244 protein-coding genes, 1 other RNA gene, 6 riboswitches and 3 other annotated features (2 of these 254 cut by a window edge) are annotated in these 230,686 nt (G+C 42.6%); of the genes, 80 read left to right on the plus strand and 165 right to left on the minus strand.

Annotation, left to right across the window (positions count from 1 at the left end; translation table 11 throughout):
* Positions 1-891 carry the 3' portion of an L-seryl-tRNA(Sec) selenium transferase gene (gene selA, locus V8G47_RS01180; RefSeq protein WP_336198484.1) on the plus strand. The gene continues 552 nt to the left of window position 1, outside the view, so only the last 891 of its 1,443 coding nucleotides appear in the window; its start codon lies off the left edge, out of view; the stop codon is at positions 889-891.
* Between the two features lie 43 nt (positions 892-934).
* Here selA and V8G47_RS01185 read toward each other — a convergent pair whose 3' ends face one another.
* Positions 935-1,072 carry a small acid-soluble spore protein P gene (locus tag V8G47_RS01185; RefSeq protein ID WP_336198485.1) on the minus strand — a complete coding sequence of 46 codons (138 nt, stop codon included), beginning with the start codon at positions 1,070-1,072 and terminating at the stop codon, positions 935-937.
* Between the two features lie 118 nt (positions 1,073-1,190).
* On the opposite strand from V8G47_RS01185, the gene V8G47_RS01190 reads away from it, so the two are divergent.
* Positions 1,191-1,448 carry a hypothetical protein gene (locus V8G47_RS01190; protein ID WP_034759302.1) on the plus strand — a complete coding sequence of 86 codons (258 nt, stop codon included), beginning with the start codon at positions 1,191-1,193 and terminating at the stop codon, positions 1,446-1,448.
* Positions 1,449-1,622: 174 nt separating this feature from the next.
* Here V8G47_RS01190 and sspO read toward each other — a convergent pair whose 3' ends face one another.
* A complete protein-coding gene (gene sspO / locus V8G47_RS01195) occupies positions 1,623-1,772 on the minus strand; it encodes a small acid-soluble spore protein O (RefSeq protein ID WP_034759300.1) in 150 nt (49 codons plus the stop codon).
* A 320-nt stretch (positions 1,773-2,092) separates the two neighbouring features.
* On the opposite strand from sspO, the gene acnA reads away from it, so the two are divergent.
* The 7 genes from acnA (at position 2,093) to V8G47_RS01230 (ending at position 7,349) form a co-directional block, all read left to right on the plus strand.
* Positions 2,093-4,804, plus strand: a complete 2,712-nt coding sequence (gene acnA / locus V8G47_RS01200; RefSeq protein WP_336198486.1) for an aconitate hydratase AcnA — start codon at positions 2,093-2,095, stop codon at positions 4,802-4,804.
* A 138-nt stretch (positions 4,805-4,942) separates the two neighbouring features.
* On the plus strand, positions 4,943-5,530 hold the full coding sequence (locus tag V8G47_RS01205; RefSeq protein ID WP_336198487.1) for a peroxiredoxin family protein: 588 nt from the start codon (positions 4,943-4,945) through the stop codon (positions 5,528-5,530).
* 144 nt (positions 5,531-5,674) lie between these two features.
* Positions 5,675-5,821 (plus strand): FbpB family small basic protein, encoded by a 147-nt coding sequence (locus V8G47_RS01210; RefSeq protein ID WP_079532604.1) that lies wholly within the window; start codon positions 5,675-5,677, stop codon positions 5,819-5,821.
* Positions 5,822-5,931: 110 nt separating this feature from the next.
* The gene (locus tag V8G47_RS01215) at positions 5,932-6,075 is read left to right on the plus strand and encodes an acid-soluble spore protein N (RefSeq protein ID WP_034759295.1); all 144 of its coding nucleotides are present in this window, start codon (positions 5,932-5,934) and stop codon (positions 6,073-6,075) included.
* Between the two features lie 70 nt (positions 6,076-6,145).
* Entirely contained in the window at positions 6,146-6,373 is a 228-nt protein-coding gene (gene tlp / locus V8G47_RS01220) for a small acid-soluble spore protein Tlp (RefSeq protein WP_034759293.1), read from the plus strand.
* A gap of 198 nt (positions 6,374-6,571) precedes the next feature.
* The gene (locus V8G47_RS01225) at positions 6,572-6,988 is read left to right on the plus strand and encodes an acyl-CoA thioesterase (protein WP_254651552.1); all 417 of its coding nucleotides are present in this window, start codon (positions 6,572-6,574) and stop codon (positions 6,986-6,988) included.
* A gap of 55 nt (positions 6,989-7,043) precedes the next feature.
* Complete coding sequence (locus V8G47_RS01230; protein WP_336198488.1) at positions 7,044-7,349, plus strand: hypothetical protein; 306 nt, start codon at positions 7,044-7,046, stop codon at positions 7,347-7,349.
* Between the two features lie 54 nt (positions 7,350-7,403).
* On the opposite strand, the gene V8G47_RS01235 is transcribed toward V8G47_RS01230, so the two are convergent.
* A complete protein-coding gene (locus V8G47_RS01235; protein WP_224519957.1) occupies positions 7,404-7,694 on the minus strand; it encodes a HesB/YadR/YfhF family protein in 291 nt (96 codons plus the stop codon).
* Positions 7,695-7,817: 123 nt separating this feature from the next.
* Here V8G47_RS01235 and V8G47_RS01240 point away from each other — a divergent pair, with 123 nt between their 5' ends.
* A complete protein-coding gene (locus tag V8G47_RS01240) occupies positions 7,818-8,078 on the plus strand; it encodes a hypothetical protein (protein WP_336198489.1) in 261 nt (86 codons plus the stop codon).
* Positions 8,079-8,144: 66 nt separating this feature from the next.
* On the opposite strand, the gene V8G47_RS01245 is transcribed toward V8G47_RS01240, so the two are convergent.
* A complete protein-coding gene (locus tag V8G47_RS01245; RefSeq protein ID WP_336198490.1) occupies positions 8,145-9,302 on the minus strand; it encodes a CapA family protein in 1,158 nt (385 codons plus the stop codon).
* Positions 9,303-9,527: 225 nt separating this feature from the next.
* Positions 9,528-10,109 (minus strand): glycerol-3-phosphate 1-O-acyltransferase PlsY, encoded by a 582-nt coding sequence (gene plsY / locus V8G47_RS01250; protein WP_442970778.1) that lies wholly within the window; start codon positions 10,107-10,109, stop codon positions 9,528-9,530.
* A gap of 202 nt (positions 10,110-10,311) precedes the next feature.
* Here plsY and V8G47_RS01255 point away from each other — a divergent pair, with 202 nt between their 5' ends.
* From V8G47_RS01255 to V8G47_RS01300, 10 genes are all read left to right on the plus strand, one after another.
* Positions 10,312-11,592: a purine/pyrimidine permease gene (locus tag V8G47_RS01255; protein WP_336198491.1), complete on the plus strand. Its 1,281-nt coding sequence runs from the start codon at positions 10,312-10,314 to the stop codon at positions 11,590-11,592.
* A 174-nt stretch (positions 11,593-11,766) separates the two neighbouring features.
* Entirely contained in the window at positions 11,767-12,747 is a 981-nt protein-coding gene (locus tag V8G47_RS01260; protein ID WP_336198492.1) for an ABC transporter ATP-binding protein, read from the plus strand.
* On the plus strand, positions 12,744-13,400 hold the full coding sequence (locus V8G47_RS01265; RefSeq protein ID WP_336198493.1) for an ABC transporter permease: 657 nt from the start codon (positions 12,744-12,746) through the stop codon (positions 13,398-13,400). The genes V8G47_RS01260 and V8G47_RS01265 overlap by 4 nt, the downstream gene beginning before the upstream one ends.
* A 24-nt stretch (positions 13,401-13,424) precedes the next feature.
* Entirely contained in the window at positions 13,425-14,324 is a 900-nt protein-coding gene (locus tag V8G47_RS01270; RefSeq protein ID WP_336198494.1) for an ABC transporter substrate-binding protein, read from the plus strand.
* Between the two features lie 203 nt (positions 14,325-14,527).
* On the plus strand, positions 14,528-14,935 hold the full coding sequence (locus tag V8G47_RS01275; protein WP_336198495.1) for a CoA-binding protein: 408 nt from the start codon (positions 14,528-14,530) through the stop codon (positions 14,933-14,935).
* A 290-nt stretch (positions 14,936-15,225) separates the two neighbouring features.
* Positions 15,226-17,196, plus strand: a complete 1,971-nt coding sequence (gene parE / locus V8G47_RS01280; protein WP_336198496.1) for a DNA topoisomerase IV subunit B — start codon at positions 15,226-15,228, stop codon at positions 17,194-17,196.
* Positions 17,197-17,199: 3 nt separating this feature from the next.
* Positions 17,200-19,638 (plus strand): DNA topoisomerase IV subunit A, encoded by a 2,439-nt coding sequence (parC, locus tag V8G47_RS01285; protein WP_336198497.1) that lies wholly within the window; start codon positions 17,200-17,202, stop codon positions 19,636-19,638.
* Between the two features lie 261 nt (positions 19,639-19,899).
* Complete coding sequence (locus V8G47_RS01290; protein WP_336198498.1) at positions 19,900-21,324, plus strand: alanine/glycine:cation symporter family protein; 1,425 nt, start codon at positions 19,900-19,902, stop codon at positions 21,322-21,324.
* Between the two features lie 133 nt (positions 21,325-21,457).
* On the plus strand, positions 21,458-22,222 hold the full coding sequence (locus V8G47_RS01295; protein ID WP_336198499.1) for a hypothetical protein: 765 nt from the start codon (positions 21,458-21,460) through the stop codon (positions 22,220-22,222).
* A gap of 68 nt (positions 22,223-22,290) precedes the next feature.
* Entirely contained in the window at positions 22,291-22,749 is a 459-nt protein-coding gene (locus V8G47_RS01300; RefSeq protein WP_336198500.1) for a staygreen family protein, read from the plus strand.
* A 575-nt stretch (positions 22,750-23,324) separates the two neighbouring features.
* Here V8G47_RS01300 and V8G47_RS01305 read toward each other — a convergent pair.
* Positions 23,325-24,284, minus strand: coding sequence for an LAGLIDADG family homing endonuclease (locus tag V8G47_RS01305; protein ID WP_336198501.1), 960 nt, complete (start codon positions 24,282-24,284; stop codon positions 23,325-23,327).
* Between the two features lie 205 nt (positions 24,285-24,489).
* On the opposite strand from V8G47_RS01305, the gene V8G47_RS01310 reads away from it, so the two are divergent.
* Entirely contained in the window at positions 24,490-25,026 is a 537-nt protein-coding gene (locus V8G47_RS01310; protein WP_336198502.1) for a ribonuclease H-like YkuK family protein, read from the plus strand.
* A gap of 85 nt (positions 25,027-25,111) precedes the next feature.
* A complete protein-coding gene (locus V8G47_RS01315; RefSeq protein ID WP_336198503.1) occupies positions 25,112-25,648 on the plus strand; it encodes a hypothetical protein in 537 nt (178 codons plus the stop codon).
* Between the two features lie 140 nt (positions 25,649-25,788).
* On the opposite strand, the gene V8G47_RS01320 is transcribed toward V8G47_RS01315, so the two are convergent.
* From V8G47_RS01320 to V8G47_RS01330, 3 genes are all read right to left on the minus strand, one after another.
* The gene (locus V8G47_RS01320; protein ID WP_336198504.1) at positions 25,789-27,348 is read right to left on the minus strand and encodes a long-chain-fatty-acid--CoA ligase; all 1,560 of its coding nucleotides are present in this window, start codon (positions 27,346-27,348) and stop codon (positions 25,789-25,791) included.
* Between the two features lie 165 nt (positions 27,349-27,513).
* Entirely contained in the window at positions 27,514-28,818 is a 1,305-nt protein-coding gene (locus V8G47_RS01325; protein WP_336198505.1) for a nucleobase:cation symporter-2 family protein, read from the minus strand.
* Positions 28,815-29,405, minus strand: coding sequence for a xanthine phosphoribosyltransferase (locus tag V8G47_RS01330; RefSeq protein WP_336198506.1), 591 nt, complete (start codon positions 29,403-29,405; stop codon positions 28,815-28,817). The genes V8G47_RS01325 and V8G47_RS01330 overlap by 4 nt, the downstream gene beginning before the upstream one ends.
* Positions 29,406-29,517: 112 nt before the next feature.
* Positions 29,518-29,619: riboswitch (purine riboswitch) on the minus strand.
* 245 nt (positions 29,620-29,864) lie between these two features.
* Between V8G47_RS01330 and V8G47_RS01335 the strand changes: the two genes are divergently transcribed.
* Positions 29,865-30,113: a hypothetical protein gene (locus V8G47_RS01335; protein WP_258262016.1), complete on the plus strand. Its 249-nt coding sequence runs from the start codon at positions 29,865-29,867 to the stop codon at positions 30,111-30,113.
* 52 nt (positions 30,114-30,165) lie between these two features.
* On the opposite strand, the gene V8G47_RS01340 is transcribed toward V8G47_RS01335, so the two are convergent.
* The 39 genes from V8G47_RS01340 to V8G47_RS01530 form a co-directional block, all read right to left on the minus strand.
* On the minus strand, positions 30,166-30,735 hold the full coding sequence (locus V8G47_RS01340; RefSeq protein WP_336198507.1) for a precorrin-2 dehydrogenase/sirohydrochlorin ferrochelatase family protein: 570 nt from the start codon (positions 30,733-30,735) through the stop codon (positions 30,166-30,168).
* Positions 30,716-31,471 (minus strand): sirohydrochlorin chelatase, encoded by a 756-nt coding sequence (locus V8G47_RS01345; protein ID WP_336198508.1) that lies wholly within the window; start codon positions 31,469-31,471, stop codon positions 30,716-30,718. Before V8G47_RS01345 ends, V8G47_RS01340 begins: the two co-directional genes overlap by 20 nt.
* Positions 31,472-32,236 (minus strand): uroporphyrinogen-III C-methyltransferase, encoded by a 765-nt coding sequence (cobA, locus tag V8G47_RS01350; RefSeq protein WP_098440314.1) that lies wholly within the window; start codon positions 32,234-32,236, stop codon positions 31,472-31,474.
* 11 nt (positions 32,237-32,247) lie between these two features.
* A complete protein-coding gene (locus V8G47_RS01355) occupies positions 32,248-32,472 on the minus strand; it encodes a DUF3906 family protein (RefSeq protein WP_261750807.1) in 225 nt (74 codons plus the stop codon).
* 14 nt (positions 32,473-32,486) lie between these two features.
* Positions 32,487-34,097: a nitrite/sulfite reductase gene (locus tag V8G47_RS01360; protein ID WP_336198509.1), complete on the minus strand. Its 1,611-nt coding sequence runs from the start codon at positions 34,095-34,097 to the stop codon at positions 32,487-32,489.
* Between the two features lie 12 nt (positions 34,098-34,109).
* A complete protein-coding gene (gene cysC / locus V8G47_RS01365) occupies positions 34,110-34,712 on the minus strand; it encodes an adenylyl-sulfate kinase (protein WP_336198510.1) in 603 nt (200 codons plus the stop codon).
* A gap of 21 nt (positions 34,713-34,733) precedes the next feature.
* Positions 34,734-35,870 carry a sulfate adenylyltransferase gene (gene sat, locus V8G47_RS01370; protein ID WP_336198511.1) on the minus strand — a complete coding sequence of 379 codons (1,137 nt, stop codon included), beginning with the start codon at positions 35,868-35,870 and terminating at the stop codon, positions 34,734-34,736.
* Between the two features lie 43 nt (positions 35,871-35,913).
* On the minus strand, positions 35,914-36,936 hold the full coding sequence (locus V8G47_RS01375) for an inorganic phosphate transporter (protein WP_336198717.1): 1,023 nt from the start codon (positions 36,934-36,936) through the stop codon (positions 35,914-35,916).
* Positions 36,937-36,993: 57 nt separating this feature from the next.
* Entirely contained in the window at positions 36,994-37,692 is a 699-nt protein-coding gene (locus V8G47_RS01380) for a phosphoadenylyl-sulfate reductase (RefSeq protein WP_261750803.1), read from the minus strand.
* A 103-nt stretch (positions 37,693-37,795) separates the two neighbouring features.
* The gene (locus V8G47_RS01385; RefSeq protein ID WP_336198512.1) at positions 37,796-37,951 is read right to left on the minus strand and encodes a YezD family protein; all 156 of its coding nucleotides are present in this window, start codon (positions 37,949-37,951) and stop codon (positions 37,796-37,798) included.
* 77 nt (positions 37,952-38,028) lie between these two features.
* Positions 38,029-38,134: riboswitch (SAM riboswitch) on the minus strand.
* Between the two features lie 164 nt (positions 38,135-38,298).
* Positions 38,299-38,703, minus strand: a complete 405-nt coding sequence (locus V8G47_RS01390) for a MaoC/PaaZ C-terminal domain-containing protein (protein WP_336198513.1) — start codon at positions 38,701-38,703, stop codon at positions 38,299-38,301.
* Complete coding sequence (locus V8G47_RS01395; protein WP_336198718.1) at positions 38,700-39,149, minus strand: MaoC family dehydratase N-terminal domain-containing protein; 450 nt, start codon at positions 39,147-39,149, stop codon at positions 38,700-38,702. The genes V8G47_RS01390 and V8G47_RS01395 overlap by 4 nt, the downstream gene beginning before the upstream one ends.
* A 23-nt stretch (positions 39,150-39,172) precedes the next feature.
* On the minus strand, positions 39,173-39,931 hold the full coding sequence (gene fabG, locus V8G47_RS01400) for a 3-oxoacyl-ACP reductase FabG (RefSeq protein WP_336198514.1): 759 nt from the start codon (positions 39,929-39,931) through the stop codon (positions 39,173-39,175).
* Between the two features lie 22 nt (positions 39,932-39,953).
* Positions 39,954-41,129: an acyl-CoA dehydrogenase family protein gene (locus V8G47_RS01405; protein WP_336198515.1), complete on the minus strand. Its 1,176-nt coding sequence runs from the start codon at positions 41,127-41,129 to the stop codon at positions 39,954-39,956.
* 25 nt (positions 41,130-41,154) lie between these two features.
* Positions 41,155-42,129, minus strand: coding sequence for a quinone oxidoreductase family protein (locus tag V8G47_RS01410; protein WP_336198516.1), 975 nt, complete (start codon positions 42,127-42,129; stop codon positions 41,155-41,157).
* 11 nt (positions 42,130-42,140) lie between these two features.
* The gene (locus V8G47_RS01415; protein WP_336198517.1) at positions 42,141-42,914 is read right to left on the minus strand and encodes an enoyl-CoA hydratase/isomerase family protein; all 774 of its coding nucleotides are present in this window, start codon (positions 42,912-42,914) and stop codon (positions 42,141-42,143) included.
* Between the two features lie 13 nt (positions 42,915-42,927).
* Positions 42,928-44,010, minus strand: a complete 1,083-nt coding sequence (locus V8G47_RS01420) for a phosphotransferase family protein (RefSeq protein WP_336198518.1) — start codon at positions 44,008-44,010, stop codon at positions 42,928-42,930.
* Between the two features lie 16 nt (positions 44,011-44,026).
* Positions 44,027-44,443, minus strand: a complete 417-nt coding sequence (locus tag V8G47_RS01425; protein ID WP_336198519.1) for an acyl-CoA thioesterase — start codon at positions 44,441-44,443, stop codon at positions 44,027-44,029.
* A 77-nt stretch (positions 44,444-44,520) separates the two neighbouring features.
* Positions 44,521-45,087, minus strand: a complete 567-nt coding sequence (locus V8G47_RS01430) for a TetR/AcrR family transcriptional regulator (protein WP_336198520.1) — start codon at positions 45,085-45,087, stop codon at positions 44,521-44,523.
* Between the two features lie 34 nt (positions 45,088-45,121).
* A complete protein-coding gene (locus tag V8G47_RS01435) occupies positions 45,122-46,759 on the minus strand; it encodes a long-chain-fatty-acid--CoA ligase (RefSeq protein ID WP_442970779.1) in 1,638 nt (545 codons plus the stop codon).
* Positions 46,760-46,763: 4 nt separating this feature from the next.
* Positions 46,764-47,513: an SDR family NAD(P)-dependent oxidoreductase gene (locus V8G47_RS01440; RefSeq protein WP_336198522.1), complete on the minus strand. Its 750-nt coding sequence runs from the start codon at positions 47,511-47,513 to the stop codon at positions 46,764-46,766.
* Positions 47,514-47,532: 19 nt separating this feature from the next.
* A complete protein-coding gene (locus V8G47_RS01445; RefSeq protein WP_336198523.1) occupies positions 47,533-48,762 on the minus strand; it encodes an acyl-CoA dehydrogenase family protein in 1,230 nt (409 codons plus the stop codon).
* Positions 48,763-48,795: 33 nt separating this feature from the next.
* Entirely contained in the window at positions 48,796-49,569 is a 774-nt protein-coding gene (locus V8G47_RS01450) for an SDR family oxidoreductase (RefSeq protein WP_336198524.1), read from the minus strand.
* A 172-nt stretch (positions 49,570-49,741) separates the two neighbouring features.
* Positions 49,742-51,127, minus strand: a complete 1,386-nt coding sequence (locus V8G47_RS01455) for an L-cystine transporter (protein WP_336198525.1) — start codon at positions 51,125-51,127, stop codon at positions 49,742-49,744.
* A gap of 104 nt (positions 51,128-51,231) precedes the next feature.
* Positions 51,232-51,876, minus strand: a complete 645-nt coding sequence (gene thiE / locus V8G47_RS01460) for a thiamine phosphate synthase (protein ID WP_336198526.1) — start codon at positions 51,874-51,876, stop codon at positions 51,232-51,234.
* Positions 51,873-52,682: a bifunctional hydroxymethylpyrimidine kinase/phosphomethylpyrimidine kinase gene (gene thiD / locus V8G47_RS01465; protein WP_336198527.1), complete on the minus strand. Its 810-nt coding sequence runs from the start codon at positions 52,680-52,682 to the stop codon at positions 51,873-51,875. Before thiD ends, thiE begins: the two co-directional genes overlap by 4 nt.
* Positions 52,683-52,698: 16 nt before the next feature.
* Positions 52,699-53,721, minus strand: coding sequence for a thiazole biosynthesis adenylyltransferase ThiF (locus V8G47_RS01470; RefSeq protein ID WP_336198528.1), 1,023 nt, complete (start codon positions 53,719-53,721; stop codon positions 52,699-52,701).
* Positions 53,718-54,482, minus strand: a complete 765-nt coding sequence (locus V8G47_RS01475; protein WP_336198529.1) for a thiazole synthase — start codon at positions 54,480-54,482, stop codon at positions 53,718-53,720. The genes V8G47_RS01470 and V8G47_RS01475 overlap by 4 nt, the downstream gene beginning before the upstream one ends.
* 1 nt (position 54,483) lies before the next feature.
* The gene (thiS, locus tag V8G47_RS01480; RefSeq protein WP_034759167.1) at positions 54,484-54,687 is read right to left on the minus strand and encodes a sulfur carrier protein ThiS; all 204 of its coding nucleotides are present in this window, start codon (positions 54,685-54,687) and stop codon (positions 54,484-54,486) included.
* 4 nt (positions 54,688-54,691) lie between these two features.
* Positions 54,692-55,789, minus strand: a complete 1,098-nt coding sequence (gene thiO / locus V8G47_RS01485; protein WP_336198530.1) for a glycine oxidase ThiO — start codon at positions 55,787-55,789, stop codon at positions 54,692-54,694.
* Positions 55,773-56,414, minus strand: a complete 642-nt coding sequence (locus V8G47_RS01490) for a thiamine phosphate synthase (protein ID WP_336198531.1) — start codon at positions 56,412-56,414, stop codon at positions 55,773-55,775. Before V8G47_RS01490 ends, thiO begins: the two co-directional genes overlap by 17 nt.
* The gene (locus V8G47_RS01495) at positions 56,404-57,207 is read right to left on the minus strand and encodes an energy-coupling factor transporter transmembrane component T family protein (RefSeq protein ID WP_336198532.1); all 804 of its coding nucleotides are present in this window, start codon (positions 57,205-57,207) and stop codon (positions 56,404-56,406) included. The genes V8G47_RS01490 and V8G47_RS01495 overlap by 11 nt, the downstream gene beginning before the upstream one ends.
* Positions 57,204-58,631 (minus strand): ABC transporter ATP-binding protein, encoded by a 1,428-nt coding sequence (locus tag V8G47_RS01500; RefSeq protein WP_336198533.1) that lies wholly within the window; start codon positions 58,629-58,631, stop codon positions 57,204-57,206. Before V8G47_RS01500 ends, V8G47_RS01495 begins: the two co-directional genes overlap by 4 nt.
* Positions 58,632-58,645: 14 nt before the next feature.
* Complete coding sequence (locus V8G47_RS01505) at positions 58,646-59,224, minus strand: ECF transporter S component (RefSeq protein ID WP_336198534.1); 579 nt, start codon at positions 59,222-59,224, stop codon at positions 58,646-58,648.
* Entirely contained in the window at positions 59,217-59,924 is a 708-nt protein-coding gene (tenA, locus tag V8G47_RS01510) for a thiaminase II (protein WP_336198535.1), read from the minus strand. The genes V8G47_RS01505 and tenA overlap by 8 nt, the downstream gene beginning before the upstream one ends.
* Positions 59,925-60,042: 118 nt before the next feature.
* Positions 60,043-60,150: riboswitch (TPP riboswitch) on the minus strand.
* A 267-nt stretch (positions 60,151-60,417) separates the two neighbouring features.
* On the minus strand, positions 60,418-61,017 hold the full coding sequence (locus V8G47_RS01515) for a response regulator transcription factor (RefSeq protein ID WP_336198536.1): 600 nt from the start codon (positions 61,015-61,017) through the stop codon (positions 60,418-60,420).
* Positions 61,014-62,150 (minus strand): sensor histidine kinase, encoded by a 1,137-nt coding sequence (locus V8G47_RS01520; protein WP_336198719.1) that lies wholly within the window; start codon positions 62,148-62,150, stop codon positions 61,014-61,016. Before V8G47_RS01520 ends, V8G47_RS01515 begins: the two co-directional genes overlap by 4 nt.
* A 124-nt stretch (positions 62,151-62,274) precedes the next feature.
* Positions 62,275-62,472 carry a hypothetical protein gene (locus V8G47_RS01525; protein ID WP_258261982.1) on the minus strand — a complete coding sequence of 66 codons (198 nt, stop codon included), beginning with the start codon at positions 62,470-62,472 and terminating at the stop codon, positions 62,275-62,277.
* A gap of 220 nt (positions 62,473-62,692) precedes the next feature.
* Positions 62,693-62,974: a DUF6509 family protein gene (locus V8G47_RS01530; RefSeq protein ID WP_336198537.1), complete on the minus strand. Its 282-nt coding sequence runs from the start codon at positions 62,972-62,974 to the stop codon at positions 62,693-62,695.
* Between the two features lie 173 nt (positions 62,975-63,147).
* Between V8G47_RS01530 and V8G47_RS01535 the strand changes: the two genes are divergently transcribed.
* Positions 63,148-63,456 carry a hypothetical protein gene (locus V8G47_RS01535; protein WP_336198538.1) on the plus strand — a complete coding sequence of 103 codons (309 nt, stop codon included), beginning with the start codon at positions 63,148-63,150 and terminating at the stop codon, positions 63,454-63,456.
* A 47-nt stretch (positions 63,457-63,503) separates the two neighbouring features.
* On the opposite strand, the gene V8G47_RS01540 is transcribed toward V8G47_RS01535, so the two are convergent.
* Positions 63,504-64,418: a phosphatidate cytidylyltransferase gene (locus tag V8G47_RS01540; RefSeq protein WP_336198539.1), complete on the minus strand. Its 915-nt coding sequence runs from the start codon at positions 64,416-64,418 to the stop codon at positions 63,504-63,506.
* Between the two features lie 97 nt (positions 64,419-64,515).
* On the opposite strand from V8G47_RS01540, the gene V8G47_RS01545 reads away from it, so the two are divergent.
* Entirely contained in the window at positions 64,516-65,070 is a 555-nt protein-coding gene (locus V8G47_RS01545; RefSeq protein WP_336198540.1) for a hypothetical protein, read from the plus strand.
* Positions 65,071-65,106: 36 nt separating this feature from the next.
* On the opposite strand, the gene V8G47_RS01550 is transcribed toward V8G47_RS01545, so the two are convergent.
* The 5 genes from V8G47_RS01550 to speD form a co-directional block, all read right to left on the minus strand.
* Positions 65,107-65,694 (minus strand): branched-chain amino acid aminotransferase, encoded by a 588-nt coding sequence (locus tag V8G47_RS01550; protein ID WP_336198541.1) that lies wholly within the window; start codon positions 65,692-65,694, stop codon positions 65,107-65,109.
* A 43-nt stretch (positions 65,695-65,737) separates the two neighbouring features.
* Entirely contained in the window at positions 65,738-66,490 is a 753-nt protein-coding gene (locus V8G47_RS01555; RefSeq protein ID WP_336198542.1) for an exodeoxyribonuclease III, read from the minus strand.
* Positions 66,491-66,733: 243 nt separating this feature from the next.
* Positions 66,734-67,834, minus strand: a complete 1,101-nt coding sequence (locus V8G47_RS01560; protein ID WP_336198543.1) for a PRK06851 family protein — start codon at positions 67,832-67,834, stop codon at positions 66,734-66,736.
* A 144-nt stretch (positions 67,835-67,978) separates the two neighbouring features.
* Complete coding sequence (locus tag V8G47_RS01565) at positions 67,979-68,776, minus strand: TIGR00266 family protein (protein WP_336198544.1); 798 nt, start codon at positions 68,774-68,776, stop codon at positions 67,979-67,981.
* 146 nt (positions 68,777-68,922) lie between these two features.
* Complete coding sequence (gene speD, locus V8G47_RS01570; RefSeq protein WP_034759109.1) at positions 68,923-69,735, minus strand: adenosylmethionine decarboxylase; 813 nt, start codon at positions 69,733-69,735, stop codon at positions 68,923-68,925.
* Between the two features lie 191 nt (positions 69,736-69,926).
* On the opposite strand from speD, the gene V8G47_RS01575 reads away from it, so the two are divergent.
* The gene (locus V8G47_RS01575) at positions 69,927-71,057 is read left to right on the plus strand and encodes a CAP domain-containing protein (RefSeq protein ID WP_336198545.1); all 1,131 of its coding nucleotides are present in this window, start codon (positions 69,927-69,929) and stop codon (positions 71,055-71,057) included.
* A gap of 113 nt (positions 71,058-71,170) precedes the next feature.
* On the opposite strand, the gene V8G47_RS01580 is transcribed toward V8G47_RS01575, so the two are convergent.
* The 4 genes from V8G47_RS01580 to V8G47_RS01595 all read right to left on the minus strand — a co-directional run bounded on the left by V8G47_RS01580 (position 71,171) and on the right by V8G47_RS01595 (position 76,115).
* On the minus strand, positions 71,171-71,890 hold the full coding sequence (locus V8G47_RS01580; protein ID WP_336198546.1) for a DsbA family oxidoreductase: 720 nt from the start codon (positions 71,888-71,890) through the stop codon (positions 71,171-71,173).
* An 85-nt stretch (positions 71,891-71,975) separates the two neighbouring features.
* Positions 71,976-74,555, minus strand: coding sequence for a helicase-related protein (locus V8G47_RS01585; RefSeq protein ID WP_336198547.1), 2,580 nt, complete (start codon positions 74,553-74,555; stop codon positions 71,976-71,978).
* Between the two features lie 156 nt (positions 74,556-74,711).
* Positions 74,712-75,158: a CoxG family protein gene (locus tag V8G47_RS01590; protein ID WP_336198548.1), complete on the minus strand. Its 447-nt coding sequence runs from the start codon at positions 75,156-75,158 to the stop codon at positions 74,712-74,714.
* A 165-nt stretch (positions 75,159-75,323) separates the two neighbouring features.
* Positions 75,324-76,115 (minus strand): HAD family hydrolase, encoded by a 792-nt coding sequence (locus V8G47_RS01595; protein WP_336198549.1) that lies wholly within the window; start codon positions 76,113-76,115, stop codon positions 75,324-75,326.
* 150 nt (positions 76,116-76,265) lie between these two features.
* Between V8G47_RS01595 and V8G47_RS01600 the strand changes: the two genes are divergently transcribed.
* Entirely contained in the window at positions 76,266-76,562 is a 297-nt protein-coding gene (locus V8G47_RS01600) for a DUF948 domain-containing protein (RefSeq protein ID WP_336198550.1), read from the plus strand.
* 143 nt (positions 76,563-76,705) lie between these two features.
* A complete protein-coding gene (locus tag V8G47_RS01605) occupies positions 76,706-77,356 on the plus strand; it encodes an MtnX-like HAD-IB family phosphatase (RefSeq protein ID WP_336198551.1) in 651 nt (216 codons plus the stop codon).
* A 241-nt stretch (positions 77,357-77,597) separates the two neighbouring features.
* Here V8G47_RS01605 and ssrS read toward each other — a convergent pair.
* Together ssrS and V8G47_RS01615 are read right to left on the minus strand one after the other, a co-directional pair.
* A non-coding RNA gene (ssrS, locus tag V8G47_RS01610) (6S RNA) lies at positions 77,598-77,786 on the minus strand.
* Positions 77,787-77,892: 106 nt separating this feature from the next.
* Positions 77,893-78,330, minus strand: a complete 438-nt coding sequence (locus V8G47_RS01615) for a peptidylprolyl isomerase (protein ID WP_336198552.1) — start codon at positions 78,328-78,330, stop codon at positions 77,893-77,895.
* Positions 78,331-78,519: 189 nt separating this feature from the next.
* Here V8G47_RS01615 and V8G47_RS01620 point away from each other — a divergent pair, with 189 nt between their 5' ends.
* A complete protein-coding gene (locus V8G47_RS01620) occupies positions 78,520-78,816 on the plus strand; it encodes a phage holin family protein (protein WP_336198553.1) in 297 nt (98 codons plus the stop codon).
* Positions 78,817-78,874: 58 nt separating this feature from the next.
* On the opposite strand, the gene V8G47_RS01625 is transcribed toward V8G47_RS01620, so the two are convergent.
* The 3 genes from V8G47_RS01625 to V8G47_RS01635 all read right to left on the minus strand — a co-directional run bounded on the left by V8G47_RS01625 (position 78,875) and on the right by V8G47_RS01635 (position 81,333).
* Positions 78,875-79,396 (minus strand): type 1 glutamine amidotransferase domain-containing protein, encoded by a 522-nt coding sequence (locus V8G47_RS01625; protein WP_336198554.1) that lies wholly within the window; start codon positions 79,394-79,396, stop codon positions 78,875-78,877.
* Positions 79,397-79,464: 68 nt separating this feature from the next.
* Positions 79,465-79,605 carry a hypothetical protein gene (locus tag V8G47_RS01630; protein WP_336198555.1) on the minus strand — a complete coding sequence of 47 codons (141 nt, stop codon included), beginning with the start codon at positions 79,603-79,605 and terminating at the stop codon, positions 79,465-79,467.
* 846 nt (positions 79,606-80,451) lie between these two features.
* Entirely contained in the window at positions 80,452-81,333 is an 882-nt protein-coding gene (locus V8G47_RS01635) for an NAD(P)-dependent oxidoreductase (protein ID WP_336198556.1), read from the minus strand.
* Between the two features lie 168 nt (positions 81,334-81,501).
* On the opposite strand from V8G47_RS01635, the gene V8G47_RS01640 reads away from it, so the two are divergent.
* Complete coding sequence (locus V8G47_RS01640; RefSeq protein ID WP_336198557.1) at positions 81,502-81,762, plus strand: hypothetical protein; 261 nt, start codon at positions 81,502-81,504, stop codon at positions 81,760-81,762.
* Positions 81,763-81,806: 44 nt separating this feature from the next.
* On the opposite strand, the gene V8G47_RS01645 is transcribed toward V8G47_RS01640, so the two are convergent.
* From V8G47_RS01645 to V8G47_RS01665, 5 genes are all read right to left on the minus strand, one after another.
* Positions 81,807-82,163, minus strand: coding sequence for a YidH family protein (locus V8G47_RS01645; RefSeq protein ID WP_336198558.1), 357 nt, complete (start codon positions 82,161-82,163; stop codon positions 81,807-81,809).
* Between the two features lie 88 nt (positions 82,164-82,251).
* On the minus strand, positions 82,252-83,379 hold the full coding sequence (locus V8G47_RS01650) for an MBL fold metallo-hydrolase (protein WP_336198559.1): 1,128 nt from the start codon (positions 83,377-83,379) through the stop codon (positions 82,252-82,254).
* A 126-nt stretch (positions 83,380-83,505) separates the two neighbouring features.
* Complete coding sequence (locus V8G47_RS01655; RefSeq protein ID WP_336198720.1) at positions 83,506-83,802, minus strand: rhodanese-like domain-containing protein; 297 nt, start codon at positions 83,800-83,802, stop codon at positions 83,506-83,508.
* A gap of 37 nt (positions 83,803-83,839) precedes the next feature.
* On the minus strand, positions 83,840-84,181 hold the full coding sequence (locus tag V8G47_RS01660; protein WP_336198560.1) for a rhodanese-like domain-containing protein: 342 nt from the start codon (positions 84,179-84,181) through the stop codon (positions 83,840-83,842).
* A gap of 187 nt (positions 84,182-84,368) precedes the next feature.
* Positions 84,369-84,623, minus strand: coding sequence for a hypothetical protein (locus V8G47_RS01665; RefSeq protein ID WP_336198561.1), 255 nt, complete (start codon positions 84,621-84,623; stop codon positions 84,369-84,371).
* Between the two features lie 353 nt (positions 84,624-84,976).
* Here V8G47_RS01665 and V8G47_RS01670 point away from each other — a divergent pair, with 353 nt between their 5' ends.
* Both V8G47_RS01670 and V8G47_RS01675 read left to right on the plus strand, forming a co-directional pair.
* Positions 84,977-85,657 carry a response regulator transcription factor gene (locus V8G47_RS01670; protein WP_336198562.1) on the plus strand — a complete coding sequence of 227 codons (681 nt, stop codon included), beginning with the start codon at positions 84,977-84,979 and terminating at the stop codon, positions 85,655-85,657.
* A complete protein-coding gene (locus V8G47_RS01675; RefSeq protein ID WP_336198563.1) occupies positions 85,654-87,057 on the plus strand; it encodes a sensor histidine kinase in 1,404 nt (467 codons plus the stop codon). The genes V8G47_RS01670 and V8G47_RS01675 overlap by 4 nt, the downstream gene beginning before the upstream one ends.
* A 37-nt stretch (positions 87,058-87,094) precedes the next feature.
* Here V8G47_RS01675 and V8G47_RS01680 read toward each other — a convergent pair whose 3' ends face one another.
* The 12 genes from V8G47_RS01680 to V8G47_RS01735 form a co-directional block, all read right to left on the minus strand.
* Complete coding sequence (locus tag V8G47_RS01680) at positions 87,095-88,015, minus strand: DUF1002 domain-containing protein (RefSeq protein ID WP_336198564.1); 921 nt, start codon at positions 88,013-88,015, stop codon at positions 87,095-87,097.
* 242 nt (positions 88,016-88,257) lie between these two features.
* Complete coding sequence (locus tag V8G47_RS01685; RefSeq protein ID WP_336198565.1) at positions 88,258-89,034, minus strand: sulfite exporter TauE/SafE family protein; 777 nt, start codon at positions 89,032-89,034, stop codon at positions 88,258-88,260.
* Positions 89,035-89,101: 67 nt separating this feature from the next.
* Complete coding sequence (locus V8G47_RS01690) at positions 89,102-90,229, minus strand: MBL fold metallo-hydrolase (protein ID WP_336198566.1); 1,128 nt, start codon at positions 90,227-90,229, stop codon at positions 89,102-89,104.
* A gap of 23 nt (positions 90,230-90,252) precedes the next feature.
* The gene (locus V8G47_RS01695) at positions 90,253-90,825 is read right to left on the minus strand and encodes a sulfurtransferase TusA family protein (RefSeq protein WP_336198567.1); all 573 of its coding nucleotides are present in this window, start codon (positions 90,823-90,825) and stop codon (positions 90,253-90,255) included.
* Positions 90,826-90,873: 48 nt separating this feature from the next.
* Positions 90,874-91,353: a DsrE/DsrF/DrsH-like family protein gene (locus tag V8G47_RS01700; RefSeq protein ID WP_336198568.1), complete on the minus strand. Its 480-nt coding sequence runs from the start codon at positions 91,351-91,353 to the stop codon at positions 90,874-90,876.
* A gap of 49 nt (positions 91,354-91,402) precedes the next feature.
* Complete coding sequence (locus V8G47_RS01705) at positions 91,403-91,630, minus strand: sulfurtransferase TusA family protein (RefSeq protein WP_336198569.1); 228 nt, start codon at positions 91,628-91,630, stop codon at positions 91,403-91,405.
* Between the two features lie 74 nt (positions 91,631-91,704).
* Positions 91,705-91,965: a metal-sensitive transcriptional regulator gene (locus V8G47_RS01710; RefSeq protein ID WP_336198570.1), complete on the minus strand. Its 261-nt coding sequence runs from the start codon at positions 91,963-91,965 to the stop codon at positions 91,705-91,707.
* A 183-nt stretch (positions 91,966-92,148) separates the two neighbouring features.
* Positions 92,149-93,402 carry a M24 family metallopeptidase gene (locus V8G47_RS01715; protein ID WP_336198571.1) on the minus strand — a complete coding sequence of 418 codons (1,254 nt, stop codon included), beginning with the start codon at positions 93,400-93,402 and terminating at the stop codon, positions 92,149-92,151.
* Between the two features lie 130 nt (positions 93,403-93,532).
* Complete coding sequence (locus tag V8G47_RS01720) at positions 93,533-94,492, minus strand: ArsA family ATPase (RefSeq protein ID WP_336198572.1); 960 nt, start codon at positions 94,490-94,492, stop codon at positions 93,533-93,535.
* A 19-nt stretch (positions 94,493-94,511) separates the two neighbouring features.
* Complete coding sequence (locus tag V8G47_RS01725) at positions 94,512-94,766, minus strand: cory-CC-star protein (protein WP_336198721.1); 255 nt, start codon at positions 94,764-94,766, stop codon at positions 94,512-94,514.
* Positions 94,767-94,839: 73 nt separating this feature from the next.
* A complete protein-coding gene (locus V8G47_RS01730; protein ID WP_336198573.1) occupies positions 94,840-96,579 on the minus strand; it encodes a carbon starvation CstA family protein in 1,740 nt (579 codons plus the stop codon).
* A 203-nt stretch (positions 96,580-96,782) separates the two neighbouring features.
* On the minus strand, positions 96,783-97,187 hold the full coding sequence (locus tag V8G47_RS01735) for a sporulation protein (RefSeq protein WP_336198574.1): 405 nt from the start codon (positions 97,185-97,187) through the stop codon (positions 96,783-96,785).
* 133 nt (positions 97,188-97,320) lie between these two features.
* Here V8G47_RS01735 and V8G47_RS01740 point away from each other — a divergent pair, with 133 nt between their 5' ends.
* Positions 97,321-97,662 (plus strand): YckD family protein, encoded by a 342-nt coding sequence (locus V8G47_RS01740; protein ID WP_336198576.1) that lies wholly within the window; start codon positions 97,321-97,323, stop codon positions 97,660-97,662.
* A gap of 63 nt (positions 97,663-97,725) precedes the next feature.
* Here the strand turns inward: V8G47_RS01740 and V8G47_RS01745 are convergent, their stop codons facing one another.
* Positions 97,726-98,745, minus strand: coding sequence for a threonine aldolase family protein (locus V8G47_RS01745; protein WP_336198577.1), 1,020 nt, complete (start codon positions 98,743-98,745; stop codon positions 97,726-97,728).
* A 227-nt stretch (positions 98,746-98,972) separates the two neighbouring features.
* On the opposite strand from V8G47_RS01745, the gene V8G47_RS01750 reads away from it, so the two are divergent.
* From V8G47_RS01750 to V8G47_RS01785, 8 genes are all read left to right on the plus strand, one after another.
* Positions 98,973-100,229 carry a helix-turn-helix transcriptional regulator gene (locus V8G47_RS01750; RefSeq protein WP_336198578.1) on the plus strand — a complete coding sequence of 419 codons (1,257 nt, stop codon included), beginning with the start codon at positions 98,973-98,975 and terminating at the stop codon, positions 100,227-100,229.
* A 258-nt stretch (positions 100,230-100,487) separates the two neighbouring features.
* Entirely contained in the window at positions 100,488-101,720 is a 1,233-nt protein-coding gene (locus V8G47_RS01755; protein ID WP_336198579.1) for an aminopeptidase, read from the plus strand.
* 225 nt (positions 101,721-101,945) lie between these two features.
* Positions 101,946-102,782, plus strand: a complete 837-nt coding sequence (locus V8G47_RS01760; protein ID WP_336198580.1) for an alpha/beta hydrolase — start codon at positions 101,946-101,948, stop codon at positions 102,780-102,782.
* A 111-nt stretch (positions 102,783-102,893) separates the two neighbouring features.
* Positions 102,894-104,087: a class I SAM-dependent rRNA methyltransferase gene (locus V8G47_RS01765; protein WP_336198581.1), complete on the plus strand. Its 1,194-nt coding sequence runs from the start codon at positions 102,894-102,896 to the stop codon at positions 104,085-104,087.
* Positions 104,088-104,233: 146 nt separating this feature from the next.
* Positions 104,234-104,770, plus strand: a complete 537-nt coding sequence (locus V8G47_RS01770) for a D-glycero-alpha-D-manno-heptose-1,7-bisphosphate 7-phosphatase (protein ID WP_336198582.1) — start codon at positions 104,234-104,236, stop codon at positions 104,768-104,770.
* 152 nt (positions 104,771-104,922) lie between these two features.
* Positions 104,923-107,079 carry an MMPL family transporter gene (locus V8G47_RS01775; protein WP_336198583.1) on the plus strand — a complete coding sequence of 719 codons (2,157 nt, stop codon included), beginning with the start codon at positions 104,923-104,925 and terminating at the stop codon, positions 107,077-107,079.
* Between the two features lie 125 nt (positions 107,080-107,204).
* Positions 107,205-109,163, plus strand: coding sequence for a DUF294 nucleotidyltransferase-like domain-containing protein (locus V8G47_RS01780; protein ID WP_336198585.1), 1,959 nt, complete (start codon positions 107,205-107,207; stop codon positions 109,161-109,163).
* A complete protein-coding gene (locus V8G47_RS01785; RefSeq protein ID WP_336198586.1) occupies positions 109,163-109,909 on the plus strand; it encodes a 3'-5' exonuclease in 747 nt (248 codons plus the stop codon). The genes V8G47_RS01780 and V8G47_RS01785 overlap by 1 nt, the downstream gene beginning before the upstream one ends.
* A 55-nt stretch (positions 109,910-109,964) precedes the next feature.
* Here the strand turns inward: V8G47_RS01785 and V8G47_RS01790 are convergent, their stop codons facing one another.
* From V8G47_RS01790 to V8G47_RS01825, 8 genes are all read right to left on the minus strand, one after another.
* Positions 109,965-111,227 carry a glutamate-5-semialdehyde dehydrogenase gene (locus tag V8G47_RS01790; protein WP_336198587.1) on the minus strand — a complete coding sequence of 421 codons (1,263 nt, stop codon included), beginning with the start codon at positions 111,225-111,227 and terminating at the stop codon, positions 109,965-109,967.
* A 65-nt stretch (positions 111,228-111,292) separates the two neighbouring features.
* Positions 111,293-112,402: a glutamate 5-kinase gene (gene proB, locus V8G47_RS01795; protein ID WP_336198589.1), complete on the minus strand. Its 1,110-nt coding sequence runs from the start codon at positions 112,400-112,402 to the stop codon at positions 111,293-111,295.
* A 120-nt stretch (positions 112,403-112,522) separates the two neighbouring features.
* A complete protein-coding gene (gene proC / locus V8G47_RS01800) occupies positions 112,523-113,368 on the minus strand; it encodes a pyrroline-5-carboxylate reductase (RefSeq protein WP_336198590.1) in 846 nt (281 codons plus the stop codon).
* 460 nt (positions 113,369-113,828) lie between these two features.
* Positions 113,829-114,779, minus strand: a complete 951-nt coding sequence (locus V8G47_RS01805) for an LCP family protein (protein ID WP_336198722.1) — start codon at positions 114,777-114,779, stop codon at positions 113,829-113,831.
* 249 nt (positions 114,780-115,028) lie between these two features.
* Entirely contained in the window at positions 115,029-115,619 is a 591-nt protein-coding gene (locus V8G47_RS01810) for a cob(I)yrinic acid a,c-diamide adenosyltransferase (RefSeq protein ID WP_336198591.1), read from the minus strand.
* 71 nt (positions 115,620-115,690) lie between these two features.
* Complete coding sequence (locus tag V8G47_RS01815) at positions 115,691-117,142, minus strand: adenosylcobinamide amidohydrolase (protein WP_336198592.1); 1,452 nt, start codon at positions 117,140-117,142, stop codon at positions 115,691-115,693.
* On the minus strand, positions 117,139-118,197 hold the full coding sequence (locus tag V8G47_RS01820) for a FecCD family ABC transporter permease (protein WP_336198593.1): 1,059 nt from the start codon (positions 118,195-118,197) through the stop codon (positions 117,139-117,141). Before V8G47_RS01820 ends, V8G47_RS01815 begins: the two co-directional genes overlap by 4 nt.
* Complete coding sequence (locus V8G47_RS01825) at positions 118,160-119,125, minus strand: ABC transporter substrate-binding protein (RefSeq protein ID WP_336198594.1); 966 nt, start codon at positions 119,123-119,125, stop codon at positions 118,160-118,162. The genes V8G47_RS01820 and V8G47_RS01825 overlap by 38 nt, the downstream gene beginning before the upstream one ends.
* A 136-nt stretch (positions 119,126-119,261) precedes the next feature.
* Positions 119,262-119,460: riboswitch (cobalamin riboswitch) on the minus strand.
* 209 nt (positions 119,461-119,669) lie between these two features.
* Between V8G47_RS01825 and msrA the strand changes: the two genes are divergently transcribed.
* Positions 119,670-120,200 carry a peptide-methionine (S)-S-oxide reductase MsrA gene (msrA, locus tag V8G47_RS01830; RefSeq protein WP_336198595.1) on the plus strand — a complete coding sequence of 177 codons (531 nt, stop codon included), beginning with the start codon at positions 119,670-119,672 and terminating at the stop codon, positions 120,198-120,200.
* A gap of 144 nt (positions 120,201-120,344) precedes the next feature.
* On the opposite strand, the gene V8G47_RS01835 is transcribed toward msrA, so the two are convergent.
* Positions 120,345-121,406, minus strand: coding sequence for a C45 family peptidase (locus V8G47_RS01835; protein ID WP_336198596.1), 1,062 nt, complete (start codon positions 121,404-121,406; stop codon positions 120,345-120,347).
* Positions 121,407-121,628: 222 nt separating this feature from the next.
* Here V8G47_RS01835 and V8G47_RS01840 point away from each other — a divergent pair, with 222 nt between their 5' ends.
* A complete protein-coding gene (locus tag V8G47_RS01840) occupies positions 121,629-122,849 on the plus strand; it encodes an MFS transporter (protein WP_336198597.1) in 1,221 nt (406 codons plus the stop codon).
* 53 nt (positions 122,850-122,902) lie between these two features.
* Here V8G47_RS01840 and V8G47_RS01845 read toward each other — a convergent pair whose 3' ends face one another.
* The gene (locus tag V8G47_RS01845; RefSeq protein ID WP_336198598.1) at positions 122,903-123,760 is read right to left on the minus strand and encodes a CvfB family protein; all 858 of its coding nucleotides are present in this window, start codon (positions 123,758-123,760) and stop codon (positions 122,903-122,905) included.
* A 215-nt stretch (positions 123,761-123,975) separates the two neighbouring features.
* Positions 123,976-124,076: riboswitch (purine riboswitch) on the plus strand.
* Between the two features lie 87 nt (positions 124,077-124,163).
* Between V8G47_RS01845 and V8G47_RS01850 the strand changes: the two genes are divergently transcribed.
* Positions 124,164-125,456 (plus strand): NCS2 family permease, encoded by a 1,293-nt coding sequence (locus V8G47_RS01850; protein WP_336198599.1) that lies wholly within the window; start codon positions 124,164-124,166, stop codon positions 125,454-125,456.
* Positions 125,457-125,499: 43 nt separating this feature from the next.
* Here V8G47_RS01850 and V8G47_RS01855 read toward each other — a convergent pair whose 3' ends face one another.
* A complete protein-coding gene (locus tag V8G47_RS01855) occupies positions 125,500-126,714 on the minus strand; it encodes an MFS transporter (RefSeq protein WP_336198600.1) in 1,215 nt (404 codons plus the stop codon).
* Positions 126,715-126,830: 116 nt separating this feature from the next.
* Positions 126,831-127,346, minus strand: a complete 516-nt coding sequence (locus tag V8G47_RS01860; RefSeq protein WP_336198601.1) for a YhcN/YlaJ family sporulation lipoprotein — start codon at positions 127,344-127,346, stop codon at positions 126,831-126,833.
* Positions 127,347-127,482: 136 nt separating this feature from the next.
* Here V8G47_RS01860 and V8G47_RS01865 point away from each other — a divergent pair, with 136 nt between their 5' ends.
* Entirely contained in the window at positions 127,483-128,211 is a 729-nt protein-coding gene (locus V8G47_RS01865) for a ZIP family metal transporter (protein WP_336198602.1), read from the plus strand.
* Between the two features lie 61 nt (positions 128,212-128,272).
* On the opposite strand, the gene V8G47_RS01870 is transcribed toward V8G47_RS01865, so the two are convergent.
* The 3 genes from V8G47_RS01870 to V8G47_RS01880 form a co-directional block, all read right to left on the minus strand.
* Positions 128,273-130,204, minus strand: coding sequence for an endonuclease MutS2 (locus V8G47_RS01870; protein ID WP_336198603.1), 1,932 nt, complete (start codon positions 130,202-130,204; stop codon positions 128,273-128,275).
* Between the two features lie 424 nt (positions 130,205-130,628).
* Entirely contained in the window at positions 130,629-131,057 is a 429-nt protein-coding gene (locus V8G47_RS01875) for a DUF4395 domain-containing protein (protein ID WP_336198604.1), read from the minus strand.
* Between the two features lie 138 nt (positions 131,058-131,195).
* The gene (locus V8G47_RS01880) at positions 131,196-131,369 is read right to left on the minus strand and encodes a DUF1232 domain-containing protein (RefSeq protein WP_336198605.1); all 174 of its coding nucleotides are present in this window, start codon (positions 131,367-131,369) and stop codon (positions 131,196-131,198) included.
* Between the two features lie 416 nt (positions 131,370-131,785).
* Between V8G47_RS01880 and V8G47_RS01885 the strand changes: the two genes are divergently transcribed.
* Positions 131,786-133,387: an ABC-F family ATP-binding cassette domain-containing protein gene (locus V8G47_RS01885; RefSeq protein WP_034758938.1), complete on the plus strand. Its 1,602-nt coding sequence runs from the start codon at positions 131,786-131,788 to the stop codon at positions 133,385-133,387.
* Between the two features lie 68 nt (positions 133,388-133,455).
* On the opposite strand, the gene recQ is transcribed toward V8G47_RS01885, so the two are convergent.
* From recQ to V8G47_RS01910, 5 genes are all read right to left on the minus strand, one after another.
* On the minus strand, positions 133,456-135,585 hold the full coding sequence (recQ, locus tag V8G47_RS01890) for a DNA helicase RecQ (protein WP_336198606.1): 2,130 nt from the start codon (positions 135,583-135,585) through the stop codon (positions 133,456-133,458).
* A gap of 120 nt (positions 135,586-135,705) precedes the next feature.
* The gene (locus V8G47_RS01895; RefSeq protein WP_336198607.1) at positions 135,706-137,307 is read right to left on the minus strand and encodes an amidohydrolase; all 1,602 of its coding nucleotides are present in this window, start codon (positions 137,305-137,307) and stop codon (positions 135,706-135,708) included.
* Between the two features lie 111 nt (positions 137,308-137,418).
* Positions 137,419-137,553 (minus strand): hypothetical protein, encoded by a 135-nt coding sequence (locus V8G47_RS01900; RefSeq protein WP_336198608.1) that lies wholly within the window; start codon positions 137,551-137,553, stop codon positions 137,419-137,421.
* A gap of 143 nt (positions 137,554-137,696) precedes the next feature.
* Entirely contained in the window at positions 137,697-137,912 is a 216-nt protein-coding gene (locus tag V8G47_RS01905; RefSeq protein ID WP_034758928.1) for a cold-inducible protein YdjO-related protein, read from the minus strand.
* 218 nt (positions 137,913-138,130) lie between these two features.
* Positions 138,131-138,262, minus strand: a complete 132-nt coding sequence (locus V8G47_RS01910; protein ID WP_261750718.1) for a YuzL family protein — start codon at positions 138,260-138,262, stop codon at positions 138,131-138,133.
* A 162-nt stretch (positions 138,263-138,424) separates the two neighbouring features.
* On the opposite strand from V8G47_RS01910, the gene V8G47_RS01915 reads away from it, so the two are divergent.
* From V8G47_RS01915 to V8G47_RS01925, 3 genes are read left to right on the plus strand one after another with little or no spacing between them, the layout of a single operon-like run.
* Positions 138,425-139,921: a spore germination protein gene (locus V8G47_RS01915; RefSeq protein WP_406687983.1), complete on the plus strand. Its 1,497-nt coding sequence runs from the start codon at positions 138,425-138,427 to the stop codon at positions 139,919-139,921.
* Positions 139,922-139,933: 12 nt separating this feature from the next.
* The gene (locus tag V8G47_RS01920; protein ID WP_336198609.1) at positions 139,934-141,046 is read left to right on the plus strand and encodes a GerAB/ArcD/ProY family transporter; all 1,113 of its coding nucleotides are present in this window, start codon (positions 139,934-139,936) and stop codon (positions 141,044-141,046) included.
* Positions 141,043-142,182, plus strand: coding sequence for a Ger(x)C family spore germination protein (locus V8G47_RS01925; protein ID WP_336198610.1), 1,140 nt, complete (start codon positions 141,043-141,045; stop codon positions 142,180-142,182). Before V8G47_RS01920 ends, V8G47_RS01925 begins: the two co-directional genes overlap by 4 nt.
* Positions 142,183-142,216: 34 nt before the next feature.
* Here V8G47_RS01925 and V8G47_RS01930 read toward each other — a convergent pair whose 3' ends face one another.
* Positions 142,217-142,564 carry a DUF1033 family protein gene (locus tag V8G47_RS01930; protein ID WP_336198611.1) on the minus strand — a complete coding sequence of 116 codons (348 nt, stop codon included), beginning with the start codon at positions 142,562-142,564 and terminating at the stop codon, positions 142,217-142,219.
* Between the two features lie 162 nt (positions 142,565-142,726).
* Between V8G47_RS01930 and V8G47_RS01935 the strand changes: the two genes are divergently transcribed.
* The 3 genes from V8G47_RS01935 (at position 142,727) to yidC (ending at position 144,477) form a co-directional block, all read left to right on the plus strand.
* Positions 142,727-143,182, plus strand: a complete 456-nt coding sequence (locus tag V8G47_RS01935; protein WP_224519809.1) for a cupredoxin domain-containing protein — start codon at positions 142,727-142,729, stop codon at positions 143,180-143,182.
* Between the two features lie 219 nt (positions 143,183-143,401).
* Positions 143,402-143,683, plus strand: a complete 282-nt coding sequence (locus tag V8G47_RS01940) for a hypothetical protein (RefSeq protein WP_261750714.1) — start codon at positions 143,402-143,404, stop codon at positions 143,681-143,683.
* Between the two features lie 32 nt (positions 143,684-143,715).
* Positions 143,716-144,477, plus strand: coding sequence for a membrane protein insertase YidC (yidC, locus tag V8G47_RS01945; protein WP_336198612.1), 762 nt, complete (start codon positions 143,716-143,718; stop codon positions 144,475-144,477).
* 43 nt (positions 144,478-144,520) lie between these two features.
* On the opposite strand, the gene V8G47_RS01950 is transcribed toward yidC, so the two are convergent.
* Positions 144,521-145,696, minus strand: coding sequence for a D-alanyl-D-alanine carboxypeptidase family protein (locus V8G47_RS01950; protein WP_336198613.1), 1,176 nt, complete (start codon positions 145,694-145,696; stop codon positions 144,521-144,523).
* Between the two features lie 259 nt (positions 145,697-145,955).
* On the opposite strand from V8G47_RS01950, the gene V8G47_RS01955 reads away from it, so the two are divergent.
* The 3 genes from V8G47_RS01955 to V8G47_RS01965 all read left to right on the plus strand — a co-directional run bounded on the left by V8G47_RS01955 (position 145,956) and on the right by V8G47_RS01965 (position 149,321).
* Positions 145,956-146,585 (plus strand): 5-bromo-4-chloroindolyl phosphate hydrolysis family protein, encoded by a 630-nt coding sequence (locus tag V8G47_RS01955; protein WP_336198614.1) that lies wholly within the window; start codon positions 145,956-145,958, stop codon positions 146,583-146,585.
* Between the two features lie 14 nt (positions 146,586-146,599).
* Positions 146,600-147,742 (plus strand): toxic anion resistance protein, encoded by a 1,143-nt coding sequence (locus V8G47_RS01960; protein ID WP_061809901.1) that lies wholly within the window; start codon positions 146,600-146,602, stop codon positions 147,740-147,742.
* Positions 147,743-148,025: 283 nt separating this feature from the next.
* Entirely contained in the window at positions 148,026-149,321 is a 1,296-nt protein-coding gene (locus tag V8G47_RS01965) for an aldehyde dehydrogenase (protein ID WP_336198615.1), read from the plus strand.
* Between the two features lie 165 nt (positions 149,322-149,486).
* On the opposite strand, the gene V8G47_RS01970 is transcribed toward V8G47_RS01965, so the two are convergent.
* The 5 genes from V8G47_RS01970 to V8G47_RS01990 all read right to left on the minus strand — a co-directional run bounded on the left by V8G47_RS01970 (position 149,487) and on the right by V8G47_RS01990 (position 155,810).
* Positions 149,487-151,061 carry a cation:proton antiporter gene (locus tag V8G47_RS01970; RefSeq protein ID WP_336198616.1) on the minus strand — a complete coding sequence of 525 codons (1,575 nt, stop codon included), beginning with the start codon at positions 151,059-151,061 and terminating at the stop codon, positions 149,487-149,489.
* A 567-nt stretch (positions 151,062-151,628) separates the two neighbouring features.
* Entirely contained in the window at positions 151,629-153,548 is a 1,920-nt protein-coding gene (locus V8G47_RS01975) for a vWA domain-containing protein (protein WP_336198617.1), read from the minus strand.
* Between the two features lie 10 nt (positions 153,549-153,558).
* Positions 153,559-154,440 carry an ATP-binding protein gene (locus tag V8G47_RS01980; RefSeq protein ID WP_336198618.1) on the minus strand — a complete coding sequence of 294 codons (882 nt, stop codon included), beginning with the start codon at positions 154,438-154,440 and terminating at the stop codon, positions 153,559-153,561.
* A 132-nt stretch (positions 154,441-154,572) separates the two neighbouring features.
* On the minus strand, positions 154,573-155,478 hold the full coding sequence (locus V8G47_RS01985) for a GNAT family N-acetyltransferase (RefSeq protein ID WP_336198619.1): 906 nt from the start codon (positions 155,476-155,478) through the stop codon (positions 154,573-154,575).
* A gap of 128 nt (positions 155,479-155,606) precedes the next feature.
* Positions 155,607-155,810, minus strand: coding sequence for a DUF6501 family protein (locus V8G47_RS01990; RefSeq protein WP_336198621.1), 204 nt, complete (start codon positions 155,808-155,810; stop codon positions 155,607-155,609).
* A gap of 208 nt (positions 155,811-156,018) precedes the next feature.
* On the opposite strand from V8G47_RS01990, the gene V8G47_RS01995 reads away from it, so the two are divergent.
* Positions 156,019-156,348 (plus strand): hypothetical protein, encoded by a 330-nt coding sequence (locus V8G47_RS01995; RefSeq protein ID WP_336198622.1) that lies wholly within the window; start codon positions 156,019-156,021, stop codon positions 156,346-156,348.
* Between the two features lie 25 nt (positions 156,349-156,373).
* Here the strand turns inward: V8G47_RS01995 and V8G47_RS02000 are convergent, their stop codons facing one another.
* The 3 genes from V8G47_RS02000 to V8G47_RS02010 form a co-directional block, all read right to left on the minus strand.
* Entirely contained in the window at positions 156,374-157,000 is a 627-nt protein-coding gene (locus tag V8G47_RS02000; RefSeq protein ID WP_336198623.1) for a DedA family protein, read from the minus strand.
* A gap of 117 nt (positions 157,001-157,117) precedes the next feature.
* On the minus strand, positions 157,118-158,020 hold the full coding sequence (locus V8G47_RS02005) for a gamma-glutamylcyclotransferase (protein WP_336198624.1): 903 nt from the start codon (positions 158,018-158,020) through the stop codon (positions 157,118-157,120).
* A gap of 165 nt (positions 158,021-158,185) precedes the next feature.
* Positions 158,186-159,820, minus strand: coding sequence for an AMP-binding protein (locus V8G47_RS02010; RefSeq protein WP_336198723.1), 1,635 nt, complete (start codon positions 159,818-159,820; stop codon positions 158,186-158,188).
* 383 nt (positions 159,821-160,203) lie between these two features.
* Between V8G47_RS02010 and sda the strand changes: the two genes are divergently transcribed.
* Positions 160,204-160,338 (plus strand): sporulation histidine kinase inhibitor Sda, encoded by a 135-nt coding sequence (gene sda, locus V8G47_RS02015; protein WP_034758885.1) that lies wholly within the window; start codon positions 160,204-160,206, stop codon positions 160,336-160,338.
* A 70-nt stretch (positions 160,339-160,408) separates the two neighbouring features.
* Here sda and V8G47_RS02020 read toward each other — a convergent pair whose 3' ends face one another.
* The 3 genes from V8G47_RS02020 to V8G47_RS02030 form a co-directional block, all read right to left on the minus strand.
* The gene (locus V8G47_RS02020) at positions 160,409-160,546 is read right to left on the minus strand and encodes a hypothetical protein (RefSeq protein ID WP_336198625.1); all 138 of its coding nucleotides are present in this window, start codon (positions 160,544-160,546) and stop codon (positions 160,409-160,411) included.
* 171 nt (positions 160,547-160,717) lie between these two features.
* On the minus strand, positions 160,718-161,938 hold the full coding sequence (odhB, locus tag V8G47_RS02025) for a 2-oxoglutarate dehydrogenase complex dihydrolipoyllysine-residue succinyltransferase (protein ID WP_336198626.1): 1,221 nt from the start codon (positions 161,936-161,938) through the stop codon (positions 160,718-160,720).
* Between the two features lie 19 nt (positions 161,939-161,957).
* Positions 161,958-164,804 carry a 2-oxoglutarate dehydrogenase E1 component gene (locus V8G47_RS02030; RefSeq protein WP_336198627.1) on the minus strand — a complete coding sequence of 949 codons (2,847 nt, stop codon included), beginning with the start codon at positions 164,802-164,804 and terminating at the stop codon, positions 161,958-161,960.
* 552 nt (positions 164,805-165,356) lie between these two features.
* Between V8G47_RS02030 and V8G47_RS02035 the strand changes: the two genes are divergently transcribed.
* Positions 165,357-165,869: an Hsp20/alpha crystallin family protein gene (locus tag V8G47_RS02035; protein WP_336198628.1), complete on the plus strand. Its 513-nt coding sequence runs from the start codon at positions 165,357-165,359 to the stop codon at positions 165,867-165,869.
* 13 nt (positions 165,870-165,882) lie between these two features.
* Here the strand turns inward: V8G47_RS02035 and V8G47_RS02040 are convergent, their stop codons facing one another.
* Together V8G47_RS02040 and V8G47_RS02045 are read right to left on the minus strand one after the other, a co-directional pair.
* Entirely contained in the window at positions 165,883-167,292 is a 1,410-nt protein-coding gene (locus V8G47_RS02040; protein WP_336198629.1) for a HAMP domain-containing sensor histidine kinase, read from the minus strand.
* Positions 167,289-167,966 (minus strand): response regulator transcription factor, encoded by a 678-nt coding sequence (locus V8G47_RS02045; protein ID WP_336198630.1) that lies wholly within the window; start codon positions 167,964-167,966, stop codon positions 167,289-167,291. The genes V8G47_RS02040 and V8G47_RS02045 overlap by 4 nt, the downstream gene beginning before the upstream one ends.
* A 375-nt stretch (positions 167,967-168,341) precedes the next feature.
* Between V8G47_RS02045 and V8G47_RS02050 the strand changes: the two genes are divergently transcribed.
* From V8G47_RS02050 to V8G47_RS02070, 5 genes are all read left to right on the plus strand, one after another.
* On the plus strand, positions 168,342-168,527 hold the full coding sequence (locus tag V8G47_RS02050; protein ID WP_336198631.1) for a hypothetical protein: 186 nt from the start codon (positions 168,342-168,344) through the stop codon (positions 168,525-168,527).
* A gap of 631 nt (positions 168,528-169,158) precedes the next feature.
* Complete coding sequence (locus V8G47_RS02055; protein ID WP_336198632.1) at positions 169,159-169,884, plus strand: LamB/YcsF family protein; 726 nt, start codon at positions 169,159-169,161, stop codon at positions 169,882-169,884.
* Positions 169,885-169,932: 48 nt separating this feature from the next.
* Entirely contained in the window at positions 169,933-170,226 is a 294-nt protein-coding gene (locus V8G47_RS02060) for a hypothetical protein (RefSeq protein WP_336198633.1), read from the plus strand.
* Between the two features lie 12 nt (positions 170,227-170,238).
* A complete protein-coding gene (locus V8G47_RS02065; RefSeq protein ID WP_336198634.1) occupies positions 170,239-170,757 on the plus strand; it encodes a 2'-5' RNA ligase family protein in 519 nt (172 codons plus the stop codon).
* 55 nt (positions 170,758-170,812) lie between these two features.
* Positions 170,813-171,220 (plus strand): secondary thiamine-phosphate synthase enzyme YjbQ, encoded by a 408-nt coding sequence (locus tag V8G47_RS02070; RefSeq protein ID WP_336198635.1) that lies wholly within the window; start codon positions 170,813-170,815, stop codon positions 171,218-171,220.
* Positions 171,221-171,310: 90 nt separating this feature from the next.
* On the opposite strand, the gene V8G47_RS02075 is transcribed toward V8G47_RS02070, so the two are convergent.
* Complete coding sequence (locus tag V8G47_RS02075) at positions 171,311-171,700, minus strand: thiol-disulfide oxidoreductase DCC family protein (RefSeq protein ID WP_261750691.1); 390 nt, start codon at positions 171,698-171,700, stop codon at positions 171,311-171,313.
* Positions 171,701-171,918: 218 nt separating this feature from the next.
* Here V8G47_RS02075 and V8G47_RS02080 point away from each other — a divergent pair, with 218 nt between their 5' ends.
* Positions 171,919-172,752: an STAS domain-containing protein gene (locus V8G47_RS02080; RefSeq protein ID WP_336198636.1), complete on the plus strand. Its 834-nt coding sequence runs from the start codon at positions 171,919-171,921 to the stop codon at positions 172,750-172,752.
* Between the two features lie 46 nt (positions 172,753-172,798).
* Here the strand turns inward: V8G47_RS02080 and V8G47_RS02085 are convergent, their stop codons facing one another.
* Both V8G47_RS02085 and V8G47_RS02090 read right to left on the minus strand, forming a co-directional pair.
* The gene (locus V8G47_RS02085; RefSeq protein WP_336198637.1) at positions 172,799-173,290 is read right to left on the minus strand and encodes a hypothetical protein; all 492 of its coding nucleotides are present in this window, start codon (positions 173,288-173,290) and stop codon (positions 172,799-172,801) included.
* Positions 173,274-173,702 (minus strand): hypothetical protein, encoded by a 429-nt coding sequence (locus V8G47_RS02090; RefSeq protein ID WP_336198638.1) that lies wholly within the window; start codon positions 173,700-173,702, stop codon positions 173,274-173,276. Before V8G47_RS02090 ends, V8G47_RS02085 begins: the two co-directional genes overlap by 17 nt.
* 182 nt (positions 173,703-173,884) lie before the next feature.
* Here V8G47_RS02090 and V8G47_RS02095 point away from each other — a divergent pair, with 182 nt between their 5' ends.
* On the plus strand, positions 173,885-174,082 hold the full coding sequence (locus V8G47_RS02095) for a hypothetical protein (protein WP_336198639.1): 198 nt from the start codon (positions 173,885-173,887) through the stop codon (positions 174,080-174,082).
* Positions 174,083-174,527: 445 nt separating this feature from the next.
* Positions 174,528-174,719, plus strand: coding sequence for a hypothetical protein (locus V8G47_RS02100; protein WP_098349921.1), 192 nt, complete (start codon positions 174,528-174,530; stop codon positions 174,717-174,719).
* 69 nt (positions 174,720-174,788) lie between these two features.
* Here the strand turns inward: V8G47_RS02100 and V8G47_RS02105 are convergent, their stop codons facing one another.
* The 3 genes from V8G47_RS02105 to V8G47_RS02115 are packed head-to-tail and all read right to left on the minus strand — an operon-like array spanning position 174,789 to position 175,908.
* Complete coding sequence (locus V8G47_RS02105; RefSeq protein ID WP_336198640.1) at positions 174,789-175,133, minus strand: VOC family protein; 345 nt, start codon at positions 175,131-175,133, stop codon at positions 174,789-174,791.
* A 23-nt stretch (positions 175,134-175,156) separates the two neighbouring features.
* Positions 175,157-175,543, minus strand: a complete 387-nt coding sequence (locus V8G47_RS02110; protein ID WP_336198641.1) for an aminoacyl-tRNA hydrolase — start codon at positions 175,541-175,543, stop codon at positions 175,157-175,159.
* Positions 175,544-175,578: 35 nt separating this feature from the next.
* Positions 175,579-175,908 (minus strand): hypothetical protein, encoded by a 330-nt coding sequence (locus tag V8G47_RS02115; protein ID WP_336198642.1) that lies wholly within the window; start codon positions 175,906-175,908, stop codon positions 175,579-175,581.
* A gap of 170 nt (positions 175,909-176,078) precedes the next feature.
* Here V8G47_RS02115 and V8G47_RS02120 point away from each other — a divergent pair, with 170 nt between their 5' ends.
* Genes V8G47_RS02120 through V8G47_RS02130 form a run of 3 tightly spaced genes read left to right on the plus strand, consistent with a single transcriptional unit; the run spans position 176,079 to position 177,335 of the window.
* Complete coding sequence (locus V8G47_RS02120) at positions 176,079-176,672, plus strand: TetR/AcrR family transcriptional regulator (RefSeq protein ID WP_336198643.1); 594 nt, start codon at positions 176,079-176,081, stop codon at positions 176,670-176,672.
* 4 nt (positions 176,673-176,676) lie between these two features.
* Positions 176,677-177,021, plus strand: a complete 345-nt coding sequence (locus V8G47_RS02125) for a DMT family transporter (protein WP_336198644.1) — start codon at positions 176,677-176,679, stop codon at positions 177,019-177,021.
* Positions 177,021-177,335, plus strand: coding sequence for a DMT family transporter (locus tag V8G47_RS02130; RefSeq protein ID WP_336198645.1), 315 nt, complete (start codon positions 177,021-177,023; stop codon positions 177,333-177,335). The genes V8G47_RS02125 and V8G47_RS02130 overlap by 1 nt, the downstream gene beginning before the upstream one ends.
* A 41-nt stretch (positions 177,336-177,376) precedes the next feature.
* On the opposite strand, the gene V8G47_RS02135 is transcribed toward V8G47_RS02130, so the two are convergent.
* Genes V8G47_RS02135 through V8G47_RS02145 form a run of 3 tightly spaced genes read right to left on the minus strand, consistent with a single transcriptional unit; the run spans position 177,377 to position 181,120 of the window.
* On the minus strand, positions 177,377-178,483 hold the full coding sequence (locus tag V8G47_RS02135) for a Ger(x)C family spore germination protein (RefSeq protein WP_336198646.1): 1,107 nt from the start codon (positions 178,481-178,483) through the stop codon (positions 177,377-177,379).
* Positions 178,480-179,589, minus strand: a complete 1,110-nt coding sequence (locus tag V8G47_RS02140; RefSeq protein ID WP_336198647.1) for a GerAB/ArcD/ProY family transporter — start codon at positions 179,587-179,589, stop codon at positions 178,480-178,482. The genes V8G47_RS02135 and V8G47_RS02140 overlap by 4 nt, the downstream gene beginning before the upstream one ends.
* Positions 179,573-181,120, minus strand: coding sequence for a spore germination protein (locus V8G47_RS02145; protein WP_336198648.1), 1,548 nt, complete (start codon positions 181,118-181,120; stop codon positions 179,573-179,575). The genes V8G47_RS02140 and V8G47_RS02145 overlap by 17 nt, the downstream gene beginning before the upstream one ends.
* Before the next feature lie 186 nt (positions 181,121-181,306).
* Here V8G47_RS02145 and V8G47_RS02150 point away from each other — a divergent pair, with 186 nt between their 5' ends.
* Positions 181,307-182,398, plus strand: coding sequence for an AI-2E family transporter (locus tag V8G47_RS02150; RefSeq protein WP_336198649.1), 1,092 nt, complete (start codon positions 181,307-181,309; stop codon positions 182,396-182,398).
* Positions 182,399-182,457: 59 nt separating this feature from the next.
* Here the strand turns inward: V8G47_RS02150 and V8G47_RS02155 are convergent, their stop codons facing one another.
* From V8G47_RS02155 to V8G47_RS02170, 4 genes are all read right to left on the minus strand, one after another.
* Complete coding sequence (locus tag V8G47_RS02155; protein ID WP_336198650.1) at positions 182,458-182,904, minus strand: GNAT family N-acetyltransferase; 447 nt, start codon at positions 182,902-182,904, stop codon at positions 182,458-182,460.
* A 115-nt stretch (positions 182,905-183,019) separates the two neighbouring features.
* Complete coding sequence (locus V8G47_RS02160) at positions 183,020-183,289, minus strand: hypothetical protein (protein WP_336198651.1); 270 nt, start codon at positions 183,287-183,289, stop codon at positions 183,020-183,022.
* Between the two features lie 78 nt (positions 183,290-183,367).
* Positions 183,368-184,072, minus strand: a complete 705-nt coding sequence (locus tag V8G47_RS02165; protein ID WP_336198652.1) for a peptidase E — start codon at positions 184,070-184,072, stop codon at positions 183,368-183,370.
* A gap of 135 nt (positions 184,073-184,207) precedes the next feature.
* Positions 184,208-185,716: a glycine betaine uptake BCCT transporter gene (locus V8G47_RS02170; protein WP_442970780.1), complete on the minus strand. Its 1,509-nt coding sequence runs from the start codon at positions 185,714-185,716 to the stop codon at positions 184,208-184,210.
* 200 nt (positions 185,717-185,916) lie between these two features.
* Between V8G47_RS02170 and V8G47_RS02175 the strand changes: the two genes are divergently transcribed.
* Positions 185,917-186,063 (plus strand): hypothetical protein, encoded by a 147-nt coding sequence (locus V8G47_RS02175; RefSeq protein WP_336198653.1) that lies wholly within the window; start codon positions 185,917-185,919, stop codon positions 186,061-186,063.
* Positions 186,064-186,221: 158 nt separating this feature from the next.
* Here the strand turns inward: V8G47_RS02175 and V8G47_RS02180 are convergent, their stop codons facing one another.
* The 5 genes from V8G47_RS02180 to mscL form a co-directional block, all read right to left on the minus strand.
* Positions 186,222-186,380 (minus strand): hypothetical protein, encoded by a 159-nt coding sequence (locus V8G47_RS02180; RefSeq protein ID WP_336198654.1) that lies wholly within the window; start codon positions 186,378-186,380, stop codon positions 186,222-186,224.
* Positions 186,381-186,528: 148 nt separating this feature from the next.
* The gene (locus V8G47_RS02185) at positions 186,529-188,049 is read right to left on the minus strand and encodes an MDR family MFS transporter (protein WP_336198725.1); all 1,521 of its coding nucleotides are present in this window, start codon (positions 188,047-188,049) and stop codon (positions 186,529-186,531) included.
* 147 nt (positions 188,050-188,196) lie between these two features.
* Positions 188,197-188,394 carry a cold-shock protein CspD gene (gene cspD, locus V8G47_RS02190; protein WP_032088076.1) on the minus strand — a complete coding sequence of 66 codons (198 nt, stop codon included), beginning with the start codon at positions 188,392-188,394 and terminating at the stop codon, positions 188,197-188,199.
* 185 nt (positions 188,395-188,579) lie between these two features.
* Positions 188,580-189,134: a DinB family protein gene (locus V8G47_RS02195; protein ID WP_442970781.1), complete on the minus strand. Its 555-nt coding sequence runs from the start codon at positions 189,132-189,134 to the stop codon at positions 188,580-188,582.
* Positions 189,135-189,208: 74 nt separating this feature from the next.
* The gene (gene mscL / locus V8G47_RS02200; RefSeq protein WP_336198655.1) at positions 189,209-189,592 is read right to left on the minus strand and encodes a large-conductance mechanosensitive channel protein MscL; all 384 of its coding nucleotides are present in this window, start codon (positions 189,590-189,592) and stop codon (positions 189,209-189,211) included.
* A gap of 299 nt (positions 189,593-189,891) precedes the next feature.
* Here mscL and V8G47_RS02205 point away from each other — a divergent pair, with 299 nt between their 5' ends.
* Positions 189,892-190,140 carry a DUF2164 domain-containing protein gene (locus tag V8G47_RS02205; protein ID WP_336198656.1) on the plus strand — a complete coding sequence of 83 codons (249 nt, stop codon included), beginning with the start codon at positions 189,892-189,894 and terminating at the stop codon, positions 190,138-190,140.
* Positions 190,141-190,176: 36 nt separating this feature from the next.
* Here V8G47_RS02205 and V8G47_RS02210 read toward each other — a convergent pair whose 3' ends face one another.
* Positions 190,177-190,626, minus strand: coding sequence for a hypothetical protein (locus tag V8G47_RS02210; RefSeq protein WP_336198657.1), 450 nt, complete (start codon positions 190,624-190,626; stop codon positions 190,177-190,179).
* An 892-nt stretch (positions 190,627-191,518) separates the two neighbouring features.
* Positions 191,519-192,148 carry an NUDIX hydrolase gene (locus V8G47_RS02215; RefSeq protein ID WP_336198658.1) on the minus strand — a complete coding sequence of 210 codons (630 nt, stop codon included), beginning with the start codon at positions 192,146-192,148 and terminating at the stop codon, positions 191,519-191,521.
* Positions 192,149-192,345: 197 nt separating this feature from the next.
* Between V8G47_RS02215 and V8G47_RS02220 the strand changes: the two genes are divergently transcribed.
* Positions 192,346-192,960, plus strand: coding sequence for a PH domain-containing protein (locus V8G47_RS02220; RefSeq protein WP_336198659.1), 615 nt, complete (start codon positions 192,346-192,348; stop codon positions 192,958-192,960).
* Positions 192,961-192,998: 38 nt separating this feature from the next.
* On the opposite strand, the gene V8G47_RS02225 is transcribed toward V8G47_RS02220, so the two are convergent.
* Positions 192,999-193,955, minus strand: coding sequence for a cation diffusion facilitator family transporter (locus tag V8G47_RS02225; protein WP_336198727.1), 957 nt, complete (start codon positions 193,953-193,955; stop codon positions 192,999-193,001).
* Positions 193,956-194,139: 184 nt separating this feature from the next.
* On the opposite strand from V8G47_RS02225, the gene V8G47_RS02230 reads away from it, so the two are divergent.
* A complete protein-coding gene (locus V8G47_RS02230) occupies positions 194,140-195,201 on the plus strand; it encodes a DUF3900 domain-containing protein (RefSeq protein ID WP_336198660.1) in 1,062 nt (353 codons plus the stop codon).
* Positions 195,202-196,018: 817 nt separating this feature from the next.
* Positions 196,019-196,846 (plus strand): GNAT family N-acetyltransferase, encoded by an 828-nt coding sequence (locus V8G47_RS02235; protein WP_336198661.1) that lies wholly within the window; start codon positions 196,019-196,021, stop codon positions 196,844-196,846.
* A gap of 31 nt (positions 196,847-196,877) precedes the next feature.
* On the opposite strand, the gene V8G47_RS02240 is transcribed toward V8G47_RS02235, so the two are convergent.
* Together V8G47_RS02240 and metG are read right to left on the minus strand one after the other, a co-directional pair.
* The gene (locus V8G47_RS02240; protein ID WP_336198662.1) at positions 196,878-197,366 is read right to left on the minus strand and encodes a metallophosphoesterase family protein; all 489 of its coding nucleotides are present in this window, start codon (positions 197,364-197,366) and stop codon (positions 196,878-196,880) included.
* A gap of 1 nt (position 197,367) precedes the next feature.
* Positions 197,368-199,011 carry a methionine--tRNA ligase gene (gene metG, locus V8G47_RS02245; RefSeq protein ID WP_336198663.1) on the minus strand — a complete coding sequence of 548 codons (1,644 nt, stop codon included), beginning with the start codon at positions 199,009-199,011 and terminating at the stop codon, positions 197,368-197,370.
* Positions 199,012-199,068: 57 nt separating this feature from the next.
* Positions 199,069-199,333, minus strand: a binding site (T-box leader).
* A gap of 130 nt (positions 199,334-199,463) precedes the next feature.
* On the opposite strand from metG, the gene V8G47_RS02250 reads away from it, so the two are divergent.
* Positions 199,464-200,060, plus strand: coding sequence for a class I SAM-dependent DNA methyltransferase (locus V8G47_RS02250; RefSeq protein ID WP_336198664.1), 597 nt, complete (start codon positions 199,464-199,466; stop codon positions 200,058-200,060).
* A gap of 56 nt (positions 200,061-200,116) precedes the next feature.
* On the opposite strand, the gene trpA is transcribed toward V8G47_RS02250, so the two are convergent.
* From trpA to V8G47_RS02305, 11 genes are all read right to left on the minus strand, one after another.
* Positions 200,117-200,908: a tryptophan synthase subunit alpha gene (trpA, locus tag V8G47_RS02255; RefSeq protein ID WP_336198665.1), complete on the minus strand. Its 792-nt coding sequence runs from the start codon at positions 200,906-200,908 to the stop codon at positions 200,117-200,119.
* Complete coding sequence (trpB, locus tag V8G47_RS02260; protein ID WP_336198666.1) at positions 200,901-202,103, minus strand: tryptophan synthase subunit beta; 1,203 nt, start codon at positions 202,101-202,103, stop codon at positions 200,901-200,903. Before trpB ends, trpA begins: the two co-directional genes overlap by 8 nt.
* A gap of 27 nt (positions 202,104-202,130) precedes the next feature.
* Positions 202,131-202,742 (minus strand): phosphoribosylanthranilate isomerase, encoded by a 612-nt coding sequence (locus V8G47_RS02265; RefSeq protein ID WP_336198667.1) that lies wholly within the window; start codon positions 202,740-202,742, stop codon positions 202,131-202,133.
* Positions 202,739-203,527 carry an indole-3-glycerol phosphate synthase TrpC gene (gene trpC, locus V8G47_RS02270; RefSeq protein WP_336198668.1) on the minus strand — a complete coding sequence of 263 codons (789 nt, stop codon included), beginning with the start codon at positions 203,525-203,527 and terminating at the stop codon, positions 202,739-202,741. The genes V8G47_RS02265 and trpC overlap by 4 nt, the downstream gene beginning before the upstream one ends.
* The gene (gene trpD, locus V8G47_RS02275) at positions 203,528-204,553 is read right to left on the minus strand and encodes an anthranilate phosphoribosyltransferase (RefSeq protein ID WP_336198669.1); all 1,026 of its coding nucleotides are present in this window, start codon (positions 204,551-204,553) and stop codon (positions 203,528-203,530) included. It abuts the gene before it with no gap.
* Entirely contained in the window at positions 204,525-205,136 is a 612-nt protein-coding gene (locus V8G47_RS02280) for an anthranilate synthase component II (protein ID WP_336198670.1), read from the minus strand. The genes trpD and V8G47_RS02280 overlap by 29 nt, the downstream gene beginning before the upstream one ends.
* Positions 205,133-206,530, minus strand: coding sequence for an anthranilate synthase component I (gene trpE, locus V8G47_RS02285; RefSeq protein ID WP_336198671.1), 1,398 nt, complete (start codon positions 206,528-206,530; stop codon positions 205,133-205,135). The genes V8G47_RS02280 and trpE overlap by 4 nt, the downstream gene beginning before the upstream one ends.
* A gap of 71 nt (positions 206,531-206,601) precedes the next feature.
* Positions 206,602-206,845 (minus strand) — a binding site (T-box leader).
* A 46-nt stretch (positions 206,846-206,891) separates the two neighbouring features.
* Positions 206,892-207,138, minus strand: a binding site (T-box leader).
* Between the two features lie 86 nt (positions 207,139-207,224).
* Positions 207,225-208,082 (minus strand): GNAT family N-acetyltransferase, encoded by an 858-nt coding sequence (locus V8G47_RS02290; RefSeq protein ID WP_336198672.1) that lies wholly within the window; start codon positions 208,080-208,082, stop codon positions 207,225-207,227.
* Between the two features lie 48 nt (positions 208,083-208,130).
* A complete protein-coding gene (locus V8G47_RS02295; protein ID WP_336198673.1) occupies positions 208,131-209,627 on the minus strand; it encodes an FAD-dependent oxidoreductase in 1,497 nt (498 codons plus the stop codon).
* 74 nt (positions 209,628-209,701) lie between these two features.
* Complete coding sequence (panF, locus tag V8G47_RS02300) at positions 209,702-211,144, minus strand: sodium/pantothenate symporter (RefSeq protein WP_336198674.1); 1,443 nt, start codon at positions 211,142-211,144, stop codon at positions 209,702-209,704.
* Positions 211,137-211,412, minus strand: a complete 276-nt coding sequence (locus V8G47_RS02305; RefSeq protein ID WP_336198675.1) for a YhdT family protein — start codon at positions 211,410-211,412, stop codon at positions 211,137-211,139. The genes panF and V8G47_RS02305 overlap by 8 nt, the downstream gene beginning before the upstream one ends.
* Positions 211,413-211,473: 61 nt before the next feature.
* On the opposite strand from V8G47_RS02305, the gene V8G47_RS02310 reads away from it, so the two are divergent.
* Both V8G47_RS02310 and V8G47_RS02315 read left to right on the plus strand, forming a co-directional pair.
* Positions 211,474-211,677, plus strand: a complete 204-nt coding sequence (locus tag V8G47_RS02310) for a hypothetical protein (protein WP_336198676.1) — start codon at positions 211,474-211,476, stop codon at positions 211,675-211,677.
* 75 nt (positions 211,678-211,752) lie between these two features.
* A complete protein-coding gene (locus tag V8G47_RS02315; RefSeq protein ID WP_336198677.1) occupies positions 211,753-213,303 on the plus strand; it encodes a hypothetical protein in 1,551 nt (516 codons plus the stop codon).
* 11 nt (positions 213,304-213,314) lie between these two features.
* On the opposite strand, the gene V8G47_RS02320 is transcribed toward V8G47_RS02315, so the two are convergent.
* Both V8G47_RS02320 and ku read right to left on the minus strand, forming a co-directional pair.
* Positions 213,315-214,010 (minus strand): phosphatase PAP2 family protein, encoded by a 696-nt coding sequence (locus tag V8G47_RS02320; protein ID WP_336198678.1) that lies wholly within the window; start codon positions 214,008-214,010, stop codon positions 213,315-213,317.
* Positions 214,011-214,040: 30 nt separating this feature from the next.
* Positions 214,041-214,871, minus strand: coding sequence for a non-homologous end joining protein Ku (ku, locus tag V8G47_RS02325; protein ID WP_336198679.1), 831 nt, complete (start codon positions 214,869-214,871; stop codon positions 214,041-214,043).
* 139 nt (positions 214,872-215,010) lie between these two features.
* On the opposite strand from ku, the gene V8G47_RS02330 reads away from it, so the two are divergent.
* Positions 215,011-216,873, plus strand: coding sequence for a DNA ligase D (locus V8G47_RS02330; protein WP_336198728.1), 1,863 nt, complete (start codon positions 215,011-215,013; stop codon positions 216,871-216,873).
* Between the two features lie 30 nt (positions 216,874-216,903).
* Here the strand turns inward: V8G47_RS02330 and dapF are convergent, their stop codons facing one another.
* Positions 216,904-217,899 (minus strand): diaminopimelate epimerase, encoded by a 996-nt coding sequence (gene dapF, locus V8G47_RS02335; RefSeq protein ID WP_336198680.1) that lies wholly within the window; start codon positions 217,897-217,899, stop codon positions 216,904-216,906.
* 118 nt (positions 217,900-218,017) lie between these two features.
* Here dapF and V8G47_RS02340 point away from each other — a divergent pair, with 118 nt between their 5' ends.
* On the plus strand, positions 218,018-218,362 hold the full coding sequence (locus V8G47_RS02340) for a hypothetical protein (RefSeq protein ID WP_336198681.1): 345 nt from the start codon (positions 218,018-218,020) through the stop codon (positions 218,360-218,362).
* Positions 218,363-218,364: 2 nt separating this feature from the next.
* Here V8G47_RS02340 and V8G47_RS02345 read toward each other — a convergent pair whose 3' ends face one another.
* The 12 genes from V8G47_RS02345 to V8G47_RS02400 all read right to left on the minus strand — a co-directional run.
* Complete coding sequence (locus V8G47_RS02345; RefSeq protein WP_336198682.1) at positions 218,365-219,612, minus strand: EAL and HDOD domain-containing protein; 1,248 nt, start codon at positions 219,610-219,612, stop codon at positions 218,365-218,367.
* A 209-nt stretch (positions 219,613-219,821) separates the two neighbouring features.
* A complete protein-coding gene (locus V8G47_RS02350) occupies positions 219,822-221,111 on the minus strand; it encodes an NCS2 family permease (RefSeq protein ID WP_336198683.1) in 1,290 nt (429 codons plus the stop codon).
* A gap of 511 nt (positions 221,112-221,622) precedes the next feature.
* Positions 221,623-222,093, minus strand: a complete 471-nt coding sequence (gene ribH, locus V8G47_RS02355) for a 6,7-dimethyl-8-ribityllumazine synthase (RefSeq protein WP_044336602.1) — start codon at positions 222,091-222,093, stop codon at positions 221,623-221,625.
* A gap of 12 nt (positions 222,094-222,105) precedes the next feature.
* Complete coding sequence (locus V8G47_RS02360; protein WP_336198684.1) at positions 222,106-223,299, minus strand: bifunctional 3,4-dihydroxy-2-butanone-4-phosphate synthase/GTP cyclohydrolase II; 1,194 nt, start codon at positions 223,297-223,299, stop codon at positions 222,106-222,108.
* Positions 223,300-223,315: 16 nt separating this feature from the next.
* The gene (ribE, locus tag V8G47_RS02365) at positions 223,316-223,972 is read right to left on the minus strand and encodes a riboflavin synthase (protein WP_336198685.1); all 657 of its coding nucleotides are present in this window, start codon (positions 223,970-223,972) and stop codon (positions 223,316-223,318) included.
* Positions 223,973-223,985: 13 nt separating this feature from the next.
* Entirely contained in the window at positions 223,986-225,080 is a 1,095-nt protein-coding gene (ribD, locus tag V8G47_RS02370) for a bifunctional diaminohydroxyphosphoribosylaminopyrimidine deaminase/5-amino-6-(5-phosphoribosylamino)uracil reductase RibD (protein ID WP_336198686.1), read from the minus strand.
* Positions 225,081-225,254: 174 nt separating this feature from the next.
* Positions 225,255-225,398, minus strand: a riboswitch (FMN riboswitch).
* 194 nt (positions 225,399-225,592) lie between these two features.
* The gene (locus V8G47_RS02375; protein WP_336198687.1) at positions 225,593-226,288 is read right to left on the minus strand and encodes a hypothetical protein; all 696 of its coding nucleotides are present in this window, start codon (positions 226,286-226,288) and stop codon (positions 225,593-225,595) included.
* A 134-nt stretch (positions 226,289-226,422) separates the two neighbouring features.
* Positions 226,423-227,295, minus strand: a complete 873-nt coding sequence (locus V8G47_RS02380) for a patatin-like phospholipase family protein (RefSeq protein ID WP_336198729.1) — start codon at positions 227,293-227,295, stop codon at positions 226,423-226,425.
* Between the two features lie 512 nt (positions 227,296-227,807).
* Positions 227,808-228,584 carry an ABC transporter permease gene (locus tag V8G47_RS02385; RefSeq protein ID WP_336198688.1) on the minus strand — a complete coding sequence of 259 codons (777 nt, stop codon included), beginning with the start codon at positions 228,582-228,584 and terminating at the stop codon, positions 227,808-227,810.
* Positions 228,581-229,483 (minus strand): ABC transporter ATP-binding protein, encoded by a 903-nt coding sequence (locus tag V8G47_RS02390; protein ID WP_336198689.1) that lies wholly within the window; start codon positions 229,481-229,483, stop codon positions 228,581-228,583. Before V8G47_RS02390 ends, V8G47_RS02385 begins: the two co-directional genes overlap by 4 nt.
* Entirely contained in the window at positions 229,480-229,695 is a 216-nt protein-coding gene (locus tag V8G47_RS02395) for a PLD nuclease N-terminal domain-containing protein (protein ID WP_336198690.1), read from the minus strand. Before V8G47_RS02395 ends, V8G47_RS02390 begins: the two co-directional genes overlap by 4 nt.
* A 130-nt stretch (positions 229,696-229,825) precedes the next feature.
* Positions 229,826-230,686, minus strand: the 3' portion of a protein-coding gene (locus V8G47_RS02400) for a helix-turn-helix transcriptional regulator (RefSeq protein WP_336198691.1). The gene runs 135 nt beyond the window's last position; 861 of the gene's 996 nt are visible here — the last part of the coding sequence; its start codon lies beyond the right edge, outside the window; it ends in the stop codon at positions 229,826-229,828.

Below are 230,686 nucleotides of genomic sequence, written 5' to 3' on the forward strand. Positions count from 1 at the left end.
ATCGTTTCACGGGGGGAACTGGTGGAGATCGGCGGATCATTTCGGATTTCTTCTATCATGGAAGAAAGCGGAGCTCTCCTTCGCGAGGTGGGGACAACGAACAAGACCCATTTAAGAGATTATGAAGAAGCGGTGAGCGATGAAACAAAAATGATCATGAAGGTTCATCAAAGTAATTTTGTCATAAAAGGATTTACTGCTTCAGTACCGACGGAAGAACTGGCTGAATTATCCCACCTTCATTCCACTGTCCATTATTATGAAGATTTAGGAAGCGGTGCTCTTTATGATTTCGCCCGATTGGAAATCGGAAATGAACCTCTGGTTAAATCAGTGCTGGATAAAGGGGCAGACATCGTCTCATTCAGTGGTGACAAATTATTGGGGGGACCTCAGGCTGGTATCATAGCGGGACACAAGGGTTTGATTGATCAATTAAAGAGACATCAGCTTGCCCGCGTCCTCCGGGTGGATAAAATGACATTGGCAGCCCTGGAAATGACCCTCTTACACTATATAAAGGGGGAGGAACAGGAGAAAAATCCAACCATTGCAGCCATCACCCGGCCCAAAGAAGAAATCCTGCATCAGTCCCGGAAGTTCGTTGAGGGTGTAGAGGGACTCGGGAACGGTTACACATCCACCATCGTTGAAGGGCAAAGCCAGATCGGGGGAGGGACGATGCCGGATGTTGAATTAGACACGTACATTGTCGCAGTATCCCACGCTCTTGATTCAGCACAGGACATTCATGAAAAGCTCAGAAAGGGGAGCCCTTCCGTTCTTACAAGGATTCAGGACGGCGTCGCCCTCTTTGATCTACGGACCGTTTCCATGGACGAGCAGAAGGAAATCCTCCACGTTTTAAAGACCATACCAGGAACAGACTGAAAGGGGAGTGCAGGCATTAAGCGCCGGCACTCCCTAAAATCTCTTACATATCGTGGTGACTATTATTTTTTTGACGGGTATGATTTTGGTTCTTCACCTTATGTGAACCACTTAAAGGCTCCGGCTGTCCTGATTGTTTCGGAGCACTTTTACGCATATCTTTGCCATCATTTTTGTTCATGTATCATCCCTCCTGATCTTTAGGATGCTAAGTTGATTATCTGTTTATTCACACGTATAGGTTCCTGAAGTTTTGGTTAAACTAAAGAAGCTAATTTCTGAATAAGGAGAGATCATCAATGCCTTACAATAAAAATAAACAACAAGCCTTCCAGGCGGCCGAGCAAAGCGTGACGGAAGTACAGCATACCATCAACGAACTGGTACTGGATGGAGCAAGCTACGGCTCTCAATTGGCCCATCTCAAAAATGAAGTGAATGAGGCTTATCAACAAATAGAAAATGCACTTGAAGTCGCATCGGATACTCAACGGGCACAACTTCAACAATTCAAATCCGACTTGTCATCCATTGTGAATGAAGTGAATGAACAATAACAGAATCAACCTTTTGGCCCCGCCCAAAATAAAACCCACCCTGCTGAATGGCAAGGGTGGGTTTTATAGTTGAACGAAGAGGGTAGGGGAAAATAGATGAAAATAGTTCCAAGGAGGGAGGGTGACCATATCTACAAATTTTTTGCAGAAGGCTGATAGCCACCCTTATATTTTTTACTGATTGGTTTTTCTTTTTTTATTAAACTGACGTTGTGCTGCAGTCAATGGTTCATTCGAATATTCTTCATTGTAACCGGCACCTTGGCCTTGTCCTTTTGCTGCATTCATTCCATTTATTACATGGTTCGCTTTACGTTTTGCCAATGTAGAACACCTCCATAAGGATAGAATGCCACCATCTTTGACCATCTATAATAGGGAATCGCTTACAAATTCATTTTTTCAAAATAATGTTTTAGACGAGCTGACACGATTTGACAAGGCCAGAAATGTTGTAATACCAATATTTTTATAGAAACCTTAAGGAGTTTAATCATTTAGATAAGTAAAACTTATCAAAAACAATAACTTTATTGTTATTTACTTATGTAATCGCTTGTATTAAGATGTAAATGTGAGAAAAGTTCGTTTAGAACGAAAACTTTTCGACTTATTGTTTGATGCAGTTTAGAGGGGGAATCGAAATGGCAAAGAACGATGTATTTAATGCACGATCTTCTTTCGAACTAGAAGGAAAACGTTATCATTATTATCGTTTAAAAGCGCTTGAAGAAGCAGGAGTAACAAAAATTAACCGCTTACCTTACAGTGTGAAGGTACTCTTGGAGTCTGTACTTCGTCAATTTGACGGACGTGTCATTAACAAAGACCATGTTGAAAATCTGGCAAACTGGGGATCAACTGAAGTAAAGGATGCAGAAGTTCCTTTCAAACCATCACGTGTTATCCTTCAGGATTTCACAGGTGTGCCGGCTGTAGTTGATTTAGCGTCTCTACGTAAAGCAATGGCAGATATCGGTGGAGATCCACAAAAGATCAATCCTGAAATCCCGGTTGACCTGGTAATCGACCACTCGGTACAGGTTGATAAATATGGTACGGCCAACGCACTTCAGGCCAATATGGACCTTGAATTTGAACGGAATGCCGAACGTTACCAGTTCCTTAGCTGGGCTCAAAAGGCATTTGAAAACTATCGTGCTGTCCCACCGGCAACAGGTATCGTTCACCAGGTAAACTTAGAATACTTAGCCAATGTCGTTCACGCTGTTGAAACAACAGAAGGCGATTTTGAAACATATCCTGATACATTGGTTGGTACTGACTCTCATACAACCATGATCAACGGTATCGGTGTACTTGGATGGGGTGTTGGCGGTATTGAAGCGGAAGCTGGAATGCTTGGTCAGCCTTCATACTTCCCGATCCCTGAAGTAATCGGGGTCAAAATGACTGGTGAGCTTCCTAATGGAGCGACCGCTACAGACTTAGCCCTTAAAGTGACACAAGTACTGCGTCAAAAAGGGGTAGTAGGTAAATTTGTCGAATACTTCGGTACAGGTGTAGCAACTCTTCCACTAGCCGACCGTGCAACGATTGCCAATATGGCTCCTGAATACGGTGCGACTTGCGGATTCTTCCCGGTGGATTCAGAATCACTGGATTATCTGCGTCTGACTGGCCGTGACGAAACACATATCAAAATGGTTGAAGAATACTTAAAGAAAAATGAGATGTTCTTCACTCCTGAAAAAGAAGAACCTACGTACACTGATGTAGTGGAAATCGATCTTTCAGCAGTGGAACCAAATCTTTCAGGACCAAAACGTCCACAGGATTTAATTCCTCTTTCTGATATGAAAGAAGCTTTCCATAAGTCCATCACGGCTAAAGAAGGCGTTCAAGGCTTTGGGCTGGACGCGTCTGAAATCAACAAAACAGCCAAATATACAACAGAAGATGGTAAAGATGTTGAGATGCCAACTGGTGCAATCGGAATCGCTGCCATCACTTCTTGCACAAATACATCGAATCCATATGTAATGTTGGGTGCCGGTTTAGTTGCGAAAAAAGCAGTGGAACTTGGTATGAATGTTCCTGATTATGTCAAGACATCTCTTGCACCAGGTTCTAAAGTTGTAACTGGTTACTTGAGAGATTCAGGTCTTTTATCTTATCTTGAAGATATCGGATTCAACCTTGTCGGATATGGTTGTACGACTTGTATCGGTAACTCCGGTCCACTTCGTCCTGAAATCGAAAAGGCTGTTTCAGATTCTGATCTATTGTTAACATCCGTCCTGTCAGGTAACCGTAACTTTGAAGGTCGTATCCATCCACTTGTGAAAGCAAACTATCTTGCTTCACCACCACTCGTTGTTGCATATGCACTGGCAGGTACTGTGGACATCGATCTTCAAAAAGATTCTCTGGGTAAGGACAAAGATGGAAATGACGTGTTCTTCAAAGATATCTGGCCTTCACAGGATGAAGTGAAAGATGCTGTGAAATCAACCGTTACACCTGAATTATTCCGTAGAGAATATGAGCACGTTTTCTCTGAAAACGAGCGTTGGAATGAAATCAAGACAAGTAACGAACCACTTTACAGCTTCGATGAAAATTCGACTTACATCCAGAATCCAACGTTCTTTACAGGACTTGCGACTACGCCTGAAGACATTCAAGGCTTGAACGGACTCCGCGTTGTCGGTAAATTTGGGGATTCTGTCACAACGGACCATATTTCTCCAGCAGGTGCAATCGGTAAAGATACACCGGCAGGCAAATATCTTCGTGCGAATAATGTAGAGCCACGTGACTTTAACTCTTATGGTTCCCGTCGCGGTAACCATGAAGTGATGATGCGCGGTACATTTGCAAATATCCGTATCCGTAACCAAATCGCTCCTGGTACTGAAGGTGGATTCACCACTTACTGGCCGGAAGATGAAGTGATGCCGATGTATGATGCATGCATGAAATATCAACAAGATGGAACTGGATTAGTTGTTCTTGCAGGGAAAGATTACGGTATGGGATCATCTCGTGACTGGGCAGCAAAAGGTACGAATCTACTTGGTATCAAGACTGTCATCGCTGAGAGCTATGAGCGTATTCACCGTTCAAACCTTGTGATGATGGGAGTTCTTCCACTTCAATTCAAGAAGGGTGACAGCGCTGAATCATTAGGATTGACGGGTAGAGAAACGATTTCCGTAAATGTAACAAACGATGTAAAACCTCGTGATATTCTAACGGTTACAGCTGTGGCTGAAGACGGTTCTAAGACTGAATTCGAAGTACTTGCCCGTTTTGATTCCGATGTAGAAGTAGACTATTACCGTCATGGCGGTATCCTACAAATGGTTCTTCGAAATAAATTACAAGCATAATACATGCTGAAAGCCCCGGGGAAATCCCCGGGGCTTTTTCTCATTTCCTCATCAACAAGTGCAAAAATATATGACTAAAGGGAGACAAGCCTACATATGATGATAGTAAAATCATTTACAGGAGAGGAGTGCACTCCTTTGAAATCCGTATTTGGCGTTTTACTTGTCACCTTATTAGTCTTCTCATTCTATATTGAGAATAAATCCGATCCCTCATCCTTTTCAAAAAGCACATTTCAACAAGCCGAGGCTTACGATCAATTAATCGATATTGAAGAAGGAGAGGTTTCTGAGACGACTCCAGTGAAAAATTTACCGGGTCCGAATGTCGGGGACCAGGCCATTGATTTCAAGCTGGATACCCTGGATGGCAAATCCATAACCCTATCTGAACTTAAGGGCAAGAAAGTGATTGTGAACTTCTGGGCTACGTGGTGCCCTCCCTGCAAAGAAGAAATGCCTGTCATGCAGGAGTTTTATACGAAATACGGGAAAGATGTTGAAATCCTTGCCATAAACATCGATCCACAATACAACGTCAAGGAATACCAGAAATCACTGGGACTCTCATTTCCGATCCTACTGGACACTGATGACAAAATCAATAATGCCTATGACATCCTGACCGTCCCCACCACATTCGTCATCAACGAACAAGGGATCATCACCCACAAACAAATCGGAGCGATCACCAATATGGATTCCCTCACAGCACTGGTTAAGTGAGGGACGGACCTCAAATAATTAGGTACCGCTTATTTCCCGTCAGTCCCAAATCAATCCCCACTCTCAATTGTGACCTTTGTTTAAAATATCTGACATTTGGATATACTATTTATACAAACCACATTAGAGAGCGAGGGGATTGTATTGCGCAGACCACGCAAAAAATCATTTGCAGACCTTGTAAAAGAAAACAAACAACAGCTTCTGTTGGATCAGGATGCCATTGATGCCATTGAAGAGCGCATTGATGCAAGGCTTGAAATAAAGCGTCCAGTAAGCAAAGCCGAGTAAGAAATTACGAGGCTTATTTTTTTTGCCCTGACTCTGATATTATTACTGCCAATTATTACGCCTATTCTTCCTTGTTATTTTGGTAATCATACTAGTAAGGGGGGATATACATGAGTAATTCAAAGGGAAGTCCGAATCACTTCGCACCTAATCATATCGGGACACAATCGAGGTCTGCAGGAGGCAACAAAGGGAAACAAATGCAGGATAAATCAGGTAAACATGCACAAGTGATCCAAACGAAGGGTGAATAATTCATTGGCTTGAAGAGGGAGCAGCCCTAGAGGTCCGTCCCTCATACTATTGATACAGGAGGAATGCAGGATGGCATGGGATAAACCGAATCCGGATGATCGCAGTGATAATGTAGAGAAGCTTCAGGGTATGGTTCAGCATACGATTGAGAATATGGACCGGGCCGAGGAGTCGATGGCCTGTACGGACAGCGAAGAGCAGCTTCAGTCCATTCAGGCAAAGAATGAACGCCGTCGCGAGAGTCTAGAGGCTTTCCGCAATGAAATAAAAGATGAAGCGAATCAAACAAAGCAATAAAGGATAAAGGTTTCAATGACCCGGACAGAAAGGTTCTTATTAATAAGACTTTCTGTCCGGGTCATAATGTTAATGGCACTTTTGTCATCACTAAGAAAGAAATCATATCTGACTTTCGTTCAAGCCGATTAATTCTATGCCTGTAGCTTGTATGATAAGATAGGATAGGATACTGATTAGATGAAGAGGGTGTAAAGGATGCAAATTGCAGAAAAAACCATTGAAGTGCGTTACGCAGAGACGGATCAAATGGGGGTTGTCTATCATGCGAACTACCTTGTTTGGATGGAGCTTGGTCGTACACAATTGATTGAAGATCTGGGCTTCAGATATGCAGATATCGAAAAAGAAGGAATTCTTTCCCCGGTCATTGACCTGAATGTAAGCTATAAGTCACCTGTCCGCTACGGCGAAAAAGCATTTATTAAAACTTGGATAGAAGAATATGATGGACTCCGGATTACATATGCTTACGAAATTTATAACGGACAGAATCAGCTGGCCATTACCGGGCAGTCGAAACATGTGTGCGTCAAGCAAGAGAACTTCCGTCCGATTTCAATTCGGAAGATGTTCCCCGATTGGCACGACGCCTATGAAAAGGCAAAGAAATAATCAATACATAGGGTTTTTACCGAGAACTTTTCTTAAAAGGGAAAGGAAGAGGGTCATGGCATTCGGATTAACCAAACAAGAGCTAAACCGATGGAAACACCAGGTGAGGAATGGGCAGATTGCCTTTCTTACCCACTACTGGCTGGATGAACGATTTCCCAATGTGCGCTCTGTAACGAAAGTGGGCTGCTGTAACATTGATGTATTATCCAGATGGGGACAGAAGTATGGCTTGAAAAAAGAATGGATTCATCAAAGGAAAGACGGCTTTCCACACTTTGATTTGTTAGGGGACATACAATATGAAATCCTGATGAAGGAAGGCCTTCAGGAGCATATTGCCCGATTTGTAAAAAAGTAAGGGGGCAGACTCTAAAGTAGAAAGGCTGGCATATGCCAGCCTTTGATCATTCCGTTATTTCTTATATTCATATGATGGTTCTTGAAGCTTTTCATCAAACTCAACATATAAATCATGACCATCAAAGAACCATAAATCTCTTTCCTCTATAAAAAATTCCCGTTTGTCGATTTCGATCCGTTCACCAGCATCCACTGGTTCGTCTTTGTTCACTCCTAATGAAAAACCATCGTGGAGAGGACTGGAACCTCCATATCGCACATAAAAACGGACTTGTTCGCCTTCCTCCACAAGCATCTCGTCTTTAAACCACGTAAGAGCTTCTTCTGAAATATGTATGTTCATTGGTGAGACTCCTTTCTCTACTTGGTATTTTTCCAGAGTGATCCTGGACAAAGAAAGTTTCATTTCCTATTATAAACATAATGAAGCCTGAACATCTACTAATACGTATAAAGGGTGAGAATGATGAAAACACAAGCATTATTATATTACATTGGTGCCTTTATCTTTGCCGGATTAAGTATATTAACCCTATTACAATTGCATGAAGCCAAATATCAGATCGAAGCAGGGACCTTCATTGTCATTGCAGCAGTCATTTATTATGGAATGGTGACTCTGTACTTTAAGGGTACCCGTAAAACTTTCTTGTTGGCTAATACCTTGTTGGCTATTATAGCTCTAGCTGGGATATTCTTCAATTCAATGATATTCGGGGGACATTAAAAGAACGAGCTTTCCTTATGGGCATAAGGAGGCTCGTTCTTTCCGTTCATACTATAAACCTGCCATCTATTCCGGCACCCCGTTCACCATATGGGAAACCATTTCTTCTTCCGTGTATGCAATCATGCCATTTTTTCTGGCAAAATCGAGAGGGTAGATGCGGTAGTTTTTGTAATGATTTTCTGAAACAAAGGTAGGCTGGAAACCAATGGACGGGAAGGTGATTTTGGAACCCGCCGGATTCATCGTTTTCTCAACCTGAACCGTCACCATGCCACCGATATCCTTGAAATCATCCTTCTGACCGGAAAGGAAATTTCCAAGAGAATAAATGACAACGGCTTCCCGTCCATCGCGCGTCTTATAGGTCTGAATCGGCTGCAGGACATGTGGATGGTGTCCGAAAATGATGTCGACCCCATTATTCGTCAGCAGCTTGGCAAGTCTCTGCTGTTCCTCCGTAGGGAACCGTTGATATTCATTTCCCCAGTGAAGGCTCATGACCACTAAATCAACGTCCAGATTTTTGGCTTTCTGGATTTCCTGGATCATTTTTTGTTCATCTATGACATTAACCAAATACTCTTTTCCTTCAGGGACAGGAATCCCATTTGTACCATAGGTATAAGAAAGAAGGGCAAATTTGATTCCATTCACATTAAATGTACGTATCCGGCTTTGGTCTTCCGGGCTTTTAAATGATCCGACATACGGCATCGATATCTCCCCATAATAATCAATCGCATTCAATAGACCTTCTTCACCCTGATCCAACGAATGATTATTGGCAGTGGTCACAGCATCCACTCCAACCTCCTGGAGTGTTTTAACCACTTCCTGCGGACTGTTGAACAGAGGGTAGCTTGAAACGCCAAGTTCCACACCACCAGGGGTTGATTCCTGATTGGCAATCAGAAAATCCGGTGCAGAAAGCATATCCTTAATGGGAGAGAACATCGGTGTAAAATCATACCCATTTTGTTTTTTTGCGTCATTATAGACGGTATCATGAATGAGGATATCTCCGATTGCAGCGATGGAAGCATTGGCTTTGATTGATTTACCGGACGCCTGCACCTCCCTGGTTGCATGGAGGAGGGAAGTTGCTTCAACTCCTTTTGTTGTGGAATTCCAGTCGGCATACTGCCTGTTTAGCAGGAAACCGATCATCAGCAGGAATGGAATACAGAGAATCATCCCTATTATCATTCGCTTTTTATTCATATTCATCATCCTTTATTATGCTCTACTTCCATTTTACAAAAAAAGAAGTAGAAATGGGGAGAAATTTAGAGAATTCTGAAGAATATTATCATTTTTTGGACACAGTTTTTATTCCTCATCTTTCTCAAATGAGAGAATGTGTATACCTGGTACGTCACACTAAAAAAAGCCACCATTGCGAGGGTATCCGAGAGTCCGGTACCCCGTGCATAGGTTGCTTTTTCGTTAGAGCCATTTAATTTTCGGTTCGGTTTTATTTTTGATCCGAACAATATTTGCCCTGTGTCTGTAAATCACAAAGATGGTCAGGATGCCAACAACAATGATGAGTGGAATATCGCCAGTGAAGATCGAGTACGTAAAGGCAAGTACCGCTGCAATCATAGAAGATAGGGACACATACTTCGTTGCATACAAGCAAATAAAAAAGACAGCCAGTAAGATTAAGAAAAGAATGTAATTGTAACCTAGAAGGACACCAGCAGAGGTTGCCACTGCTTTTCCTCCCCTGAAGTTTGCGAAAACGGGATACATATGACCGATAACGGCGAATACCCCTGCAAGCAGCATATGTACGTCACTTGCAAACATCAACGGCAGCAAAGTGGCCAGGGTTCCTTTGAGAATATCCATGATCGTCACAATCATACCGGCTTTCACACCCAGGGTCCTGAACGTGTTCGTTCCTCCCAGGTTTCCGCTCCCATGTTCACGGATATCTTTGCCGTAGAAGGTCTTACCGATCAGTAAACCTGATGGAATGGAACCCAGTAAATAAGAAAGTATGAGTATAAGGGCAAAAATCATCATCACTGCTCCTTTGAAAATAACTAATCCGTTCTTATTTTAACATGTTTTCCCTCCAAAGGGGAGAAAATAAGCAAAAAAATTAGTACCTACTCATAAAAGTAGATATCATAACATAAAATTCCACCTTCACCGTCATCTTATGAGGGGAAGTATGTTAAAATGAACACACTTTACATAGTTGAAATGAAGGTGTACACAGATGCAAATACTTTTATCAGCTTTTCAATGGGTGGCCTTCATGGTAGCGGGATCCATTGCCGCACCCATCGCGATTGCTGACTTGTTCCAATTGTCTCCTGCCGATACAGCCGGATTCATTCAGCGGACCATATTCGTTTTGGGGCTCGCGAGCCTGATCCAGGCACTCTTTGGTCATAAACTTCCGATCAATGAAGGACCGGCAGGACTGTGGTGGGGCGTTTTTGCCATTTATGCAGGGTTTTCCGGAACTCTCTATAGCAGTCACGAAGAAGTTCTGACCGTACTGCAAGGGGGGATGATCGTCAGTGGTGTGATTTTTTTCATCCTATCTTCCACAGGACTTCTAAAGCGGTTATCTTCTCTATTCACTCCAACCATTACGTTCATTTATTTGATGCTGTTAATTCTGCAATTAAGCGGATCATTCATTAAAGGGATGTTCGGAATCCAGCATGAAGGACAATCCCTGGAGCCGCTTGTCCTACTGGGGAGTATTCTGACGATCCTTCTAGCCTTATACTTTTCAAGCCATAAGGTTAAGTGGATCCAGCAATATTCCATCATTCTTGCCCTGCTCGCAGGATGGCTCATCTTCATTATCATGGGGCTTTACGAGAGTACTTCCGTATCAACCAGCTGGTTTTCTTTACCTCATGTGTTTGTATTCGGAGCACCTGTGTTTGATACGGGTGTCATCGTGACTTCCATATTCATCACCTTCCTGTTAACGACGAATATGATCGCTTCCATACGGGTGATGGAAGAGGTGATGAGAGCAAAGGGGGAGCCTACATACGAACGGTATATGGAGAGCGGATTTGCATCAGGAATGAATCAGCTATTCGGGGGAGTGTTTTCTGCTATCGGCTCCGTTCCCATTTCAGGGTCTGCAGGTTTTGTCGCAGCGACACGAATGTATTCCATCATCCCCTTTATCATAGGCAGCGGGATCATCATGGTCATCAGCCTGATTCCAAAGATCATGAATCTATTCGCCAGTCTCCCTGCACCAGTAGGATATGCCGTGACGACGGTCATTTTCATCAAGATGGTGGGACTCGCACTATCCGAATACCGTAAAGAGGAAGACATAGAAAGAATTCACTTTGTAGCGGGGATCTCACTCATTGTCGGGGTCGGAGCCATGTTTGTTCCGGCAGCGGCCTTTAAGGACATGCCGGTCGTCGTTGCTTCCATTTTGAATAATGGATTGATACTGGGTACGATAACAGCAATCGCAGTGGAACAATATATCATCAAAAAGTCCAGCAGCCAATAGTGTGCTGGACTTTTTATCTGGTGAAAAAGGAAGAAAGCTGTATGCCCGTGCCACATTCATCACAAACTAATGGGGACAAGGGCATTTTCTTTTACTACATGTTTACCTTTTGTATAATGAGGGTATCCCTTCTATGTTTAGAAAAATTTCTCAGTACATAAAGCAGGTGTAAAAATGATTGAATTCCAAAATGTCACGAAACTCTACGAGGATGGAACAGAAGCCATAAAGGGTATCAACCTGACAATCCCAAAAGGAAAGCTTGTTGCGTTGATCGGTCCGAGCGGATGCGGGAAAACGACTACGATGAAGATGATCAATAAACTGATAGCTCCCTCAGGGGGTACCATCCGGATTGATGGAAGAGACATTTCAGAAACGGAGGAAGTGGAGCTCAGGCGAAATATCGGGTATGTCATTCAGCGGATCGGGCTTCTCCCTCATATGACGATCGAAGAAAACATCAGTCTCATCCCCCGCCTAAAAGGATGGAAGAAGGAAAAATATGAGGGACGTGTCGATGAGCTTCTTAATCTCGTAGGACTGGAACCTGACGTATACAAGAAAAGATATCCACTCGAATTGAGCGGTGGACAGCAGCAGCGGGTCGGGGTGATACGCGCCCTTGCAGCGGAACCACCGATTATCCTCATGGATGAACCATTCAGCGCCCTGGACCCGATCAGCAGGGAACAGCTCCAGGATGAACTGAAAAGCATTCAAAATACGATACATAAGACCATTGTCTTCGTCACTCACGACATTGATGAGGCGTTAAAGATCGCGGATGTGATCGCTGTCATGCGGGATGGTAAAATCGAGCAGATTGCAGCGCCAGCTGACCTTCTATCAGAACCTGCCAATGAATTTGTACGCGCCTTCATCGGTGAAAACCGACTGAACGTTCAGCGGCACAAGCAGGTATCTGACATCATGAGTGGTGATGAGAACAATTTCCACATCCTGCTTGAGGAACAGGAATACTCATTGATACCATTTAATGCATCCATCCATGAAGCGGCAAGCATGCTCCTCTCAACGGGTAAACCATATCTTATGGTGATAAAAGACGACAGGAAGATCGGGACCGTCACATCCAGCGACATTCTTAAGAATATCGCCTCAGAAGGAAATAAGGAGGCGAGTTCTGTATGAATACATTTTCCATCCTGTTCATCCAAACCATTTCAAACCGTTCGGATGCCATCTTAACGGGATTATTTGAACATCTTTATTTATCTTTTGTGTCGATTTTCATTGCGATTGCGATATCCCTGCCTCTGGGTATTTACATATCACGAAAGAAGGAATCGGCCGAATTTTTCATCGGGATCACAGCCGTTTTTCAAACCATACCAAGTCTGGCCCTTTTCGGATTTCTTATTCCACTCCTTGGTACGGGCAGTATCACGGCAATCATTGCCCTGACGGTATACGCACTTCTTCCGATCTTGAGGAACACATACACAGGCATAATCGGGGTGGATGAAGGCGTGATCGAGGCAGGAAGAGGCATGGGGATGACCAACTCTCAGCTGTTATTCAAAGTGGAGCTGCCGCTTGCCCTGCCGTTTATCATGGCGGGGATCCGCACCGCTACCGTGCTGACAGTAGGGGTCGCCACACTTGCAACCTTTGTAGGGGCAGGAGGACTTGGAGACCTTATCTACCGAGGACTTTCCACGTGGAATAATGCACTGGTCCTTGCCGGGGCCATCCCAGCGGCCCTACTTGCATTAGGTTTTGATTTCATATTAAAAATCCTGGAGAGATTGACCACACCTAAAGGATTGAAAGCACGAAAATAAAGCAATATCCAAAGGAGAGTAAGAATGAAAAAGAAATTACAAGGTTTTATCGTACTCACTGTATTATCCATCCTCATCGCAGGGTGCGGAAATGGCGGAGATAAAGATACCATCACCGTTTCAGGTAAGATGTGGACGGAGCAATTCATCCTTACGCAAATGATGGCTGAACTTCTCAAAGAAAAGACAGATCTTGATATAAAAGTCGAGGAAGGGTTAGGGGAAGTATCGATCCTCACACCGGCCCTTGAAAAAGGCGACATTGATGTCTATGTGGAATATACAGGTACTGGTCTTGAAGCGGTCTTGAAAGAACAAGCAAAAGAAGGCGCTTCAGCAGATGAAATCCTTTCACAAGTGCGTAAAGGCTATGAGAAAAAGTTCGATGTCACCTGGCTGAAGCCACTTGGCTTTGAAAATACGTATACGCTTGCTTATACAGGGGATCAGGACTTTGATGCAAAGACTTTCTCTGACCTCGTGCCACTATCCAAAGACTTGAGCTTCGGTGCACCCCACCAGTTCTATGAACGGGAAGGGGACGGATACGATGCCTTCAGTGAAGCCTATGGATTCAAATTCAAAGAAAAGAAAAGCTTTGACCCGAACATTATGTATGAAGCCGTTAAGAACGGGGATGTAGACATTATCCCTGCTTTTACAACCGATGGACGGATCCAGCGTTACAATTTAAAAACGACAAAGGATGATAAAGGATTCTTCCCACCATACGATGCTGCGCCGGTCATTCGTCAAGAAGTACTGAAAGAGCATCCTGAAGTAAAGAAAGTGTTGAATGAATTAGCAGGCAAAATCTCGGAAGAAGAAATGAGCGAATTGAATGCTAAAGTGGATATGGATAAACAAGATCCCAAAGATGTCGCACGTGAATTCCTTATATCCAAAGGGTTGATCGAAAAGTAAGTATAATGGGAGTGTCAACAGGTAAGGAGGTGCAGCGGAATGGAAAAACGCACCCTGGCTTTTGTTTTGACACTTCCTTTTATTTAGATAATTTTATGAAATTTTGAAAAATTAAAGGGAAATATGGTATAAAAGAAGAATAGGACTTAAGAAACAGTTCCAGACTTTATCGTTAAGGATCAATGAAGGAGTGGTAAACAACCATGGAAAATCCATCACGACAAGAAATCGGAAACATACTGAAACAATCCAAACGCATCGCAGTGATTGGTTTAAGTGATAATCCTCAACGGACATCCTATATGGTGTCTAAGGCCATGCAGGACCAGGGATATGAGATCATTCCCGTAAACCCTACCATAGAGTCTGCACTAGGGGTAAAGGCTGTGTCCTCCCTGCAGGAGATAGAGGGACATGTTGATATCGTCAATGTATTTCGCCGCTCAGAATTTTTACCTCAAATTGCGGAAGAATTCGATCAGATCGATTCAAACGTCTTTTGGGCGCAACTTGGTGTCATGAATGAAGAGGCTTATCGCTTTTTAAAGGAACGTGGGTATACAGTCATTATGGATCGCTGTATTAAGGTTGAACATGCTTTAACCAAATAATCCTCACTCGTAACAAGCGGCTCTGACCGCTTGTTTTTTTCGTGCAGAACCCACGTTGACAAAGGGAATAATCCTGGGGATAACAGGGCAAATTTTAAGGGGTTCACGGAAATTCCATTTGCGAAAATCAAATAAAACGCTACAATAAGCAATAGTGGTTTACCTTAAAGATTGATCAAAACAGGTAAACGAACAGATGTTCTTGTGTTATAGTTAATAGAGACACAACCAATAATAGCTTGCAAGAACCACACTATTACGGTTAGAGAAGTTTTGAAAGGGGAATGTTCGTGGCCAACCAGAATAAGACCATGGATTACAATGATGATGCCATACAAGTATTAGAAGGCTTAGAAGCCGTCCGTAAGAGACCTGGTATGTATATAGGCTCTACCGATTCAAGAGGCTTGCATCATTTAGTATACGAAATTGTCGATAACTCAGTCGATGAAGCATTAGCAGGCTTCGGGAATGAGATTATTGTTACGATAAATAAAGATAATAGCATTTCAGTCCAAGATAAAGGCCGGGGTATGCCGACGGGAATGCATAAGCTCGGGAAGCCGACACCTGAAGTCATCCTTACCGTTCTTCATGCAGGAGGGAAATTCGGGCAGGGAGGCTATAAAACAAGTGGTGGACTCCATGGTGTAGGTGCCTCTGTTGTAAACGCACTGTCCGAGTGGCTTGTCGTCACGATCGAACGGGATGGCATGAAATATGAACAGCGTTTCACCAATGGCGGTAAGCCAGAAACCACCCTCGAAAAGATCGGTAAGACAAAAAAATCAGGAACGTGTATCCATTTCAAACCTGATCCGGAGATTTTCAGCAATACCACTTATAATTACGAAACACTGTGCGAACGCCTGCGGGAATCTGCTTTTCTGTTAAAAGGGTTGAAAATCGAAATCATTGATGAACGTCATGATCAGAAAGAAGTCTTTCATTTCGAAAGCGGTATCCAGGCATTTGTCCAATACTTGAACGAAGAGAAAGACGTCCTACATAACGTAGCCTTCTTTGAAGGGGAACATCACACCATTGAGGTGGAATTTTCTTTTCAATTCAATGATGGATTTTCAGAAAACATATTATCCTTTGTAAACAATGTCCGTACAAAAGACGGCGGAACCCATGAAGCAGGAGCGAAGACGGCCATGACCCGCGTCTTTAATGAGTACGCCCGTAAAGCGGGGATTCTTAAAGACAGGGATAAAAATCTTGAAGGTACCGATATTCGCGAAGGGCTGGCGAGTATCGTTTCTGTACGCATACCAGAACATCTTCTTCAATTCGAAGGGCAGACAAAAGGGAAGCTCGGGACAAGCGAAGCACGATCAGCGGTTGATGCGGTCGTTTCAGAACATCTTCTCTATTTCCTGGAAGAGAATCCTGAAACGAGTTCCCTTCTTATCAAGAAATCCATTAAAGCGGCCCAGGCCCGTGAAGCGGCACGAAAAGCAAGAGAAGATGCACGTAATGGGAAAAAACGTAAGCGTTCTGAAACCGTCCTATCCGGGAAGTTAACACCGGCCCAATCAAGAAACCCACAGCGTAACGAGCTTTATCTGGTGGAGGGAGATTCAGCAGGAGGTTCTGCGAAGCAAGGACGCGACCGTAAATTCCAGGCGATTCTTCCACTTCGGGGAAAAGTCATCAATACGGAAAAAGCCAAACTGCAGGACATCTTCAAAAACGAAGAAATCAACACGATCATCCATGCCATTGGCGGTGGAGTCGGTCCTGAATTCAATGTGGACGACATCAATTATGACAAAATAGTCATCATGACCGATGCGGACACGGATGGAGCTCATATACAGGTTCTCTTACTGACCTTCTTTTACCGGTATATGAAACCATTGTTAGAAGCGGGAAAAGTGTATATTGCACTTCCACCCCTGTACAAAGTGAGCAAGGGAACCGGGAAGAAGCAGAAACTTGAATATGCATGGACGGATGATGAGCTTCAAGGGGCCATCTCCAAAGTGGGGAAAGGATATATGATCCAGCGCTATAAAGGTCTTGGAGAGATGAACGCCGATCAACTGTGGGAAACGACGATGGATCCCGAAACACGGGCGTTGATCCGGGTACGCATTGATGATGCTGCACGAGCAGAACGCCGTGTGACCACTCTTATGGGTGACAAAGTAGAACCTCGCCGTAAATGGATTGAAAGCAATGTAGCCTTTGGATTGGAAGAAGACGGAAGCATTCTCGAAAACGAAAACATTACGGTCCGAGAGGAGGGGTAATCAATGACAACTGTAGAAAGATATCAAGACTTACCTCTGGAAGAGGTGCTTGGCGACCGATTTGGACGTTATAGTAAATACATCATCCAGGAGCGTGCATTACCTGATGCACGTGATGGATTGAAACCGGTACAAAGGCGTATTCTTTACGCCATGTATGTGGATGGGAACACTCAGGAGAAAGGGTTCCGGAAATCAGCGAAAACCGTCGGTAACGTTATTGGTAACTATCATCCCCATGGTGATACATCTGTGTATGATGCCATGGTACGTATGAGTCAAACGTGGAAGGTACGTAACTACCTGGTTGAAATGCATGGGAACAACGGGAGCGTGGACGGAGATCCCCCCGCTGCGATGCGTTACACCGAAGCCCGCCTTTCTGCGATATCCATGGAGCTTCTTCGTGACATCGATAAAAAAACCGTGGAGTTTGTTCCGAACTTCGATGATACATCAAGTGAACCGACTGTATTGCCGTCACGGTTCCCGAACTTACTCGTCAACGGTTCCACCGGTATTTCGGCAGGTTATGCAACGGATATCCCTCCTCATCACCTCGGTGAAGTGATTGATGCAGCCATCATGCGGATGGACAAGCCTGAGAGTACAGTCGATGACCTTATGACGGTCTTAAAAGGACCGGACTTCCCGACAGGGGGCATCATCCAAGGGGTTGATGGCATCCGGAAAGCCTATGAAACCGGAAAAGGAAAGGTTGTCGTCAGAGGGAAAGCAGATATCGAAAACATCCGTGGCAGCAAACAACAGATCGTCATTACGGAAATCCCTTATGAAATCAATAAAGCCAATCTCGTCAAAAAAATGGATGAATTCCGTGTGGACCGAAAAGTGGAAGGGATTGCAGAAGTCCGGGATGAAACGGATCGCGATGGGATGCGCATCGTCATTGAACTAAAAAAAGATGCGGATGCATCAGGTGTCTTAAACTACCTCTATAAAAACAGTGATCTTCAAATCACCTATAACTTCAATATGGTTGCCATACATAATAGACGTCCTAAATTGATGGGACTTCGTGAACTGCTGGATGCATATATACAGCATCAAAAAGAAGTGGTGACCAACCGGACCAAGCATGATCTAACTAAAGCAAAGGACCGTCAGCATATCGTGGAAGGTCTTATGAAAGCACTGTCGATATTGGATCAGGTGATTGCAACTATCCGTGCTTCGAAGGATAAACGTGATGCAAAGGACAACTTAATTCAGAAGTTCCAGTTTACGGAAGCACAGTCTGAAGCGATTGTCAGCTTACAGCTTTATCGTTTGACGAATACGGACATTACCGCCCTTCAGGCAGAAGCGGAAGAATTGGCGAAAACGATCGAAGATCTTACGGCAATACTGGAAAGTGAAAGCAAACTTTACAGTGTGATCAAAAAAGAACTAAAAGCAATCAAAAAGCAATTCGCTGACGCCAGACGAACGCAAATAGAGGAAAAGATCGAAGAAATCAAAATCAACCTGGAAGTGCTGATTGCCAGTGAAGATGTCATGGTCACGGTGACCCGGGATGGGTATATGAAACGAACCAGCCTTCGTTCTTATTCTGCCTCAAATGGTCAGGACCTTGCCATGAAAGAAACAGACAGGCTTCTGGGACAATTTGAAATGAATACGACAGATGTCCTTCTCGTATTTACAAACAAAGGGAACTATATTTATTGTCCTGTCCATGAGCTTCCGGATATCAGGTGGAAGGATCTTGGTCAGCATGTAGGGAATATTGTCCCGATCGACCGGGATGAACAGGTTCTCAAAGCGATTCCGATTAAAGAGTTTGACCCGTCGCACTACTTACTGTTTGTCACAAAGAACGGTATGATTAAGAGGTCCGAGCTGCCTCAATACAAAGCACAACGATATTCCCGTCCGCTGGTGGGAATCAATCTTAAAGGTGACGATGAGCTCGTGGATGTCCATATAACAGATGGATCGAATGATGTTTTCATCGCCACGCACTTGAGCTACGGCCTTTGGTTCGCAGAAGAAGATGTGAACATCGTCGGACCAAGGGCAGCGGGAGTAAAAGGGGTCAACCTCAAGGATGATGACTTTGTCGTATCCGGCAAGATCATAAAAGACCCAGCGAAAGACTTCATTTTCCTGGCTACGCAGCGTGGGGCCGTGAAGAAAATGAAACTGGCGGAATTCGAAAAAACGTCACGTGCTAAACGTGGAGTCATCATGCTCCGGGAATTGAAATCCAATCCTCATCGAGTGGTGAGCATAGAAGCAGTGAAAGATACTGATAAAGTAGGGCTATTAACAACAAAAGGGAAAACAGAAGAGGTAAATGTTTCAGACCTTAGACCAAATGACCGCTATTCAAATGGTTCATTTGTGATCGATGAAGGGGATAGCGGTTCCGTCTGTGAAACCTGGGCAGAATCCCGAACCCCCGAAGTAAAAGAATAGACATTCAGAAAGCGACCAGAAATGATACTGGTCGCTTTTTTCCATCATAAGGATAAATGTGAATGATAAATGTATATTCATTCGCTATTGTAGTACAATACCAGTATTTGATTGTACTACAATTCATATTCTTTCAAAAATATGAATCTATCTGTTGAAGAAAAATCTTTTTTTTGATAGATTAAAACAATGTCTGATTGGGTAAACATACATTGGCTCAACCATTATTTGTAAAAAATATAACATCTAGGGGGAACATTTATGGAGTTATTAACAAGTATCGTAGGCACCTTGAATGATTATATGTGGTCATACATACTGATCGTGGCATTAATCGGACTGGGATTATATTTCTCGTTACGCACAAGGTTCGCACAGTTCCGTTATTTAGGAGAAATGGGGAGATTATTAACTGATAAGACGACCATTTCTTCAGAAGGAAAACGGGGGATTTCTTCTTTCCAGGCATTCACAATCAGTACGGCTTCGCGTGTAGGTACCGGTAACCTTGCCGGTGTGGCAACAGCGATCGCAGGCGGAGGGCCAGGAGCTGTGTTCTGGATGTGGCTAATCGCCTTACTCGGTGGAGCAACCAGTTTCGTGGAAAGTACTCTTGCTCAGATCTATAAAGTGAAAGATGGAAAGGACGGTTATCGTGGTGGTCCTGCTTACTACATGGAAAAAGGATTAAATGCCCGTTGGATGGGAATTCTGTTTGCCGTCATCATTACCTTCTGTTTTGGTCTCGTATTTAACTCGGTCCAATCCAATACCATTTCACTTGCTATGGAAGAAGCCTATTCATTCGACCGTATGACAGTCGGCATCATTCTGGCTGTGCTAACTGCACTCGTAATCTTCGGTGGAGTCAAGCGGATCGCGAGTGTCACTCAAATCGTCGTTCCGATCATGGCCGTCCTTTATCTGATCCTTGCTTTCTATATTCTAGTCACCAATATCACCATGCTTCCAGACATGTTTGTCGTCATCTTCGAGAATGCATTCGGTATTCGTGAAGTAGCTAGCGGCGGTGTCGGAGCAGCCATCATGATGGGAATCAAGCGTGGATTATTCTCGAATGAAGCGGGTATGGGTAGTGCACCTAACGCAGCGGCGTCTGCAGGGGTCACGCATCCGGTTAAACAAGGATTGATCCAAACTCTTGGTGTCTTCACAGATACGTTACTGATCTGTACGGCTACTGCCTTCATGATCATCTTATCCGATCAATATACAACCGGGATCGATGGCATTCAGTTGACGCAGGCAGCTTTGAGCTTCCACGTAGGTGCTTGGGCGGATACCTTTGTAGCTGTCGCCATATTCCTGTTCGCTTTCAGTTCAATCATCGGAAACTACTATTACGGGGAAACCAATATCGAATTCATTAAATACAGTCCGGTCTCCCTATTTATCTATCGGATCGCGGTTCTGGGTATGGTGATATTCGGAGCGGTTGTGAAACTGGATATCGTATGGAGCTTAGCCGATCTATTCATGGGTCTGATGGCCATCATCAACTTGATTGCCATTACATTACTAGCTAAAATTGCCATTGCTGCATTAAAGGATTATAGAGAGCAAAAAAGGCAGGGGAAAGATCCTGTTTTCTACTCTGATTCGATTAATGGGTTAAAAGGCATTGAAAGCTGGGAAGCAAAGCCTGAAGCAAGAGAACATCAATAGCAAGTATGGACCAGCCAAAAGATTGGCTGGTCTTTTTTCTTTACTGAGAATAAAAAGATGGATAATGATTACATAGAATTACCTTCTCTGGAGAAAATAATGACGAATAATTTTCCACTGAGGAGAGAGAATCATGAGAAAAGAATTACTATTTGCATTCGGTGCCTTTTTTATTATGTCGCTTCATGCCATTGCCGGGAACTATTCCACTGAACCGATGGAAAAACAACCAGTAAATGAAATGACTGTAACAGTATATAAAAAAGATGTGACCGGTGATGGTAAGAAAGATACGATCACACTCAAAGCGATTCCTTTTTCTCCTGATGCCCTGTTTCTCAAACAAATTTGGGCGGATATCAAGACGTCCAAGGGAAGCGACATCCGGATTGATTATGAGGGTGGTTATAAACCGAAAATTCAATTTGTCGATCTAAATCATGATGGTATTAAGGATATGCTGTATTCAGCTGCAACCGGTGGCAGCGGCGGCCTATACTATATGGCTCTCCATACATTGGCCGATAATAAACTCGTTGATATCGGACTGCCTGAGCCCCTTACGATTCAAGCTCAATTTGAAGATCAATATAAGGCATCCATTACGTTTGTGGATACAAATCAATCCTATACAGTGGATTTAAGCGATCGGAAAGAGGATTACGAAAGACTGGGGATTTATACTGACGGGAATCTAAATGAACCTATGGAATTGATGGTGGGACCGTATGCCTTTTTCGAACCGGTCAAAGTCTTTGGGAAACGCGGAAAAGGGTTGAAGGGTTATCAGCAAATCAGTGGTGCCTACCATGCTGATGGAATCGGTACAGCCACTTCTTATTGGTATTATGAAAAAGGCAAATGGAAGTTGATTAAAATTAAGTGGAGAGAAAATTGAAAAAGAACCGTTTCTAGGCAAACGTCATACTCTGTTGTAAGCCCATTACTGTAAAAGGAGGCTTATACATGAGTGAATTTAAGCCTGAAAAGTTAACGGTTCAATATTTGCCGCCTGCATCCATCTTCAATCCCATTGATAACAGGAAGTACACGTTAACCCATTCCGATACGACAGGCGAACTATACTTAAGTATCGGCTGCCACTATGATCTTGAAAAGATCAATACGACCATGAGGGACGAAGTGTTGGGAGAATGGAGACGGAACCTCGGTCAATATACGTTGACCGGGACTGCATATGTCAGTGGGGGGGAATTCGATCAGCAGCTTTCCAACGTACGATTCATGATCTTTAAAAAGGAGCTGCCACTGGCGCTCGCAGCAATGGTGAACGGGGATAAAGATTTTTACACGTATTATCCATGGCTTCTTGATGCACCCATTATCATCTGTTTTGAATCCATATACCCTGAATATCAGCAAACGCTTTATTTCGGGACACCAAGACAATATCTCGTTAAATAATGCATAAGCATAGAGAGGACTGTAGGGACTCTTTATGCTTTTTTATTGCGCGAATTACCGTACGATCAGGAAAAGAGAATGGTTCCTGGATGGAAAATCCTTAAAGGAGTATGAATCGCCACTTCGATATTATGTAAACTAAAGTAGATGAAAAGCCAAAATCCAGTAATAAGGAAAGGAACACTAAGATAACAAGAATGTTCAAATGTATCAATTGGAAACCTAAAAAGTCAGATAATAGCATCTGAATGATGATAAAAAATGATTCGTTATAACTTGCTATGAATGAGCAGCCAGACAATTGTTAATAGGATAGAAACATTTGATAACCGTAAACGGATTACAGATAATCATCCTTAATTATCCTTATTTTTTCTTCCGTCTCATTATAAACAGTATACTTGTGATACGAGACTGAAATTCACTATTTCATTTAGGTTCCTATAATTTACATTATGTCTACTTGAATTTTTTAATATGCTTTAACTGTGCGAACTTCCCCTTCTTCATAAAAATAAGACTTTACGAGAAATTTTTTCTCTGTAAAGTCTTGTAATAAGATATTGTATATTTAGTTATTTTATTGAATCGAATTCTTCTTTAAATTCCAGGTCATTTTTTAACCAAGTCTTAATTGTTGCAGGACTAATTTTTATTTCCTTACAAATTTCGTCTATTGTCATAGATTTTTTATAGAGTCTCAAGAACGTCTTTTTTCGATTCTTCACGGCTGCTTTTGTCCTTTTCATTCTGTTTTCAGGTATCTTGCTAGCATCTTGAATCGTTTCTTTATCAAATACTTCATATTTTCTTTTTAAATATAGGCCCACATCTTGATAAAGCCATTTTTTAAACAAATGAATGGTTTTTCTTCCTGTAATAAAGACTCGAAAATACTTTTTATCCGCATATAGTCTAGAGTTGAAATTTCTTTTTTGCAGCTCTAAATTTAGCTTACTCATAAATGATTCCGAACCACCTACAAAACTGACTATCTTTCGATCGAAGTTAACAAAGCCATCTCCATCGAAATATCCTCTAACAAAATGACTTAAATATCCTTCAGGGATGCTCGGCATTCTAAGAGAAGTTGATTTATCACTCGTCATTCCGTGTAGTTCCATCAGATCATATTTCATAACCTTACTTCCAATAATTAATGTATGAACTTCTGTGTTGTTTAACACTAATGGATGATTCGACTGTAATTCATTCTTGATCTTCTCTAGTATGTCAGGATCTTTTTGAGAAAAACAAACCGTATGATTGCGGCTGCTGATATACCCGTCTGCAGCAAAGAACCCGAGTATATAGGCCATGTTATTGCTCCAGGTCTTAAAGTAATCTTCATTAACCCTGTATTTTCGTTTCCAGCTCCCGTGTGGACTTCTGACCACCTTATTCTTTTGTAATACTGAATTGATATAACGGGTAGATACATTCGCTCTCCGGGCAATTTCAGCTGTCCTTTCACCTTCTTCATACATCTTTATAATTTCAGATTTTTCTAGGGTGCATTTCTTATTTCTTGTCATATAAAGCACCACCTTTATTCATATGTATCTCTATTTTACCGAACAAACGTTCTATAATCAAAGATGGAAACTCTAAATATTTTTGACTTAGGTAAAAACATAATCGTAGGTAATCATTTCACACTAAATAAATTCTCATCATAGAATATAGATAAAATCTACACCTTACATTCACAAATTGGTTAAGAAAGCTGTGATTGACAAGATGAAAAATAATAAGGATCAACACTTTTCATTTCAAAATCTACAGGAAATCGGGATGTCATTTGACCAGGTCTTTGAACATATTGTGAAATTCATGCAATCAGAGCCAAACGGCCACTATCGATTAATGGTTGGGACTGATTCTCAAGTTCATCAAGCGCATACGACCTTCATAACAGGAATTGTGATCTTAAACGAAGGAAATGGTGTGTGGGCATGTATAAGAAAAGTGTTAATACCAAGAAGAATGCTGCAATTGCATGAGCGGATCTCATACGAATTATCATTATCCGAAGAAATCGTTTCGCTGTTTACTGAGGAAAGGAAAAATCAGTTAATTGATATCGTCCTTCCTAATATTTATGCAGGAGCCACGTTTACTATGGAGGGTCATATAGATATCGGAAATGGAAAGCAGAATAAAACGAGTAAGTTTGTAAAGGAAATGGTTTCAAGGATGGAAGCCATAGGTGTAGAACCGAAAATTAAACCTGATGCTTTCGTCGCTTCCAGCTATGCCAACCGTTATACAAAATAAATGATCTATCAGCCCTCACATTTTTCGACATTAAAAATAGTATATTATGTAAGATTACTAGAATCATGTAAAAGGATGTCAGATAATGGATAAGAAAATGAATGTTCAGCTTTCCCCTCCCTGGATCACCTATTTTAATGAATTGAAAAATACAATCGGAACAGATCCCGAAGTAACAGTGGGACCGCTGATTCCGGTAGATTCACAATATATCGCCATCGTGACCACAACAAATAATGAAAAAGCTGCCGCCTTGGCAACTCTCCTTGATCCATCCATTGAGTTTGGTAACGTCACTTTGACCGTGATTGTTGTAAACAATGAACAGGAAATCGTGACGGGGCTCCCCTGCCCACTCCGTTCATTTGCAGTAGCCGAACTTGTACAAGTCGCTTTGGAAGGAAATCCCTACTTTGAAAGAGTAGTGGTCAAACCTCAGCTCCCTGGTGGGCCAAACGTTGTTTACCCAGTATTTAAAGCCGAGGTTATCCAGTTTTTTAACGATGATATATCGAACCTTTGTAATAGCTTTACAGGTGTAGCTTCAACTGTTTTCAGTGATGTTATGAAAGATGATGTTTGCGGTGTAGCAATCTTATTTTCGACAGATTGCGAAGAATAACAAAAGCGCCTGGAAATACATTTCCAGGCGCTTTTGATTATTTTATCTTTGATTTCCTTCATATATCTCTTGTTTACTACCTTGTATGCTTATTTTTCTCGAACAGAACATGTGTTCTTATCTGATGTAACATCCCTTTTTCATTGTTTTTCTCTTTGTTTAAAATGTTCCCTCAGCAGGAACTTTTGAATTTTCCCACTTGCATTACGGGGAAGCTCATTCACAAATACATATTCCCTTGGCCGCTTATAATCTGCCAACAGATCACCTCTTTTCAGAAATAAATCAAGATCCCCTGATGACAGAGAAGGATTTTTTGATACCACTACTGCTAATACCTGCTCTCCCCATGTTTCATCCGGTTGACCGAGGACGGCGACATCCAACACATCTTCATGAACATGCAGGGCGTCCTCTACCTCACGCGGATAGACATTCTCCCCTCCTGTAATCACCATATCATCCACCCTGTCAGCCACATACAAATATCCGTCTTCATCCATGTAACCTAAGTCACTGGAGTGGTACCAGCCTTTATACAACGCTAGATCTGTCGCTTCCTTCCGGTTAAAGTATTCAAGCATCGTGCATGACCCCCTGACGATGATCTCCCCGACTTCACCGGGTTTACATATATCTTCAGGATCAGAAGGACCGTTCTCAGAGGGTCTTACCACTCGTATTTCATGGTTATAAGCGGCACGACCGGCGGAACCCGCTTTCGTTAACTGTTCATCCTGAAGCAGGAACGTAACCGCTGGCCCCATCTCCGTCTGACCATACGCCTGGATCAGGTCGACATTCATCGTTTCCTGTAGAGCCCTGACAAGAACTGGTGCCATCGGGGCAGCCCCGTAGAGACCGATCCGGAGTGATGAAGTATCATACTCCTCCACCCCATGCTGGAGAAGCATATTCCACATGGTCGGTGCCGCGAAAAGATTGGTGACTTTCTCACGTTGTATCACATCCAATACCGTCTGGGGCTGGAACTGATGAACGATGATATTTTTCGCTCCCGCTTGTACCCGTGGAAGGAAACAGCAATGAAGTTCGGCACAATGGAACATGGGCGCTGTCACAAGTCCGATATCATTTGGTGTAAGCCCCATGACCGATGTACAGATCAAGCTCTGCTCCGCCATATCCCGGTGTCTGTGGAGCACCCCTTTTGGTCTGCCGGTGGTCCCGCTCGTGTACATGATGGCATAAATGTCCGTTTCTTCTACTGAAAAATCAGTAAGTGCCGTGGAACAAGGACTCACTACCTCATGATAACTTTGAGCAAATGCTGGCGTATTGTCCCCCACATACCAAAAAAGGGTCTGAGGAAAGTTCTTGGATATCCCTTCAATCGGTTGGGAAAGAGCTTCTTCAAACAGTACGACCTTAGGTTCTGCATCTTCTAAAATAAAGTGGATTTCTTTTCCTTTCAGACGGAAGTTTATCGGATTGATCACGGCACCGATTTTCCCGCATGCAAAATAGACATTCGCTAACTCCAATGTATTAAATAGATACGTAGAAACCCGGTCCCCTTTCCTTACTCCTGCTTCCAAGAGAGCATTGGCCACACGATGGACTTCATCCTGCCACTCCCCAAAGGTTAACCGCTTACCAGTCTTCTCTTCCACGATGGCCTCCTTATTGCGGAATTTCATTACCGTTTGATCAAAAATAGATCCAGTGGTTGCGTACATTTTTTTCCTCCTTATTAGTAAGGTGTTCTATTCTGACACATTCCCTATCCATATTGTTCGTGACGGGTGTCCGTTTCCCCTTCCTGATATCAGATAATTCAGATATATACCATGGAGAAAAAACCGTCATCTCTAAATGGAATAGAAATGACGGTTTTATCAAAATTATGAAGCTTTTTGCTCCCTCACCACAACATTCAACTTTCTTTTAGATAACACATTAAAAAAGATATTCAGCCCTATCGCGGTTAAACTGCCAGCAACGATGCCATTATCCGTCAAGATGCGGATGCTTGTCGGCATTTGAGCAAACAATTCAGGGACAGCCGTTACCCCAAGTCCCATTCCTACAGAACATGCGATGATCAATAGGTTCTCCTGTGAAGCAAAATTCACGTGACTCAGCATTTTAATTCCATACGCGACCACCATACCGAACATGGCGACCATCGCACCTCCCAATACAGAAGCTGGAATCACGGTGGTAAGTGCACCGATTTTCGGGACCAAACCAAGGATCACAAGAAAAGAACCCGTTGCATATATCACATTATTCCGCTTCACACCTGAAAGCTGAACCAATCCGACATTCTGGGAATACGCCGTATACGGAAATGCATTGAATAATCCGCCGAGGACGATGGCCAATCCTTCTGCACGATACCCTCTTGCTAAATCTTCTTCCGAAATCTTTTTATCAGTGATATCCCCAAGGGCGAAATACACCCCCGTTGACTCGACAAGGCTGACCATGGCTACAAGAATCATCGTGAGGATGGCTGTTATTTCAAAGGTCGGCATCCCGAAGTAGAATGGTTTAGCCATATGAAACCACGAAGCATCGCCAACAGCACTGAAATCGACTTTTCCGAGAACGAAAGCGACAGCCGTTCCTGCCATCAGTCCGAGTAAAATGGATACTGAGCGGACAAAACCTGTAAAGAATTTATATAAGAATAATATGAATACCAACGTTCCAAACGCTAAAGATAGATTTTCCAATGAACCAAAATCGGCACTTCCCTGACCGCCTGCCATATTGTTCATGGCAACAGGGATCAGAGTGATCCCAATGATCGTCACGACAGAGCCCGTCACGACAGGCGGGAAAAAGCGGACAAGCTTCCCAAAATATTTGCTGATCGCAATGACGAAAAGACCTGAAATGAGAATCGATCCATAGATGGCGGAAATCCCATACTGACCTCCAATCGCGATCATGGGCCCGACTGCCGTGAACGTACATCCCAGTACTACTGGTAGTCCGATCCCGAAAAATCGATTACTCCACACTTGCAGCAGGGTAGCGATTCCACACATGAAGATATCGATGGAAACAAGGTACGTGAGCTGTTCTCCCGAAAGCCCAAGGGCCCCTCCGACGATCAAGGGGACAATGACCGCACCGGCATACATGGCAAGAACATGCTGGATACCAAGTGAAGCCAGTTTAAGAGGTTGATTCTTCATGATACAGTCGCCTCCTCTTGCTTAAATTGTACTTCTCCGTTTTCAAGGGACTCGATTTCAGCTAAAGATTCCACCCTATAGCCCGTATCTCGAACAAGTTTCCCTCCATTTTGAAATGACTTTTCAATGACAATCCCGATTCCGGCGACTCCCGCTTCCGCCTGTTTCACCAAGTCGATCAACCCCAATGCTGCCTGCCCGTTTGCCAGGAAATCATCGATCAACAAGACCCGATCATTTTTTTGTATGTACTCCCTCGAGATGGAAATGGTATTTTCTTCTTGCTTGGTGAATGAATATACCTTTGAAGTAAGAACTCCCTCTGTAAGCGTCAACGATTTCTTTTTGCGTGCAAAGACTAATGGAACATTCATATGAAGGGCAGCCATCACACCTGGCGCGATCCCTGATGATTCAATGGTCAGTATCTTCGTGATTCCTTCATCTTTGAAACGATGCGCAAATTCTTTCCCTATTTCCATCATCAGTTCCGGATCGATTTGATGATTAAGGAATGAATCGACCTTTAATACCGTTTCTGAAAGGACAACACCCTCCGCTTTGATCTTATTTTTTAATACATTCATGATTGAACCGCTCCTTTACCTGTTGTAGATACTAAAAAACCCAAAGGATATTGTGCTCACATCAGAGTGAGACAATGACCTTTGGGTTAGGCAAAGAACGTCCATTAAGACGCACCTATCATTGCTCACCCATAGTCGGATCATTTACGGTAATCCGGTAGAAACTCGCGGGCCATATCCCCGCTATTATATGAGTGAAAAATAAATATGAATTTGATATTGGTTAGTATACCGGCAACTCATCCTTTTGTAAAGACTCATTTCCTAACATTAAAACAAATTCAAAGTTTAATGTTCGTGAAATAAGAAGCGTTTTCTAATGATTCCCTATACAAAGGGAAATAGGTTCAGAAAATATCTCATTGATAAAATAGATAAAAAGTCATATCTTCAATGGTCAGAACTATAATCATATTATGTAGTGATTTTTCATCCTTATGGGATAACAGGAGGGATTCTATGAAACAAAATGCCGTGGCCATAGGTCTAAAAGTATTTGCATGGTTTTTATTTTTCGCCGGTAGTATTACCGCAATGAAATTGGATGTTTCTAAATCAGGTATTTTCGGGATCGAGGATATGACATCTGCTATTTGGCTGCTATATCTTCTTTCTCTAGGAGCAACGATGTTTTTCTTGGGATTAAGTGAAATTGTACATTTGAATCAGCAAAAAATAAATCAGAGCCTTGTAGAGGGTCAATCATAATCTTCATAGATGACAGATGAGTAAAGCATGGGAAACTTATACCATCCATGCTTTACTCATTTTCAATTACCTCAAGCTTATGCGACAGTTCTCTTAACAGCTTTCTTTTTTCCCTTTCAGGTAAATCCGATGCTTTGATATCCTTTCTCTCAGAAGAAATGATTGCAAGCTTCTCGATGAAAGAATCATCAAATGGTTGAGACAGTTGATTCGTAAGCTTCTTTGCTAAGAATGGACTTGCTCCGCCTGTAGATACAGCGATGGTGAAAGTTCCTTTTTGTGTAAAGGAGACCATCTGCATATTTCCACAATCCCCATCGTCCACTACACATAGAAGCTGATTTATGTCAGAATACTTTTTCACCTGTTCGTTCACCGATCGTTTATTCGTCGCAGCAATGACAATGAACGCTTTATTTATATCATCCGGCAGCACTTCTCTCTTGATCCATACTATTCTCTTCTCTTCATGTAGTACTTTGATCTCATCGACCACCTCAGGGCTGATGATGGTGATATTTGCTCCCTGTTCAAGAAATACAGAGAGCTTACGACGTGCCACTTTTCCTCCACCTATAATCGTTACTTGCTTATCCTTCACATCAATCATGATCGGAAGCATACGCTTCTCCTTTGACCCACAGAGATTCATTTACCCGGTCCAGAAATGCCTGCTCCACGAGAGGGTCATATCCTAAATAATCCGCCAGGAGGATATGTTGATTATGGGTTCTCCGGATTTCTTTCTCGATCCCTTTCATCAATAGCCCGGTGAATAGGAGATAAGGAAGGAAGACGACGTTTCCCTCAGTATTTTTCAAGGACTCCAGAGTCTCTGTAAAGCTCGGTGAGGTTGCCGTTAAATAGCATGTTCTTACCTCGCTTATTGCTGTTTTTCTTTGGACAATCTCAGCTAGAGCACTGAGATCCCTTTTGACATCCGGATCTGAACTTCCCCTTCCGATTAAAATGACCGTTGTAGATGAATGAAGTGGGGCAGCCTCCTCGATCTTATTGATGACACTTTCGACCATCCGATCATGGACGCCGATTGGACGTCCGTATTTCACCTTGATATGAGGATATAAACCCTTGCATCTTTGAATTTCATCAGGGATATCCTTCTTGGCATGGACCGCTGTCAGAAGGAGGAGTGGTACGACAGTCAGGTGAGTGGCCCCTCTGTCCAAGCATGAACGGAATCCTTCATCTATGGAAGGGCTGGCAAGTTCAAGGAAGCTTATTTCCTGAATATCCGCCTCGACATGTTCCTGACATCGCTTGATGAAGGCAACAGCTTCTTCACGGGCTTTCACCAAACGACTGCCATGGCACACATACAATACCGCACGTTTCATCTATAAAGCCTCGCTCATAATCATTTTCTTTTCAAACCATTGAATTTTCTCACGATACCGTACCACTTCGCCTACGATGATCATACTTGGATTTTCTATTTTTTCCTCTTTCACGATATCAATGATGGTATCAAGGGTCCCTGTAACGGTCTTTTGCACTTCTGTCGTCCCCCAGTGAACAAGTGCCACAGGAGTATGCTTGGATTTGCCGTATTGTATAAGCTTTTCTCTGATATAAGGGAGATTACTGACTCCCATATAGATGGCCAGGGTATCGATTCCTTTCGATAAGCTTTCCCATTTTTCATCTTCAAGTTGATTGTTTTGTTTATGCCCTGTCACAAATGCAACGCTTGAGCTTGCATCCCTGTGAGTGACGGGTATCCCTGCATAGGCAGCGGCTGCGATTCCAGACGTGATACCCGGGATGATTTCAAAAGGAATCCCTTTTTTCGCGCATGCTTCCGCTTCTTCACCGCCTCTTCCGAATACAAAGGGATCTCCCCCCTTTAACCTGACCACCACTTTTCCGCTTGCCGCGTAGCGTACTAGAAAATGATTGATCGTATCTTGTTTCATCGTATGATAGTTTGGCAGTTTTCCGCAGTAGATCAAATCTGCCCCTTTCTTCGCGTATGTGAGAAGTTCCTTGTTCACCAGGCGATCATAAAGAATGACGTCTGCTTTTTGTATGGATTTCAGCGCTTTTACCGTGATCAGTTCCGGATCTCCGGGTCCCGCTCCGACTAAATATACCTTGCCCATTGTTTCCCTCCTCAGGATGTAATGATGGTTTCCTGTTCGTGCAGGACAAATCCTGCACCATTTCCCCGGATTCTCTTTTTTTCATAAAGGGAGATATCCCTGACATCCGGCTTTTTCAAGAAATACTTCTCAAGCTCGATCTCAACCAGGTCAAAAGCTTTCTCATCCGTATCAGCTGCTACGACGACAATCGTGACTAAATCACGGGCAGTGACTTCAAATCGATATAAATTCATCTTTCATTGCCTCCTTATGCTTCCTGCAGCAGTTGATCCAACGATTCCTGAAGGGGAGCGGTACCGACTCGGTTGATATAGTCAAAGAACGTTTCCCCTTGTTCCTTTGTTTGTTTGAAATGAATCAAGAGTTGCTTGACGACTTCGGACAGATTGGCGGCTTCCACTTTCCCTTTCAGCTTTTCATTCAATTTGCCGCCGTCCTGAAGGGTACCACCTACATAGATTTCAAAGGCTTCAATCATTTTCTTATCTTTCGTCCTCATTTTGATCCCCTGGAGACCGATGTCTGCAATTTGTCGCTGACCGCATGAATTGGGGCAACCCACCATATGGATCCTCACTGGGACATCCAACGTCAATTCCTGATCCAAGTCATTGGCGATCTGTCTCATCCGCTCCTTTGTCTCTACCAAAGCAAGATTGCAATATTCGATTCCTGTGCACGATACAGAGTATCCGATGAAAGATAAAGGGCTCGTTGAAATCCGGTCAAAGATCTTTTCGTTAAGCAATGCATCCACATGCTCATCGGGGATATTCGGAATGATGAGATTCTGAGAGTTACAGTTTCTGAGTTCTCCATTTCCATATTTCTTGGATATTCTCGCGAGTTCATATACTTCATCGGAATTCAGTCTGCCTACGGGAACATTCAGTCCAATATAATTGAGTCCTTCCTGTTTTTGGGGGTGAACTCCGTAGAAATACCCTGCGTTCCATCCTTTCACTGCGTCGGTCCCTGCCGGAAGAAGCTCTACATACTCCAGCAGTTTTTCTTTGAACTTCTCCGGCCCCCAGTCAGCCATTAAGAATTTCAAACGGGCCAAATGCCGTTTCTCCCGATATCCGTAGTCCCGAAAAATGGTCGTAAGGGCAATCGTTACGTCTTTCACCTGATGTGGGAGAACGAATACGTCCAATTCTTCTGCCAGAAGAGGTCTCGAAGACAAACCACCTCCGACCTTCAGGTGAAACCCGTTCTCCTCTTTACCGTCTATCTCCTTTTTCGCCGGAAGGAAAGAAACACAGTTGATTTCGGCATTCGCTGCATTGTTGAGATTGGCGGAAATCGAGACTTTGTACTTTCTCGGTAAATTTGAAAAGTCTTCATTATGTTGGAAAAAGTCATAGACTTCCTTCACAACGGCTCTTGTGTCAAAGAGTTCATCCGGATCGATGCCAGCCAGAGGATTCCCGACGATGTTACGCGTGATATCCCCACATGCCCCTGCAGAAGACAACCCGACTTCTTCCAGGCGTTTGAAGATATCGGGGATTTGTTCAATCTTCAGCCAGTGGAACTGGATGGCCTGGCGGGTCGTGATATCATACACATCCCTTCCGTATTCTTTACAAATCGACGCTAGCTCCCTTGCTTGATCGTAAGTCAGTATTCCGGACGGGACATTCACCCTCATCATGAAATAACCGTCTTCCTTCGGTCTTTGGAGATAAAGTCCAGCCCATTTGAATTTATCCCATTCTTCTTTCGGGATGGAGGAAAATCCGTTTTCGGCATAATACGGAATATCTTCGAATACCTTCAATCCGTCTTTTTCGAGCTTCCATTGTTCTGTTTTGTTCAGCTTTTCATTTGACTCCCACGATTTCTTATATGCCATGTTTTTCTCTCCTTATATCAATTGTTTTTGCTTTAATTCGATCAAAAGACTCTCTACACATTGTTCAATGGAGTTCTTTTCTGTATCCAGGACGATTTCAGGATTTTCAGGTTCCTCATACGGAGCACTGATCCCCGTGAAATGGGTGATTTCTTGCTTACGGGCTTTTTTATACAGCCCTTTTGGGTCCCGCTTTTCACATTCCTCCAGGGAACAATGTACGTATATTTCCAGGAATTCTTCAGGGCCGACCAGGCTTCTCACAAGATCCCGGTCTTTTCTGAAAGGTGAAATAAACGCGGTGAGCACAATTTGACCGCTATCAATGAAGAGTTTCGACACTTCACCTATCCGTCTGATGTTTTCTTTACGGTCGTCCTCGTTAAAGCCCAAATCTTGATTCAACCCATGCCGGACGTTATCTCCATCCAGAACGTACACCTGCTTTCCCTGATTAAAAAGGGAGGCAGCAAGTGCATTCGCCACTGTCGATTTACCTGAAGCGGATAATCCTGTGAACCAGAGAATGAAACTTTGATGACCATTCTTTTTCCTTCTATGCTGCTTGGTGACTGTTGATTCATGCCATACAATGTTTTCTTGTTTTTCACTCAAGCTATCTTCCTCCCCAGCCGATTATTTGGATTCTTGTTTTAGACCCTTGATCAATACATCAATGACCTCTGGACGACTGAATGTTGAAGGAGGGACTTCCCCGTTCCTCAGCATTCCCCTTACTTTTGTTCCGGATAGAATGACATGATGCTCTTTTCCATGTGGACAGGTTTTCGTCGTCGCCATCCCTTCACATTTCTCACAATAGAAGCTATGTTCGAAGCGAAGGGACGTAATCCCGATCTCTTCTTCCGTAAACTGATCAAAAATCTTTTGGGCATCATAGGTTCCATAATAGTCACCAACCCCTGCATGATCCCTCCCGACAATAAAGTGAGTACATCCATAATTCTTTCGTACTAATGCATGAAAAATGGCTTCCCTTGGCCCTGCATATCTCATAGCAGCAGGAAATACTCCGAGAAAAACACGGTCTTTCGGGTAATAGTTCCTTAATAGTACGTCATAGCTCTCCATCCTGATTTCCGCTGAAATATCATCTGCTTTCGTTTGACCGACCAGCGGATTCAAAAATAGGGCATCCACGGTTTCAAGCGCGGTTTTCTGAATGTATTCATGTGCCCTGTGCACGGGGTTCCTGGTCTGAAAACCGACAATCGTTTTCCACCCCTTATCTTTAAACCTTTTTCGCGTTTCACCTGGATCGAATGAATACTCCTTGAAAGGCTTCGATAGCCTTTTCACTAATGTAATTTTGCCTCCGACATATACTTCACCACGCTGGAATAGTTTCCTTACTCCGGGATGATCCCGGTCGGTCGTTCCATAGACAAGCAGGGCTTCTTTATCTTTGTCAGGTTCGTAGATATCCTCTACGTCGATAATCCCGTATGTTTCTCCTTTATAGACAAGCCTGTTCCTTTTTCCTATCTGTGCAAAACCAGCCTGCTCCTTTTCGATGGGCAGAGTGATGGGAATGCTCCATACACATCCGCTCTCAAGCCGTAATGATTCCACCACGGTCTGATAATCCCGCTTGGTCAAGAATCCTTCTATTGGACTGTAAGCACCGATTGCAATCAGTTCCAAATCACTCAATGCGATGTCGTCCAGTGGCAGTTCGTGTTCGATGTCCTTATAGGATTCTTCAGGTAAATAGGATTGGACCAGTGCTCCTCCGTGCGGCTGTAAACTCATGTAAAATATCCTCCTTAACATATTTGTATAATCGGAATTAAGATCAAATGCCTCCTCCATCTTCGTGGACAGACCGTCTTTCCTCATTAATGACCCTCATCAACGACAACGCACCTACCGTGGCAATGATGACGCTTATCGGTACGACAATCGAGTACAAATCACTATCGATTAACAGTTTGACCAAGAAGTATGAAATACTGAGTGAAATCAAGGGAGAGACCACCCAGATTTTGATGATTTTTTTGACGATTTTCTTTTGAAGCATGTGCTTGCCGTTTTTAGCTACGCCCAAACCAATGATGGAAGAGGATGTAACCTGTGTCAGAGGGATCGGCAATCCATACAGAGAGCTCAAGATGACGAGGAAGGCTCCTGTCGAGGAAATGACAATTCCTTCAGCTTTAGAATATTGCGTAATTTTCTTGCCGTTTGTTTCGACTACTTTCTTTCCCAGTAAAACAGCTCCAAGTGCAACAAATGCTCCACCAATCAAGATTCCACGTGAAGGTGATATCAGGCCTGCCCCCACCAATGGACCAACGGCATTGGCAACATTATTCATCCCTGCTGAGAAAGCTTCAAAGAATCCGGCGATGATCAACAGATAAGCAAGCCACTGTTTATCAAAATGATACCCCCGCTTTCCAAGCTGGACTAAACCTAATCCCGCAAACCAGGTTACGAAAAAAGCGATGACAGGGACGATGACCCAGAAGGACATGATCGTAATAAGTGATTTTACATACAAAACCTGATAGGCTACCCCGACTCCTACAACGGCTCCCACCGTTACTTCACTCGTAGACAGCGGAATGCCGATCACATTCGCCAGAAATAGTGAAATCGTTGCAGATAACAAAATAATGAGAACAATCTTAATCGACAATAGATTCTGCGGGATGATTCCTGAACTGATTGTCTTTACAACCTCTCCACCACCCAGAACCGCTCCACTAAGGACACCTGCTGCGCATATCCATAGCGCTGTCCGGATGTTCTTTACAGCCCCTGCACCATATGCCACTCCCATTGACGCTGCCGCTCCGCTGGCACCAATGTTCATGGCGAAGAACAAGCTGATCAGAAGGGCTGCAACCTCAAGCAAAGACTGTCACCCTTTCTAATGGAGGCCGCATTCTGTCTTCCCTTTTCCTTTCCATCTTCCGGAGCGAAGATCATTGACATCAATAGCCGGCGTGGTGCAATGAAAGCAGCCTATGCTCGGATATCCTTGATCGTGGAGGGGGTTGTAAGAGAGATTATGTTTATGGACATAACGCCAGATCTCCTTCCACGTCCAGTGAATCAACGGACAAATTTTGACGGATTGAAATTTGTCATCTCTATTAATGAATTCAACATGTTGTCTTGTTGGGGATTGTTCCCTCCTTAGGCCTGAAATCCATGCGTGCCCCTTGGATAATGTTTCTTTTAACGGGTCAAGCTTCCGTATTTGACAGCATTGGTTTGGTTTGGTTTCCCATAACTTATCCCCATATGCCTCTGCTTGTTCCTTGAGGGTCAACTGAGGCTTTTTCATATGGATGGTCAACGCGGGATACGTCTTCTTCACTTTCTCAATGATTTCATACGTTTCCTTGAAATGAACCCCTGTATCAAGGAATACAATGGTCGCCTGCGGTTTCACCTTGGATATGAGATCGATAAGCACAATGCCTTCTATTCCGAAACTGCACGCATAGACAACCTCGTCACCGTAATGATCATATGTCCATTTCAGGACGTCCAACGCTCCTTTATAGACCGGATCCACTTCAAATTCCACGGATGGCTGTTTCCAAGTCTGATACGTTAACATAGTACACCCCATTCCATAATGCTTATCCATAGAAAAAGAGGCGGTAACAAAATATAAGGAGTCCCTATATTTTTGCTACGCGCCTCTAGTTTGTCTAGTCAGCTTATTTAATTCGGACTTTCTCATTTTTCTCTAATTGAATGACTTTTCCATCCTGTACGATAATCGTGATCGAACCATAGCTCATGGTTTCAAGCATGGACTGGATCTTCTCTGCTACCAAGTCAAACTGTACTTGCTGGTTCTTCTCTTTTTTCACATGATACCCCCAGTTTTCATCTTATCCAGGTCAGAAAAAAACAACTTCCCATTTTGGAAAGTTGTTCAGGTAAGGTTACCTTATCTTCCAAAATGACTTCACATTTTGCTGGAATTAGCACCTTACAATACGTAGGTTGCTGGGCTTCGCAGGGCCAGATCCCTCCACCACTCTGGATAAGAGTTATTCATTTTAATATTCTAAATAATATCACAATTACGGAAGAAGTCAACCCGACTTTTTCGATCGGATTTATGTCTTTTGTCTTATTTTATTAAACGATCATTCCTTACATGTTATTCGATTGGGGGTGGATCTACGACAATTTTTCATAAAGCATTGCGTTACTATTCAAGGACCCTAAAAACGACGTTACCCTCAATTACTTTCTTCCCGGCTTGATTTGTGGCTAAAACCTTAAAATGAAGGAGGTTACCCTGATTGTCCATTAATTCTGCCCTTAATGTAACCACATCATGTAACATGACCATCCCTTTAAATCGTACCGAGTAATTCTGGATAAAGCCTTCATCATAGTGTGGGCTGAAAAGTTTGGACACATTGCCCATCGTCCACATTCCATGAGCGATGATTCCTGGAAGACCCAGCTTCAAGGCTTCATCATCGATGGTGTGTATCGGATTGTAGTCTCCGGAAGCTCCTGCGTATTTGATCAGGTCCATCCTTGTGACCGGAGCCAGTTCAACCGGGGGAAGTGTATCTCCTAATCCGAATGATTGTAGTGTTGTCATTTACTCAACCTCTTTCTGACTTCTTCTGTAATAATGACAATCGCCTGGGAAGTGAAGATTCTTTCCCCACGAGAATCTTCCCCGACATCGTCGATGACAAGGAATCCCAGTTTCCCCCCGGTACCTTCCCGTTCATAATAGTCTTTTATTTCCGTATAACATTGTATCGTTTCCCCTACCTTCAAAGGTCTTTCATAATGAAAGGATTGTTCACCGTGAATCAACCCAACATTCGGTAAATGAAAGCCTTCGATCGAACCATAGTTGAACACTCTCGGAAAGGTGGGTGGGGCAATGTTCCCCCCATAAAAGGAGGACTTCCCGGTATCTTCATCCACATAAAGGGGATGGGGATCGCCAATGGCTTCTGCAAATTTCCGAACCGCCCCTCTTTCCACTGCATTTCGGGTGGGAGTAGATCTCTTTCCGATATAGGATTCAAACATATTCTTCACCCCTTTCTCCTTTATTAGGCTTTCGGCCCTCCAGCAACGTAGAGAACCTGACCATTGACGAATGAAGATTTTTCATCTGCAAAAAAAGCGACTGCATTTGCAATATCTTCAGGAAGCCCGCTTCTGCCAACAGGAATACCCTGGAGACTCGCTTCTACTAATTGTTCGAAAGTAATCCCGATCCGTTTCGCCGTTTCTTTCGTCATCTCGGTTTCGATAAAACCCGGTGCTACAGCATTCGTGGTGATTCCGAATGGACCAAGTTCTATGGCAAGGGTTTTCGTCAAGCCTTGAAGACCGGCTTTAGCCGTTGCGTAGTTCGCCTGTCCCCGATTTCCCAATGCTGAGGTGGATGAGATATTGATGATGCGTCCGTACTTTTGTTTGACCATGTATTGTTGGGCGGCCTTCACTACATTGAATGAACCCTTTAAATGCACATCCATGACTGTCTCCCAATCGTTTTCGGTCATTTTGAATAACAGATTATCCCTGATGACCCCTGCATTATTCACCACAATGTCCAGGGAGCCGAAGGATTCATATACTTCCTTCATCGCATTTTCAACTTCCCGGTATTCTACGACATTTGCCACTTTTGTATACAATTCATATTGTTTAAATACCTCACTTGCTTCATTCAACGCATCTTCATTCACGTCGATGATGGCCACCTTGGCCCCTTCTTCAGCCAGTAATCCGGCAATCGCCCTGCCGATCCCTCTGCTTCCACCTGTAACCAAAGCCACTTTTCCTCTGAATCGCTCTCCCATTTCATCTGCCTCCTTTATCTGTTTATACAAATTGCCCAAGTTTCACATGACCTTTTAATAAATTCCTTGAAATGATCAGTTTTTGAATTTCATCGGTTCCATCATAAATGCGCCATAACCTTGCCTCCCGGTACCATCGTTCGATCGGCAGCTCTCTTGTATAGCCCATACCACCATGGATCTGGAGGACGCGATCAACGACCCGATTCCCCATATTGGATCCATATAGCTTGGCCATCGACGCAACGTGACGATTGTCTTCCCCTTGGTCGAGTGTGAATGCCGCATTTAACACAAGCCAGCGGGCCGCTTCAATTTCCACGGCTGAATCCGCTATCTGCCATTGAATCGCCTGCCGATCTGCGATAGGCTTTCCAAATGTTTCTCTTTCTTTCGAATAGTCGATGGCCATTTGAAGAAGTCGTTCTGCTGCTCCCACCGCCTGTGCCCCTACAATCCAGCGGGCAAATCCGATCCACTCCAATCCCAGATTGTAGCCGCCATCGATTTCACCAAGGATATTTTCTTCAGGAACCCTTACATCTTCAAAAATAAGGCTTGCCGGTCCCCATTCCCCCATTGTATGGATATATTCGGATTTCCAGCCCATGCTTCGATCGACGATGAAACAAGTGACTCCTTCCCGACCTGTACGACGATGTTTTTCTTTATCCGTCACGGCCATGACCATGACGAAATCTGCTTCATTTCCACCCGTAATGAACGTTTTCTCTCCATTTATTATCCATTCGTTTCCGTCTTTAACGGCTGTGGTCCGGATATTACGAGTATCAGATCCCGCTCCGGGTTCGGTCATGGCAAAACATGATTTCTTTTCTCCATTGATTGTCGGTATTAAATAGTTTTTCTTCTGTTCATCGTTGGCGTAGTAAAGAATGTTATCCGCATACCCTCCAAAGGAGAACGGGACAAAGGTCTTGGAGATTTCCATATAGACGATGGCCATCATCATTTGACCGAGATCCGCCCCTCCGTATTCCTCCGGAGTGTTGATCCCCCAGAAACCTGCATCCTTTGCCTTCATTTGCAGCTCTTTTATCTTTTCTGGAGAGAGGCTGGGCTTTCCTTCCCGTTCATTTCGCAGCACTTCATTTTCTAAAGGAATCAATTCTTTCTCTACAAATCTACGGATGGTCTTTTGTATCATCTTTTGTTCATCTGACAAGCGTAAGTTCATTTTTATTCCCCCTTGTATGATAAAATTATGGCTGCAAAATCACTTTTCCCACTGTCTGTCTTCCCTGCATGAGGGAGTGGACCTTTGCCGCTTCTTCCAATGGGAACACGTGCCCCACTGTGACCTTTATATCTCCGTTCGCCACGTAATGAAAGATTTCGTGAAGGGTTTTTTGTGTCAACTCGGTGTCCCTCATCAGAGGAGGAAGGAAAAAGCCGGTGACCGACTGATTCTTTGCCATTAAGGAAGAGGGATAGAATCTGCTTTGCTCCCCGCTCGCTACACCGTAGATGATCATTCTCCCGAAGTGGGCGAGGCATTTTAATGTTTTATAAAAGACGTCACCACCTGCCATCTCCAGCGCAAGTTCCACACCCTTTCCACCTGTTGCATCCAGAACTTTTTTCTCCCATTCCTCCTCTGTATAGTTGACCAGTACATCTGCTCCCATATCTTCTGCTATACGAAGCTTTTCCTCGGTGCTTGCAGTGGCGATCACTTTACCTGCACCGAATCGCTTTGCGAGTTGAACGGCTAAGAGCCCTACACCACCTGCAGCAGCATGAATGAGGACCGTCTCACCCTGTTCGAGTCTCCCAAGTGTTTTCAAAATATGATACGCACTCAATCCCTGTACAGGTATTGCGGCCGCTTCTTTAAAGTCCAATCCATATGGAAGGGGGATGATGGATCGTTCATCTGTCATGGCATATTCTGCATACCCACCTGAATCCATCATCGCTACGACCCGGTCTCCTTTTTTGACCCTTGCTACGTCTTCTCCGACTTCGGTTACGATGCCTGATACTTCCGCACCGGGAATGTAAGGAAGGGGGGTCTTTACCACATATTGACCTTCTCTCCTGGCCGTATCCGCATAATTGACAGCAGAGGCATGAACTTTTATCAATACCTCCCTCCCACGGGGTGAAGGCATATCAATCTCCACATTCTTCAACACATCAGGACCACCGAACTCCCTAAATTGGATTGCTTTCATCTAAACTCCTCCTAATTCCCCGAAAAAGAGGGGGTCCTTTTTTCTTTAAACGCTGATACTCCTTCTACATGATCTTCCGTTGATATCATCAGGGTTTGAGTGATTCTTTCCTGCTCCAGTATTTCATCCAGGGTAGTGGTGAATGAACGATCAATCATTTTTTTCATCATGCCGTAGGCTTTGCTTGGACCCGAAGCGAGTGTTGAAGCCAGCTCATATGTTTTTTCTTCCAGACGATCAGCGGGCACCAGTCTATTAATCACCCCTAATTCATACATCCTCCGGGCAGACACAGGTTCTCCGGTAAAAAAGAACTCCTTGGCAAGATGAGGGCCGATCAACCGTGGGAGAAAATAAGAACCCCCTCCATCCGAAATGAGCCCTACTTTGGAAAAGCTCAGTGCAAATTGACTGGTTTCGGATGCAATGATTAGATCACAGGCCAATGCTAAATTAAATCCAGCCCCTGCGGCGAAACCATGGACGGAGGCAATGACCGGCTTTTCTATTGTTTTGATGGCTTTGATACATGAATTCAGTATTCCGATATGTTCATAGACTTGGGCTGATGTTGCACTTCCCATCGTTTTCACGTCGCCACCGGCAGAGAATGACCTCCCGGCACCGCGGATCACGATCGCCCGGATCTCCTGATTCCGCCCACCCTCTTCTACCGCTTCTATCAATCCGGTAAGCATATTCTCATCAAATGAATTTAAGCTGTCTGGTCGATTCAAGGTAACATTCAACACCCGGTCGTTCATTTCGACTAATAATGATTGCATGGCATTCATCCCCTTATATTTGTTCCCTGGAATCAAATGCTGCCTGATTACCCAGGGTAATTAAAGACTCGGCAAACCGATCGAACCCGGAAAAACGGGCATCACTTGTCTGACCCATCTTAAAACGGTAATAAATTTGCTGCACAATAACCGCCAGCTTAAAGTAGGCAAAAGACAAATAGAAATGAATGTGATTTACGTCCCTGCCGCTTTTTTTTGCATATTTTTCAATGAACTCTCTTCTGCTGTAAAAACCGTCCATGATGGTCACTGGAGGCTTCCCAAGACCGTACTTTAACAACTCAGGATCATCTTGCTGGATCCAATACCCCATGGCGACACCCAGGTCTGCAAGGGGATCTCCGACGGTCGCCATCTCCCAATCGAATAATCCCACCATGGATGTCAAGTCTTCAGAAAACATACTATTGTTTAATTTAAAGTCATAATGAATGATCGTGGACTCAGCATTTTCCGGAACATTTCTAGTCAACCACTGTGTCAGATGTTCTACATCACGAATCTCACTTGTCTTCGCACGTTCATAGCGATTGATCCACCCGTGAACCTGTCTCTCCATAAAATGTTCGGGTCTACTGATTTCGTGGAGTGAGGTTTTGGTATGATCAATGGAATGAAGCTCAACCATTCTTGACACCATTTCTTCCGAGATTTTCTTGCATACCTCAGGCGTTACATTCAGATGCGGGGGAAATGATGTATCAAATACTTCCCCCCTTTTTCGTTCCATGATGAAGAATGGGCTACCGACTATCCCTTCATCTTCGGAGAATACATAGGGTTTTGGTGTAACGTCGAATAAAGGATGGATCTCTGAAAGGATCCTGAATTCCCTTTTCATATCATGTGCCTTCGGTGCGACGGGCCCTAAAGGGGGGCGTCTTAAAACCCCTTCCCATTCTCCCATTGAAAGCAAATACGTTAGATTTGAGTGACCTGCAGAAAACTGTTTAATGCTCAACTTTTCTTGTTGCAGATCAGGAAAATGTTCAACCAGGAAGTCATGTAATTTCCTTTCATTTAATTCTTCTCCTTTTCGGACTGAAACTGTTTCATTTTCCACCCGCTCGGTCATTTTACCCCTCCTAGATTCAAGAATATTCAGTTTTCTCAGAACGTAAATGAATATTTAACTGAGCTTTTAACAGATCAGGGATTGCTTTACTCCGTTGTTCCTGAAAGTCAAAATACACAATGACCGCGTTTCCTCTTGCAATCAGTTGAAGAGTCTCCGCACACAGGATATCATGGTCTAACTGAAAACTCTTGGATCCGATTTTGGAAACATGGGTGGTGATCACAAGTTCTTGATTGAAATAACCCTGTGATACGAAATCACATTTGGTGGAAGCCAGGATAAACTGCCAATCCTTCACGTCCATATCGAATCCGATTGTTTGAAAGAATTTAATTCGCGCTTCCTCTAAATAGACAAAGTAAGTGGTATTGTTTATATGCCCCAGTGCATCTGTTTCGCAGAATCTACTTCTTACGTTGATAGAATCCATTTATCCGCCTTCTTTCATTGTAAATACTAACCAGTCGGTATGTTAGTGGGAGAGGAAATGCTGAAACCGCTTCCCCTCTATTCTGTTTGGATCCCTTTCAAGACCATATCGACAAACGTACCTGCTATTTCTTCATCCGTCTTCGCCCCGCCAGGCTTATACCATTGATAGCTCCAGTTCATCATCCCGAGTATACCGAAGGCTACAACGGAAACGTCAAAGTCGATTCGGAAATCTCCGGACTTTCTTCCTTCTTTCAAGAGCTTTTCAATATTGTAGCGGTACATATCCCGTTTGGGTTCGATTTGATCCACGCTTTCTTTGCTTAAGTGTCTCATCTCCCTGAAAAACACTTTGGCACTGGCCCCTTGTTCTTTGATGTCCACGATGGAAAGATGAATGATGTCAAAGAGTTTCTCACGGAAAGATTTGCTCTCATTTTCCAATATCCTCTCCTGTTTGGACAATAAGCCATCTATATATCTCATATGAATTTCCTTTAAAAGCTCTTCTTTACTGGAAAAATAATAGTAGAATGTTCCTTTTGTCACCCCGATCGATTCGACGATATCCTGAATGGACGTGACGGTAAAGCCCTTTTGATCAAATAACCGCACTGCTTGCTCTGTCATTTTTTCTTTCATATGAAGTCCCCTCAATCTGCAAATATCCCCTGAATTATATCACATTTTCCCTGAGGGCCCTTCTTAAAATCTTACCTACACTCGTCTTTGGAAGTTCATCCCGGAATTCGATGATCCTTGGGACTTTGAATGAAGACATATTCTCCTGACAGAACCCCATCAATTCTTGTTTTGATACCTTTTCCCCAGCCTTTAACACAATCACGGCTTTCACGGTTTCTCCTCGATAGGAGTCAGGGACCCCGATCACGACCGCTTCCTGTACAGAGGGATGTTCATAGATGACTTCTTCCACTTCCCGGGGATACACATTATATCCTGAAGCAATGATCATATCTTTCTTTCGATCCACTATCGATACATACCCTTCATCATCCATCCGGGCAATGTCTCCTGTGTATAGCCATCCGTCACGAAGGGCATTGGCGGTTTCTTCAGGTAAATTCCAGTACCCCTTCATGACTTGGGGACCTTTGATGATCAGCTCTCCAATGTCTCCCGGAGGTACTTCCTTCATGCCGGTCGCTAAATCCACTACCTTATAATCCGTAGACGGGAGGCCGATTCCGACGGTTCCAGGCTTTCTTTCTGCGAAGGCAGGGTTGCAATGGGTCGTCGGCGAGGCTTCGGATAAACCATACCCTTCCAATATCTTTGCCCCTGTTTTCTTCTCGAACTGATTTAATAGCTCAACAGGCATGGGGGCACTGCCGCTGTTACAAAGCTTGATCGAATGAATCCCATACTCTTCAGCAGAGGGGTGATTCGTAATCGCCACATACATGGTCGGCACTCCAGGGAACAATGTGGGTTTCTCCCTCTTTATGGTTGATAATACTTCTGAGAGCTCAAAACGTGGCAGCAGGATCATTTCATTTGCTGTATAAATGGAGAGATTCATGCATGAATTCATTCCAAATACATGAAAGAAGGGAATCACACTCAGACTTCTTTCTTCCCCTGTTTGAATGCTTTCTTTAAAAAAACGCTGACTTTGCATGACATTTGAAAGGATATTGCTATGTGTGAGCATCACACCCTTGGACACGCCAGTTGTTCCACCTGTGTATTGAAGGACCGCCACATTTTCCGGCTCTATTGAAATGGGAGAAACTTCACCGTCCCCAAGCTTCAAAAATTCATTAAACGTGTAATCCGTCTCATGATCCTCCCCTTGGAAGCTAACGACAATGATCGTTTTAACCTTGGTTTCCTTTTGAATGGATTGAATAATGGGATAAAAGCGGTCCAATACAATGATCGTCTCCGCCCCGGAGTCATTCAGTAAATGAATGAGTTCCCTTTCTACAGACATTGGATTAACTTGAGTAACAATCCCGCCAGTGGTAAGGATCCCATAATAAGAAATGACATATTGGGGACAGTTAGGGAGCATGATGGCAACCCGGTCTCCTTTCTTCGTCCTGATATGCTGGAGGGACGAAGAAAATAATGTGACGGCATCTTGAAGTTCACGATACGTCATGCGCTTTTGATAGAAGCTTATACAAGGATGCTCAGGGTACCCCGAAGCAGTTTGTTGGAGCATATGGGGTATTGAGAAATCAATTGCTGGAATATCTGTGTCGAACGATTCAGGATAATGAACGTGCCAGGATTTAGTTGTCACAAAATCATTCCTTCCGTTTTGATTATTCAGCTGCCACTGCATGGTCCTAATAGATCAACCCACCACCATCTACAGATAATGTGGATCCGGTGATAAAGGAGGCTTCATCCGATGCCAGGAACAAGATGGCGGAGGCCACTTCATCCGGGTTTCCAATCCTTCTGAGGGCATTCGATTGAGAAATCACCGACCATTTCCTTTCATCCTTCTTCCATCCTTCAATGATGTTTGTATCGATGACACCCGGAGCTACAGCATTTACCCGGATTCCTTCTTTTCCGTACTCCAGAGCGGCATTTTGCGTCAACAATACCACTCCGCCTTTTGCCGCATTATAAGCGGATACGTACTTCCTCCCCTTTAAACCCAGAAGACTTGAAACATTCACGATGACCCCGCCTTTTTTCATCAGTTCCGGTATGCTATGTTTCATTCCCAGAAAGATGCTCTTTAAGTTGGTATCAAGGACATCATCCCATTCCGTTTCTTCCAAATCGACACTCCTGACTTCCGACTGACCGATTCCGGCATTGTTCACGAGGATATCCAGACTTCCGAAATGCTCGACCGTTTTATGTACGAGCTCCTGCATGCTTTCACTGTCTCTTACATTCGTCCTTACATACATCGCATGCCCATTCTTTTCCCTGATGAGCCTTACCGTTTCCTCCCCCCTCGATTCATCCAGATCTGCCACGACGACTGACGCCCCTTCGTCAGAAAATCTTAAAGCGGTCGCACGTCCTATTCCACCGCCTCCTCCAGTGATGATCGAAACCCTACCCGATAGCCTCATATGCAATCACTCTCTCTTCCTAGCTCTCTACCGGAGAGGCTTTTTGATATTTTCTAAGTTCTAATTTTGCTAGTTGGGCACGATGTACTTCATCAGGCCCGTCGGCAAGACGTAATGTGCGGGCATTCGCCCATTGTGCGGCCATTGAATGGTCACCTGATACCCCGGCAGCCCCAAATGCCTGAATGGCCCGGTCTATCACCCGTAATGCCATGGAAGGGGCCACTACCTTTATCATGGCGATTTCCTGTTTGGCCATTTTATTTCCGACGGTATCCATCATGTAAGCGGCTTTCATGGTCAGAAGGCGTGCCTGCTCGATTTCAATACGTGAATCAGCGATCCATTCCATGACGACCCCCTGACTTGAGAGCGTCTTTCCAAATGCTTCCCTGTTTTGAACACGCTTACATAATTCTTCAAGCGCCCTTTCCGCAGCTCCGATTAAACGCATGCAATGATGGATCCGCCCTGGACCTAATCGCCCTTGAGCAATGGCAAAACCTTTCCCTTCCGCCCAGATCATATTTTCAAGGGGCACCCGCACATCAGTAAAGGTGATTTCTCCATGACCATGAGGAGCATGATCATATCCAAAGACCGGAAGCATCCGTTCGATTTTTACACCCTCCGCGTCCAAAGGTACGATGATCATCGATTGCTGCTCATGGCGTTTTGCATCAGGGTCTGTTTTCCCCATTAAGATGGAGAAGCTGCACCGTGGATCCCCAGCGCCCGAAGACCACCATTTCCTGGCATTGATGACGTATTCATCCCCGTCCCGAACGATGCTTGCCTTGATATTTGTGGCATCGGATGAAGCGACTTCCGGCTCCGTCATCGAGAAACAGGAGCGGATCTCACCATTCAGGAGGGGGATCAGGTATCGCTCCTTTTGGGCAGGGGTGCCATACCGCTCCAACACTTCCATATTACCGGTATCTGGAGCGTTGCAGTTGAATACTTCCGGGCCGATTAAAGACCTGCCCATGATTTCACAAAGCGGTGCATATTCCACATTACTTAATCCAGCCCCATATTCACTTTCTGGTAGAAATAAGTTCCATAACCCTTGTTTCCTTGCTTCGGTTTTTAATTCTTCCATGATGGGCGGGACTGAACTCCATCGGGTGTCCTGCCTGTTTAATTGCTGTTCATAAAGAGATTCATCCGGGTATACGAACTCTTCCATGAAGCGGGATAGTTTATTTTGATATTCTTGTACTTTTGGAGAATAGGAGAACTCCATGACATCCATCCTTCCTTATTAAAAATAATCTGGTTACATCGCTGAGGAGCCGCCATCCACCACAAGGACCGAACCTGTTACAAAATCAGAGGCACGGGAAGCAAGGAAAAGAGCCGCCCCTTTTAAATCATCTTCGCTTCCGAATCGATTTAACGGCGTACCTTCTAAAATGGCTTCCCCGGCATGGGAGAGGATCCCCTTTGACATTTTTGTCGGAAAGAAGCCTGGTGCGATTGCGTTAACATGGACTCCGCGAGAGCCCCATTTCACGGCAAGATCCTTGGTGAAGTTGATGACTGCTGCTTTACTTGTACTATAGCCGATGGCATCCATATATCTTGGGTCCGTTCCTTGAAGACCCGCTACAGACGCGATATTGATGATTTTCCCTTCATTCTGTGCTAACATCAGCTTTCCTACCGCCTGTGACATAATGAAGGTCCCGTTCACATTTACGTTCATGACTTTATGCCATGCCTCGAGGGGCATTTCTTCTGCAGGAGCGCCCCATGAAGCTCCGCTGTTATTCACCAGGATGTCAATTCGTCCAAATGCCTTTTGGGTTTCATCCACAACTCTCGCGACGTCTTCCGGATCCGTGACATCACATTGAAAGGAAAGTGCTTGTACACCCATACCCTCTAAATTCTTTTTGACTTCATCACATGCCTCTACATTTCTTGAACAGACGACAACATTTGCTCCTGCTTCCGCAAAACAGGTTGCAATCTGCTTTCCAAGACCCCTGCCTCCACCAGTCACCAGTGCCACCTTACCGGATAAATCAAACAATTCCTTTACATGCATATTCCTGCCTCCCTCTTTCAAGTCATTCACACACCAAGATACTAACCGGTCGGTATGTTACCTCTATAGTAAAGAATATAGTCTGAATTTTCAATCATAAACACTCAAAAACATGTAAAATTTCCTTTTCCAATAAAAAAGCCGGCTCATCAAAAATGAGCCGGCCCGGCATTTAAGCTTCAGCTTCGATCATTTCTTTATTATAGGTCTCTGTATCCAGTTCTCCCGTTACCTTACTCGTGATGATTCCAGATGTCATCGCACCACTCACATTAACGGCTGTCCGGCCCATGTCGATTAAAGGTTCGATTGAAATCAGAAGACCCGCTAACGCAACCGGCAGGTCCATGGCAGAAAGGACGAGGATAGCGGCAAATGTGGCACCGCCGCCAACTCCGGCGACACCGAAGGAGCTGATGGCAACAATGGCAATGAGCGTAAAAATAAATGTTGGGGTAAAAGGATTGATGCCAACCGTAGGTGCGATCATGACGGCAAGCATAGCCGGGTACACGCCGGCACATCCGTTTTGCCCGATGGATAATCCAAAAGATCCCGAGAAGTTGGCGATCCCTTCTGAAACACCCAGTTTATTTTTCTGGGTTTGAATATTAAGGGGCAACGTCCCTGCACTGGATCTTGAGGTAAAGGCAAAAACCAATACGGGAAGTACTTTTTTCACGTATGTGACCGGATTCAGTCCTGTAAGCGTCAATAGGATTAAATGAATCAAGAACATGATGATAAGGGCAATATAGGACGCCCCTACAAATTCACCCAGTTTCATGATGGCATCGAAATCACTCAGTGCGACTGTTTTCGCCATGATGGCAAGCACACCGAATGGCGTCAGCCTCAATACCAGGGTCACGATTCTCATTACGACGGCATAGATGGAATCCACGATTTTTTTGAAAAATTCCGCCGCTTCAGGTTCCTTACGCTGAACCCCTAAATAGGCGATACCGATGAAGGCTGCAAAAATCACAACAGCTATGGTCGACGTGGCTCTTTCCCCGGTCAAATCAAGGAAAGGATTCTGAGGCAGGAGTTCCAGGATTTTTTGAGGATAGCTTTGGCCTTCTAAAGCCGCTGCCCTCTCCTCCAACTGAACACCCCTTGCCGCTTCGGCGTTTCCTTGATCAATTTGGATGGCTTCCAGGTCGAAGGCTGCGGTTGTCGCGATACCTACTGCAGCCGCGACGGCAGTCGTACCGACAAGCAATCCGATGATCAATACAGAAATTTTCCCTAGATTGGAAGATCGTTTTAATTTTGAAAAGGCTGAAAGGATCGACACGAATACAAGTGGCATGACAATCATTTGAAGCAGCTTAATATAACCCGTTCCCACAATATTGAACCATTCAATCGATTGGGTGACATTTTCATCCCCTGCTTCATACACCCACTGTAAACCGAGACCGAAAACAATTCCCAGTCCGAGTGCGGCAAACACCCGTTTTGAAAACGAAACATTTTTTCTTTGCATATGAAATAGTACACCAATGAGAACAAGAAACACCAAAATGTTCAACAAAACAAACCAGACATTCATTCTAAACCCTCCCTCTTATCGTTGATGGTGATACAAGTTAGACCGGGGTCTACTGTATCGTATGATAGAGGAGGGCAGGATATGTTGTTTTGTCCGGTGATTTTCTAGAAAGATTTTAACAAACTATCCTGAACCCCTTGAAAGAGAGTATGGGTACGCTCCGGATGTTTGGAAATCGCCGAGATGACAGCCACACCATCGGATCCTGCTTCCATTACTTTATGGACATTGCCGGGATGGATGCCTCCAATTCCGACCACGGGGAGACGGATCCCCGTTTTTCTCATAGATTCAATCACCTTAGGTCCTTGGACGGGTCTGCATTCATTCTTAGTTGTAGTTTGACACATGGGACCCACACCCAGATAATCCGCTCCCGATTCTAAAGCGAGTTGTGCTTCCCTCACATTATGAGCGGAAACCCCAAGTATTTTATCACCCAACTTCTTTCGGACCACTCCGATTGATTCGTCCTCCTGTCCTATATGTACACCATCTGCACCCATTGTCAAAGCCAGCTCCACATCATCATTGATAATAAAGGGAACCCTGTACTTTTGACATACATGCTGGAGTTCAAGAGCCAGTTCCATCATGGGCTTTCCCTCCAGACAGCGAGTCCCCTTTTCCCGAAATTGAAACATGGTAACCCCGCCCGAGAGTGCCTCTTCCAATACATCGACAGGAGATCTTTCACAATTTTGACTGCCCATCACGAAATATAGCTTTAAGAAGTCTCTAAGATTCATAGTTTGACTCCTTCATGATAGGCCCAATGATTCGTTGGCCCATGTCCACTCCCGATCCCGAGTGAATGTGAGATGGCAGCTGTAATAAATCCCTTGGCAGTATGGACTGAATCAAAGACGGTGTTCCCTTTTGCCAATTCTGCCGTGATGACCGCAGAGAACGTACAGCCCGTTCCATGCGTATGGGGTGTAGAAATTCTTGGACTTGTAAACTCAAAGAATTCTTTCCCGTCATAAAGAATGTCAATCGCATAAGATGATTGAGATTGTGATTGGTGACCGCCTTTAATGATCACATGTTTGGCCCCCATCTCGTATAGGTCCTCAGCAGCTTTCCGGCAATCACCAACATCCCGTATCTCTCTTCCCGTTAAAGCTTCTGCTTCAGGGATATTGGGTGTGATGACGTAAGCAACCGGGATTAGACGATTGATCAACGCTTCAATGGATTTTTCTCCTAACAAAGAAGCTCCCCCTTTCGCAATCATCACAGGATCCACTATAAGCTTCTCCCATCCGGAGATGCTTGCGAAATCCGCAACAGAAGCAATGATCTCATCATTCACCAACATTCCGGTTTTTACGGCTTCGGGTGGCAAATCTTCATTAATGGAAGTCAATTGTTCCAAGACTTCTGATGTCGACGATGGAAATACACCCTGCACCCCTTTTGTATTTTGAGCTGTCACGGCTGTTACGGCAGACATCCCATAAACATGACACTCTTGAAACGTTTTTAGATCCGCCTGAATCCCGGCGCCGCCACCGCTATCCGACCCTGCAATTGTCAACGCTTTATATACCATCTTTCACACTCCTCTTTCAACCAAAATAACGATGATAAATTGATTTTGCTTCCTTCATTTCTTTCGTTCCATGGATAAGCGCCCGTCCGTCATAAAATAAAACTATTTGGAGGGAATCGACCTTGAACCTGATCAAATAAGGATTCCTTTCCACTTGCTTGCCCTGGTTCTCAAGTGTTTTTGAAATGTCCAAGAGATTAACAGAGTGCCTTGACGCTGGCCGGATTTGCACGGAATCCCTTCCACATAGGACGGCCGTTTTCGTTTGATTCTCATATCGAAGACTTGGGTACATTCGATGAACACCACACGAGGGACACTCTTCTTTTTTCACCTTCCTTACATCAAGAGACGTATGTTCATTTTTCCATAAATCGAAAGAGACGACCCTATGGCTGAGAGATTCATAATCTTCCACCAACATTTTTAGTGCCTCTGTCGTTTGATGGGCGACCACCTGTGAGACGGCAGGACTGATGATTCCTGCTGTATCACAGGTCAAGCCCCCTATCGGAACTTCATCGATTAAACAGTGAAGGCAAGGTGTGACACCTGGGAGAATGCTGAATGAAATGCCATAGCTCCCCACGCATGCTCCATAGATCCAGGGAATGGAATATTTTTGAGATACATCATTTATGATCATCCTCGTTTCAAAGTTATCTGTAGCATCGATGATCAGGTCTGCACCCATGGCCAAGTTCACTAACTCTTCAGGCATGACATCGAGAATATGTGCTTCGATATCAACTGTTGAATTAATTTCCCCCAGTCTCTTTTTGGCAGCGATCGCCTTCGGTAGTCGACTTTTTGCATCTTCCTCATTGTAAAGCTGCTGTCGCTGCAGATTGCTCCATTCGACGTAATCACGGTCGACGATCGTCAGCTTTCCGATGCCGGCACGAACGAGGACTTCTGCGTTCCCCGTTCCCAAAGCTCCTGCTCCAATGACCAGTACATGTTTATCCCTTATTCTTTCCTGACCTTCACTTCCAATGGGTGAAAATAAAATTTGTCTTGAATATCTCTCCTCATTCAAACACTCATCCCCTCCATCGGGCTGCTCGCTGAAGCATAGGGCTTTTGGGGGATTCTTCCGGCTTCATATCCAAAACGGCCACCTTCAATCGCAAGCCTCATGGCATTGGCCATTTTAACAGGATCTTTCGCCTGTGATACCGCCGTGTTCAGCAACACAGCATCTGCACCCAGTTCCATAGCATAAGCGGCATCAGCAGGAGAACCGATTCCAGCATCAACGATGACCGGTACCTTTGCCTGCTCAATAATGAAACGGAGGTTTACGGGGTTTATAATTCCCTGCCCCGATCCGATCGGGGATGCACCGGGCATAATGGCATGTGCGCCCAACTCTTCCAATTTTCTCGCAAGAACCACATCATCGGAAGTATATGGGAGGACCGTAAATCCTTCTTTGAGCAGTTCTTCCGTTGCTTTCAGGGTTTCAACCGGGTCCGGCAATAGTGTTTTATCACAACCGATTACTTCCACCTTAATCATGTCACAAAGTCCCGATGCCCTGGCTAACTGTGCATGCCGCACCGCTTCACCAGCAGTTTTTGCGCCAGCCGTGTTCGGTAATAATGAGTAGCTCTCCAAGTCGAGTTTTTCCAGGAAGTTTGGTTGATTGGGCTCGAATATATTCATCCTCCTTACCGTGAACGTAAGAATCTCTGCCCCAGAAACCTCCACCGCTTCCTTCTGGATATCAAAATCAGGATACTTCCCTGTCCCTAACAATAATCTTGAATGAAATGTATAATTTCCGATTTTCAACATATCAACCGCCTCCTACAAATTGGACCAACTCAATGGTATCTCCATTTTCAACTGTTGCCTTTTCATGCTCGTATGCCCGTAATATAATGTGATTTTTTTCGACCATGATTGTACGATTCTTCAATTTATAATGGTGTATAAGATCGTCTATCGTCTTGACTGTGTCTGGCACGGTCACCAGCTGTCCATTAATCCTTAATTCCACTTTCTCAACTCCCCATGTGTGAATGTAGTAATGGATTCTCTTTGCCTTCCATCAGGTCTGCCATCATGACTCCCGTTATGGGGGCAAGGAGGATGCCATTCCGGTAGTGGCCCGTTGCAATGGAAAGCCCTTCAAAGCTTTCGCTTCTTCCGATGACAGGCAGTCCTCCTTTTGTTTGAGGCCGTATCCCTGACCAGGCTCTTTCCCAATCGGCATGGATCAGGTCTGGTAAAATGTCTGTAGCTTTCTGCATTAAACTCATCATTCCACTAACGGAAATGGTTTCATCAAAGGTGTGCGCATATTCTGTTGCTCCTATTAAAAATCGGCCACCCACCTTTGGGACAATGTAGCAGCCCTCGGTGAAAATGGTCCTCTCCACCAATTTCCTGGAGTATTTCACCGAAAAGCATTCACCTTTAACTGGAAAAGAGTGAAGTGTCAAGCCGACTCTCTCCAGTAGTGATTGACTCCACGCACCGCCTGCAACGATGATTTCAGATGCATAATAGGGGCCGATCGATGTTTGGACTCCCACTATCCTGCTTCCTTCAACAATAAAGTCATGGACTTCCGTATACTCCTTGATATCAGCCCCTAACCTGACTGAGGCGAGCCCCATCGCTTCTGTCAGCTTTGGTGCCGAGACGTTCCCATCCCGGGGAATGAACAAACCGCCTTTCGTATGGTTAGAGAGTTGAGGTTCGAAGGCTGATAGTTTTAGAGGAGAGAGCCATTCAACCCCTTCATCCTGATCCATTTTCGAAGCAGCTCTTATTAAATTCTGGGCCTCTTCCTCTTTCCTTGCCAGTTTGATCATTCCATTTTCCATATACTCTATATCCATACCGGTTAGTTCTTTTAATTCCTGTGCAAGGGCAGGGTACATATTCCTGCTTTTCTGCGCCAGGCGATAGAGGGGGCTTCCCCCATTGAGCTCCGTATGGACCCCTAGCATCCCCGCTGCAGCTTTTGAGGCTCTGGATGCCAATTGTTCCTTCTCAATCAGCAATCCCTTTTTTCCTCTTTTGGAAAGCTGGTACAGAATCGAGCAGCCGATTACACCTCCCCCTACGATCACCACATCATATGCTTTCGCCAAGCTGTTTCACCTCCTTTTGGATCGCCATATAATAAGCCCGTGCTGCTTCAAGGGGATCTTCTGAAAGAAAGATTCCTGATAATACCGCGATACCTTTTGCCCCGGTTCTCAAAATGGCCTCAACCCGTTTGGGCGTAATACCCCCGATGGCGATAATGGGAAGGGGAATGTTCAAAACGATGTCTTCCAAATTGATAATCCCTGTGCCTTGCTTCCCTGGTTTCGACGTTGTTTCATAGATATTCCCATATAGGAGAAAATCGGCTCCTTCGTCACATGCCCAAAGTGCTTCTTGCATGCTGTGCACCGATGAACCGACCTTCAAAGATGGAAAACGTTCCTTCACAAGAGCAACAGGAGCACTATGCTGCGAAAGCTGGACTCCTCTCACATGTTTCATCCAAGCGATGTCTGCACGATCATGGATACACAGCTTTCTTAACGGAATACCAGCAGCTGTTAATTCATCAACGGTTTCAATCAACTCCACAGCTGTCCAGGTTTTTTCGCGGATATGAAGCATATCGATATAGGGGTGAATGGTTTTCGATATTTTGACCAATACTTCCCTTGATTGCTGACCAGTGGAAATGACATGTAGCCGCCTTCTCTTTTCAATTTCCATAGCGAACATCTCCCGTCGGAAATAATGGTAGATAAATAGAAAGAATGTAACTCAAGGAAGCCATGAGTAGGATGCTCCCCATAAAATAGCTATCAAATTTCGAAAATCCGACTTTGTAGAAATAAGTTCTTTCCCCATCACCATCAAAGCCTTTCGTATCCATGGCAACTGCAATTCTGTGAGCCCTCCTGATACTTTGTGCCAGCAAGGGAATGGAATAAGACTGTATAGTATGGAAAAGTTTCGTATAGCCCGTTCGTTCACGGGTGCCCCTGACTTTCAGTGCATTCCGAATGGTAGTGAATTCTTCCATCATGATGGGGATCAGCCTTATCCCGGCCATAAAACTATAAGCGTACTTCGGCTTAAGGCCCAATTGCTGCATAAGTGAATAAAACAGGAGGACTGGTCTCGTCGTCAGAGCAAACATTAGGCCTAAAACAGCGAATAGGAATGCCCTTAAACCAATGTGAACCCCCCTATAAAAACTTTCCTCTGTCACATGGATCATCCCCCAGGTAAACCACGTCGTCTCTCCTTTCCCAAACATAATCATCGAAGATGCCGTAGAGAGAAAGACAAGGAAAAAAGGCAGGGCCATCAGCATCACTAACCTCTTTGAATATCCAGAGAATGACCACAATAAAAGGAAAGCGAACAAGGTCAAATACACGAGCCAGTTCAGGTAATGGACGAATAGTAAAAATAGAAAAAGCGCAACCATTACGATCAATTTCATACTCGGGTTAATGTGATGAAGCCAGGTGTGTTTATGATCGATTTCCATGTTCATAATGCTTCACTCCTCGCTGCTTCTCGATCCTCATCCTGAACCACTCTTCCTTCTTCAACGGTCCATATCCTGGTTGCTAAGTGCTGGATGATTCTAACATCGTGAGTCACCATCAAGAGGGTGACTCCTTCACTCTGTAACTCAAGAAGCATTTCGAGCAATTCAAAAGTATTATGAGCGTCCTGTCCGAAGGTTGGTTCATCCAATAACAGAATCTCCTTACTGGGAACGATGGAAGCTGCAACACTCAGTCTGCGTTTTTGACCCACGGATAACGAATAAGGATGATTTTTCTTATATGGACGAAGGTTGAATCGCTGGAGTAGCTCATAAACCTTTCTATCTATGCTTTCTTCGCTCGAATCCTTTAGTCGGTAACCATAGGCCACTTCGTCAAAAACGGAATGGGTGACAAACTGTAATTCGGGATTTTGAAAAACGAAGGCACACTCTTGTGAAATTTTTTCCCCTTTCATCTGTACCCCGTTTAATTCGTACGTCCCGCTAGTACGGTTGAATTTCATTAAGCTGTGCAGTAACGTTGATTTCCCTGCACCATTCCTTCCTGTAACAGCAATCCATTCCCCTTTACGGATCACGGCATAGGGCAGGTGAATCTTCTCTTTCTTTTGAATATAGCCTTTAAAATCCTCCATTCTTGCAATCACAGGTCCGAATGAGGGACGCTCCCTCATCTGACTGGATGCCAGATATTCCTCCCATGCGCCCGGGTACCAGACTCCCAAGTTCTTCAACGTACCTTTGTAATGGTTCAGGATCCACTCTTTCGCTCCATCAGCCCTGATGGTTCCATCGGCATCGAAAAGAATGATTCGATCGATCATGTCAAGAACGTGATCAAGTTTATGCTCAACGATCACCAGGGTTTTATCTAAACCGATTTCTTTGATTGTCTTCCAGACAGACTTTGTACTTTCCTCATCCAATAGTGAAGTCGGTTCGTCCAGGAACAAGGTATCGGGTCTCAGGGCAAGCGCAGAAGCAATGGCCAATTTCTGCTTCATGCCTCCTGATAATGTTGAGATTTTCGTATGGGGATCCTCAAGTTCCAGTCCCACCTCCGAGAGCAGCCGTTGTATTTCCTCTTTCATCTCTTCACGGGGCATCCGTAAATTCTCTAGCACAAAGGCTAATTCTTCATCCACAAATGGCATACAAAATTGCGAGTCCGGATCTTGGAATACATAGCCATAAGAATCAGATACCTCCAATTTTGCAGCCCTCGTGGGAACATCCACGGAGCGGGGGATCACTCCGGATAAAACATGTAAAAGTGTTGACTTCCCGCATCCTGATGGACCCAATAGCAATACTTTCTCCCCTTCATTGATTGACAGACTGATATCATTAAACATCCGTTTCCCTGTTCCGGGATAGGTGAGTCGAAGGTTTTCGACATGCATAAGCATCACCCCCTTTACTGGTTCAATACATCGTAATCATCCTGACTTGCACGTCTGACCAGACTTGTGACTCCGGTTTTATCGAGAGCCCTGACCAAATAAAATGATCCTGCACCTGCGATGACAATCGATCCGAGTAATCTTGCAAAGATAAACAATGACAGATTCCAAAGGACTAAATCCCCCATATACCCTTTCATGTAATCCATGAAGATGGAGCCCCATGCAGAACCGAACGCAGCAAAACAGATAATCGAAAGATCATAGCGTCTGTATTTCGTCAGGAGGAAAACCAACTCTGCCATTAACCCTTGAATGATTCCGAATAAAAGGACCTCGAGTCCCCATTCAGAGCCCATGAGAAACTCTCCTGAAGAAGCGGCGATTTCGGCTAAAAGGGCGACGCCGGGTTTACGGATGATCAAGAATGCTACTGTGGCCGCCATGAACCACATTCCATAGATGAGTTGATCTGCATGCAACCCGATCGGCTTCAACAGGTTATAAAATGGACCCCAAAGCTTATAAATGACCCCGAACATGATGGAAATGACCACCGTCACTAAAATATCGGTCAGTTTTAATTTAGACATGGTGTCCACTCATTTCTTTCCCGACATCCAGTGCATTCTGAAACGGCCATTTTTCAAGGGTGTAAGCCATCTCCCAAAACTGCCATTCATAGATGCTGCTCATAATGAAATTTTCTTTCATTCTCTTTTTATCAAATGAGGTCATGGTTTCTGCCAATTCATCAAGACGATTGATTTGTTCCTCCACTAACTCTTTGAACCATTCCCCGCCGTATGCCTCAATCCATTCCTGATACACCGGTTGTTCCGGCGTGCATGATTTCAAGCGTTCCCCGATCTCATAATAGAGCCAGTAACATGGGAGGATTGCCGCCAGGATATCAGCTAAGCCTCCATATCTTGCGGAACGATACATATGGGACGTATAAGCGTACGCTGTAGGAGCCGGTTTGAAATTCATTTTATCTTCATCCGTGATCCCTAATCGTTTAGAGAAATTTTCATGAAGAGAAAGCTCTGCTTCATTTGTTCCTACAGAGTGGGATGCCATTCGTGAGGTGGTATGTAAGTCCAATGCTTTTGCAGCGCCAAGTGCCTGCACTTTCGAGAAATGTGAAAGGTAATAGGCATCTTGCAAGAGGTAGTACTTGAACTTCTCGATGGGGAGAGTCCCATCCCCGATCCCTTTGACGAAAGGATGATCGAAGCTTGCGTCCCAAATGTCGTTGACTTCGTTTCGTAACACTGTTGAAAATGTCATGATTTCCTGCTCCTTTTCCAGACGACCCGAAATGGGCAACAAAAAAAGCCACTTTCCATTATGCATACAGCATACAGAAAGTGGCTTGAGATCAGAATGATAGAATTATATTCTTTGCGACCGTCAAACACCACTTCCCTACGCTGGTCTCAACCAGATCAGGTTCAAAGGGTCTTAAAGTCACACTTTAATCTCAGCCTTTTCGAAGGCACCCCTAGTGGATCGTCTTATGAAATTTTGTTTTCGATGCTATCGTATCATGATTCATTGAGTTGTCAACATAAAAATACAATATCATGATTCTTAATCCGTTTCCAAATGGCTGTCGGATTCAATGGCAGCAAAAGGTGGAGCAGGATAAATGTTATGACATATTTTTTTATTAAAAATTTTGTAGGTTCGTTTCTACATCCCGATCAAATCCGAATAAACATTCAATTTCATGCAAAATCATTAAAGAGGGACGGACCTTTTCGAAGGTCCGCCCCTCTTATTATTTAAACCATCCCTTTTCTTTGGAATGTGTGATGGCTTCGATTCGGTTTTTCACTTCCAGCTTGTCGAGTATGGTGGAGATATAGTTCCTTACAGTACCTGTTTTAAGCTTTAGTTCATCGGCGATTTCCTTTGTGTTCTTCCCGTCGGCAACGAGCTCGAGTACTTCTTTTTCACGGTCTGTGAGGGGATTTTCTTCGCTGTAGACGTCATCCATCAGCTCCGGTGCATAGATACGCTTACCATCCATCACTAGCCGGATTGAATTCGCCAGTTCCTCACTGGGACTGTCCTTCAACAAATACCCTTTCACTCCACCCTTTAAAGCCCGCTGAAAGTAGCCTGATCTGGCAAAGGTTGTGAGGATGATCACCTTACAATCTTCACCTTTTAATTCCTCTGCCGCTTCAAGTCCCGTCTTTTCAGGCATTTCTATATCCATGATACAAATATCCGGCTTCAGTTCATGAACGAGGGAAATGGCTTCTTCTCCATTGCCAGCTTTTCCAACCACTTCCATATCATCCTCAAGGCTAAGTAGAGACCCCAATGCGCCCAACAGCATCCGCTGATCTTCCGCAATCACAATTCGAATCATTCCATTCCCTCCCTGTCTGTCTGCTTGATTACTTTCGGAACCCGCATAATCAAGGTGGTACCATCCACCGAAACAATATCAAGGCTTCCGTTGACAAATTCCAACCGTTCTCTCATCCCGATCAGGCCGCTGCCTTTGGACTCTGTGTAAACACTCCCGATTCCCACACCATCATCCTTCACCACAATGGTCATCTCTTTATCCGATTCTTCAATGATCAGTTCACAGGTGGATGCCTTGCTGTGTTTCACCACATTGGTCACGGCTTCTTTCAAGCACATGCTTAAGATGTTTTCCAAAAAGAGTGATGTTTGAGGAAGGGGGGTGTCATCAGTCATGCGGAATTCAATCTCAGCTGCCTTCAGAAGCTGCTTGATCCTGACGAGTTCATCTTTCAATCGAATCCCCCTCATCTGGGAGACCATCGTCCTGACCTCACTTAATGCTGTTCTTGCCGTTTGCTGGACGTCCTGCAATTCACTTCTGGCCTGCTCCGGATCCTTGTACACCAATTTTCTCGCAAGATCACTTTTCAGTCCGATCAATGAAAGCTTTTGACCAAGTGTATCGTGAAGATCCCTGGCAATTCTCTGACGCTCTTCCTGTTTGACAAGGTCCGAAATCCGCTTATTAGCATCCTCCAATTGGTCTTCCAGCTGAACCTGTTTATTCCGATTATAAATATTGAACGGAAGCAGGATGACGCTGATCCAGATAATCAAAATAAAAGGAAATTGGGAAAGGAACAATTCATCCTGTAGCACGAAATTATAATTGATCGATGCCGTCGTCAGGACAAGATGAATGATGTAAAGGGTCAAAAATGCAACCCGGTTCTTTATATTCCCGTTATAGTAAGCAATGTAAAAGGCAAAATAAATAAAATTAAACTGGATGGTCATGGTGATGGAAATCGCAATCAATATCGATGTCCATAAATAAACCGGCCAATCCTTCGAGATAAAAGCAAAACGTAAAGAAATAAAAAATGTAACGGTTAAGAAAATCCCTACCGCAATTTCAATCGTAGAAGAAGACTGAAAGATAAAGTAAAATGGCAGAATGCTGATAATGCTCCATATGTAAGGAGAAATACCTGACCCTCTTTGAATGTTGCTTAATTTTTTCGGCATTTGCACGTTGAATACCTCTTTTGTTTTCAATGTATTGAATATGTCTCCTATATTATGACATACATGACCCTGATTTTCACATGTTGCCTGTGAGAATTTATTTATCACCAGGGGTGACTGAATACTAGTATTTCCGGTTTTGAATTCTTTTTTGCTTCTCCATGACCTCATAGGATTTGTGAATGATGTCTGTTAAGACGTCACCTTTATAAACTCTTCCAATTTTTGTATTCTTCTGATAGTATTCTACAATTTCATCCAATTTCTCGGACGTTTCTTTATCAACCCTTACATTAAGTTGCATTCTTCCTTGATCTGACAAGGTTCGCCCTCCTATTCTATCAATATGATATCAACTGCTAGCACTTTGTTATCACTATTATATCAGCCGCTATTACTCATATATATAGTTAAGTCGTCTTATTTTTTACCGTTTTATTACATATTGATTTTTTTGATCACTCATACCAAAACCGGGTTTAGCTAAAAAAGCGTCATCTCGATTTATTGATCAATAAATCGGGATGACGCTCTTTTTCAATTTATCCGATATGTTCCTGGCAGTATGCGAGGATGAGGTTCTCTTCCTCTTCTTCAAGTTCAAAGTCCAGGAATGATTCGGTGTTTTTTTCGATGATTGTGTATTGGACGATCCTTGCTCCATTTTCGTCCCGGACAAAGATGGTTTTTATATAGATACCCTGTTCGGAATACAGTTCATCGTCTTCGGGTACTTCAACATCAAATATTACATCATAACGATCCCCGCTTAATATACCTGTTGGGTCTTTAAGTTCTTCCACATGATGACTAGTAATATTCATTTATCTATCTTCCTTTCAATATCAAACAAGTTTCTGCTTATCCTTCTATTATACACGTTCTTTCACCCTTTTAAAAATGTATTCCCTAACTGACCCGGAATGGATTTGAATAGGCTTCCTTCACAAACTTCGCTATAATAATGGTAGATCTACTGTTTAAGGAGAGATTTGAAGTGAACTCTAAAGAAATGCAGGAAAGAATCATTCAAAATTACCAGAAGGACGAGCATATGATGATCCTTGTATTCGCACAATGGTGTGTGAATCACGATCTCGATCCCGCTGAACTTTATCAAAGGGCCTATCCCCAACAAGGAGATAATCCTGCCCTGCAGCAAGGAATCGACTTGACCGTTTCTAAAGAAGAATCCGATGAAATTCCAGACACTACTATACTAGGCGTCCTATCCCTATTCGGAAATGATGACCTGGCTCATGTCGTTACAGAAGAAATCAATAAACGGACAAAAGAAAAACGATAAATATACATAGAGGGACGGACCTTGTTAGAGGTCCGTCCCTCTATTTTTCACATAAAATCAAAGTAATAGCGAATGATGTGAAAGAAGATCGGCGAAGTATAAGCGAGGCTGTCGACACGATTGAGGTAGCTCTCTTTTAACGCAGCTGCTCTTTCTTGATTACCGATGAGAAGGTCACGCTTCAATACGGATATTGTTAAGCTTCCCACAAACCCACTGATGCTGATGATGAGTCCTGACAGAATACCAAATCGAATGTCAAGGGGGGTTAAATATGAGTACAAGAAATACGAAACCCAAGTTGTAACGACCATGGCCGACAGAAACCCTTCCCAAGTAATATAAGGATTGGAAGTCGGAACCACCTTTTTCTTCCCTATGTACATGGAGACAACAAATTGAACGATATCGCTCACCTGGGTTAGCACGACCAGGAAAAGAACAAGATTAGCACCATATTCAGGGCTCGCAATCTGGTAATATGCGAGATGACTTAAACCAAACACCATCAGCATAATCCCCCATTGAGTAGAGCTGACAGAGCGCAGGAATCCCAGTGTCCCTTTTCCTAAAAGCCGGGGCAGGGGCAGCAGTAGAAATACGTAAACGGGAATAAATACAATGAACATGCCATACCATCCTATATAGATCCAGTAAAACTGAATCGGGATCGATACATAAGCCCATAAGAAAATCCGCCTGTCGGCTTTCCTTGTTTTCATCATGGAGAAATACTCTTTGAGGGAAAAGAAACATAGAACCATTAACGAAACCATGGATATAATGGGATTAAATAAAGTGGCCAAACAAAATACCACGAACATCCCCCACCATGTTTTCACTCTTAGGGAAATCCCTGAGAAATCTTTTCCCCTTTGGTTTCTTTTAATCTGTAAAAACAAGAAGTTGACAACGACCAATCCTATAAAAATAATAAATAAAGTCCAAATGGCCGAATCCATTTTCATCCCCCTCTTCAAATGACCGTATTCAAACGGTGCATTTATTGTATAATTAAGCATATGGGAAATTCTACTACTTTAAAAGAGGGAATGAGCTATGGAGAGTAAATATATTTTTATTTTACTGACAGATACGGGAACCCTGTTTACAAAGTCCATCAAAAAGTACACGAAAGCCCCATACAATCATGCGTCCATTTCCTTCGACCGTGAACTGACTGAGTTATACAGCTTTGGTCGGAAACATCCTAACAACCCCATAAATGGCGGTTTTGTCAAAGAGGACATCTTTCAGGGAACGTACAGCAAATACCCTCATACCACTTGCGTGATTTATCAATTGGAGGTAACGGATAGGGATATTGTAAAAATGAAGCGGGTATTAAACGTTTTTAAAAGGAGCCGCAAAAAATTCCTCTATAATATCCTCGGGGTGTTCGGTGTATCCATGAATGAACCGGTCGAATTCAGCAACTCCTACTTCTGTTCCCAGTTCGTAGCAGAAATTCTTCAACGTTCCGGTATCAAACTGTGGGATAAGCTGCCTGCGCTAATCACTCCGGAAGATTTCAGAAAGCACCCCCATTTCCACCTGGTCTATGAAGGAAAATTGTGCGATTACGAGCCGATCAAACAAAAAAGAGCAAAATAAAATCCCCCTCGGATTCGTTCGAGAGGGATCGTTTTTTTAGGACTCATCCACAGTTTGAAGAAGGTTGAATAGAAAATCATATATAAGCTCGTAAACAGTAAGCATGGTTTGGCTTTCATCAAAATCACCGTGGTCATTCAAAGAGAAATTCAAGTCCCACAACCCATCTTCTCCATTAAACAATAGATCATAAGATGATTCACCTTCAAGAGACTCGTCTAAATAACTCTCGATCTGACTCCGATACTTCTTTTGCAGCTTTAACCCGAGCATCGCATCATATGTACCAAATACGTCATCCACTTCAACGGAAACGGCATCCACTCCAATCAAAGCGAACCATTTGGATTCAAGGTAAATAAACTCGTTTTTATGTTCTTTCAAATAAGTGATGTGCTGATTGAGAAAGTCATCAGTTTCTTCCCCGATCAGTTCTTCGGTTTCTTTATGACAACGCTCAAAATATGCACCCTTAAAGCGTGAATCCGCTTCCGGGGTTGCAACCTCGTCAGCGTCGAGTAAACCGTGATTCAATACGTAGTCTCTCTCTTGTTTAAACAAATGAACAGGCCCTTCTGATCCTTTCATTTCATCAATATACTGCTGTATTCTTTTCTGTAACATTGAATTCCCTCCACATGGATTACTTCTTTATTTCCTTTATGTACTACTCTAACTCCAAGTATACAGGACAATGATCACTGCCGTGAATATCCGAGTGAATTTCAGCTTTTGCTATGGAAGGCGCTAACTGTTCGGAGACGATAAAGTAATCAATCCTCCAACCGATATTTCGTTCACGTACTTTACTCATATAAGACCACCAACTGAAAGCGTCATCCTTATCAGGGTATAGATAACGAAAACTATCAACGAAACCTGCCTTTAGCAGCAGACCCATTTTTCCCCTTTCTTCATCGGTGAAACCTGAATTTCCACGGTTTGACTTATCATTTTTCAGGTCAATTTCCATATGTGCAACATTTAAGTCCCCGCATAGAATGACCGGTTTATGAAAATTCAAACCCGCGAGATAATCTCTTAAGGCATCCTCCCATTCAAGACGTTCCTTGATCCTCGAAAGATCTCTTTTCGAATTAGGCGTATAGACATTCACCAAGTAAAAAGAATCATATTCACATGTTATGATTCTCCCTTCAGGTTCCATCTGATCTTGATTGAAACCATACGAGACTGCCAGAGGTTTCTTTTTAGTGAAAACGGCCGTGCCTGAATACCCCTTTCGTAATGCATAATTCCAATATTGGTGGTATCCCTTTAAATCCAAGGTGATTTGCCCTTCTTGAAGCTTGGTTTCCTGAAGACAGAAAATATCTGCATCCATGCTGTGGAAATAATCTAAAAACCCTTTTTTCACACACGCTCTAATTCCGTTTACATTCCATGATACTAATTTCATAGTAATCTATTTAACTCCTTTATTCATAACTTTCATCCCTTATTATCCTACCATAAATTCATTTTTCTTATTTGTTATATCAAAATAATGTCCAGATTACCCCTATATTATATTGATATAATTTATTCGGACACCCTGAGTTATTGCACAATTAAAACCATGCCTGAGCATGGTTTTAAAGGTTCAGCTACGATTTTAAGTGCTTGTTTACTTTTCTACCTGTTTGAAATATATGTTTTCACTCTAATACTTCTTCTTTATAAACTCACTTATCTCCTGAAAGATTTCTTCTCTAATCATATTCACCTTTGCAAAGTCCATGGCCCCTATATAGATGGCTTCGAGTTGTTCACGAAGCTTCTTAGCTTCTTTTAAATATGAGATTGCTTCATTCATTTTATCCTTATAGGCTTTTGTCGTCCGTTCGATATCGCCAGCATATTTTTCATCTGTCCCCTCGGTAATACATCTTTCATACATATCGATGATTTCGTCTGATTCCCGATCAGGAAAATATTCATGTGGTGCGGTGCTATCAAATATAGCGATCCCTATTTCTCTGATGATCAACATATCAAGACTATTCGGGTCAAAACCGCAATGATAAACTTCTACGTCAAATCCTTTCTCTTCTGCAGCAGAAGCAATTTTCTTTAACATCGTTGACTTTCCGGAACCTGCACGCCCTTTGATAAAGTAGCGCTTCCCGACATCCTCCGTTAAATTCTGAATGTAGTCAACTGCCCCATCAGGAGTAGCGGCACCCAAGAACCGATGTTTGACTGTGGAGGATTTAGGAAGGCTGTCTTCTTCAAAAAAGAGTGAAATCAACTCGTTTGTCAATTCATCGGCTTTTTCGAAGTCCATGTTCGCAATGTAGATGTCTTCAATGTCATCATGGGCACTCAGGGATGACGCAAAGGTATGATACGCTTTCTGAAAGAGTGAGGCAATGTGATCATTTAAGGCAAGGATTTCTTCCTTGTGCCCGGTCAGTTCATTACGGTCCCATGCCACTCCTAAATTCACATACTCTTCGATCACGCCGGGTGCTTTTGGTTCAATAATATGAGGAGCTGTCCCATCTACAATCCCCACACCGAATTCAGGGAGGAGAACACCGTCGATGGATTGATTATCGGAAGCACAATGCAAATAGTCTACGTTTAACCCAATTTTTTCAAACCGTTTTCCAATCGTTTTCATCAATGAGGATTTCCCTGTTCCAGGACCACCCTTTAAGATATATACCCGCTCTAATCCAGCGAGTACTGAATCATATAAACTGTAGAATCCTTTTGCCGTATTCCCTCCAGCATAATAATGACGAATCTTCCCTGTCATGAAATCACCCTTTCACATCATTTATTTAAACATATGATGCGGGATCTAAATAGGTGAATACCCACACCTAAAGCGGAAGCGGCTTGAACGTAAAAAAAAGCACTTCCACGAATGGAAATGCTCTTTTATATGAGTATACGTGAATCAATCATCTCCGTTTAGGAAATCCCCGATTCCACCAAGTAAACTTCCCTCACCCGTCGAACGCCCTCCACCTGGAGCGTTTGCATAGATCCGTTCCGCTAACCGGCTGAACGGAAGAGACTGTATCCATACCGTACCCGGTCCACGGACAGTAGCAAAAAACAGACCCTCTCCACCAAGGAAAGCCGATTTGATTTTGCCGACATATTCAATGTTGTAGTCCACTTCTTTTGTCATGGCCACTAAACAACCCGTATCCACCCGCAGCACTTCCCCCGGCTGGAGCTCTCTTCTATAAATCGTTCCCCCGGCATGAAGAAAGGCTAAACCGTCCCCTTCAAGTTTCTGCATAATGAAACCTTCTCCCCCAAAGAAGCCGGTTCCCAATTTCTTTTGAAAATCGATTCCGACAGACACTCCCTTAGCCGCACAAAGAAAGGCATCCTTTTGACAAATCACTTTACCGCCTAATTCACTTAAATCGACCGGAATGATTTTTCCCGGATAAGGAGCGGCGAAAGATACATGCTTTTTTCCCATTCCCTCATTGGTGAAGACGGTCATGAATAAGCTTTCCCCTGTCAATATACGTTTTCCTGCCCCCACGAGCTTCCCAAGAAAACCTCCAGTCCCGCTTCCTTGAGAGCCATCGCCAAAGATCGTTTCCATACCGATACCATCTTCCATCATCATCATGCCACCGGCTTCCGCTACTGCACTTTCTCCCGGATCTAATTCTATCTCGACAAACTGCATATCATCCCCGTGCAATTTGTATTCAATTTCATGTGAATTCATTCCCTTTTCCTCCTCTATTAACACGCATATTTACCTATTCTTCAAGAGGAAGGGATTTCCCTTCTCAAAGTCCATTTTCATAATAATTAGGAATCACACTGAAAACCCCTTCGCGCATAGTTCGCGAAGGGGTTTCAATGATCATTTTACGGACGGGGAATATTCTTGCCGTAAAAGATTTCATCCATTTCCATTTTTAGTTTGTCTGTAATCTCATCGACCTCATCCTCTTCCAACCTGTCCTTTGTATACCCAAATAAGTAATTGTTCAAATCAAACTCTTTCAATTTGCATTTTGTGTGGAAGATGTTTTGAGGATAGACGTTCACATCGATCATGTCATACTCATCCTTAATTTCTTCCGGGATGTAATTCTGAATGGAATTGATGTCATGGTCGATGAATAGCTTCCTTCCATTAATATCCCTGGTGAATCCTCTCACGCGATAATCCATTGTCATAATATCGGTGTCGAAGGAGTGAATCAAATAATTCAATGCCTTTAGGGGGGAAATTTCCCCGCATGTAGAAACATCGATATCTGCCCTGAATGTAGAGATCCCTTCATGTGGATGATACTCCGGGTAGGTATGGACGGTAATATGGCTTTTATCAAGATGCATCGTCACCGTTGAAGGCAATGGACCGGGTGATTCATCAAAATGCTCCGTCGGCACTTCGACGATCGGCCCTTCCGAAACCAGGATGGTGACACTTGCCCCCTGGGGAACATAGTCCTGCTTTGATACGTTCAGTACATGTGCCCCGATGATATCCGAAACATGGGTGAGGATTTTCGTCAATCTATCAGCGTTGTATTGCTCATCAATGTATTCAATATAGGCTTCCCGTTCTTCACGGGTCTTTGTATAACAGATATCATACATATTAAAACTCAACGACTTCGTTAAGTTATTGAATTCATGCAGTTGAATCCGTTCTTCATGAGATAATTTCATTGCTATTTTCCCCCTTTATGTAAATGGTGAAGCTGCCCTATTTAGTTATCTTACCCAGAGCCATCCAAACTAAAACAGGCAGACCTGATTGAAAATGGTGTAGAATGGGTACTGAGCAAAGAGAGTAGCCTTTCTCTTTTTACTTCTATATTATTTTGGATACAATGGAAGGTAGAATGGAGTGTTAGCATTTGAGACGATTATTTATTCTTATCATGATTATTGTGATTGCCTATATATCAAAACCCGCCTGGGAAGAGAAAGTGGAAGCGTCAGGTTTTGACACTGTCCTCTCTAAAATAGAAGAAATGAAGAACAACCCTAAAGTTCAGGATGCCTTTGATCAAATCTACCAGGAAGTGAACCTGCTCCTGATAAAGCTGGACGAGTCATTCCGTGACCTCGAGAACAGCTCGGACACAAAGAAAGAAGACCCTGTGGAGAAGCCTGCTTTAACAGTTCCAAGTGATCAAACGTTTTCTATCTATAATATTGAACTCGGGGATTCCAAAGAAAGTGTCGAGGAAGAAGTCGGCGAAGCTAAGAGAAAATCCAGTAATGAATACGGGGTTTCATGGTATGCCTATCATGAAAACTATCGGAACTTCATCATGGTCTCTTATGATCAAAACCAACAGGTGAATGGACTGTTCACCAACCAAGATCTTCTCTCCTCTGATTCAGGGATAAAGATGGGCGTTTCCAAAGAGGTGGTACAGAATGAACTGGGTGAGCCATTGACCAATATCCGTAAAGGACTGACATTATATCAGTTGCAAAATAACGGGGAACAGGATGTTTACCAGATCGATGGAAACTATGTGACCGTCTTTTATGATAAGCATGAAAATGATACCGTCACCGCCATCCAGATCATCGACGGGAATTTGGAAACGAATAAGAAAAACTTCTATACCAAGGGAAGCTCTGAATTGAAAGAAGGGTTTGAATTCCAACTGTTCGACCTTACGAATGCCACACGTGTAGAGAAAGGACTGAACGTCCTCTCATGGGACAGTCTAGTGAGGGATACTGCACGGAAGCATAGTCTGGATATGGCGGAACAGGATTATTTCAGTCATACTAATCTTGATGGTCAGTCTCCATTTGACCGCATGGAAGAAGATCAGGTCGCCTTTCGCACTGCTGGGGAAAACCTTGCTTACGGTCAGTTAAGTTCGATTTTCGCCCACGAGGGACTGATGAATTCCAAAGGTCATAGAGAAAATATCCTCCAGCCACACTACGAACATTTAGGTGTAGGGGTCGCCTTTAACGAAAAGTCCCAGCCTTATTATACAGAGAATTTTTATAGTAACTAACAAAATCTCCAGCTGCTTGTCATCTCCAACGCTGGAATTTTATGAAACCTAAAAACAAGCGGGTGCACTTTCTCCCGCTTGTTTTTAGGTTTTTTTAAAATTCACTGTAAAGATCATGACTTCGATGGAGGAATTTCACATCCGTTTTCATCACATGCCAATCCTTCCGTTCCAAGGGGTTGAAGAGCTGAAAGTTTATTTTCCTCTTCCCACACCTTTTGCATGGAACTCAAAAATACATCACTCGGTTGAGCTCCTGAAATGGCATACTTACGATTGATAACAAAGAACGGCACACCTTGGACACCGATTTGCCTCGCTTCTTCCTCATCTCGGCGAACCTCTTCCGAGAAATCACTGCCTTCAAGGATGGAAACAGTCTCTACTTCATCCAGTCCAGCTTGTTTCGCTAATTCTACGAGTGTTCCTTTTTCACCAATATGTTTAGAAAGAGTAAAATGTGCATACAACAGAATTTCAGTCATCTCTGCTTCTTTCCCTGCTGTTTTCGCATATTTTGTCAGGCGGTGGGCATCAAACGTATTAGTCGGTATGCTTGAGTCAAACCGGAAGTCAAGTCCGACAGAGGCTGCTTGCCGGCTCATGCCATCGGTCATGTTTTTAGCTTCCTCAAGAGATGTACCATACTTTTTGGAAAGGAGTTCTTGAATACTATATTCTGTGTTGACCGGAGCGCCGGGATCGAGTTCAAAACTTTTAAACTCAATTTCAACCGTATCCCTCTGAGGGAAATGCTCCAATGCTTTCTCTAAATGACGTTTTCCTATATAGCAGAATGGACATACATAATCTGACCATACTTCAATTCTCAATCTTACCACCTCAATCATCGTTTTCCGTTCGTTCTAGATCGTATCATATAACTTTTAATCTTACATAAGATTTGCTCAGGATTTACTAATATCGCGGTTTACCCTTCGTTCTTCTCTTAACCCTCGCGGTATGACAGCGGTCACAGATAGGAAAACCGAAGTTCGGGGGAAGTTTCTTATCACATTGCCTGCACGATTGTGTTAGACTTGTGACTTCTGTCCGCAGGCTTTCGTGAACGCCATCGGCAATTTCACTCCTGATCCGTTCCCAATAGTAAGCCTCCGTCTGTCTGCCCAATCGGTATAAAAACAAAAGATGAAGTCCGACAGCTTTATACGAAACTTCTTTTTGCTCTAGGTTCGTACTCTTCAATTGTGGTTCAGGCAGTTCTTCACCCTCTACAATCGCATGCATGCACTGGAGCCACTGCTCCGTTAACTGTGTTTCCTTCTTGGAAAAAGGAAGATGGAGAAAGCCGTATAGGTCATTTAATGAAAGTTTAGCCTCGATTTCGGTTCCCCGGATTAATTCATATAGTTCCCTTTCTTCAAAAAGGGTCGCTTTTTCTGTACCGAATGGACTTTTGAACTTGTCCCATAAAAAGAAGAACGTGTCCATGTCATGGTAATGTCTTTGAAAACGTTCAAACACACCACTCGTTGGGGCGATGGCAAAGGTTTCGAGGGATTGGTCAGGCTTTTCAAGTAGCTGTTTCATCACTTTTATATCCTTTGGGAAAGCCACTTTCCCCTCATTGTAAATTCCTTTTCTTCCTGCGCGGCCGGCAATCTGCTTTACTTCCTGTGAAGTCAGCCTCCTCCTCCTCGTCCCATCAAATTTATCCGTTTCCAGGAAAACGATTCTGCGTATCGGCAAGTTCAATCCCATTCCAATTGCATCGGTCGCGACGATTATATTCGTTTTTCCTTTAATGAACTGCATCATCTGTCTCTTCCTCGTTTCAGGAGGCATGCTTCCGTAGATCATGCTGACTTTGTGTCCATTATTTTGTAATCTTGAAGCGGTGTCCAATACTTTCTTCCTTGAAAAACAAACCACTGCATCCCCTTTTTTAGCATGTCTCAATTGAAATTCTTTCGATTCAACTTCAAGCGGGATGTCTCGTTTGTAACGATGAATCTCGACATTGCCTTCCCCGACCAATCCCATCAAAAGATCACGGACATTTTCACTTCCGATGATATGGACCTCTTTGGCTCTCGCCTTTGTAATGGCACGATACCAGGAGAAGCCTCTATCCTGATCGGCGAGCATTTGGGCCTCATCGATCACGATGACTTCATATTCATCTTTTTCACGAAACATTTCAACTGTAGATGAAACATGGTGTGCAGAAGGAACTTCCTTCTCTTCTTCGCCTGTTTTCAGATTACACGGGACACCATCTGCATTCAATGTATCGAATACTTCCAGAGCGAGTAAACGGAGGGGGGCCAAATACATACCGCTCCGTGCTGCTTTCATCCGGGTGATGGCATGATGTGTTTTCCCTGTATTGGTTTCACCGATATGGAGGATATAATGGATGTCACCTCTGAACGAAGGGCTATATTCCCGACCGAAGATTTCTTCCAGTATTCGTTCCTCTTCCTCTTGCTTCCGTTTTAATTCAGCGAGTTCAGCTGCTTTTCTTTCCTCCCGCTTCTTGAGATCATTTTCGTATAGTGAAAGGTGAACATCTGCATTAAAAGGAATTTCTGTAAGTCTGTATAAATCTTCAATATACTCCTCTTGAATCTTGCTGAAAAAGTTTGATTTCACCGTCAGAAGAAAGTGGTGACTGAGTCTGCTCAGTCTTTCTTCTGTAAGTTCCTGACCGTACGCCTCCTCATATCCTTTCCTCAAATCTTCGGGCATTTGCTCGGATAAAGACCGATAAACCCCCTGCTCTGTGTGGTAAAAAACAAAGCGTTCATATGGATAGAAATACGTTTCATATTCCCACACATGACCATCCCAATGTTCACTCTTTTTATGAATCGAACCCGTGAATTCCTTAAGAAAGTCGGAAACGGTGATAAAGGAGTCCTTTGTATAGCGTCCTTCTTCTTCTAATTTCTCTTCCAGCATATACGGTTCAACCGATCGGTATTTGGTTTTGGTCCGGATATCGCTCATACATTTATTAGCGAATAAGAATCGCAATTCCACATACCAGTGAGTCTCTAGCATATCCATTTGTTGGCTGATGAAAGAAAGAATCTTTTTTTGACTCTCTTTTTGAAGAACAGCCTTCTTTTTTTCTTCTTGATTCTTAACAAATGTCTTTCGGACCTCACGATGTCGTTCTGTCCAATCTTCTTCGGATATAGGATGATCCTGGATCCAGTTTAAGATATGGAAAGGTTGATACTCTCTGATTTCATTCCGGAACAATTTGTTGATCAATTTTTTATCCGTACCTTCAATATCGTAGCCTTTCTCTCGCAAAAATGCTTTCTTATGACTCCGCAAGACATCATTGGTTACTTTATTAAGCCAAATATTCAGCCACATTTGATGAAAGAAAGCACTCCTTTCATTCAAATAATCCTGAAATGAAGGACTCTTTTCGTGTTTCTCCAGGAAAAGTGTGATATCTTCCTCGATTTTCCGTTTCGTTTCTTCTATTGCTTCTTCTCGAAGTAGGTGAAGCTTTTGCATGGTAAGACCCCTTTTTATCTTGATACAGATTCCTCTACTATTTACTTTATAGTGTATGTATTTCTTCTCCATCTAACAATTCACTTGCTCAAATAAGTCATTATATCATACATGCAAATCCTCCATCATTATAATTGGGGCCTGTTTGAGGATTGATCAGATTTTCCTTCTTTCTATGGCCTCTCCTACGGCAATCGTTAGTTCCCTGGTAAGTTCGGCAACCATGTTATCGAATGCATGTTGCAGGACCCTTGCCACTGGACTTGAGGATACAATGGATAAGCTTCCTGTCATTCTTGTTAGAAAGGTGTCTGCTTCCTCCGCTTTGAAATATCCTGTGCCCGTGAACCTTTGATTCATACCATTTAACGTGAACTTCACTTCAGATGGCTCCTTCCAATCTGTAATTCTCACATTCACATGGATCTTTTTTGTCACCATCCCATAATGAACGGTGAATTTCCACGTCGATTGATGATCAGAATAAATAGTATGCTCCTTGTATCCGGGCACAAGGGGGGCCCAAGCATTCATATCACGAATAAAAGTCCATACATCTGATCGCGATGCATGGACATTCACTTGATGTATTCCATTCCCCATGAGAAATTCCTCCCCATTTTAGAATGAGGACGTTTCCTCATTCACCTGATTTCTCCCATATATAACTGCCGGGACATTGATGAATAGTATGAATGGGGAAGGATTATTATGACTGGTGAACCTAATAAATAAAGAGGCACCGACAAATCGGAGCCTCTCTCATTGTTATTTGATGATGTTCTGGACAATGCGGGGCACTTCTTTCAGTGCCTTCACTTCATAATCCGGGATAACCTTTTGTGGGGTTTGCCCCCGTCGATTAATCCATATCGTTTTGATACCCATCCTTGAAGCCCCAAGGATATCTGTATTTAAGTTATCTCCAACCATGATCACTTCATCTTTATGAAGCTTCAGCCTCTCTAATGCATGTTTGAACATGGCAGGATCCGGTTTTCCTTTACCGATATCCCCGGAGATGATGATTTCTTTGAAATAAGGGAGAAGTTCAGGAGTTTTATCCAGCTTTGTATTTTGTAAATGTGGGGAACCATTTGTTAATAACAACAGTTGGTAGTTTTCCTTCATTTCATTTAAAACCAGGAACGTATCTTTATATACATATGGTCTTTGTTTTCGTTCCTGTCGGAATTTCTCGGATAATTCTTCACCAAGTACGGAATCCGTTATACCCATAGAATTCAATCCCCTGGTCCATGATTCTTTGCGGTAGGAAGGGACGGTTTCTTTCATCTTCAGAAAATTCTCATCATGTTCATCCAGGAAATCCCCCCAAAGGCCTTCAAAAGGGTTGATTCCGATATTCTGTGTAAACTCATATGTATCGTATGTTGCATACAGCTCCCTGGCAGCTTCCCTGACACTTGACTCCAGTGCTTGTGGATCGGTCCCCGCCTTCTGGTGTGCATAGTGGCACGTTGCTTTGAAGGCTTCTTCAATGCTTTTTGAATCCCATAGTAAAGTGTCATCTAAATCAAACAGGATGGCTTTGATCACTCTCATCTCTCCCTTAACGTATTCAGCTTATAGTTTAGATTACTAGCTATATTAAAAATAGTAAACCAGAAGGATAAATAAATTATTGCGTTATTTTCAAAATTATTAGGGAATATAACTAAAAACATAGTAAAACGAGGTGAAATCAATATGTGGATCGTTTATGCAAGCATTGCCTTATTTGTCATTTCCCTGATTATGCTGGGTGTGGCATTGATGAGGACCCTCAAGACCACACGTCCCATTGTGAATGAAATGAATCAAAGGGTAGCCACTATTCAATCAAGGATGGATAAAATCTCTTCAGAAGCAACTCAGCTACAGGAAACCCAGGGAGAGATTCAACATGATATCGAATATAAAAAGTCCACTTTTACAGATACCATCCAAGAGGTAAAACGTACGCCTGAAGTATTAAAAGAATTTGTAAAGAGTATGAAAAGATAGTGTTCTGTCACCTTGCTTGATGCAGGGTGATTTTTATTCCTTTATTTAAGTTTACATAATATTATTATGATTAATCTTGTTCCTTTCTTCCCCCCTCTTATTTATGATACAATCGACTACATTAGTTACGAGGAGGAAAAGCTATGAAAAAATGGGCATTTGTTTCAGACTTCGATGGAACCATTTCTAAAAAGGATTTCTACCATCTCGTAATGGAGAAATATTTTCATGAAGGAGCTGCCTTATTTACTAAATGGAAGGCTGGGGAAATGAAGGACATCGAATTTTTGACTACCGTCTTTTCATCGATTCATCAAGACGAAAGTCAAATAATAGAGGATATCCATTCTTTAGATATCGATGAATATGTCACTGCCTTCATCCGTAAAGTGCAAGCTCAAGGAGGGGATTTCTATATCCTCAGTGCGGGAACAGATTATTATATCCACCATATTCTTCAAAAACACGGAATCACAGATGTGAAAGTATTCTCAAATGAAGGCTATTATAAGGAAAAGAATGTACATATGAATATTGACCCTGATCATCCCCATTACTCAGAGAGATATGGGATCGACAAGTCCATTGTGATTGCTGAGCTAAAAGAAGAGTATGAGACGATTTACTTTGCCGGTGATAGCGAGCCGGACAGCCACCCCGCTGAAGTCGCGGATGTCACCTTTGCCATGAAGGCATTACAGAGCATCCTTGAGGGACGCGGGACCCCTTTTGTTAAAGTAAATGATTTTCATGATATAGACCGTTACTTAATAGATGCGGGTGTATTAAGGTAAATCACTTTGCACATTTATTTCATGCATGATACACTTAATTTGCCCCTCCCGGACATTCGCTTGTTGCGGGACACTTAACCATGTACGGACGGGAGGGGCCTCGATATAATAACACAGAGACTAAATCCATCATTTTTGGATTCAGTCTTTTTAGTTTGTTCTCAAGATGGTGATGGAGGCATCTAATGCAATAAAATAAAAAAGCCAGCCCCCGATTGGGAACTGACTTGAGATACTAAGATTATGAGCCACAGTTGCCGTAATTTGATATAAGAAAGTTTTAAACCACCACTCCTCAAAGTGGGTGTTTGCAGAAGGTTTCCTGTCGTCCTCAGATCGTGGAGGCTTGACATTCCAACTTCGATGTAAAACTCCCTATTACAGTTTAAAGGTTAAAACTTCGTTATGATTACGTACAACGCAGCCTGTATTAGTATGATACAACATCAATTGAATTATTTCAACTGTTGTTTGTAGTCCAGTTGAGATGATTGATTCAGAGTGTTGCGAACGAAGGAAGGTCCGTCCCTCAACAATTATGCATCAAATACTTCGACTTTCTCCATTACGTCGCCGTTTTTCATTGATTTGGCGATTTCGATTCCTGAAGTCACTTTACCGAAGACAGTATGAACGCCATTTAAGTGAGGCTGTGGCGCATGTACGATGAAGAATTGGCTGCCTCCTGTATCTTTACCGGCATGGGCCATAGATAAAGAGCCTTCCTCGTGCTTATGTGGATTCCCTTCTGTTTCACATTTGATTGTGTAACCAGGGCCACCCATACCGTTCCCATTAGGGCATCCTCCTTGGCTTACGAAACCAGGGATGACACGGTGAAAGCTTAAACCGTTGTAAAAACCTTCGTTTGCTAATTTTTCAAAGTTCGCCACTGTTCCAGGTGCTTCATTTGGAAATAAATCAAATTCAATTTTTTCACCTGTTTGAAATTCTATGTATCCTTTTTTCGCCATATTTAACAGCTCCTTTTTTATTATAGGTCAATCAATATAATATCATTGAACATTTCTCATGTCACTTTAAAGGTTGGCCTGCGCCCTATCGTTTTTATTTTGCCATACAGCCAAACTGGTTGTCATTAAGCTCCCGGGGGTGTGAATAAGCTATATAGAAGTCATTTATCACTATAGGGAGTGGACCATATGATTGATAACTTATTAAGCGGCATTTCCATCGATCCACAAGTCACCATACTCGTTCCCGTGTTATGGGTGCTCGGGTATGCTTTGAAGAGGACCCCCCATATCCCGGACTGGCTCATCATCTGGATTCTCTTATTGGTGGGTGTTGGAGCGAGCGGCTGGACGTTGGGATTTGATTTTAATGGGATCGCAAACGGATTTATCGCAACGGGAGCTGCCATCACCACTCATCAATCTGTGAAACAGACCTTTTTCGAAAGGGTGAATGATCGAAATAAGAGAGACAAGAAGAAATAGAGAAAAACGGACTGGTCCACAGGAAACGATCAGAGTTCCCTTGGCCAGTCCTTATTCATCATTTAGCGAGCGTGTCGATGAATTCTCTCATATAATCAGGCAGATCCGGTGGTCTTCGACTGGAAACGATATGGCCGTCTGTCACGACAGGTTCATTCATCCAGATAGCCCCTGCATTTTCCATGTCGTCCTTTATTCCAGGTGTGCTTGTGACTTTTACACCCTTAAGGATCTTGGCCGAAATCAAGACCCACCCTGCATGGCAGATTTGGCCGATTGGTTTCTTACGTTCATCCATGGATTTCACCATGGCAATGACCTCTTCATACCGACGAAGCTTATCGGGAGACCAGCCTCCCGGAACTAGAATGGCATCATAGTCTTCCGGGTTTATGTCTTTAAATGCGTATTCAGAAACAATCGGCACCCCATATTTCCCGATATACTCCTCATTTGCCTTTTCTCCGACAATATGAACCGTCGCCCCCTCTTCCCGCAAACGCAGGACAGGATACCACAGCTCCAGGTCTTCGAAGTCGGCACTGACCAATTGGATGATTTTTTTTCCGACTAACTTCATTTGAACCCCTCCTCTTTTATGTACACGATCATTGTCTTAGGAAACAGAACATATTGCAACCGATAACCTTAATTGTATGGACTATATTTCTTAATCGCTTTAATGATTGTTTTCGTTTGGACGTATGAGACAAAGAAGGCAACCACGGTCATCATGGTTCCCATTGTGTATATCAACCTGGAAAATTGCCTGAATGAATTTTTTTTCAAGAGATTCACCATACCTTCAGTAAATTTAGACATCCTCACCTATTATTCCCATATTGGATTGAAATATAAAGGGAAGTGGACATTGCTTTCAGGCATATAGCGTAGCCAATAAGAATCTGACTTCATCGGAAAAATCTATATTTAAAAGAAAATCCGAACGATCATTCTAGATTCATTTTTTTGAAAATCGAATTCGTTCGGATTTATCTGTTTATGAAAATATTGTTGCTTTTAATGTAGCGAGTGGTGGTTGATTTCCGCTCCAGGTGCTCGCTTTCCGCGGGGCTGGCGGTGAGCCTCCTCGGGCTAAAGCCCTGCGGGGTCTCACCTGTCCAGCGTTTCCCGCAGGAGTCGAGCACCTTCCACTCCAATCAACTTTCTAAGCGTAAGTGATTTACTATAACAGTGTAGTGATGAGATTGCTTCACCATTGGCATACAACGACTCTTATCCTTTTAGTTGCAGTAACAGATTAGAGTTATAAAACAAATACTTTTACTTACCTGATGTGAATGACCCTTCTGCTAAGATCCACCCCAATTGCCGAACATTAGAAAACAATAGTCTTTGTATGAATTACTACAAACATGGTGAAACGGGACTTTTAATATACACTTTTAAAAACAGGATCTAGCTTTTGATTGGAGTGCAAGACGAAGACTCCTACGGGAAAAGCGGAATAGGCAAGACCCCGCAGGAGCGTCAGTGACGAGGAGGCTTGCCTTCCGCCCGAGGAAAGCGAAGTCTTGCACGGAAATCAAAAGCGGTGTAACAAGTGATCCTAACTTTTTTTTGAATGTTCATCTTTAGAGGGAATGAATTTAGATATTTCCCCGCCTTTTAATGCTAGCCTTCCAATAATTTAATTAATGCTTGAGTGCCGCTGTTTTCTTCGCCTTCTTCGGCAAGCTGCTCGTATAGGGAGAGGGCCAGTTCCAGACCTGGTGTCCGAAGCTCCATCTCTTTAGCTGAATGCAGGGCAATCTTAAGGTCCTTGATAAAATGTTTAACGTAAAACCCCGGAGCATAATCCTCGTCGATCATGCGGGGAACCAGGTTACTGAGGGACCAGCTACCGGCTGCCCCTGATGTAATGCTTTTCAGTACAGTTTCTGGATCCAAACCGGATTTCTTCGCGTAAAGTAATGCTTCACTGACTCCCATCATGTTCGAAGCAATGGTGATTTGGTTACACATCTTTGTATGCTGACCGGCTCCTGGTTTTCCTTGATAGACAACATTCGAACCCAGGAGTTCTAAAAGTGGTTTTACCAGATTGAACGTGTTTTCTTCTCCTCCGACCATAATGGAGAGCCTGGCCTCTTTAGCTCCGATATCCCCTCCCGAAACGGGAGCATCCAATGTCGATATACCCTTCTCCTTTCCCGATTTAAAGATTGCATCTGCGAGAGCCGGTGAAGAAGTGGTCATATCAATGGCAATCGATCCCCGTTTTAAATCGTGCAGTATGCCGTTCTCACCAAGGTAAATTCCTTCAACATCTGAAGGGTACCCTACGATCGTGATAACGATATCAGAAGCTTCAGCGAGCTCCTTTGGTGTGTCAGCCCATTTCGCACCACGATCTATGAGATCTGAGGCTTTATGTTTTGTGCGGTTATAGATAACCAGCCGAAATCCTGCATTCAGAATATGACCAGCCATACTTTTCCCCATTACCCCTGTTCCAATAAATCCGATGACGGTCTCTTTCGTCAGTTTCTTCATTCCATCCATCCTCTCTTTGTCTACCTTCCATGTTCATTTTCATCCAGATTGAGAGGATTGTCCACTCCTTCATGATTTTGGCAGCCCTCCCCCATGTTTAAATCCATGTGTGTCGGGAATACAAAGAACATACTAATTAAACGAATCACTTGAATGGAGGAGAATAATATGAAAGTAAATAAAACATTACTTGTTGGTGCAACCGTGACGGCTGGTTCACTTGGATGGTTTCTATCATCGAAGGAAAAACGTAATCAGCTGCACAATGTGAAAGAAGGATTGGTTACGAAGTTTAAAAAGAGAAGGAAAGAAGATCTACCCGTTGAAAAAGGCGGCAACCCGGATCCTTCAAATATTGAAGACAACTCCATGGTAAGTGAAGGAGCCATGACATCCGTTCAATACTATAATGAGCAAAAACAAGATTAAAATAAGCTGAACGCAGGGATTTTATCCTTTTGCGTTCAGCTTTTTTAATTTAATGAAAAGAAATAAACGGTCACAAGTAAAAGGACGATGGTGGCCACTACTGTCATCATTTTGATAAAGACATCAGCAGACACGAATGTTTGTGTATTGATATGTCTTCTCGTTCTGTAATAATTGAGGGTAGAACCAATGATGATGGCAAACCCGATGAAAATCGAAATCACACTTATTCCCACGGCAATCCGGTCTTGAACAGGGTTCCCCTGAAGGGAATTAAAATGTAAACTTGTCGTTAAAAACCCAATTCCTATTATGGCAATGGCTGTACGGATCCAAGCCAGGAACGTCCGTTCATTAGCCAAGTGCTGCTGTATATATTTTGATTCATTTATATCATTCATGTTGTTCACTTCCTCAAATTCTACCATTACAGGCAAACATCCCATTAAGTTGGGATGTTTGCTTTTCACTTATTACGTATAAATCTCATCAGCGCACGGCACATCGATTTGGGCCTGTTTCCATTTCACGTTTTTCATCTTCACCAGGATTGATTTTACCCATATTCGTTTCACGGATTTTCTCATAGCTGTTTGGTTGTGGAGGGAGGTTTTCTGTGACTGTTTTCCTGAATTCCTCTTCATCCTTTATGTTCAAACCGTGATTCTCTTCATATAAGTCTCTCAGACGATGTGAGATTGACCCGTCATCATTCATTTCACCTATCGACATATAGTGAGCTGGCAGGACAATTAAGTCATCATTAAGGTTTTTATATCTAGAATATAATGTTTCCCGCAAGTCCCCTACCCAGTCCTCTGCTTTACCGGCTAAATCAGGTCTCCCTATGGAATCAATAAATAGAATGTCCCCAGTGAGTAAGTAATGGCGATCGACGATAAAAGAGGTACTTCCGATCGTATGTCCTGGCGAGTATACTGCTTCGATCATTGTATCCCCCACCTTGATGCCAGTTTCATCCTTGACTTCTTTATAGGTGTACTGGACTTCTTCGGCATCTTTCGGTGGCAAATAATATGGTGCATCAAATTCGTTACTTAAGGATCGGCCACCGGAAATGTGATCTGCATGGAGATGAGTATCCAGTACTGCTTTTACTGATAGATCGTGGTTTTGAATGAACTTCTTATAAGGATTTATCAGGCGGCTGGGATCAATGAAAGCAACCTCGCCTTTTGATACAATTCCATAAGATAAGCACCCTTTCCCTATCCGTATGAATTGATAAAGGACACCCCCAGACACATCACCGATTTTTACAGGCTCTAGGTATTCGCTCCATGCCTGCATACCGCCTTCAACTGAATAGATATTATTCATTCCTGCACCAGCAAGCATCTCAGCCGTTTTGGTCGAAGAGTTCCCTTTTGCGCAAATGACATAAATGGCTTGATTTTCTGGTAAAATGGATTGAACCGATTCTAGATTATCCTTTAACTCTGAAAAGGGTTTGTTGATGATCGTAACGTTTTTCCCTTCCACTTTCCAATCGTCAAATGCGTCTTTGGGACGAACATCCAGAATGAACATTCTGTCTCCATTCATGATTTTTTGGGTAAGTTCCCCTGCTGTCAAGTTCTTCACTGAAGTTGTCATACCATATCTCCTCCCTTAGATTTATTCTTTTCTCATCGTATTTACATTATCCTAAAATTCCACTTTTAAACCTGTAGGGGTATTCGTTTTCGAGAAAAGCGCAATATAAGGAATCGAGGAATAGTCTTACTCAACTTTACCTTCCCATGCAAGCATGCCGCCTTCCATGTTGGTGACCTCATAGCCATGATAAGCGAGAAACTTCACGGCACGGCTGCTTCTGCCCCCTGATTGACAGACTACGATGTATTCTTTTTTCTTATCCAATTCATTCATACGAAATTCCAACAGTCCTAAAGGAATATTGGTACTCGTAGGGATTTTCCCATTCAGTACTTCAGCCGGCTCACGTACATCGATCATATTAACTTGCTCCCCAGCCGATAATCTCCGCTTTACTTCATTGCTCATAATCGTTTTCATATAAAATTCCTCACTTTCAATAATGGTTTTCATCAAACTAACGGGACCAGGAATTCATTCCACCCTTAACGTTCGTTACAGAGGTGAATCCTTTCTTTTTAAGAAGTTTGCATGCATTTGCACTTCTCATACCACTTTGACAAATGACAATGATTTCTTTGTCTTTGTTTAGAGTATCAGCGGTTTGATGTAAGGATTGTAAAGGCATATTAGTAAATTGTTTAATATGACCGTGATTGTATTCCCCTGGTGAACGTACATCGATGAATTGCCTGTTCTTATCTCCTAAAGTTGTTTTCAATTCACCTGCAGATATTTGCTTGATATTCTTACCTGGTTTCTTGATCAATACATACACATAAATAAGGATAACTAACATGATTAATCCGAAAAATTCCAACATAAGCACCTCATTTTTTGATAAATAAGGACATTGTCCAACTGCTTTCTGATTCTACCATATACCCCTATAGGTATAATGTCAAGGAACATGTCTATTATTATTTACGGTATTAACTTAAAAAAAATAAAAAACCGGCTCAATAAGATGAGTCGGTTTGATCACTTTACCAATAATAATAGTAGCGTTTATGGGGACCTTTAAACGGGGTGTTCACGAGCTGTCCCCCAAGAAACCCCAAGCCCAGTCCAATCAATCCCGCACCGATGGGGTTTATACCATACCCATAACCACCTGCCGGACCATAGGGGACAGGACCTAAGCCCGCCTGTGGGTATCCTGGTGGCGGATAGCCCTGGGGACCGTAAACTTGCGGTGTGGTATAAGGTCCTTGAATATAGGGTGTGTTTTGAGCTCCCACAGGACCATATCCTTGTGCCCCACTAAGATAATCCCCTCCGTTCCCAAGATTAGGGAAAGAGCCTGAGTTAAAAAAGGGCATTAAATTCTTTCTGTATATGGTACTCCTATCATACATGTTCGTCACTCCTCTTTATTAGCCTATTATGAAAAGGAAAAAGGGGAAGGGCAAATGTCCCTGTTTTCGTAAAAGTATAGGACAAAGCGGCATAAGTTCATCCTGTCTGTTTTACATGTTAAAATGATGGAAGATATAAAAATCGAAAAAAACTAAAATCTCACAAATAATTCACTATTTTTATCTATAATAAAATTTGATGCAATTTCTACGTCATAAGGCTGGGTGTGAAGATGATGAAAAAATGGAATGTACTGATCGTTGATGATGAACCGGAAATGAGACAGCTGGTCACATTGTACTTAAACAAGGAGAATTATTTCTGTATAGAAGCCGAAAACGGATTGGCTGCTCTTGATCAATTGAATAAAACACATGTTGATCTGATGATCGTAGATATCATGATGCCATTCATGGATGGTTTCCGACTACTTGAAGAAGTAAGGGAGAAAAGTCAAATCCCCTTCATATTCTTATCTGCCAAGGGGGATGACCTGGACAAGGTAAAGGGGCTTAAACTTGGTAGTGACGATTATATGGTTAAACCCTTCAACGCTGAAGAGCTTGTGGCACGCATTGAAACCATTCTAAGAAGATCTTATGGTGTACAGACACGTTCCATGGTCGAAAGGTTTGGGCCTGTTTCATTTAATTTAGCATCAAGGACCGTGTCCGTCGGTAATCTTACTCCCCGTTTGACTTTAAAGGAATATGAACTTTTCTTATTTCTCGCACGCAATCAAGGACGGGTGTATAAAAGGGATCAACTTCTGGATCAAGTTTGGGGAAGGGACTACGAAGGAAGTGATCGAACGGTTGATACCCATATAAAAACATTACGGCTGAAATTAAAAAATCACGGGCAGTTGATCGAGACGGTATGGGGACTTGGTTATAAATTTGAGGGATCTCTTTGAAAAACATACACCTTACCCTCAATAAAAAAGTCTCTATCCTGTTGTTAAGCAGCTTATTCTTAACGATTGTCTTTTCGTTTCTTTTCATTCACTATCTCTACAAAGACCTCTATATAGGGACCGTGAAGGATTCACTTCTATATCAGGGGCAGAGGACCGCAGCCCACTATCATTATGGGGAGGTAAGCGGGAATATCAAGGACAAGATCCTCTGGTATAACGTCATCTCACCCTATGAAGTATCGGTTGTGGAAAACCTTGATGAATTGGGTAAGAGCTTCCCTTATCTAATTGATCAAAAGCCCCTCATCAATCGCATGGACAAAAAAGAATTGGCGAGTGGCAATCATGTCATGAAAGAAGGATATGTCGACGAGTTCAATCGGAAAGTGATAGGGGCCGTCTTTCCACTTATGAATGAAGACAAGTTAATGGGATATTTGTTCATTTACATCCCTCTTGCTGAAATGACGGAAGTATTCAGCAAAGGCATCCCTATATTAGTATTGGCAGGAGTCATGTTTTATTTCGTGCTATTTTTAGTCATTCAGTCTTCACTTGATTCCTTATTCAAACCTGTCAGGGAAATGCAAAGGTTCTCTAATCAAGTGGCCAACGGAAACTTTACGGAGCGTCTGGAGGTCACCACTAAAGATGAAATGGCTGAATTGGCACTGACCTTCAACAGTATGGTTGACTCTTTACAGCACCAGGAGGATCGTAAGAGGCAATTCCTTTCGAATGTCGCCCATGAGCTAAGGACCCCCCTCACGTACATCGGTGGGTATGCAAAAGCTTTGACCGACCGGGTTCAAACCAACCCGGAGGAAATAGAAAAAAGTCTACACCTGATTCAAAAAGAGTCGGTGCGGATGCAGAAATTAATTACGGAACTTCTTGAATTAAATAAATTGGAAGATGCTGCATTTTCATTGGATATTGAACCGATGGTGCTGTCCCAATTCATTATGGACTCTTTAACACTGATCCGTCCGCAAGCAGGATTGAAGCATATTGATATTAAACATACTTTAAATGAGGAATCTATCATTAACGGAGATCCAAACCGGGTGATGCAGGTATTTTACAATATTTTGGACAATGCCCTGAAATATTCACCGGAAAGAACCTCTATCTCCATCCACTCCTATGAGAAAGATGGTAAGGCGGTTGTGAAGATTAAGGATCATGGGATTGGAATTCCCGGAGACTCACTATCACAAATAGGTGAACGATTCTACAGATCTGATCTGTCGAGGACAAGGAACACAGGAGGATACGGACTTGGTTTATCCATCGCCAAAGAAATCATGCACAAGCATAATGGTTCCTTCTCCATTGAAAGTGAAGAAGGCAAAGGAACGACGGTATATCTAACGTTTCCTTTGCTGGAATTATAAAAGACTGAGTCACCCGACTCAGTCTTTTATCTTGTCATTATCCAAATAAGTTTTTGATTGATTTAAAGAAATTCGCAATTGCTTCTAATAACCCGGTAAAGAAATCTGACACTTTCTGTCCGAAACCTTCATCGTTCACAATATCCTTAATAGTCGTTTGGATATCCTTCGTTAAGTCATCCAGCTGCTGTTGAACATTATCAAAGTTTATATCAAGGGATCTCATCTTTTCAAATAGATCAATCAACAACTGACGATCCTCCGGACTTAGTTCAATGTTCAATGATTGGAGCTTGTCTTCTACGATCTTCTCGACTTCCTCTTTCGTCGCAGGATCTTGTTCAGCAATTTCCTTCTTGATCTCGGTTAGCAGTTTACTGACTTCTTCCTTATCAATTCCTGACTCTTTCGCGAGTTCAGTAGCAACGGATAATTCTTCATTGGCCACTTCCATCCGAACCGTATCAAGCTTCTCTCCACTCACGTCATACGCTTTATAAATACCTACCAAAGCCGAATGACCGCTCACCTTAACCGGGGAGGCAACATCCACTACTGCATTTTCGACTCCCGCTGTTAATAGTGCATTTGAATACATGGAATTCGTAACCTCGGTAATATTCTCCGGTGTCACAATATTAACCTTCAATCCTTCACCCTTTTCCTTACGGGTGATCATGGCAGAAGAGAACATGCGGGCGTTCCTGTTTTCTCCGTCAATATATTTCACTAGATCCTCACCAGTGGCCGTAAACTCCTCCACTTCAGTTCCCTCATCCATACCCAATTGTTTTTGAACCTCTTTTTTTTGCTGGCTGGAGAGTGTTTCTCCATATACAACGATGGGCAGTCCAAATTTTTCATTAATGCTTGCTTTTTCATTATCTGCGGCCGATGCCGGTTGAAGTCCGCTAACCATTAATGAACATAGTAAAATGATTCCAATAAGCTTTTTCATGTGTATTCTCCCTTTTTTTCATGATGAATAAAATCTCAGAACACATCCATTCTTACATTGTACCGGTACTCATGAATATGTTCATCCATCCAGAGTCTTATTTCTATCTATCCATTAGACGAAAGAGACCTTCAGAAAGTTACAAGCCCCATTGATACATTACCACAAAAAAAAGCTTAGCTCCATGTACCACGATTCTTCTTCTGTAAGAAGAGTCACGGTATACAGTGCTAAGCAGCATTCTAAAGGATATCAATCCAGATCTTAATAGCCGTTCCTAAAATCAATAGAGCTAATATCGTTTGTAGAATTTTGGTGTTCATTTTCTTTCCTGCCATCGCTCCGAGTGGAGAGGCAATCAGACTTGCCACTACCATGATCATGGCTGGCAGGTAATCCACTTGCCCGGTGGTGATTTTCCCGACAGTCGACCCGATGGAAGAAATCAATGTAATGGCAAGAGAGGAAGCAATCGTCATTCTCGTCGGTATTTTCAGCACAACAAGCATGATCGGGACTAATAGAAAGGCACCAGCTGCACCAACAATACCTGCACCTACTCCCACGATGAGCGCCAGTATGCCAGCGAGCCATTTATTAAAAGAAACATCTTCCAGCTTCACATCATCTATCCCATTCTTAGGGATGAACATCATGATGGCTGCAATGAGAGCAAGAATACCATACACGATGTTAATTCCCGCTTCACTCATGAATTTTGAGCCATACCCTCCAATGAAACTACCGATTAATATACTTATCCCCATATACGTAATGAGTGATTTATTCAGGTAGCCCCCTTTACGGTATGCCCATACTCCGCCAAGCGTTGCAAAGAACACTTGAACGGCACTGATGCCAGAAACCTCATGGGCGGAAAATGTAGCTACTCCCAATAAAGGTGGAATATATAAGAGCATTGGATATTTAATGATACTTCCTCCGATTCCAACCATTCCTGATATATAAGAACCGACGAAGCCGATTAGAAATATGGTTATAATAAATGCCAAATCCATCGTGAGCCCTCCTCTTCTAGTAAAATGGGAACCGCTCATGCAAGTTCCCATTGAAAATATTTATATATTATCGAACAGCACAGCGATTTGGTCCGATTTCCATCTCACGCTGCTTTTCTTCATCCGGCGTCACTTTTCCCATATTGGTTTCACGTATTAGCTGATAAGCATTCGGTTGTGGAGGCAGATTTTCAGAAACAAGACTTCTGAATTCATCTTCGCTCTCAATGTTCAGTCCATGATTCTTGGCATATAATGTGCCAAGTTTCTCACCTACAGAACCGTCCTCATTTAATTCATCGATAATCATGAAGTGAGCGGGTAAAACAGTCAGATCCATGGAAAGATCTTTGTAGCGTTTGTACAGACTCTTTCTTAAGTCCCCTACCCAATCTTCTGCTTTTCCGGCAAGATCAGGGCGTCCGATACTATCAATAAATAAAATGTCACCTGATAATAGATATTTCTCATCAATCACGAATGATGTAGAACCAATTGTATGCCCTGGTGAGTATAGAGCATTGATATCGAGGGTTGTGCTCCCGATCTGGACTTTATTACCATCTTCCAGTGCCCTATATTCAAATGTAACCTCTTCCGCATCTTTGGATGGTAACCAATACGTTGCTCCGGTTTTTTCTGCAATGGTACGCCCACCAGAGATATGATCAGCATGTAAGTGAGTATCAAAAACATTTGTGACCTTTACATTTTTTGCTTTAGCGAACTCGATGAACACATCGGCCATACGTGTGGCATCCACGATCGCCGCTTCACCATTTGATAGGACCATGTAGGAAAGACAGCCTTTACCCAGACGCACAAATTGATAAAGCTCTCCACCGTTTGATAGGTCCCCTACCTTAACCGGCTCTAAATGTTCACTCCAAGCCTTCATACCGCCCTCCAGATAAGAAACGTCCTTCCCCTCATCTGAAAGCATTTCCGCAACCATGATAGAAGACCCTTCTTTAGCACAGACCACAAGGATATCTTTTTCTTCAGGTAGTTTATCCAAGATTTCTTCCACACCGTCTAAAAGGTCAAAATAAGGAATATTCAAGTAATCAACGTTTTCACCTTCGATTTTCCAATCTTCAAATGCATCCACATTACGGACGTCTAAGATGAATAATTCTTCTTTTTTCATTACTTTTTGTGCTACTTCTTTTGAATTCATTGGTTTTACCGCCATTATTTGACCCTCCTGAAAATGAATTATTTAATATCTGACTCCAAGTCTCCAGACCAATCGCTCATACCTGGTACCACATTGAATACATTCGCAAATCCTTTTTCACCTAATTGTTGAGCTGCCATGTCACTTCTGTTTCCTGTACGGCATACAACATAAACTTCTTTATCCCTATTCAATTCATTCATACGGGTTTCAAGTTCCCCGAGAGGGATCGAAACAGCACCCGGAATATGGTTGAAGGCATATTCCGCTTTTTCTCGGACATCCAGAACGATCACATTTTCATCGCTTAATTTGCCTGCTAATGTGGCGTTGTCGATAACAGCCTCATGTTTACGTTCAACTGTCTCTTCACCGCTTGATTTTCGGAGGAAATGCTTAAGGACGTCCCCTTCTTCGATTGTCCCTAGATAATCATGTCCGGAACTCTTTGCCCATGCTTGAAGATCTGCCTTTGAGCCTTTGTCCGTAGCCTGAATTTCAATCACCTGCCCTGCTTCCAGGTTATTCATCGCTTTTTTTGTTTTTACAATCGGCATCGGACAAGCGAGTCCTTTTGCATCCAATACGAAGTTTGATTCAAGATTATTCATATAGAAACCTCCATTTACCTCATAGGGTATATTTATTTTCAAAAAAATTTAAATGAATAAATTTACGTTTCCATTCTCGGCATTTGCTAAATAAGCAGCTACCCCTGCGTATTCGATTTCTTCCAATAATTCATCTTTGTGTAACCCCAACAGATCCATGGTCATGGTACATGCAACCAATTTAATTTCCTGTTCTCTTGCCATGTCGATCAAATCAGGCAGAGGCATGGCATTATGCTTTTTCATGACACCTTTGATCATTTTTGGACCCATTCCCATAAAGTTCATGTTTGATAACCCCATTTTATCAGCTCCACGAGGCATCATTTTCCCAAACATTTTTTCCATGAACCCTTTTTTAACGGGTACCATTTCTTCTTTTCTTAAAGCATTCAATCCCCAGAACGTATGGAAGATCGTTACTTCATGATCATATGCCGCAGCACCGTTGGCAATGATATAGGCTGCCATCGCTTTATCGTAATCTCCACTAAATAAAATAATATTGGTTGTTTTTCTCTCTGACATTGTGTTCCCTCCTATTTACTACAGGGGGTATATTCCCCCTTAAAAAAATTTAGCCTTTTTTTATCCAAAATGTAAATACATCATTTTCTTCATTCGAATCGAGTAATTCATGTCCTGTAGATTTAGCCCATGCTGTAAGGTCACTTTTTGCACCCTTATCTGTTGTTTGAACCTTCAGGATTTGACCGGATTCAATTTCTTTAATAGCCTTTCGGGTTTTTACGATTGGCATTGGACAAGCAAGTCCCTTTGCATCTAATACTTTATCTGCGTTCATGTGTGTTTCCTCCTCGTATTTTAATACCCATAAGGGTATAATATATAATATAAAAAAAGATGTCAACCTTTTTGTTATCGACTTTTCACTAATAAATTTACCGCTTCTTTCACGAGTGCTTCTGCACTTTCACCGGATTCATGGGAGTCCCTGACACACTCAACGAGATTCATACTAACAATTAAACCTACGGATCGGTCAAGAGCTGTTTTGGCTGCGGAAAGCTGCGTGATGACTTCTTTACAATCTTCCCCTTGCTCCATCATTCTTACAATCCCCCGGAGCTGCCCTTCCACGCGTTTTATTCGATTCTTAATTTGTGCATTGTATTCCATCAAGACACCTCCTGTTGGCTTGTTGATTTCTTGCTACATTCCTTATAATATACCCTACTAGGTATTAAGTCAAGGGGAGAATCGTATTTTTTCAAAATGATCATTATTAGGAGGCAGGGGCATATAAGACTGATTACAATCATTCTGTGCAATCAGTCTTATTTATCTAGTAAGGGAAACTGATTAGATCAGATAAAACGTGGTTTGCCTTTTCGCCATATATTCCAGTCGGTGCTGAATGAATGCAACCGGCTCCTCCAGATAGATGGGGATGATTTGATCCCACTCAGGAATATATTGTTGTATATTGAACTCCAGTGCATAACAGGTATTGGCTGTGAGGGGCAGATCGCCTTTTATGGGAATATCACTTTGTTGATCATATAGGCCGATTAAGGCACCGGCTTCATGACAGTGATACCCTAATGGATGAGAATACAGCATCGCCTCGATTTCTTCCTCTCTTGCCTTTTTCATCGCTCTTTGAAACACTTCATTCCCCGTTCTTCCGACTTTCATTTCCCTGGTTATGATATCCTCGAACCTTAAGGCGGTTTGTAATGCAGATTGAAGTCCTTCAGGAGCTTCTTCCTCACCTGGATGAAGGACATATGCAAGCTGTTGGGTATCCGTTGCAAGGCCCAGATATCGAATACCAAAATCCACATGCACGATATCTCCAAAACGAATAATTTCTCCCTCAATTCGATCCATCACCGAACCCTTTCTTTGCAAATCCACCGTAGGATAAAAGGAGGTATCCATCCCTGCGTCTAACACCCGTTGTCGTATCCATTCAACAACATCTTCGGTAGTGGTGATCCCAGGATGAATTACTCTACGGGATAACGCTTCTTCCGCAATCATCCTCCCAAGCTCGGCTATCGCAGGATATGCCACTAGTTCCTTGGTGGTTCTGATGGATAGCCAATCCACAATGACATGTTGAGCAGACACAAATTTATGTGAGTGCTCGTCTAACAGCATGCTCAACTGCTGATAGCAGGAATGACTCAAACCATCCGCTGCGGCAAATGTCGATGAATAATTCAATGCGATCGTATCAGGATTGCACTTATCCACAAGACGTTTAAGGCATTCCCATTGATCACACTCTTCAGGATTCCATGCTCTTTCATAAAACGGCTCAAAATTCGGATTGGGATGCAAAACCCATTTTTTCAGGTGTTGGCCATCTTCCAAATAAAATACAAGGATGGTCAATCTTCTCGAACCGTCAACTGAGGTCGGGTAAAGACTCTTCAGGACAGGATCTTCATTATATTCCCTCCCTGCCGTGATCCACATGTCTACCTTGTGTTTTTTCATTAAAGCAGGTAACAGGGTATTCAGACGATGAAACAACCAGCGATTTTGGGTTTCTTCCCTCTTTTTTAAGGGGAGAATGGCAGATAGATATTTATTCTCGCTTTCCATGTGAACGACTCCCTTGTTTTATTGATCATTACACTTTCGACAAAATCATCTATTTTCCCTTCCCAACGCAAAAATGACCATTGAAGAACTTCCCCAATGGTCACTCTCACTAATATGTATACCTTCCGAATCAGTAGATTCCCTCTTCTTTGTAAATGGCTTTTTGAAGATGGGATGCAAATCCTTCCAGATGGGAAAGCGTACAGATATCTTCTTCTAACAGAGGGACCTCGTATAGTGATTGGTCTGTGAATCTTTCTTGCATCATACGCAGGTAGACTTTTTCCTGATCTCTTCTTTTCTGCAAGAACTCTCCATCCGCTTGTTTCGGCAGGATTTTATTCACAATCAGCCCACCAATATTAAGTGAGTGGGAGGACATCAATTCAATCGCTTTTTCTGTTTCAAGAATCGGCAGTCTTTCTGGTATAAGAACGAAAATAAAACCTGTCTTTTTCCGGTCAAGCAGAATCCCTCTTACTTTCGAAAACTTTTCCCGGCGTTTTTGGAGGATATCGTAAATGGGGTCCTCAACCGGTTCACCATCATTCAAAAGCTGGGAATAATTTTTATTTGTTTTCTTTCTTCTCTCAAGCATTCCATCCATCCACACTCCCATTAATTCCGGTAGAGATAATAGTCGGATCGTGTGTCCTGTAGGGGCTGTGTCGAAAATGATTTTATCATATTCATTTCCTTCTTCCAGGATGATCGAAACGATCCTATCAAATAAGGCAGCTTCTTCCGCCCCTGGTGCTGAAGCAGCCATATCGATTTGACGGTGGACTTCACTCACCATATTGGACTTTACCATCCCTTTAAGATTCCCTTTCACCCCGTTGATGTATTGACGTGTTTCCGCATCTGGATCAATTTCGATCCCCCATAGATCGTCCGATAACGGAATCGCATACCCATTGATTTCCCTGTGAAATATATCCCCAAGGTTATGAGCGGGATCTGTTGAGACGATCAGCGTTTTCTTCCCCATCTTTGCAAACATGACGGCCAGTGCAGATGCCGATGTCGATTTTCCGACTCCTCCTTTGCCCCCCACAAATAGAATGGATTGATTCAGTAAATCATTCATGAATTCCCTTCCTTTCGTTTTAGCAACATCTGATTCCATCCAGTGGAGAATGTTCCATCCCCATTCTTAAATGCCAATCATGAAATTTTTCGATCATATATGGATAGAGTTCCAGCGTGTAATAAAATACAGGGTTGGGTATCCCAATCATATCCGAATAGAGCAGCAATAAGAATAAATCCTCTTCGTCCCTCAATTCCCTGGCGATTTCCGTTTTGTGAGGAAGACGGATCATATCATCATATAATTTCATTACCTTTTTGAATTTGTCCATGATGGTTGTTTCCAAGTGATCCCTCCTTCCTACTAAAAAGGGGACCCCGATTTGAGTCCCCTTACTTCCATGCTTACACCGAGAACTGAGAAGGATCATCACCTTTTTTAGAAAGGGAAGATGCTGCTGTAATGAGAATCCAAAGGGTAAAGATTAAGATGATGCTTCCAAATATGAATAAAAGCATATTCCCTTCCGATTCCCCGGCTCCTGACCATTCAAAAACAACCTGGTTGATCATTGCCCAAAGCGTCATAAACATGAGAAACAACATCGGGATCAATGTAGCCAGGTAATTTCTCCCCTGTCGCTTGAGCCATATTGTTATCAGAAGTAGACTGATCCCTGCCAGCAGTTGATTCGATGTCCCAAATAAGGGCCAAAGGAGATATCCACCTGATCCGAATCCTTTAGGGCCCTGAGGCAATAATGTCAAAGCCGCACTCGATACCACTGCAATCGTAGTCGCAACGTGTGCGTTAGTTAATGAAAGTACTTTGTACTCCTCTCCCAATTCAGAAATGATATATCGCATCAGACGAACGGATGAATCCAGGGTTGTGGCCGCGAAGCTTACAATGATGACGGAAACGATCGTTGCGGCAATATCCGCCGGAATCCCTACTCCTGTGGCAAGTTGTCCTGCGCCTTGAATGAACACGCCCAATCCCGCTCCACTTGCTGCTGCAAATCCACTGTAGGTAGCTTGGAATTCTTCCACGTTAGGGAAAAATGTAATACAGGCAATGATGGCAATCAGGGCAAGTGCCCCTTCCCCTACCGCTCCTAAATAACCGACGAAGCGGGCATCTGTTTCCTTGTTCAGCTGCTTTGAAGAGGTACCGGATGACACCAGTCCGTGGAAACCTGAAATCGCACCGCATGCAATCGTAATAAATAATAAAGGGAACCATGATACATCTGCAGATCCATTTGTCATCGGTGCAGTGATCTCTGGATTAGTGAACAGTAGCCCGAGATACAGCAATCCGAGACCCGCGATCAGTTGATGTGAATTGATATAATCACGAGGCTGTAATAGTTTCCATACGGGAAGAATGGAAGCTATGTACACGTAAATCATCAGAATAACGATCCACACAAGGAAAGCCATGCTCGTGGAGCTTAAACCAAATAATGAAGTCGCTTCCTGCCCACCGAAATATCGGACCAGATCGATTTGCAGAAAATCTACACGGCTTGCGATGACCGCTGACGCGTACATGACACCAAGTGCCACGATTGACGGTATTAACATGCCCCCATTACGTTTGTAGACGGAATATCCGATCCAGACAGCCAGCGGAATCTGAATAAACACTGATAGAACACTTGCCGGGAACGTGATGAATAAATTCGCAATGACCCAGGCAAAAACCGCATTAACCATTAACACAAGAATTAAAATAATGAATAAAAAAAGTACTTTTGCCCTCTTTCCTATCAACTTATTGGCTAATGAGCCAACGGATTGTCCTTTATTTCGAACCGACAACACCAAAGTCCCGAAATCATGGACTCCTGCAGCAAACACGGTACCGAAAATCACCCATAGAAAAGCAGGAAGCCATCCCCAATACACGGCTATAGCCGGTCCTACGATAGGAGCTGCACCTGCAACTGAAGTGAAATGGTGACCCCAAAGGACAAATTTATTCGTTGGTACGAAGTCGACTCCGTCTTTATACTGGTGAGAAGGTGTCACGTAGTTCGGATCGAGCCTGTACACTCTTTCCGCAATTAGGGTTGAATAATATTTATATCCTACGAGAAACACGATACCCCCTATGACCGCTAACCAAATTCCTCCCATCAAACTCCTCCCTTATCCAATGATTTTTACATACATTAGATTTCTGAATTTTTTGAATGTATGCGCTTACTACATTTTACATTGGGTTTTTATGGATTTCAATAAGAACTTAGTACTCTTTGGTATCACATTCATCACTCCTGTATCCATAGAAACATTCAAAAAAGACCGATTCACTTGGGGAATCGGCCCTTTTCCTTAAATCATCGGACAAGTATGCTGTCCTCATCTGTGGGATCGACCGCTTGGGGTATATCCACCGTTGTCCTTAAAATGGTTTCTTCCGTATCAGTCGTTTTAGGGTGTCTTGCATCTGTAGGGAATTCAAATGGAATCCTTTTTTCCTCCCCAGCCTTAATCGTCCCTATACTGTCCAGTGTGATCGTATTTAAATCCTTCTCATGATAAGAAAAATCACTATCCTGTTTATCTTCTTCATATTTTAGGAGAAGTAATAGTTGAATTTCATTCACCGGCTGATCGGCCATCCCCCCCTTTAAGACGACATCCCCCCTGATGTGGTCGCCAGGTGAAATTTCTGTCGTGTGCACAATGGTATCCACCTTCACATGGCCTATCCCGATACTTGACAAAAACTTATTTAACATTGATCAAAACCCCCTCATCCTGTTTCTACTCCTTGTTATACTAGCAATACCTCCGCCGATTCGTCCACTCTTACATATTCTTCTAATACACTGCAAAGAATATAAGAGAATCTTCAGGAAGGAGGAAATAAAAATGAAAAAAATAGTGGTATCAATTGCAGCTGCCCTCATCATCAGCTTTGGATTCAGTTCCATCGTCTCTGCAGAAGGTCAACCTCAGGGTCAGACACCGGGACAAAAGGTGAATCTGACAGAAGACCAAAAAGCAGAGCTTGGCAAATTGCACGAACAGATGTATTCGACGAAAAAAGAACTTGTGAAGAAATACGTCGAGTACGGTGTCTTTACCAAAGAACAAGGCGACAAAGTGCTGAACATGATGGAAGCTAAGCATCAAAAGCTAAAAGAAAATGGTTATATGATGAGATGGCACCCACATCCCCATCATGGAAAGCAACTTGATCACAAAGAATAAGGGTGGAAATAGGGCAAGTCCTGCCCTATTCCGTTTCCTGAACCACCCACAGGAATCGATTGGCTAAAATTGAGCCTTAAGTATCCGGGAAACTTCCACTATGTCCTCCATAGAGACATCATAATGAGTCGTGAAGCGGACCAGTGTCGGTCCAAAAGTTACGGCCAATATTCCTTTTCTCTCTAAATCTTCTACGAATTGTGATGCTGTCATTCCTGTGCCGGATACATCAGCCACTACAATATTAGTATCCACTTCATTGATGATTTCAATCCCGTTACATGTTCGAAAGGTTTCTTTGAGGATTCTTGCTTTCTCATGATCTTCTGACAAACGTCCTCTCATCTTGTTCAAGGCTACCAATCCTGGAGCCGCAATCACCCCGGCTTGTCTCAGTCCCCCGCCCAAACGTTTTCTCCACTTTCTAGCTTTCTTAATAAAGTTCTTGTCACCTGCAATGATTGAACCTACCGGTGCGCCCAAGCCTTTCGATAAACATATTTGAACGGTATCACAGTGATCCGTAAACTCCTTTACGTCCCTACCACTTGCAGCAACAGCATTAAAGAGCCTGGCTCCATCAACATGCACCGGAATGGAGTGTTTCTTGGCAATGGTATGGATGGCTTGCATGTTTTCCGGTGAAACGATTGCCCCTCCCGCACGGTTATGGCTATTTTCCAGACAAATCAAACCCGTTTCCGGAAAATGCTGATCCTCCGTACGAATTGCAGCTTCTATTTCACCAGGGTCCATTTCTCCATTGGTCCCTTTAATCGTCCGGGTTTGAACGCCTGCGAAAGCCGCAACTGCCCCGGATTCGTAGTAAAAGATATGCGAATCCGTTTCTAATAAAATTTCATTTCCCGGTCTGGTATGGGTCAATACGGCAATTTGGTTCCCCTGGGTCCCGCTTGTGACGAATAATGCTTCCTCTTTCCCAAGAATACTGGCTGCTTCCTTTTCTAGTCTTAGGATAGTAGGGTCTTCACCATACACATCATCCCCCACTTCAGCCTCATAAGCTGCCCTTCTCATTTCCTCCGTTGGTTTTGTTACCGTATCACTTCGTAAGTCAATCACAATGACCATCCTCCTCTATAACTTTCACCAGATTCATTATAACAAAGGATATTTATCGGTGAATCATTATGACTTAAAACCATTCAAGTAACCAAAATACCTCCTTTATACCCATTAAAAAATATAATTATAGGAATATTCTAAATTATTAAGCTTCGTTTATGTTATTATGTTAAATATTCTGTTCCATAGGTTGGAATTTTATATCCTAAAAGGAGAAGAATCATATGAAGATTGGTTCTAAGATTCGTTTCCACAGACTTAAACAAAAGCTAACACAACAAAATTTATCTAAAGGCATCATTTCAATCTCTTACCTTTCAAAACTGGAAAATAACCAAGTGACACCTTCAGATGAAATCGTACATTTGCTATGCGAGCGACTGGGTTTAAATAATCAAGTCGACCGCCCTAACCATTTGAATGAACTTCTCGAAAAGTGGAATCATGCATTACTTTGGAATAAGGAGGATGAAGCACGATCCATTCACGAGGTCATCCAAAGGGATCTCGATCAAACCGATGATCTAACCACCCATTTCTTTTATAAAATTCTCTGCTTCCGGGTTCAATTAATAAGGGGAAATCTAACGGAAGCTTTCAGTCATTTGGGAGATATTCAGTCGAATTATAAGGAACTTTCCGACAAGCATAAATTTTACTTTCATAAATATAAAGGAAATTATTATTATCTAATGAAGGAATACGAAAAAGCCAAAGGTGAATTAAAAGAAGCCGAAACTTACTTTGTGCTTGGAAATGTTGTAAATGAAGAAGAAAGGGCAGATTTATTTTATCTATTCAGTTTAGTCCTGACACGTTTACACATGTATCGTTTAGCCATTTACTACGGGGAAAAAGCCCTCTCCATTTTTCAGGGGGTTTATTACCAGAAAAGGTGCGCAGAGGTCCATTTATTGTTGGGAATCTGCTATCGGAGAATCCGGAATGATGAGGACGCCTTAAAACATTATGACTGGGCTAACTTCATTTCTCAGACCATTCAGTATACATCTTTACAGTCCAAGATCGAGCAAAATTTCGGATACCTTAAATCTTTTATGAATGAAAGCGATGAAGCCATCCAGCATTTTGTGAGAAGCATTGAATTAAAGGATTCGGACGACGAAGGAAAACTCTATTCGATTCTTTCCCTTGTCAAAGAGCATTATAAACTGAATCAACATTCAAAAGTCCAATTCTGGTTACCAAAAGGATTGGAGCTTTGTTCAAAAGAAAGATATCCCGATAAATTCTATCAATTATCTTATTATCAATTTGCACTGAATGAATTTCCTAGTGGATTTGAGAATTTCATGAAGGAGTATGCATTGGCTTACTTTAAGAAAAACGGCTCTCTTCTATTATATGCTGAGTATTCTAAATTCCTTGGCCAATATTATCAAAGAATTAGAAAATACAAACTTGCTGCATTCCACCTAAATGAAGCCAATAACATTTATGAAGAAATGCTGCCATTATAAGGAGGTGGTTAAAAAATGAAAAAGCTGAGAAAGATATTGATCATCACCAGCCTCACAGCCATGGCCCTTTCCGGCGTGATCGTCATCAACTCAAACGAAGAAGAATTCCCGCCGTTCTCAACTAAACTATAAACATTTTCAGGACTGGCCCAGTTATGGACCAGTCCTTTTTATATTAAAACATGAACTTAATCAATGAAATTTTCTGAAAAAAGAGATATAGTTATGATTGAATACATATATAAGGGGGATTCACAAATGAATCAAGCATTTGAGAGAAACTTAGGAAGATATGCAGATCTGATCGTAGAAGTCGGATTGAATCTGCAAAAGGGACAGGAACTGATGATATCAGCGCCTATTACAGCATATGAATTTGTTCGTCTGATTACAGAGAAAGCATACGATGCAGGAGCACTGAATGTGTTAACGGATTTCTATGATGATGAACTGAAAAAGATCCGCCTGGAGAAATCTGCCGAAGAAGGATTGAAAGCGTTCCCTGAATGGAAAGCAAAGGGATACATTGAGATGGCAGAGAACAATGTTGCACTGTTGAACTTAGCTGCCCCGAATCCTTCTCTTTTAAGGGACTCAGACCCTACGCGTGTCGCTATGTTGAACAAAACCTCTGCAGAAGCAATGAAAGACTTTTCAGCTTATATCGGAGGCGGAAAGATCAGCTGGTTGATCGCTGCTATACCAACAGTGGAATGGGCTCGAACCGTTTTTCCCGATCTTTCGCAAGAAGACGCTTTCACCAAACTGTGGGAGAACATCTTTTATACAACCAGAACGGATCAGGAAAATACCGTTGAGTTATGGGAAGCGCATATCGATAACCTTAACAAGAACGCCCACCGTTTAAACGAAGGAAAGTACAAAAAGCTTCATTATAAAGGACCGGGAACAGATTTGACCATCGAATTCCACCCTAAAACAAAATGGATCAGTGCCCAATTCACCAATGATAAAGGCATTCCTTTCGTCCCGAACCTCCCGACGGAAGAAGTGTTTTCGATTCCCGATAAATTTGGGGTGAACGGTGTTGTATCCAGTACAAAGCCACTTAATTATAGCGGCACCCTCATCAAGAATTTCTCGTTGACCTTCAAGGAAGGGAAAGTCATTGATTACACGGCTGAAGAAGGCTATGAAACGTTGAAGAACTTACTCGAAACGGATGAAGGTGCATCATATTTGGGTGAGGTGGCATTGGTACCGCACGATTCCCCAATTTCCAATACAAATATCGTTTTCAACAACACCCTTTTTGATGAAAATGCTTCTTGTCATATTGCATTGGGCAGGGCTCTGTCTGTATGTGTTGAGGATGGTAAGACGATGACGCCTGAACAGTTACAGGAAATTGGCTTTAACGAAAGCATGATTCACGTGGACTTCATGATCGGCTCATCACAATTGGATATTGACGGTGAAAAGGCGGATGGTACGATTGAGCCGATTTTTAAAGCTGGCGATTGGGTTTAATTTTTAATTTTAATGGCAGAATAACGTTGGAGGCTTAAATATTCATTTAAGCCTTTTTCTTATGGACCTTGCTTTTACTGACTAGATGAAATAAAGAAATAGATACACAGTACCAAATAAGGTAAAAATTACATATAATATGACAAATAAATTTCTTTTTTAACATATTCAATACTTCACGAATACCTTACAATAGAAGTATACCTTTTTAAAGGAGCGATTTTCTTGTCAGTAAAGTCAAAACAATCATTTCTTTGGAGCGGGCTCTTCATCATTGCCTTCTTCACTTTATATACTATTTTTCGCACGACGAACGTTCAGTCCAGTGAAAAACCTTTAACAGCCGAGGAGAAATATCCCACAGTCTTCGTGCACGGGTATAAAGGTACATATAATTCCTTCAGGACCATGTTGGACCGTTTTGAGAACCGGCATGGGTGGGGTCAAAAAACGCTTGAAATTTCCGTATCAGATTCCGGCAGCATAAGATACAAAGGGGCTCTCCCTAAAAACCCGAGTTCTCCCCCACTTGTTCAAGTCATTTTTGAAGACAATCGTGCTTCCTTGGATAAACAGGCGATTTGGCTTGAAAATGCCATGAAGCTGCTGCATCACCAATTCAATGTTTCCACTGTCAATATTGTCGCCCACTCTATGGGTGGCCTTGCCTCAACCCAATATTTAGAAAATACCAGTAATGAATCGTTTGTTCCAAAAACCCATAAATTCATTACGATTGCCACTCCTTTTCAGGGAGTCACGAAAGAGTCTTATGGTCAAATCAATACGGGTGCAGCTGTGATTGATTTAAAGCCTGGATCCCAAGCATTGAAGAAAATGCATCTCAATCGTCATTTGATTTCTTCTGAAATACAAGTGCTATCCATCGCTGGTTCAGGTGATGACGTGGTAAATGTACAGAGTGCACTGGCGAGTCGATCATTTTTCGAGAAAAATCCTTTCCAGTCCAAAATAGTGTATGATCCAACGATTTCTCATAGCGGATTACATGAAACGATGAAAGTGGACCGTCTTGTAGGAGATTATCTATGGAGTAAATAATCTTGAAACCTTTCCCCTCTTCGGACCTGAGGGGATTTTTTATGCAGTTGCGTAAACGCCCGTAACGTTCTATACTACACAAGACTAAACCAATAGGTTAGGATGAGTGGAATGACAAAAGAAAAAATCGTAAAAGCTAGCCCCAAATACATACAACCATTTCTAAAAGGGTTTCCTCTTTTAAATAAAGAAAATGTCACTACTTCGATTGAAGATTTACAGGACGGTGACATCCTCAAACTGGTAGATACCCATGATCGCTTTATTGCAAAAGGGTACTACGGAATCCAGAATAAAGGAATCGGCTGGCTTCTGAGCTGGAAAGAACATGAAGATATAAACAAGGAGTTCATTTATAAAAAGATCCAGGCTGCCATTAATCAACGCCTACACTTCTACTATAGTGAAGATACAACGGCATTCAGGGTGTTTAATGGAGAAGGCGACGGTTTCGGGGGTATAACCATTGATTACTTTGATGGATATTATCTCATTCAGTGGTATTCAAAGGGCGCGTATTCTTTCCATGAAGAAGTGATGGAATCGATACGGGAATTAACCGAATATAAAGGTATTTACCAGAAGAAAAGGTTCGCACAGGAAGGGAAATACGTTGAAGAAGACGATTTTGTCGAAGGTACACGCCCTTCCTTCCCTCTCCTCGTGAAAGAAAACGGCGTACAATTTGCCATCTATTTAAATGATGGAGCGATGGTGGGGGTATTTCTCGATCAACGCGAAGTGAGGAAAAGGATTCGTGACGCATACTCAGAAGGCAAGAGGGTATTGAATACATTCTCTTATACCGGTGCATTCTCTGTATATGCTGCTCTCGGCGGTGCCTCTCACACCACCAGTGTGGACCTTGCGAATCGCAGTTTAAGCAAAACGATTGAACAATTCAGCATAAACGGAATCGATTATGAGGCTCAAGACATCATTGTGGAAGATGTGTTCAAGTACTTCAAATATGCTGTTAAAAAACAGCTTTCATTCGATGTGGTGATATTAGATCCACCAAGCTTTGCCCGCTCCAAAAAACACACATTCAGCGCTGCGAAAGATTATAAGGATTTGTTGAAAGAAGCGATTGCCATCACTGAAAAGAACGGGACCATCGTGGCTTCCACAAACTGCAGCACCTTCAATATGAAAAAATTCAAAGGGTTTATTGATACAGCATTCAAGGAAACCAATGGGAAATATAACATACTCGAAGAATACACTCTTCCTGAAGATTTTAAAACCCTCAGTCAATACAAGCAGAGCGACTACTTAAAAGTCGTTTTTATCCGCAAACTATAAAGGAAAGGGACGGACTTTCTAAAGGTCCGTCCCTATCGATTAAGAATAAATGACAGAATACTCTGTCATTATTTCCTCGGAAACCGCAAGAAGCGACATATACACGGTGTTTCTTGATGAAACTTATCGAATAAGGAGGATTTATGATGAATAAAGCTGTTTTTCTTGACCGTGATGGAGTAATCAACGAGGTGAAAACCAATAGAGTCCGCTTTGTGAACCGGCCGGATCAATTTTATTTCCTGGAAGGAGTCCCCGAAGCCATAAAGGCTTTATCCCAATCCGGATTCCTTCTTTTTGTCGTTACAAATCAAGGTGGCGTTGGATTAGGCTATCTTTCCCATGAAGAGCTGGACTCCATCCATGATTATATGGTAAATGAAATCAAACAAGCAGGCGGTTTCATTCAGGAAGTTTCCTGCTGCACTCACAAGCCCCATGCGGGTTGTTCATGCAGAAAGCCCGAACCCGGGATGCTTCTTGAACTGGCAGAAAAATACGGCATTGATCTTGCTGGATCCTTCATGATCGGGGATCGTGATGTAGACATAGAAGCAGGCAACAAAGCTGGATGCACCACGATTTTACTAAATGGCATCTCTCCTCCAACCTATAACGCTGATTACATATTTCCTGATTTATTGAGCGCTTCTACATTCATCCTCAACATGAAGGAATCTTAATGATCGTTCAATTATCATCTATTCGAGCATTTAGTTATTGCACCTGATGACTCCACCTATTAAACTGAATAAGTGATTCTTTTTTATTGTAATAAGTAATGTAAATATCAATAAATCAGGATGTAAGAGTTTCAATTTAGGAGTGTGATGAGATGGAACTGCTCGGTAAAGGGATCACCCGTTGGTATAAATGGATCATTGTACTCTGGGTGATGATCGCGGGGATATTCGCTTATTTTGCAACAGACTTACCCACCATATTAGGCGGGGATGGTTTTAGGACTGACGGACAGTTTGAAAAAGTGAACGACGAATTGACCGATTCGTTTGATTTTCCCGAATCATCCATTTTGCTACTTATGGAAAAGCAGGATTCCCAATCTGCAGAAGGGTTTCAGGCATCCATTAATAAAACGATTGAGAGCATAGAAGACTTGGGTGTCACCTCTTATATACAGTCACCATTACAAGATGAAAAATTAGTGAAAGACGACGTGGCTTACGCCGTTTTATCCTTCGATGAGTCTGATATCACTAACGAAACAAATAAAATCAAAGCACTAGTAAAAGAAAACCCAGGCCAGTCATTGACCGGGGCATCCATTATTAGTTCAGATATTAATAAGGCCAGTCAAGATGATCTGAAACGGGCCGAATTGATAGGATTACCATTCGCTCTCCTTGTCCTGTTATTTGCATTCGGCTCGGTTGTTGCTTCCCTTGTACCCATCATCATTGGAGTGGTGACGGTCGTTACGGCATTCGGGGTTCTCACTCTAATTGGCGGCAGCATGGAATTATCCGTTTTCCTGCTGAATGTAGTCCCAATGATTGGTCTTGCCCTGAGCATTGACTTCTCACTACTGTTTATTAACCGCTATCGTGAAGAACTGGCCACGAGGTCAATACCGGAAGCGATCCATACCACTATTCAAACGGCAGGAAAATCAATCATTTTCTCTGCATTATGTGTATTCATCGGTCTGGGAGCCATGCTCCTCATTGAAATCGATATATTCCAGACGATCGCCATCGGAGGCATGGTAGTCGTCATGCTTGCAGTGGTTTCTGCATTATCACTCCTCCCTTCCGTTCTTCTGCTCCTCGGAAAGTCCATAAATAAATGGATGCTGATCAAACAGAAGAAAAATGCCCACGGGAAATGGAGGGTATTTGCCGGGTTTGTTATGAAAAGACCTGTGATTCTAGCCCTGCTCGCCCTGTTTGTCTTAGTGATCGGCATTTTGCCTGTCCGCTCTATGAATCTTGCCATTCCAGATACGGAGGCATTACCTGCAACATTTGAATCCCGTCAGGCGATGGATACCATTCAGGAGGAGTTTAAGACAGATGAAAGCAGTACGGTTTATGTGATTGCCAAACGTGAGAATGGCTGGACCACTAAAGATGGATTGGAAGATTTGAATGAACTCCTTTCTGAATTCAATCAGGAATCAGCTGTGACTTCAGTGGACTCTATCTTCAAAGCCACCAATATCGACTCTCCTGAAAAATTATTCGGGGCCATTCAGCAGCCGGAATCCAAGGAGAAGATTGATCCTGCACTGAATCGATTTATCCATGGAGACAAAGCACTGATTCCAGTTCACTTGTCATTGGATTCATCATCATCCGCTGCAAAGGAACTGGTGAACGAATGGAGTCACAAAGAATGGTCATACCCCCTCCAGTTTGGAGGACAGGTGAAATTCAATCAGGAAATTTTTGATGAAATCTATCAAAAGGTAGGGTTATGCCTTTTCATCATTTTAGGTTCTACCTACCTGATTCTGATGATCGCATTCCGCTCCATCATCATTCCATTGAAGGCGATTTTAATGAATATCATCAGTCTTACATCGACATTCGGAATCTTAGTATGGATTTTCCAGGGAGGACACTTTGGAATCCCTGAATCGGATATTGCCCTTGTGCTTCCGGTCCTTGTATTCAGCCTTGTTTTCGGCCTTAGCATGGATTATGAGGTATTCCTCATTTCCAGGATCCATGAAATTTATCAAGAAACCGGTGACAACACACGTTCTACCATTGAAGGACTTACTTCAACGAGTAAAATCATCACCTCGGCCGCTCTTATCATGATTGTCATAACGGGGGCTTTCGCTTTTACAGGTGTGATGCCCGTCAAACAGATCGGGGTTGGGATTTCTATCGCCATCTTCATTGATGCAACCATCGTCAGAATGATCCTGGTCCCTTCGTTAATGAAGCTCCTTGGAGACTGGAACTGGTGGATGCCTTTCATGAAGAAGGAAAAACAGGTAGTTAAAGCTCATAGAGCCTCTTAACCTGGGATTTTTGAAATTATCCTGCTGCTAGAGAACCAAATCGAATGTTAAACAAGACACCCTGCTATCGGGGTGTCTTTTTATGAATGCCGGTCTGTTTTATCGTTTTCAAATTGGGGGATTCTATGGTAAAGTACTATGGAATCAGCACGAACGGGAGGTATTTGATGAACCACCAGGAATTACTACAAATTATTCGGGATCATTATCCATTTGATGTCCTATCAGCGGAACAGCTGGATTATATTATTTCCGGTTCTACATACACAACTTTCAAGAAAGGGGAATTTCTCTTTCATGAAGATGAAACGGTGGAAGAACTGGATATTTACTTCCTTGTCTCCGGACTTGCCAAAAATGTCCTCCATCGTTCCAGTGGAAAGCAATATTCACTTCGCTTCTATTATCCGGGTGACTTGATTGGCATCATGATCATGCTTACGAGCGGACAAATGACTTTTTCAGTCCAGGCAATAGAAGATTGTACGGTTTTCCGGATTCAGAAAGACCGGATTTTAGAGATCATGACCAAAAACAATGATTTTTCAAAAATCATATTTGAAAGCATCGGCAATCGGATGAAAACCCTCTACGATGAAATAAAGGTAAAGTCAGCCACTGAAACCGATGATGAAAACATCAATCTATTCCGCACAAAAGTCCATACTCTCATGGACAGCCCTACTTTCATCGATGGAAATGCTACCATCATTGACGCAGCAACAAAGATGAAAGAACAGGACACGTATGGGTTAGTCGTGGTGGATCAGAATAAAAAAATGCTTGGCATCCTTACGCAGCGGGAAATCCTGTCTTATCTAACCAATCCATGTAACTCTGAAAAGGTGAAAGACTGGATGAAGGAAAAGCCTTTCTGGATCAGGGATGAGTCCTTCGCCTATGAGGCCCTCTCCTACTTTAAACATGAAGAAGTGGATTTCGTCCCCATCATTCGCAATGATGTCGTGGTTGGAATTCTAACCAGTACATCATTTCTCAATATACAGGATTCGAATTACCTGGACCTTTCTTATAAAATTCAAAAGGCTGTGACGAATGAAGAACTGGTCGAACTTGCCACGGTGAAGAGCGAGACGTTCCAACAGTTCATTCAAGACCTTCTTGCACAAGACAGCTTTGGATTCGATATATGTGAAGTGATATCAAACTACAATGATCGACTTCACCGGAAAATCATTCAATTGAGCGAAAAAGAAATGAGGCAGGAAGGGTTCGGTTCCGCCCCGATCAATTATTGTTTCATTGTCATGGGCAGTCAGGGACGCAGTGAGCAGGGATTCCATACAGACCAGGATAATGGGATCATCCTTGATGATTATAATCACTTATCCGACCTGAAAAAAGTCGATCTCTATTTTCAGGCCTTCACCGAAAAGCTGAATTTAAAGCTTGCTGCATGTGGTTTTCCTGAATGTACAGGTGGGATCATGGCGAAGGAACAAAAATGGAAGAGATCTTATACGGACTGGAAAAAGGCGATTGATGAGTGGCTCAACGAAATGGATGCACAGGAAATCCAGAACATCACGATGTTTTATGACTTCCGTCCAATTTACGGAGACTATTCCATCGCAGAAGAGATCCGGAATTACCTGACTGAAAAATCGAAACGATCCCTGAACATGCAGCAGCTTTTACGAAAAGATGCCCTTCGTTTCAAGCTCCCCGTGGGTCCACTGGGCCGGGTAAACCTGAAGCCGAAAAATCATCTATTCAATATCAAAAAGTCAGGGCTATTACAAATCGTCAATATGATCCGGATTCATTCGGTAAAGTATGGGATAAAAGAAGTGAACACAATCAAAAGGGTACAGGCATTGAAAAAATTACAAGCCTTTCACCCCAGGGATGCAGAAAACGTAAAAACGGCCATGCATATCCTCCTTTCCTTGAGGACGCAACAGAATCTGCGTGAACTTAGTGAGGGAAAGCCATTAAGTAATGACATCGATGTTCGCACTCTTTCGAAAGAGGATCGCCAAAAATTAAAAGAATCCATCCAGATTGCCAACCGACTGCAGCAAGTGATGGAAATCAGTTTCAATAGGAACCGGGTGGTTTAATGGATAATATAGGTATTAACGTAGGCTACCGGATACTAAAGTATTATTTATGGCAGCAATTCATCTTCCGCCATCAAGTCAAGCGGGAAAAAGAAAAGCTTTCCTACCATAAACTTTCCCGCGGCCTTAAACAATTTGAAGAAGAGAAACCGACTCTTCAAAAGAAACACCTCTTCCATTGCACCTTTACGATTTTCGACCTTGAGACCACTGGTTTTTTCCCTGAAGTTGGAGATGAAATCATATCGATAGGAGCTGTAAAGCTGAAAGAAGGAAAAGTTCAAAGGGACGAGACATTTTATCAGGTGATCGACCCCCTTCAAACGGTGTCCAGGGAAACGAAGAGATTTACGGGCCTGAGACGCAAAGACTTCTTAAATGGTGTGACACTGCCCATAGGGTTGGAACATTTTTTGGAATTCAGTAAAGGGACGATCCTGGTGGCCCACCCCGCAAGCTTCGACATTAATTTTCTTCAAAAAAGGATAAATAAGTGGGAGCTGCCTTCTTTCGATCCAGAATTTGTCGACTCCTTTTCACTTGCCAATAGCCTACTTGGCAGGGATGACTGCTATTTGGATGTTCTTATAAAGAAATTCGGTATTCAAGACCGTACCCGCCACCATGCTTTAAATGATGCGATCATGACGGCCGAGATTTTCGAACAACTTTTGAAACTATGTTATCAACAAGAAGTTCATACGATCCGTGGATTACATGAATTCCTGCTTCGGGAATCGGGCTGACATTCGATGGAATAAAAAAAACGCATGAGGAAGAGAACTCATGCGTTTTTACATTTTATCGAATTTGTCCAGTACCATGCATCATGTACTTCACTGTTGTTAACGCCGGTAGACCCATCGGACCTCTAGCATGAAGCTTCTGGGTTGAAATGCCAATTTCCGCACCGAATCCTAATGCTCCTCCATCTGTGAAGCGTGTGGATGCATTATGGTATAAAGCAGCAGCATCAACCAGCATCATGAATTTTTTCGCCGTTTCATTGTTTTCAGTCACAATCGCTTCTGAATGTTTGGTGCCGTATTGTTCAATATGATCCACGGCTTCGTCAAGTGAAGACACAACTTTAACGGCAATATCAAGACTTAAATATTCGTTTGCCCAATCTTGTTCACCTGCAAGTTTTGCATCTTTGATCACTTCAACCACTTTTTCGTCACCGTGAATGGAAACATGATGATCTTTCAGTTTTTTAACAAAGGCCTCTTTATGGTCATCAAACCATTTCTCATGAAGGATGACGGTTTCAGCCGCATTACAAACCGCCGGCCTATCCGTTTTGGCATTGATGATGATGTTCAATGCTTTTTCCAGTTCAGCTTCCTTATCAATATAAATATGACAGTTCCCTACACCTGTCTCTAGGACAGGGACCGTTGCGTTATTGACGACGGCGTTGATCAATGCGCCACCACCACGGGGAATCAGCACATCAATATGTTCTTTCATTGTAAACAATTCACTTGTTGCCTCACGATCTGTTGTGTTGATGAATTGTACGGCATCTTTTGGAATATCAGTTTGTTCCAATGCCTCATGCATAACGTCCACAATGGCTTTATTCGACGTGATGGCATTCGATCCACCTTTCAGGATGATGGCATTACCTGATTTTAATGCAAGACCTGTAGCATCCACCGTCACGTTTGGGCGGGCCTCATAAATCATTCCGATGACACCGAGTGGAACGGTCACTTTTTGAACTTGCAGCTGATTTTCCAGGGTCCAATCGGAAACCACTTTACCAGTCGGATCTTCCAGGTCAGCCACTTGGCGAAGACCGTTTGCAAAGTCTTCAACCCGTTCTTTAGAGAGAGATAAGCGATCCATAAAGGCCGCTTCAAATCCTTTTTCCCTGCCTCTTTCAAGGTCTTTTTCGTTCTGTTTTAGAATAGACCCGTAGTGTGCTTCCAGATGGTCGGCAAGAATATGAAGGGCTTTATTTTTTTGTTCCGTTGTCAGCATACTTAGCGTTTTAGAAGCTTTTTTAGCCAATATCGCCTGTTTTTTTACATCGGTTTTTTCTACAGTTAAAGTCATCAAATACCTCCTGATTATTTTGAAAGCTATATACTTAAATCAATCAATTACAGAATCATTTTCAACTAAACACCTACTGGAATGGGAACTTCTACATGGCATACGAGCTGATCAATTTCTACTGCGATTTCATCTGCTTTTATATCTGTAGGGTTCTTCAATTGCCCAGAACGATAATTGACCATTCCAAGCCCGATTTCATCGTTGCGGTTATCCAGGATACGTACGACTGCACCTTTATCAAAACGGCCTTTTACAGTATAAATGTCATCGATGGTCAAACTTTCTTTCCGCTCTAAGATGCGGTCTTTCGCATCTGCATCGATGGTGATTTCACCTTCAGGACCCGAGTTGAACGCAATCCATTGCTTTTTGGAATCAAGATTGACCGAATCTTCCGTCGATTCGAAATAGGTTCCTTTAGCCGTATGCTGAACAGCATCATAAATGATATTAGTGTGTCCGGATTTACCAAGGAACGCGGGGATGCCTGATGCCATTGTAATCTTGAATGCATCGATCTTTGATCTCATACCGCCAGTACCGACTGAGCTTCCCGGCTCTCCCGCCATGTCTTCAATATCTTCCGTGATTTCAGTCACACTCTCCAGCAGTTCAGCATCTGGATTTTTGCGGGGATCTGAATCATATAGCCCATCAATATCTGATAGAATGATGAGTTGATCAGCATCCACGAGTGCTGCGACTTTAGCGGATAGTGTGTCATTATCTCCAAATTTCAAACGGTCAATCGTTACGGTATCATTTTCATTCACAATAGGAATAATCCCTCTTTCGAGCAGGACATTAATCGTATTTCTGGCATTGTTATATCGATCTTCATCAGAAAAATCACTACGAGTGATCAGAATTTGAGAAGCCACATATCCATTTGAAATTAACAGATCAGAATACGCTTCAATTAACAGCCCTTGACCAATAGCTGCGGCGGCCTGCTTCTCGGGCAGCGAACTTGGGCGTGTCAAGCAACCCAATTTACGATAACCTGCAGCGACAGCTCCTGAGGAAACAAGCAAGACTTCATGACCGTCATCCTTTAAGCGGACAACCTCATCCACAAGTCGTTCAAGCTTCCTGCGGCTCATTTCTCCATGTAAGCTTGTCAATGAACTACTTCCAATCTTAATCACGATACGTTTCTTATCTTGGGACATTCAATCACTCCTAGTAATGAGGTCCGTCCCTTGCCCCTCTTTCTATATGCAGGGACGGACCTGTATTTCATGTATGGTTGGTAAATAATATATATGAGGTGTGAGATATTAATTGGGTTATTAGCTTGTGACTAATTCTTTGGCCTGTAAGGATGAGCTGATTTCTTTCGAACGCTTTTCTGCTCCCTTAACAGCTTCTGAGATGGCTTTACCTCCACCGAACTGAGCTAATGCATCAAGTCCTGCAGCCGTAGTACCGTTTGGGGATGTTACATTTTCTCTTAGTTGAGTTGGTGATTCTTCTCGCTCCAGCATCATTTTGGCTGCTCCGAAAATCGTTTGAGCTCCTATTTTACGAGCCAATTTCGGGTCTAATCCTGCTTCAGCACCCGTCTTTTCGATATGTTCCATTAAATAGTAGAAGTAAGCTGGACCGCTTCCGGCAATTCCGGTGAAAATGTCCATCTGGCTTTCTTCGATGACGAATACTTCTCCGATGCTTGATAATAACTCTTCTGCATTCTCCATATCTTCTCTTGAAGTGAACCTTCCGGCACTGATAGCCGTTGCAGATTCCTTCAGCATACTTGACGTATTTGGCATGACACGGATGACAGGCTGACCTGCAGGTAACTGTTCTTCCATATGAGAAGTCGTAATCCCTGCCAGCACAGACATGATCACCGTATCGTTCCTGACCAGGTGATTGATGGAATCTAATGCCTTATCAATATCCTTTGGCTTCATGGCAAGAATGAGGATATCTATTTCATCAAAGGGCAGATCGTCTTTGGTTATTGCTGTAATATCATATTTAGCCTTCATTTCTTGAAGTCTTCCGTAATTGCTTCGATTGGAAACAATGATTTGCTCAGCTGGAATCTTTCCACTCTGCACTGTTCCTGAAATCATTGCTTCAGCCATATTACCTGCACCCAGAAATGCTATCGTTTTATTATTTAACAATCATATCCACTCCCGTACCTTATTTTATAGTAAATTCTTTTAAAACATTTTTTTCGTTTTCAATCGAACATTTAATGTAATAATTAAGAAAAAACAGTTAAGATTATAGTTGTTTCATGTCGCCAAAAACCTTGATTGGCGTGTGTTTTGTTCACAACGTTTATAATCGTAACATGCTGATGAATGATATCAAGGGCATTAAAGGAAGTAGTAAGGAATTAGCCGAAATAGCTAGTGGAAGCGTTATCATTACCATTTATGTTATTCAGATTCCTTCTGAAGGCTCTAGATTGGCTGAGAGAGCGTATTATCAGAATTTATACGTATAGGGTATGATTGGAAACAGATCGATTCTTGGCCCTGACCCCTGTCAGCGCAGTTCCAGAGCCTCTTCCATCAAGTCCATACTGAAAGAAAAAAATCCCGTTAAGCTTTTAAAGGCTTAACGGGATTTTTAGATTTATTCGTTTGCAGTGTCGTCTGAACTTTTTCCATTCAGAAAGTCTTTTAAAGCTTGGATATTTTCTTCGAAGTCAATTTCGAGAACGGATCCCACTCCGCTGTAGCTTGCATTCGTATAAGAACCTTCTACTGGCAAGGTCAGCTTGTCCATGTCACTACTGTTGCTAAGCAGGATATCTTTCGCGATTGAGATTTGATCCAGCTTGCTCATATTCGTCTGAATATATGGCTGAATGGATCCTGCCATTTTCGGAAGCTTTGTTACGCCTCCGATGGATAAGGCTTCATCTTTAAGGGCCGCAATCACTTTTTGCTGTCTTTCAACCCTTCCGAAGTCACCATTTTCATCATGGCGGAATCTGGCATAGCCGAGTAATTCCTTTCCGTTCAGGTTTTGGACTCCCGGTTCGAGGGAAACGCCGATGTTTTCTGACATGGCTTTTTCAACATCCATTTCAATTCCATTTGGTGCAAGGATGTCGACTGACTGTTCAAAACCTTTAAAATCAACAATCATATAGTACTGAATATCCAAATCAAAGTTTTGCTTAATCGTCTTACGAAGCAATTCAGGTCCGCCTAAATAAAATGCGGTATTCAGTTTATAATTTTGATAACCCGGGATTTCTGCATAAATATCTCTCATGAATGAAACGAGCTTGGTTTCATTTGTTTTCGGATCGATTTGTGCGAGCATCATGGTGTCTGTCCTTGATTTCTCCTCGCCCCTGCTATCGACTCCCAATAACAAAATGTTAACCTTCCCGTCTTCATCTTTCACACCGTTGAATTTATAGTCTTGCATCTGGTCTTCACCAGCCATCTTATAACCACTGTAAAATTGAAAAGCAGCGTAACCGATCAAACTGAAAATAAGGATTAATAATACCAAAATCACTTTTCTTCCACGTTTTTTCCTTTTGGTCTTTCGATCTAGTCGTGACTCCATTTCTTCACCTACTTTTATGACATTCATGATGAACCGATGATAATATGAAATAGTACTCTATACAATTGAAATTGACAATCACAGAATACTGGATAAACTAACACTTTTCTCCATACCGGTCCACCCCGAGAATATAGTTTACCATAAATATCATTAAAAGTATTTAATTGTTCTATCCAATAAAATTCAAAAAGAGTTCACACGTTCTAAATCCGCCTCAAATTTCAAGAAGTTAAAACAGTATTCGAACTACTTTTCCATCTTTTTCTTACCTTTACCGGGAGAAAATACGTTGGCACTGCGTAAGTATTCTATGTCTCTCACGTTACTACGATGATTGATCACGCGTGCCAAGGCAAAAAAGTAGTCTGATAATCGATTGATATATTGTAACGTAACTACAGAAAAGTCTCCGTCTGTCTTTGAAAGGGAAACGATGCACCTTTCTGCCCTCCTTGCAACGGTCCGCGCAATATGAATACTTGCAGAAGCCTTCACTCCACCCGGTAGAATGAATTTTTCAAGAGGTGGAGCTTCTTTGATCAAACCGTCTATCTTTTCTTCCAACGCATGTACGGAATCAATTTGAAGCTTGTTTCTTCTCTTTTTTGATACATTTGATAAATCTCCACCGCAGTCAAAGAGTTCATGCTGAATAGTAACTAAATCCTTCACTATATCGTCGAAATGCTCATGATCCAATTCAGAAATAGCCTGACCAACGAAGCAATTTACTTCATCCAGTGTCCCGTATGCTTCGACCCGGATATGATCCTTATCGACCCTTCCCCCGATTAAACTAGTCTGACCCTTGTCCCCGGTTCTTGTATAAAGTTGCATCAAATCATCTCTCCCCTACTGTTTATTATGCAGTCATGCTTTTTGCACACTTTCTAATGACCTTCCCCGTTTTAACCCATATAACGTTGGATGGCTTTTTTTGTTACTTCATAGACTCCTCTCCCGATCAACTTACCTATTGGAGTGATCGGTCCTGCAAATGGTTCAAGCTCCCCCTTTTGACTGGAAGCTATCAGAATGCTGTCAGTAGGTGTTCCGGTTGCTATATTTCCATTCCTTTTGTCCCTTACTTCCATGTCATTCAGTGCCTTCACCTTTGCCTCCGTGGAAGTGACGAGGGCTTCGATATATGCCTCATCAGATAAATTTCCATTTATGAAAACCCAGGTATTGATCGTACCGGGTTTTGAATCAATATCATATTGAAAGCTAGTTGATACATCCATGGCGTTTCCAACACCGGCGGTCACGACGACGAAAACCGATCTTCCCTTCATCTCAAAACGCTCGCATATCATATTAGACAAATCCAGAGCCGTCATCATACCGACAGATAAAGACGGATCCAGTTCTTTCGTCATGAGATACTCCTTCATATCTTGTTTGTAATCCCGACAGTCATAATCAACGGGTACCCGACGGTTCATAAAGTGAGAGTACCAACCAATTCCTGCTCCAATAATACCCGAAGACATACATTTCAATGGAAATGGTGCAGAATAAAGGATGCATTCTTCAGTCAATGTCATATACCTTTCATCTAAAACCAGGTTTTCACTGAGGGATCCTTCGGGGACGATCACCATCTGAGGTTTGGCCACCAATGGATGAGCTTGTTTCTGAACCTTTGTTTGATATACTTCTTCGATATGTTCTTCTTTCAACACCTCTTCCGGGTGATGGAGAAGTTTTGTTGTGCCCTGGTCCAGTAGGAGTAGACGGTCACAGTATAGGCTCGCTAAATTCAAATCGTGAAAAATGGCCACGACCGTTAATGTCCCCTGATCTGTTTGACTTTTAATCAAATCCAATAGTGACTTCTGGTAGGAAAGATCAAGGTGATTAGTGGGCTCATCCAGAAGCAGGATGTGAGGTTCCTGGGCTAGAGCCTGTGCCAGGAACACCCGTTGTCGCTCACCACCTGACAATTCATGAAGGTACCGGTTCTGAAACGCAGAAATTCCCGTCTGCTCCATCACTTTGTCCACCACCTCATTATCCCGGTCGGTCGTACCCTTAAAGAAACCTTTCTGGTGAGCATATCTTCCAAGCATCACCGTTTCCCTCACTTGATATGAAAATGCTTCAGTCGATATCTGGGGTAAAACCGCGACATGCGTAGCCAATTCTCTCGAAGAAAACTGATTAAGTGGCTTTCCCTTCAACGTAATGACTCCATCCATTAAAGGAAGGAGACCCGTCATCGCTTTCAGTAACGTCGTCTTACCACTTCCATTTGGACCAAGTATTCCAAAGAACTCTCCCTTGTCAATATGAAAATTCATGTCTTCCACGATCTTTTCATCGCCGTATCCTACTGACACCCCGTTTACATCGATCATGTTGAAAGACCCCTTTTCTTTAAAAGAATATAAGCAAACATCGGTGCGCCGATCAAGGCGGTGATCACTCCAATCGGAAGTTCGGTCGGAGCGATGATCGTTCTGGAAAGCAGGTCGGCGAGAACGAGGAACCCACCACCTACAAGGATTGATAGGGGAAGTAGATGTTTGTGATCATGTCCGATCATTCTTCGCAGAAAATGAGGAACCACAAGACCGACAAATCCGATCGTGCCGGACACTGCCACTGCTGCCCCCGTCAGGATGCTTCCGGCAATCAAAATGATCAGCTTCCTTTTTTGAACCGAGATACCGATATGACTGGCCTGTTCCTCCCCGAAGCTCATCCCGTTCAATTCCTTGCTGTTTAGTATGAGCAACACCACCCCAATAAGGAAGAAAGGCAATATGATCGCAATGTAATCCCACCCTCTCATGGATACACTTCCAAGAAGCCAGCCGATGATTTGCCTCAGTTCCTCACCTGTGAGTGAGATCATCAATGAAATCACCGAGCCCAGAAATGAGCTGAAGATGATGCCTGTCAGTATAATGGTTTCGACCTTCATCGTCCTTTCAACCTTTTGTGAGAACCATAAAACGAGAAATACGGTGATGTTCGAACAAACAATACTGAAAAAGGGAAGCGTAAATTTCCCGATGAAAGGGATGCTCCAATGGAAAAACAATGTGATGACCGCCCCAACCGATGCTCCTGATGATACTCCCAATGTATAAGGATCAGCCAGGGGATTGCGTAAAAGCCCTTGAAAAGAAGCCCCTGCAATGGCTAAGGAACTGCCGACCAATAAAGCCAACAATACTCTAGGAAGTCGGATCGTATAGACAATGTTCACAAACATGGGATTAACCGTATCAGGCATTTGAATACCGAACCACTTGTAACCGACGATGTATAAGATATCCATCGGTGGAATCGATATCGTACCGATCGAAACACCTGCAAGCACTGATGTGAGTATAAATAGCCCTGCCAATACGTAAGTAGTCCCTATTTTATTCTGCAAATACCTCTGGATAGATCGACTTTGCAATTTCCTCTACTCCTTCAACCAATCTTGGACCTGTTCGTGTGACTAAATCAGAATGGACATCGTGAACATCTCCATTCTTAACTGCCGTCACATCTTCCCATCCTTTTCTTCCCAATATCTGTTCTTTCGAATCTTCACTGTAATAACCGTATGTAGTGATGATTACATCAGGGTTAGACGAAATGACCGCTTCCTGGTTCACCTGTACCCAGCCTTCCTGCTCGCTCATGACGTTTTCAGCATTGACCATTGAAAGCATTTGATCGATGAACGTATTCTTCCCAGTTGAATATATGTCAGGTGAAGGCGAGACTTCCACATAAACCCTTTTCCTTTCAGTTACTTCACTTGCTTTTTCCTGAATGGAATTTAAATCCGATTTCATTTCAGAAACAACGGTATCCGCCTGATCTTTCTTACCGACAAGTGTACCAATATCCTGAATTGTGTCATATACCTCTTCAAAGCTTTTAGCGTCGTGAACAATGAATACGTTCACCCCTGCATCTTTCAGTTGATTCAACCCTTCTTCTGCTGACTTTGCTGTGGATTCATGGGCCAGGACCAGGTCCGGCTCTAAGCTGACAATTTTCTCTACGTTAAACTCCACTCCACCGATCTTTTCTTTATCGGCAGCTTCTTTCGGGAAGTTATCAAAGTCTGAGACCCCGACGATTTCCTGATTGAGCCCAAGCTCGAATAAAATCTCCGTATTACTGGGAATTAACGAAACGATATGTTTAGGCTGTTCATCCAAGGTGACTTTATTATCGAGCGCGTCGTTCAATGATAAAGGATACCCTGATTCCTCCTGATTAACTTCTGCAGTTTCTTTTTTCTTCATTTGATCCCCGTCATTTGTTCCGCATGCTGTCAGGAATCCGATGGCTACTAGCAATGCAAGTAAGGCTTTTACTGTGTGTTTCATTTCTTATTCCTCCTCTTGATTAACATTTTGGCAGACAAAAAAACATCTCCAGTGGACTAGAGATGTTGTGTAAGATGCATATATAGGTTAATATTCCGTGAACCATGCATATTACACCTTTCTATCCGCGTAGAATTGGTGCGCTTAAAATCAGGCAGGTCTCCTGGCTCATGGTCATAGTTTGCTGATACCTTCCCGTACTTGTTTGCACAGTGGTAAAATTTCAGCTCACTACCATTTACAGTGGCGGGACCGCGTTGGATTTACACCAACTTCCCTATTAAGAAGCTAAGAAGAATGACATCTTGGGCTTCACCTGATCTCGTAACGTATGAAATTGTTCCGTTCAAAAGAATTATACACAAGTTCCATTGGTTAGGAAATGAATTTGTTGAAAATTGTAGAAAAAAGGTTTATCGTAATATCGCCACATCTGATGCAGACAAGCAATTTGATTGTTCCTTTTAAGCTTTCGTGATAGAATCTGTTCAAGCTATCGCTTTACTGCTTTAGAGAAGTACATATGGTACAGGAGGTTTGCTAAATGAATGATAGAGAAGTCGCTACCTTTGCAGGCGGGTGTTTTTGGTGCATGGTAAAACCGTTCGATGAGCTCCCAGGGATTATTGAGGTCGTATCGGGATATTCTGGCGGTCATCTTGAAAATCCCTCGTATGAGGATATTAAAGCCGGTGGCAGCGGGCATTATGAAGTGGTTCAGATCACATTTGATCCCGCTCTGTTTCCTTATGAAAGACTATTGGAGTTATACTGGCCCCAGATTGATCCGACTGATGAAGGTGGTCAATTCCACGATCGCGGTGAACAGTATCGAACAGCTATCTTCTATCACAATGAACACCAGAAACAATTGGCTGCGAAGTCAAAAAACACGATAGAAGAAAGCGGGCGATTCAAGAAGCCGATCGTCACCAAAATCCTTCCTGCCTCAACCTTTTATCCGGCAGAAGAGTATCATCAAAAGTTCTACAAAACGAATCCGGAAGAATACAAACAAGATCGAGCAAAGTCTGGGCGCGATGAATTTATAGATGGACATTGGAAAAACCAATAGCAGAATGAAAAAAACTCCTTTCGCCAATGGCTAGAAAGGAGTTTTACATATATTTTTATGAATATGCGCATTTTAATAATAAGAACCGAGGAAGTCCTCCACAATGATAAGCCGTTAATCCCTTGATTTGCTCGGTTCCCTCCCTTATCCCTTCACTTCTTCCATAAATAAGAACGGTTCATTTGTATCGAACTTCCCTGAAATTTTCCGGATGGGAATATCTCTTCCCCTGATCCATTCCTGAAAGTCCACCACCACACCATCTGAATTTTCCCCGAATCCGATTAAGCATCGCAGTGATTCACATTGAAAGACACATGTATGAATCGTCCCTGCCCAAGCATCATACGCTTTCTTGAAAATCGGGCTGTCTCCCCGGTTAAACAGTTTGAATGCCCCCTTCATGGTTAATGTCTTTTCCTTTACTGAATGTAATATTTCCAGCCTCTTTTGAGAGTCCTTTAAATAATGTCGATTATCCTTTTTCATATGATTCATCTGAAAATGATTGGTACAACTTAAGGTTGAATGGTGATACACCCCTATCCCCCTCGGCGAAGCTTCTACCACAGCAGCTTTGCCACTTTGGTCGTATAAAGAATAGTTGAAACTGTGTCGGTGAGGCAGCCTGCGCAACACTTCGATGGCCTCGTCTGTATTCTTACATGTGTCCAGGAGGATGCGGGCGATTGTGGTACAGATGAATCCTTCTCCCGGCTTTATTCGATTCACAAAATGAAAACCAACAGCCAATCCTTTTTCGTTCAACCCGTCAATCCGTCCGATTCCCCTTCCTGAAAATCCGATAGATGCATATCCACCCGCCGGCCTGACGAGTAGAAGCCTGCCTTCATATGTTTTCGGGTGATAATCATAGTTCCTCACGTAAATACCGTCCTTGGCCAAAGACGAACAACCGGACTCCTTCCATTCCTGTTGAAATCCCGAATATTCATGTATGGTATCCTCCAAAGACCACTGTAAACCAGAGGATAGTCCATTTAATTCATCCCATAATCCGGGTGCGAAATGCCGGAGTAGTCCCTCGACTTCATCCAGCTTTACATCGTAATCTCTCAATGACTTCTTTCGTCTCTTATAATGATGGGAATAGAGTGGCGACTGCCGAAGTTCCTTTCCGAATTGAACACCAATCTCATAATAGGTCCCCCTGGACTGCAATACGTCTACCATAACCTCTTTCATTGTCCCCCCCCCTTTCTGCGAATAAAGGATCCTGTCGAATAAATAACTTCTTCTTTTTCTCCCTCTTATGCTACACTTGATTCATAAAACACGAGGAGGAAATATCATGCAAAAAACATTCAAAACACTTTCACTATTTCAAGAAGGAGTGAACGTTCTGGATTAACGAAACGACGCTCCTTCTTCCGGTAAATATAAAACACAGGAAGCAGGAGACAAATTATGACGAAACAAACACTTGCAGCCCATAACATCCGGGTGCTATTTTGGATTTCTTTTTTTGGTACCATCAGTTTTCTTCAACCCGTATTAACGTTATTCTATTTCGAAAGAGGCTTAACCTCTTCTGATATTTTAATTGTGCTCATGTTCTGGAGCGGTGCCGTATTACTCGGGGAGGTACCTACTGGAATATTTGCAGATCGGTTTGGTGCAAAATATTCATTTCTATTCGGTGCTTTCCTGAAGTTCCTTAGTATTACACTGCTTTTATTCGCCTATGAACCTTGGATGTTCTTCTTATACAGCTTCATCAATGGATTCAGTGTAACCTTTTTTTCAGGGGCCGATGAAGCGTTGATCTATGATTCACTCAAAGAATCAAATGAAGAAAATCGCATGGATCATGCCATGGGAAAAATCCAATCAGCCTCGTTTATCAGTATGCTGATTGCCGTCCTTTTCGGTTCCTATTTGGCGAGGGATCTGGCGGACAGTCAATTCACTCTGCTTATCTTACTGGGTTTAGTCTTTCACTTAATAGAACTATTTTTAATCCTTTCAGTCAAGCAGCCGTCTGTTGATTCATTCCAGAAAGAAAATCCTTTTTCCCAAATAAAGAGTGGTATCCGTGTAATACGCCAGGCACCCCAGTTATTGTTGATGTTTTTAAACGTAACATTGGTCTTCATTCCGGCTGGTGCCGTTTACCAATACTTTGATCAACCGCTTTTACAGGATGCAGGCGTTCCTGTCTACTTGATCGGAGTCTTTTATGCCATTTCTGCCATCCTTGGCTATATTGCATCGAATTCAATCGGCTGGATGACAGCTCGCTATTCCAGGGTGATGCTCATGAATGTTTCAGGTTTATCAGCGACAGCGGGGTTACTCATGTCCGGCTTGTTCGGGTCTTCTTTATGGATTGTATTAGGTTCATTTTTCTTATTAAGGCTTGTCCGGGCAATCCGTTATCCCATTTATTCACAATTAAGCAATGACTTAATTCCGTCCGGGGTCAGGGCGACGACCATTTCCTTGCTTTCCATTGTGGATTCGGGCTTGGACCTTGTTGTGTTCGGAGTGCTCTCTACGATTGCTTTGAATGGCTATTCATACGTACTCATGGGGTGTGCCTTTATCGCACTGGTTGGAACCCTTTTACCGATCAGACCTGTCAACACGAAGGAAAGTCACAAAATCAAACAAAGCGCTTCCCTTTAAATGTGAAAGAGTGCTGACAATCTGTCAGCACTCTTTCTACTTGTCGAAATCTATTATTTCTTAAGATACGTCCATCCCTCTTCTTGATACACTTTATCTTCTTTCATCAATTTTCCCAGCGCCCTTTTGAAAGCTGCTTTACTCATATTGAAACGATCTTTGATTTCCTCGGGCTGACTCTTATCCCAAAAAGGTATCGCACCGTTCCGAACTGCCAGATACTCCAGGATGACTTCAGCATCATCCTGCATTTTATCCTGCTTCAAAGGTAAGAACGAAACATTCAGGTTTCCATCATCCTTCACGTCGATGACTCTGCCTTCAACCAGTTCCCCTAGCCTTGGCTCCGCTTTACGCTCATTCATATGAACGAAGCAGCGATATCCTTGTTCAGATAAGAAGAAGGTCCCTACCCTCAGAAGTCGATACACCCTTCCCTGTACTTTAGCATTCATCATTTCAGCGGATGCTCTTCTTGACACCTGTTCAATGATATTTTCAGTGGCCAATCTTCCGTATAAACGGTCTTGCTTATCAGTATTCAAGGTAAGGAACAGCTGATCGCCTGGATTCGGCCAAAGCTCCTGAAATTTCGGGAGATCATCAGATGAGACTAAAATATCCTTAGGCAGACCAATATTCACAAATACGCCTAAATCTTCCCGCTTGTCCACTACTTCTGCCCAACCGTATGCACCGACCTGCACCTTAGGGATTCGCATGGTCGCTGTCAAGCGCACGTCTTTATCATGATAAAGAAATACTTTCACTGTATCTCCCTCTTGGATTTCTTCCGTTATTTCAGAGTGATGCAGTAGTACACGATCGATATCATTCGTTAGAAAGAAACCGTATGGCACTTCATGATCAACGTATAAATCCTCTACTGTACCTGGTTTTAAAGAAGACATTATATTTATTCCTCCAATATTCATTCACGTATTAACTTACGTTTTCTCTACTCATTGTTTGTATTCACTAAATATAGCTTTTTTCAGGAATGATGTATAGGGCGTATGCTGTTTTTAATAATAAATCATCAATTTAGAAAATAGTGAATTCACGGACTTTTACAGGTTCCATTGACCGGATGATAGTCAGTTGTTATGATTCTTCTAATTCAATTATACCAAACATAGATGCACCTTGTATAAGTTCAAGAATATGGCTTGAACGTTTCTACCAGCTACCTTAAATGGCTTGTCTACAAGATAAAGTAAGACCAATGGAATTATTTTATCCTGTAGATATACTCTGGTTGATTCAGTCACCGGAGTTTTTTTTATTTTATTTTATCTACACGGAGGGTTATGTATGAAAACATTCTTTCAATTTGCTGAAAGAGGCACGAATTATAGAAGAGAAACGTTAGCAGGTGTCACGACTTTCCTTTCGATGGCTTATATTCTGGTTGTGAACCCCATCATCCTGAGTCAGGCCGGAATGGATAAAGGGGCATTATTTACAGCCACCGCTCTGTCAGCGATTGTTGGATCCCTGTTAATCGGTCTACTGGCAAACTTTCCGATCGGGATCGCCCCCAGCATGGGTCTCAACTCTTTCTTTACCTTTTCGGTATGCATCGGAATGGGAGTGGACTGGGAAATCGCCCTGACAGGAGTATTTATTGCTGGCATCATCTTTATGATTTTAAGTGTGATGAAGATCCGTGAAAAGATCATCAATGTCATCCCGCAGGATTTAAAATTTGCCATTGCCGGCGGCATCGGTTTTTTCGTGGCATTCATAGGTTTTAAAAACGCGGGACTCGTCGTTGCCAACCCTGAAACATTTGTATCGATCGGGAACCTTTCTTCCCCTCCAACACTACTTGCTGTATTTGGTTTTATCATTACCCTGATGATGTTAGTGAAGGGTATTAAAGGCGGGATATTCTATGGGATGGTTGCAACTACGATCATCGGTATGGTCGCGGGGCAAATCTCCGTGCCTCACTCCATTATCGGGGGTGTCCCTAGTCTTGAGCCGACATTCGGAGTGGTATTCAACCATTTAGGGGATATATTCACACTTGAAATCATGGCGGTCATCTTTACCTTTCTGTTTGTGGCTTTCTTTGATACGGCAGGTGCCTTGATAGCGGTTGCCAGTCAAGCAGGGATCATGAAAGATAATCAGATTCCAAACGCAGGCCGGGCTCTCCTGGCTGACTCAGCATCGGGAGTGGCAGGAGCGATATTCGGGACCTCAACAACGGCATCGTTTGTAGAGTCCTCTGCAGGAGTGGCCGTCGGGGGAAGAACCGGATTTACGTCTATCGTGATTGCCATCTGTTTCTCCGTCGCCCTGTTCTTTTCCCCCATCTTATCGGTCATCACTCCAGAAGTGACTGCCCCTGCACTTATCATTGTCGGTGCATTGATGGCTACGGAAGTCAGACATATCAATTGGAATCGACTTGAAGTGGTCATTCCATCTTTTGTGACTATTATTATGATGCCTTTAACCTTCAGTGTTGCAACGGGAATCGCATTAGGTTTCATTCTTTATCCGTTTGCGATGATTTCATTGAAAAAGTGGAAGGAAGTTCATCCAATCATGTACATCCTTTGTGGGTTATTCATTATTTACTTTGCATTTTCTTAAAAAACGAAGAGGTGATGCCGCTTGGACGGGATCACCTCTTTTGTTATTTATGGAAGTTTCTTACCGCTTCGTCTGAGGGGAGGAAGAATGTCATCATCCCGAGTAGTGGTAGAAAGCTGCATAGGATCATGACGAATCGGATGGTGTAAAGATCGGCCAGTCCTCCAAAGATGACTGCTCCGACAGCTCCCATGCCGAATGCCAAACCAACAGTCAAACCGGACACCATCCCGATTTTACTTGGCATCAGTTCTTGGGCATACACCACGATGACACTGAAACTTGACGATAAAATAAATCCGATACAAAAAATGAACGGAAAGACAACGGAGAGCGGTAAATAAGGTAATGCAAGGGTCAGAGGTGCAGCTCCGATCATAGAAAAGAAAATGATGTTCCTCTTTCCGAAACGATCCGCAAGCGGCCCCCCCATAAAGGTTCCCAAGACTCCTGCAAACATAAAGGCAAATATGTAGGCCTGGGCTTTTTTAATAGTAAGACCGTAGTCCTCAATCAAGTAAAACTGGTAATAATTTGATAACCCTGCTCCGTACCATGACCTTGCAAACACAAGGAATACAACAAACACCATAGCCCACTTGATTTTCGGGTTAATAGGGTTTTTTCTTCCATCTTCATTCTTTTTCCTCTTGCTTCTTTCATTGAAACGTAACTGATCTGAATACCAATTAGAGACCCGGAACAAGACAAAAACTCCAATAATGGCTACGATCGTAAACCATAAGGCTCCTATTTGACCAAAAGGGACAAAGACAAAGGCAGTAATCAACGGGGCAAGCGCCTGTCCGGTATTTCCACCCACCTGATAGATCGACTGAGCCAGTCCCCTTCGATTTCCGGCAGCCATATAAGCCACTCTTGAGCCTTCAGGATGGAAAATGGCAGAACCGAATCCGATAAATAGTACGGAAACGATGATCCAAATAAAATGACTGGATAGGGCAAAACCAATCAACCCTGCTAAGCTGGACAACATCCCCAATGGAAGTAAGTACGGCTTTGAACGTATATCGGCATAAAATCCGAAGACCGGCTGCAATAAAGAAGACGTCATATTGAGTGAGAAGGCAATCCAGCCGATTTGCATATAACTCAGCTCCAATGACTTCTCAATGATTGGGAACATAGCCGGCACGACAGCTTGGAGTGTGTCATTGATAAAATGTCCCGAGCTGATGGCGAATAGAACTCCATATATAGTAGGATTCAATGCCGGTTTGGATGCTGTTTGGGCCATGTCCACCTCTCCCTTCCATTTATTTCGTCACTCTAAATAGTATACTGAATAATTCGAACATTTCCTATGGGAAAATAAAAAAAGCCGAAACTAAGTTCGACTTTTTCACTTAAGCATTATCCTCTGTTCGGGAATACCCGCTTCACCATATCCGCTATCTCTTCACCAAATCCTTCAATCGGCTTCCCATTTCTTGCTTTATCGGCATACCCTCTCATACGGTCTACGAAATCGGGATTTGTTGACACATACACATTATTGATACTGCCATTTTCTTTTTTCACTTGATCAGAGATTTTCTTTTCCAATTCCTTTGAAACATTCCCATTTTTATCATCTTCTAATACAGCAGCAACGTATGCATTTTGATCTGTCGTCAGCACATAAGCACTTCTAACTTCTTTAAGTTCTGCCACTTTCCCCGCTTCTCTGTCAGCAAGTGAGTAATTTTCTCTCATCGTCCCATCATTCACATAATCCCGGTTCGCCTGATCATTCTTGTAGTTCACTCTCTCCAGGTTACGGTTGTTCATTTGCTGTCCTTCTTCATTCATGTTATTGCTTGTACCACAACCGGCAGCAGTGAGCATGAATATGAATCCAATAGTGGAAATCAATAGATATTTTTTCATTTTTTTGCCTCCTAAAATTTATTCAATCTTACTTTCCCCAGCGCTCCCTGGATCTATACAAGGGATCGGTTTATGTTTAATTCATTACTCAATTAGGGAAAACTCGATATGAAAACGATTAAGGGAGGTAGGATCATTGTTCCAGGCAGCTTTGTGGGGAGGGGTAGCCAGTCTCTCCCTCTTGATCGGCGCTTTTATGGCAATATTTCTTCATATACCAAAAAAAGTGGTAGCCTTTATTATGGCATTAGGTACAGGTCTGATCATCGGATCCGCTACTTTTGATCTTTTAAGTGAAGCAGAAGGAAAAGCGGATTTGATTTACCTCATTTCCATGTTCCTTCTGGGTGCCCTTATCTTTACATTATTTGAAATGTTCATTTCTAAAAAAGGTGGAAGCGAAAGAAAACGGTCGAAGAAGAATCCCCATGGCCACTCGGGGCTCGCCATTTATGTCGGTACCATCATGGATGCCATACCGGAATCCATCATCATCGGTGTCAGCTTTATTGAAAGTCAATCCATGCAATGGGTCTTCATCATCGCTATATTCATCAGTAATTTGCCTGAATCTTTATCCAGCAGCATAGGGTTGAAGCTCGATCATTACAGCACGAAGAAAATCCTTTACTTATGGGGAAGTGTTGTCATTCTTTCTTCTCTCAGTTCTTTGCTTGGATATGTATTACTGCAGGATGCCCCCGAAAGCACTTCATACATAATCGGAGCGTTCGGGGCCGGGGGGCTGCTCGCTATGGCCTCTTCAACAATGATGCCGGAAGCATATGAGGAAGGCGGACCCATTGTCGGTTTCCTTTCTTCCCTGGGAATCATTCTTTCCTTTGTGTTGACACATATGTCATAGATGTTTGAAGAATGCATCAGAAAAAACGTACTCAGGTTCAAGCCTGAGTACGTTTTTTCAATTATTCCTCAAGATTGATGGTCAAGCCTTCTACAAATCGTTTTCCCATAAGCTTATCCTTTTTACGATTTTCTTTGCTATTAAAGATAATATCGAAATCATAATCCTCTGGATACAATTCCTTGGCGGATACATACAGACGGAGCCGTTTATGACTCACAGATCTCTTTTCCCCTTTGATCTGTACGGTGTAATTCCCTAAACCATCAGGGCCTTCATAGACAATGCCAAATTCTCCTTCCGGGGAGATCTGGACATTATCTCCTTTGGCAAAGGAGATGATGCTTCTGGTTTGTTTCTGGATTTTTCCGTGATTCCTTTTTTTATGCTTGTTAACGATCATTTGTTTCTCCATTTCCTTTTTTTCACTGTAGTCGATTTCTCCAAGACTATATGTTTTCTTCTGCTTATAGGTGATTTCATGTGCTTTTTCAATGATCTCTGGGTGCATTCCAAGCTTCAATGCAATGGAAAATGCCTGACTATCCCCACCCTGACCAACAATCAGTTTATACGTTGGCTGCAAGGTGTCGATGTTAAACTCCATACTGCCATTCATAAAACCTTCATGCTCCCCTGCAAAATGTTTGATTTCACTATAGTGAGTAGTGGCAATAAGCGTGGCTCCCTTTTCATATAATTGATCCAGGATAGCCGTGGCGAGACCCATTCCCTCCATAGGATCTGTACCGGAGCCGAGTTCATCCAACAGGACAAGGGACCGGTCGTTAGTATCCTTTAATATGTTGATGATATTTTTTATATGGGAACTGAATGTACTCAAATTTTGTTGAAGGCTCTGCCCATCCCCGATGTCCAGGAGTATTTGTTGATATATACTGATTTCACTGCCCTCGGCTGCTGGAATATGCAAACCGCATTGGGTCATGAGGGTAAGGAGTCCCACCGTCTTTATGGTAACGGTTTTCCCACCGGTATTGGGGCCGGTGATCACCAATGCATGAAATCCCTCCCCCATCTTGATGGTTAGGGGGACTGCCTGTTTCCCCAATAATGGATGAACCGCATTGATCAAGTGAATCCTCTGTTCTTCATTTACAATCGCCTTCACTCCATCATAGGCGCGACTATATTTTGCTTTGGCGAATAATACATCATAGTGGACCATCGTTTCAACCGCAAGTCTTAGTTGTGGCTCGTATGTTTGCACCATACCAGTCAATGTCCATAGAATATTTTCAACTTCATGATCTTCTTCGAATTTTAGAGTGAGGAGCTGATCCTGTTGTTTGCTCAATTCCTCCGGCTCGATATACAGGGTTGAACCCGAGGCTGAAGAATCCAGAACGGCCCCTTTCATCTTCCCCCTGAATTCTTTCTTGATGGGAATGACATATCGCCCGTTTCGTTGACTAACAATCGATTCTTGAAGAAATGATTTATACTTTGCCGATTTGACAATCGATTGTACTTTATCCTTTAACCGTTCTTCCTGGATTCCTGCCTGCTTCCGAATCCTCAACAATTCCTTACTCGCATAATCGTCGACTCTGCCATTCCTGATGCATCGGTTGATTTCCTCTCCGAGATCGGGGATCTCTTCAATGGAGTAAACATAGGAAGAAACCCTCGGTGCGAGCCATTGTTTATCCTCCATATATTTTTTCAGCTTTTTACATGCATCGAGAAAATAATATAAACTTGTGAGCTGATCCGGCCTCAGGGGAACACCTTTATTCAAATTCCCCATGATGTTCTCCACCCCGTCTAATGCGTGGATAGGTACGCTGGCACTTTTCTTTAAGATGTGTACAGCTTCTGACACCTCATCGAGGAGCATTTCAATTTGACGGATATTTGTGGATGGCCGTAACTTCCACAATTCCTTTTTACCTTCTTCCGTCAGAGCAAATCCCATTAATTCTTCTTTCACTGAGTTAAACTCAAGTGTTTGAAACGTTTTTTCATTCATTCCATTTCCCTCCGAATATACAAAAATAGACCACAACGAACAATGTCCATCGTGGTCTTCCTTCACTCGTATACAATCCTCCCCATCATAATAGCGCACGTGTAATTGCAAACAGCCTCCCGATCACCTATGTGAAAAGAAGTCCTCATTTGCAGAATGATGCACAAAAAAAGAGCTGTGCACAAAGACACAGCTCTCCTGATTTAGGGGTGAGTATGCTATGACCATTGTTCTTAACTACATTTTGAAGGCATAGCTAAATAAGCTGATCCAGCAGCCTGAATTAAAAGGCTACTGCCTGCAAAATGTCCGTATTCATTTCACGGTTAGTTAAGAACGACACCTAACATATTACATACTCCCTTTGTATACACTATTTAAATTCAAGAATAGTTTACGACGTATTCCATCTATTGTCAATAGGTTACTGTAATGAACGCTTATATTGGAACCTTTTCCATTGAAAGCGGATGAAACATCCTATGCAGAATCCTGCAAGGGCGACGGACGCAGCCACAAAGACCATCCCTGAGAAAAGATATACCCCCGTATTCCATCCTGCCAGGCTACTAATGATGGAGCCTCCCAGACAGCTGACTGCAATGATATTGTTGAAACGTTGCTGCTCAGCGTCTTCAGGCGGATATGCGGTAGGTTCTTTCCTTAAGAAGAGCTTCCCTGCCTGCATGACGGGATTATACTTAAAAAGTAAAGCTGACATTCCGACCAAGAACGGAAGCAGCAAGAAAAATTCTATTTGGGACAACCATGAAAGAGCAACAGTTGTTACGATGAACCATTGATTCAACTGAACTAATGGTTTTGGTATTGGTTTGGCTGGAGCTGTACTCATATTAATTCATACCTTTCTGATTGGAATTGATGTAATTATAGTGTATGGGATAGAGATGAAAAAATCAAAAGAAAAAACCGAAACCGGCTGCCCATTTTTGGCCGGTTTCGGTTTTCACTATACGGACGCAACGCCTGCTCATTTCTGTAATTTCTTCAACTCATATTTTTTTTGTAACTCTAGAGGAGCCATCTTTACCATCAGTTGAAGAATGAAGGTAAACACCGCCAGATCATCGACAATCCCCAGTAATAAAAACACATCCGGGATCACGTCCAACGGCAGCCAGATATAAAAAACAACCAACCCCACTGATAAACCCTTCTTCACCGCTGAAACATCACTGGAACGAAAAAAATCAATCAGAAACGGAACCGACCTACGAACATTAAAAAGAAACCGCACACGCTTCACAAACCTTATCATCTCGTCATCACCTGTTTGTTTTTTTTGTTATCATAGCACACAAACCAACTGGAAGTATCATTTCCTACAGAGCATCGATTTTTGGCTCATTCGAGGGAAACCTTTGTGTCACTTGGGGAAATGAGTCAAAAATCACTTCGTAAAAAATAATATACTAATGTTGCCCTTTGTTCTTCTTCAAATCCTCTTTCCCCTTATGTAAATACCCCGTAAATTTATCACTGTTCCTGCTAACACTCTATCTTTTTAGCATACTTGCGTGTTATAATCTTTTAGATTGAGTATTAGGAGGTATTTCACATATGATTCAGGTATCAGATGTAAGCTTACGTTTTGGTGATAGAAAGCTATTCGAAGACGTGAATATAAAGTTTAATCCAGGGAATTGCTACGGACTTATCGGAGCAAACGGTGCTGGTAAATCAACATTTTTAAAGATTCTTTCAGGAGAAATCGAAGCGCAGACCGGCCATGTATCCATGGGGTCAGGAGAGCGACTTGCTGTCTTGAAGCAGGATCACTTCGAATATGAAGAATATGAAGTGCTGAAAGTTGTCATAATGGGACATACCCGTTTATATGAAGTCATGCAGGAAAAAGATGCCATCTACATGAAAGAAGATTTTTCTGATGAGGACGGTATGAGAGCGGCAGAATTAGAAGGTGAATTCGCCGAGCTTAACGGTTGGGAAGCTGAATCAGAAGCTGCCATCCTACTAAAAGGCTTAGGAATCAACGAAGACCTTCACACGAAACAAATGTCCGAACTGACAGGTGGAGAAAAAGTAAAAGTATTACTGGCACAAGCACTATTCGGCAAGCCGGATGTCCTTTTACTCGATGAGCCTACCAACCACTTGGACATCCAGGCGATTCAGTGGTTAGAAGACTTCTTGATCAATTTCGAGAACACAGTCATCGTGGTATCACATGACCGTCACTTCTTAAACAAAGTATGTACGCACATTGCCGACCTTGACTTCGGGAAAATCCAAGTATATGTCGGAAACTATGATTTCTGGTATGAATCCAGTCAATTAGCTCTGAAAATGGCTCAGGATCAGAATAAGAAGAAGGAAGAAAAGATCAAAGAGCTTCAGGCATTCGTTGCCCGGTTCAGTGCAAATGCATCTAAATCGAAACAAGCCACTTCACGTAAAAAATCGTTGGAGAAAATTTCTTTGGATGACATCAAACCAAGCTCACGTCGTTATCCATATGTACAATTCAAGCCGGAGCGTGAAATTGGTAACGATGTTCTCCGTGTTGAAGGTCTTACAAAAACGGTTGACGGAGTAAAGGTCTTGAACAATGTTAGCTTTATCCTGAATAAAGAAGACAAAATCGCACTCGTCGGAGCAAATGAAATTGCCAAGACCACTCTTTTCAAAATCCTTGCCGGGGAAATGGAACCCGACAGCGGTACATTCAAGTGGGGAGTGACGACCTCCCAAGCTTATTTCCCGAATGAAAACTCAAAGTACTTTGAAGGAAATGAACCTTCCCTTGTGGACTGGTTACGTCAATACTCACCGGAAGATGAGAGTGAAACATTCCTTCGCGGATTCCTGGGTCGCATGCTTTTCTCAGGTGAAGAAGTATTAAAGAAACCGAGTGTTCTTTCCGGAGGGGAAAAAGTCCGCTGTATGTTATCCAAGATGATGCTTAGCGGGTCAAACGTCCTTCTGCTTGATGAACCTACCAACCACTTGGATTTGGAGTCCATCACGGCATTGAATAACGGTTTGATCAACTTCAAAGGGGCGATGATTTTCGCATCCCATGACCATCAGTTCATTCAAACAATCGCGAATCGCATTATCGAAATCACCGAAGACGGTGTCATCGATAAAGAAACAACCTATGATGAATTCCTGGAAATGAAAGCTGCCATGAAGGCGTAACAAGATATAAGAAAAAAAGCAGAAGCCGAAAAATCGGTTTCTGCTTTTTTTCTTATGTGTGACAAGGGTTATGAGCTTTGTCCGCTCTTTACTAAGTACCCTTTGATTTGAAAATAGCTGATGTCTTTCGGCAGCTCTTCTTTAATTGGTTTCAACAGGTCCGTCCCTGCCTTTGAAACCGCTTCTTCAATCAGGCTCTCCTCTTCATCTGTAAATAGGATACTCCAATCATTAAGGATGCCTTCCTGATAGGTACGGATGATGTGATTTTCAATCGTAGCCGTACTCATCCCCCGCTCTTTCGCAATTTCTTTAATTCCTTTGTGATCCTTAAATAAGGCATAGCTGATTAAATAAGATGCCGTATCAGAATGATTCGCCTTCCGTGCAGGCGCAGGCTTCACTGTCTCCACCTGATGTGTTGGATTTTCTTCTAAGAAAGCTGAGATTTCCGCAATGAACATTTCTCCATAGCGATCCTTCTTACTTTCCCCCACTCCACTTACCTGAAGAAATTCTTCTTGGGTTTTCGGCAGTTTCACACACATATCCTGTAATGCCTTATCCGAAAAAATGACAAAGGGCGGGACCCCTTCTGAATCTGCAATGGATTTCCGGAGGGCTCTGAGGGTCTGAAATAAACCATCTTCCTTAGGGATAATGGCAGAAACAGTAGGCTGTACCTTTCTGGATACGGTTCTTTCTCCCACCAATACCTCTTTTCCCTTGGATGACACCTTCAGAACGGGAAAACTGCCACCCTCCACCTGAATGATCCCTTCAGAAATCAAATAATCGATGAACAGTCCGACTTCTTTCTGAGATTGATCCTTCATTAATCCATAGGTGGATAACCGGTCGAATCCCCAGTCTAGTATTTTCTTATTCCTTGATCCCGTCAGCACACCACTGATAAGGGAGGTTCCAAACCTCTCATTCATCCTCATCATACAGGATAAGACCATTTGTGCTTCCTTTGTGACATCCTCGGATTCTCTCTCATCCAGGCAGTTGCTGCAATGGCCGCAGGCTTCCTCCACCCGTTCCCCGAAATATGCCAGAATGTAGTTCTGTAAACAGGATTCGGTATGGACAAAATCGACCATGTCACGTAATTTCTGCATTTCGTTCTGATGCAATTCCGGATTGATGATATTTTGATCAATGATGTACCGCTGCGTCTGGATATCCTGTGGGGAAAACAATAACACACATTCGCTTTCCACTCCATCACGGCCTGCCCTGCCGGCCTCTTGATAGTATCCTTCCATATTCTTCGGAATTTGATAGTGAATCACGAAACGGACATTCGACTTATTGATCCCCATTCCAAACGCATTGGTCGCTATCATGATGGTGATGGAATCATTCAGGAAAGCTTCCTGCTGTTCCTGCCTTAATGTGTCAGAAAGCCCGCCATGATATTTCCCGACGGCCACTCCTTTTTTCTCGAAGAATAGATAAAGGTTTTCCACTTCTTTGCGTGTCGCACAATAAATAATACCCGAATGCTGCTGATTCTTTTTTACATACCGTTCTACCCAACGCTTTCGATCTTCTCCTTTTACTACCTGGAAAAATAAGTTCGTCCTCTGGAATCCAGTTAATACTTTGTATTTTTCCGGAATGTGCAGGTGATGAAGGATATCGGACTGCACCTGGGGAGTGGCTGTTGCTGTAAGAGCAAGAATCGCTGGATTTGAACGGAGCTGGTTCACAGCATTGTAGATCCCTAAATAGCTGGGTCTGAAATCATGTCCCCATTGGGATAAGCAATGGGCTTCGTCTACAGCTACAAGGGGAATGGGCAAGGTATTCAGGAAACGAATAAAACCATACGATTCCAATCGCTCCGGGGCAATATAAACAAGCTTGTATTCCCCTGATGATATCTCTTCCATTCTATTCTCTACTTCACTGTTTGATAGGGTACTATTAATAAAGGTAGCGGGAATGCCTTGATGAATCAATGAATCCACCTGGTCCTTCATCAGGGAGATAAGGGGTGAGATCACCAGGGTCACGCCATCGAGCATAAGTGCGGGAATCTGGTAACAGAGTGATTTCCCACCACCAGTGGGCATGATGCCGACAGTGTTTTTTCCGTCCAGTATGTATTGAATGATACTTGCTTGACCATCCCTGAATTCATCATATCCAAAGTATTGCTTTAATACTTTTTTTGCTTCTGTGATCAAATATCTTCCCTCCAAATGATGTTCTTTCCCTATATTGTATTAAAGAAAAGGGGAAGTGCCAATAGGAAGTCCAAAGTTCCCAAAAAAAGCCCCCCGTATTGAGGGGGCGATTCCAAATCCTTATAACGAATAGACCTTCTTACCATTATGCCATGTTTCTACAACCCTGATGTTGTTTATTTCATCGCTTGAAACCTCCATGGGATGCCGATCCAGCAGGATGAAATCTGCACGTTCTCCTTCCGAGAGGGTTCCTGAATTATGTGGTTCATTTAATTCGATGATGGTAGGCATGGACGTATATCCCCTATACGCTTCATTCACTGTCAGCTTTTCCTGGGGCTGCCAGCCACCTGATGGATTTCCAGTAAGGTCGGTCCTGTTCACGGCTGCAAACATACCCTCGAAGGGATCGATGGAACCAATAGGCAGGTCCGAGCTTAATGTATAAGGGATTCCCCGGTTTACAATACTTTTAAATGCATCGCAGTAGGGAGCAAGATCTTCCCCTACCCATTTTACTTTTTGGTCCCATTCCCCCATTAAGAAAGAAGGCTGAGTTTCAATCGTGGGTTTGAGTTTTTCCAATCGGTATAGTAAGTCCTCCCCCAAGGTTTGAGCATGGATGACCCTGTGATGATACATATCGGTTCGCGCTTCTTTCTGTTCGAGTGCGGTAATCGCCTGTTCAACCGCTTGATCACCGATGGCATGCATGGCCACCTGCATGCGATTTTCACCTGCCAGCCTTACCAATTCATTCAGCTCTTCCTGTGTATAGATCAAGATGCCGTTTGTATCAGGCTGGTCCTTATAAGGGATCCTCATGGCCGAGGTATGAAGACGTTGAGTCCCATCAAGGAATATCTTCACAGCGCCCACTTTCACATGTTCTGTACCTTCGCCTGTCCGTTCTGGATGGCGCTCGAGAAAATCGTGCAGATGCTGTTTTTTAAAGATGTAGTGATGCAAGTATACTCTGATCGGTAATTCCCCTTCTTTTTCCAACCCGGTATAGGCCTCCCATAACCGATCATAAGAACCAATGAAATTCAGGTCGTCCGTGTGAATGGTCGTAATCCCATGCTTGAGCATATGAGGAATCCCGTGTTTGATTGCATCCTTGGCATCTTCACTGCTTCTCTTCCGGAAATGATGTTTGATGAAATGTACGGCACTATCCTTGAAACGGCCTGTCCAGTCGCCGCTGTCATCTGTTTCTTTGAAAGCATCTGGAATTTCGTTGAATTCCTCTTCATCCTTTAACAAATCTATGACCTTATGATTCACAATGCATTCATGACCGTCCTGATGAAGAAAAAACATATACGTATGTAAATGCAATTCATCCAGATCTTTACCGGTCAAAAGATCATTTCGATCCTTAAACTCACTATCATCAAGGCCTCTTCCTACGATCCAATCCCCATTCTCCATTTCAGGATAATATTCAAGAACTTCCTTTTTCATTTCTTCCCAGCTTGTCACATGTCTAAGGTCGAGTTCTCTCTTCATTAATCCATACCGTAAAAAATGCATGTGTGAATCATGAAATGCCGGGGACAGCACTCTTTCCATCCCATCGACCGTTTCCCCGTTTTCGGTTTTTCTTTCTTCTTCTTTGATCCTGGTTATCCTTCCCTCCTCGATCGTCACACTATACTTCTTAGTCGGGTTGGTATATTCATGACCGTCATATAATCGAACATTCGAAATCTTCACTAGACACTTCCTCCTTAAAGTTGGGTATACTCTTGTTTATACCTCAACCCGATTCGATTAAACGTAAAAAAGCTGTACATGCATAGTCGCATGTACAGCCTCTTCAATGAATCAGAACCATCTTACTGTTTTTTCTTCTTTAATTTCGTCAACTGGTTTGGACAGCTTCCAAAAACCGTCCCATACAGTTTCTTTACGCTCATTTTCAACGGTAGTACTTTTCACTTCTTTCTCTTTCTTGGACATGATGCTCCCTCCTTTAATACATAAATACATTACATACTATTCAAATGTAAAAAAAGAGTTTAATCATTTTTTCGCAATTCTTGAAACAGTTACGATCCGGATAGAAAAAAGAACCAATCCGGGGATTGGTTCTTTACGTTCAATCAGGATGATTTCATTGTTGGATGGGGATTATCCACGACTTGCAATACTTTAGTGGAAGTCACCATATCTTCTTTACAAAGCGGACACTTAGGTGTATCTTCACTCTTGAAATTATCTCTCATCCAGCCCTTACAATCTTCAGCGGAACAAGCCCAAATCTTTGTTTCCTCTGTTTTTATTTCTTCCTCAACTTGATTTCTACGACCAAAAGCCATTGAACGTCCTCCTTTAAGGTAAGTAGGATTTCCTTGCTATGCTTTCTAACAGGAAAATATTGATTGTGGTAATTTATGCTGCAGATAGTATGTGGTCAGTAATAGTACATTAATAATCGGATAAAATGCATCGATTATTTCCATTATACCATACTTGACTCCATTTTAATATATCAACACGAAAGTATGGGCTTTATGTAAAGATGGAAAGACCTGTATCATTTTTTCTTTTTGCCCCTTGAGGATGGCGCCTTCACTCCACCTGGCATCTCCTGGCTTGTCGTACCTTGCCCTTCTACTTGAGAAGAACCGAGAGTGGCTTTAGATGCATCCTTTTTCCTGTTACTCATCGAAATCACCTCCCTTTCTACCGTTCCCATGAACCTCTAATTTTATGTACATCACATAGAAATTCAATCGGCCCTTTCAATGAGTAAGAAACGGGGACATGGGAAATCTAATCATTAAATTAAGGTTTTAGGGTGTTGAGGTCTGTGTTCAAACGAAGAGAGATGAAGAAGAGTATAGATCAAGGTCCCCCTCACAGCTTTGATATCGAGGACTTCCACAAGGAATTGCTTGCTATGGTGAGCAACAGTGAAGACTTAGTATTCAGGGTCATTACAAAAGGGGATCAAAAAATCGCAGTGGCTTATTTTGACGATCTGATTAACCCCACCTCCATGCAGGATAGCATTGTCAGGCCACTTGAGGAATCCAGCGAAGATCTGAACTATCATCTGATCAAAGATACAATTAATATTGCAAAGCTTACAACCACGAATGCCATTACTGATGTAGTCGATAATCTTGTGAATGGGACCGCTTATATCTTTAAAGAGGGGGATACCCATGGGGTTTTAGCCGATGTGGCAGATAAAGGCACACGGGCACTTGAAAAGGCGGAAACCGAATCATTGGTGTTTGGGCCGAAAATCTCATTCACTGAATCCATAACGAAGAATCTCAATTTAATCCGATCAAATATCAATGATCCTAAATTATGCGTCGAGACCTTTATGGTCGGATCCAGAACGAAAAAAAAGGTGCAAATGGTTTATATAAAGGATATTGCAGAGGAAGAAAACGTCAATACGTTCAGACAACGGATGACAGATATTGAAATTGACAGCATTGTGGATTCTACTGTACTTGCTCAATTGATTGAGGATAATTCTTTCACCTTCTTCCCGCAATTCATTACGACGGAGCTGCCCGACCGGTGCACCATCTCCCTTCTACACGGTAAAATCGCTTTACTCGTGGATCGCAGTCCCACGGCTATAATCGGACCTTCCACGTTCATAAATTTCTTCGAATCCACAGAAGATATTTATATGAGATGGAATATGGGGACCTTTCTCCGTTTCATCCGTTTTGTAGCGATCTTTTTTTCTATTCTTTTGACCCCGGCATATGTAGCCGTCCTAACGTATCATTACGAAGTCATTCCTTCTGCTCTCTTAGTTTCATTGGGCCAATCACGGTCGAATGTGCCTTTCCCCCCTGTCTTCGAAGCCTTGTTATTGGAATTTATCATTGAATTATTAAGGGAAGCCGGAGCCAGGTTGCCAACCAAGGTAGGACAGACGATGGGTATCGTGGGTGGTATTGTCATCGGACAGGCGTCCGTTCAAGCGGGATTCACCAGTAATATCCTGATTATCATCATTGCGATTTCCGCGCTTGGATCCTTTACTGCCCCCAGCTATGCCATCGGGACTGCCGTTCGGATCATACGTTTCCCAATCATCGTCATGGCAGGATTGTACGGCGGAGTCGGAATCATGTTTTGCTTTTGCTTTATCTTGATTCATTTACTGAAGATCACAACATTGGGAAGACCCTATTTATCTCCCATCTATCCATTCAGATTTTCGGATTTGAAATACAGCATATTCCGCATGCCATATCAGTATTTAGTCAAACGTCCCGTATCCAATCATCCCATTGACAAGGGGCGCATCCCGATCAAAAAAGCCAAAATGAAAAAAGACGTCGATGAGTAAAGGGTGATATGTATGGAGATCAATGTGAATCCTAAAGAGCGGCTGATGTTTAATGCGTTTTTACTTATGTTTATTTTACATACAGCCCAAACCGGGGTGGGAATTGCCGGCTTACCAAGGATCATTTACATGGAGGCGAATAGGGATGCCTGGATTTCGGTAATCATTGCAGGCATTCTTGTTTCCTTTGTGTTATTCCTCATGGTTAAAACACTTGAAACCTATGATAGTGCAGATTTATATGGGATTCATATGGACGTATACGGTAAGTGGATCAGTAAAGGAATGAATTTCCTCTATATCCTTTTCTATCTGGGCGTGACCTATGTCATCCTGATGAATTACATCGAGATGGTGCAGGCCTGGATCTTCCCGAGAATGCCGACTTGGCTTTTGATGGGGCTGCTCCTCTTCTTACTTGTTTATGCTGTTCTTGGAGGAATCAGAGTAGTCGTGGGAATTGCGTTCTTAGGTCTGATACTGGCATTTTGGCTATTATTCATGATCTACACCCCGGTTAAATTCATGGACTTCAATCACCTTCTGCCGGTCATGACTTCCTCTCCAAAGGAGCTCATGATGGGTGCTTATAAAACGAGCTTTACCATCATTGGCTTTGACTTGGTGTTATTTGTCTATCCTTATATAAAGGAAAAGAAAAAAGTATTAAAATACGCTCTCATCGGCACCGGATATTCAACCTTTTTATTTACTCTGGTCACCGTTGTAAGCATAGGTTTTTTCTCAGAGGACGCTTTGTTAAAGACAATCTGGCCCGTTCTATCCATGTTCAAGATCTTGAGGATACCAAACCTGGAGCGCTTTGAGTTCATTGCCGTCTCCTTCTGGATGTTAGTCATCCTCCCAAACATATGCCTGTACTTTTGGGTGGCGACCAGGGGGATGAAGAGAGTCTTTCATTTTTCTCAAAAGAAAGCCATCTATCTCTTCGCAGCCACCCTATGGATATTATCACTATTCGTTCATGAACGAATAACGATGAATACCATTACGGATAAGGTGGGTACTGCAAGTTTTTTTCTTTCTTTCATGTATCCCGCTCTCCTGTTTATCCTGGTAAAATTAAAACATATCGGCAACAGGAAAAAAGGTGTAGACCTATGAATAAAGTCTTGTTACTTATTTTGGTCTGTCTCCCTTCTATTTTCTTAAGCAGCTGTGTGGAAACGAAATATTTAGAAAAGCTCGGTCTGATCACGGCCGTCGGCTATGACCAGGCTGAAGATGACAATATCACGGGGACGCTGGTCCTTTATCAATTCAACCCTGCCATGGAGGATGTTGAAAAGGTCCTCTCCACCACGTCTAAAACCAGTAAAGGCATCCGGTTATCACAGAATCTGGAGTCTGATCATAAACTTGTGTCCGGCCAGTTGAGGATCGTCGTATATGGCCGGGAGCTGGCAGCCAGAGGGATTTCCCACCTGGTCGATACGCTTGAAAGGGATTCCGCAATCGGGAATATGGTGTATTTAACGATAGCCGATACGACGGCTGAAGAAGTATTGAGGTATCAGACGGAGGAAAAACCTTCGAACAGGGGGACCTATCTTTACAATTTAGTCAGGCAAAACGTAGAATCAGAGATGATTGTTTCCCCAACCTTGCAGGAATTCATCACTGATTACGGAAGCGTCGGTAAAGACCCCATCCTACCATTATTGACGGCTGCAAATGGAAAAGTCGGGGTAGATGGCTTCGCATTATTCACAAGAGATAGGTTCATTAAGGAAATTAATAAAGACCGGATCTTCTTCATCCGTTCGTTAATGGAAAACTACAACGCAGGGAGTGTAGAGGTAGAATTACCTCTGGAAAAGTTCAAGCCATACCTATCACGCCTTCCTGCAGCTCCCGAAAACAACAAAGTATATATGATGATCGACAGCATCAAATCTTCCCATAAGATCCAGACAGAGAAAAAAGAGCGGGCTTCCTTCAAGGTCGAATTGAATCTTGAGTCACGAATACTCGAAATGACCGAAGAATTGCAGCTGTCTAAACCAAATGCCCTGCACTTGGTTGAAGAGGAAGTGGAGAAATATATTGAAGAAAACATTAGGGATACCCTCCTGATGCTGCAGGAGGAAGGAACAGATCCGATTGGGTTTGGAATGGAGTACAGGAGTGTCAGAGGACACGAGGATTTGACAAGGAAGCAGTGGGACAAACTGTATAAAGAGGCTACCTTTGATGTGAAAGTGAATAGCAAAATCATCCGTACAGGCGTTATCGATTAATAGCGGGAACAGGTCTATCCGATATCGGATAGACCTATTGTTCCATTCTACTGGTGATTTCCGTGACGATCGAGTCATCCTTGATCTCCATCGGTTGATCGTTCTCAAAGATGACCAATCCATAATAGACCTGCAGATCATCATCACAGGCTTCACAAAAATACACCTCTTCCGGATCCCAAAAGGCTATGGAGTGAAATTTCTTCGTCTTTGCCTTTGGATAACGTTCACTGAATCGTTTCAATTCCATTAGAAAGGTTTCAACGGCTTCTTCCCTGCTATCAAACGTCCAATCGCTTCTGATATCCTTTTCCCAGCCTTCAAAGAACCACCATGGCTCTGCATCACTTTTCGTCGTTATAACTCTCCATCTAGTATTCAATGCTTCACCCTCCTTGCTGCCATGTCCAAATTGTACATAAAATGGACAGGAAAGAAAAATATTTAACTTATCCCTCCTATAAAATTATTGACAAGTTCCCTGCCGTACAAGCATAGGTTTAATAGAAAAGTACTATGCTTTCTGACCGAGGAGGGAAATCATATGAATTTCATTGTTTTGAAGAAAGGTTCCATCATTGCCATACTGGTGACAATCCTGGTGATTACAGTCGGTACGATTTGGTCTCTATCTTCGAAAAACTCATACCCGACAGTGTCGCTATCCGAGAAAACGGGAGAAAAACAAGTCATTCAGCTTGTAACCGGAGAATTCAAATCGAAGACTGCCGACGGCAAGGAAATCGAAGCATATCGGTGGGACCCCGGGACGATTGTGGTGGAAAAAGGCAAAGAGGTGGAACTGCGCATTTACGGAGTGAACGGCATGGAACACCCATTTTACATCGAGGGCACGGATATTAAAGGGACTGTAAAAAAAGGGAAAGAAACCGTTGTAGATGTAACGTTCTCAAAGGAAGGAACGTACAGGCTTATTTGTGAAATGCATGAAACCATCGAGAATAACGGTCCGATGATTGCGTATATCGTTGTCGATTAGCGTAATATCACTGAAATGAGAGGTCTCTAAAGTGATTTGTCACTTAGAGACCTTTTAACTTGCTCTCAAATACATTTTTTCAATGAAACCAATCGTTCACAAAATCGTATAAACAATTACCATGGATTCTATCCGGGTTTCGCAGTATACTGTAAATGTGATAAAATGTTCTTTCATCTATTATGGATGCAACTAGAATAGTAAAAGGAGTCTTCTCCATTGACATACATTATTGTACAAGACTTATTGGATTTTTACTTAAGTCCTTTGCATGTCAGTATCGTATTTTTATTCATATTGGCATTGATCTGGGATCGGTGTCCATCACCATTCCATCTCTATACACAATACTATGATAAAAAACTGGAAGGAAACAACCTCATTGTCAGACAGGTTGCGGAAAATGAAGCCTTACCTGTCAGGGTCTGGTTTACAACCTGTATGAAGTTTCAATTCTATCATACTGATAATGATGAAGAATCCTCTTCTGTATTTATGTAAAAGAAAAGCATATATACAGAGGAGGAAAAACATTGAAAAAAATTTCATTCATTTTCGTTTTACTTTTATTAACATTGACCGGATGCCAGTCTGCTACCACTGAAGGGGCATTCTTTCATGATTATCTTGTCAATCCATTTTCATTTCTCATCCATGAAATAGGAACCTTCCTTGGCGGGAATTTCGGCGTGGCCATTATTGTGATCACCCTCCTTATTCGTCTTATTCTTCTGCCTTTTATGCTTAAAACGTATAAGAATCAACAGGATATGAAAGGGAAAATGGCGTTGATAAAGCCCGAGATGTCTGCGATCCAAAAGAAGATCAAAGAAACGAAGGATAAAGAAGAGCAGAAGAAGCTTCAGCAGGAATTGATGATGCTCTATCAAAAAAACGGTGTAAATCCTCTCAATATGGGATGTTTGCCTTTATTGATCCAAACGCCCATCCTGATTGGACTTTATTATGCGATCCGTTCATCTTCAGAGATTGCCAGTCACTCTTTCCTATGGTTCAACCTGGGACAACCGGACCATATCATGGCGATTATTGCCGGGGTTGTGTACTTGCTCCAATCACGCGTTTCCTTGATGAATATCCCTGCAGAGCAGCAGGCACAGATGAAAATAATGGGGCTTCTGTCCCCGGTCATGATCTTCATCTTTTCACTGAACGCACCGGCTGCCCTTCCATTGTATTGGACGGTCGGAGGCGCATTCCTCATCTTGCAGACCCTGATCGGCAAGACCCTTTACCATCAGCAGCCAGCATTAGAAAAACAGGAAAGTCAATAACAAAAGGGAGCCTGCAGGCTCCCTTTTGTTCTATATTCCACTCTTACTTAGTGAAAGAGCCTGGCCGAAACACGGACACCCCTGCAATGAATAGAAGGGCCAGGTAAATCATAAGCGGGTAAAATAAAAGCTGACCGCTCCACTCCTTCCCGAAAAACAGCCCCTTATGCTCACTCGAAGCAACTGCTTCGGTGTGCGTTACGGGTGTTCCCTCCACCGGTGTCAAATTGGTTGACAACATTTCTTCATGATCCTGGTTATAAAGGGTCAACTCCCCACTTGCTTCAAGCTTCTGTATGATCTTCCCGTTAACAGGCTGTGTAAATGGAATGTCCTTTTTCAAATCATAAGAAGTACCGTTCAATTGAAAGACGGTCTCCTTAGGGATATAATTCCTTTCAAACTGATTCAACCCATAATCAAGCAATTTCCTCGTATCTGAATAAATGGCTCTTTTGGACTGTGCCTTCATCGTGACGACCACGATGGAAAGATTATCATTTTCCGCTGACGTCACCAGGGTGTGACGGGATTCGTCTATAAACCCATTCTTACCTCCCGTCACTTCAGGATAGGGGATTTCCCCCTTCACCATCTTGTGATGATTAAAAAGCGTGGTATTCCACCCTTCAGCCTTCCAGTCCAGGGAGTCTATATCAAATAGCTTCCTAAATTGTTCATTCTGTAACGCGTAGCTTGTGATTTTAGCCATATCATAGGCGGTTGTATAATGATTTTTCCCATAAAGTCCATGAGGATTTTCAAAATGTGTATCCCGGACCCCCACTTCCTCCTTAAGAAAGAGATTCAATTTATCGACAAACTTTTTCACAGAACCTTCTGTATGTTCAGCGATGGCAACGGCTGCATCATTCCCGGAGTTCACCATCAGTCCTTGAAGCAGCTGCTCCATGCTCAATGTTTCACCGGCAGCTAAATAAACAGTGGAACCCTCGGTACGGCTTGCCTTCTCGCTGATTTGCACCAGGTCACCGAGATCGCTATGCTGAATCGCATAAATCGCTGTGGCAATTTTTGTAATACTTGCAGGGTTCATTCGTTTGGTACCATTTTTAGAGTACAGGATACTCCCGGTTTTAGAATCTATTATAATAGCCGAGTCACTATAAATATGTCCTGGTTTTTTCACTGCATTTTGTTGAGCTGAAACACTTGGGGTAATGAAGCAAAGTAAGATCAGCACAATAACCTTTTTCATATATCCACACACCTGTCTTGTCATTGGTCTCACTTACCCATTCTACCAAAAATGGATTTCCTATAATCACTCCATTAAAAAATGTTATGAAATTGAAAGAATGATGCTAATTCCTTACATATTCCCCCGATTTTTCTTCCATCACTGATACTTTATTTCCATTTTCCCTCCGTTTCCACTAAAATGAGAGTATGAATATGAAACCTTTTACACAATGAACCGTAAGTAAGATAAGCATCTTTATTAAGGGGTAGATAAAATGAACACATTTCTGCAATTTTTATTAAGATCGGTCATCTCTTTCAGTGTCGGGACCAGCAGTTTTATCGCTTACTTACTCCTCTTTGACATGGGATTCCCGCTTACACTCTTATCAGGTGTAGGTACCGGAGTACTCTTTTACATGATCATAAAGGCTCTTCAAAAAAAATGGTGGTTGAATAAAAATGGTCTTTCCGGACAGGAGTTTCGATATATAAACAGAAATTTAAAGGAAGCGAAAGAAAAGGTGAAACGGCTGCAACGTCAGCAGTTAAGGGTAAGATCGCTTGGAGCTTTTAAGCAAATCCTTGAAATCAACCGATTAAGCCGAAGAATTTATCAACTTGTAAGAAAAGAACCCAAGAGATTTTTTTCAGCTGAGTCCTTCTTCTTCTACCATTTAGATTCTGTCGTGGAAATTACCGAGAAGTATACGTTCCTGGCTTCCCAGCCTGGTAAAAATAAAGAAACCTTCCTGTCTCTCCAGCAAACCCGTACGACACTGGACGATTTAACAGGTTCCTTGGAAAATGATTTACAGAAAGTGTTGGCAGATGACATGGATCACCTGCAATTTGAACTGAATTTCGCCAATCAGCATTTATCGCACAAAAAAGATCTCAAATAAATGTCGGAGGTTTTATGATGGAACAACGAAATGAACAATCAGAACTGGATTTATTGCTTTCAAACCCGTTCGGGGAAGAAATGCCTGCGGTGAACGAACAAACCAAGTCTCCCCTTTTACTTGACCGATTGCCTAAAGAACAGCAGGAAAAAGCCAAACAACTAGCAGCACAAATCGACTACAAGGACTATGAAGCCATTCTAAAATATGGAACAGCGGCCCAGACCCAACTGTCGACATTCTCACATTCGATGTTGGATCATGTTCAAAAACGGGATATCGGACCGATCGGTGACGTGTTAGGCGATTTAATGAAAAAGCTCGAGCAAATGAATCCCGATGAGCTTAATACTAAACAAAAAGGCGTATTTAAAAAGCTTTTTCGAAAAGTTTCATCCTCTTTACAGGAAGTGCTTTCTAAATACCAGAAAATCGGATCTCAGATTGATCGGATTTCAGTCAGACTCGAGCATTCGAAAAAGACCCTGCTCGATGATAACCGATTATTGGAAACCTTATATGAAAAAAATAAAGACTATTTTCAAGCCCTTAATATGTATATTGCGGCTGCTGAAATCAAACGGGAAGAAATCCAGCACAATCTCCTCCCCTCTTTGCGTAAGAAAGCAGAAGAAACCGATGATGAGCTGATCTACCAGGAAGTCAATGATACCATGCAGTTCCTTGATCGATTGGATAAACGAATCCATGATTTAAAGCTGAGCAGACAAATGACGATTCAGTCCGCCCCTCAAATCCGTTTGATACAAAATACAAATCAGGCATTGGCAGAAAAGATACAGGCTTCTGTCCTTACAGCGATTCCTCTTTGGAAGAATCAAATCGCCATCGCCCTGACCCTTCTGAATCAACAGAAGGCTGTAGCCGCTCAAAAGCAGGTATCACGCACGACTAACGAGCTGCTATTAAAAAATTCCGAGATGCTCAAAACAAACAGCATCGAGACCGCTAAAGAAAACGAACGGGGAATCATAGATATCGACACCCTCAAGAAAACCCAGGAAAACCTGATCTCCACCATTGAAGAAACCTTGGCCATCCAGGCGGAAGGCAGACAAAAGCGACAACAGGCCGAACAGGAAATGGTCACAATGGAAAATGATTTGAAACAAAAACTCATCGAAATCAGAAAGTAACCAAATTAATAAATATGAGCACTGGCCATTCCTGCGAATCTTTCGTGGAAATGGCCTTTCATTTTATTCCTGCATAATATACTCCCTCATTCGAGTACTGAATCATATATCTTGCATATCCGATTTGATTATACTATCATTCTCCACATGCAAATAATTGATACCTCAATAAATTGCACACAATTTTATTGAAACACAAGAAATAGTTCCCAAGAGTATCTGCGGTACAAAACGGGAAAAGCATAAGTGTTACCTTTCATCCAAAAGAAGAGGAGTTTTTATCATGGAAAACTATCAAGAACTTATCAATAAACAGAAATCATTCTTTCGTTCAGGTACTACAAAGGATACCAGTTTCAGGGTAGAAGCTTTGACTAAGTTAAAGAATCTTATCCAAACGCATGAACATGACATAATAAAAGCTGTAAAGAATGATTTGAATAAGCCTGAAATAGAAGCTAAACGGGCAGAAATCGGCCTTGTCCTTGGTGAGATCGACTTCACTTTAGAGAATCTAACAAGATGGGCATCACCTGAGGAAGTTCAAACACCGGATACACATCGAGGGGCAAAGAGCTTTATTTATCCAGAGCCCTATGGATCGATCCTTGTCATAGCTCCATGGAACTATCCATTCCAACTAGCAGTGGCACCCCTTGTTGGAGCGATCGCTGCCGGCAATACCGCTGTCCTGAAACCATCGGAATTGACCCCGAACACTTCAAGCCTGCTTGCAAGCATGATCAATGACCACTTCCAGGAAGAGCATCTCCATGTCGTCGAAGGAGAAGTCGAAACAAGCACTGCATTGCTCCAGGAAAATTTCGATTACATTTTCTTCACGGGAAGCACTGGTGTCGGGAAAATCGTCGCAGAAGCTGCAGCCAAGCATTTAACACCCGTGACGCTTGAACTTGGTGGTAAAAGTCCTACGATTGTACATTCAGATGCGGACATTGATGAAGCGGCGAAACGAATTGCAAGAGGGAAATTTGCGAATGCAGGTCAAACATGTGTCGCTCCGGATTATGTTCTCGTCCATCGTGAAGTAAAGAACGAGCTGGTGGAAAAACTGAAAGAAGCCATCTATGCCAGTTACGGGGACGATATCATTCATAACCCAGACTTTGGCCACATTGTTAGCACAAGGCATTTTGATCGCCTGAAAAGCTTTCTGGGCAATGGAAGCATGGTTACCGGTGGAGCCTCAGACCGTGAAAATCTCGTCATTGAACCGACGATTCTTGATTCGATTTCATGGGAAGATCCGATCATGCAGGATGAAATTTTCGGACCGATCCTCCCGATCATTGAATATGAAGACACTTCTGAAGTGATTGATCAAATTGTGAAGCGTCCGAAGCCGTTGGCACTTTATCTTTTCTGTGAAAATGAAACGCTTCAGGATGAAATATTGACGAATATCTCATTTGGAGGCGGCGCGATCAATGATACAATCAACCACATGACATCTCACTATCTTCCTTTCGGTGGGGTTGGAGCCAGCGGAATGGGTGCGTATCACGGTAAAGCAAGTTTCGATACATTCTCCCATTTCAAGAGCATCTTGAAACGCTAGAATGTAAAAAGATCATGTTACCTTCACCCTTGTGATTTACCTTGGTAAGACAGGACTTCATTCTTTCGATGGCTAAAACAAGACCATGGGCTCTTCATATATGAGAGCCCATGGTCTTTTACTACTGATGCCGGGAAACGCACCTCTTCATTCAAATTAATTACTTTATTTCTCCTCGTTATGCACAATGCTATCCATGATGCTGTCATATTCATTCTCCGCAATGGCACTGCTGATGATTTCTTCTTTTTCGAGTTTTGCAACCGCCTCATACTCTGCATACATCGCGTGTTTTCTAAGTGTAGAGAGCTGTTTTTCTTTTAATACCGGGTTGCGTTCAAATAAGTCATCCAATTGTGCTTTCAGCATATCAATTCTTTTTTCGTATGTATCAATGAGCTCCTTCGAAATTGGGTCAGTGATATAGAGCTTTTGTTTCACACGATGAATCTCTGATATCGCCATTTCATAACGATGAAGCTGACTAAGTAATTTCTCGAATTCCTGATTCCCTTCCTCTTTCGGCTTAATGCCCAATACATTGATTAACGGTTTGATGGTCAGTCCCTGGACAACCAGGCTGAATAAGACGACACTAAAGCCGAGGATCAACACGTCCTCCCTGCCTGGGAAGTCCCGTGGAAGACTCAGTACAAGAGCAATCGAGAGAGATCCTTTCAACCCTCCCCAATTCAATATGTGCTTCCACATATGCGGGAAGTTCCCGATAAGGGACAAGCTTGTATAAACAGCTATACTCCTTGCCACTAATACGATAAGTATGGCTGCGAGAATATATGGCCACTTCTCAAGGAGGTCGATCCTAGTTATCTCAAGGCCCACCATTAGGAATACCAGAGAATTCGCAAGTAATGCTGCAACATCCCAAAAACTGTTGATATTCAACTTGGTAGTGGGACTCATTCCGATCTTCCCGCCGAAATTTCCGAAGATCAGGGCTGCAATGACCACGGCGATGACCCCTGAAGCATGTACATTTTCCGCCAGTAGGAAGGAACCGTAAAATAGGATGACACTAAAAATGATCTCAAGGGGATAATCATCGTAGTACTTCGTTAAAATCGAAAAGGCATACCCCAGGGAACCACCGATGATCAGTCCCAATGAGACCACCCTGATGAACTCCCACAATCCGCTCCCAAGGCCCGCCCATCCAGCATCGATATATGACACAAGATAAAAGGCGGATATATTGAATAAAACAACAGCTAAACCATCATTGAATAAGCTTTCACCTTCAATCACAACGGCCAATCTCTTCTTAACGCCCACACTCTTGAAAATGCTTAATACACTGACAGGATCTGTTGCACTCATCAGGGCTCCAAAAACAAAAGCTGCCTGAATAGAGAAATCAAAGAAATAGTACGCTGAAAAACCGACGATTAAAAATGAAATCAACGTTCCACCGAAAGCCAAAGCGATGATCGGTTCTTTATTGGCCCTTAGATGGGAATAGGGAAGCTTCAATGCAGCTTCTCCCAAAAGAGCAGGTAAAAACAAGGTGATAATGACGAAATTAAAGACTTCACCTTCTGTAATAAAAGCCTTAAGCGGCTCCAATACGGGTATATTGAATAACCCGATCAGCGCACCGACAATTACGAGGGCAATCGGATAGGGCTGCTTGAATTTCTTGGATATCGCCGTTATACCAGCTGCAATCATGACTAATATAAGACCTAGTTCGAAAATATGATGCATATCCAGCTCTTCCATATATGTCCCTTCCTCCCTTGTACACTATTATCATTTCCCTTTTATGTATATTTACTAACCTACCCGTTTGTTTAAGAAAGACTCAACTTTCTTTAGTATACAGAAATTTCCTTGGAGATTATAATCCATTCCATATCTTTGAGTCCTTAAAACCAGGATGTGGGGTATCAAGGAAGAGTTAAGAAAAGAGACTAGTACAAAAGTGTTTAATAAAAAGAAAATCCGAACAATCATCGAAATTCACTTTTGAAATTCGAAATCGTTCGGATTTATCATTTAGCTATTTACGTAAATACTGTTGCTTTTGGATGAAGTGAGTAGTGGTTGATTTCCGCTCCAGTTGCTCGCTTTCCGCGGGGCTGGCGGTGAGCCTCCTCGGCTGCGCCTGCGGGGTCTCACCTGTCCAGCTATTCCCGCAGGAGCGTCAGTGACGAGGAGGCTTGCCTTCCGCCCGAGGAAAGCGAAGTCTTGCACGGAAATCAATAGCGGTGTAAGAAGTGATCCTTAATTTTTTTGATGGTTCGTCAGTAGAGGCAATGGATTTATGCCCCAACCTCTTTTAAACATTTATATACTCTTGTACAAGAGCTTTCTGAGTAAAGGGAATAATACTTCCGGGAGTTCTTCCACATCTGAAACAAGGATGCTGTAATTCCCGTAAATATTCTGGATGGTTTTTCTTTGGGCCTCATCGATTTCACCGTTTGATAAAAAAACATTGATGACTTCGATTCCCTTTTTCCTTGCATCCAGAACGGCTTCGTGAGTATCCACAATTCCATTCTGTTCGTACTCCATGGCTGCAGGCTCACCATCTGAAAAAACAAGGAGGAATTTTTGTTTTTCATTCCGCATCAGAATTCTTTCTGTCATCAGGCGAATGGCAAAACCATCACGATTGTCCTCTTCCGGCTGAAGCTGCATGATTTCAGAACCACTGCCTGGTTTCAGTGAGGTATAGAAATTGAGCACAGGGTTTAAGTAATTCGGTTGACTGGTCTTGGTCGCACGATTCGTATCTTCCCAGAAGCCGACGACTTCATGTGGTACCCTGACTGATTTTAACGATTCATGAAACAACGTGATACCAAGCTTCGTCTGATCCATTTTATCATACATGGAGCCTGAGCAATCGACCAGTAGAGAAAACACTGCATCTATCTCTGAAGAAGGATTCTGCTTTTTATAAAAAAGTCTTGGATTATCATCTGTTATGAACCGTAATAACTTGTTATTCAATCTGCCGAAATGCAGATCGCTGCGCGGCTGTATACGCTTATGTTCCAGTGTTTTCTCAATCATCTTCTGAAGCTTTTTTTGAAATGGAGCAATCAATCCTTTGTTCTGACTATACGCTAGTTTTTCTTCAGAAGTGGGAACAGAGGGGGTAAGAAAGTGAGGTACTGCGAAGCGATTGTCCTTTCCATACTCACTTTCTCCCCCTCCAGACTCTTCCCTCTCCTGCTCCTCGGCTTTCACATTATGGTACTGCTCCCGTTCTGTCTCCTGCTTAGAGCCTTGAACCATTGCTAAAGCCTGATCAGCATCGTCTCCTTCACGGACACCTTCTCCCATGAGGTCGGATTGCGAACCTTGATCCAGATCGAACTGCAGGAAGGATTCCCCTTTGTCACTTGTTTCCCTGTGCCATGTACGGAATTCTTCATCCAGGATCTCTTCTTCCCCTGTGCTTTCTTCTTCCAGTACATCATCATTCTCCAGGGGGTCTTTCCTTTTTAAATCGTCAAAGGTTTCACCGGACGTTTCTTCTATCTCATAGACGTCCTCAGGCAAATGAAAGTATTCATTCAACATATCTTTTTGAACAATTTCATCCACAACCTCAACAATCTCCAAAGCTACCTTCACAACATCCTTCGTCTGACGGGTCTCATAAAATCGGGTAATCTGGCCATGAATAAACGGCATGGCCAGGTCAATATCCTCATTTATCTTCACCGGTTGTTCCAACGGGGATTGGGCGTGAAGAAGGAGGTAAATCGAATTGAACAGAGCATCTGTAAACACGCTTTTCGTCAAATTCACTTTAAGCTGGGCTTCAAAGTGCTGGCGGTATAATGTTCTTCTCGTGTCAAATGATTTCTTTGTGCCCGGTCGTCTGGATTTGCAAATTTCCTCCAATCGTATCTCTTCCCCGATGACAAACAATTGCTTTGCAAATCGTGGGACCGAAGTAGTTTTTACTTTTTCAATGTAATTTATCACATCTTCTATCACCGTTTCATGGAGGTTACCGATGGTCCTCAGGTAGATATCACTTTTCAACCCATGGACTTCGTCATCTCTTTTTCGATGATCCCAGAAATGACTGACATAGACCGCTTCCTCTTTATAGTCTAAATAAGAAAACGGACCATACTTCAGGTTCATATCTCCATTCTTCGACAGTGTCTTTGTAAGATCCGCCATTTCCATCACTAAAAATGAATCAATATTTTCATCATTAAATTGAATAAATCGATGCATTACAAATCCCTCATTCAAATAAGGTTTCTGCTATATTCAGAATAGCCGCTTTCTCACGTTCATCTTCAAGCTTATCAACAATTCCCCTCTGTATCGCACGCTTGGCAGGTAGATACAGAGCCAAGTCACAGGCATCAAGGAGGGCACGTATCGATGCTGCTTCCTCTGAAATTTGTCCATTTTTCACCTGGATCAATAAATCCGAAGACAAATTTACAAATTGGCCGATGAGCTTGTCATCCGTAAGCTTACTTTGACTTTCAATGACACTCTTCAGCGTTTCCCCTTCAATATAAGGTACGTCTATGACAACAAATCGATTTTTAAGGGCCTCATTTAACGGAACCGTACCTACGTACCCTTCATTGATAGCGGCTACAACACCAAATGAGGGGGCAGCTTTCACGACTTCACCTGTAAATGGATTCGTAATACTTCTTCGATAGTCCAATACACCGTTTAAAATCGGCAATGTTTCAGGTTTAGCCATATTGATTTCGTCAATATAGAGCAGGTGACCATTTTTCATTGCTTGAATCACAGGTCCTTCAATGAAATCGATGGTATTTTTACCATCCCTTTCACTGATCGTTTTATATCCTAATAATGCTTCTGCATCGAGATCAACCGAGCAGTTGATACTGTGCATCGGTTGAGAGAATATCGATGATAATGTATCGGACAGCTTTGTTTTTCCTGACCCCGTTGGTCCTTTAAGGAGAAGATTTTTCCCCAGGGAAAGGGAGATGATGCTGTCCTCGATGATATAATCCTCACTTGCCGTATATCCCCCTTCCCCGATCAATGAGTGGTGCTCACTACCAGCGAATGCTTGTTTTCTTTCATTTATTATACGGGTGACCGATTCCGGTAGTTCTCTTTCCAAATTCATGCTTTGACATCCTTTCCAATTCACATACTAGTCATTCTACATGCAATAGCGCTTACACTGCAAAGGGTCTGCACAATTTTATTATTTCGGCAGATCAAGAAAAAAACACCCTTTTCCGGGTGTGGTAAGCTTTTATATGTTCAGATCATATCTGGTGAATCCCCTATAGACATACATGCCGGCTTTTTGATAGACAATAGTGGCATCGGTGTAGCTATCGCTGTCTACGGATAGTGCTGCTTTTTTCATTCCGCGTTCTTTCAGCTTGTGAAACGCGTAATGAAGTAAATGATGGGCAAGTCCCCTCCGACGCAAGTTTCTATGGATACCCAGATGAGAGACCTCCCCCATCCTGGTCTCATCATTGACAGAACAAAGGATAAACCCTATGAGATTGTCTCCTTCTTTCAATAGATACCAAAGTGTAGGATCGAAAGAAGGGCGAAGAAAACGCTTCTTGAATTCTTCCAATTCAGTGGGGTGATAATCAAAATGATCCGAAAAAACCTCTTCAAACAATTCATGAAGACAGTGAGCTTCAGTATCGGGATTGAAACTTGAAATTTGATAAGAAGAAGGAATGGAGGTAGTCGTCAAATCTTCAAGGTCCTTCTTCATCTGAAACCAGAAGCGGGTTGCCGTAAATCCACATTGTTCGAGCGTCTTCTTCTCTACTTCGAGATTTGCAGATAAGATGATCGTTTTGTTTTCACCTTTCATTATTTTTCCGGTTCTAGCGGATGATACTAATTCTTTTACCATCTCCTTAATATAGTGATTCATATGTTCATTTGGGTTAGCAAGGATTAAAGAGGGCAGGCGATGATCTTTTTCAGTCAAAATGGAGAGGGCAGCTAATTCCCCATTATGCCAAAGACCTATGCGATCCGTTTCAGGAATCGATTCCACCATCTCATGTATCTCTTCTTCGCTGGTTTGCCTTTCTCCAAATGCCTTCAGCTCATAGTTCATAAATAGTTCTTTCAGTGATGACATGTCCTGTAGAGTAACCACCCGTTTACTAAATGATTGCTGCATTTGTCTCTCCCCATCCATCCCAATTTTCAAGCACGTTGAACAATGCATTACTAATAAGAAGATTACGAATAAATTAACATTAAAAAAGCTGATTTCTTCCGTATAGGAAAAAATCAGCTGGGAGATGTTTAGACCTCTTCGAAATATTCTTTGTAGAATCCTCCCATTTTGCCACTTTCATCTATAACGAAGTAGTATTCTTCTGATTCGTTTTTCACTTCATATTCTTTTCCAACTGTAAGGACATCTGCAACCGTGTATTTCTTCGCGTCCGTATGTACACATTTAATCTTTTTATTCGAATGATTCTCCGTCCAAGTTTTATGGATCAAGTCGATAACCTCCTTTTCAATGGAACTATGCTACTAGTATATTCTTACAGGCGCATTAGTTCAACTACTATCTAAACCAGATTTCGGCTCAACCGATATCAGACGCCCGTTATATAGTTTCTTGTCGATTTTTTATGGATTTTGACACACCAAACAATTATAATATGGTATATTATAGGAGATAACATATGGGAGAGGTTCGATATTCGTGAAAAAAGGATTAATCAGAATAGGGATGATTATCTCCATCCTTCTACTATATTATATGAGCACGCACCGGCCGAACGAAGAACAGTTTTACTCTTGGCTATTAAATGAATACGAAATCGAATGTCACGCTTCAATAACCTGCACCAAAAAAATGGAGGATAATTCCTATACAACCCTGATTGAAACCGGATCAAATATTAAGAATGGGTACTTGCTGTTTAACACGATCGGCAAGATCTATGAGGATAAGAACGGTTCCAGAACCACGGTTAAAGCGATAGGGATATTCGGAAAGTATTTCACGATCATGATAGATGAACAAGGCTGATGGGAATACCTCCATCAGTCTTTTATTATTTCCGATACCTAACCTTTTTCCACTTTGTTGTATTGTTGCTTTTTTTCACAGTGAAGAAGAGTCCGTAAATAATCAGTGTGACCAATAGGATGCCAAAAATGATCCCCGCTTTTACGCTCACTTCCTCTAACAGCACCTGAAAGCTCTTAGGGAAGTACCGGCCAATCTGAAAATAGACGAGTCCCCATACGAAAGCCGATGGAAGGGCATATAGAAGATACTTCATGAAGGAAATCCCTCTTGTTGTACCTGCTATATATGGCATGAATAACCGGACTCCCGGTATAAAATAGCTGAATGAAATCGCCAATGGACCATATTTATTCAGCCAAACTTCTCCACTTTCAATGAGCTTTTTGGATTTGTTTCCATTTCTCATGCGGGATGTTAACTTAGTGCCAAAATACCTTCCATTCATGAAGGCAAAGATTCCATAGGAGATCAATCCACTATACATAAAGAAAAAAGAGGTGTACGGATTAAAATGTCTCCATTCAGAAAGATAACCGGCTAACGCGGCAGCCAGTTCATTTGGTACCGGTAACCCCACAAACACGACCCAACTAAATAGGAACATGGCAATGTATCCGAATTGATCAACCAAATGAAGTAAATAGTCCATCACACACCTCTTTTCACACAATGCAATTTGTGTCTCTCCCGGGACCCACCTGGTCACTTATTAATACCCTATCTGAATAAGACGAAAACCATTCCTGATTCGTGAAGCGTCGGTACCTTAACTTAACTTAAGGAGGTTCTCCACTTGATCTTTCGTCATGCCTATTTCCATTAACTGTTTTTGTAGTTTTTCGTGATAAGACTGACTTACATGTGGCCGGCTCCCCCTCAGGATTTCCCTCGCGTAATGATCGGGGGGACATGTTTCATCATATTTCATCTTAACAATAAAGGTCAGTACATCCTTATAAGGTTTGCCGTTTATCAGTATGTCAATGAAAGCCGCCCTGTACCAACCCGGGGTGACCCCCTCCCTTGTAAACAGGTACTCTACAGCCTCTTTGGGGATATCATATACTACCCCTTCCATCGTTCCTCCATCTTCAATGATATCTCCACGACCTCCATCATCTACCTGAAAGAGATACTTCATTGTATATCCTTCCAACACACCCGCTCCAAGGCAATCCTTGAAATGATGATCCACCTTGGCTTTTTTAAATCGATCATCATCCATACAGGATCCGTATGCGAAATATAGTGTTCTTTCGGGTTTTCCCTTAAGAAATTGATGGACCTTCCAATCTCCTGAAGGAATCTCTTCTTGAAATAATGCTTTATCTTCGGAATAATAGACAAATGCTTCCCGGGTTCCGGTGTCTGTTTCCACTTTCTTAAGCTTGCGGATAAACAGGTTCTCTTCACGATCTTCCAGGAAATCCTCAAGCTCATCGATCTTCAATAATATGTCAGAGTCGATCTTATATAATTCGCCATAGGCAGTTCCATTGCCTTCTTTCAGGGCGGGATAGCCTTTATTCGTTTCATATAGAAGTCCTTCTACCCAGGCTTGTTCCCGGACCAATAAAGCATCCTCTAATAAGGAATGATTACTTTCATGTCTTCTTAACGTACCATAGACAAAAACGTACACCATGTTACCCCTTTCTCTTGTTAACATAACTTTATTACAGTTAATCATTCAAACTAGCTTTCTTATATTTTATCAAATGAGCTTTGAAATTTCAGTATTCTCTGCTTTCATTATACGAATAATATAAAAAAAGGACATATCCACCATTACGATAGAGATGCCCTTTAAGGGGAAACGCTTTCAATTTTTCATTTACTTTTTGGGGACGGCGGTTTGCTTCGCCTGCTCCCTTAATCGGAATTTTTGGATTTTCCCGGAAGCCGTCATTGGGTAAGAATCAGTAAATTCGATATATCTTGGGATTTTGTGCCGTGAAATCTTACCGGTGCAATACTCCCTGATCTCTTCAGAGGTCGCGGTTTGTCCTTCCTTCAATATGATCCAGGCCATGACCTCTTCACCATAAACCTCATCCGGGATTCCGATGACCTGTACATCCAACACCTTAGGATGGGAATAGAGGAACTCTTCAATCTCTCTCGGATAAATATTCTCACCACCTCGAATGATCATATCTTTTAATCTACCTGTAATCCTGCAATAACCATGTTCATCCATGACGGCTAAATCACCCGTATGAAGCCATCCTTCATCGTCAATGGCAAGCCTTGTCGCCTCTTCATTCTTATAGTACCCTTTCATGACATGGTATCCACGGGTACACAATTCTCCCTGGACTCCATATGGGATTTCCCGATTTGAACCGGGCTCTACAATTTTCACTTCGACGTTCGGCAGGGATTTCCCAACGGTTTCGACCTTTAATTCAATCGGATCATGGGTACGTGTCTGGGTGATCACGGGGGATGACTCTGTCTGACCGTAGGCGATCGTAATCTCATCTGCTCCCATTTTGTCCATGACCCCTTTCATCACTTCAATCGGACAGTTACTGCCTGCCATGATGCCGGTGCGAAGATGGGATAGGTCATATTGATCGAAATCCGGGAGGTTCAACTCGGAAATGAACATGGTAGGCACTCCATGAAGGCCTGTACACTTTTCATCCTGGACCGTCTTCAAGACTTGACGGGGATCGAATTCCTGTAGCGGGACCATTGTGGCCCCTACGGAAACACAAGCGAGTACCCCGAGCACGCATCCGAAGCAATGAAAGAATGGAACTGGAATGCATAAACGATCTTCATTTCCGAGTCTCATGCATCCGGCGATATTATACCCGTTATTTACGATATTGGAGTGAGTGAGCATGACCCCCTTCGGAAACCCTGTCGTCCCTGACGTATATTGCATATTGATGACATCATGAGGGGATAGGCTGGAAAGTCTTTCGTCAAGCTCATGATCTTCCACTTCCTTCCCTTTCTCCATGATGTCTTCCCAGCTGTATGTACCCGGATAGGAATTCTCCCCTAGAACAATCACATTTTTCAAGAAAGGTAGTTTTGCACTTTTTAACTCCCCAGGCTCGGAAGATTTCAATTCCGGACAGATCTCATAGAGCATGTCTATATATGAAGCACCTCTGAATTCTTCCATCAATATAATCGTCTGACTGTCAGATTGTCTTAGTAAATATTCTAATTCAGCACTTCGATAATTTGTGTTCACTGTGACCAGTACGGCACCCATTTTCCCGGTGGAAAACTGGCTCACTAACCATTCAGGTGTGTTAGATGCCCAGATGGCGATATGATCCCCTTTATTAATGCCAAGATTCATGAAGCCCTTTGCAGCCTGTCTGCACAACTGGTTAAATTCGTGATAGGACCATCTTAAACCCCTGTCAGCATAGACAACCGCTTCAATGTCCGGCTGAATGCGTGCTTTTTCTTCGAGAAGATCTCCTACTGTAGTGTGTAAAATCTCCGACAAATGATTTTCCCCCTTTATTATGACCCTGTATAGATCGGAACCTTCCACCAGCGATTCAAGAGGTGAAATTTCAGTTCCTTATGCGTGTATATTATCACAAAAATTTAAATTTTCAAACTAATTAAGACCTACCTCTAAAAACAGGTTAAATAATCCGGTACCTCACTGACGACAAAATCCAATAAGTCCTAAATGGTCTAACTGGTTTATATAGACAAAAAGCGCCCTCTTTAAACCAAATTCAACAAAAAAACTAAAAATACAACTTTAGACGGAATTTATGAAAAAACACTTTTCAAATGGATGTTTTCTATGTAGAATAAATAGAAAATATAGAAAATTCTATATTTTATACATTTCCTGGGAGGTTGGTCATGAAAATCTTAAGTAATGAACAGTTGGTGGCAGCTTATCGTGATGCTGAGAAACAAGGGAATGATCAAGACTGGATATCGCTTCTTAAGAAAGAAATTCGTAACCGTGGATTGAAACCTTTTAGGAAATCTTGACGCTGTAAATAAATATAAAATTGAAAATCTAACTATCTCACCCCCTGAGATATTGATGACAGACTCAAGTTCATTTGAGCCTGTCTTTTTTCACGACTTTTAATCCATGGTATTCCTCGATTTGCTTAAATTGTTCGTGATCGAGAAGTCCGATCTTATGAAATAAATAAGAATACTGAAGCACTTTTTTTGAGTGATATGCATTCATTTCTCCACCCTCTCCGATTGTTGTCCATAAGTTTCCTTAAGGAAAATTTATTTTACTTAACCATATTTTATGTATTTGGTGAAAATATGTGCAAAAAAAGCTGACTCATATACCACAAGGGGTCATATGAATCAGCCAAACATTCATCTATCATTTTTCAATCAGTGTTGTTTACCCTTCAAGAAGTAAATCTTCAGGGTTTTCAAGTAAGTCTTTAACCATTGCCAGGAATCCGACCGCTTCTTTTCCATCAATGATTCTATGATCATATGATAAAGCAATGTACATCATCGGACGATTTTCCATGGTATCTTTATCAATGGCTACAGGACGAAGTTGGATTTTATGCATTCCCAGAATCCCAACCTGTGGTCCATTTAAGATCGGAGTGGACAGTAATGAACCGAATACCCCACCGTTTGTAATGGTGAATGACCCTCCTTGCAGGTCTCCAAGGGATAATTTGTTGTTTCTGGCCTTAGTAGCCAGTTCCATGATTTCCCCTTCAATTTCTGCAAAATTCTTTCGTTCACAGTCACGTACGACAGGGACAACCAATCCATCATCAGTGGATACGGCGACGCCGACATCGTAGAACTTCTTAAGGACGATTTCATCCCCATCTATTTCAGCGTTTACATAAGGGTATTTCTTAAGCGCTGCTACCACTGCTTTTGTAAAGAAACTCATGAAACCAAGTCTTACATCATGGTCATCAAAGAATTTGTCCTTCTTACGTTTACGTAACTCCATGACTTTACTCATATCGATTTCGTTGAATGTCGTCAGCATGGCAGCTGTCTGCTGAACCTCGACTAATCGTTTCGCGATGGTTTGACGTCGGCGGGACATTTTCTCACGTACCACTGGCTTTCCATCATCTTTCTTTGCTGGAGCCTTCTTCTCCTGTGCAGAAGGTTTAGAAGGAGCTTCTGCCGGTTTATTGCTATAGGCTTCTATGTCCTGTTTACGAACGCGTCCAAGTGGATCTGTTGGAACATCGGAGAGATCGATGCCCTTCTCACGAGCCAACTTGCGTGCTGCCGGAGAAGCGATCGGACGATTCTTTTTGTCTTCTTTAGCTGGTGCTTCTTCAACTGGTGCTTCTTCCTTCTTAGGCGCTTCTTCCTTTGCATCAGAGGTGGCATTGGCTTCTCCGCCTGCACCTACAATGGCAATCACTTGCCCAACTTCAACCGTATCGCCTTCATCAGCTTTAAGCTCCTGGATTGTACCGGCTTCTTCTGAAATGACTTCCACGTTTACTTTATCGGTTTCAAGCTCGACGATATATTCGCCTTTTTCAACATAATCCCCGGGCTGCTTCAGCCATTGTGCAATCGTACCTTCTGTAATTGATTCTGCTAATTCTGGAACTTTAATTTCTGCCACTGTGATGTCCTCCTCTTTCTTATCGGGTTAACGCTTCGTTTATGATCCTTGATTGCTCTTTTTTGTGTACAGTCGGTTCTCCTTCGGATGGGCTGGAACGTCTGCGACGCCCGATATAATGCACATCGACACCCTCTGGGGCAATGTCACGGAGCCTTGGTTCCGCAAATGTCCATGCTCCCATATTCTTAGGTTCCTCCTGGATCCAGACCAATTCTTTAAGGTTTGGATACCTTTCTAAGATGGCTGTAATATCCCCTTTAGGGAAAGGATAAATTTCTTCCACCCTTAGAACGTGCAACCAGTCTTTATCATCGAGATCCTGAAGCTTCTCTTCTACATCAATCGCAATCTTGCCGCTGCATAAAACAACTCTTTCAACAGCCTCCGGGCTTTCCCCTAGACCCTTTTGCTCCAGTACTGAATGAAATTCCCCATTGGCCAATTCTTCTGCCGTGACAGCTGCAAACTGATTTCTCAGCAGGCTTTTTGGAGTCATGATGACAAGTGGCCTTACTTCTTCTTTTTGTAAGATAGCGGCTTGACGTCTTAGGATATGGAAGTATTGACCCGCTGTTGAACAGTTGGCGACTGTCCAGTTATATTCCCCGCCAAGTTGTAAGAAGCGCTCCAAACGGGCGCTGGAGTGTTCAGGACCCTGTCCTTCATAACCATGTGGCAGAAGCATAACAAGACCTGTTTTTTGACCCCATTTCGCGCGACCGGCCGAGATGAACTGATCGAACATCACCTGCGCCATATTCGAGAAATCACCGAATTGAGCTTCCCATAGAACCAGGGTTTCAGGGGCAAAAACATTGTATCCATACTCGTAACCAACTACGGCTGTTTCGGTTAGAGGACTGTTATGGACGACGAATGACGCATGGCTATCTTTCAGATTGTGTAATGGAATATATTCTTCACCTGACTTCTCATCATGGAGTACCAGGTGACGTTGAGCAAATGTTCCCCTTTCAGAGTCCTGCCCTGTCAGTCGGATTGGTGTTCCATCTTTAAGGATGGAAGCAAAAGCCAATGTCTCGGCATGCGCCCAATCAATTTTCCCTTTTCCTTCGAATACCTGGCTGCGTCTTTTCAGGATGCGATCTAATTTCTTGAACACATTGAAACCTTCCGGCCATTGGAGCAGTTCACTGTTTAACCCTTCCAGCTTATCGAAATCGACGCTTGTATTGATTTCCGGAAGCCCATTCGCCACGTCTTCAGGTGGAGCAAGGACCGTATCTGGATCATCGTCTTTGGCAGGTACTTTATTATAGGCTGCTTTTAATTCTTCCTCGATTTCAGAATCCATCTTCTCTACATCTGCATCCGTTACTATACCCTCTGAGATGAGTTTGTCAGCATACATCTTCTTAACATTCGGATGATTCTGAATGACTGAGTACATCAATGGATTCGTTACCATCGGTTCGTCCATTTCATTATGACCAAAACGTCTGTAGCCGATTAAATCGATGACAAAGTCTTTACCGAATGTTTTACGATATTCATAGGCAAGGACTGCTGCAGCAAGACATGCTTCGGGATCATCCGCATTGACATGCACAATTGGCACTTCAAAGCCCTTGGCCGTATCTGATGCATACTTTGTCGAACGTGAATCCCGGCTTTCAGTTGTGAAACCTATCATGTTGTTGGCGATCAGATGAATGGATCCACCTGTATTGTATCCGCGCAGTTGACTCATATTTAATGTTTCGGCCACGACACCCTGACCCGGGAAGGCAGCGTCTCCATGTATCATGACTGCATATGAAGCTTCAGGGGACTGATCAGGGTAGCCTTTATCTTCGCGTACTTCCTGGGCTGCACGTGTGTATCCTGCAACGATCGGGCTGACAACCTCCAAGTGACTCGGGTTGTTGGCAAGCGTCACCCGTGCACGGGCTGTCGGTGACTGCTGGGGAGAGATTTCACGGTCTGCCCCCAAATGGTACTTAACGTCTCCCGTCCATCCAAATGTGATCCCGATCGATCCTTCAGAAGGAATTAAGTCCTTGCTCGGCGCGTGTTGGAATTCTGCAAAAATCATTTCGTATGGTTTACCGATGACATGTGCCAGAACATTCAGACGTCCTCGATGGGCCATTCCGATATTGACGGTTTTAGCACCTGATTCAACAGAATAACGAACCATCTCGTCCAATAATGGAACCATCGTGTCCAATCCTTCAATTGAGAAGCGCTTTTGACCAACAAAGGTACGATGAACATATTTTTCAAATCCGTCCACTTGGGCAAGACGTTTTAATAACGCAATTTTCTTCTCTTTAGAAAGAGGAGTGAAATAGGATTCCGACTCTATCTTTTCCCTTAACCAATTTTTCTCTTCAAGCTCATGAACATGAGCATATTCGAATGCCAGCTTATTTGTGTAAACCTGTCTTAAGTGCTGAATGGCCTGAAGACCGTCTTTTATATGAGAAGGTGCATTCGGACATAAGAAATCAACAGGTATTTGCTTTAAATCTTCTTCTGTCAGATTAAACTCAGAAAGTTCAATTCTTCTTGTATCCTTATTCCGGTCATTCAGGGGATTAATATCCGCAGCTAAGTGACCATATGTACGAATATTATCTGCTAATTTAACCGCAGCCACCATTTTACTCAAAGCTGTAGGCTGTTCTGGTAGTGTAAACGATGAATCACCGTGCTGGGCACTCGCGATCACCTTTACATCTTCAACGGTGGGAGGACCCCATTGTTCAAATAATTCCTTAAGTTCAGGATCCACTTCTGATGGATCTTCAAGGAATTGTTCATAAACCTCCATTACATAACCAAGGTTTGGTCCGTAAAACGATTGCCACGGTTCCCCTTTTGCAGATTGCTTTTTCATTGTGAAAAACCTCCAACTATTTTGCCAGTTAGTATAATTTGGGTATCATGTATTCTTACAATTCAATCAACGGTATTCATTATGCAAGAATAGTAATTTTTAATACATAAAAACGCTTACAAGGACATTTTATCACTGTGCAGTAGTAAGATAAAGTCTTTATAACAAATTTCTTAAAATTTTGTTTTCCGTACTTCTCATGGGATTATTACTTATATTCCCATAATAAATTGCATGAAAACCTTTCTGTATAACGACTATTCTGAAATAATATTTTATTAAGCGCTTTCTCTTTCACCTTCTTGTATCCCCATGTTAGGGTGCTTTTTTCATAAACCATCTTACTACTGTTACCTAAAAAAACCAAATATTTTTTGTTATTTTCTGCGATTTTTTGTTTAGTACTATGTTTACAGAGTCATAGACAAAGATTTTTCAGTCGCAACCTTCCTCTTCCATCCCCGAAAATGAACTTATCGCCCACCCAATGCATAGGATAGACCAGAAGGAAACAAAGGGGCTATTTATTATGTTTAAAGTGAGGTGGTTCACATGTTCCCATGGAGTTTATTCCCTTTCAATAAAAACATGAAAGATCAAATGAATCAAATGAACCCTAAAGAAATGGATAACTATATTCAAGGAATGATGAAGAAGATGTTTCCTGGCGGGTGGGACAGCATGATGAATCCGAATGATATGATGAATGGGGCACAATCCTTTATGAATCCGATGGGCAATCAGGGGCAGCAAACGAAACGCGAGGAAGAACCCAGGTCCAATTCCGCCATTCCTACCAATGTATTCGAAACCTTTGAAGATATCTATATTCGTTTCCAGGTACCGAATGAGGAATGGATGAAGCATCTGAAGATATTTCACACGTCAAATCAGGCAATCATAGAAAACATACCCGGCTGTGACGATAGACAAGTGATCACCCTCCCTTGTCTGGTAAAGAAAAAAGGTGCTGTTGCTCAATATAAAGACGGAATCCTGGAATTGAAAATCCCTAAAAGCATTGACATGCAGTATACAGAAATAGACGTCTCAGAAAAATATTGAGACGTCTGTCAATTTAATGGATTTGTTTAAGGGATAGTCGAATGATGGTGCCATGAGGATGGTTTCCAATGGCCATGATGTCACCGTCATAGTTTTGGACCAGCTTGGAAGCGATGGCGAGTCCAAGTCCGTATCCGCCTTTCTCGCGGCTTCTTGCTTTATCCACACGATAGAAGCGGTCAAATATTTTCGGAAGTTCTTCTTCAGGAATACCAATCCCCTCATCCTTGACTTCTATGATAATGTCTTCCTGAGAGTCCATTAGCTTCACTTCAATAGTGGAATGCTCATCAGAATACTTCACGGCATTATCCAACAGGATGATCATGATCTGCTCCAGGTGCCTCGGCAAAATGGTTACCACCGCTTCGTGGTTTAAATCATCAAAACTAGAAAAAGTGTATTCCTGATGAAGGAACCTAAAGTCCCTCATCACTTTATCCACTACTTTCTGTACATTTGCCCTGGCGTTTTCCAAATCGAATTTTTCCCTGTCCGCTCTTGAAAGCTCCAGCAATTCACCTACAAGCCGTTTTACTCTCTCAAGTTCATCTAATGATACTTGTAAAGACTCCTCCAGAATGGTTGGATCCTTCTTCCCCCAACGATTCAATAATGAAAGATGCCCTTCAAGTACCTGAATGGGGGTTCGCAATTCATGTGAAGCATCTTCCACAAATTGCTGCTGCTGTTGAAACGATTTTTCGATCTGACTCATCATTTTATTGAAAATCTGGGATAAGTCACTGATTTCATCATGTGCCTTTACAATCTCTACTCTTTCGTGAAATCCTTTTCTTTCGATTGATCTCATTGTTTCAGAAAGTTTATTCAATGGACGGACAAAGCTTTTCGCCATAGAATACCCAATGACAGCACTGATCAATAGAGCCAGGATACCCGTGATGGTCATCATCCAAAAAAGATTCTTCATGATGTTTTCATATCGGTTCAATGGCTGTATGATTTCTACATAACCGTTAAATTGGGTCGATTTGATGGGTGATCGCCCAATGAGCATTTTCTTACCTTCAGATTCTATGAGTTCCACCGATTTATCATTGACAGGTTGAAATGGTACATAGAAGGCTGACTCATTTTCTCCCCTGATTTCCAATACCTGTTCACCTTGACGATCCAATATCCGTATTGTCTGGTCTTTTTCGGCTATTTGTTTCATTAAATCCCGGCTGTCATATATGTCCTGAAGCTGGATATCGTTCCCTCTCTGTTTAAAGAAGACAGTAATTTCATCCAATACCCGTCCAAAGTTACTTTCTTCTTCATCAAGCATCCATTTATTAATGGCGTGATATTGAAAAAAGCTGAATAGAAAAAAGGCAAGGAATATGGCTGACCCGGCTGCAAATGCCCACTTCACCTTAAGGGAAGAAGGCTTAAGTCGATTGATGAATGTATTCATGTCCTCATCACATAGCCGGTTCCGCGTACGGTCTGAATATAACTCTCTTCGCCTGGAGAATCTATTTTATTCCTTAAGTACCTTACGTAAACGTCAACAACATTCGTTTCAACTTCCGTATCGTATCCCCATACTTTATTGAGGAGGACTTCACGGGTCAGCACAATATTCTTGTTCTCTAAAAAAGCAAGTAAAAGGTCATACTCCCGTTTAGTCACATCAATTTCATCTTCCAGCTTAAATACTTGCCTGGATTCCTTATATACGATGATATCCCGAAAATGAAACGAGGTCTGTTGAGCGGCCTCCTCTTTTACGGCGCGTCTGAACACTGCCCTTAGCCTTGCTAACAACTCTTCAATAGCAAAAGGTTTGACGATATAATCATCCGCCCCGCTGTCTAGCCCCGATACCCGGTCCATTACACTATCCCTTGCCGTAATCATCAGAATCGGGATGGCTTTGACCTGCCTAATTCTTCTGCACACTTCCAATCCATTTAAACCGGGGAGCATCAGATCCAGGAGGATGATGTCCCATTCTTCGTTGAGGGCTTGATCCAGGCCATCTCTCCCATCATAGGCCAGGCCGACTTCGTATCCTTCGTATTTCAGTTCCAATTCGATGAATCGGGAGAGATTCTTTTCATCTTCAATGACTAAGATTCTTTTCACACAATCACCTGCTCTAAATCTTAATACCCTTTATTTTAATTTACTTTTGTTGAAAATAAAATCGTTTAGGGCATGGAATATTTCAATGCCTTGATACGTCATTAATGTTAACGCCGTAAAGCTGAAAAATAAAATAGGAATAATTCGAATCCACATGGTTCTAACCTCCCTTTTATCACTACTTTCATTCTGCTCCTCCATCATTAAAATAAAATGAGAAAAAGGTGAGTTTTCATTAAGAGATAAACCAATTTACATAATCATATTATAATCATCTGTATTACCCTGTTTGTTTTTCCTGATCATGTTTCATTCTCTTCATAATGTGGTAGATATATCCATAAACATAGTTGAGAAGCAAAAGGGGGAAAATGTATGACTTGGGTCGTGGTGATTGTTTCTTTCTTTATCCTCATCATCCTGGCGGAGGAATTGGTTTACCACTTTTTAAGGACCAGGGTCATGGAGAACCAGCCTAAGAGAAAAAGAAATGCAGGAAAAATGAAAGAATGGCTCTATAAAATGAAACTAAAACCCCATAACGGGCAACAAAACCACTGACAGGTGAAGAACATCTTCCCTGTCTTTTTTTTATATCTAAAAGAATGACTTTTGTCGTGATTCCAACAAAGACTATGATTTTCTTTCTCTGTCAATCTTTATGTGTTAAAACTTTCAAAATTCAGTTGATTGGAGCGGAAGGTGCTCGACTCCGACGGGAATAGCGGGAAAGTTGAGACCCCGCAGGGCAGCGCCCGAGGAGGCTCAACTCACGCCCCGCGGAAAGCGAGCACCTGCAGCGGAAATCAACCACTACTTGCTTTGGGTATAATCAAGATTTTTTGCTAAAAGAGTATAATGAAATAAAAAAAGAAGACAAAAGCTTCAGCAAGGCTTTTGTCTTCAAAGGAAAGAAATTAGAATGGGTCTTACATAATAAAGATTTAAACAGATTAGAAAGCTACCCCACTTTCAATCTGTTTAGGGAGTGATAAATCCTTATTCATAAGCAAGATTCATTGTAACGCCCGAAAAAGTGAACTCAATTAAAACAAGATTAAAATTTGATGAGAAAACGCATTTGTTTACGAGCAGTCTATTCACAGAACAAACAAATGGACATACTTTTATGATATGATGAAGAAGAATTCAGAATGTTACAATACATTCTCATGCTCGAAAGGATGAAAAAATGAAAATTGATTTAAATTGTGATTTAGGGGAAAGTTTTGGTGCATATACGATAGGAAAAGATGAAGAAATGATGAACTATGTCACATCCGTCAATATCGCTTGCGGTTTTCATGCGGGAGATCCCCTTGTGATGAAACAAACTGTTTCAAACGCAATGAAACATGGAGTGAAAATGGGAGCGCATCCCGGGCTGCCGGACATCCAGGGATTTGGAAGAAGAATGATGCAGATCTCCCCCGAGGAGACCTATGCCCTCATTCAATACCAGATAGGGGCTTTATACGCTTTTATCAAAGCCCAAGGCGGGAAACTATCACATGTTAAGCCACATGGGGCACTGTACAATATGGCTGCAAAGGATTCCAAACTGGCTCAAGCGATTGCTGAAGCCGTTTACGACCTTGACCCCGCCCTCACTCTATTCGGCCTGTCACAAAGTGAACTTACAAGGGCTGGTGAAGAAGCAGGATTGCGCGTAGCACATGAAGTATTTGCCGATCGCGCCTATCAATCCGATGGTACATTAACTCCTCGCTCTCTTCCTCATGCTGTCCTTCATGACGGGGACGAAGTGGAAAGACAGGTGCTTCGAATGGTAGAAAAACAGGAAGTGGTATCTATTGATGGGAAGACCGTATCCATCCAGGCAGACACGATTTGTCTCCATGGAGATAATGAAGCGGCACTATCCCTGGCCAAGCGTCTATCAGAAAAGTTACGTTAGGGAAGTATTGTTGAAAGAATAAGCTATAGGGGAGATGGGGGCTGAACCGTGAATAAAACATTTCTATTAAACGGGTTAAGGTGGATGTTCATCTTCCTTATCGCTTTTGTCATTGTGGTATACGTATACAAGCGGAGCATTTTGCACAACAGTATTCAATCCTCCATTCGCACGTTGGCACCGGGTTCGACCGTTGTGGGGATCATTCAGACCCATACCACAAAGAGCCATGACAAAATCTATCGGGCACTCTATAAAACAGAAGAGGGAACATGTTTCAGGGCATCATTCGAACGAACAACGCATACACTCATTGAAAATCAGGAATCACCTTGTCAGTAAAGGAGCATCATGATGAAAAGAGCGATCCATATCTTCCCTTCATTTCATTCAGTTGAAAAAATCCAGGAGATCAGACATAGGTATGACCCTCTGTCGGATAAAATACCTCCCCATATTACCCTCGTTTTCCCTTTTGAATCTTCCATCCCCTCAGTTGATATCCTGGTTCATATTAAGTCGGTAGCGGAGCATATTTCTCCATTCCCCATGACCTTAAGGGATGTGACAGGTTCCGGCGGAGAATTTTTATTCTTGAATGTTAAGGAAGGCAACGACTTCCTTATACAATTACATGATCAGTTGTATGAAGGAATTCTTGCGCCTTATCGAAACCCCCATTTTACATACTCGCCACACATCACACTTGGACGGCCTGGAAACAGCGAAGAATATAGCAGTGCCCTTGAAAAGTGTAAGGATTGGAGGGAATCCTATCATACGGTTGTAAAGGAAATTACGTTAGAAGAAATAGGTGAAGGCGAGGTGTCCAACGTCATAGGCCGTGTCCCCCTTAAGGATAACAGGTTTTAAATTAGACGCTTTGTGGAATGTAAACGAATAGGTCTAATAAGGGAAGGGATTAATTATGATCAAAACATTAACCATTGATACAAAGAAGCGTGATGAAATGATCGACATTACTCGTTACGTACAAGATATCATTAATCGGTCGGGGATGACAGAAGGTATTGTGGTGGTGCAGTCCTTACACACAACAGCGGGTATCACGGTAAACGAGAATGCCGATCCCGATGTAAAAACCGATTTCATTCGCCGATTAGACGAACTTTACCCATGGCACCACTCGTCTGATCTGCATGGAGAAGGAAATACGGCTGCTCATTTGAAAACCAGTACCGTCGGACATTGTCAGACGGTCATCGTGTCAGATGGTGAACTACTATTGGGGACATGGCAAGGTATATACCTATGTGAATTTGATGGTCCCCGTTCAGGAAGAAAAGTTTCCGTTAAAACGATTCAAAGTGAGTAAGATGAATGGTAAATAGACCCGGGCACTCGTCCAGGGTCTTTTTTAATGGTTTGATTCTTTTCCTCATCACATTCTCCAACACAATGTCGCTTATTCTATGAATCGTTCCCTGATCTCCTTTGAAGGAATCATGCATGATTCCTGTTTCCCAAACCATTTATATCTATTCCTTGCAATAATCCTGTATATGATGTCTCTTAAAGGCTTCGGAATGAAGAGAAACAGAGCAAAAATCTTCCATGGCCACTTGAGTTTAGAAGATACTTTCAAGGCAGCTGTCGATTCAACCGAAGCCTGATCCCCATCAACCAATACGAAGCTGTCCGTCGTTTTAGGTATGTTGTGCTTCTCTAACAACTTCTGTCCCGTCTCACTTTGTAGGGAGGCAAAGCGAAATTCCCCTTTTGCATCACGCTTAATGATAAACTGGACACTTTTATTGCAAAAATTGCATATGCCGTCGAACAAAATGATACGCAAGTAAATCACCCTTCGTCTTAATCAAATTTCCATTCCCATATACTATCATACACTCAAACAAAAGGCGCGAACAGGTTGTGCCTCCTTAAAGAGAAGTATAATTTTACTAGATTCTATGGTATACTATATTACCATTAATACAGATTATTTCGTAATAGAATAAATAAACATGCAGTATAAGGAGTTGGCTTGAGAAAATGAGAGACGAATTATTATTTTTGGGTAAACAAATTGTTTCCCATAAATCCGAAATCGCTCAAGGTGTCATTCGCTACCAGGAACAGAAATTTTCTGATCAGCTTACGTTATCGGGACTGAAGATGGAACAAGTCACCGAATGGCGCATGCAATTAATCGAAATGCTCGGACAATCTTTGTACGAAGACAAAATAGAATCATCCCGAAAAGTAAAGGAATGGACTGGGAAAGTGGGGAAAGTGGCTCTTGAAAATGGATTGCCTCTCAATGAATCCCTAAAAACCCTATCTGGTTTCCGTACTGCCATTTGGGATATATTCATGGAACAATTGAATGATGAGCAAATCTCAGCCTCCCTTATGCTTCACGTAAATAAAGAAATCAATCCCATTCTCGATGAAATTGCGTACCAGCTAAACGAAGTATTCCGCACTCAACAAAAGGATCAGCTTGCCCTCATCCACACTGCCATGGATGAACTCTCGGCCCCGGTCGTACCCATTGCAGAGAAGATTGCAATTCTGCCCCTTATCGGGGAAATTGATACCCACAGAGCAAGTGCCATCATGGAAACTGCCTTGAAAAAAAGCTCTGATCTGCAATTAGACTATCTATTTATAGATATTTCCGGTGTTGCAATCATGGACACGATGGTATCCCATAATATTTATCAAATCATCAATGCACTTAAAATGATGGGTGTTCAATCCGTCTTAACAGGTATCCGGCCTGAAGTGGCTCATACACTGGGGAGCCTCGGTATTACCTTTGAGGATCTGAAAACAAGCGCAAGCCTGAAAAAAGCTCTGGAAGATATCGGTTTCACTCAATACGAAGTGGTCCTCTCCGTCTAAAAAAACCGGAAACCAAGTAACAGTGGTTTCCGGTTTTCTATTTTATCTATCGGCAATCTTTTTTTATTCGATGATGTATTAAAAGTTGAATACTCTGAACTGCCATATAGATAGGGATGGACCAATACATCTTATATCCCTTGTCGAAGTGGAAGATTCCGATCTTCACTGTAAACCACTCCATTAAGAGGGAAAAAGCGGTCCAGATCAATATGTACGCAAGGTTCATGATCCCGTTAATTCTCAATTTACGATAGAAATAAATAAAAAAGTAACTATATGGTCCATACATAATATAACTGACAAAATCAATTCCCTGATAGGCGGAACTATCATTTACATCATAAAAGTCCCATGGGGGGATGCTGATGGTATGATCATAGAACATGCCCACCGAGATTCCATAAACGAAATAACTCATCCCTTCAAGAAAGGAGAAGATCTTCGGAGTTACCCATATCAGTAAAAGAAGACCGATCAGACTAATGATGATGAACCATTCATTTAAATTAAAGGATCTCTCATATATCCTGTCCACGCCTTCCTTCCTCCTTCTTCTGGAAATAGTATAGCCCCTTCCCCATCCAAATACAGAATACTAAATACAACCCATTGACGATGACTGTATTAAAAAGACTCCAATCCGGATAGGATAGAGAATGAAAATAAACGTGAAGGACGTCCAATACACTGATAAACAACAAAAAACTTACATAACAAAGGATTTTTTCGCTTCTCTTTTTAAAATTCAAGTACCCATTCACCATGATCACACCCACCAAAGGTAAAATACATTCCCGGTTTATGAGCAGACTGATGAACTGAGTGACGTCCTCTGAAGCCTTCATCCATTTCAGGTTATTCGTCATAATCGTAATATAATTAGTGGAAATAATGGATAACACCATAAATTGAATGGAGTTAGCTTTAAATGAAAGCTTCTTCTTCATAAAGAGAGCAATGTATATCAACATGATCAACACGGTAATAAAGAAAGGGAGCGACATAAGAATCTCCTATACTTTTTTCTTCATTCTTCCCTTAAACCCTTCATCACATAACACTTAGCTACAGTCGGATGTTTGAATTATTTGACTTGGGGAAAATAAGGAAGAAACAAGGAGGTAGATCGATGAGACATGAAACGATAAACCCTAAATATGGAACAGACGAAATCAAAGAAATTTTCGTAGATGGATTGCAACGTGACCTGTCAACCGAAGAGGAAACCCTTCTAAACGGTTGGACCCGCACATTCGATAAGACTGAGAGAGCAACCATCATCAATATGATGAAGGAATTACTTAATAAACATAAGAGACACGACTAAACAGCGGGCAAATTCAGTTAGAAGTATGAAAAAGGCAGACCCTTTAGGGCCTGCCTTTTTCATACTCTATATGGAACTCATGTTATATATCACTTGTCAATTCTAATAGTTTATCGATGTCTACGCGATAGATGGGGCGATTGATATCTTCTTGTCCAAGTTCTACGGTATCTTCTAGTACTTCGTCTATATTCATACTTATAAATACCTCCCAAAGTTGTTCATATCAGAATGTGCTGAAAGATGATTCATCAGCTTCACTATAGTATACGAATCCATCACTTCATTCTTGGGGGTACTTTTCAAAGATTTTAACTTGTTAATTGTGTATAATAATCAGAAAGTTGAGTCATATGATCATTTATGTTATCGTTAGACAACCATATATTCTACTTAAATAGTAATAGATGGGTAGAATGGCTCTCTCCTTAAAGGAGGCATACTGATGAAACGATTTTCCATGCTTCACGTACCTAAGGATTTCAGGCATAGAGGGCGACCGGCTGTTACCGTTCATGTCTTACCTGTTCATAAAGAATACTTTGCAATAGGTAAATCATTAAAGGGAAATGGTAAAGCTGCAAACAACAATGAAAAACTAGCCGCATATTATGCGTATCTAGATACATTAAAATAAACGTTTATCTCTATAGAAAAGCTGATCAGAACCTTATCTGATCAGCTTTTTTGCGATAATTACAATTGTCTATAACGGTATGTATTGACACACTTCAAATCCATTCCCATCCAAGTCATGAAATTCAAAATAGGTCACATCTTCATCCACTTCAATTTCCCCTGCCCTCACATTCTTCTCCAAAAGCTTCAACCTCGTTTCTTCCAGCGCATCGGAAAACAAGATGGGTTTGATCGTTGAGGGACGGACCTCCCCTTCTTGAATCGTCAGAGTGGATTCCCCTACCCCTATTTTAAATACTAAATACTTCCCCGAATCAAAGACCTGCTCCAACTCCAATACATCTTTGTACCATTGTTGAGCTTTCTTTAAATCATTCACTTGAATATGTACCGTGTCGATTTTCGAAAACAATGCAAATTCCTCCTTCACTCCATTTAATCTTTTAATAGAGACAAATGACCGACAATTTTCTTAGCTTCATCTTTTTCCATCGGGGGTAGCGCGGTCACAGTCAAGGACCCTTCTTTTATTTCGGTTAACCCACTGTCATGTATGCTGAAATATCCTTTCTTCTCTAACTTCTCCAGTTCTGGCGCTTTCCCCTTTAAAACCACTTTCTTCATCCCCGTCTGCACCCACTCGATAAAATCCGCCTGCCTGTTTTGGAAAGGAGAATCCTTTGACATCATCATCAAAGTACTCAATGTGGCAGCATGTGCCACTTGTGCAGCGGTCTTCCCTTTCGACATCGATAAATCTCTGTTAACGATAAAATATTGAACAAGGTCCTTTTTCGTCATATCCATGATCATTCCTATCATAAATGTATTCAGAACTATGGTATTATCCTAACACACTACTTCCTTCTTAGTTTAACCTCATATTTATCAATCGAGACTATTCTGACCTTTTCCCCGATATTGTAATCAAGATATTCATCGCAGTCCACTGAATAAGTATGACCATTATCAAATTTCATGGCACATGTAGAAACACTTTGAGAGGTATCCAGTTTTTCCCCTGACTTGATTCCTAACGGATCGTGTCCATCCTTTACGGGAAAGTACTTCTCTTCGATTACTACCCAGTCATCCTTCGTACTAACCACCATTTTCAAAATCAATAAACACACCAACGTTATAACCAGTAAACTCAGAATGATCGCTTTCCACCATAAGACTTTCATGCCAATCCCCTTTCCCCTGTTTAAAATCAACAGAAGATTATATGTATGGGATGGGCTGATCATTCGGATGTATTCTTTAAGAGTGTTCATTTTCAATCCTTGCATTTTACTAAAATGGGTTTTATAATGAAACTAACGACCGTTAGTTAGTTTAGGGGAGAGAAATCATCGTGAATGATAATAAGCAGCTGATAAAAAATGTGGCTCTGGAACTATTTGGACAAAAGGGCTATGAAGATACTTCTTTGGCAGAAATCGCAAAGGAGGTCGGAATTAAAAAACCTTCTATTTATAATCATTTCCGAAGTAAAGAGGATCTTTTTATCGAAGTTTTAGAGGACTTGATGGTATCAGAAGTAACAGCGTACAGACAAACGGAGAGCACCATGAATCATCAAGAGCCCCTTAACAATATCAGGGTGCTTTTCGATTTGTTTTGTCAACGTTTGATGACAACAAAGGAAGCTTTACTGTGGAAAAGGGTGACATTTTTTCCTCCTGAACAGTTTAAGGATATAATACAAGAACATTTTATTCACTTCGAAAAGGTTACCACATCCATCTTGATTTCGGTCTACAAGGAAGGCGTTAACCGGGAAATGTTTCAAGAGGTCACTGAGGATGAGTTTGTAGCGTCGTTCTTATGTCTCGTTGACGGTGTCTTTCTGGAACACCACTATTACACGGATGAAATATTTCAACAACGAATCGAATCGGCTTGGAAAGTTTATTCACTTGGAATATCAAGCCGCAAAGGAGAGTAGCATCATGGGCTGGCTATATGTAATTATTGGGGGAATCCTGGAAATTGGCTGGGCAACAGGGTTATCCCTTTCAGAAGGGTTTACAAAACCGGTGCCCAGTATCATTACGGCATTCCTCATTTTAGTGAGTTTTTATTTTTTTTCTCAGTCAATGAGACTCCTTCCAATCGGGACAGCATATGCCGTTTTCACGGGTATAGGCGCAGCAGGAACGGCTGTGGTTGGTATGTTGTTCTTGAATGATGGGATAAGCATATTGAAGATTGCATTTATCTCTTTACTCATTTTTGGAGTCATCGGACTAAAGATGAGTGATAAAGAAGAGACAGAGACTGGGGGTGGCTACTGATGGCTTGGGTATTTCTCATCTGTGCCGGGTTCTCCGAAGTGATCATGGTGACGTTCATGAAGCTTTCAGAAGGATATAAAAGATTCGTCCCTTCCTTGATCAGTTTCACAGCGGGAGCCACGAGTTTTTACCTACTGTCTCTATCCCTCCTGGATATTCCCGTAAGCACAGGCTATGGAATTTGGACCGGCATCGGCTCTGCAGGTGCTGTGCTCATGGGGATGATCTTTTTCAATGAAACCAGGGATATGAAAAGGCTGTTTTTCATCTGCTGTATTGTTGGAAGCATCATCGGATTGAAGATTGTCTCTTGATCATGGAACTTGGTCCAGTATTTCATTAAGGGTGCTGGACCTTAGTTTATGATCCCGTGCCCTATAATATCGACTTTTAAAGTAGGTACGATAGTGATCTCAGGGTAAGCTTCATCCCAATTTACTTTTTCCCACGTTTTGGGATGGAATGCCATCAGCTCCCTGCCGATCCCGAATAAATCTGAGTTTGCCAGTTGAATCTTTTCAATCATCTTTTCTGCATCTTCTGTTATTTTCTTAGAAATCTCATCATTGAGTTTTTTTAATTTTTTCTTATCTGTTAATTTATCCTGGGGAAATTCGACGATTGATACTTTCATAGCTACGTCTATCCCCACCTGTATATGATCCGGGGCATCTGAAATGATCTTGAGCTTTGACTTGGATTCTGTCACATTATACGTAATATAATTATCCACGTTCAGACGTTTATCATTGTCAATTTTGGATACAAAACGGGCTAGCTTTGCCTTTTGGTTGTTCATGATCAGGAATAATGATGATTCCTTAAACGTTAAAGCACCGGATAATGAATTCTTATGGAAAATACCCGTACCGTCTAATATGACCTCGCCATCCTTCAATTTTAAGAGAGGCAGGGCAAAGTCCTTCCCTTCATCGAACATATATGTGCAGACCGTTTGCAGATTCTGTTTCGGAACGCCCGTGGCGGATTCAGCACTCGTGAGTAATTCAATCATAAACTCTGATATCAGCACGTTCTTTTCACTCAATTTAGATAGGACGTCTTCTCCGTTTCCCTCCACCACTGCAAGTTTTGCTGAAATCGAACTGTTTGGATCACGGTAAAAGATATCCAAAAACTTATAAATATCCTTTTTTGCAAGTTCTTCCCCCAATAAAAAGATGCGGTTTTTCGACGGCTCAAATGCTCCGGAAATCTTTCTGTCCATTACCATCCGTGTTTCACGAATGGTCTTCCCTTCCCCTTGGACCATTGTATTGGTAGGATTTCCATTCTTGAAATCCCGGATGATCGCAGTGGATCGGATGGTTTCGTCATCCAGCAAGTCAAAAGAAGATGAAAAAACAAGCCTTCCATTTCGAAGCAGCCGCTGATCCCAACAGCCGGTTAAGAAAGGGAGAATAATAAGAAGAATGCTTGTGATGATCCATTGTTTTTTCATGCGTCTCCCCCTCTTTCTACTTTCTTGAAAAGATATGAAATGCTTAATAATAAAACGGGTATCACCAAGATATAGAGATACGAAAGGTTGATCACCATTTTATTATAGATCTCCATTTCTCCTTCTTTACCAGGAATTAATGCAATGACATACGTCATCACTCCAAATAACACAGTATAAATGTACCGTTTCCGTTTAAACCAACGGAACGTATGAATACTCCCTTCTGTAGATAAAAAAAGATAACTTGTCAGGGAGGTGATGACATTGACGACCCATAATGACATGAATACTAAATCAATCCTCTCAACAACCTGTAAATACAGGGATTTCACAAAGTATAGAACCGGTTGAGGAACGATGACAATTTCTTCAGGACTGAACGTAACAAGGCTGACGACGGTGAGAAAAGTATAAGTCAGTGTCACAAACAGGTTCGCAATCGATGCTGAATACAGGACAGAACGTTCACCGTTGTGTTGAAAATACGGAAAAAGAAAGAGCAGCAATTCAAACCCTAACATTGAAAAGTATGCTTCTTTTGCTCCCTTTAAAATCTGCACACCACCGGATTGCCCGATTGGCAATAAATACCTCCATTCAATGGGGTAAGTAACCAGGACCACTAGAGATATCAGGAGAAGGAAAAAAATCAGTATGGATACCACTACATATACATCGCTGATCGCAGCAACCTTTTCCTTTCCCAAGTAGATTGCAGTAATGATCAATAGAATCATGACAATCCATTTTGGCGTAATGGGAAGCACCCACGTCTTTATGATGGCAGTCGCGTACATCAATATTAAGGCAGTGACCAAAACCCCATATATAATAAAAGAAATGTTTACAATTGATCCTGCCACTTTACCCAAAAGTTGTCGGGAATACTGAAAAAGAGTCTTCTTTGGAAATCTCCTTCCCAATATCCAGAAGAGAACGATCAGGATCTGAACAATGAAGCCGGCAAGCAATATTGATAACCATGCATCTGCCTTTGAAACCGAAAATACGCTGAATGGAAGCCCGAGAACCCCTACCCCTATCTGGGTCTGAATAATAAAGAATATTAATTGGATGGAAGTAAGGTTAGTCTGAATCTTCATTTTTTTTCCATCCCCGGGAATCCGACGTTTTCCATCTATATAGTGATCGTAAATCCTTCGGCCGCTTTTTCATCAGCCATACAGGAAGGCGAATAAACGTATCTTTCAGCCCCTTAACATCAAATGGGGCTACCGGGTATAAATAATGAAACCCCATTGACTTCAGATTGGACATGTGGATTAAGAGCAGCATCAATCCGATGACAATTCCAAAGACACCAAATAATGCTGCAGCAATCATAAGTGGGAATCCGAGGATCCTCACAGAAGTGCTCAGCTCATTGGATGGAATGACAAAAGAAGAAATCGCTGTGATCGCTACGACAATAACCATGGTATTCGAAACCAGATTGGCTTCTACAACAGCGGTTCCAATGACGAGACCTCCTACAACCCCGATGGTTTGCGCAATCGGATTGGGAAGCCGTATCGCTGCTTCACGCAGTAATTCCAATGTTAGCTGCATGATCGCTGCCTCAATCAATGGCGGAAAGGGCACATATTCAAGTGAGCTTTTAATCGAAAAGATGATTTCAACAGGGATGATCTCATAGTTATAGGAAATGACAGCAATATAAAAAGCGGGTAAACAAAGGGTGGCAATAAAGCTGATCAACCTGATGAAACGAATAAAAGAACCAATGAATGCGCGATTATTATAATCTTCCGTCGTTTGAAAAAAGCTGAAAAAGTTCACAGGAAAAATAAGCACAGTCGGACTTCCTTCCATCACCATGGCCACTCTCCCCTCCATCAGGTTTCCCACCACACGGTCCGGACGTTCCGTATTCAAAAACTGTGGGAATGGGGAAAACGAATTATCTTCCAAAAATTCTTCAAAATACCCGGGTGATTGTATCGAATCACTGTCAATATAGCTGATCCGGTCCTCTATGGTCCTCACTATTTCCATATTTGTCAGATCGGATAAATAAATAAGGGAATATTTTGTTCTGGTCGTCTCCCCTACACTCGAATATTTCACAGTCAACTTCGGATTGGATATCCTTTCCCGGATCAGATGGATGTTTTCCGAAATATTTTCACTGAATCCCTGATGAGATCCCCTTATCACTTTTTCATTAATGGGCTCGTAACGGTTAGAGAGGAACCTAGGCATACTTATGAAAGTCATCCATTCACTATCTTCCTGTAAAATGACACAGTGCCCATCCACCATTACATTCAATGCCTCTTCTAAATGAATCGTTTCTTTCACACTATTACTGCTTACTGTATCGTTAATCGTTCCGCCCTCTTTCTCTAGGAGCGGCTTGATGACAAATGTCTGTAAGCTTCTATTATCAACGACAGAATCTAAAAAAAGGATGGTCACTCTTTTTTCATTAAAGGTTAAGTTTCTTATTTTCAGATCATCCGTGTGAAATAGGCCTTCCTGAAAATAGGACACTTTCTCGTCCAAGGTGAGTGGTTCAATGATCACTTCTTCTTTTTCTGAAAGGAGCTGCTTCGGTTTTCTTCTATTCTTTTTGTAAAAGGAACTCATATTTGCACCTTCAGTCAGAGTCATTTTTTACTATGCTCCCCAAAGATGGTATGATTATGCATTTTCAACTGCTGTTCTACGATGGTTTCATGTGTCATCTATGTTCCACCTCAAAAATTATTTCAGATTACTTCAGTTATTAGTAGGGGTTCCCCTCTATTTTTGATATACTTAATCAGATAAACTAGTCGATAAGCAGAGGTGAACAGGTTGACCAGGAAAAAAATGTATTCGTGGAGCTTACAAATTCTTATCATTCTTACCATCATTTATGTTTCAACTAAGATATCCTTTTTATTTGAACCGATTGTCGTATTTGCATCTACCTTATTTTTCCCGATCATCATTTCAGGGTTTCTGTATTTTTTACTGAATCCTTTAGTCAATCTTCTCGTGAAAGCAAGGCTTCCGAGGACGATTGCGATCATCGTCCTTTATGCTGCGATCATCGGGGCTTTGGTGTTGATCATTGGGAATATCGCACCTGTCATTACCCGTCAGGTGACTGCTTTATTCAATGCCCTTCCTGAGTATGCAAAGCAAACGAGGAACTTCATTGAATATCTGTCTGAAACAGAGCAGTTTAAATGGATGATGAATCAGGATTATGTGTCACTGAAGGATATTGAGAATCAGCTGGTGGATTTCGCCAATACATTGCCCGATAATATCACAACAGCCTTGAAGGGATTACTGAGTGTGTTGACAAGCATCACCATTCTCATTGTAACCGTACCTTTTCTTCTGTTCTTCATGTTCAAGGACGGACATAAATTTCCGAAGGCCATTTCGAAATTTCTGCCGCCTGCTTACCGTGAGGAAGGAATCAACACATTAAAGGATACGAGTGAAACACTTGCCGCATACATACAGGGACAATTGACAGTCGCTTCATTTGTCGGGACACTTACCTTTATCGGTTACTTGATCATCGGACTGCCTTATGCACTTGTGATGGCACTGATCGGGGCTGTAACAAACATCATCCCGTTTATCGGTCCTTTCATAGGTGCAGCTCCAGCCATCATCGTTGCGTTGTTTGATTCACCGACTAAGGCGATACTTGTCGTAGTGGTGGTCACGATCGCTCAGCAAATTGAAGGGAATCTTCTTTCCCCCCTTATTCTGGGAAAACGATTGGATACCCACCCTGCCACGATCATCATATTATTACTTGTTGCAGGTAACTTAGCGGGAATACTCGGTATGATCTTAGCCGTACCTACTTACGCGGTATCAAAAACGATTGTATTGAATTTAGTGAAGTTTATTAAACTGAGAAGATCTTCCATACAGGAGTGAACGCTGGAGACAACCGGGCCATTGCCCGGTTGTTTTTGTGTAGATGGATATACCTTTTCTTACAATGTTTTGAACGTTTTGAACATAATCACATGAGGACCTATAGGCTCTATTTCAAAAATATCACCTGACTGTCTCAGTCCCAATTTTGTATAGTATGGAGCTGCTGAAGTCCTGGCATTACACCACCACAAATCGCAGCCCTCGTTTTTAAGGATATTCTCACTGTATTGAATGAGCTGTTTTCCAATCCCTTTCGATCTGTAATCAGGGAGAGTCGCCATACCCCTTAAACGAAATGGCCGCCTGCCTTCCAATCCCTCCTGTGCTTCCTGATAGAAGGAGCCAATACAAATCAGTTCATCTCCATCAAATGCACCGACGTGGAAGGTGGATTCATCCATGTCTCCTTCATACTTGCATTCCTCTATAGTTTGTGTCGGCCGTAAAATTTGCTGTCTAATACAATATGTATCTGCAGCTCGAATCTTTCGAAACTGAATCATTGTTTCACTCCCCGTCATTATTTACATCCTTGATTCATTTTATCATAGCACTCCTTCAGGATTCTGAAACATATAAAAAGAAGCAATCTCCATAATGAAGATTGCCTCTAAAGCCTCATTTCTTTTTAAATAGTTTATTGGATGCCCCTTTTACGGCTTTACTTGCTGTGTCAACGGTTTTGCCGACCATTTTATTTCCGGTGTTGCTTACATTTTTCACAAAATCTGCCGATGTATCCGACACTTTCCCCACCAATCCACCTTCACCGCTCACACTCTTGATAATCTCGTTTGCTGTATCGGCTGTTTTGTTCAGAAGTTCACTTGCCTGCTTCGATGTGTTCTTTACTAAATCCCCGCCCATGTTCCGTTTATCCTCATTCATGATGATTCTCCTCCCTGGAAAAAGACTCATCACTATTCCTATGAAAAGGGATACGGGATTATGCAGTCTTCTTGACAATCACATCGGATTTCCCAAATAGTTTGTCGCAATTCTGTACTCTTGAATCACACCATCTTTTTTCTCTACCCGGTAAGCAGAAGCATGTGGTCTTGAACTCACCGCTTTAGCAAGTCCTCCATCAATGAAATGCAAAGCGGCTCCATCATCAGCGGCGTAGCCTGGTTTCAATTCCCCTCTCTCAATAAAAGAATGATATAGGGGACGACGGTTTGCTTCCCCGTCATAATGAGGGGAGTGACTTCCTTCTATCAGACCCAGTCCCTTGATGGTCTCTAGCCCATCTCCGTATGAATCGGTGGTTCCTTCTTCAAACCAGCAAATCGATCCCGCACTCAATCCAGCTAGAATGGTCCCTGACTCCCATGCATGTCGTAGTATCACGTCCATTCCCCACTCTTTCCATAAGGCAAGCATATTCTTCGTATTCCCACCGCCAACATAGATAATATCTTTTTCAAGTAAGAAGCCTTCTAAATCTCTGGTGGAGGGCTTGAATAAAGATAGATGAGAAGGCTCACTTGAAAGGGATGTAAAAGCGTTATAAAACCTTTCGATATAACCTTCTGCATCTCCGCTTGCCGTAGGAAGGAAACATACCTTTGGTCTGGATGCCTTTGACTGCTTTATGATGTATTGATCCAATAACAGGTTATCAGGTTCCATTGAGAAACCTCCACCACCCATTGCAATAATTTGTTTCATGAACAATCCCCACTCTCCATTTGGTATCTTTATCTTACCAAATGAATGATACTGGCGGTGATCCCCGGATGGAAATATTTACACGTACTAAACATTAAACCCCCTATCACCTTGATAGGGGGTTTTTCATACCTGTTATTCAATGCCTGCATCTGTTTCCCGTTTATTCTTCAACCTGGTCTCTTTCTGAAATGAAATGAGCAAGCCATATGTCATGACGAGCAAGATGATCCCGAGGGGCAGAGCGGTGATGATGGTAGCCGCCTGAAGTCCACTGATGCCGCCGGTCCCCATTAAGATGGCTGCGATAGCCGCCAAGATGATTCCCCAGCTGAATTTCACAAAGAATGGAGGGTTCAGACTTCCATTAGATGTTTGCATGCCCAATACGAATGTGGCAGAATCGGCAGAGGTAACAAAGAAGGTAATGATCAGGAATAGTGAAATAATCGACAAAACCCCACTTAGAGGCATCTGATCATACACATAAAATAATGCCGTTTCCAAACTTTGACCCGCTACATCCATTCCCTGGACCACATCATAGTACAATCCCGTTCCCCCGAATACCCCAAACCATAGTGAGCAAACAATGGTAGGAACGATGATCACAGCTATGATGAATTCACGGACAGTTCTTCCTTTCGATACCCTGGCAATGAATGTTCCCACGAAAGGTGTCCATGAGATCCACCATGCCCAATAAAAAATCGTCCAGTCCTTCACCCATTGGTTATTTTCTACGTTAAATGGAGAAAAACGCAATCCCATACTCGGCAGATTCTGTACATAGCTTCCAAACGTTGTCAAAAATAATTCCAGTACGAATTGTGAAGGTCCGACGACAAGGAAAACAATGAATAACAAAACCGCAAGGATCATATTGGCGTTACTTAAATATTTTATTCCTTTGGATAAGTCCGTCGAAGCGGACGTAATATAAAGGACGGTAGCAATCCCCATGATGATTAGCTGAATGCTAAAACTAATCGGCACATCCATGAGATAATGGAGGCCACTATTGATTTGTTGTGCTCCGATTCCCAATGATATGGCTACTCCGAAAATGGTGGCAAATACAGCGATGATATCCACTACGTAACCGATCGGACCTTTCGCTCTATCACCGATGATCGGATACAGCGTGGCACTCATCAGTCCAGGCATCCCCTTCCTGAACTTATAATAGGCCAGTGCCAGAGCGACAACTGCATATATGGCCCATGCATGGAATCCCCAGTGAAGATATGTATACCTTAATCCTACCTTGGCTGATTCAATGGTCCCGCCTTTCCCAAAAGGAGGAGTGGCATAATGTGAAACAGGTTCAGAAACCCCGTAAAAAAGCAGGCCGATTCCCATTCCTGCACTGAACAGCATGGCAAACCAGGTCAATGTAGAGTATTCCGGTCTGTCCGTGTCTTTTCCTAAGCGAATCCTTCCATATTTACTCAGGGCAAAAAAGATGGCGATGATAAAAAAGAATGTGGCCGAAAATTGATAAAACCAGCCGAATTTATCAAGAAGTACTCCTTGAGTATTGGTCATGACATCGATCAACATTTGAGGAAAAAGGACTCCCCATAAAACAAAAATCACCCCGATCGAAATCGCGATCCAAAACATTGGTGTAAATTTTTTCAACTTACTTCCCCCTCAGTTCCAATTCTGTCTCATACTTATGTAATGAAAAAAAGGCATGAACTTAGTGATACCCTCTTCTAGAGAGAACTAAACTAGTAAGTAAATGGTAATCGAAGTCTGAATGAGAATAGTAAAAAAGTAAAATTTTGAGTATCTTTTTTTCATATCCGGGCAAATTAATGTAGAGGGAGGTGATCATGATGACGAACAATAATAACAAAAAGCCACAGCAACAAAAAAATGAAGCTGAATTTGCTCAAGAGCAAAACGCTTCTGAAAGAGCTAACAAAGCCGCTAAACAACAGAATCAACAAAATCAGCAAAATCAGCAACAACAAAATAAATAATCCAACATAGTAACAAAAACCGATACTTAAAGGGAGATCAGTCAAATGACTGGTCTCTTTCCTTATTTATCGATACCTTAATTAGTATTAAATACAAAAAAACCTTCCCAATATGGGAAGGTTCATCATTCGTTCTATTCCTGGAGCAAAAGTCGTTGCTACCTTTTATGTACACCGCTTTTTTTGAACGGTTTATATGCGACTAATACGGCAATTACAGCTGAAGCTCCATTTATCATGGTTCCGATTACGGGAGAACCTTTATAACCGGTACCGTCGTACATATAGGTAATAATCAGACCCGTTATGATACTCAATAAGAGACTTATCCCGAGGAATACCCCTATAAAAATAAAAAATTTCTTAGCATTTTTCCACAAAATCAAACACTCCAATGCAATGGTTCAATCCCTGATCCTGTACCTGATTTACTGATCAAAGACCAGGGATGAATGGGTATTTCTTCTATTCCTTCATTCTCTCAGAAGAAGGAGCGGTTGTCACTTCAAGTCTTGATTTCCCCATCAGGAACACAAACACCAATGCGATTCCAAGGGGTATCAGTGCATAGGCAAAAGTGGTCGTAATGGAATCTGACATAGCGTCCGTGATTTTGGTAAGCACAAAATCCGGAATCTTTTCACGCATTTCAGGTTCAAAAATACTCCTTGGATCACCCTGGAAACTCCCTCCTGTTTCCTGACCCTTAAAGGCATTTTCAAGATTTGAGGCAAAGAGTTTTGTTTGCAGCGTTCCATAGACCGTTATTCCAATGGTCATCCCCAGTGAACGGAAAAAGGCGTTTGTCGAGTTGGCAGACCCTCTAAACCTCGGATCAAGTTTATGGATCGTGGCATTAGGCAGTAATGAAAATGAAAAACCTACACCAAAACCACTTATGACCATGTAGAGTGTCAACAACCACCTACTCGTATCCGGCCCCATCGTCGCAAGTAAAACCATACCTGCGATAAAGGAAATGATGGAGACCCACATGATATTACGGTAACTTGTTTTCGTCATCCGGATACCTGCAACGGCACTGCCTGCTACAGAACCGAGCATCAATGGAGTCAAAATCAATCCGGCGTTTGTCGCAGACCCACCATATACAGCCTGAACAAAGATCGGGATCAATATGGTCAAGATTATGAACGCAGCACCATACAGAAAAGCGAGGGCCTGTGCTGACGCAAACAATGGACTTTTGAACATCCAAAATGAAATAATCGGTTCGGATGCTTTTCGTTCGATCCATAAAAAACTCATAAAGAAGATAAAGAAAGATGCAAACAATCCAATGATTTGCCACGACCCCCAAGGAAATTCCTTTCCGCCGAATTCAAGGGCAAACATGAGACTGACAACCGCTATCACCAGGGTTATCGCCCCTCCCCAATCAATTCGTTGGTCTGATCGTTGTGGGGATTCTTTATAAGCCGTTGTAATGAAGAAGAGCGATAGGAGACCAATTGGTACATTGACGTAGAAAATCCAATGCCAACTTAAATGATCCGTTAAAAATGCTCCAATCAGCGGCCCGAATACTGAAGCAGATCCAAATACTGCACCAAGGAGTCCTGTCATTTTCCCACGTTTTTCAGGTGGGAATAAATCAAACACAATGGTAAAGGCGATTGGAAGCAGAGCTCCACCGCCAATTCCTTGAATGGCCCGGAATATACTTAACTGGACGATATCCTGTGCAATCCCACACAGGGCTGAACCAATTAAGAAAATGGAAAGACCGAATATGTAAAATCTCTTTCTGCCATACATGTCAGACAGCTTACCGAAAATCGGCATCCCAGCCATTACCGCTACCATGTATGCGCTTGTGACCCATACAAACTTGTCCAGTCCACCCAGGTCTGACACGATGGATCCCAATGCCGTTGCTACGATGGTGTTATCCATGGCTGACATGAGTATACCTAACAATAAGCCGGCAAGAGCCAGTTTCATATTACTTTCTTTTGCCACCAACGCGATCATCCTCCATAAACAATGTAATACAGTCTATTTCATTATAGAACTTTCTACCTGATTGTCCACATCGACTATTCTATAGAGCAAAAAAGCAGGGCACGTCAGCTGACGTACCCTGCTTGAAATTATAATTATACGATTGAATTACTTTTGAACGTTTGCCGCTTGTGGTCCACGAGCGCCTTCAACGATTTCAAATGTAACGTCTTGACCTTCTTCTAATGATTTGTATCCTTCACCTTGGATAGCGGAGAAGTGAACAAAAACATCGTCTTGACCTTCAACTTCGATGAAACCGAAACCTTTTTCAGCGTTAAACCATTTAACTTTACCTTGTAACATAAAACATGTACCTCCTAGTGCAGTTGCACGTAAAAATATTTATATTCCTGCTCTGATTAAAATTCAAGACGAATGTTTTTCAATCATGTAGATTAATCGAACAAAAATAATTATCTTTACTATAACAGATTCGCCTCCAAAACTCAAGGCAGGAATGGGTCTAATTGTAAAAAATATAGTCTAACCTACTCTACTGTCGTGGGTTGATTTTCTTTTACATATAACTTCTTGATCATCCTTATTTGACCCCTATGATTGATTTCGTCTTCAAAAACATGAAACCATTTAAAGAAGTTATTCCCTTTTTCCCCGTACCACCAATCTGTTTCTTCATATAGCCATGCTTCGTCCAATTTTTTAAATTGCTCGATTGTGGCCTTTCTTGTGCGGTGAAGGTTTTCCAGGTAGTACTCCACAGAATTTCCTTTTATATTCTCGGCTGCCTCGCTGCCTAAACTTAATGCCGGTTCCAATTCAGTGGCATATGCTTCAATTTCATCATCGGTCAATTGTTCGAATGTCAATGCCTGATAAATCTTTTCTACTGCATCAAAATGAGCAAGCAACATCCCTATGGAATTAGCTTCATCATGACAACGGTAATCAAGCATTTCAACCGGCAATTTTTCCACTTCCTGAATGGTGGTCAATCTTGTATAGTCCATCATGGAAAGAAGGAGCGAATAGTCCTTTTTCATTCCATTTTTTTCTTTGATTAAGTAGATTGAGTTCATTTCCATTTTAAGCCCCCCTTACAGTCTTCTCTTATTTATATTGGCTACTGTATGGAAATTCCCTTTATTTTTACCCTGCTTTAAGATGATCGGTTTGGCGGTTCCTTTAATAAATCACGTATTTCCCTGAGCAGTTCTTCCTTCTGATCAATTTTCATTTCCGATTTCACTTCTTCTTTACGCTCGATTTTCTTATACAGTCGCACCATGAAGAATATGACAAAGGCGATGAGAAAAAAATCTACTACATTTTGAATAAATACCCCATATGTAATGACTGCCTCCCCGACCGTAACCTTCAAATCAGTGAAACTGATTCCTCCAAGTAATATTCCAAGTAGAGGCATGATGATATCGTCTACCAGTGATTTCACAATCTTGCCAAAGGCGGCACCGATGATGACTGCCACAGCTAAATCGATCACATTCCCTTTTACGGCAAATTTCTTAAATCCCTGCCACATGCTCATTTCTCCTTTTTGCATAACTTCACAGCTGAATCCCTGCCATGTACGGATTAGTTTACCACAAACATACAAATTCATAGTGCCTTACTATTTTTTACCCTAATAAATGAACTCATTAATAAATATATATTTATGTTTCAACACACTGACCGTCGAACGCCTCCGATTACTATGGCTTTCATACTAGACGATGACCAGGATCTATGAGGTCTAGAAGAAACAAGGGCTCTCTTTCATGCCCGTGAACGGACCTCTTATGGTACGATGGAAGAAACAAAACTGGAGGGGTATTCATGATGTTTACAAAGTTACCTAAAGAACAAAAGGATGACATGATTGGGAGGATCCAACGTTTTCACTATGAACAAACAGGGGATGAAATCGGGGATTTAGGAGCTGAAAATTGGTTTGACTTCTTTATGAAAGAAATCGGTCCTTTCTTATATAATAAGGGAGTGATGGATTCCAAAGACGTACTGATGGATAAAATGCTTCTACTTGAAGATGATCTTTATGCATTAAAAAGACCAATAGATCCTAAATAAGCCGTCATACATAGAAAAGGAGAGGGCTGAATCTCCCTACTCCTTTTTAATGTCATGAAGAACCTTGTCATCAATGCGGCCATTCTCATTTACGATTTCGATGGTAACAGATTCTTTATCTTCGTTTTTAATCTCGCTTATAATCTTATCGATCTCTTCAATCTTTTTTATTTCTACTGTTTTTTCTACTTTATACTCTTTGGGAGCTTCTCCCTCTTTACGGCTTTTCAGCTCTTCATCTGTGTAGATCAAGTCGGTTTCCAGCGCATTTTTAATCGTTTTGCCCTGCAGGAAGAAACGGGCTCGAAATGACGTTTCCGGTTCTAGAGCTTCATCCGTTAACATTCCGGAAAATGTAAGTGTTTCAGCTTCTTCATTTACCGTTACACTGCCATCAACGACCACGTCCGCTGCATTTCGATTGCATCCGCTTAATAGAATAGTAATAAATAGACCCGCTATCATGATTGTGTGTGACGCTTTCACTAGTTGTCCCCCTTATATGTGTGTGCACTTATATCTTACCAAAAGACCAATAAAATACACCATAAACATTTTATTGTCTTTTGGTAAGAAGTATTTGAAAAATGGGACTATCGATAGAATTGAATGATGTTGGTTGGTGGGATTATTTTGGGGATTTCATGTTCACCGTTAAGGGAACCTTGTCAGAAAAGAATAGGAAGGTGGCTGGATCAACGGCCTCCATGTAATTTCTACATTACATGGGGTTGGATTGCTTAACGTCGCACTTCATTTGCAAACCTTACATTCCTGATTTGATCGTACCACCAGTGTAAGCGGACCAAAGACAAAAAGCTGTGGCATGCACAAATCGGCAATATTATCGTGAGACTATTTTTTTAGATGCTTATTACAAACTGCTTTCAGGATAAACAATTTTTCCTGTACGCTTAACATCCTCCAACATTTAGCACGAATGATCATAATGATTCCCCTCTCCTTTTTCTAAGTCTTTCTGTTACTTCTATTTACCTCCTCCTAACCTTTTACAAACCATTCAATTTGCTACATATTCACATACAAAAATACTTTCTCCGACAGGTTGTTCTATCGAAAAAAGTATAAAAACGAAACGCCTGTCAATCTGTACAGGTAAATGTAGAATTTCTTTTAGGATTTTTTTTATTATTTTTTGAATAAGTGGGAATGTAAATATATGGACCGTTCCTTTCCGCCGCAGGCACAAGACTCGCGCGGGGAGGAAGTCAAGTGCCTTCCGCTACAATCCACTCTGTGTTTCTATACTAAACTTATATAATTCATCCAAACAAATCCCTCTCATGTCCTACTATCGTATATTACTCATTTAGATATTATTATCCATTTAATAGTAACAATTTTTTACGTTGGCCTGTCAATTAGAGGGTTGTGACAGCAGTTTTATAAAGTGATGGAGGACGCGGGCGGTGAGGCCCCAGATGACTTTGTCTTCATAGTAGTAGAAATGTTCTTTCATGTTCCTTGCCTGCCAGTCGTAGTTTTCCCCACCTGGTATTTGTTTGTATGGGAAGCTCTCTTCCGGTTCCATTTTAAACTTGATATTATACAATTCCGGTTCTTTTTCACGCATGTATGAGAGAGGGGTTGTGAAAATCTCTTCCACTTCGGCAGCATTCGGGCTCAACTCTTCCAATGATATATTCAGCTTCCCTACAAAGGGATAGATGATCGTCCCAAATGGGGATACGATATAATCGAGAGGATGAATGTCCGAGATGACATGTTGTTGTATTCCCAATTCTTCTGACGTCTCCCTTAAAGCAGCTGCCCTCTCATCTGAGTCACTCCGGTCTATTCTTCCACCCGGAAAGCAGATTTCCCCTGGTTGTCTCCGCATATTCAATGAACGGACTTCAAAGAGAACATGAATCTCACCTTTCACTTCAATCAAAGGAAGTAGAATAGCATATTCAGAAAATGTTTCACTTCCTAACACTTTAGGCGTTCTATCTTTGAAACGCATCAGCAGATCGTCCACATCCATTCTATTTCCCCCTTTATGATAATCTATTCTATGATTTTCTTTATTATAGTATGAACGGAATGCTACACCCAAACCATAAGCGTTCAAATTAGACTCTTCCACATATTCCCTTACGTTCTATGAATCTATGATATACTAATGAAGTCTTATCTCATGGTAAGAAAGAAAACAATCCAAAATCGAAAGGATTTGAAAACATGTTTGGAAAAGTTGCTTCAGACGTATTAGGTTTAAGTGATATCGGCACAGTCATAAAGCCGCAGGATTACGACAAAGCCGATTCAGATGATTATATTATGCATGAAGATGGAGAGAAGATTTACTTCCTGATCAAATCCAAGTCCGATGAATACTGCTTTACAAACAAAGCACTCATCCACCTGGATGGGACGAGTGCAGCAAGCAAGAAACGGGTGCTCCGCCGCTTGGATTATTACAAGTATCACCTTTCGAATGTCCTTCTCGAAACGGCGGGAACAGTAGATCTGGATGTTGAAATAAAGTTTAAGATCGGTTCGGATATCTACTCCATCGATGTTCATAAAAAACATTTAGCAGAAGTGAAAGATCTGTATAAGTCCCTTATAAAAATTGGTGAAATCACTACCGACAACAGTATTTATTCCGGCTTTGCCAATGAAAGTCTCCAACTTGCATCCTCAACATTGGGACAAGTAAAGACAGATGGCGTAAATGTTGTTGAGCAGTTTAAAGAGGTCAATCAATATGCCTTCAATTGGCTGTCGGACAAGAAAAAAGAATTGACCCTCAAAGATTTTGGGTTTATTTTTGAAAAATTCATTCAAAATTAATTTGCATCATCCGGCTGACATCATCAGCCGGATGATCATTACGGCAATTCAGGCATATCAGTCCCTTTCCACTCCTGAATCCCATTGTCCTCTATGATTCCCAAAGTTACATCAGCAATATCCGGATCTGCTATTAATTGATCCTGTATGGCAAACTTAATGTCATCCGCTTCTGACAGGGGTAACCCCTTTTTCAATTCAAGATATGATTCAACATGGTAATAGCGGCCTTCCTGTGTGATCCGCATCTTAAAGATATCGATGACCGCTTCATGTTCAAAGATGGCAGCAGCAATCCGGTCTTCCACTTCTTTTGGTGCAGCAACCCCTATCAGACCAACCATATTGTCATAACCAACCCTGAATGCAACCCCCACCATCAGGAATCCGATCATGATGGTCACAATCCCATCCAATAGTTGAAACGGAGAGAAATAAGAAACAAGGACCGCTATCAAAGCAAGAATGGCACCTGATACAGCCACTAAGTCCTCATAAAACACAAGTCTTGTTGGGGGCGCTGCCCGCTTTACATGCGTGAACGCACCTGTTACAATCCCAGCTCCCCTGCTTTCCACACGGGCTTCCTGACTGATTTCCTTCATCACTTTAAAGAGGATCGTTCCATCAATAAAGATGTTCAGGAGTAACACGAAAACATTTATCCATATCCCTTTCACTTCAGCGGGATGTTTGAGTAGATGAAACCCCTCACGAATCGTTTCATAAGCCATGACCGAAACGACAATGACCGCAATCATACAAAATAGATTAATGACACGCCCAAAACCTGTCGGGAACTTTTCCGTCGGCTTCTTCTCTGAAAGAACACTGCCAATAAATACAAAACCTTGATTGACGGCATCGGCTAACGAGTGCATGGCGGAGGCAAACATTGCCCCACTCCCACTGATAAAGAATGCCGCCCCCTTTGCGATTGCAAGGATGCCATTTCCCACCATTGCAAAAAATGAAGATTTATTTCCTTTTTTCATTAATGTGAAAAATGATTCATTACTCACCAAGCTCACCACCTTACGTTTTATCAAGCTACTAGATAGTATCTCTCAATCATCCCCTTTCATAAGTCGATTGACGAACCTTTTGTGCTTTTCTATACTGTAACAAGAAATGTGAAATCATAAGAATTCGAATCTAATCAGGTCAGGAGAACTAATCATGGATTTTACCATACAACATCTTTCCTTTTATTTAATCCAGGTAGAAGGAAAAGGCGAAGAAGCAGATAAACGACATAAGCACTTTCAAACATTAACCGGTGATGAGTATGAGGAAAGCCCCCTTAAAAGCTTCCTGGACGGTGAACTGACTAAGATCGTCAAGCGCAAGGTGGACAGACACTCCAAGTCAGAATCCGCCCCCACTAAAATTGGCCGCTTTGTTGTAGAACCCGGTCATGAGCTTACATCGAATCCAAACTACAATCTATTTCATCGAACCCGTTATGCTGAAAGCAAAGAAGATTTTCGTGAAGCATGTGATCAGATTGTCCAAATGTACATAGAAGCCAGCGCTATTCGCGGCGGAGCATTTTTAGTAGCCACCGCAAAGCTCACCAAATTTTTTGATGATCCCTTTTTATTCCTCATGAAATGTGATTTCGAACCAAAGGTTGCCACCATTACGGATGAAGCAACCCTGATACATAATGTGGAAATGGCAATCACGACGAAAAATATGAAATCCATCCAATATCCGTATATGCCTGAAGAAGGCATGATGGATTCATCCGAAATCAAGATTCATCAAGCTTCACATGCGAGATACTTTGAAGATTTCCTGAAATGGGTGGAGTATGAAAAATCCATGCCCGAAATCGTCAAATCACAAGTATACGGCATGGTAAAGGAACATATATCTGAAACCTATGCGGAAGAAAGTGATGAACGGGTCGAATTTGAAGAAGCCGTGGAAGAATGGGCCATCAGTCCAAAGCGTGAGCTGCAGGAACGGTTCACGACGGAGCAAGTCGTGGAAGCGACTTCCCAAATCGTCGAGCAGTCCCCTGAAGTGGAACTGAAAGTGAAGCTTGACCATGTTGCAGTAAAAGCCCTTCTCTCAGATTTCGGAGACAGCATTCACTTGGCGAAAGTGAACGGCCGATACGTCCTGATGATTGAAAGCGAGTCCGTCATGTTTGAAAAAGGATTCTCCCCATTGGAATTTTTAAAGCCGGATGAACTCCATGAAGTGATTCAACGGATACAGGATAAGGAATGAGATGGAGAAACTGGGACATATCTAAATCCATCTTCTCTAAAGACGAACAATCAAAAAATTAGGTAGGCTCACTTGTTACACCGCTTTTGATTTCCGTGCAAGACTTCGCTTTCCTCGGGCGGAAGGCAAGCCTCCTCGTCGCTGACGCTCCTGCGGGGTCTTACCTATTCCGCTTTTCCCGTAGGAGTCTTCGTCTTGCACTCCAATCAAAAGCTAGATTCTGCTCTTTACAGTGTATAAACTTCAGCAAAAATTTTAGAAGTCCCGTTTTACCATAATTGTTAATCATACAAAGACTTTATAGTTTTCGGATGTTCGATAATTCGGAGCATAATTAGTCATTCACATCACATCATGTAAGAAAGAGTATTTGTAAAAGTGACGGTAATTGATCATTGGAACTTATAGAATAAGAGTTGGTGTATGCAACGGGGGACTCTACAATGTTATAGTTAAACACTTACGCTTGGAAAGTTGATTGGAGCGGAAGTTGCTCGACTCCGGCGGGAAACGCTGGACAGGTGAGACCCCGCAGGGCTTTTGCCTGAGGAGGCTCACCGCCAGCCCCGCGGAAAGCGAGCAACTGGAGCGGAAATCAACCACTACTCACTACATCCTAAACCAACAGTATTTACGTAGACAGCTAAATGATAAATCCGAACGATTGCAAATGATCGTTCGGATTTTCTTTTAACTAAACTCTTTTGTCCCAACTTCTTTTTTCAATGAAATAACAAAATTTTCTTGTATAAATAATGCTCATAAAATAAAATCAAGTAAGAAAATTCTTTCTCTTTCGGAAAAAGGGGGATAACGAATGCTTACTTCTACACAACTTCAAAATATAAAGGATCTTCAGGATGTCTGCGAGGATTTTGAAGGGATAAACTTAAAATTGAACTGGGAAATGCTAAAGAAGAGAAAGAACGATCAAGATGATTTCCTTCTTTATAAGGATGGCCGTCTGGTCGGATTTTTAGGAATTTACGGATTTGGTGATTCCTACGAAATATGTGGGATGATCCATCCTCAATTCCGTCGTCAGCACCTGTTCCAAGAACTGTTTCAAGAAGCACTTCACTCTTTAAATTCCCGTAAGGTCAACACGCTCTTACTTAATATTCCGGGATCTTCGACATCTGGAAAAGGGTTTATATCACATATGGACGCTGTCTATGATTTCACGGAATATGAAATGAAATGGAATAAAAAAGAGTTGGTCATAGATTCTGATTCTGTCGGAATCAAAACAGCGGATGAACAGGATATCGAAACCATCATCGACCTTGATGAAACCTGTTTCGGGGTTGTCAGAAGTGATGCCGAATCCTATACCAAGAGGCTATTTGAAGAGTCCAGGGAAGGAAATCTTATGATTATCATTGATGAGAAAGTGGTTGGCAAGATAAGGGTTCAACGAACGAACAATAAAAGTTTCATTTACGGGTTTGCGGTATTCCCATCGTTTCAAGGAAAGGGAATTGGAAGAAATGCATTATCACAGGTCGTAATGCAGGAATCCAAGTGGACCGATGATATATACCTTGATGTGGCTGCAACGAACAGCAAGGCATTGAATCTTTATGAATCAAGCGGTTTTCAAACCTTTTACAGTCAAGAGTATTATCAATATCTCATTAAATAATGAAAAAAGCACAGTTCAGCCACTGTGCTTTTTATTTATAAAATATGTGCTCGACCTTCCAGGTGTCTCCGATTGTCAATATACCGTGGGAATAATATGGAAGCTTCCGTTTATCCGTGGGAGAGCCGGGATTGAACAATAGGACTCCTTTCATAAAGCGGGAAAAGGGTATGTGGGAGTGACCGAAGACGATCAGATCCACATCAACATCATCAAAGACTTCCAGAGCTCTTTTTTCAGTGGTCTTCCCCTTTCCGTCCCCATGCGTTATACCGATCTTCATGCCCTTTCTTTCTATGATCCTTCTTTTCGGGAGAAGGGATTGGAGTTCAGTGTCATCGACATTTCCAGCAACGGCAATCAATTCTCCGTACCCCTTGAATTCCATATATACATCATGGGTCCCGAAATCTCCCCCATGAATGATGAGATCACTCTCCATAAGATCTTTCTGAAGGATAGGAGGGAGTCCCCTTCCTTTTCTCGGCATATGAGTGTCAGAAACAATGACGATTTTCATTTCATTCTCCTTTGGATTTCTCATTCAGCTTTTCCCTTTCTTTATCGATCCATTTCAATTCAATCCGGTTGAACAATGGTAAAGTATTCTTTACTGTCAACTCCAAGGGGAGGGATACACTTCCCCAATGCGGTTGATGGGTCATCCCTAACCGTTCCCCCACCTTTGAAGCTGTAAAAGGTATAAACGGCTCGATGATACTTCTAAGATTACTGATGATATAAATGAATTCTTCAAGTACCCTTTTCCCTTCTTCCCTGTTTTCTTTCACTATTATCCACGGTTTCTGATCATCAAAACGTTTATTACACCACCTGATGAATTCAAATACCTCCTCAAGCCCTTGTCTCGTACTTCCTGATTCAATCCAATGACCGGCGGATGAGAATACCTCTTCCACTTTTTGTTGGACCCTCTCATCTACTTTGGTTACGATCACATTGTCACCGAATTCTTTCTTATAGAATTTCACGGTACGTTGAACAAGATTTCCGAAAGCACCGAGAAGTTCACTGTTATGGCTGTAAATAAATTCTCTCCATGAGAAGTCTGCATCCCTCTTTTCAGGTGCATTGATCGTCAGAAAATAGCGGATCGTATCAGGATGGTAAGCACTAAGAAGATCCTTTACCCAGACAGCCCAATTCTGGCTCGTCGATATTTTCCTTTTCTCCAATGTCAGATACTCATTTGAGACAATGTGACCCGGTAAATGGGTTTCTTCATTCATGCCCAGAAGGACGGCTGGCCAAATAATCGTATGAAATGGAATATTATCTTTTCCATGTACATAATAAGAGAGGGTGTCTTTATCCCAGAATTTGTTCAGACTTCCCTTCTCTTCCCCGGCCCATTTCTTTGAGGCACTCAAATATCCACACACCGCTTCTATCCATACATAAATCTTCTTGTCGTGGAATCCTTCAACCGGAACCTCCACCCCATTTTCCAAATCTCTTGTAACCGGGCGGTCCTTCAATCCCTCTTTATGGTAGCGGCCTGTAAGCTGTACGGCATTATCCCTCCACTTTCCTTTCTGTTCCTGTAGCAGCCTCTCTAAGGGTTGCTGGAATTTGGAAAGAGCAAAGTATAAATGGGTGGTCGTTCTCAGGACCGGTTCCTCACCGCAAATTTTACAAAGTCCATTCAATAAGTCCGTTGGATCCAGTACAGTCGAACAATGATCACATTGATCTCCCCTCGCCGTCGAACCGCAAACTGGACAGGTTCCTTCTACGAACCGGTCAGGCAGGAACCGCTGATCGTTCAAACAGTATACTTGCTCAACTTCTTTTTCATACAGCCATCCCTGTTCATGAAGGGTGGTAAAGATTCTTTGTACCTCCTTGTGATGATGTGGATGATCCGTCCTGGTATACTCATCATAGCTGAATCCCAGTGATCGAAAGGAGCGGACAAACTCCTCATGGTAGCGATCTGCTACTTCTTCTACCTTGATCCCCTCCTGTCCCGCCCGAATCCCGATCGGGGTCCCATTACAGTCGCTCCCTGAAACATACAAAACACTTTCCCCTTTCAAGCGGTAATAACGGGCAATGATATCACCCGGCAGCAATGCAGCGATGTGTCCCAAATGCAGGGAGCCATTGGCGTAAGGCCAAGCCCCACCTATAAAAACAGTCATAGTGTTTTCCTCCTCGATATAAATAAAAACCCCTCGTCCTGCGGATATCGAAAGACATCCAAGGACGAGGGGTTAAGCTCGTGGTACCACCTTAGTTCATAGCCTGCTCACGCAAGACCACCTCAACAAGTACGGAGCAAGATAAGCCCTTATACCGTGGCAGTGATAACGGACGCCCAACCCCGTTCTACCCTACACCCCATTGGTTCGAGTAGAATGCTCCGAGACCATTTTCCATAGGTTATCTCCCTGCTTCTTTTCAGCTTCCGAAGCTCTCTGGTAAGGGACTTACACTATGTACTCTTCTCATCAATGCAAATTAGATTTGATTATATTATGCCACTTTTTCAAAAAATTGCAACATTACAGTTAAGGTTTTACTTCACAGGTTTCGTGGAAAAGTGAAAGATAGAACATCAATTTGAAAATACAGGAAACGAGGTGATGCCCTGTTGTTTACGCTGCAGAAACAATTTAAGCGCCCGAAAGGAATCCTGGGCTGGGTTGTGGGGAAAGTAATGGAGTTTGATAATCGGAAGATCAACAATTGGTCCATCAAACAACTGTCCATCGAAAATGGCGATCGCGTTCTTGAAGTGGGATATGGGCCGGGATATTGTATTAAGCGAATTTCCAATCGATTCCCTGATACCTTTGTGGACGGGGTCGATCTTTCCGAAACAATGAAAGAAGCGGCTCAAAGCAAGAATCAGAAAGCCATAGAGAAAGGCAGGGTTCGCCTGTTCGCTCAGGACATCAGTCAATTCGAGTTGAACGATGTTCAGTATGATCGAATCTTTTCCGTTAATAATTACCCGTTATGGAATGACCAGAAGCAGGCACTCAGACACTTATACAAGATGCTTAAAACCGAAGGAACCATCCTCATTACCGTTCAGCCCCGGGGAGATGAAGAGCGGGACAGCAAAGCTCGACGCTATGGGGAAGAAATTTCACAGGCTCTACAGGAAACCGGCTTTAAAAATATTTCTCTATCTTATAAAGATGTAAGCCCTGCACTGACTGTCTCCATAAAAGGGGTAAAATAATTCATAATGTCAAGTAAACAGCCGACCCTTTTAGGATCGGCTGTAGTTAGAGGAATTCACGAGTGAAAAGCTCCTGTCTTTGATGCTCCGATTAACTCCCTGATTTCATCATAGGAGTCCTGCTGAATAAGGTCTATGATCTTACTTCCGACCACTACCCCATCACAGTTCTCACTCATGCTGCGGACATGATCGGGGCTCGATATCCCAAATCCCGCCAGAACCGGAACCGGACTATTGCTCTTTAGCTTGTTTAAATGACGGGATATATTCTCAGCAAACCCCTCTCTTGTTCCTGTAATTCCATTAATCGTGACGGCATAGAGGAACCCTTCTGTCACAGAGGCTAATTCCTTCACTCTTTCCAAAGAGCTGGTGAGGGTTGCCAATTGGATGATGGCTATTTCTTTTTCCTTCGAAGGCTGCTTGACCAAATCGTAATGCTCCAGCGGCAGATCAGGAATGATCACTCCATCCACCCCAGCCTTTTTACAATCGTCGAAGAAGCATTCTACACCATATTTGTAAATCGGATTGATATAGGTCATAAAAATCAGGGGGATCCCAATTTCTTTTCTTCTTTCAGTCAATACATCGAACACCTTTCGAAGTGTTGTTCCCTTCTCCAACGCTCTTTTACCCGCTTCTTGAATCGTCGGTCCATCGGCAACGGGATCAGAGAACGGTATACCGACTTCGATGGCAGTCGCCCCACCTTCTTCAAGCTTCTTTAAAGTTGTTATCAATGTGTCTATGCCACCGTCTCCTGCCATTATATAGGGGATGAACAGCTTATTCCCCCGCTTTAATTCGGCTTCAAGGCTGCTTTCAAGAAATTTTTTACCCATGCTGACTACCTCCCAATAACTCTTTTACTTGTTCAACATCTTTATCCCCTCTCCCGGATAGACATATGACGATTGATTGGTCCTTTGTCATGCCTTCAGCCAACTTCACTGCATAGGCAACGGCATGGGAGCTTTCGAGTGCAGGAATGATTCCTTCAGTCTGTGATAATTGTTTGAATGCTTCCAGCGCTTCGCTGTCAGAAATGGAAGCATAACGGACTCTGTCAATCTCTTTTAAATAGCTGTGCTCAGGTCCTACACCTGGGTAGTCAAGACCTGCAGAAATGGAATGGGCTTCCTGTACCTGCCCTTCTTCATTCTGAAGGAGATACATCATGCTTCCATGAAGGATTCCGACAGATCCTTTCGTTAAGGTGGCGGCATGTTTGTCTGTTTCAATACCGCTTCCGGCTGCCTCGACACCGTATAAGTCCACTTCTTTGTCTTCAATAAACGGGTGGAACATCCCAATGGCATTACTTCCTCCCCCGACACATGCCACGATGGCATTTGGAAGACATTTTTCTTTTTCAAAGAATTGTTTCTTCGTTTCTTTTCCAATGATACTTTGGAAGTCCCGTACCATCTTCGGAAATGGGTGTGGACCTAAAACGGACCCCATTATATAGTGGGTGTCTTCAACATTGGCTACCCAGTAACGCAGCGCTTCATTCACGGCATCCTTCAATGTGGCACTTCCCTGGGTGACGCTGATTACCTTTGCTCCGAGCAACTCCATCCTGAATACGTTCAGTTTCTGCCTGCGGATATCTTCCGCACCCATGAAAATGACACAATCAAGGTTTAACAGAGCACATACGGTGGCGGTTGCAACCCCATGTTGGCCAGCTCCTGTTTCCGCAACGACTTTTCTTTTTCCCATCCGTTCAGCAAGGAGGGCCTGACCGATCGTGTTGTTGATTTTATGGGCACCTGTGTGATTCAGATCTTCCCGCTTCAAATAGATTTTGGCTCCCCCTATCTGCCTGCTGAGGTTTTCTGCAAAGTAGAGAGGATTTTCCCTTCCTACATAATCCTTTAAGTAGCTTTGCAGCCTCTCTTGAAAACGTACATCATTGATTGCTTCATCGTAAGCGGACTCGAGTTCCTGAACGGCTTTCATCAATGATTCAGGAACGAACCTTCCACCAAATTGACCAAACAGTCCTTTATGATCTGGTTGTGCATATAACATTCTTCTTCCTCCATTCACTGTTTTCATTTATTCAAACACCGATTTAGCTTCCTTTATGAATGCTTCCATCTTTAACCGGTCTTTCTTCCCATCCGTCTCAACCCCGCTCGAGACATCCACCATATAGGGACGGACCTTTGTGATGGCTTCCCTGATATTGTCCGGATTTAATCCCCCTGCAAGAATCAGCTGCTGAGGAATGTTGAGGGAATGTGCATAATCCCAATTGAATGTGGTGCCATTGCCACCACGATGGGGTCCCTTTCCGCTATCCAACAAAACCATCTCACCCTGAAATTCCTCAATCCTGTCTATATCTTTTCTTTCCTTCACCGAAATCGCCTTGATAAATGGAAGATTGAGAGCTTCACAGAATTCCACTGATTCATCCCCGTGCAGCTGAACATAATCGAGCGGCACGAGATGAAAGATCTCTTCCAGTCTTTCTTTTGATTCATTCACAAACACGCCGATCTTTAATAAACCTGGAGGAACGGCTTTGCTGATCTCGGCCGCTTTCTCCACATCGACTTTCCTTTTACTCTCGGCAAATACGAACCCTATGGCATCGGCTCCCGCTTCCACTGCCCACTCGGCTTCTTCCTGTCTTCTGATTCCGCACACTTTGACTTTTGTCATTTCTTCCCACCTTTTTCAACCTTGAGAGCGGAAAGGGTAACGGCGGGATCTTCACTTCTCATTAACGTTTCCCCGACGAGGATCCCTTGTGCCCCTGCATCTTTCACTCTCCTTGAATCTGACTCATCCTTGATTCCACTTTCACTTATGAGTACTACTTCCCTGCCTTTCACCATCGATGCCAGGGATTCAGTGATTAATAGATCCACTTCAAAGGTTTTCAGGTTCCGATTATTCACCCCGATTATAGTAGCACCGAGTTCTAAGGCATCCATCATTTCTTCCTCATTATGAACTTCTACAAGAACCTCCAGTCCAAGATGTGAGGCATAAGAATATAATTCTTTCAGTCTGGTGAAATCCAGTGCGGCCACAATTAGCAGGATCACATTCGCCCCTGCATCCCTGGCACGATCGATCTGGATTTCATCGATGATAAAGTCCTTACACAGAATCGGGATAGATACGGCTCTTCGAACATTCGCAAGATCCCCCATCCTCCCTTTGAAAAATGGTGTATCCGTCAGAACAGATATGGCGCATGCTCCAGCTTCTTCATAGATAGCGGCCTGTAATTCCGGATCCACTTCCGTCCGGATATCGCCTTTTGATGGTGATGCCCGCTTGATTTCAGCTATGACTTGTAAGGAGGAAGCCGATTTAAGCGTATCGTATAATGATTTAGTCGAAGTGCTATGATTATGAAAGGATTGATATCCGGATTGTTTTAAATTGTTCACTTCTTCTTTCTTCTTTTCAATGATGGTATCTAAAATGGTTGCCAATCAAATCACCTGCTTTCGTCGTTGTCGGCTATAGTGTACAAGGGATGAGAGCGCCTCATTTGCCCGTCCGCTTTCTATACTTTCCCTTGCCAGTTTCACACCTTCTGCGAATGTCGAAGCTTTACCATGAGCAACTAAGGCGATTCCTGCGTTGAATAAGACCGTATCCGTATAGGCTCCTTCTTTCCCTTGTAAGACGTCCTGTAAGATACGGGCATTGACTCCTGCATCTCCTCCTTTGATCTCTTCAAGGGTATAAGATGGGAGCCCGACCTCGTCCCCTGATAAAGTAAATGAGCTGACTTCACCATCCTCCAGAAGGACAAGATGATTCTCACCTGCAAGTGACGCTTCGTCCATGTAGTCCGCTCCATTCAGGACGATTGCCCGCTTTCTTCCCAATTTACGTAGGACATGTGCCATCGTTTCCAGCTTATCTCTTCTGTACACCCCGACCAGCTGGGTTTCCAATTGAACGGGATTCGTTAGTGGACCAATCAGATTAAAGATGGTCGGAATTTTCAATTCTTTCCGGACCTTCATGATTTTTTTCAGCCCCGAATGGATATGGGGTGCATAGAGGAAGGCGATATTGGTTTCATTTAGGAGATTTTCCACTTCATGGGCCTGAAAGTCCAATGAGATGCCCAGATGTTCCAACACATCTGCACTGCCGGTCCTGCTTGATATGCTCCGATTTCCGTGCTTTGCCACTTTGACTCCTGCCCCTGCCAATACGAATGCGCTTGTTGTACTGATATTAAAGCTCTGGGATCCATCCCCACCTGTCCCGCAGTTATCCAATACATCCTTTATGGTGCTGGTTACGGGTAATGCCTTCTCTCGGAGCACTTCAACCAGGGCTGTCATTTCCCCCACCGTTTCCCCCTTCATTTTTAACAGGGTCAAGAAACAGGCTATCTGACTCTCGGTCGTATCTTCCTTGAATAATTCCTGAACGGCTCCCCTCATCTCATCTCTTTCTAATGAATGACCATCAGACAGCTTTTGTAGATATCTTTTCACGGTTATTCCCCTTTCTCATCTCGTCTAAAAAGTTTTGAATGATTTTCTTCCCTGTTTTCGTCCCGATGGACTCTGGATGGAATTGAACCCCAAACAAAGGAGATCTCATATGCTTGATGGCCATGATTTCCCCGTCATCCATAGAAAGGGCAACTGTCTCCAGCGGTTCTGGCAGAGTCCCTCTTTTGATGACCAGTGAATGGTACCTCATCACTTCCAACGGTTGCGGCATATATTCAAATATCCCTTCACCACTATGTTTGATAAGTGAGCTCTTTCCATGCATGACCTTTTCAGCTATTTCAATGGTTGCCCCAAAGGCTGCCCCGATTGCCTGATGACCGAGACAAACGCCGAGAATCGGCACACTAGCGTGAAGATTCTGTATAATCGAGGTGCAAATACCTGCATTTTCAGGCTTACCTGGTCCAGGGGAAAGGATGATCCCTGAAGGATCCAGTTTTTTTATTTCTTCCAATGAAATCGCATCATTCCGTCTGACCACTACCCTTTCACCAAGTTCTTCAATATATTGATACAGGTTATACGTAAACGAATCATAGTTATCAATGAGTAGAATCATCCCGTCACCTCCAATAATGATTGTGCTTTATTCAGCGTTTCTTCATACTCAGATTCCGGATCTGAATCATACACGATGCCTGCCCCTGCTTGAACATTGGCCACACCATCTTTCACGACCATTGTGCGGATCGCCAGGGCAAAGTCCAGATTGCCGTTGACCCCGAGATATCCGACAGCGCCTGAGTATACTCCGCGTTTTGTCGTTTCAAGATCATTGATGATCTGCATGGCCCTGATCTTCGGTGCCCCGCTCACTGTTCCTGCAGGCAAACAGCCTGTTAATGCTTCAAGGGGGGTTACTTCTTCCTTCAATTTACCCTTCACCTCTGAAACGATGTGCATCACATATTTGTACCTCTCAATGGTTAAGTACTTGGTTAATCGGATGGATCCGATTTCACAAATCCTTCCCAGATCATTCCTGCCTAAGTCTACGAGCATTCGATGCTCAGCCATTTCCTTTTCATCCGATAGCAGCTCCCTCTCAAGCTTTCCATCTTCTTCAACGGTATTCCCTCTGCGCCTTGTACCTGCAATGGGATTCGTTGTGATCTGACTGCCCTGTACTTTCAACATGCTTTCTGGGGATGCCCCCAATACGACGTACTCTTCAAAGTCGATGAAGAACATATATGGTGACGGATTGGATTGCCTTAAGCCTCTATAGAATGTAAAAGGATCTCCGGAAAAGGATGCCTGCAGTCTTTGGGAAAGCACCACTTGAAAGATTTCTCCTTCCTGAATCGACTGCTTCGCTCTTTCCACTCTCTCCATGTATTCATCTTTTGACGTTCGAGCATGAAAGGAAAGACGATCCAGTTTTTCTTTGTTTGTGTCCAAATACACATTTGACAGCTCGTCTTCGGTTTCTTTCACTTTTTCCTGAAGATCCATATCCATTTCTTCTGTCCATTCATTCATGACAATGATGTATACTTTATGCTCAAGGTGATCAAAGACAATGACTTTTTCATAGAACATGAGATGAATGTCCGGCATCTCCAATTCGTCATCGGGGGTGATACCGATTTCCTCGTAATGTCTGATCACATCATATCCTAAATATCCAACCCCTCCACCTGTGAAAGGAAAGGGTGCACCTTCTAAATGATAGTGGGGAATAAGGGTTTGAATCATCTCAATGGGGTCCCCTATTCGTTCCTCTACATGATTAGTGGATGTTTTAATAATCTGTACGGTATTTCCAAATGCCTTACATTCCAAGAACGGATCGCTTCCCACAAAAGAATAGCGACCGGATTGTTCATGTTTCAGTGAACTTTCCAATAAAAATTTCTTTTTCCCTTTTAAGGATTGGAAGAGTGATATGGGTGTGTACATATCACCATTCAATTCTTTCACAACATAGTTCAAATCTTGATGCTTCATCATTCATATCCTCCCATTCGCTTTCACCTTTTAAAAAGTAAAAAAAAAGCCCTCTATGAACAGAAATACTGTTCATAGAGGACGATGCTGACCGCGGTGCCACCTCTATTGGGATATCCTTATATCCCCTCTTGGTTCAAGTACGGGGTCTATCACCCGATACTCTATCCTTTTAACGGTGGAAATCCGTACGACCCTACTTCATTCAGATCATCTCTCATAAGTCCATTCCAGACAAGCTATCATGCTAAGGTCTCACTGTCCTTAACTCCCTGTTATGCATCACTTGAATGTACTCCTCTTATTCAACGATTTATCAATGTAAAAGAATAAAAAAAGGCATCCCAATCCTTATCTTATAAAAAGAAAGGACGGGATACCCGTGGTGCCACCTTTGTTGACTGCTTTTACAGTCCACTCAATCGTATCGGAGCAAAATGCTCTAATACGCGTCTTTTGTAACGATAAGACATTCGCCAAAGCCTACTTCCCTAAGGTTTCGGTTTGGAAGCTCGGAAGTCCATTCCCTAGTACCGATCACACTGGTTCACACCAACCACCAGCTCTCTGAAGTGTCGATTATAGGTACTCCTCTTCGTCAAAGCCATTCGCTCATTTAATTAATTGTTTATTATACTAATCGCTTTTTCTCACGATGTCAACCATTTAATTCATATTCTAACCTGTGCTGATTGGTTCAAACAATGGTGATCATCATGGAATCACAGACTGGTTTATAACCGATATTCATATAGATTTTGTTCGATGTGGGATTATCCAGGTCCGTATAGAGGGAACAAAAGGTGTGTTCATGCAGTAACAGACGGCTCAGTTCCGCTACAACAGAAGAGGCGTATCCCTTCTTCCGGAATTCGGATGGGGTATAGACAAAATTTACGGTAATCCCGTTTTCCGTTCTTCTTGCCCCCCTTGCCATTGAAACAGGCTGTCCGGCCACTTCCCAAAAGAACACATAACGTTCATTATCAATCATATCTTTCGCCCTTTTGAGCGCTTCTTCACCCGACAAAGTGATGACTTCTGTATCTGCGACAAATTCACTGACCCACTTGGCCAGGAGCCCCTCTTGACCTGGGCGCACGGGTACCATTTCCCCTTCGCTTAATTGGATATCATTCACTTCATTCAATTGGTACACACGCTGATTCATACGGATGGTGTAACCCTTCCCCGTAACGTGACACCATGCATGGGTCAGTTGAAGTACGGTTTCTTTCTCAGCAACAAAACCGGGGATCGTGATCCCGGAATCCTCGCAAAACGAATTGAGCCGTTCAGCTATTGCCTGGATGTCACCCTTCCCTACTTTCAGCGTAACCACAAGATAATGAGGAGGAGTCATGATGAATGACCCCACTGCCTTGTCATCCTCATTTTCCACTAAAAGCAGAAGTGGATCTATATATTTGTCACTCGTTTTCATGGTATTCAATAGTCCCAAAGGCAGATTATTCGCTGCCTCATCCTCCATAAGGAGAGAATAAACCTTATCATGGAAGACTATTGGGTCTTCATATTGTGTCAACTTATACATATTATCACCCCATCACAACATTCTACATATGGGATCCTGATTCCTGCTTTATGTTGGAAGATTTTCCCCAGTGATAGAGTGAAAGACATGGTACCCACTTACAGACACCCCGATGGTCCCCGCACCTGGGAAGACAGAATCTCCACACATCCATACATTCTCAAGTGGAGTCCTGTGCGATAGACTGTTGAAGAGAGCGTGATCATTGGTTTGGGGGAATCCCCCTACAATCCCTCCGGGCCGCCCCGTATATCGTTCCCACGCCTTGGGCGCACCCGGGTAGAATTCTATCAAACTACTTCTAATAGTGGGTATGACCATCTCTATTGAATCCAGCATCTTCTCTTTAAGATTCTCCTTGTACCAATCATATTTTTCTTTTGAGTCCCAATTCTCTAATTTTGTATGGGTTGATACCGTCATAGTACGGAATCCTTCCGGCGCGCGCTGCCGGTCATCCGGATGAGATAATGATAAGAACAGATGGTCGCCTTCCGTCATATGCCCATCATTGCTCGTGCAAATTTGCGTAAACAGGGGGAGAGTTTCCGGCACTGATTCTTCTTTCAATAACATATAAAGGGTCATGGTCCCCCACACAGCCTCTTTTTCTTTTCCTTTCAAATAAGTTTTAATTATAGGTGCATATTCCTCAGGGAATAGATTCTTGAGTGACTGGACAGGAACGTTGCATATGACATGATTGGCATGATATTCATTCCCTCTATGATCAGAGACGATCCACTCCTGAAGATGCTCATCACGTGTAATGCCTACCACTTTCCTCCCCAGGGTCGCTTTAACCCCAAGCGATACCGATGCATCGACCAGACATTCGGCTATGCGATATAAGCCACCTTCAAGGTAGAAGGCCCCCTCATGATACATATCCAGTGCCAGGCATCCGAGTAACAACGAACATTGGTCGCTCTCCACCTGCATACTGTCGATCAGCTGTCCATCAATAAAATGTTTGAAGGATGTGTGGACATGCAGGTCGTGTTTTTTCAGCAGATCGAGCATGGTCTTCTGAAAGGCTGGCAGTAGGGTCAGTGAACCCAAATTCAGGCTCATAATGAGCTCTTTCCACTCTCTTATCGTCCTGGGGGGAAGGATGGGCAGGGAATCCACGAGTGTCCGTATTTTCTTTGCGATCCTGTACAAATCCCTGAAGTAACAGGCGATTTTATCTGCACTATCAGGAAATGCCTGCATCAACCCTTTCACATGCGTTTCCCGGTTCCGATGATAGGTTAAGGTAACCTCTGGAAGATGAACGTCCATTACCCGCTCAAGGAGGTGATTCGACGGTAATTCGTTTCCAAGGTACTGGAAGATGCGTTGATGAATACCCCCATTTTCGAAACCCATACCAAGAGTCGCACCGACTGGAAATAACGCTTCCCCACGTTGAAACTTCCCGGCACAGCCTCCCCATTCCCTTGAAGCTTCAAGGACCTGTACATGATAACCTGCACTTCCAAGGAGGGCAGCAGCAGTAAGCCCTCCGATACCTCCTCCGACCACGACTACAGAATGTTCCATAATCCTTCACCCAATCCGTCATTTATTACTATTCAATGTACTCTTTTGCACTAGAAAAGACAAAAATGGATGGGTTAATTAAACCCATCCACACGGTGTTTCGATTGAGTTGCCAGAGAAGCGAATACATACATGAAGAAGGAGATGATAATGGGAAAGATGACCGTATTCATATCTAAATAGTTCGGTGCAAAGCTATGAAATAAAATATACGCCATCAATCCTGAAATCATGGAAGCAAGCGCACCAGCACCATTCCCCTTTTTCCAGTACAGTCCGAGTACGATTGGCCAGATAAAGACTGCTTCAAGACCTCCGAAAGAAAATAAATTAAGCCAGATAATCAATTCAGGCGGGCTTAATGCCATGAGAAAAACCAGTATACCTGTAATACTCGTCACCCAGAAGCTGATCGTCTTGATTTGTTTTTCTTCAGCATCCTTATTTATGAAATTCATATATACATCTTTCACGATGGCTGATGATACAATCAACAGCAACGAATCAACCGTCGACATGATGGCTGCCATGGGAGCTGCTAGAACAATTCCCGCAAGCCACGGAGGAAGCACCTCAAGCGCAAGTAGCGGCATGACTTTGTCTGCCACTTCGATTCCCGGGAGGACCACTCTTGCCAGAACGCCGATGAGATGCATGCCAAGCATGATCGAACCCACGACGATCGTGCCGATAATCAGGGCCCTGTGCAGGGAACGGGAATTTTTATAGCTCATGGCCCTTACGGCTACTTGGGGAAGTCCAACGACCCCCACTCCCACCAAGATCCAGAAAGATGAGATATACTTTGCGCTCAATTCACCGTTCGGCCCATGGGGACTTAGCAGATTGGGATTTTCCGCCTGCAATTCCATCATGATCTTTTCCATGCCTCCACCTGCCACGATGGTAGCAACCAGCAGGATCAAGGTCCCTCCAAGCATGACAACTCCCTGGATCGCATCTGTGATGGCAACCGCGCGGAAACCACCGATCGTAACATATACGAGGACCGATATGGCAAACAGGAACAGAGCGGCTTCGTAGCTTAATCCGGTTAATGATTCAATTAAACGTGCCCCTCCTACCCACTGGGCAATCATTGTGGAGAATAGAAACAAGATGATACTGATGGCCGATAGGACCGTTATCTTATTGCTTCCATATCTCCCCTGTAAATAATCGATCAAAGTAACGGCTTTATACTTCCTTGACATGATGGCAAACTTCTTACCGAGTATAAGAAGAACAAAATATCCTGTCACAACCTGGCTCATGGCAAGGAGAACCCACGATAAGCCATATGTATATGCAGCACCCGGACCACCGATGAAGCTGCTGGCACTGCCGTATGTGGCAATCATCGTCATGGCGAGGATAAATCCTCCGAGTTGTCGGCTTCCGAGGAAATATTCCTGTACAAACGAATCTGATCTGCTTACGGTTCTAGCGGTATAAATCCCTACTATAAAAATCAAAATCAAAAAGGCAAATAAGGGAATCATTGCCATACTATTCATGATCATCCTCCTCATCGCCAAAAGGAATATCTGTCAGAAGGTATTTCACGACAACCATCACTAAAAATACCATAAGAAGAAATCCCATGATACAGCTATAGAAGAACCATGCCGGCATCCCTAAGATCCAATCGTAATCTGATACAGGCTGCCCGCCGAGTCCAAATGCAAATCCATACCACCACAAAAAATTTATGAGAACGAGTGCAACACCAATTAATGCTTCGTGGTTGGCGATCCGAAATCGTCTATCATCTTTATGATTCACTTCCTATTATCCCTCCCCGTAAATAAACATCCTTTAACAATTTACGACAGGATGATATGAAATGCAAGAAAAAGACAGGCCTGAAGCGGATGCTTCAGGCCTGTCTTTACGATCTAATAAAAGGGGGGTTATCATGAACCATTCTCTCTATCTGAAAGAGGGGGAACTCTTTTGTTCAATGAGAATGATTTTCAATATCATTGTAGTCTCTCTAAAAATAAATGTCAACAAAAAATTTTATGTTTCTAAAGGAAAATTCTGGTGAACAATAATATGAATTGTGGTAAAATTCTAAATTGTACTCACATGTATGAAGAGAGAGAATCTAGGGGGTATGACTGTGAAAGCAAAATTAAAAACATTTGGAATACCAATCGTGTTCATTCTATTATTAATTGGTGCACTTTTCTTTCACCAGCTTCTGAACGTCAAACAACAGCCGGATCCCAATTGGAGCAGATCGATCCCTATGGGCTATTCATCTGACGAACGTCCGCTTGTCTTCTTTAACGAAGAGAGACTATTCTTAGCAAGCAATGGAAAGGTAGATCAGTTTTCATTCGATGAATCACTCAATTCCAGGAAAGAAGGTTCACTGAACATAAGCGTGACAAGGGGTAAGCCTTTTTGGACGGACGGAAATAAGGTCATACAAGTGAAGAATGATCAGCTCATTTCATCCGATGACAACGGAGTCAAGACCATCGATGATAAAGTAACGGGAATCAGCACTTCGTCAAACACCATCTTATACTGGAAACAAGAGGGCCTGTATTCTCTTTCTCCAAATGATTTTTCCAGCAAGGAGGTTTACCGATTCCCTGATGAAGTCCTTGAAGCCTATGTCGGGAACGACGGAAGTGCCGTTTTACAAATAAGACAGGATGATACTCATGCCCATCTTTACTATTTAGATGAAGAATTACAATTGGTGAAGGAGCCGTTTGCTCTGGTCAATACAGCGACGAATCATCATATTAACGGGCTGTCCTTCTCAAAAGATAACAATCAATTGACACTTTTGTACAATGAAGAAATGCGTGCTCAAGGTACATTGTCCTATAAGATATGGAAATTGGAAACATCCATGAACGATTTAGGAACGTCAATTATAAAGCCTGCCAAGATTGAATTTATGAATGACCAATCAGGGTTCAAATTGGAAAGTCCGAGGTCCGTACAGTTCGCAGACATTGATGGAAAGCCGTCCATCCTCTTCACATCCGAGAGTCACAAAGTAGGGGGACAAAATACCATCAGTCTGTACGTTGCACCTTTCAGTGACTCCAATAAATTTATGGCTACACCTGTAAGTACAAGCAAGCATTTTACGTATTCACCGCTTCAGATTTCCGACCAAGGAATCGCCTGGCTTGATTATGACGGTGATTATTATGAACTGTTCGGGGCCTCACAGGACGAAAAAGCCATTATCAAAAGTACGGAATGGTCGAAACGAAGCGTAAAGGAAGCTTTGAACAACTCGGTTCTCATGCTTTTCAGCAGTTTGGTCACTATTTTGGTTTCATTTTATTGGGTTCTACCATCCCTATTTGTCTTGATTCTTCTATATATGTTCAAACCCAATATGTTTGAAAAAGAAGAAATCAACTGGGTGGAATATGCCTCGATCATACTATTCATCCTTATGCCACTGACATTCATCAGTAAGGCGATGGGAGATTATTTCTACTTTTCAGCTCCCGCCTATCTCACATTTACGGGAAGTGAGTATGTATTATTAGTGATAATCAGCATCCTTACTGCACTGCTTTGGAAAGTTGGCAGAGATCCGGACTGGGGTACATTCGGAGGGGTATTTTATTTCATGGGAATTTATATTCTTCTATACGTCACTTCCATCGGTCCGTATATCTTTAATTTGTTTTAATACAAAAACGCTCAGGTCTCCTGAGCGTTTTTTACAGGTATATCTTCATCTTCTCTCCAATGCTTGCGTTTATAGAAATACATATAGATCGTGATGCATAGGGTCAGCCAGGCACCGCCTGCTGTGAATCCCCCAAGGATGTCACTTGGATAATGAACTCCAAGGTATATTCTGCTCATTCCAATCAGCAGGACAAGCATGGCGACCAGTATCACACTGGTCCATTTATACCGTTTACGATCCAGGGCACGGAACAGGATGAATGCCAGTGAACCATAAAAAATGAATGAGCTCATAGAATGACCACTTGGAAAACTGTAGCCACCCTGCTGGATCAATGCTTCAATATCGGGTCGGTCCCGTTTAAATATCCATTTTAGAAGTCCATTGAACCCCGCACCTGTCAGGATCGTGATCGATACAAACAGAGCAAGTGGATATTTCTTCATAAACAGAAGGATGATTACTGCACACACGGTGAAGATGGTGATACCTTTTATGCCCCCTAAGAAAGTGATGAAAGTCATAATTTCCGTTAATTTAGGTGAAATCGTCCCTCTGACGATTTCGAATACACCATTATCAAATTGGGCGATCTCATTTTCTTTCCATTCTTCCACGATCGATACAAATCCCCAGGTGAATACAATCAAACACAACAGGGATACAGCGACAAAGACGCCTTGTTCAATATGTTTCTCCTTCAAGACTTCTCCCTCTCTCCTGACTCACGCCTTCTACTGAGCTTTTTTCTTAGAAGTCGTTTTCTTTTTAGTTGGTTTCTTTGCCTTTTTAGGCTTGGACGAATCGATGGATGCCTGGAGGGCCGCCATAAGATCCGTTACATTTTCTTTCGGTTCTCTTTCTTTGGATGTGACCATTTTTTCCCCTGTTTGTTTCGATTCTATCAATTGACTTAAGCGTTCACGATAGTGATCCTTATAGTTCTCAGGCTGAAACTCTGTCGTCAGTTGATCAATGAGCATGGTAGCGGTCTCTAGTTCCTTTTCGGTAATTTCATCTCCTTCAGGCACATTCGGGACATCGCCGGTTCCTCTTACCTCATCGGGATAATGAATGGTTTCCATGACGAGCGTCTCCTCGTATACCCGGACGATGGAAAGCTGTTCCTTCGACCGCATCGTGATTTTGGCAATCCCAACTTTCCCTGATTCCTGAAGCGCTTTTCTCAAAAGGGAATAGGCTTTTTTCCCGCCGTCGTTCGGTGAAATGAAATAACTTCGATCAAAGAAAATCGGATCGATTTCCTCCATCTTAATAAAATCCACAATCTCTACAGCCCTATCACCACTTGCTTCCTTCAGCTCTTTCAATTCCTCCTCTTCAAGGACGACAAATTTGCCTTTCGTCACTTCGTACCCTTTCACGATATCGGCTTGATCTAGTTCCTTTTCACAAGCAGGACATACTTTTTCGTATTTAATGGGTGTATGACATTCTTTATGAAGTGAGCGAAGCTTGATATCCCGGTCTTCTGTAGCAGAATGAAGTTTAATGGGGATGTTCACCAGTCCAAAGCTGATGGAACCCTTCCAAATAGTATGCATATCTTTCAATACCCTCCTTTACATAAACTAATCCCTTAAACATAGCATTTAGTTCCCCTACTTTCTTCATCCCTTTAAACATCTGGAAATAATCCGGGTCCTAGGCGGACACACTACTACTTAAAAAAAGGTGAAACAAATGAAACCGATGCTCCCTACATTACGCCATGAACTTCCTTCAGGTAATGACTGGCTTTATGAGGTGAAATATGATGGCTTCCGAGGCATTTTATCTGTTCAATCCTCTGATCATATCAGCCTTCAAAGCCGGAATGGGAAGGAACTTCTGAGTCACTTCCCTGAGATAAAGAATTATCTCCACCAAATACTTGAAGAGCATACACTTCCCCTCCCTCTTGTTTTAGATGGAGAGGTTGCGTTATTACGCTCCTCCTTCAGCACCGAGTTCCAGGAACTTCAGGTTAGGGGAAGGATGAGGAATGATAAAAAAATCATAAAAGCAGCTGCCAGTAGGCCTGTTACATTCCTCGCATTTGATCTACTTCAGTCTGAGAAGAAATCATATATCCAGGAACCCTATCTTACGAGAAAAGAAAAACTGAAAGATGTCTTCACCCGCCTTCATTTACCGTTGGAACCTGCTCCTTCTCACCCTTCTACTTTGCAAATGGTCCCTTATTACCAAGACCTTGAGAAAGTGTGGGAGCACGTTCTAAATGATGAAGGGGAAGGGGTTGTCGCGAAGAGGGGCCATAGTAAATGGGACGCGGGGAAACGGAGTGCTGACTGGATCAAATGTAAGAACTGGAAACATTGCCAATGCTTTATCACCGCCCTGGATGATGCGAATGATTATTTTCACATCGGCGTATACCATAACGGACAAATCATCCCGATCGGCTTATTCCATTTCGGTCTTTCTGCTGAGGAAAAAAGAACGTTGAAGACGACAATTAAGCAAAACAGTACAGGAATGAACGATTCACTTTATTCCATAGATCCGGCCATCACCGTAGAAATAATCTATCTGAATTGGCAGGAAGGAAAGCTTCGGGAACCCCATTTTAAACAATTCCTTTTTTCCACTCAACCGGAAGCATGCACACTTGATCAATTTATGATGGACGAAGCCTCTCTTCCTAGAAAGGTTGATATCACCCACCCGGAAAAGACATTATTTCGGGAGGTTTCCATGACGAAACTGGATTATATCCGATTCCTCCGAAAGATGTCAGTGATTATTTTACCCTTCTTAAAGAACAGGCCCTTAACCTGCATTCGATTTCCTCATGGGATATTCGGTGAATCCTTTTACCAAAAAAACACTCCTGATTATTCACCTGCTTTTGTTGAAACATACAAAGAGGATCATATTCATTACACTCTGTGCAATAACCTGGAAACGTTGATATGGCTTGGAAATCAATTGGCACTTGAATTTCATGTCCCCTTCCAAAAAGCAGGGGAAGAATTCGTCAATGAAGTAATTTTCGACTTAGATCCACCAAGCCGCGATCATTTTTCACTGGCCGTTAAAGCGGCGATAATCATGAAAGGATTATTTGACGGGTTGAATCTCCAGAGCTTTGTCAAAACATCGGGAAATAAGGGGCTGCAAGTGTATATCCCCCTCCCTCCCGGATATACGTGGAAAGACACAGGCTTATTTACAGAATTCATTGCTCACTACCTTGTAAGCAATGATCCCGGGGATTTCACAACCGAGCGGTTAAAGAAGAACCGCAAAGGCAGACTGTACGTGGATTATATTCAACACGGTGAAGGCAAAACCATCATCGCCCCCTATTCATTGAGGGGGAATGAAGAGGCATTAGTCGCCACTCCACTATGGTGGGAGGAAGTGAATGAAGATCTCAATCCTCAAATGTTTACTATTGACGCAGTCTTAAGAAGATTTCAGGAGAAAGGCTGTCCCTTTACTGGTTTTGACCAGGCGAAAGCATCTCAGCCATTTGACAAAGTGATTGATTTTTTGAAAAAGCAGGCCAAATCAAATAAAAAGGGTACCCCGAAATCCTAGGGGCACCCTCTTTGACTATCCATTGGTTATCTATGCGCTCATGAACACTTTGCTGTCGACGATTGACTTGGCATGGTTTTGTAAATGCTCATACATTCCCTCTTCCGTGAATTCCTGTCTTGACACTTCATGATACTGCTCAGGATTGGAAAGGGACAATTCCAATTGAGATTGATAAAGATACGTTGCATTTCCAATTAATTCCATGTTGTATCGTCCTTCACCCAATTCGTTCACGACGACACGGACTTTCCCACCGTTATTGTATACATCGATCTCCTGACCGAATTCATTCTGCTGAAGTAAACATGTTACAAGACTGGAAGCAGACATGGCTGTCCCACAAGCATTCGTGAATCCGACACCTCTCTCATACGTACGAACATAGATGGATCCCTTTTCCAGAGGATGAACAAAACTTACATTGACTCCATCAGGAAACAGGTTATTGGGTCCATTCACTGTTTCAGCAATGGATTTCTGCTCGTTCGAGAGGATATGCTCTGTGCCGACGACACTGATCAAGTGGGGGTTCGGCACTGCCAGTGCAGAAAAGGTTAAATGATCGGAAATTTCAGGGATGCTTTCATTCACCAACGTTTCACGATCGATGTTCATTGGCAGTTGATCCAGTTGAAAAAGGACAGGGGAAATTTCAACATTATATGTCGGGATATTTTCAAAAATGGATGCCTGTGACGACACACGAAGATCCGCCTTCATCGTTTGGACGAAGATGGTCTCTTTATCCAGCAGCTCACATACATAGCGGCCGACACATCGCAGTCCGTTTCCACACATTGAGGCCTCTGAACCATCTGCGTTGAAGACCCGCATTCTCGCATCGCAATTTTCGCTTGATAATACAAATAAGATCCCATCTGCCCCGAAGGCCGACTTACGATCACATAAGGAAAGGGCAAGATTTTGTCTGGCTTCTTCGGTAAAATCATATCCATTTGTCATTTCATCAATAAGTAAAAAGTCATTTCCGGAGCCATGACATTTTATTAGATTCAAGTCCATCGTGAATCCCTCCACGCTAATTTACTAGTAAACTATTCATAATAGTCTTAGCTTGCCACAAACAAGCTCATTACGCAATCCTCTTCCCCTCATTTTCAAAAATAAGACATGTTCATAGTTGAATAATGTTGGTCATTTCGAGACAATGGTAGTGGTGATGATGATGATGAAGGAAGAATACCGTTTTCGTTTTCAAGTCCATAAAGTGGAAGAAGCGGAGGATGAATATGAGTCAAGAGATGTGACTGTGTTCGCCCGGATCTTCAACGAAAAAAAAGACCTCGTCCATGAAGGTCTCTTTCGGGTGCGTTTCAATACGATCGGAATCTACCCCTTCCCTGCAGACGTGGGCCGTCAGATTTATTCCAAGCAATTGCAGCGGCTCTTGCTCATGGAATTGAAACGGTATATCAAACCCCAGAGAAAATATCTTACCCCTGGGGATTATAAACCTGTATGGTAGACTTATGCCATCTCGGTTACTTCATGATTCAGAAGCTCTTCCGTCCACTTGCAGGAATGATGATAACTCTCCATCACATCCCTCTTGGTTAACTTCAATTCTGTCATTTTCACTTCGATCTCTGTCCAGTTCGCCTGTTCAATGGAGACGACGAGTTCCAATATCTTCTTAAGGTCATTCCCGGAACCCGTCAAAGCGTTGCAAATGTCGTCATTCAAAGGTAAATCCATCAAGATGCGCTCGATCGGCATAGAAAGGATCGTATCCATCAAGGAAAACATACCCGTCAGGAAGTAGCTTGATTTATTGGATGACCGGTTGTGTTTTTCTGCCAACAGCTCACACATCTTCGCCCTCGTCAAACATAATGTAATCACTTGATTGTCCAATTGTCTCTTCTTCCCCACCCGTTCCCTGACCGCCAAAATGTAGATCCATCTCTTGATCTCCACAAGACCTAACAGAACAATCGCCTGACGGATGGAATGAATCTTATGTCTCGGTCGATATGTAGGAGAGTTGATCAATTTCAATAATTTATAGGATAGGGAAAGATCCTGTTCGATCAATTGACTGATCCTTTCAATGTTCGGCTCCGTCATTTCCAGGCTTTGTATAATGGTATAATACGAATGAAAATATGTCGGGACATCCTGAGTGGCGATGATCTTCGGCTTACTGAAGAAGTAGCCCTGAAAGAAATGATAACCTTTTGCCAACGCTTCTTCGTAGTGGTCCACTGTTTCCACTTTCTCAGCAAGAAGCTTGTAACCAAGTAAAGGGGAAAGGACCTCAATGCTTCCCCGCTCCGTTTGAGTTGTATTCATGAAATCCACCTTTACATAATCCGCCAGTTTCATCAATTCCCTGAAATATGGATTGTATTCATTGAATATAAAATCGTCCAACGCAATCTTATACCCCAAGTCTTTTAATTCCTGACAAACGACCAGCACATCGGGGCCCGGAATCACACTCTCGAGAATCTCCACAACGATCTCCCTGGGATTAAAATAAGTCGGGACTCTAAGTCTTAGAAGATTCTCAGTGAAATTAATAAAACAAGGCTTGCCTGCTGAAAGGCTCTCCAGCCCGATATTTAAATAGCTGTTAATGATCACATCTGCGGTTGCCTGATCCCCGTCAATGGATGGAAACATATTGATATCATTATTTCGGTATAGAAGTTCATACGCCACCATTTCTTGATAACGATTAAAAATTGGCTGCCGGGCAACAAATACTTCCATCAAAATCACTCCTGCGTTCCTGTTCAACATTTGGAAAAATAGTTAAAAAGATTCATATTTTTTCTTTAATAGTAACAAGAAATATGTGGAAAGTCCACGTAATTTGACATTAGTTGTAAAATAAGAAAAGGATACCTCGGAGTGCGAATCAAAGTAATAAAGCAGAGAGGCCCCTCACAATGTGAGGGGCCTCTCTGCTTACATTCGCCTTAATGAATCGAATGAACAAAGAAATTCATCAGAAACAGCGCTGCAATGATATATAGTGGAATGGAAACTTCCCGTGCTTTCCCTGTAGCCAATTTTAATACTGGATACAGAATAAAGCCAATGGCGATTCCGTCTGCGATACTGTACGTAAACGGAATCATCGCGATGATGAAAATGGCGGGAAACGCCTCTGTCAAATCACGAAGATCCATATGTCGTATATTTTGAATCATCAAACCACCGATGATAATGAGAATCGGGGCAATGGCATGATCCGGAATCCACTTTAAATACGGAATGAACAACACAGATCCCAAGAATAATACACCCGTAGTCAAGCTTGTCAATCCAGTCCGGCCGCCTGCCGTCATGGCTGCTGCACTTTCCACCGTCGAGACTGTCGGACTCGTTCCGAAAAACCCTGATGTGAATGCGGAAAAGGCATTAGCTTGAAAGGCTTTAGAATATTTATGCGGTTGATCGATCATATCCATATGACCGTGAACGAGACCGATGTTTTCAAATACCAGCACCATCGTGACAGAAAAAACCGCAATCCAAAATGGGATTTGCATAATGGCACTAAACGATATTTGACCAAATACCTGACTGTATTCACTCAGATGGAACGAGCTTGACTGTATGGAAGGCTCAATCCCAAAGATGAATCCCAGCACTGTACCAAATGCGATACTCCATAAAAATTGACCTTTTACATTGCGAATGAAAAGAAAAATCGTCACCAGGAACGTCAGTACCGTGGCTAACACCTTTAGCTCCCCAAAATCACCGATCATGATGATGGCACTGTCACCTCTTTGAATGAGGCCGCCTTTTTCAAGACCGATAAACATTAAAAACATCCCTAACCCTACAGTAATGGCTTCTTTTAATGTTTTGGGAATGGCTTCCGATAATACTTTAGAAAGCTTTGTAAATGCAATGATCATAAAGAGTATTCCTGAAATCACTATGACAGCTAATGCTTCCTGCCACGAAAGGCCTGACGATTTCACCAGGGTGAATGTAAACATTGCATTAATTCCCATGCCTGGAACCAGAAGGATCGGCGCATTTGCCCAAAAGGCCATCACCAAACACCCAACGAAGGAAGCAAGTATCGTCGCCATGACTGCCCCTTCAAATGGAATTCCAGCTTCAGAAAGAATTAAAGCATTTACAGCGATAATGTAGACAATCGTAAAGTAACCGATCGCACCTGCCATCATCTCCTGTTTCATCGTGGTACCGTGATCCTTTAACTTAAAAATACCTCCACGTGCTTTCATATAATCTTCCTATAAAACTGCCCTCTCCCTACCCGCTCGTCCCTTAATAAAGGGGAGCCACAAAATACTATTCTAGCAAAAGGTCTGACGTTTGCCAATATGTATTTTGGTGGGGTACTTCTCCGCAAAAAAAGAGGCTGAGACAAAAGGGTTTAGTTAAAAGAAATATCCGAACGATCATCGAAATTCTTTTTTGGAAAATCGAAATCGTTCTGCTTTATCATAAAGCTATTTACGTAAATACTGTGGGTTTTGGAAGTAGTGAGTAGTGGTTGATTTCCGTTCCAGTTGCTCGCTTTCCGCGGGGCTGGCGGTGAGCCTCCTCGGCTGTGAGGAGGCTTGCCTTCCGCCCGAGGAAAGCGCAGTCTTGCACGGAAATCAATAGCGGTGTAACAAGTGATCCTAATTAATTTTTTGATTGCTCTTCTTTAGAGGAAATGGATTTAGATATGTCCCAACCTCACTTCTCCGCAAAAAACGAGTCTCCTACACTGGAGACCCGTTAAAATTCTTATTTATCTATTTCACGGATCAAATTGGCCATTTCGATGGCCGATACCGCTGCTTCCCATCCTTTGTTCCCGGCTTTTGTGCCGGCTCTTTCGATTGCCTGTTCGATTGTATCAGTCGTCAAGACCCCGAATATGACGGGTACGTCTTCCTGCAGGCTAAGATTGGCCACTCCTTTAGCAACCTCTCCGCTTACGTATTCAAAATGAGCGGTTGCTCCGCGGATGACCGTTCCCAAAGTTACAACAGCATCATATTTACCAGAACGCGCGAGTTTTTTGGCGATCATGGGAATTTCAAATGCTCCCGGGACCCAAGTGACGGAGACATTCCCTTCTTCAACACCGTGTCGCTTCAAGGCATCTTCCGCTCCGCCCAGCAGCTTGGATGTGATGAATTCATTAAAACGTGAAACGACGATGGCCACTCTTAATCCTGATCCTACTAAATTTCCTTCATAAATGGTTTTCATTTTATATTCCTCCTAAAATTTAAGTAAGTGTCCGAGCTTAGTGTGCTTCGTTTTTAAATACTTTTCATTTTCGAATTTTGCAGGCATCTGGATTGGCACCCGATCTGCGATTTCTAAACCATATCCGTTGATCCCGGCGATCTTTCTCGGATTATTGGTCAACAGACGCATCTTAGTAATACCTAAATCTCTCAAAATCTGCGCTCCGATTCCGTATTCCCTTAAATCGTCCCCAAACCCCAGTTTTTGATTGGCTTCCACGGTGTCATAGCCTTCTTCCTGGAGCTTATAAGCCTTCAGTTTGTTTATTAATCCGATCCCACGGCCCTCTTGCCTCATATAGAGCAGGACACCTTTTCCTTCTTCTTCAATCTGGGTAAGGGCTGTAGCGAGCTGAGGACCACAATCACACCGATTGGAACCGAAAACATCCCCTGTCAGGCATTCGGAGTGTACACGCACGAGTACATCCTCCCCCTCTGACCATTGTCCTTTTACAAGGGCGATATGCTCTTTTCCTGTAAGATTTTCTGTGTAAGCAACCGCTTTGAAGTTTCCAAATTCAGTTGGAAGCTCAATTTCCACTTCCCTTGTCACAAGCATTTCCTTTTTTCTTCTATACCTGATCAAATCTTCTATGGAAATGATTTTCAAATTCCATTGTTCAGCGAGCTTCATTAATTCAGGCACTCTTGCCATCGTTCCGTCTTCATTCATGATTTCACAGATGACCCCGGATGGGTGTGCATCTGCAAGAACAGCCAGATCGATGGCTGCTTCTGTATGCCCTGCCCGCTTTAGAACCCCGCCATTTTTGGCGACAAGGGGAAATACATGTCCGGGACGTTTAAAGTCCTCCGGCACTGAATTCTCGTTCAATAATTCCTGTATGGTGGTTGATCTTTCAAATGCACTAATTCCGGTCGTTGCCGATTTATGATCAACTGAGATGGTGAAGGCCGTGCCATGGGGGTCTGTATTTGACATCGTCATCGGCGCAAGCTTCAACTTGTGTGCTATTTCCTCTGTAATGGGGGCACAAATCAAGCCTCTTCCTTCTTTAGCCATAAAATTAATGACTTCAGGTGTCGCTTTATCTGCCAGGGCAATAAAATCCCCCTCATTTTCACGATTTTCGTCATCCACAACGATGACGACTTTGCCTGCCTGTAAATCTTCCAGAGCTTCTTCGATTTTATTAAACATGGGGCAACCCCTCCTCTTAGTCAGCAAACCCGTTTTGAGATAAAAAATCATAGCTGATGCTGCTTGAAGTCCTCTTAGACTGTTCCTTTGCTTCATAGAAACGATGAAAATATTTCGCCATTATATCACATTCAATATTGACAAGGTCCCCTACTTTCTTTCTACCAAGGACCGTGTCCCCTCTCGTCTGAGGGATGAGGGAAATCGTAATACGATTATTTTTTACACCAAACACAGTAAGGGAGGTGCCGTCTATTGCGACCGAACCCTTCATGATGAATAAATGGCCCTGATGTTCAGGGATGGTAATGTCCATATACCATGCATTTTCCACTTTCTCTACTCTCACGATGGTACCCACCCCGTCTACATGGCCGTTGACGAAATGACCGCCGAAACGTCCATTTGCTGCCATGGCCCTTTCCAGGTTCACTTTCGAACCACGGGTAAGGGTCCGTAAGGTGGTCCCTTCAAACGTCTCAGGCATGACATCAACCTGAAATTTGCTGGAACTGAATGAAGTGACGGTTAAGCAAACCCCGTTCACACTGATGCTGTCCCCGATATGGATATCTTCGAGGATGCGTCCCGCTGCAATTGTCATTTCCATGGAAGAGGAAGACTTCTTCATGTGTTCGATCGATCCAATTTCTTCAATGATTCCAGTAAACATCCTTCTCCCCCTTTCACAACGGTTCCCATTTTGGCCGTGTGACAATTTTGATATCCTGTCCTACACGATCCAGCTTGGCAATCTCCATTTCCAATCCTTCTGCAATGGTTGGAAATCCTTTTCCACCAAAACTCGTGAAGGCAGCACTTCCCCCAACAAGCTTTGGAGCCATATACATAACCATTTCCTGAAAAGCTCTTTCCTCTAAGAAGGCTGAATGTATAGTGGAACCACCTTCTACATAAAGGGAAGCAATCTTCCGGGAACCTAGTTCTTTCAGGACGGTGCGAATGCCTATCTTTTCATCGATAAGTGAAATGATTTCACATCCCCGATCGATATAGGGCTTCTTCTGATCTTCTTTGACCGAACTGCCTGTAAATATGATGGTTCTACTTTCTAAATCCTCTACGACATGAGAGTGGATCGGTGTACGCAAATAAGTATCTAATATAATTCGAATGGGGTTTTTTCCACCTTGGGGCAAACGGGTGGTAAGGTGTGGGTTGTCTTGAATGACCGTATTGACTCCTACTAATATCGCGTCATGCCTGTGACGATCATAGTGGACATCGGTTCTCGAGGCTTCGGATGTAATCCACTTACTGTCTCCCGAAGCTGATGCGGTTTTTCCATCTAGGGTAACCGCTGTTTTTAGCGTGACATATGGGGTACCATTTTGAATGAAGTGGAAAAAATGCTTATTCAGTTCCCGGGCTTCTTCTTCAAGCTCTCCAACCACTACTTCAATGCCTGCATCCCTTAATTGTTGAATTCCACGCCCGGCCACTAGTGGATTGGGATCCAGGGTGGCGATATGGACTCTCTTTATCCCGCTTGAAATCAACAACTGAGAGCAGGGAGGTGTTTTCCCATAGTGGGAACAAGGCTCGAGGGTAACGTAAATGTCGCTTCCTTTCGCTTTATCTCCTGCCATTTTAATGGCATTCACTTCTGCATGTCCTTCTCCCGCTTTCAAATGAGCACCCATCCCGACGATTTCTCCATTTTTGACCACTACAGACCCTACTACAGGGTTAGGCGAGGTCTGGCCAAGGGTTGCCTCTGCCATAGAAATGGCAAGCTTCATATAATGGGTATGATTCAATTGATGTACCCCCCTTCTATCGAAAAAACTATTCAGAAATAAAGAAACCCCAAGTAACGTTTTACTTGGGGGAAGTTGGCATGACTAAATAGAGCATTCAATCTGATATTTCGGAAAGGAAAAATCATCCATAAACACTGATCGGACTCCTATCCTGTACATCACTAAATGCTTCCGTTCCTTCTCCCATCCAGACTTTCACTGTCGGCTTTGGAATTTCACCAAATCCACCGTCTAATATGTATTAGCCGGGTCACGGACTAAGAGCATGTGCTCATCACCGCCGGTAGGGAATTTCACCCTGCCCCGAAGGAAACCTATTCGATTATCATTATTCTATCATAGTTTCATAAATAAAATCATGTTAGACGCACTAAAATAAGATTTTTGTCCTAATTTTTAGAATACGGGGTGATAAAATCAAGGGATAATATATGCCTCTATATTATTAGAGTCAAGTTTCTTTCACACGTGTTACATTCTTCCTTCATTATTGTACCCAAATGAATGGGCTATGATGTGAGAAAATAATCACTGTCTACATACCAAAGAAAGATCAGAAGCCAGTCCAAATCATCATTGTATGTTTCGTAAAATGAAACGTAACTGTGGTGGGAATCGAACAGCCGTTGAACACTTTGGGGGAGGTACCCTTTTTGTAAGGATAGATAATTTTTTTCTTGATAGTTCAAGATCCATCTCTTGTTTCCTTTATAGATGAGGATCGTGTCCCCACCTTCATTCTGCCATTCGATGGCGGTGGCACTTTGATATTTCAGTTGAAACATCATTCTTCTCCCTGGATGATCGATCTTTATGGTTCTGCTCCATTTCGAAAATGACAGCGGAAGTTTATGCTTTCTATGAAACAAATATTGTTTCGGGTTATTGATCATGGAAGTACGTTGAATAAAATAGCGTGACCAACCGTTCGTTTTTAAATAATAGGAGCCTTCCTTTGTATGGACCCCTACAAGTGAATGCTCGGAGACAGGCATATTTTCATAATACAGGCGGTTTGCCTTCTTAAGTTCCTTTTTCAGGCTATAGCTGAGATATAAATTTGAAAACGCCGGGATGAAGATCAGCAGGGGAAAATAATACAATTGCTGTGTCACTACAAGCATCCCTACACCAATGAGAAAATACATGACACTTCTGAAAAGCAGTGTATATTGTTCATTTTTGTATATTTGATAGAGGTTCATAGAGTGCTCGTCCTTTCAAGGAATCTCTATCATATGTATGTGAAAAATCTGTAAAAAGACCTTCTGTCAGGAAAACGGGGGAAAATGAACAGAACACTCTTTCACTAATGAGTGGTTCTATTCATCCCTGACGTTTATGAGTGTACGAGCCTCCCTGATTGGTTCCAATCGACTAACTGCTTCCATTTTGATTCTGCGTCATGATAGCCCTGCCAGTACAATTCGTCCAGTTTTTGAGGATTTTTTTCAATTCGGCTTACTTTAAGTGGATGCTGGGGCTGGATGATCAAAACGTCTCCATTTTTTTCTTTTCTTTCTATCTCCTGAATCGTTTGGTTATAGCGAATATAGCGGTTCATCAGCGTTTTGTGCAACTCTGGATATTGAGGATACTTTCTTCTCACCAGGAAAGAAAATTTTGAAGGCTTTTTATAATATCCCCTATTCCGGGTCAGGATGACCACATTTTTTTTGAATCCGTCCTGCTCGGCTTTTTCAATTGGAACCGGATCGCTTATGCCCCCGTCAAGGAGGTGGCGGGAAGCGAATTCAACAATCGGAGCCACAAATGGAAGAGAGCTTGATGCGCGGATGATCGTGAGTAGGTCCTCTCCATAATCCTTCCTTGAGAAATAGGCTGCCTTTCCTGTATGACAGTCGGTTGTCCCGACTACAAATTCCGTTCGGTTGGAGTGAAAGGCTTTATAATCGAAGGGTACCAATTTATTCGGAATTTCATCAAAGACATAGTCCATCCCGAATAATTCGCCCGTTTTCCAGTAGTTCCGCCATGATAAATATTTAGGGTCGCGGATGAAATCCACATTCACCTTTTTGTTGCGGCCGTTTTGTTTGGACAAATAAGACGCGGCATTGCATGCACCTGCCGATACCCCGATGACATAAGGGAATTCAATTCCGTTCTCCAAGAAAAATTCCAGGGCCCCCGCCGTGTATATTCCTCTCATGCCGCCACCTTCGAGGACGAGTCCGGTTTCATTTATCATCATCTTCTTGACCACCTGCCTTTTGCTGTAATAGAAATTCTTTTACTTCCAGAGGTACAATTTTTCCCCCGACAGTTCCTCCATCAGGATGCAGCAGGGAATATATTCTCCTCTATCCCTGGTAAAATCGGATTCTTCACGTTTTCCTGAGCCAAATAAGCCATTATATTTTCCCACAAAATAGTAAGAATGTGTATTATTCTGCTTGAAGGTCAACACGGTTTTCAGTTCCGAGACGTTGATTTAAAGTCTTCCTTCGCTTCCCGAACCGCCGTTTCCATTTCGGTTTCTCCTTCATCCATGCCTTCTCCTGGAATCACATAATATACACAGCCATTCCTTATTCTTTTTATAACTGCCAGTTTACCATTTTAAATGAGGATGATGCCTGCACGCTGGATCACTTTCTATCATCCTCCTTCTTCTACCACCATTCGACATAAATCAATGAAATCCTTTTCTCATCATTCAAGAGGTCCGTCCCTAATGAGGAAAGAGCTGACGATAAGACGTCAGCTCAGTTCTTTTTTTCTGGAGAGGGTCGGGGTGATGATGAGGATAGACAGGCATATGGCCAAGGTCAGGTAGATTGTTCCTGAGAGATTTTCTGTCCATCGGCCCTGAAGGATCAGATCGTTTACATAGTTAGACAACTGGCCCGGCGACCATTTTAATGTTTTTGTCATATATCCTGAGAAGAAGGTGACCAGCATGGTCGATGCGATTGTATAAAAGGCAGCTAGACCCGGCGTTTGTACGAGGCTACTGAAGAAAATCACCGATGTCATGATAAAGGTCAACCACAGGCCGTAAACCAGGAAACCCTGTATGAATATGCGTAAGTCGATTCCATCGAATAACAGGTTGATATAATACAATCCCGATAGCATCCCAAGGCTGTATGACACCCAAACCAGCACGAATGCAGCCGACCATTTGGAGTAAATATACGAACTGTATGGAACAGGTTTCACAAGTACCAATATTGCGTTACCGCTTTTCCTTTCCCCTGCCACCGTCCCCATGAACCCCAATACAATGACCAGGACACCCAGGGTGCTGAATTGATTCATGATGGACAGCAGTACTTCACCCGCTGAAGGGGTCGGTATGGATATGACCGTGCCGTCTGGCAAGTCTCCGACTGATTGTAATATTTCCGGCATATAATAGGCCGTTAAGGGTTCCGTCAAACCAAATAGAATGAAAACGAATGGCATCCAGATCATTTTATAATTACGGATGAGCTCGAGCATTTCTTTTCTGAATAATACCCAACCGATTTTCATTTTTTCATCACCACCATGAAGACCTCTTCCAGGCTTTGTTCACTGCTCTCAAATTTGGTCACGCCCCACCCATACTCGGTGATCAGTGAAAAAATCCTGGCTCTGTCCCGCTCCAGATCAAGCACCTCAAAGGAAAGCTGTTTCCCGTCTGACATCATGTTATAAATCCACTCTTTATCCTTTAAGATCGGGGTATACTTATGGCTATCCTCATTAAAATGCAGGGTCAATCTTAATTTATGGTGCCTTGCCTTCACTTCCTGGATCGTCCCTTGTTCAATCAGCACACCCTCATGAAGAAAAAGGACATCATCACATATTTGTTCTGCATCATTTAAGATGTGGGTCGAGAACAGAATGGTCGTTTCCTTCTTCAATGTCTTTAATAAGTCAAGAACTTCCCTTCTGCCAAATGGATCAAGGGCTGATACCGGCTCATCAAGGATGATGAGCTTAGGCTTATGAATGAGGGCCTGAGCGATTCCAAGCCGTTGTTTCATTCCGCCGGAGTACTGACCCACCTTCCGATTCTTCCCTTCTTCCAAACCGACTAAAGTGATCAGTTCTTCTGTCCGCCTCTTTGCGTCCCCCTTCTTTATTCCTGAAATTTCACCGGAGAAGATCAGGAACTCCTTTCCGGTCATCCACTCAAAAAAGGCGGGATATTGAGGCAGATATCCGATCATTTCACGGATATCATCAGGGGAATCAGGAGCCATGATCGTCCCCGCCGTAGGTTTAATTAATCCTGCCAGCATATTTAAAGTCGTCGTTTTGCCGGCACCATTCGGCCCGAGCAAAGCAGTACAAGCCCCGCATTTCAACTGAAAGGAAATATCTTTCACTGCAAGCTTATCTCTATATCTCTTTTCTAAAGACGATACTTCCAAGACATTCATCCATTCTGTCTCCTTCCGAAGATGAAGTAGATGACCGGTCCTAGAATATTAATGAAAATGATGATTAATACCCAAAGCCATTTTGGGCCATTTGTGGATTTTATTCGGATTACATCGATCATTGCCACCACCATAAGAATGAGCTGAATAATGATAACAGGAGCGATAAGTCCCCAATTGATTGCTTGTAACGATTGTTGTAATTCGTTCATTTTTTCTTCCTCCCTTTCCTTTTCCAACTATAAGACGGCAGAAAGAAAAAATCGTTCACTTTTCCATGAGAATTTTTTTCGCAAGTAAAAAAGCAGCAAGCCCCTTCTCATTTAATGGGCTCGCTGCTCGTTATTTCTTTTGATATAAAGTATACAGTTTATTCACTTCCCGTTTGACGGTTTCCACGAGCGAAGGAGGAGAGATTACTTCAGCCTGACTTCCAAATGTGAAGATCCAGTTTACGAGACCGGTGCTTACCCGGGCTTTGGTCGACAAAATAAAATGGTCCTCGCCGTGCCTTTGGATATTGACATTTTTCCCGAACTTATCAATCATCACATTGATGAGGTTGTTATGAAACTTAATCTTGATCCACTCTTCATCTCCGGCAAACATTTGAAAGGTTGACTGAACGTATTTGGATACATCAAAGCCTTCATATGGATAGGTTTCCGAAAGCACTTCAACATTACGCAATCGATCGACCCGATAGTGGCGTATTTCGTCCGCTTCAAAATAGTAAGCAATTAGATAATAAAAATCATTCGCCCACGCAAGAGCATACGGTCGCGCCTTATACAGCCGGCCCTCATGACTGAGGTTAAACTGTTTGTTGACATCATACCGCCCGTATTGAAAGGTGATCAACCTCCGTTCTGCAATCGCTTCATGGATATCATGGATGGTACGGCGATTAAAAGGACTCTCACTTTTGATGGAGGAATCGATTTGGATTTCATTATGTAACTTCCTCCCTTGTTGATGGCTTGTCAGCTGCTTTATCTTCCCTGTCAGCTGCCTCGTTTCCTTCTTCGAAATGAATTTGGCAGAGACAACTGCATCCATGAGCATCCGGAGTTCGTATAACTCGAACAAACGATATTGGTGGCTATAATATTTAGGAAGTCCATCCTTTTCCTGATTGACGGTCACATCGAACCCATGCTGGATGAGATGATCCAGATCATCCTTTAAGGAATTCTTGTTAAG

Origin of the sequence: Rossellomorea sp. LJF3 (genome assembly GCF_037046045.1) — a bacterium.
Taxonomy (GTDB): Bacteria; Bacillota; Bacilli; order Bacillales; family Bacillaceae_B; genus Rossellomorea.

Coding starts and splice junctions, on each gene's coding strand:
- acnA (WP_336198486.1), top strand. CDS start 2,093: ATGGCAAAGAACGATGTATTTAATGCACGATCTTCTTTCGAACTAGAA.
- V8G47_RS01515 (WP_336198536.1), bottom strand. CDS start 61,017: ATGATTCGAATTGTGATTGCGGAAGATCAGCGGATGCTGTTGGGCGCA.
- V8G47_RS01805 (WP_336198722.1), bottom strand. CDS start 114,779: ATGGAGTCACGACTAGATCGAAAGACCAAAAGGAAAAAACGTGGAAGA.
- V8G47_RS01565 (WP_336198544.1), bottom strand. CDS start 68,776: ATGAATTCACATGAAATTGAATACAAATTGCACGGGGATGATATGCAG.
- V8G47_RS01540 (WP_336198539.1), bottom strand. CDS start 64,418: ATGGATTCGGCCATTTGGACTTTATTTATTATTTTTATAGGATTGGTC.
- V8G47_RS01770 (WP_336198582.1), top strand. CDS start 104,234: ATGAATAAAGCTGTTTTTCTTGACCGTGATGGAGTAATCAACGAGGTG.
- V8G47_RS01550 (WP_336198541.1), bottom strand. CDS start 65,694: ATGTTACAGAAAAGAATACAGCAGTATATTGATGAAATGAAAGGATCA.
- V8G47_RS02240 (WP_336198662.1), bottom strand. CDS start 197,366: ATGAAAATCGTCATTGTTTCTGACACTCATATGCCGAGAAAAGGAAGG.
- V8G47_RS01710 (WP_336198570.1), bottom strand. CDS start 91,965: ATGGAATACAATGCACAAATTAAGAATCGAATAAAACGCGTGGAAGGG.
- V8G47_RS02110 (WP_336198641.1), bottom strand. CDS start 175,543: ATGATAGGAATGATCATGGATATGACGAAAAAGGACCTTGTTCAATAT.
- V8G47_RS01455 (WP_336198525.1), bottom strand. CDS start 51,127: ATGAATGTCTGGTTTGTTTTGTTGAACATTTTGGTGTTTCTTGTTCTC.
- V8G47_RS02215 (WP_336198658.1), bottom strand. CDS start 192,148: ATGGATGTGGACGATCTGCTGATGCGTTTCAAAGATAGAACGCCTAAA.
- V8G47_RS01815 (WP_336198592.1), bottom strand. CDS start 117,142: ATGATCGATGTAAACGGGGTGTCAGTAGGATACGGCGATGAAAAGATC.
- V8G47_RS01870 (WP_336198603.1), bottom strand. CDS start 130,204: ATGAATGAAAAAACGTTTCAAACACTTGAGTTTAACTCAGTGAAAGAA.
- V8G47_RS01920 (WP_336198609.1), top strand. CDS start 139,934: ATGGAGATCAATGTGAATCCTAAAGAGCGGCTGATGTTTAATGCGTTT.
- V8G47_RS02030 (WP_336198627.1), bottom strand. CDS start 164,804: ATGAAAAAGCAATCTGCAAAAGGGGAACCGTGGCAATCGTTTTACGGA.
- V8G47_RS01255 (WP_336198491.1), top strand. CDS start 10,312: ATGCAAATACTTTTATCAGCTTTTCAATGGGTGGCCTTCATGGTAGCG.
- cspD (WP_032088076.1), bottom strand. CDS start 188,394: ATGTTACAAGGTAAAGTTAAATGGTTTAACGCTGAAAAAGGTTTCGGT.
- V8G47_RS01600 (WP_336198550.1), top strand. CDS start 76,266: ATGTGGATCGTTTATGCAAGCATTGCCTTATTTGTCATTTCCCTGATT.
- fabG (WP_336198514.1), bottom strand. CDS start 39,931: ATGGGAGAGCGATTCAGAGGAAAAGTGGCTTTGGTTACAGGTGGAAGC.
- V8G47_RS01475 (WP_336198529.1), bottom strand. CDS start 54,482: ATGTTGAAAATCGGAAATTATACATTTCATTCAAGATTATTGTTAGGG.
- V8G47_RS01245 (WP_336198490.1), bottom strand. CDS start 9,302: ATGAATAAAAAGCGAATGATAATAGGGATGATTCTCTGTATTCCATTC.
- V8G47_RS01555 (WP_336198542.1), bottom strand. CDS start 66,490: ATGAAATTAGTATCATGGAATGTAAACGGAATTAGAGCGTGTGTGAAA.
- panF (WP_336198674.1), bottom strand. CDS start 211,144: ATGAATAGTATGGCAATGATTCCCTTATTTGCCTTTTTGATTTTGATT.
- V8G47_RS01420 (WP_336198518.1), bottom strand. CDS start 44,010: ATGACCGAGCGGGTGGAAAATGAAACAGTTTCAGTCCGAAAAGGAGAA.
- V8G47_RS01230 (WP_336198488.1), top strand. CDS start 7,044: ATGGCATTCGGATTAACCAAACAAGAGCTAAACCGATGGAAACACCAG.
- V8G47_RS02330 (WP_336198728.1), top strand. CDS start 215,011: ATGAAACCGATGCTCCCTACATTACGCCATGAACTTCCTTCAGGTAAT.
- V8G47_RS01390 (WP_336198513.1), bottom strand. CDS start 38,703: ATGACAACACTACAATCATTCGGATTAGGAGATACACTTCCCCCGGTT.
- V8G47_RS01775 (WP_336198583.1), top strand. CDS start 104,923: ATGGAACTGCTCGGTAAAGGGATCACCCGTTGGTATAAATGGATCATT.
- V8G47_RS01410 (WP_336198516.1), bottom strand. CDS start 42,129: ATGAAAGCAATCCAATTTAGGGAGTTCGGTGGTCCTGATGTGTTGAAG.
- V8G47_RS01835 (WP_336198596.1), bottom strand. CDS start 121,406: ATGAAAGAGGTTATGGTAGACGTATTGCAGTCCAGGGGGACCTATTAT.
- V8G47_RS02360 (WP_336198684.1), bottom strand. CDS start 223,299: ATGTTTAATAAAATCGAAGAAGCTCTGGAAGATTTACAGGCAGGCAAA.
- V8G47_RS02350 (WP_336198683.1), bottom strand. CDS start 221,111: ATGAAAGCACGTGGAGGTATTTTTAAGTTAAAGGATCACGGTACCACG.
- V8G47_RS01260 (WP_336198492.1), top strand. CDS start 11,767: ATGATTGAATTCCAAAATGTCACGAAACTCTACGAGGATGGAACAGAA.
- V8G47_RS02225 (WP_336198727.1), bottom strand. CDS start 193,955: ATGAAAAAAGGAAATAAATCTTCATTTTTTGCAATGGTGGGAAATGGC.
- V8G47_RS01935 (WP_224519809.1), top strand. CDS start 142,727: ATGAATTTCATTGTTTTGAAGAAAGGTTCCATCATTGCCATACTGGTG.
- V8G47_RS01335 (WP_258262016.1), top strand. CDS start 29,865: ATGAAACAAAATGCCGTGGCCATAGGTCTAAAAGTATTTGCATGGTTT.
- V8G47_RS01300 (WP_336198500.1), top strand. CDS start 22,291: ATGAGTGAATTTAAGCCTGAAAAGTTAACGGTTCAATATTTGCCGCCT.
- V8G47_RS02055 (WP_336198632.1), top strand. CDS start 169,159: ATGAAAATTGATTTAAATTGTGATTTAGGGGAAAGTTTTGGTGCATAT.
- V8G47_RS02155 (WP_336198650.1), bottom strand. CDS start 182,904: ATGATTCAGTTTCGAAAGATTCGAGCTGCAGATACATATTGTATTAGA.
- V8G47_RS02000 (WP_336198623.1), bottom strand. CDS start 157,000: ATGGACTATTTACTTCATTTGGTTGATCAATTCGGATACATTGCCATG.
- V8G47_RS01270 (WP_336198494.1), top strand. CDS start 13,425: ATGAAAAAGAAATTACAAGGTTTTATCGTACTCACTGTATTATCCATC.
- thiD (WP_336198527.1), bottom strand. CDS start 52,682: ATGGTATATAAAGCGTTGACAATTGCAGGGTCGGATAGCGGTGGCGGC.
- V8G47_RS01315 (WP_336198503.1), top strand. CDS start 25,112: ATGGATAAGAAAATGAATGTTCAGCTTTCCCCTCCCTGGATCACCTAT.
- V8G47_RS01375 (WP_336198717.1), bottom strand. CDS start 36,936: ATGAACATTGGTGCCAGCGGAGCGGCAGCGTCAATGGGAGTGGCATAT.
- tenA (WP_336198535.1), bottom strand. CDS start 59,924: ATGACATTTTCAACAGTGTTACGAAACGAAGTCAACGACATTTGGGAC.
- V8G47_RS01910 (WP_261750718.1), bottom strand. CDS start 138,262: ATGAGTAACAGGAAAAAGGATGCATCTAAAGCCACTCTCGGTTCTTCT.
- V8G47_RS01810 (WP_336198591.1), bottom strand. CDS start 115,619: ATGCAACTTTATACAAGAACCGGGGACAAGGGTCAGACTAGTTTAATC.
- V8G47_RS02265 (WP_336198667.1), bottom strand. CDS start 202,742: ATGACAAAAGTCAAAGTGTGCGGAATCAGAAGACAGGAAGAAGCCGAG.
- V8G47_RS02125 (WP_336198644.1), top strand. CDS start 176,677: ATGGGCTGGCTATATGTAATTATTGGGGGAATCCTGGAAATTGGCTGG.
- V8G47_RS02135 (WP_336198646.1), bottom strand. CDS start 178,483: ATGAAAAAACAATGGATCATCACAAGCATTCTTCTTATTATTCTCCCT.
- V8G47_RS01360 (WP_336198509.1), bottom strand. CDS start 34,097: ATGGCATATAAGAAATCGTGGGAGTCAAATGAAAAGCTGAACAAAACA.
- V8G47_RS01215 (WP_034759295.1), top strand. CDS start 5,932: ATGAGTAATTCAAAGGGAAGTCCGAATCACTTCGCACCTAATCATATC.
- V8G47_RS01415 (WP_336198517.1), bottom strand. CDS start 42,914: ATGCAATCATTATTAGTCGAAATGAACGACCGGGTGTTGAATGTTACC.
- V8G47_RS01605 (WP_336198551.1), top strand. CDS start 76,706: ATGAAAAAATGGGCATTTGTTTCAGACTTCGATGGAACCATTTCTAAA.
- V8G47_RS01240 (WP_336198489.1), top strand. CDS start 7,818: ATGAAAACACAAGCATTATTATATTACATTGGTGCCTTTATCTTTGCC.
- V8G47_RS01295 (WP_336198499.1), top strand. CDS start 21,458: ATGAGAAAAGAATTACTATTTGCATTCGGTGCCTTTTTTATTATGTCG.
- V8G47_RS01955 (WP_336198614.1), top strand. CDS start 145,956: ATGAACACATTTCTGCAATTTTTATTAAGATCGGTCATCTCTTTCAGT.
- V8G47_RS01310 (WP_336198502.1), top strand. CDS start 24,490: ATGAAAAATAATAAGGATCAACACTTTTCATTTCAAAATCTACAGGAA.
- V8G47_RS01780 (WP_336198585.1), top strand. CDS start 107,205: ATGGTAAAGTACTATGGAATCAGCACGAACGGGAGGTATTTGATGAAC.
- V8G47_RS01265 (WP_336198493.1), top strand. CDS start 12,744: ATGAATACATTTTCCATCCTGTTCATCCAAACCATTTCAAACCGTTCG.
- sda (WP_034758885.1), top strand. CDS start 160,204: ATGAAAATCTTAAGTAATGAACAGTTGGTGGCAGCTTATCGTGATGCT.
- V8G47_RS02220 (WP_336198659.1), top strand. CDS start 192,346: ATGTTTGGAAAAGTTGCTTCAGACGTATTAGGTTTAAGTGATATCGGC.
- V8G47_RS01655 (WP_336198720.1), bottom strand. CDS start 83,802: ATGAAAACGATTATGAGCAATGAAGTAAAGCGGAGATTATCGGCTGGG.
- V8G47_RS01305 (WP_336198501.1), bottom strand. CDS start 24,284: ATGACAAGAAATAAGAAATGCACCCTAGAAAAATCTGAAATTATAAAG.
- V8G47_RS01440 (WP_336198522.1), bottom strand. CDS start 47,513: ATGAGGCTATCGGGTAGGGTTTCGATCATCACTGGAGGAGGCGGTGGA.
- V8G47_RS01590 (WP_336198548.1), bottom strand. CDS start 75,158: ATGGGGAATGGAATACATCAAGTGAATGTCCATGCATCGCGATCAGAT.
- V8G47_RS01640 (WP_336198557.1), top strand. CDS start 81,502: ATGAAAGTAAATAAAACATTACTTGTTGGTGCAACCGTGACGGCTGGT.
- V8G47_RS01520 (WP_336198719.1), bottom strand. CDS start 62,150: ATGCCGAAAAAATTAAGCAACATTCAAAGAGGGTCAGGTATTTCTCCT.
- V8G47_RS02230 (WP_336198660.1), top strand. CDS start 194,140: ATGGATTTTACCATACAACATCTTTCCTTTTATTTAATCCAGGTAGAA.
- trpA (WP_336198665.1), bottom strand. CDS start 200,908: ATGGGTAAAAAATTTCTTGAAAGCAGCCTTGAAGCCGAATTAAAGCGG.
- V8G47_RS01850 (WP_336198599.1), top strand. CDS start 124,164: ATGAAAACATTCTTTCAATTTGCTGAAAGAGGCACGAATTATAGAAGA.
- V8G47_RS01635 (WP_336198556.1), bottom strand. CDS start 81,333: ATGAAGAAACTGACGAAAGAGACCGTCATCGGATTTATTGGAACAGGG.
- metG (WP_336198663.1), bottom strand. CDS start 199,011: ATGACTGTTTTTATAGGTGGGGCTTGGCCTTACGCCAATGGCTCCCTG.
- V8G47_RS02115 (WP_336198642.1), bottom strand. CDS start 175,908: ATGAAAGTCTTATGGTGGAAAGCGATCATTCTGAGTTTACTGGTTATA.
- V8G47_RS01685 (WP_336198565.1), bottom strand. CDS start 89,034: ATGGATTTGGCATTTATTATAACCATATTTCTAATCGGCTTCGTCGGT.
- V8G47_RS02235 (WP_336198661.1), top strand. CDS start 196,019: ATGCTTACTTCTACACAACTTCAAAATATAAAGGATCTTCAGGATGTC.
- V8G47_RS01235 (WP_224519957.1), bottom strand. CDS start 7,694: ATGAACATACATATTTCAGAAGAAGCTCTTACGTGGTTTAAAGACGAG.
- V8G47_RS01500 (WP_336198533.1), bottom strand. CDS start 58,631: ATGCATGTCGAAAACCTTCGACTCACCTATCCCGGAACAGGGAAACGG.
- ribE (WP_336198685.1), bottom strand. CDS start 223,972: ATGTTTACTGGAATCATTGAAGAAATTGGATCGATCGAACACATGAAG.
- V8G47_RS01885 (WP_034758938.1), top strand. CDS start 131,786: ATGATTCAGGTATCAGATGTAAGCTTACGTTTTGGTGATAGAAAGCTA.
- V8G47_RS01545 (WP_336198540.1), top strand. CDS start 64,516: ATGGAGAGTAAATATATTTTTATTTTACTGACAGATACGGGAACCCTG.
- V8G47_RS02005 (WP_336198624.1), bottom strand. CDS start 158,020: ATGTTAACAAGAGAAAGGGGTAACATGGTGTACGTTTTTGTCTATGGT.
- V8G47_RS01290 (WP_336198498.1), top strand. CDS start 19,900: ATGGAGTTATTAACAAGTATCGTAGGCACCTTGAATGATTATATGTGG.
- V8G47_RS01430 (WP_336198520.1), bottom strand. CDS start 45,087: ATGAAAGAAAAAATGACAGAGCAAGCAGTGCGGTTATTTGATCAAAAG.
- thiE (WP_336198526.1), bottom strand. CDS start 51,876: ATGAATCTTAGAGACTTCTTAAAGCTATATTTCGTGATGGGCAGTCAA.
- V8G47_RS02100 (WP_098349921.1), top strand. CDS start 174,528: ATGAAACGATTTTCCATGCTTCACGTACCTAAGGATTTCAGGCATAGA.
- V8G47_RS01680 (WP_336198564.1), bottom strand. CDS start 88,015: ATGAAAAAGCTTATTGGAATCATTTTACTATGTTCATTAATGGTTAGC.
- V8G47_RS02095 (WP_336198639.1), top strand. CDS start 173,885: ATGAGACATGAAACGATAAACCCTAAATATGGAACAGACGAAATCAAA.
- plsY (WP_442970778.1), bottom strand. CDS start 10,109: ATGATTTTTGCCCTTATACTCATACTTTCTTATTTACTGGGTTCCATT.
- V8G47_RS01845 (WP_336198598.1), bottom strand. CDS start 123,760: ATGTCTTCTTTAAAACCAGGTACAGTAGAGGATTTATACGTTGATCAT.
- speD (WP_034759109.1), bottom strand. CDS start 69,735: ATGAAATTATCTCATGAAGAACGGATTCAACTGCATGAATTCAATAAC.
- V8G47_RS01615 (WP_336198552.1), bottom strand. CDS start 78,330: ATGGCGAAAAAAGGATACATAGAATTTCAAACAGGTGAAAAAATTGAA.
- V8G47_RS02205 (WP_336198656.1), top strand. CDS start 189,892: ATGTTTACAAAGTTACCTAAAGAACAAAAGGATGACATGATTGGGAGG.
- trpE (WP_336198671.1), bottom strand. CDS start 206,530: ATGATGAAGCATCAAGATTTGAACTATGTTGTGAAAGAATTGAATGGT.
- V8G47_RS01340 (WP_336198507.1), bottom strand. CDS start 30,735: ATGCTTCCGATCATGATTGATGTGAAGGATAAGCAAGTAACGATTATA.
- proB (WP_336198589.1), bottom strand. CDS start 112,402: ATGTCCCAAGATAAGAAACGTATCGTGATTAAGATTGGAAGTAGTTCA.
- V8G47_RS01755 (WP_336198579.1), top strand. CDS start 100,488: ATGAATCAAGCATTTGAGAGAAACTTAGGAAGATATGCAGATCTGATC.
- V8G47_RS02130 (WP_336198645.1), top strand. CDS start 177,021: ATGGCTTGGGTATTTCTCATCTGTGCCGGGTTCTCCGAAGTGATCATG.
- V8G47_RS01700 (WP_336198568.1), bottom strand. CDS start 91,353: ATGTCAGAGAGAAAAACAACCAATATTATTTTATTTAGTGGAGATTAC.
- V8G47_RS02380 (WP_336198729.1), bottom strand. CDS start 227,295: ATGATAAATGAAACCGGACTCGTCCTCGAAGGTGGCGGCATGAGAGGA.
- V8G47_RS01970 (WP_336198616.1), bottom strand. CDS start 151,061: ATGGAAGAGCTGGATATGCATCATATTTTCGAACTAGGTCTTATATTA.
- V8G47_RS01345 (WP_336198508.1), bottom strand. CDS start 31,471: ATGAAACGTGCGGTATTGTATGTGTGCCATGGCAGTCGTTTGGTGAAA.
- V8G47_RS01965 (WP_336198615.1), top strand. CDS start 148,026: ATGGAAAACTATCAAGAACTTATCAATAAACAGAAATCATTCTTTCGT.
- V8G47_RS01960 (WP_061809901.1), top strand. CDS start 146,600: ATGATGGAACAACGAAATGAACAATCAGAACTGGATTTATTGCTTTCA.
- parC (WP_336198497.1), top strand. CDS start 17,200: ATGACAACTGTAGAAAGATATCAAGACTTACCTCTGGAAGAGGTGCTT.
- V8G47_RS02040 (WP_336198629.1), bottom strand. CDS start 167,292: ATGAATACATTCATCAATCGACTTAAGCCTTCTTCCCTTAAGGTGAAG.
- V8G47_RS01435 (WP_442970779.1), bottom strand. CDS start 46,759: ATGCAGTGGCAGCTGAATAATCAAAACGGAAGGAATGATTTTGTGACA.
- V8G47_RS01690 (WP_336198566.1), bottom strand. CDS start 90,229: ATGGCGGTAAAACCAATGAATTCAAAAGAAGTAGCACAAAAAGTAATG.
- ku (WP_336198679.1), bottom strand. CDS start 214,871: ATGCATACTATTTGGAAGGGTTCCATCAGCTTTGGACTGGTGAACATC.
- V8G47_RS02140 (WP_336198647.1), bottom strand. CDS start 179,589: ATGAAGATTCAGACTAACCTTACTTCCATCCAATTAATATTCTTTATT.
- V8G47_RS02280 (WP_336198670.1), bottom strand. CDS start 205,136: ATGATTCTACTCATTGATAACTATGATTCGTTTACGTATAACCTGTAT.
- sat (WP_336198511.1), bottom strand. CDS start 35,870: ATGAGTTTACAGCCGCACGGAGGAGCACTGGTCCAATCCTATTTACCT.
- V8G47_RS01225 (WP_254651552.1), top strand. CDS start 6,572: ATGCAAATTGCAGAAAAAACCATTGAAGTGCGTTACGCAGAGACGGAT.
- V8G47_RS02290 (WP_336198672.1), bottom strand. CDS start 208,082: ATGTATAAGTTGACACAATATGAAGACCCAATAGTCTTCCATGATAAG.
- V8G47_RS02385 (WP_336198688.1), bottom strand. CDS start 228,584: ATGAAAATCGGTTGGGTATTATTCAGAAAAGAAATGCTCGAGCTCATC.
- V8G47_RS01275 (WP_336198495.1), top strand. CDS start 14,528: ATGGAAAATCCATCACGACAAGAAATCGGAAACATACTGAAACAATCC.
- V8G47_RS01560 (WP_336198543.1), bottom strand. CDS start 67,834: ATGACAGGGAAGATTCGTCATTATTATGCTGGAGGGAATACGGCAAAA.
- msrA (WP_336198595.1), top strand. CDS start 119,670: ATGAATGATAGAGAAGTCGCTACCTTTGCAGGCGGGTGTTTTTGGTGC.
- V8G47_RS01490 (WP_336198531.1), bottom strand. CDS start 56,414: ATGGAAATTGAAAAGAGAAGGCGGCTACATGTCATTTCCACTGGTCAG.
- V8G47_RS01980 (WP_336198618.1), bottom strand. CDS start 154,440: ATGAATTTGGAAAGAGAACTACCGGAATCGGTCACCCGTATAATAAAT.
- mscL (WP_336198655.1), bottom strand. CDS start 189,592: ATGTGGCAGGGATTTAAGAAATTTGCCGTAAAAGGGAATGTGATCGAT.
- V8G47_RS01670 (WP_336198562.1), top strand. CDS start 84,977: ATGAAAAAATGGAATGTACTGATCGTTGATGATGAACCGGAAATGAGA.
- V8G47_RS01840 (WP_336198597.1), top strand. CDS start 121,629: ATGACGAAACAAACACTTGCAGCCCATAACATCCGGGTGCTATTTTGG.
- V8G47_RS01505 (WP_336198534.1), bottom strand. CDS start 59,224: ATGTCTAAATTAAAACTGACCGATATTTTAGTGACGGTGGTCATTTCC.
- V8G47_RS02050 (WP_336198631.1), top strand. CDS start 168,342: ATGACTTGGGTCGTGGTGATTGTTTCTTTCTTTATCCTCATCATCCTG.
- V8G47_RS02165 (WP_336198652.1), bottom strand. CDS start 184,072: ATGAAACAAATTATTGCAATGGGTGGTGGAGGTTTCTCAATGGAACCT.
- V8G47_RS01740 (WP_336198576.1), top strand. CDS start 97,321: ATGAAAAAAATAGTGGTATCAATTGCAGCTGCCCTCATCATCAGCTTT.
- V8G47_RS01395 (WP_336198718.1), bottom strand. CDS start 39,149: ATGTTTGAATCCTATATCGGAAAGAGATCTACTCCCACCCGAAATGCA.
- V8G47_RS01950 (WP_336198613.1), bottom strand. CDS start 145,696: ATGAAAAAGGTTATTGTGCTGATCTTACTTTGCTTCATTACCCCAAGT.
- V8G47_RS01790 (WP_336198587.1), bottom strand. CDS start 111,227: ATGACTTTAACTGTAGAAAAAACCGATGTAAAAAAACAGGCGATATTG.
- V8G47_RS01735 (WP_336198574.1), bottom strand. CDS start 97,187: ATGTTAAATAAGTTTTTGTCAAGTATCGGGATAGGCCATGTGAAGGTG.
- V8G47_RS01825 (WP_336198594.1), bottom strand. CDS start 119,125: ATGAAACACACAGTAAAAGCCTTACTTGCATTGCTAGTAGCCATCGGA.
- V8G47_RS01185 (WP_336198485.1), bottom strand. CDS start 1,072: ATGAACAAAAATGATGGCAAAGATATGCGTAAAAGTGCTCCGAAACAA.
- V8G47_RS01785 (WP_336198586.1), top strand. CDS start 109,163: ATGGATAATATAGGTATTAACGTAGGCTACCGGATACTAAAGTATTAT.
- V8G47_RS01330 (WP_336198506.1), bottom strand. CDS start 29,405: ATGAATGTATTAAAAAATAAGATCAAAGCGGAGGGTGTTGTCCTTTCA.
- V8G47_RS02310 (WP_336198676.1), top strand. CDS start 211,474: ATGCAAGAAAAAGACAGGCCTGAAGCGGATGCTTCAGGCCTGTCTTTA.
- V8G47_RS01695 (WP_336198567.1), bottom strand. CDS start 90,825: ATGAATAATCTTGAATCAAACTTCGTATTGGATGCAAAAGGACTCGCT.
- V8G47_RS01320 (WP_336198504.1), bottom strand. CDS start 27,348: ATGTACGCAACCACTGGATCTATTTTTGATCAAACGGTAATGAAATTC.
- V8G47_RS01645 (WP_336198558.1), bottom strand. CDS start 82,163: ATGAATGATATAAATGAATCAAAATATATACAGCAGCACTTGGCTAAT.
- V8G47_RS02375 (WP_336198687.1), bottom strand. CDS start 226,288: ATGAACCTCTATCAAATATACAAAAATGAACAATATACACTGCTTTTC.
- V8G47_RS02065 (WP_336198634.1), top strand. CDS start 170,239: ATGAAAAGAGCGATCCATATCTTCCCTTCATTTCATTCAGTTGAAAAA.
- V8G47_RS02160 (WP_336198651.1), bottom strand. CDS start 183,289: ATGAATGAGGATAAACGGAACATGGGCGGGGATTTAGTAAAGAACACA.
- V8G47_RS02020 (WP_336198625.1), bottom strand. CDS start 160,546: ATGAATGCATATCACTCAAAAAAAGTGCTTCAGTATTCTTATTTATTT.
- V8G47_RS01705 (WP_336198569.1), bottom strand. CDS start 91,630: ATGAACGCAGATAAAGTATTAGATGCAAAGGGACTTGCTTGTCCAATG.
- V8G47_RS01730 (WP_336198573.1), bottom strand. CDS start 96,579: ATGGGAGGAATTTGGTTAGCGGTCATAGGGGGTATCGTGTTTCTCGTA.
- V8G47_RS01915 (WP_406687983.1), top strand. CDS start 138,425: ATGAAGAAGAGTATAGATCAAGGTCCCCCTCACAGCTTTGATATCGAG.
- dapF (WP_336198680.1), bottom strand. CDS start 217,899: ATGGACTTGAATCTAATAAAATGTCATGGCTCCGGAAATGACTTTTTA.
- V8G47_RS01860 (WP_336198601.1), bottom strand. CDS start 127,346: ATGAAAAAATATCTATTGATTTCCACTATTGGATTCATATTCATGCTC.
- V8G47_RS02395 (WP_336198690.1), bottom strand. CDS start 229,695: ATGAACGAATTACAACAATCGTTACAAGCAATCAATTGGGGACTTATC.
- V8G47_RS01585 (WP_336198547.1), bottom strand. CDS start 74,555: ATGCAAAAGCTTCACCTACTTCGAGAAGAAGCAATAGAAGAAACGAAA.
- V8G47_RS01725 (WP_336198721.1), bottom strand. CDS start 94,766: ATGGACAAATTCAAAAAGGTAATGAAATTATATGATGATATGATCCGT.
- V8G47_RS02390 (WP_336198689.1), bottom strand. CDS start 229,483: ATGAATGTCTTGGAAGTATCGTCTTTAGAAAAGAGATATAGAGATAAG.
- cobA (WP_098440314.1), bottom strand. CDS start 32,236: ATGGGCAAGGTATATTTAGTCGGAGCGGGACCCGGAGATCCGGAACTG.
- V8G47_RS01650 (WP_336198559.1), bottom strand. CDS start 83,379: ATGACAACTTCAGTGAAGAACTTGACAGCAGGGGAACTTACCCAAAAA.
- V8G47_RS01905 (WP_034758928.1), bottom strand. CDS start 137,912: ATGGCTTTTGGTCGTAGAAATCAAGTTGAGGAAGAAATAAAAACAGAG.
- V8G47_RS01405 (WP_336198515.1), bottom strand. CDS start 41,129: ATGAACTTACGCTTGTCAGATGAACAAAAGATGATACAAAAGACCATC.
- V8G47_RS01900 (WP_336198608.1), bottom strand. CDS start 137,553: ATGTCCAAGAAAGAGAAAGAAGTGAAAAGTACTACCGTTGAAAATGAG.
- V8G47_RS01750 (WP_336198578.1), top strand. CDS start 98,973: ATGAAGATTGGTTCTAAGATTCGTTTCCACAGACTTAAACAAAAGCTA.
- tlp (WP_034759293.1), top strand. CDS start 6,146: ATGGCATGGGATAAACCGAATCCGGATGATCGCAGTGATAATGTAGAG.
- V8G47_RS01425 (WP_336198519.1), bottom strand. CDS start 44,443: ATGGATTCTATCAACGTAAGAAGTAGATTCTGCGAAACAGATGCACTG.
- V8G47_RS01495 (WP_336198532.1), bottom strand. CDS start 57,207: ATGAACATGGAAATCGATCATAAACACACCTGGCTTCATCACATTAAC.
- trpB (WP_336198666.1), bottom strand. CDS start 202,103: ATGTTATATGCACAACCAGATCATAAAGGACTGTTTGGTCAATTTGGT.
- V8G47_RS01660 (WP_336198560.1), bottom strand. CDS start 84,181: ATGTTAGTTATCCTTATTTATGTGTATGTATTGATCAAGAAACCAGGT.
- V8G47_RS02145 (WP_336198648.1), bottom strand. CDS start 181,120: ATGACTCTGACTGAAGGTGCAAATATGAGTTCCTTTTACAAAAAGAAT.
- V8G47_RS01720 (WP_336198572.1), bottom strand. CDS start 94,492: ATGAATGATTTACTGAATCAATCCATTCTATTTGTGGGGGGCAAAGGA.
- V8G47_RS01620 (WP_336198553.1), top strand. CDS start 78,520: ATGATTGATAACTTATTAAGCGGCATTTCCATCGATCCACAAGTCACC.
- V8G47_RS01765 (WP_336198581.1), top strand. CDS start 102,894: ATGACAAAAGAAAAAATCGTAAAAGCTAGCCCCAAATACATACAACCA.
- V8G47_RS01855 (WP_336198600.1), bottom strand. CDS start 126,714: ATGGCCCAAACAGCATCCAAACCGGCATTGAATCCTACTATATATGGA.
- ribH (WP_044336602.1), bottom strand. CDS start 222,093: ATGAAAACCATTTATGAAGGAAATTTAGTAGGATCAGGATTAAGAGTG.
- V8G47_RS01530 (WP_336198537.1), bottom strand. CDS start 62,974: ATGAATATTACTAGTCATCATGTGGAAGAACTTAAAGACCCAACAGGT.
- V8G47_RS02175 (WP_336198653.1), top strand. CDS start 185,917: ATGACGAACAATAATAACAAAAAGCCACAGCAACAAAAAAATGAAGCT.
- V8G47_RS02090 (WP_336198638.1), bottom strand. CDS start 173,702: ATGAAGAAGAAGCTTTCATTTAAAGCTAACTCCATTCAATTTATGGTG.
- V8G47_RS01325 (WP_336198505.1), bottom strand. CDS start 28,818: ATGAAGAATCAACCTCTTAAACTGGCTTCACTTGGTATCCAGCATGTT.
- V8G47_RS01355 (WP_261750807.1), bottom strand. CDS start 32,472: ATGAATTTATATCGATTTGAAGTCACTGCCCGTGATTTAGTCACGATT.
- V8G47_RS02345 (WP_336198682.1), bottom strand. CDS start 219,612: ATGGAAGTATTTGTTGCCCGGCAGCCAATTTTTAATCGTTATCAAGAA.
- V8G47_RS01875 (WP_336198604.1), bottom strand. CDS start 131,057: ATGAGTACAGCTCCAGCCAAACCAATACCAAAACCATTAGTTCAGTTG.
- V8G47_RS02035 (WP_336198628.1), top strand. CDS start 165,357: ATGTTCCCATGGAGTTTATTCCCTTTCAATAAAAACATGAAAGATCAA.
- V8G47_RS01715 (WP_336198571.1), bottom strand. CDS start 93,402: ATGGAAAGCGAGAATAAATATCTATCTGCCATTCTCCCCTTAAAAAAG.
- V8G47_RS01985 (WP_336198619.1), bottom strand. CDS start 155,478: ATGCAGCAATCATTTAGTAAACGGGTGGTTACTCTACAGGACATGTCA.
- V8G47_RS01380 (WP_261750803.1), bottom strand. CDS start 37,692: ATGTTAACGTATCAGACTTGGAAACAGCCATCCGTGGAATTTGAAGTG.
- V8G47_RS01625 (WP_336198554.1), bottom strand. CDS start 79,396: ATGAAGTTAGTCGGAAAAAAAATCATCCAATTGGTCAGTGCCGACTTC.
- V8G47_RS02295 (WP_336198673.1), bottom strand. CDS start 209,627: ATGGAACATTCTGTAGTCGTGGTCGGAGGAGGTATCGGAGGGCTTACT.
- V8G47_RS02195 (WP_442970781.1), bottom strand. CDS start 189,134: ATGGAAATGAACTCAATCTACTTAATCAAAGAAAAAAATGGAATGAAA.
- V8G47_RS01450 (WP_336198524.1), bottom strand. CDS start 49,569: ATGCATGTAAAGGAATTGTTTGATTTATCCGGTAAGGTGGCACTGGTG.
- V8G47_RS02070 (WP_336198635.1), top strand. CDS start 170,813: ATGATCAAAACATTAACCATTGATACAAAGAAGCGTGATGAAATGATC.
- V8G47_RS01445 (WP_336198523.1), bottom strand. CDS start 48,762: ATGGAGTTCTCCTATTCTCCAAAAGTACAAGAATATCAAAATAAACTA.
- V8G47_RS01975 (WP_336198617.1), bottom strand. CDS start 153,548: ATGCATCGATTTATTCAATTTAATGATGAAAATATTGATTCATTTTTA.
- V8G47_RS01190 (WP_034759302.1), top strand. CDS start 1,191: ATGCCTTACAATAAAAATAAACAACAAGCCTTCCAGGCGGCCGAGCAA.
- V8G47_RS01925 (WP_336198610.1), top strand. CDS start 141,043: ATGAATAAAGTCTTGTTACTTATTTTGGTCTGTCTCCCTTCTATTTTC.